At 66.1% G+C, this 225,340-nt stretch carries 206 protein-coding genes, 2 tRNA genes, 1 other RNA gene and 1 pseudogene (2 of these 210 running past the window's edge); 109 read left to right on the top strand and 101 right to left on the bottom strand.

The annotated features are described in order from the left end of the window. The 3 genes from BMZ43_RS08245 to rarD form a co-directional block, all read left to right on the top strand. On the top strand, positions 1-337 hold the 3' portion of the coding sequence (locus tag BMZ43_RS08245) for a DUF3060 domain-containing protein (protein ID WP_093252316.1). The gene continues 254 nt to the left of window position 1, outside the view; the window shows 337 of its 591 coding nt (coding positions 255-591); its start codon lies off the left edge, out of view; it ends in the stop codon at positions 335-337. A 74-nt stretch (positions 338-411) separates the two neighbouring features. Continuing rightward, a complete protein-coding gene (locus BMZ43_RS08240; protein WP_093252313.1) occupies positions 412-1,263 on the top strand; it encodes an EamA family transporter in 852 nt (283 codons plus the stop codon). Further along, the gene (rarD, locus tag BMZ43_RS08235; RefSeq protein WP_093252309.1) at positions 1,260-2,168 is read left to right on the top strand and encodes an EamA family transporter RarD; all 909 of its coding nucleotides are present in this window, start codon (positions 1,260-1,262) and stop codon (positions 2,166-2,168) included. The genes BMZ43_RS08240 and rarD overlap by 4 nt, the downstream gene beginning before the upstream one ends. Here rarD and BMZ43_RS08230 read toward each other — a convergent pair. From BMZ43_RS08230 to puuE, 4 genes are read right to left on the bottom strand one after another with little or no spacing between them, the layout of a single operon-like run. Beyond that, positions 2,165-2,665 (bottom strand): ureidoglycolate lyase, encoded by a 501-nt coding sequence (locus tag BMZ43_RS08230; protein ID WP_093252305.1) that lies wholly within the window; start codon positions 2,663-2,665, stop codon positions 2,165-2,167. The genes rarD and BMZ43_RS08230 overlap by 4 nt on opposite strands. Continuing rightward, a complete protein-coding gene (alc, locus tag BMZ43_RS08225; protein ID WP_093252302.1) occupies positions 2,662-3,669 on the bottom strand; it encodes an allantoicase in 1,008 nt (335 codons plus the stop codon). The genes BMZ43_RS08230 and alc overlap by 4 nt, the downstream gene beginning before the upstream one ends. A gap of 22 nt (positions 3,670-3,691) precedes the next feature. Then, positions 3,692-4,204 (bottom strand): 2-oxo-4-hydroxy-4-carboxy-5-ureidoimidazoline decarboxylase, encoded by a 513-nt coding sequence (gene uraD / locus BMZ43_RS08220; protein WP_093252298.1) that lies wholly within the window; start codon positions 4,202-4,204, stop codon positions 3,692-3,694. Further along, positions 4,201-5,109: an allantoinase PuuE gene (gene puuE, locus BMZ43_RS08215; protein WP_093252294.1), complete on the bottom strand. Its 909-nt coding sequence runs from the start codon at positions 5,107-5,109 to the stop codon at positions 4,201-4,203. The genes uraD and puuE overlap by 4 nt, the downstream gene beginning before the upstream one ends. Positions 5,110-5,323: 214 nt before the next feature. On the opposite strand from puuE, the gene uraH reads away from it, so the two are divergent. Beyond that, positions 5,324-5,695, top strand: coding sequence for a hydroxyisourate hydrolase (uraH, locus tag BMZ43_RS08210; RefSeq protein WP_093252289.1), 372 nt, complete (start codon positions 5,324-5,326; stop codon positions 5,693-5,695). Between the two features lie 69 nt (positions 5,696-5,764). Here uraH and BMZ43_RS08205 read toward each other — a convergent pair whose 3' ends face one another. Then, the gene (locus BMZ43_RS08205; RefSeq protein WP_093252285.1) at positions 5,765-6,811 is read right to left on the bottom strand and encodes an SGNH/GDSL hydrolase family protein; all 1,047 of its coding nucleotides are present in this window, start codon (positions 6,809-6,811) and stop codon (positions 5,765-5,767) included. A 176-nt stretch (positions 6,812-6,987) separates the two neighbouring features. Then, the gene (locus tag BMZ43_RS08200; RefSeq protein WP_064309005.1) at positions 6,988-7,311 is read right to left on the bottom strand and encodes an ArsR/SmtB family transcription factor; all 324 of its coding nucleotides are present in this window, start codon (positions 7,309-7,311) and stop codon (positions 6,988-6,990) included. Between the two features lie 92 nt (positions 7,312-7,403). Between BMZ43_RS08200 and BMZ43_RS08195 the strand changes: the two genes are divergently transcribed. Further along, a complete protein-coding gene (locus BMZ43_RS08195; RefSeq protein WP_064309006.1) occupies positions 7,404-8,501 on the top strand; it encodes an NADH:flavin oxidoreductase/NADH oxidase in 1,098 nt (365 codons plus the stop codon). A 154-nt stretch (positions 8,502-8,655) separates the two neighbouring features. Here BMZ43_RS08195 and guaD read toward each other — a convergent pair whose 3' ends face one another. From guaD to xdhA, 4 genes are read right to left on the bottom strand one after another with little or no spacing between them, the layout of a single operon-like run. Continuing rightward, a complete protein-coding gene (guaD, locus tag BMZ43_RS08190) occupies positions 8,656-9,960 on the bottom strand; it encodes a guanine deaminase (protein WP_093252280.1) in 1,305 nt (434 codons plus the stop codon). 20 nt (positions 9,961-9,980) lie between these two features. After that, positions 9,981-10,805, bottom strand: coding sequence for a xanthine dehydrogenase accessory protein XdhC (gene xdhC, locus BMZ43_RS08185; RefSeq protein ID WP_093252276.1), 825 nt, complete (start codon positions 10,803-10,805; stop codon positions 9,981-9,983). Further along, positions 10,802-13,201, bottom strand: a complete 2,400-nt coding sequence (gene xdhB / locus BMZ43_RS08180) for a xanthine dehydrogenase molybdopterin binding subunit (RefSeq protein ID WP_093252272.1) — start codon at positions 13,199-13,201, stop codon at positions 10,802-10,804. Before xdhB ends, xdhC begins: the two co-directional genes overlap by 4 nt. Continuing rightward, the gene (gene xdhA / locus BMZ43_RS08175) at positions 13,194-14,633 is read right to left on the bottom strand and encodes a xanthine dehydrogenase small subunit (RefSeq protein WP_093252269.1); all 1,440 of its coding nucleotides are present in this window, start codon (positions 14,631-14,633) and stop codon (positions 13,194-13,196) included. The genes xdhB and xdhA overlap by 8 nt, the downstream gene beginning before the upstream one ends. Before the next feature lie 314 nt (positions 14,634-14,947). Here xdhA and BMZ43_RS08170 point away from each other — a divergent pair, with 314 nt between their 5' ends. The 3 genes from BMZ43_RS08170 to fabF all read left to right on the top strand — a co-directional run bounded on the left by BMZ43_RS08170 (position 14,948) and on the right by fabF (position 19,773). Then, positions 14,948-17,533 (top strand): bifunctional diguanylate cyclase/phosphodiesterase, encoded by a 2,586-nt coding sequence (locus tag BMZ43_RS08170; RefSeq protein WP_256562894.1) that lies wholly within the window; start codon positions 14,948-14,950, stop codon positions 17,531-17,533. Between the two features lie 126 nt (positions 17,534-17,659). Then, on the top strand, positions 17,660-18,226 hold the full coding sequence (locus BMZ43_RS08165) for a TetR/AcrR family transcriptional regulator (protein ID WP_093252816.1): 567 nt from the start codon (positions 17,660-17,662) through the stop codon (positions 18,224-18,226). Positions 18,227-18,486: 260 nt separating this feature from the next. Beyond that, on the top strand, positions 18,487-19,773 hold the full coding sequence (gene fabF / locus BMZ43_RS08160; protein WP_093252266.1) for a beta-ketoacyl-ACP synthase II: 1,287 nt from the start codon (positions 18,487-18,489) through the stop codon (positions 19,771-19,773). Between the two features lie 264 nt (positions 19,774-20,037). Here the strand turns inward: fabF and BMZ43_RS08155 are convergent, their stop codons facing one another. The 6 genes from BMZ43_RS08155 to cydP all read right to left on the bottom strand — a co-directional run bounded on the left by BMZ43_RS08155 (position 20,038) and on the right by cydP (position 25,579). Next, positions 20,038-21,999, bottom strand: coding sequence for a methyl-accepting chemotaxis protein (locus BMZ43_RS08155; RefSeq protein WP_064309021.1), 1,962 nt, complete (start codon positions 21,997-21,999; stop codon positions 20,038-20,040). A gap of 214 nt (positions 22,000-22,213) precedes the next feature. Next, positions 22,214-22,510: a cyd operon YbgE family protein gene (locus tag BMZ43_RS08150; protein WP_064309022.1), complete on the bottom strand. Its 297-nt coding sequence runs from the start codon at positions 22,508-22,510 to the stop codon at positions 22,214-22,216. After that, a complete protein-coding gene (cydX, locus tag BMZ43_RS08145; RefSeq protein WP_017641419.1) occupies positions 22,497-22,613 on the bottom strand; it encodes a cytochrome bd-I oxidase subunit CydX in 117 nt (38 codons plus the stop codon). Before cydX ends, BMZ43_RS08150 begins: the two co-directional genes overlap by 14 nt. 26 nt (positions 22,614-22,639) lie before the next feature. Next, on the bottom strand, positions 22,640-23,779 hold the full coding sequence (cydB, locus tag BMZ43_RS08140) for a cytochrome d ubiquinol oxidase subunit II (RefSeq protein ID WP_064309023.1): 1,140 nt from the start codon (positions 23,777-23,779) through the stop codon (positions 22,640-22,642). 10 nt (positions 23,780-23,789) lie between these two features. After that, the gene (locus BMZ43_RS08135; protein ID WP_093252260.1) at positions 23,790-25,403 is read right to left on the bottom strand and encodes a cytochrome ubiquinol oxidase subunit I; all 1,614 of its coding nucleotides are present in this window, start codon (positions 25,401-25,403) and stop codon (positions 23,790-23,792) included. Between the two features lie 32 nt (positions 25,404-25,435). Continuing rightward, positions 25,436-25,579 carry a cytochrome oxidase putative small subunit CydP gene (cydP, locus tag BMZ43_RS26475; protein WP_177344786.1) on the bottom strand — a complete coding sequence of 48 codons (144 nt, stop codon included), beginning with the start codon at positions 25,577-25,579 and terminating at the stop codon, positions 25,436-25,438. Positions 25,580-25,838: 259 nt separating this feature from the next. Here cydP and BMZ43_RS08130 point away from each other — a divergent pair, with 259 nt between their 5' ends. Beyond that, a complete protein-coding gene (locus BMZ43_RS08130; RefSeq protein WP_093252256.1) occupies positions 25,839-26,099 on the top strand; it encodes a hypothetical protein in 261 nt (86 codons plus the stop codon). A 28-nt stretch (positions 26,100-26,127) separates the two neighbouring features. Further along, positions 26,128-27,165, top strand: coding sequence for a membrane dipeptidase (locus BMZ43_RS08125; protein WP_371913854.1), 1,038 nt, complete (start codon positions 26,128-26,130; stop codon positions 27,163-27,165). A gap of 35 nt (positions 27,166-27,200) precedes the next feature. Here BMZ43_RS08125 and BMZ43_RS08120 read toward each other — a convergent pair whose 3' ends face one another. The 6 genes from BMZ43_RS08120 to BMZ43_RS08095 form a co-directional block, all read right to left on the bottom strand. Beyond that, positions 27,201-28,388 (bottom strand): BaiN/RdsA family NAD(P)/FAD-dependent oxidoreductase, encoded by a 1,188-nt coding sequence (locus tag BMZ43_RS08120; RefSeq protein ID WP_093252251.1) that lies wholly within the window; start codon positions 28,386-28,388, stop codon positions 27,201-27,203. A 196-nt stretch (positions 28,389-28,584) separates the two neighbouring features. Beyond that, complete coding sequence (locus tag BMZ43_RS08115) at positions 28,585-31,053, bottom strand: PAS domain-containing protein (RefSeq protein WP_093252247.1); 2,469 nt, start codon at positions 31,051-31,053, stop codon at positions 28,585-28,587. Between the two features lie 238 nt (positions 31,054-31,291). After that, complete coding sequence (locus tag BMZ43_RS08110) at positions 31,292-32,740, bottom strand: amidase (RefSeq protein WP_093252243.1); 1,449 nt, start codon at positions 32,738-32,740, stop codon at positions 31,292-31,294. A gap of 20 nt (positions 32,741-32,760) precedes the next feature. After that, positions 32,761-33,978, bottom strand: a complete 1,218-nt coding sequence (locus BMZ43_RS08105) for an MFS transporter (protein WP_093252237.1) — start codon at positions 33,976-33,978, stop codon at positions 32,761-32,763. A 10-nt stretch (positions 33,979-33,988) separates the two neighbouring features. Further along, positions 33,989-34,915 carry a SphA family protein gene (locus BMZ43_RS08100; RefSeq protein WP_093252235.1) on the bottom strand — a complete coding sequence of 309 codons (927 nt, stop codon included), beginning with the start codon at positions 34,913-34,915 and terminating at the stop codon, positions 33,989-33,991. A 65-nt stretch (positions 34,916-34,980) separates the two neighbouring features. Continuing rightward, positions 34,981-35,949, bottom strand: coding sequence for a helix-turn-helix domain-containing protein (locus tag BMZ43_RS08095; RefSeq protein ID WP_017641408.1), 969 nt, complete (start codon positions 35,947-35,949; stop codon positions 34,981-34,983). 183 nt (positions 35,950-36,132) lie between these two features. Here BMZ43_RS08095 and BMZ43_RS08090 point away from each other — a divergent pair, with 183 nt between their 5' ends. Together BMZ43_RS08090 and BMZ43_RS08085 are read left to right on the top strand one after the other, a co-directional pair. Beyond that, positions 36,133-37,125 carry a dienelactone hydrolase family protein gene (locus BMZ43_RS08090; RefSeq protein WP_256562893.1) on the top strand — a complete coding sequence of 331 codons (993 nt, stop codon included), beginning with the start codon at positions 36,133-36,135 and terminating at the stop codon, positions 37,123-37,125. A 210-nt stretch (positions 37,126-37,335) separates the two neighbouring features. Next, positions 37,336-38,568, top strand: coding sequence for a glutamate carboxypeptidase (locus BMZ43_RS08085; RefSeq protein ID WP_093252229.1), 1,233 nt, complete (start codon positions 37,336-37,338; stop codon positions 38,566-38,568). A 56-nt stretch (positions 38,569-38,624) separates the two neighbouring features. On the opposite strand, the gene BMZ43_RS08080 is transcribed toward BMZ43_RS08085, so the two are convergent. Continuing rightward, the gene (locus tag BMZ43_RS08080) at positions 38,625-39,596 is read right to left on the bottom strand and encodes an endonuclease (RefSeq protein ID WP_026083883.1); all 972 of its coding nucleotides are present in this window, start codon (positions 39,594-39,596) and stop codon (positions 38,625-38,627) included. Between the two features lie 230 nt (positions 39,597-39,826). On the opposite strand from BMZ43_RS08080, the gene BMZ43_RS08075 reads away from it, so the two are divergent. Next, entirely contained in the window at positions 39,827-40,021 is a 195-nt protein-coding gene (locus BMZ43_RS08075) for a hypothetical protein (RefSeq protein WP_017641404.1), read from the top strand. Between the two features lie 137 nt (positions 40,022-40,158). On the opposite strand, the gene BMZ43_RS08070 is transcribed toward BMZ43_RS08075, so the two are convergent. The 5 genes from BMZ43_RS08070 to BMZ43_RS08050 all read right to left on the bottom strand — a co-directional run bounded on the left by BMZ43_RS08070 (position 40,159) and on the right by BMZ43_RS08050 (position 45,084). Continuing rightward, positions 40,159-40,413, bottom strand: coding sequence for a DUF2790 domain-containing protein (locus BMZ43_RS08070; protein WP_093252225.1), 255 nt, complete (start codon positions 40,411-40,413; stop codon positions 40,159-40,161). 169 nt (positions 40,414-40,582) lie between these two features. Next, a complete protein-coding gene (locus tag BMZ43_RS08065) occupies positions 40,583-41,755 on the bottom strand; it encodes an MFS transporter (protein WP_017641402.1) in 1,173 nt (390 codons plus the stop codon). A 77-nt stretch (positions 41,756-41,832) separates the two neighbouring features. Beyond that, positions 41,833-42,321, bottom strand: a complete 489-nt coding sequence (locus tag BMZ43_RS08060; protein WP_017641401.1) for a DUF3237 domain-containing protein — start codon at positions 42,319-42,321, stop codon at positions 41,833-41,835. Positions 42,322-42,359: 38 nt separating this feature from the next. Next, a complete protein-coding gene (locus tag BMZ43_RS08055) occupies positions 42,360-43,694 on the bottom strand; it encodes an alginate export family protein (RefSeq protein WP_093252222.1) in 1,335 nt (444 codons plus the stop codon). Positions 43,695-43,821: 127 nt separating this feature from the next. Continuing rightward, a complete protein-coding gene (locus BMZ43_RS08050) occupies positions 43,822-45,084 on the bottom strand; it encodes a serine hydrolase domain-containing protein (RefSeq protein WP_093252219.1) in 1,263 nt (420 codons plus the stop codon). Positions 45,085-45,227: 143 nt separating this feature from the next. On the opposite strand from BMZ43_RS08050, the gene BMZ43_RS08045 reads away from it, so the two are divergent. Continuing rightward, on the top strand, positions 45,228-45,848 hold the full coding sequence (locus BMZ43_RS08045) for a TetR/AcrR family transcriptional regulator (RefSeq protein ID WP_017641398.1): 621 nt from the start codon (positions 45,228-45,230) through the stop codon (positions 45,846-45,848). 54 nt (positions 45,849-45,902) lie between these two features. Here the strand turns inward: BMZ43_RS08045 and BMZ43_RS08040 are convergent, their stop codons facing one another. After that, positions 45,903-47,093 carry an amino acid aminotransferase gene (locus tag BMZ43_RS08040; RefSeq protein ID WP_093252217.1) on the bottom strand — a complete coding sequence of 397 codons (1,191 nt, stop codon included), beginning with the start codon at positions 47,091-47,093 and terminating at the stop codon, positions 45,903-45,905. Positions 47,094-47,425: 332 nt separating this feature from the next. Here BMZ43_RS08040 and BMZ43_RS08035 point away from each other — a divergent pair, with 332 nt between their 5' ends. From BMZ43_RS08035 to BMZ43_RS08025, 3 genes are all read left to right on the top strand, one after another. After that, positions 47,426-47,776: a CidA/LrgA family protein gene (locus BMZ43_RS08035; RefSeq protein WP_093252214.1), complete on the top strand. Its 351-nt coding sequence runs from the start codon at positions 47,426-47,428 to the stop codon at positions 47,774-47,776. After that, the gene (locus tag BMZ43_RS08030) at positions 47,769-48,455 is read left to right on the top strand and encodes an LrgB family protein (protein ID WP_093252211.1); all 687 of its coding nucleotides are present in this window, start codon (positions 47,769-47,771) and stop codon (positions 48,453-48,455) included. The genes BMZ43_RS08035 and BMZ43_RS08030 overlap by 8 nt, the downstream gene beginning before the upstream one ends. 217 nt (positions 48,456-48,672) lie before the next feature. After that, positions 48,673-48,888: a hypothetical protein gene (locus BMZ43_RS08025; protein WP_256204539.1), complete on the top strand. Its 216-nt coding sequence runs from the start codon at positions 48,673-48,675 to the stop codon at positions 48,886-48,888. Positions 48,889-49,051: 163 nt separating this feature from the next. On the opposite strand, the gene BMZ43_RS08020 is transcribed toward BMZ43_RS08025, so the two are convergent. Further along, a complete protein-coding gene (locus BMZ43_RS08020) occupies positions 49,052-49,273 on the bottom strand; it encodes a hypothetical protein (RefSeq protein WP_093252208.1) in 222 nt (73 codons plus the stop codon). A gap of 671 nt (positions 49,274-49,944) precedes the next feature. Beyond that, positions 49,945-50,373, bottom strand: a complete 429-nt coding sequence (locus BMZ43_RS08015; RefSeq protein WP_064309037.1) for a nuclear transport factor 2 family protein — start codon at positions 50,371-50,373, stop codon at positions 49,945-49,947. 108 nt (positions 50,374-50,481) lie between these two features. Between BMZ43_RS08015 and BMZ43_RS27240 the strand changes: the two genes are divergently transcribed. Then, positions 50,482-50,763 (top strand): diguanylate cyclase domain-containing protein, encoded by a 282-nt coding sequence (locus BMZ43_RS27240; protein ID WP_093252205.1) that lies wholly within the window; start codon positions 50,482-50,484, stop codon positions 50,761-50,763. Between the two features lie 181 nt (positions 50,764-50,944). On the opposite strand, the gene BMZ43_RS08005 is transcribed toward BMZ43_RS27240, so the two are convergent. From BMZ43_RS08005 to BMZ43_RS07995, 3 genes are all read right to left on the bottom strand, one after another. Next, positions 50,945-52,339, bottom strand: a complete 1,395-nt coding sequence (locus BMZ43_RS08005) for an OprD family outer membrane porin (RefSeq protein WP_093252202.1) — start codon at positions 52,337-52,339, stop codon at positions 50,945-50,947. Positions 52,340-52,411: 72 nt separating this feature from the next. After that, positions 52,412-52,975 carry a putative antibiotic biosynthesis monooxygenase gene (locus BMZ43_RS08000; RefSeq protein ID WP_093252194.1) on the bottom strand — a complete coding sequence of 188 codons (564 nt, stop codon included), beginning with the start codon at positions 52,973-52,975 and terminating at the stop codon, positions 52,412-52,414. Between the two features lie 66 nt (positions 52,976-53,041). Further along, positions 53,042-53,728: a hydrolase gene (locus BMZ43_RS07995; protein ID WP_093252188.1), complete on the bottom strand. Its 687-nt coding sequence runs from the start codon at positions 53,726-53,728 to the stop codon at positions 53,042-53,044. 269 nt (positions 53,729-53,997) lie between these two features. Between BMZ43_RS07995 and BMZ43_RS07990 the strand changes: the two genes are divergently transcribed. Then, positions 53,998-54,459 carry a Rid family hydrolase gene (locus BMZ43_RS07990; RefSeq protein WP_017641388.1) on the top strand — a complete coding sequence of 154 codons (462 nt, stop codon included), beginning with the start codon at positions 53,998-54,000 and terminating at the stop codon, positions 54,457-54,459. Here BMZ43_RS07990 and BMZ43_RS07985 read toward each other — a convergent pair. Then, positions 54,456-55,457 (bottom strand): LysR family transcriptional regulator, encoded by a 1,002-nt coding sequence (locus BMZ43_RS07985; RefSeq protein WP_143075237.1) that lies wholly within the window; start codon positions 55,455-55,457, stop codon positions 54,456-54,458. The genes BMZ43_RS07990 and BMZ43_RS07985 overlap by 4 nt on opposite strands. Before the next feature lie 577 nt (positions 55,458-56,034). Between BMZ43_RS07985 and BMZ43_RS07980 the strand changes: the two genes are divergently transcribed. From BMZ43_RS07980 to BMZ43_RS07960, 5 genes are all read left to right on the top strand, one after another. Beyond that, on the top strand, positions 56,035-57,033 hold the full coding sequence (locus tag BMZ43_RS07980; protein ID WP_256562892.1) for a response regulator: 999 nt from the start codon (positions 56,035-56,037) through the stop codon (positions 57,031-57,033). A gap of 58 nt (positions 57,034-57,091) precedes the next feature. After that, entirely contained in the window at positions 57,092-57,460 is a 369-nt protein-coding gene (locus BMZ43_RS07975; RefSeq protein ID WP_017641385.1) for a response regulator transcription factor, read from the top strand. Then, positions 57,460-62,931, top strand: coding sequence for a trifunctional serine/threonine-protein kinase/ATP-binding protein/sensor histidine kinase (locus BMZ43_RS07970; RefSeq protein WP_093252179.1), 5,472 nt, complete (start codon positions 57,460-57,462; stop codon positions 62,929-62,931). Before BMZ43_RS07975 ends, BMZ43_RS07970 begins: the two co-directional genes overlap by 1 nt. Before the next feature lie 84 nt (positions 62,932-63,015). Next, positions 63,016-63,594 carry a helix-turn-helix transcriptional regulator gene (locus BMZ43_RS07965; protein WP_093252175.1) on the top strand — a complete coding sequence of 193 codons (579 nt, stop codon included), beginning with the start codon at positions 63,016-63,018 and terminating at the stop codon, positions 63,592-63,594. 649 nt (positions 63,595-64,243) lie between these two features. Beyond that, positions 64,244-64,681: a hypothetical protein gene (locus BMZ43_RS07960; protein ID WP_093252171.1), complete on the top strand. Its 438-nt coding sequence runs from the start codon at positions 64,244-64,246 to the stop codon at positions 64,679-64,681. Positions 64,682-64,955: 274 nt separating this feature from the next. Here BMZ43_RS07960 and BMZ43_RS07955 read toward each other — a convergent pair whose 3' ends face one another. The 4 genes from BMZ43_RS07955 to BMZ43_RS07940 form a co-directional block, all read right to left on the bottom strand. Continuing rightward, positions 64,956-65,273 carry a hypothetical protein gene (locus BMZ43_RS07955; RefSeq protein WP_093252168.1) on the bottom strand — a complete coding sequence of 106 codons (318 nt, stop codon included), beginning with the start codon at positions 65,271-65,273 and terminating at the stop codon, positions 64,956-64,958. Between the two features lie 302 nt (positions 65,274-65,575). Beyond that, on the bottom strand, positions 65,576-66,067 hold the full coding sequence (locus BMZ43_RS07950; protein WP_093252165.1) for a DUF4126 domain-containing protein: 492 nt from the start codon (positions 66,065-66,067) through the stop codon (positions 65,576-65,578). A 111-nt stretch (positions 66,068-66,178) separates the two neighbouring features. Continuing rightward, complete coding sequence (locus BMZ43_RS07945) at positions 66,179-66,910, bottom strand: TrmH family RNA methyltransferase (RefSeq protein WP_093252162.1); 732 nt, start codon at positions 66,908-66,910, stop codon at positions 66,179-66,181. Continuing rightward, positions 66,910-68,559 carry an NAD(P)/FAD-dependent oxidoreductase gene (locus BMZ43_RS07940; RefSeq protein ID WP_093252159.1) on the bottom strand — a complete coding sequence of 550 codons (1,650 nt, stop codon included), beginning with the start codon at positions 68,557-68,559 and terminating at the stop codon, positions 66,910-66,912. The genes BMZ43_RS07945 and BMZ43_RS07940 overlap by 1 nt, the downstream gene beginning before the upstream one ends. Positions 68,560-68,804: 245 nt before the next feature. Between BMZ43_RS07940 and rlmE the strand changes: the two genes are divergently transcribed. Next, entirely contained in the window at positions 68,805-69,425 is a 621-nt protein-coding gene (gene rlmE, locus BMZ43_RS07935; RefSeq protein WP_017641377.1) for a 23S rRNA (uridine(2552)-2'-O)-methyltransferase RlmE, read from the top strand. Between the two features lie 361 nt (positions 69,426-69,786). Continuing rightward, a complete protein-coding gene (locus BMZ43_RS07930) occupies positions 69,787-70,158 on the top strand; it encodes a hypothetical protein (protein ID WP_093252156.1) in 372 nt (123 codons plus the stop codon). A 138-nt stretch (positions 70,159-70,296) separates the two neighbouring features. On the opposite strand, the gene BMZ43_RS07925 is transcribed toward BMZ43_RS07930, so the two are convergent. Continuing rightward, complete coding sequence (locus BMZ43_RS07925; protein ID WP_093252151.1) at positions 70,297-71,955, bottom strand: methyl-accepting chemotaxis protein; 1,659 nt, start codon at positions 71,953-71,955, stop codon at positions 70,297-70,299. A 689-nt stretch (positions 71,956-72,644) separates the two neighbouring features. Between BMZ43_RS07925 and hpaR the strand changes: the two genes are divergently transcribed. After that, the gene (hpaR, locus tag BMZ43_RS07920; protein WP_017641374.1) at positions 72,645-73,109 is read left to right on the top strand and encodes a homoprotocatechuate degradation operon regulator HpaR; all 465 of its coding nucleotides are present in this window, start codon (positions 72,645-72,647) and stop codon (positions 73,107-73,109) included. Here hpaR and hpaI read toward each other — a convergent pair. Genes hpaI through BMZ43_RS07880 form a run of 8 tightly spaced genes read right to left on the bottom strand, consistent with a single transcriptional unit; the run spans position 73,106 to position 80,389 of the window. Further along, the gene (gene hpaI, locus BMZ43_RS07915) at positions 73,106-73,903 is read right to left on the bottom strand and encodes a 4-hydroxy-2-oxoheptanedioate aldolase (RefSeq protein ID WP_017641373.1); all 798 of its coding nucleotides are present in this window, start codon (positions 73,901-73,903) and stop codon (positions 73,106-73,108) included. The two genes, hpaR and hpaI, sit on opposite strands and share 4 nt — an antisense overlap. A 9-nt stretch (positions 73,904-73,912) precedes the next feature. Beyond that, positions 73,913-74,716, bottom strand: a complete 804-nt coding sequence (gene hpaH, locus BMZ43_RS07910; RefSeq protein WP_017641372.1) for a 2-oxo-hept-4-ene-1,7-dioate hydratase — start codon at positions 74,714-74,716, stop codon at positions 73,913-73,915. A gap of 3 nt (positions 74,717-74,719) precedes the next feature. Further along, entirely contained in the window at positions 74,720-76,027 is a 1,308-nt protein-coding gene (locus BMZ43_RS07905) for an MFS transporter (protein ID WP_064309039.1), read from the bottom strand. 43 nt (positions 76,028-76,070) lie between these two features. Further along, positions 76,071-76,472, bottom strand: a complete 402-nt coding sequence (locus tag BMZ43_RS07900) for a 5-carboxymethyl-2-hydroxymuconate Delta-isomerase (protein ID WP_064309040.1) — start codon at positions 76,470-76,472, stop codon at positions 76,071-76,073. A gap of 22 nt (positions 76,473-76,494) precedes the next feature. Next, the gene (gene hpaD / locus BMZ43_RS07895) at positions 76,495-77,418 is read right to left on the bottom strand and encodes a 3,4-dihydroxyphenylacetate 2,3-dioxygenase (protein WP_093252146.1); all 924 of its coding nucleotides are present in this window, start codon (positions 77,416-77,418) and stop codon (positions 76,495-76,497) included. 60 nt (positions 77,419-77,478) lie between these two features. Continuing rightward, complete coding sequence (gene hpaE, locus BMZ43_RS07890; RefSeq protein ID WP_064308555.1) at positions 77,479-78,939, bottom strand: 5-carboxymethyl-2-hydroxymuconate semialdehyde dehydrogenase; 1,461 nt, start codon at positions 78,937-78,939, stop codon at positions 77,479-77,481. 2 nt (positions 78,940-78,941) lie between these two features. After that, a complete protein-coding gene (locus BMZ43_RS07885; RefSeq protein WP_064308554.1) occupies positions 78,942-79,730 on the bottom strand; it encodes a fumarylacetoacetate hydrolase family protein in 789 nt (262 codons plus the stop codon). Continuing rightward, positions 79,727-80,389, bottom strand: coding sequence for a fumarylacetoacetate hydrolase family protein (locus BMZ43_RS07880; protein ID WP_093252143.1), 663 nt, complete (start codon positions 80,387-80,389; stop codon positions 79,727-79,729). The genes BMZ43_RS07885 and BMZ43_RS07880 overlap by 4 nt, the downstream gene beginning before the upstream one ends. 125 nt (positions 80,390-80,514) lie before the next feature. Between BMZ43_RS07880 and hpaA the strand changes: the two genes are divergently transcribed. Next, positions 80,515-81,450 (top strand): 4-hydroxyphenylacetate catabolism regulatory protein HpaA, encoded by a 936-nt coding sequence (hpaA, locus tag BMZ43_RS07875; protein WP_093252140.1) that lies wholly within the window; start codon positions 80,515-80,517, stop codon positions 81,448-81,450. On the opposite strand, the gene hpaC is transcribed toward hpaA, so the two are convergent. Continuing rightward, a complete protein-coding gene (gene hpaC / locus BMZ43_RS07870) occupies positions 81,447-81,956 on the bottom strand; it encodes a 4-hydroxyphenylacetate 3-monooxygenase, reductase component (protein ID WP_093252137.1) in 510 nt (169 codons plus the stop codon). The genes hpaA and hpaC overlap by 4 nt on opposite strands. An 11-nt stretch (positions 81,957-81,967) precedes the next feature. After that, positions 81,968-83,530 carry a 4-hydroxyphenylacetate 3-monooxygenase, oxygenase component gene (hpaB, locus tag BMZ43_RS07865; RefSeq protein WP_093252133.1) on the bottom strand — a complete coding sequence of 521 codons (1,563 nt, stop codon included), beginning with the start codon at positions 83,528-83,530 and terminating at the stop codon, positions 81,968-81,970. A gap of 206 nt (positions 83,531-83,736) precedes the next feature. Between hpaB and feaR (BMZ43_RS07860) the strand changes: the two genes are divergently transcribed. Further along, the gene (feaR, locus tag BMZ43_RS07860; RefSeq protein ID WP_093252129.1) at positions 83,737-84,687 is read left to right on the top strand and encodes a transcriptional regulator FeaR; all 951 of its coding nucleotides are present in this window, start codon (positions 83,737-83,739) and stop codon (positions 84,685-84,687) included. Here feaR (BMZ43_RS07860) and BMZ43_RS07855 read toward each other — a convergent pair. From BMZ43_RS07855 to BMZ43_RS07825, 7 genes are all read right to left on the bottom strand, one after another. Beyond that, positions 84,684-86,180 carry an aldehyde dehydrogenase family protein gene (locus tag BMZ43_RS07855; RefSeq protein ID WP_093252126.1) on the bottom strand — a complete coding sequence of 499 codons (1,497 nt, stop codon included), beginning with the start codon at positions 86,178-86,180 and terminating at the stop codon, positions 84,684-84,686. The genes feaR (BMZ43_RS07860) and BMZ43_RS07855 overlap by 4 nt on opposite strands. A gap of 130 nt (positions 86,181-86,310) precedes the next feature. Further along, positions 86,311-87,078 (bottom strand): SDR family oxidoreductase, encoded by a 768-nt coding sequence (locus BMZ43_RS07850; protein ID WP_093252122.1) that lies wholly within the window; start codon positions 87,076-87,078, stop codon positions 86,311-86,313. Between the two features lies 1 nt (position 87,079). Beyond that, positions 87,080-87,871, bottom strand: a complete 792-nt coding sequence (locus tag BMZ43_RS07845) for an SDR family NAD(P)-dependent oxidoreductase (protein WP_093252118.1) — start codon at positions 87,869-87,871, stop codon at positions 87,080-87,082. Further along, positions 87,868-88,680 carry a molybdenum cofactor biosynthesis F family protein gene (locus tag BMZ43_RS07840; protein ID WP_093252110.1) on the bottom strand — a complete coding sequence of 271 codons (813 nt, stop codon included), beginning with the start codon at positions 88,678-88,680 and terminating at the stop codon, positions 87,868-87,870. Before BMZ43_RS07840 ends, BMZ43_RS07845 begins: the two co-directional genes overlap by 4 nt. A gap of 88 nt (positions 88,681-88,768) precedes the next feature. Continuing rightward, positions 88,769-89,422, bottom strand: coding sequence for a helix-turn-helix transcriptional regulator (locus BMZ43_RS07835; protein ID WP_093252105.1), 654 nt, complete (start codon positions 89,420-89,422; stop codon positions 88,769-88,771). Positions 89,423-89,424: 2 nt separating this feature from the next. Next, positions 89,425-89,790 (bottom strand): cupin domain-containing protein, encoded by a 366-nt coding sequence (locus BMZ43_RS07830; protein WP_093252091.1) that lies wholly within the window; start codon positions 89,788-89,790, stop codon positions 89,425-89,427. Between the two features lie 25 nt (positions 89,791-89,815). Next, positions 89,816-91,114, bottom strand: coding sequence for an NAD(P)/FAD-dependent oxidoreductase (locus BMZ43_RS07825; protein WP_093252086.1), 1,299 nt, complete (start codon positions 91,112-91,114; stop codon positions 89,816-89,818). A gap of 361 nt (positions 91,115-91,475) precedes the next feature. Between BMZ43_RS07825 and BMZ43_RS07820 the strand changes: the two genes are divergently transcribed. The 3 genes from BMZ43_RS07820 to feaR (BMZ43_RS07810) all read left to right on the top strand — a co-directional run bounded on the left by BMZ43_RS07820 (position 91,476) and on the right by feaR (BMZ43_RS07810) (position 94,609). Next, positions 91,476-92,975: an APC family permease gene (locus BMZ43_RS07820; RefSeq protein ID WP_093252072.1), complete on the top strand. Its 1,500-nt coding sequence runs from the start codon at positions 91,476-91,478 to the stop codon at positions 92,973-92,975. Between the two features lies 1 nt (position 92,976). Next, positions 92,977-93,552 carry a DUF3156 family protein gene (locus BMZ43_RS07815; protein ID WP_093252069.1) on the top strand — a complete coding sequence of 192 codons (576 nt, stop codon included), beginning with the start codon at positions 92,977-92,979 and terminating at the stop codon, positions 93,550-93,552. A gap of 115 nt (positions 93,553-93,667) precedes the next feature. Beyond that, positions 93,668-94,609, top strand: a complete 942-nt coding sequence (gene feaR, locus BMZ43_RS07810) for a transcriptional regulator FeaR (RefSeq protein ID WP_017641352.1) — start codon at positions 93,668-93,670, stop codon at positions 94,607-94,609. 24 nt (positions 94,610-94,633) lie between these two features. On the opposite strand, the gene BMZ43_RS07805 is transcribed toward feaR (BMZ43_RS07810), so the two are convergent. Next, positions 94,634-95,386: a DeoR/GlpR family DNA-binding transcription regulator gene (locus BMZ43_RS07805; RefSeq protein ID WP_064308543.1), complete on the bottom strand. Its 753-nt coding sequence runs from the start codon at positions 95,384-95,386 to the stop codon at positions 94,634-94,636. Positions 95,387-95,500: 114 nt separating this feature from the next. Between BMZ43_RS07805 and BMZ43_RS07800 the strand changes: the two genes are divergently transcribed. Further along, complete coding sequence (locus BMZ43_RS07800; protein ID WP_017641350.1) at positions 95,501-96,097, top strand: NUDIX domain-containing protein; 597 nt, start codon at positions 95,501-95,503, stop codon at positions 96,095-96,097. A gap of 80 nt (positions 96,098-96,177) precedes the next feature. Here the strand turns inward: BMZ43_RS07800 and BMZ43_RS07795 are convergent, their stop codons facing one another. Then, positions 96,178-96,738: a DUF1993 domain-containing protein gene (locus BMZ43_RS07795; protein ID WP_017641349.1), complete on the bottom strand. Its 561-nt coding sequence runs from the start codon at positions 96,736-96,738 to the stop codon at positions 96,178-96,180. Positions 96,739-96,779: 41 nt separating this feature from the next. Continuing rightward, positions 96,780-97,412 carry a pyridoxamine 5'-phosphate oxidase family protein gene (locus BMZ43_RS07790; RefSeq protein ID WP_093252066.1) on the bottom strand — a complete coding sequence of 211 codons (633 nt, stop codon included), beginning with the start codon at positions 97,410-97,412 and terminating at the stop codon, positions 96,780-96,782. 307 nt (positions 97,413-97,719) lie between these two features. Between BMZ43_RS07790 and BMZ43_RS07785 the strand changes: the two genes are divergently transcribed. Continuing rightward, complete coding sequence (locus BMZ43_RS07785) at positions 97,720-98,424, top strand: glutathione S-transferase family protein (protein WP_017641347.1); 705 nt, start codon at positions 97,720-97,722, stop codon at positions 98,422-98,424. A 107-nt stretch (positions 98,425-98,531) separates the two neighbouring features. On the opposite strand, the gene BMZ43_RS07780 is transcribed toward BMZ43_RS07785, so the two are convergent. Together BMZ43_RS07780 and BMZ43_RS07775 are read right to left on the bottom strand one after the other, a co-directional pair. After that, complete coding sequence (locus BMZ43_RS07780) at positions 98,532-99,677, bottom strand: mechanosensitive ion channel family protein (protein WP_064308539.1); 1,146 nt, start codon at positions 99,675-99,677, stop codon at positions 98,532-98,534. A 477-nt stretch (positions 99,678-100,154) separates the two neighbouring features. Then, on the bottom strand, positions 100,155-102,182 hold the full coding sequence (locus BMZ43_RS07775; RefSeq protein ID WP_093252062.1) for a peptidase U32 family protein: 2,028 nt from the start codon (positions 102,180-102,182) through the stop codon (positions 100,155-100,157). Positions 102,183-102,542: 360 nt separating this feature from the next. Here BMZ43_RS07775 and BMZ43_RS07770 point away from each other — a divergent pair, with 360 nt between their 5' ends. Then, positions 102,543-103,916 (top strand): MFS transporter, encoded by a 1,374-nt coding sequence (locus tag BMZ43_RS07770; RefSeq protein ID WP_093252058.1) that lies wholly within the window; start codon positions 102,543-102,545, stop codon positions 103,914-103,916. A gap of 75 nt (positions 103,917-103,991) precedes the next feature. Here the strand turns inward: BMZ43_RS07770 and BMZ43_RS07765 are convergent, their stop codons facing one another. Beyond that, the gene (locus tag BMZ43_RS07765; RefSeq protein WP_093252054.1) at positions 103,992-104,891 is read right to left on the bottom strand and encodes a LysR family transcriptional regulator; all 900 of its coding nucleotides are present in this window, start codon (positions 104,889-104,891) and stop codon (positions 103,992-103,994) included. A gap of 97 nt (positions 104,892-104,988) precedes the next feature. Between BMZ43_RS07765 and BMZ43_RS07760 the strand changes: the two genes are divergently transcribed. Together BMZ43_RS07760 and BMZ43_RS07755 are read left to right on the top strand one after the other, a co-directional pair. Continuing rightward, the gene (locus BMZ43_RS07760) at positions 104,989-105,609 is read left to right on the top strand and encodes an RraA family protein (RefSeq protein ID WP_093252049.1); all 621 of its coding nucleotides are present in this window, start codon (positions 104,989-104,991) and stop codon (positions 105,607-105,609) included. A gap of 15 nt (positions 105,610-105,624) precedes the next feature. Next, complete coding sequence (locus BMZ43_RS07755) at positions 105,625-106,494, top strand: NAD(P)-dependent oxidoreductase (RefSeq protein WP_093252045.1); 870 nt, start codon at positions 105,625-105,627, stop codon at positions 106,492-106,494. Between the two features lie 100 nt (positions 106,495-106,594). Here BMZ43_RS07755 and BMZ43_RS07750 read toward each other — a convergent pair whose 3' ends face one another. Further along, positions 106,595-107,461 carry a LysR family transcriptional regulator gene (locus BMZ43_RS07750; RefSeq protein ID WP_093252042.1) on the bottom strand — a complete coding sequence of 289 codons (867 nt, stop codon included), beginning with the start codon at positions 107,459-107,461 and terminating at the stop codon, positions 106,595-106,597. A gap of 103 nt (positions 107,462-107,564) precedes the next feature. Here BMZ43_RS07750 and BMZ43_RS07745 point away from each other — a divergent pair, with 103 nt between their 5' ends. Then, the gene (locus BMZ43_RS07745) at positions 107,565-109,091 is read left to right on the top strand and encodes an NADH-quinone oxidoreductase subunit L (protein WP_093252039.1); all 1,527 of its coding nucleotides are present in this window, start codon (positions 107,565-107,567) and stop codon (positions 109,089-109,091) included. After that, complete coding sequence (locus BMZ43_RS07740) at positions 109,088-111,535, top strand: YbcC family protein (RefSeq protein WP_093252035.1); 2,448 nt, start codon at positions 109,088-109,090, stop codon at positions 111,533-111,535. The genes BMZ43_RS07745 and BMZ43_RS07740 overlap by 4 nt, the downstream gene beginning before the upstream one ends. A gap of 86 nt (positions 111,536-111,621) precedes the next feature. Here the strand turns inward: BMZ43_RS07740 and BMZ43_RS07735 are convergent, their stop codons facing one another. From BMZ43_RS07735 to BMZ43_RS07725, 3 genes are all read right to left on the bottom strand, one after another. Next, the gene (locus tag BMZ43_RS07735; protein WP_093252032.1) at positions 111,622-112,038 is read right to left on the bottom strand and encodes an NUDIX hydrolase; all 417 of its coding nucleotides are present in this window, start codon (positions 112,036-112,038) and stop codon (positions 111,622-111,624) included. Between the two features lie 340 nt (positions 112,039-112,378). Then, positions 112,379-112,594: a hypothetical protein gene (locus BMZ43_RS07730; protein ID WP_064308530.1), complete on the bottom strand. Its 216-nt coding sequence runs from the start codon at positions 112,592-112,594 to the stop codon at positions 112,379-112,381. 110 nt (positions 112,595-112,704) lie between these two features. Further along, entirely contained in the window at positions 112,705-114,162 is a 1,458-nt protein-coding gene (locus BMZ43_RS07725; protein ID WP_093252027.1) for an efflux transporter outer membrane subunit, read from the bottom strand. Positions 114,163-114,411: 249 nt separating this feature from the next. Between BMZ43_RS07725 and BMZ43_RS07720 the strand changes: the two genes are divergently transcribed. The 3 genes from BMZ43_RS07720 to BMZ43_RS07710 all read left to right on the top strand — a co-directional run bounded on the left by BMZ43_RS07720 (position 114,412) and on the right by BMZ43_RS07710 (position 117,850). After that, positions 114,412-114,654, top strand: coding sequence for a hypothetical protein (locus BMZ43_RS07720; protein WP_093252022.1), 243 nt, complete (start codon positions 114,412-114,414; stop codon positions 114,652-114,654). Continuing rightward, positions 114,655-115,962 (top strand): ATP-binding protein, encoded by a 1,308-nt coding sequence (locus tag BMZ43_RS07715; RefSeq protein WP_017641336.1) that lies wholly within the window; start codon positions 114,655-114,657, stop codon positions 115,960-115,962. A gap of 85 nt (positions 115,963-116,047) precedes the next feature. Then, a complete protein-coding gene (locus tag BMZ43_RS07710) occupies positions 116,048-117,850 on the top strand; it encodes an ABC transporter ATP-binding protein (protein ID WP_093252017.1) in 1,803 nt (600 codons plus the stop codon). A 193-nt stretch (positions 117,851-118,043) separates the two neighbouring features. On the opposite strand, the gene BMZ43_RS07705 is transcribed toward BMZ43_RS07710, so the two are convergent. Both BMZ43_RS07705 and BMZ43_RS07700 read right to left on the bottom strand, forming a co-directional pair. Next, positions 118,044-118,256 (bottom strand): hypothetical protein, encoded by a 213-nt coding sequence (locus tag BMZ43_RS07705; protein ID WP_017641334.1) that lies wholly within the window; start codon positions 118,254-118,256, stop codon positions 118,044-118,046. A gap of 296 nt (positions 118,257-118,552) precedes the next feature. Continuing rightward, positions 118,553-119,440: a LysR family transcriptional regulator gene (locus BMZ43_RS07700; RefSeq protein ID WP_093251998.1), complete on the bottom strand. Its 888-nt coding sequence runs from the start codon at positions 119,438-119,440 to the stop codon at positions 118,553-118,555. Positions 119,441-119,643: 203 nt separating this feature from the next. On the opposite strand from BMZ43_RS07700, the gene BMZ43_RS07695 reads away from it, so the two are divergent. From BMZ43_RS07695 to BMZ43_RS07675, 5 genes are read left to right on the top strand one after another with little or no spacing between them, the layout of a single operon-like run. Beyond that, positions 119,644-121,026, top strand: a complete 1,383-nt coding sequence (locus tag BMZ43_RS07695; RefSeq protein WP_017641332.1) for a glutamine synthetase family protein — start codon at positions 119,644-119,646, stop codon at positions 121,024-121,026. A gap of 11 nt (positions 121,027-121,037) precedes the next feature. Next, a complete protein-coding gene (locus BMZ43_RS07690; RefSeq protein WP_093251994.1) occupies positions 121,038-122,531 on the top strand; it encodes an aldehyde dehydrogenase in 1,494 nt (497 codons plus the stop codon). A 55-nt stretch (positions 122,532-122,586) separates the two neighbouring features. Continuing rightward, a complete protein-coding gene (locus tag BMZ43_RS07685; RefSeq protein WP_093251988.1) occupies positions 122,587-123,864 on the top strand; it encodes an NAD(P)/FAD-dependent oxidoreductase in 1,278 nt (425 codons plus the stop codon). Between the two features lie 45 nt (positions 123,865-123,909). Continuing rightward, on the top strand, positions 123,910-124,656 hold the full coding sequence (locus BMZ43_RS07680; protein ID WP_093251984.1) for a gamma-glutamyl-gamma-aminobutyrate hydrolase family protein: 747 nt from the start codon (positions 123,910-123,912) through the stop codon (positions 124,654-124,656). Positions 124,657-124,714: 58 nt separating this feature from the next. After that, positions 124,715-126,256, top strand: coding sequence for an APC family permease (locus tag BMZ43_RS07675; RefSeq protein WP_093251981.1), 1,542 nt, complete (start codon positions 124,715-124,717; stop codon positions 126,254-126,256). Positions 126,257-126,286: 30 nt separating this feature from the next. On the opposite strand, the pseudogene BMZ43_RS07670 reads toward BMZ43_RS07675, so the two are convergent. Both BMZ43_RS07670 and BMZ43_RS07665 read right to left on the bottom strand, forming a co-directional pair. After that, a pseudogene (locus BMZ43_RS07670) lies at positions 126,287-126,679 on the bottom strand (MFS transporter); the annotation flags it as partial. Next, positions 126,672-128,378, bottom strand: coding sequence for an amidase (locus BMZ43_RS07665; RefSeq protein WP_093251976.1), 1,707 nt, complete (start codon positions 128,376-128,378; stop codon positions 126,672-126,674). The gene BMZ43_RS07665 and the pseudogene BMZ43_RS07670, both read right to left, overlap by 8 nt. A gap of 228 nt (positions 128,379-128,606) precedes the next feature. Here BMZ43_RS07665 and BMZ43_RS07660 point away from each other — a divergent pair, with 228 nt between their 5' ends. After that, positions 128,607-129,545 (top strand): cation diffusion facilitator family transporter, encoded by a 939-nt coding sequence (locus BMZ43_RS07660; RefSeq protein ID WP_093251969.1) that lies wholly within the window; start codon positions 128,607-128,609, stop codon positions 129,543-129,545. 10 nt (positions 129,546-129,555) lie between these two features. Here BMZ43_RS07660 and BMZ43_RS07655 read toward each other — a convergent pair whose 3' ends face one another. Together BMZ43_RS07655 and BMZ43_RS07650 are read right to left on the bottom strand one after the other, a co-directional pair. Continuing rightward, a complete protein-coding gene (locus BMZ43_RS07655) occupies positions 129,556-130,809 on the bottom strand; it encodes a DUF2254 domain-containing protein (RefSeq protein ID WP_093251960.1) in 1,254 nt (417 codons plus the stop codon). Between the two features lie 6 nt (positions 130,810-130,815). Then, a complete protein-coding gene (locus BMZ43_RS07650; RefSeq protein ID WP_017641321.1) occupies positions 130,816-131,448 on the bottom strand; it encodes a cyclodeaminase/cyclohydrolase family protein in 633 nt (210 codons plus the stop codon). A 185-nt stretch (positions 131,449-131,633) separates the two neighbouring features. Here BMZ43_RS07650 and BMZ43_RS07645 point away from each other — a divergent pair, with 185 nt between their 5' ends. The 5 genes from BMZ43_RS07645 to BMZ43_RS07625 all read left to right on the top strand — a co-directional run bounded on the left by BMZ43_RS07645 (position 131,634) and on the right by BMZ43_RS07625 (position 135,528). Further along, positions 131,634-133,001, top strand: coding sequence for a GntT/GntP/DsdX family permease (locus BMZ43_RS07645; RefSeq protein WP_093251956.1), 1,368 nt, complete (start codon positions 131,634-131,636; stop codon positions 132,999-133,001). A gap of 13 nt (positions 133,002-133,014) precedes the next feature. Beyond that, positions 133,015-133,566 (top strand): chromate transporter, encoded by a 552-nt coding sequence (locus tag BMZ43_RS07640; RefSeq protein ID WP_093251952.1) that lies wholly within the window; start codon positions 133,015-133,017, stop codon positions 133,564-133,566. Continuing rightward, positions 133,563-134,015, top strand: a complete 453-nt coding sequence (locus BMZ43_RS07635) for a chromate transporter (RefSeq protein ID WP_256562890.1) — start codon at positions 133,563-133,565, stop codon at positions 134,013-134,015. Before BMZ43_RS07640 ends, BMZ43_RS07635 begins: the two co-directional genes overlap by 4 nt. Before the next feature lie 122 nt (positions 134,016-134,137). Then, a complete protein-coding gene (locus BMZ43_RS07630; protein WP_093251948.1) occupies positions 134,138-134,620 on the top strand; it encodes a GNAT family N-acetyltransferase in 483 nt (160 codons plus the stop codon). Next, entirely contained in the window at positions 134,617-135,528 is a 912-nt protein-coding gene (locus BMZ43_RS07625) for a bestrophin family protein (RefSeq protein ID WP_093251941.1), read from the top strand. Before BMZ43_RS07630 ends, BMZ43_RS07625 begins: the two co-directional genes overlap by 4 nt. A 154-nt stretch (positions 135,529-135,682) precedes the next feature. Here BMZ43_RS07625 and BMZ43_RS07620 read toward each other — a convergent pair whose 3' ends face one another. Continuing rightward, positions 135,683-135,871 (bottom strand): DUF1272 domain-containing protein, encoded by a 189-nt coding sequence (locus BMZ43_RS07620; RefSeq protein WP_256204540.1) that lies wholly within the window; start codon positions 135,869-135,871, stop codon positions 135,683-135,685. A gap of 25 nt (positions 135,872-135,896) precedes the next feature. Continuing rightward, on the bottom strand, positions 135,897-136,883 hold the full coding sequence (locus tag BMZ43_RS07615; protein WP_093251934.1) for a GlxA family transcriptional regulator: 987 nt from the start codon (positions 136,881-136,883) through the stop codon (positions 135,897-135,899). Between the two features lie 136 nt (positions 136,884-137,019). Between BMZ43_RS07615 and scpB the strand changes: the two genes are divergently transcribed. Next, on the top strand, positions 137,020-137,763 hold the full coding sequence (gene scpB / locus BMZ43_RS07610) for an SMC-Scp complex subunit ScpB (protein ID WP_017641314.1): 744 nt from the start codon (positions 137,020-137,022) through the stop codon (positions 137,761-137,763). A 241-nt stretch (positions 137,764-138,004) separates the two neighbouring features. Here scpB and gap read toward each other — a convergent pair whose 3' ends face one another. Further along, positions 138,005-139,009 carry a type I glyceraldehyde-3-phosphate dehydrogenase gene (gene gap / locus BMZ43_RS07605; RefSeq protein WP_017641313.1) on the bottom strand — a complete coding sequence of 335 codons (1,005 nt, stop codon included), beginning with the start codon at positions 139,007-139,009 and terminating at the stop codon, positions 138,005-138,007. Positions 139,010-139,145: 136 nt separating this feature from the next. Between gap and edd the strand changes: the two genes are divergently transcribed. The 12 genes from edd (at position 139,146) to BMZ43_RS07545 (ending at position 152,627) form a co-directional block, all read left to right on the top strand. Beyond that, positions 139,146-140,975: a phosphogluconate dehydratase gene (gene edd, locus BMZ43_RS07600; RefSeq protein ID WP_017641312.1), complete on the top strand. Its 1,830-nt coding sequence runs from the start codon at positions 139,146-139,148 to the stop codon at positions 140,973-140,975. Then, entirely contained in the window at positions 140,972-141,949 is a 978-nt protein-coding gene (locus BMZ43_RS07595; RefSeq protein ID WP_007158679.1) for a glucokinase, read from the top strand. Before edd ends, BMZ43_RS07595 begins: the two co-directional genes overlap by 4 nt. A gap of 104 nt (positions 141,950-142,053) precedes the next feature. Further along, positions 142,054-142,794 (top strand): response regulator, encoded by a 741-nt coding sequence (locus BMZ43_RS07590; protein ID WP_093251928.1) that lies wholly within the window; start codon positions 142,054-142,056, stop codon positions 142,792-142,794. Continuing rightward, entirely contained in the window at positions 142,784-144,232 is a 1,449-nt protein-coding gene (locus BMZ43_RS07585) for an ATP-binding protein (RefSeq protein WP_093251923.1), read from the top strand. Before BMZ43_RS07590 ends, BMZ43_RS07585 begins: the two co-directional genes overlap by 11 nt. 123 nt (positions 144,233-144,355) lie before the next feature. Continuing rightward, a complete protein-coding gene (locus BMZ43_RS07580; protein ID WP_093251919.1) occupies positions 144,356-145,618 on the top strand; it encodes an ABC transporter substrate-binding protein in 1,263 nt (420 codons plus the stop codon). Between the two features lie 141 nt (positions 145,619-145,759). Continuing rightward, entirely contained in the window at positions 145,760-146,677 is a 918-nt protein-coding gene (locus BMZ43_RS07575) for a carbohydrate ABC transporter permease (RefSeq protein ID WP_017641308.1), read from the top strand. Continuing rightward, positions 146,670-147,500 carry a carbohydrate ABC transporter permease gene (locus tag BMZ43_RS07570; protein WP_017641307.1) on the top strand — a complete coding sequence of 277 codons (831 nt, stop codon included), beginning with the start codon at positions 146,670-146,672 and terminating at the stop codon, positions 147,498-147,500. The genes BMZ43_RS07575 and BMZ43_RS07570 overlap by 8 nt, the downstream gene beginning before the upstream one ends. Positions 147,501-147,511: 11 nt before the next feature. Then, positions 147,512-148,612 carry an ABC transporter ATP-binding protein gene (locus tag BMZ43_RS07565; protein ID WP_064309573.1) on the top strand — a complete coding sequence of 367 codons (1,101 nt, stop codon included), beginning with the start codon at positions 147,512-147,514 and terminating at the stop codon, positions 148,610-148,612. Positions 148,613-148,740: 128 nt separating this feature from the next. Continuing rightward, a complete protein-coding gene (locus tag BMZ43_RS07560) occupies positions 148,741-149,646 on the top strand; it encodes a carbohydrate kinase family protein (RefSeq protein WP_017641305.1) in 906 nt (301 codons plus the stop codon). Between the two features lie 40 nt (positions 149,647-149,686). After that, positions 149,687-150,898, top strand: coding sequence for an AGE family epimerase/isomerase (locus tag BMZ43_RS07555; protein ID WP_093251914.1), 1,212 nt, complete (start codon positions 149,687-149,689; stop codon positions 150,896-150,898). Positions 150,899-150,960: 62 nt separating this feature from the next. Further along, positions 150,961-152,361, top strand: coding sequence for a carbohydrate porin (locus BMZ43_RS07550; protein WP_093251910.1), 1,401 nt, complete (start codon positions 150,961-150,963; stop codon positions 152,359-152,361). 92 nt (positions 152,362-152,453) lie between these two features. Beyond that, positions 152,454-152,627: a DUF1289 domain-containing protein gene (locus tag BMZ43_RS07545; protein WP_082696425.1), complete on the top strand. Its 174-nt coding sequence runs from the start codon at positions 152,454-152,456 to the stop codon at positions 152,625-152,627. Positions 152,628-152,864: 237 nt separating this feature from the next. On the opposite strand, the gene BMZ43_RS07540 is transcribed toward BMZ43_RS07545, so the two are convergent. After that, complete coding sequence (locus tag BMZ43_RS07540; RefSeq protein WP_093251904.1) at positions 152,865-153,740, bottom strand: LysR family transcriptional regulator; 876 nt, start codon at positions 153,738-153,740, stop codon at positions 152,865-152,867. Between the two features lie 141 nt (positions 153,741-153,881). On the opposite strand from BMZ43_RS07540, the gene leuC reads away from it, so the two are divergent. From leuC to BMZ43_RS07450, 18 genes are all read left to right on the top strand, one after another. Continuing rightward, positions 153,882-155,306 carry a 3-isopropylmalate dehydratase large subunit gene (leuC, locus tag BMZ43_RS07535; protein WP_064309568.1) on the top strand — a complete coding sequence of 475 codons (1,425 nt, stop codon included), beginning with the start codon at positions 153,882-153,884 and terminating at the stop codon, positions 155,304-155,306. A gap of 11 nt (positions 155,307-155,317) precedes the next feature. After that, complete coding sequence (gene leuD, locus BMZ43_RS07530) at positions 155,318-155,962, top strand: 3-isopropylmalate dehydratase small subunit (protein ID WP_064309567.1); 645 nt, start codon at positions 155,318-155,320, stop codon at positions 155,960-155,962. Positions 155,963-156,007: 45 nt separating this feature from the next. Then, positions 156,008-156,772 (top strand): class I SAM-dependent methyltransferase, encoded by a 765-nt coding sequence (locus tag BMZ43_RS07525; protein WP_017641298.1) that lies wholly within the window; start codon positions 156,008-156,010, stop codon positions 156,770-156,772. Between the two features lie 19 nt (positions 156,773-156,791). Then, positions 156,792-157,874 carry a 3-isopropylmalate dehydrogenase gene (gene leuB / locus BMZ43_RS07520; RefSeq protein ID WP_093251898.1) on the top strand — a complete coding sequence of 361 codons (1,083 nt, stop codon included), beginning with the start codon at positions 156,792-156,794 and terminating at the stop codon, positions 157,872-157,874. A 57-nt stretch (positions 157,875-157,931) separates the two neighbouring features. Then, a complete protein-coding gene (asd, locus tag BMZ43_RS07515) occupies positions 157,932-159,044 on the top strand; it encodes an aspartate-semialdehyde dehydrogenase (RefSeq protein ID WP_007158663.1) in 1,113 nt (370 codons plus the stop codon). 78 nt (positions 159,045-159,122) lie between these two features. Then, positions 159,123-160,118, top strand: coding sequence for an aspartate-semialdehyde dehydrogenase (locus tag BMZ43_RS07510; RefSeq protein WP_037064022.1), 996 nt, complete (start codon positions 159,123-159,125; stop codon positions 160,116-160,118). 123 nt (positions 160,119-160,241) lie between these two features. Beyond that, positions 160,242-162,929 (top strand): motility hub landmark protein FimV, encoded by a 2,688-nt coding sequence (locus BMZ43_RS07505; protein ID WP_177344783.1) that lies wholly within the window; start codon positions 160,242-160,244, stop codon positions 162,927-162,929. Between the two features lie 71 nt (positions 162,930-163,000). Further along, positions 163,001-163,852 (top strand): tRNA pseudouridine(38-40) synthase TruA, encoded by an 852-nt coding sequence (gene truA, locus BMZ43_RS07500; protein WP_017641294.1) that lies wholly within the window; start codon positions 163,001-163,003, stop codon positions 163,850-163,852. 54 nt (positions 163,853-163,906) lie between these two features. Next, entirely contained in the window at positions 163,907-164,536 is a 630-nt protein-coding gene (locus BMZ43_RS07495) for a phosphoribosylanthranilate isomerase (protein WP_064309563.1), read from the top strand. Between the two features lie 211 nt (positions 164,537-164,747). Beyond that, positions 164,748-165,617, top strand: a complete 870-nt coding sequence (accD, locus tag BMZ43_RS07490) for an acetyl-CoA carboxylase, carboxyltransferase subunit beta (RefSeq protein ID WP_017641292.1) — start codon at positions 164,748-164,750, stop codon at positions 165,615-165,617. Continuing rightward, positions 165,617-166,909, top strand: a complete 1,293-nt coding sequence (gene folC, locus BMZ43_RS07485; RefSeq protein ID WP_093251888.1) for a bifunctional tetrahydrofolate synthase/dihydrofolate synthase — start codon at positions 165,617-165,619, stop codon at positions 166,907-166,909. The genes accD and folC overlap by 1 nt, the downstream gene beginning before the upstream one ends. A 3-nt stretch (positions 166,910-166,912) precedes the next feature. Beyond that, entirely contained in the window at positions 166,913-167,572 is a 660-nt protein-coding gene (locus BMZ43_RS07480; protein ID WP_017641290.1) for an SPOR domain-containing protein, read from the top strand. A gap of 54 nt (positions 167,573-167,626) precedes the next feature. Beyond that, positions 167,627-168,172: a CvpA family protein gene (locus BMZ43_RS07475; RefSeq protein WP_017641289.1), complete on the top strand. Its 546-nt coding sequence runs from the start codon at positions 167,627-167,629 to the stop codon at positions 168,170-168,172. An 82-nt stretch (positions 168,173-168,254) separates the two neighbouring features. After that, entirely contained in the window at positions 168,255-169,763 is a 1,509-nt protein-coding gene (gene purF, locus BMZ43_RS07470; RefSeq protein WP_017641288.1) for an amidophosphoribosyltransferase, read from the top strand. A 10-nt stretch (positions 169,764-169,773) separates the two neighbouring features. Then, positions 169,774-170,985, top strand: coding sequence for an O-succinylhomoserine sulfhydrylase (locus tag BMZ43_RS07465; RefSeq protein WP_093251883.1), 1,212 nt, complete (start codon positions 169,774-169,776; stop codon positions 170,983-170,985). Then, the gene (locus tag BMZ43_RS07460) at positions 170,982-171,749 is read left to right on the top strand and encodes an SDR family oxidoreductase (RefSeq protein ID WP_017641286.1); all 768 of its coding nucleotides are present in this window, start codon (positions 170,982-170,984) and stop codon (positions 171,747-171,749) included. The genes BMZ43_RS07465 and BMZ43_RS07460 overlap by 4 nt, the downstream gene beginning before the upstream one ends. A gap of 80 nt (positions 171,750-171,829) precedes the next feature. Next, positions 171,830-171,905 (top strand) — tRNA-Val (locus tag BMZ43_RS07455). 38 nt (positions 171,906-171,943) lie between these two features. After that, positions 171,944-172,020, top strand: a tRNA-Asp gene (locus tag BMZ43_RS07450). A 481-nt stretch (positions 172,021-172,501) separates the two neighbouring features. Here BMZ43_RS07450 and kdgR read toward each other — a convergent pair. After that, positions 172,502-173,284, bottom strand: a complete 783-nt coding sequence (gene kdgR, locus BMZ43_RS07445; protein ID WP_026083874.1) for a DNA-binding transcriptional regulator KdgR — start codon at positions 173,282-173,284, stop codon at positions 172,502-172,504. 300 nt (positions 173,285-173,584) lie between these two features. Between kdgR and BMZ43_RS07440 the strand changes: the two genes are divergently transcribed. From BMZ43_RS07440 to BMZ43_RS07405, 8 genes are all read left to right on the top strand, one after another. Further along, positions 173,585-174,568 carry a sugar kinase gene (locus tag BMZ43_RS07440; protein WP_017641283.1) on the top strand — a complete coding sequence of 328 codons (984 nt, stop codon included), beginning with the start codon at positions 173,585-173,587 and terminating at the stop codon, positions 174,566-174,568. A 4-nt stretch (positions 174,569-174,572) separates the two neighbouring features. After that, on the top strand, positions 174,573-175,784 hold the full coding sequence (gene manD / locus BMZ43_RS07435) for a D-mannonate dehydratase ManD (RefSeq protein ID WP_093251876.1): 1,212 nt from the start codon (positions 174,573-174,575) through the stop codon (positions 175,782-175,784). A gap of 14 nt (positions 175,785-175,798) precedes the next feature. Further along, positions 175,799-176,827: a Zn-dependent oxidoreductase gene (locus tag BMZ43_RS07430; RefSeq protein ID WP_093251871.1), complete on the top strand. Its 1,029-nt coding sequence runs from the start codon at positions 175,799-175,801 to the stop codon at positions 176,825-176,827. Positions 176,828-176,896: 69 nt separating this feature from the next. Then, a complete protein-coding gene (locus BMZ43_RS07425; protein WP_026083873.1) occupies positions 176,897-178,174 on the top strand; it encodes an MFS transporter in 1,278 nt (425 codons plus the stop codon). Then, positions 178,171-179,604 (top strand): mannitol dehydrogenase family protein, encoded by a 1,434-nt coding sequence (locus BMZ43_RS07420; protein WP_017641279.1) that lies wholly within the window; start codon positions 178,171-178,173, stop codon positions 179,602-179,604. Before BMZ43_RS07425 ends, BMZ43_RS07420 begins: the two co-directional genes overlap by 4 nt. A 1-nt stretch (position 179,605) precedes the next feature. Next, positions 179,606-180,790 carry a mannonate dehydratase gene (gene uxuA, locus BMZ43_RS07415; RefSeq protein ID WP_093251867.1) on the top strand — a complete coding sequence of 395 codons (1,185 nt, stop codon included), beginning with the start codon at positions 179,606-179,608 and terminating at the stop codon, positions 180,788-180,790. Further along, on the top strand, positions 180,790-181,800 hold the full coding sequence (locus BMZ43_RS07410; protein ID WP_093251862.1) for a zinc-binding alcohol dehydrogenase family protein: 1,011 nt from the start codon (positions 180,790-180,792) through the stop codon (positions 181,798-181,800). The genes uxuA and BMZ43_RS07410 overlap by 1 nt, the downstream gene beginning before the upstream one ends. A gap of 13 nt (positions 181,801-181,813) precedes the next feature. Then, positions 181,814-183,370, top strand: coding sequence for a UxaA family hydrolase (locus BMZ43_RS07405; protein WP_093251857.1), 1,557 nt, complete (start codon positions 181,814-181,816; stop codon positions 183,368-183,370). A 332-nt stretch (positions 183,371-183,702) separates the two neighbouring features. Here the strand turns inward: BMZ43_RS07405 and BMZ43_RS07400 are convergent, their stop codons facing one another. Both BMZ43_RS07400 and BMZ43_RS07395 read right to left on the bottom strand, forming a co-directional pair. After that, entirely contained in the window at positions 183,703-184,248 is a 546-nt protein-coding gene (locus tag BMZ43_RS07400) for a ProQ/FinO family protein (RefSeq protein ID WP_059315147.1), read from the bottom strand. Positions 184,249-184,596: 348 nt separating this feature from the next. Continuing rightward, on the bottom strand, positions 184,597-185,145 hold the full coding sequence (locus tag BMZ43_RS07395) for a cysteine hydrolase family protein (protein WP_093251852.1): 549 nt from the start codon (positions 185,143-185,145) through the stop codon (positions 184,597-184,599). 107 nt (positions 185,146-185,252) lie between these two features. Here BMZ43_RS07395 and BMZ43_RS07390 point away from each other — a divergent pair, with 107 nt between their 5' ends. Both BMZ43_RS07390 and BMZ43_RS07385 read left to right on the top strand, forming a co-directional pair. After that, on the top strand, positions 185,253-186,242 hold the full coding sequence (locus tag BMZ43_RS07390; protein ID WP_093251847.1) for a GlxA family transcriptional regulator: 990 nt from the start codon (positions 185,253-185,255) through the stop codon (positions 186,240-186,242). A 246-nt stretch (positions 186,243-186,488) separates the two neighbouring features. After that, positions 186,489-188,519, top strand: coding sequence for an ATP-binding protein (locus BMZ43_RS07385; protein ID WP_093251843.1), 2,031 nt, complete (start codon positions 186,489-186,491; stop codon positions 188,517-188,519). A gap of 143 nt (positions 188,520-188,662) precedes the next feature. On the opposite strand, the gene BMZ43_RS07380 is transcribed toward BMZ43_RS07385, so the two are convergent. Next, on the bottom strand, positions 188,663-189,223 hold the full coding sequence (locus BMZ43_RS07380; RefSeq protein ID WP_173147743.1) for a hypothetical protein: 561 nt from the start codon (positions 189,221-189,223) through the stop codon (positions 188,663-188,665). 329 nt (positions 189,224-189,552) lie between these two features. Between BMZ43_RS07380 and BMZ43_RS07375 the strand changes: the two genes are divergently transcribed. Continuing rightward, positions 189,553-190,068: an Lcl C-terminal domain-containing protein gene (locus BMZ43_RS07375; protein ID WP_256562907.1), complete on the top strand. Its 516-nt coding sequence runs from the start codon at positions 189,553-189,555 to the stop codon at positions 190,066-190,068. A 52-nt stretch (positions 190,069-190,120) separates the two neighbouring features. On the opposite strand, the gene BMZ43_RS07370 is transcribed toward BMZ43_RS07375, so the two are convergent. Continuing rightward, positions 190,121-190,831, bottom strand: coding sequence for an SOS response-associated peptidase family protein (locus BMZ43_RS07370; protein ID WP_093251832.1), 711 nt, complete (start codon positions 190,829-190,831; stop codon positions 190,121-190,123). Between the two features lie 415 nt (positions 190,832-191,246). Here BMZ43_RS07370 and BMZ43_RS07365 point away from each other — a divergent pair, with 415 nt between their 5' ends. Continuing rightward, positions 191,247-193,655 (top strand): membrane-bound PQQ-dependent dehydrogenase, glucose/quinate/shikimate family, encoded by a 2,409-nt coding sequence (locus BMZ43_RS07365; protein ID WP_093251828.1) that lies wholly within the window; start codon positions 191,247-191,249, stop codon positions 193,653-193,655. Here BMZ43_RS07365 and BMZ43_RS07360 read toward each other — a convergent pair. The 4 genes from BMZ43_RS07360 to BMZ43_RS07345 form a co-directional block, all read right to left on the bottom strand. After that, complete coding sequence (locus BMZ43_RS07360; protein WP_093251818.1) at positions 193,621-194,067, bottom strand: DUF6691 family protein; 447 nt, start codon at positions 194,065-194,067, stop codon at positions 193,621-193,623. The genes BMZ43_RS07365 and BMZ43_RS07360 overlap by 35 nt on opposite strands. After that, positions 194,064-194,474 carry a YeeE/YedE family protein gene (locus BMZ43_RS07355; protein WP_093251814.1) on the bottom strand — a complete coding sequence of 137 codons (411 nt, stop codon included), beginning with the start codon at positions 194,472-194,474 and terminating at the stop codon, positions 194,064-194,066. The genes BMZ43_RS07360 and BMZ43_RS07355 overlap by 4 nt, the downstream gene beginning before the upstream one ends. Further along, entirely contained in the window at positions 194,471-194,821 is a 351-nt protein-coding gene (gene bigR, locus BMZ43_RS07350; protein ID WP_093251810.1) for a sulfite-sensing transcriptional repressor BigR, read from the bottom strand. The genes BMZ43_RS07355 and bigR overlap by 4 nt, the downstream gene beginning before the upstream one ends. 101 nt (positions 194,822-194,922) lie before the next feature. Continuing rightward, on the bottom strand, positions 194,923-195,786 hold the full coding sequence (locus BMZ43_RS07345; protein WP_093251806.1) for an SDR family oxidoreductase: 864 nt from the start codon (positions 195,784-195,786) through the stop codon (positions 194,923-194,925). Between the two features lie 106 nt (positions 195,787-195,892). Between BMZ43_RS07345 and BMZ43_RS07340 the strand changes: the two genes are divergently transcribed. Together BMZ43_RS07340 and BMZ43_RS07335 are read left to right on the top strand one after the other, a co-directional pair. Further along, positions 195,893-196,771, top strand: coding sequence for a LysR family transcriptional regulator (locus BMZ43_RS07340; RefSeq protein ID WP_093251801.1), 879 nt, complete (start codon positions 195,893-195,895; stop codon positions 196,769-196,771). Between the two features lie 109 nt (positions 196,772-196,880). Next, positions 196,881-199,082: an OsmC domain/YcaO domain-containing protein gene (locus BMZ43_RS07335; protein WP_093251798.1), complete on the top strand. Its 2,202-nt coding sequence runs from the start codon at positions 196,881-196,883 to the stop codon at positions 199,080-199,082. A 40-nt stretch (positions 199,083-199,122) separates the two neighbouring features. Here BMZ43_RS07335 and BMZ43_RS07330 read toward each other — a convergent pair whose 3' ends face one another. The 12 genes from BMZ43_RS07330 to BMZ43_RS07275 all read right to left on the bottom strand — a co-directional run bounded on the left by BMZ43_RS07330 (position 199,123) and on the right by BMZ43_RS07275 (position 210,660). After that, the gene (locus BMZ43_RS07330; protein ID WP_093251795.1) at positions 199,123-200,739 is read right to left on the bottom strand and encodes a gamma-glutamyltransferase family protein; all 1,617 of its coding nucleotides are present in this window, start codon (positions 200,737-200,739) and stop codon (positions 199,123-199,125) included. A 16-nt stretch (positions 200,740-200,755) separates the two neighbouring features. Then, the gene (locus BMZ43_RS07325) at positions 200,756-201,844 is read right to left on the bottom strand and encodes a polyamine ABC transporter substrate-binding protein (RefSeq protein ID WP_093251792.1); all 1,089 of its coding nucleotides are present in this window, start codon (positions 201,842-201,844) and stop codon (positions 200,756-200,758) included. A 13-nt stretch (positions 201,845-201,857) separates the two neighbouring features. Then, on the bottom strand, positions 201,858-202,634 hold the full coding sequence (locus tag BMZ43_RS07320) for an amino acid ABC transporter ATP-binding protein (RefSeq protein WP_093251787.1): 777 nt from the start codon (positions 202,632-202,634) through the stop codon (positions 201,858-201,860). Positions 202,635-202,636: 2 nt separating this feature from the next. Further along, complete coding sequence (locus BMZ43_RS07315; protein ID WP_093251782.1) at positions 202,637-203,404, bottom strand: amino acid ABC transporter permease; 768 nt, start codon at positions 203,402-203,404, stop codon at positions 202,637-202,639. Positions 203,405-203,416: 12 nt separating this feature from the next. After that, positions 203,417-204,223: an ABC transporter substrate-binding protein gene (locus tag BMZ43_RS07310; RefSeq protein ID WP_093251777.1), complete on the bottom strand. Its 807-nt coding sequence runs from the start codon at positions 204,221-204,223 to the stop codon at positions 203,417-203,419. 40 nt (positions 204,224-204,263) lie between these two features. Continuing rightward, positions 204,264-204,950, bottom strand: a complete 687-nt coding sequence (locus BMZ43_RS07305; RefSeq protein WP_093251773.1) for a GntR family transcriptional regulator — start codon at positions 204,948-204,950, stop codon at positions 204,264-204,266. A 184-nt stretch (positions 204,951-205,134) separates the two neighbouring features. Further along, the gene (locus BMZ43_RS07300) at positions 205,135-205,962 is read right to left on the bottom strand and encodes a phosphodiesterase (protein ID WP_093251766.1); all 828 of its coding nucleotides are present in this window, start codon (positions 205,960-205,962) and stop codon (positions 205,135-205,137) included. An 8-nt stretch (positions 205,963-205,970) separates the two neighbouring features. After that, the gene (locus BMZ43_RS07295; RefSeq protein ID WP_093251763.1) at positions 205,971-207,002 is read right to left on the bottom strand and encodes an ABC transporter ATP-binding protein; all 1,032 of its coding nucleotides are present in this window, start codon (positions 207,000-207,002) and stop codon (positions 205,971-205,973) included. Beyond that, positions 206,999-207,793: an ABC transporter permease gene (locus BMZ43_RS07290; protein ID WP_093251760.1), complete on the bottom strand. Its 795-nt coding sequence runs from the start codon at positions 207,791-207,793 to the stop codon at positions 206,999-207,001. The genes BMZ43_RS07295 and BMZ43_RS07290 overlap by 4 nt, the downstream gene beginning before the upstream one ends. Next, positions 207,790-208,647: an ABC transporter permease gene (locus BMZ43_RS07285; RefSeq protein ID WP_093251752.1), complete on the bottom strand. Its 858-nt coding sequence runs from the start codon at positions 208,645-208,647 to the stop codon at positions 207,790-207,792. The genes BMZ43_RS07290 and BMZ43_RS07285 overlap by 4 nt, the downstream gene beginning before the upstream one ends. A 1-nt stretch (position 208,648) precedes the next feature. Continuing rightward, positions 208,649-209,662, bottom strand: coding sequence for an ABC transporter substrate-binding protein (locus tag BMZ43_RS07280; protein WP_093251747.1), 1,014 nt, complete (start codon positions 209,660-209,662; stop codon positions 208,649-208,651). Then, positions 209,659-210,660: a LacI family DNA-binding transcriptional regulator gene (locus BMZ43_RS07275; protein ID WP_093251743.1), complete on the bottom strand. Its 1,002-nt coding sequence runs from the start codon at positions 210,658-210,660 to the stop codon at positions 209,659-209,661. The genes BMZ43_RS07280 and BMZ43_RS07275 overlap by 4 nt, the downstream gene beginning before the upstream one ends. A 277-nt stretch (positions 210,661-210,937) precedes the next feature. Here BMZ43_RS07275 and BMZ43_RS07270 point away from each other — a divergent pair, with 277 nt between their 5' ends. The 7 genes from BMZ43_RS07270 to BMZ43_RS07240 all read left to right on the top strand — a co-directional run bounded on the left by BMZ43_RS07270 (position 210,938) and on the right by BMZ43_RS07240 (position 219,057). Beyond that, entirely contained in the window at positions 210,938-212,692 is a 1,755-nt protein-coding gene (locus BMZ43_RS07270) for an ABC transporter permease (protein WP_093251739.1), read from the top strand. A 13-nt stretch (positions 212,693-212,705) separates the two neighbouring features. Further along, complete coding sequence (locus tag BMZ43_RS07265) at positions 212,706-214,013, top strand: ABC transporter ATP-binding protein (protein WP_093251733.1); 1,308 nt, start codon at positions 212,706-212,708, stop codon at positions 214,011-214,013. 61 nt (positions 214,014-214,074) lie between these two features. After that, positions 214,075-214,150, top strand: a non-coding RNA gene (locus BMZ43_RS07260) — sX9 sRNA. 40 nt (positions 214,151-214,190) lie between these two features. After that, positions 214,191-215,249 (top strand): sensor histidine kinase, encoded by a 1,059-nt coding sequence (locus BMZ43_RS07255; protein ID WP_093251728.1) that lies wholly within the window; start codon positions 214,191-214,193, stop codon positions 215,247-215,249. Beyond that, positions 215,246-215,887: a response regulator transcription factor gene (locus BMZ43_RS07250; RefSeq protein ID WP_093251724.1), complete on the top strand. Its 642-nt coding sequence runs from the start codon at positions 215,246-215,248 to the stop codon at positions 215,885-215,887. Before BMZ43_RS07255 ends, BMZ43_RS07250 begins: the two co-directional genes overlap by 4 nt. Positions 215,888-216,027: 140 nt before the next feature. Further along, positions 216,028-217,656, top strand: coding sequence for a methyl-accepting chemotaxis protein (locus BMZ43_RS07245; protein ID WP_093251716.1), 1,629 nt, complete (start codon positions 216,028-216,030; stop codon positions 217,654-217,656). A 186-nt stretch (positions 217,657-217,842) separates the two neighbouring features. Further along, positions 217,843-219,057, top strand: a complete 1,215-nt coding sequence (locus tag BMZ43_RS07240; RefSeq protein ID WP_027602108.1) for a cyclic di-GMP phosphodiesterase — start codon at positions 217,843-217,845, stop codon at positions 219,055-219,057. Positions 219,058-219,090: 33 nt separating this feature from the next. On the opposite strand, the gene BMZ43_RS07235 is transcribed toward BMZ43_RS07240, so the two are convergent. Further along, positions 219,091-219,714, bottom strand: a complete 624-nt coding sequence (locus BMZ43_RS07235) for a VOC family protein (RefSeq protein ID WP_093251712.1) — start codon at positions 219,712-219,714, stop codon at positions 219,091-219,093. 116 nt (positions 219,715-219,830) lie between these two features. Beyond that, positions 219,831-220,298 carry a winged helix-turn-helix transcriptional regulator gene (locus BMZ43_RS07230; protein WP_093251707.1) on the bottom strand — a complete coding sequence of 156 codons (468 nt, stop codon included), beginning with the start codon at positions 220,296-220,298 and terminating at the stop codon, positions 219,831-219,833. 91 nt (positions 220,299-220,389) lie between these two features. On the opposite strand from BMZ43_RS07230, the gene BMZ43_RS07225 reads away from it, so the two are divergent. Next, positions 220,390-221,352 (top strand): aromatic alcohol reductase, encoded by a 963-nt coding sequence (locus tag BMZ43_RS07225; RefSeq protein WP_093251702.1) that lies wholly within the window; start codon positions 220,390-220,392, stop codon positions 221,350-221,352. A gap of 356 nt (positions 221,353-221,708) precedes the next feature. Next, positions 221,709-223,034 carry a M20/M25/M40 family metallo-hydrolase gene (locus BMZ43_RS07220; protein ID WP_093251698.1) on the top strand — a complete coding sequence of 442 codons (1,326 nt, stop codon included), beginning with the start codon at positions 221,709-221,711 and terminating at the stop codon, positions 223,032-223,034. A gap of 55 nt (positions 223,035-223,089) precedes the next feature. On the opposite strand, the gene BMZ43_RS07215 is transcribed toward BMZ43_RS07220, so the two are convergent. Next, positions 223,090-224,214 (bottom strand): MFS transporter, encoded by a 1,125-nt coding sequence (locus BMZ43_RS07215; protein WP_093251694.1) that lies wholly within the window; start codon positions 224,212-224,214, stop codon positions 223,090-223,092. Positions 224,215-224,476: 262 nt separating this feature from the next. On the opposite strand from BMZ43_RS07215, the gene BMZ43_RS07210 reads away from it, so the two are divergent. Further along, a complete protein-coding gene (locus BMZ43_RS07210; RefSeq protein ID WP_093251689.1) occupies positions 224,477-224,905 on the top strand; it encodes a DUF2231 domain-containing protein in 429 nt (142 codons plus the stop codon). Next, positions 224,902-225,340, top strand: the start of a protein-coding gene (locus tag BMZ43_RS07205; protein WP_027602115.1) for a PQQ-dependent sugar dehydrogenase. 857 nt of this gene lie beyond the right edge of the window; 439 of the gene's 1,296 nt are visible here — the first part of the coding sequence; the start codon lies at positions 224,902-224,904; its stop codon lies beyond the right edge, outside the window. The genes BMZ43_RS07210 and BMZ43_RS07205 overlap by 4 nt, the downstream gene beginning before the upstream one ends.

Here is a 225,340-nt window from a genome sequence, read left to right as displayed (position 1 = left end):
GACCATCCATGGCCTGGGCAGCGTCACCACGGTCAGAGGCGCGGTGGCCAGTCTGAGCATCGGCGGTGGCTATCAGCAGGTGCAGGCCAAGGTGCGTGGCAGCGACGGCATCGCCAAGGTCGATGCCTATGGCTACGGCGCCAAGGCGCGGCTGACCCTGCTCAGCCAGGCCGACATCGCCGTGGGCGGTTCCAATCAGCAGGTCTACTGGTCCCGCGCGGCCGGCGTGGCCGAGCCCAAGACCCTGGTCTCGGGCGCCGATAACGTGCTGCAGGCCAATCAGTCGGTGGCGGCGCTTACCGGTGCCGAACCCTCGGGCCTGAACGCCACTCGCTAGACTGCGATAATCCGGGGGTTTCCCTCCGGCAACGGGCGCGTTAAGGTCGCGCACCTTTTTCGTGCGTCGCCGCCATGCCCTACCTTCTGCTCGTCACCCTTATCTGGGCGTTTTCCTTCAGCCTGATCGGCGAGTACCTCGCCGGTCGGGTCGACAGCGATTTCGCCGTGCTGGTCCGCGTGGCCATCGCCTTCGTGCTGTTCCTGCCCTTCACCCGCTGGCGCGGAGTGCCGGGGCGCTTCGCCCTGGGGCTGATGGCGGCAGGCGCCCTGCAATTCGGCATCACCTATCTGTGCCTGTATCGCAGCTTCGCCGTGCTGACGGTGCCGGAGGTGCTGCTGTTCACCGTGCTCACGCCGATCTATGTGACCCTGCTCGACGATGCCTGGCAGCGCCGCTTCCGCCTCTGGTCGCTGCTGGCCGCCGTGGTGGCGGTCGGGGGCGCGGCGCTGATCCGCTTCCAGCCGCTGACCGGTGACTACCTGCTGGGCTTTCTCTTGCTGCAGGTGGCCAACCTGACCTTCGCCGCCGGCCAGGTGCTGTGCAAGCACCTGGGGCACGCCTATGCCGGGCAGGGTGCGCTGCATCGCTACTTCGGGCTGTTCTTTCTCGGCGCCCTGCTGGTGGCGGCGCTGTCCTTTCTGTTGTTCGGCAATCCGGCGCGGCTGCCCAGCACGGGCCTGCAGTGGGGCGTGCTGATCTGGATGGGCGTGTTCGCCACGGCGCTCGGCCTCTATTGGTGGACGCTGGGCTCGTTGCGGGTCAACGGTGGCACCCTGGCGATCATGAACGAGGCCCATGTGCCGGCGGGTCTGCTGGTCAGCCTGCTGATCTGGCAGCACCCGGCCGATCTGCCTAGGCTGTTGCTGGGCGGCGGCATCATCCTGCTGTCGCTGTTCATCAACCGTCAGGGGCGTCAGTCATGAACGTGCTGTCCGGCAAGGGTCTGGGCCTTTCGGTGCTGTCTTCGGTGCTGTTCGCACTGATGCCGGTGTACTTCGCCTGGCTGGCGCCGCTGGACGGCCTGCAGGTGGTGGCCCTGCGGGTGGTCTGGTCGCTGCCGATGGTGCTCCTGCTGGTGGTGGTCCTGCGCGAGGGCAAGGCCCTGTTGGCCACGCTCAAGCGCCTGGTGCGCGAGCCCCGGCTGTGCCTTGCCATCCCGGCGGCGGCGCTGTTGATGGGCATCCAGTGGTGGGTGTTCGTCTGGGCGACCATGAACGGCGAAGCCATGGCCATGTCGCTGGGCTATTTCCTGCTGCCCCTGGCCATCGTGCTGACCGGGCGGGTGGTCTACGGCGAGCGCCTGAGACCGCTGCAGCGCCTGGCGGTGGGCTGTGCGCTGCTGGGGGTGATCAACGAGGTCTGGGTGACCGGCGCGCTGTCCTGGGTCAGCCTGCTGCCGGTAGTGGGCTATCCGCCGTATTTCGTCCTGCGCCGCTGGATGGCGGTGGATGCGCTGTCCGGCTTCGTCCTGGAGATGTGCTGCCTGCTGCCCTTCGCGCTGCTTGCCTTGCACTGGTTTTCGCCCAGCCTGATCCTGCAGCAGACACCCTGGCTGTGGGCACTGCTGCCGGGGTTGGGTCTGCTCAGTGCCATCGCCTTCGCCGCCATGCTGGCCTCCAGTCGCATGCTGCCGCTGAGTCTGTTCGGTATCCTCAGCTATGTGGAGCCGGCGCTGCTGGTCTTCGTCGCCCTCTATGTGCTGGGCGAACAGCTGCCGGAGGGCGCCATCTGGACCTATGGTCCCATCTGGCTGGCGGTGGCCTGGGTCTGCCTGGACAGTGCGCGCCTGCTGCGCAAGCAACTCAGGCGCGCACCCGCCAATCCTTAGAGTGCCAGAGTGGGGCGCTCGGCCGCGGCGAAAAAGAACTCGTCGCAGTTGGGCAGGGTGCCGGCGCGATCGACGATAAGGAATTCGTCCTCGTCGCGTAGGGCCAGCACCGGATGGTGCCAGACCCCGGCGTGGTAGTTGATGCCCTGGCGGCCATCGGTGCGAAAGACGCGGATGGCGCCGGCATCCGGGGCTGCCGCCGGCGGCGCCACCACCACCAGAAAGGGTTCGCCGCGTAGCGGGACGAAGGCCTGGCTGCCGTGGGGATGGCGTTCGAGCATGGCGATGGTCAGCGGATAGTCCAGGCGCCGGGCGCGAAAGATGCTGATGATCGCCGCACCGTCCGCTGGTCCTGTCTCGACCCGCGCCAGGGCGTGGTATCTCTGGGTCGAGCCATTGTTGATGGGAAACCAGTCCCGGCCTGCCGTCTCGATGACCTCGCCGAAGGGCGCGAAGCCCTCGGCGGTCAAGGGCTCGATGCGCAGTTGCCGGTTCATGCCTGGCCCCGCGCCACCTTGCCGAACAGCCGCAGTCGGCTGACGCCGCCATCCGGGAAGATGTTCAACCGCACGTGGGTGATGGGGCCAAGGTCACGGATCTGCTCACGGAAGCTGTGCTCCTGGTGCATCTGCAACTTTTGCGGCGGCAGCAGCTCCTTCCAGAACAGGCTCTGGGTTTCGATCTGGCCGTCGGTACCGCCGCGCACATAGGCGCCCTGGATCTGGCAGCTGTCCGGGTAGTTGCCCTTGAAGTGCAGGGTATCCACCAGGATCTCTTCGACGATGCCGGCATGGCCCAGGGCGATGATCACCCAGTCGTTGCCGGGGGTGCGGCGGCGGGCGGTTTCCCAGCCATCGGCCATGCTGTCGGCGCGGCCCGGATTCAGGATGTTGCTCATGCGGCCATAGTGTTCGTCGTTGCAGGCCAGGGCGCGACCGCCATTGAGGGCGGCGGCCAGGTCCAGCACCTCGTCTTCGGCCTGGGCCGACCAGTCGCGATGGGGAATGCCGTAGACCCGCAGGCGGGCGACGCCACCGTCTGGATAGATGTTCAGCCGCAGGTGGGTCCAAGGGCGGTCGTCACCGATGACGTGATAGTGATGGCTGTTGCCCTGCAGTTCCACGGCCGGCAGCACCTCGGTCCAGGCGGCGTCGGCGGCCGGGTCGCCCTCGGCACAGAAGCAGGCTTCCAGGGAGGCGGAGGGCGGATAGTTGCCGGTGAACCAGCGGGTATCGATGTCGACGCCCTTGATCGAACCGGGCACGCCCAACCGGATCACCGCGTGGTCGTAGCCTTCGAAACGCTTGCGCCGTGATTCCCAGCCATCCATCCACTTGCCGTTGTCGTCGTAGACGCCTTCCTTCCACTCCGGCTCATGGGGCTGGAGCATGCGATCGGCGGCGGCGAACCAGTCGTCGGTGACGCTGATGACGCGGGTGCCAAGACGGGCGTCGGCGAGGTTGAGGTACTTCTCGAAGGGCGCGGCGTAGGTGCGTTTCATGGGGTGCTCTTGTCGGGGAAGGTCAGAGGGTCTGCAGGCGGAAGAGGGCGATACGGTCGATCTCGGCCAGGGCGCGCTGGAATTCCTGCTCCGGGCTGTTGGGCAGGCGTTCTTCGAAGGCCGCCAGGATCAGATGCCGGTTGCTGCCCTTCACCGCCATGATGAAGGGGAAGCCGAATTTGGCGCGGTAGGCCGCGTTGTGGCGGGTGAAGCGCTCGAGCTCGTCCGGGGTGCATTGATCGAGGCCGGCGCCGGCCTGTTCGCCACTGCTGGCGGCGGTCAGTTCGCCGGCCAGGGCGGCGCGGCCGGCGAGATCCGGGTGCGCCTGGATCAGCGCCCGCTGTTCGGCCCGGCTGGCCCGGGCGACCTGGGCCGCCAGGCGCTGGTGCAGGGCCTCGACGCTGTCCGGCAGCGGCGAGCCCTCGTCGAAGGCGCGCTCGGCGACCCAGGCGGAGTGCTCGTAGATGCCGCCAAAGGTCGCGACGAAGGCGGGGCGCGCCAGCTGGCTGGGGGTGACGGTGTGGAAGGTGCTCATGCCGGCGGATGCTCACTGTGCCAGTGACGGGCGATGTCGACCCGGCGGGCGAACCAGACACGTTCGTGGCTCTGGGCGTATTCGAGGAAGCGCTTGAGGCCCACGAGGCGACCGGGGCGGCCGATCAGCCGGCAGTGCAGGCCGATGGAGAGCATCTTGGGCGCGGTGGCGCCTTCTTCGTAAAGGGTGTCGAAGGCGTCCTTGAGGTACTGGAAGAATTGCTCGGCGGTATGGAAGCCCTGCACCTGGGTGAATCTCATGTCATTGGTGTCCAGGGTGTAGGGGATCACCAGGTGCGGCTTGCCGGTGGGCGTAGCGGGTTCCCAGTAGGGCAGGTCGTCGTCGTAGGTGTCGCTGTCGTAGAGGAAGCCGCCTTCCTCCATTACCAGGCGCCGGGTGTTGGGACCGGTCCGGCCGGTGTACCAGCCCAGCGGACGCTCGCCGGTCAGTTCAGTGAGGATCTCGATGGCGCGCTGCAGATGGGCACGTTCCTCGGCTTCGTCCAGGTACTGGTAGTCGATCCAGCGATAGCCGTGGCTGCAGATCTCGTGGCCGGCCTGGACCATGGCGCGGATGACCTCGGGGTGGCGCTCGGCGGCCATGGCCACGGCAAAGACGGTCAGCGGCACCTGGTGTTTGGCGAACAGCTCCAGGATGCGCCAGACGCCGGCGCGGCTGCCGTATTCGTAGAGGGACTCCATCGACATGTTGCGCACCCCTTGCAGGGGCTGCGCGGCGACCATCTCGGACAGGAAGGCCTCGGACTCCTTGTCGCCGTGCAGGATGTTGCGTTCGCCGCCCTCTTCGTAGTTCAGCACGAAGGACAGGGCGATGCGGGCATCACCCGGCCAGCGGGGGTGGGGCGGCTGAGCGCCATAGCCGATCAGATCGCGGGGATAGGTCATGGAAGGGGCATCCTGGCAGTCGAGATGTTTTGTATACAATGTTTGGAGACCTTTGCCGAGTCCCAGCAAGAATCCTGCCTAACTGGTCTGACCGGTCTGAAGACTTTCCCACGCTGGAGGGCAGCGGTCCCGCGGACCGGGCCGGGGCTGGGCTGTATACAATCGGCAGGTGAAAAGCTGCTAGGCTGGCGCACCCCTCTGCAGGAGCTTTCCCATGTCCACTCCATCCACTGGCGGTTACCTGACGACCCACGTGCTGGACACCACCGGTGGCCGCCCAGGTGCGGATATCGCTGTCCGGCTGTACCGGCTGGAGGGGGCGGCGCGGCAGGCGCTGGGTGAGATGCGGACCAATGCCGATGGTCGCAGCGACACGCCGCTGTTGCAGGGCGAGCACTTCACGGCGGGGGTCTACGAACTGGAGTTCGACGTGGGCGATTACTACCGGCGGCGCGACGTGGCGCTGGAGGAACCGGCCTTTCTCGATACCGTGGTCTTGCGCTTCGGCCTCGCCGACGAGGGAGCGCATTACCATGTGCCGCTGTTGGTCTCGCCCTACAGCTATTCGACCTATCGCGGCAGCTAGGTTAGATTGCGCCGCCGCGGTGCGCTTCTGCCCGGGCCGGCACCAGGGTAGGGCGCGGGTCCAGCGGCGCTAGTGGATGGTCGGTTCGGTGTTCGATCGCGCGGTGGCGAGCAGCGGTCGATCCGGCACGGCACTGCCGGGCCAGGTCTGGGCGATGCGTTCCAGCACCACCTGGGCCAGCATGCTGTGGGTACGGCTGGCGAAATGACCGCGGGCACCGAAGATATAGGCCTGATCGGCGCCCGGTTCGACGTAGCTGTCCGGATCGCAGAACTCGCGACCGGGCAGGCAGGCATCACCTTCGGCATGGGTGAAGCCGTAGTTGCCGTAGTGGGCGAAGACCTCTTCCATCACCCGATAGGCATCCACCAGCAGCAGACGATCACTGGCTGGCAAGTTGGCCTGCAGGGTGTCGTTGTAGAGGCGCACCAGCTCGTGGTTACGCTCGGCCAGGGCGGGTGTCCAGGGTTCGAGATAGGGCGCCTTGCCATAGTCGGTGTTGTTGAGCACCACCAGGCGCTGGGCACCCAGACTCAGCAAATGGCGCAGCAGCTTGACCTCGTTCAGGGCCGTATGGCGGATCCGCGCCTCGACCTGCTCGCGGATCGCCGGGGGCAGGGGGTCGTCGGCCATCAACGCGGCCTTGAGCGGCTTGTCATAGAAGGGGCCGATGATGTCGTTGCCGCCGATCTGCACCAGGACCAGATCCTGCTGGCGGAAGCGGCCATGCTGCATCTCGAAGTTGCGGATCTGCTGGGAAAAGGCCAGCGGCGCTTCGTTGTGATCGAAGCCCGGCTCGGTGAAGCTCCCGGTCACGGCGCCGCCCTCGGCGTAGCAGAGACCATCGGGATCGCTCGGTCCCTCCTGGCCATAGCCTTCCACCTGCCGATTGGGGCCCAGCTCGATACCGTAGGCGTCGGCGATTTCCTGAGGATAGGTACGCCCTGGGTTGGTGGCATAGATATGGCCGAAGGTGCCGCAGTCCATCAGGCTGTCGCCAAAGGCGATCACCCGCTGGATACCACGCGCCTCGGCGATGGGCTCAGGGCTGGGTACGAGGGCGAGCAGCGCGGCGACACCTGCGAGTGCGGTCGCCAATCCCCAGTGCTTGCCCATCCTCTACCTCCCGGCAGCGTCCAGCGCCTGTGCTGCCCATAGCTATTCTTTTGCAACCTTCATACCGGGAAGAGCGAAGAACGCCGCTCAGAGTTCCCGGCGCCCAGACCAGCGAGACGGCAGGCGACGACCAGCACGACGCCGGGCAGCGTCTGCTGGTGCTGCCCGCCACTGAGCTAGTCGGGCTTTGTCACGGGATCGGAGGATTGCGCCAGGATGGCTGCCATCAGGCCGGGGAAACGCTGATCCAGGTCTTCGCGGCGCAACTGATTCATGTGCGTGGTGCCGGCGTTGCGGGTATGCACCAGTCCGGCATCGCGCAGGACGCGGAAGTGATGCGACATGCTGGACTTGGGGCGGCCACCATCGAGTTCGCCACAGGTGGCCTCGGTGACCCGTGCCAGATAACGGACGATATCCAGACGCACCGGATCGCTGAGCGCATGGAATAGACGCTCGAGGGAGAATTCGTCAGGACTGGGATGTTTGAAAGGGCGCATGAGCCAATCATACACCGGGGGTTGGCGATTATGTTATGTTCGATTAATATCGAAATAACGAACCAATATCTGTCCTATGGGAGACCGCTCAGATGTCCGCATTGTTCCAACCCTTCACCCTCAAGGACGTGACGCTGCGTAACCGCATCGCCATCCCGCCCATGTGCCAGTACAGCGCCGTCGATGGCGTCATCAATGACTGGCATCAGGTGCACTATGCCGGCCTGGCGCGTGGCGGTGCTGGCCTGGTCGTCGTCGAGGCCACTGCGGTCTCGCCGGAAGGCCGCATCACCCCCGGCTGCGCCGGTATCTGGTCGGACGCCCAGGCTCAGGCCTTCGTGCCGGTGGTCCAGGCGATCAAGGCCGCCGGTTCGGTGCCGGGTATCCAGATCGCCCATGCCGGCCGCAAGGCCAGCGCCAATCGTCCCTGGGAAGGCGACGACCACATCGCCGCCGACGACGCCCGTGGCTGGGACACCATCGCCCCGTCCGCGGTGGCCTTTGGTGCCAACCTGCCCAAGGTGCCCAAGGCCATGACCCTGGACGACATCGCCCGTGTCCGTCAGGACTTCGTCGATGCCGCCAAGCGTGCCTACGAAGCCGGCTTCGAGTGGCTGGAGCTGCACTTCGCCCACGGCTACCTGGCGCAGAGCTTCTTCTCGGTGCACTCCAACCAGCGTGACGATCAGTACGGTGGCGACCTCGCCGGCCGCAGTCGCTTCCTGCTGGAAACCCTGGCCGAGGTACGTAAGGTCTGGCCGGAGCACCTGCCGCTGACCGCCCGTTTCGGCGTGATCGAATACGACGGCCGCGATGAAGAAACCCTGGCCGAATCCATCGAGCTGGCCCAGGGCTTCAAGCGCGAAGGGCTCGACCTGCTGAGCGTCAGCATCGGTTTCTCTACCCCGACCGCCAACATTCCCTGGGGCTCGGGTCTGCTGGCGCCTATCACCGAGCAGGTACGCAAGGCCACCGGCCTCAAGGTCGCCTCGGCCTGGAACATCGATACCCCGGTGCTGGCCAACCAGGTAGTGGCCGACGGGCAGCTGGACCTGGTCATGGTGGGCCGCGCCCACCTGGCCGATCCGCACTGGCCCTACTATGCGGCCAAGGCCCTGGGCGTCGACCAGCCGTCCTGGGTGCTGCCGGCGCCCTACGCCCACTGGCTGGAGCGCTATCGCACCAGTTGAGTCGGCTCAGGCTGAACGCGAAAGCCGCTCCTCGGGGCGGCTTTTTTGTGCGTATGGGATGGGGGTGGGTTTTGTTGGGCTTCGCTGCGCTCAGCCCAACCTACGGTGATGGGTAGGTTGGGTGAGGTGGCTCCATCGCCGAAGCCCAACGGGCTCAGGCGTCCCGACTATGTACTCGCCGACCCGCGGCATGGGTTTCGCGCACCACGCGGTCGTCGCCCAGGGTGGTGAGGACGAAGAGGGTTTCCTCCAGGCTCTTGGACTGCTGCAGGCGGTAGTCCAGCAGTGGGGTGGCCTTGAGATCGAGCACCACGAAGTCGGCATCGTGGCCGGGGGCCAGGCTGCCGATGCGGTCGTCCAGGCGCAGGGCGCGGGCGCCGCCGAGGGTGGCCAGGTACAGCGACTTGAAGGGGTGCAGGCGATGGCCGCGCAGCTGTTGCACCTTGTAGGCCTCGCCGAGGGTCTGCAGCAGCGAGAAGCTGGTGCCGGCGCCGACGTCGGTACCCAGGCCGACATTGACCTTGAAGGCTTCCATCCGCTCGAGATCGAACAGGCCGCTGCCGAGGAAGAAGTTGGAGGTAGGGCAGTGGGCCACGGCCGAACCGGTCTCGTGCAGGCGCTGGCATTCGGCATCGCAGAGGTGGATGCCATGGGCGAACACCGAGCGCGGGCCGAGCAGCTGGAAGTGGTCATAAACGTCCAGGTAGTTGCTGCGCTCCGGAAACAGCGCCTTCACCCAGTCGATCTCCTTGAGGTTCTCGGAGAGATGGGTATGCAGGTAGACGTCCGGGTGCTCGGCCAGCAGGCGTCCGGCTGCTTCGAGTTGTTCCGGGGTGCTGGTCGGCGCGAAGCGCGGGGTGACCGCGTAATGTAGGCGACCCTTGCCGTGCCAGCGCTGGATCAGGGCCTTGCTGTCGGTATAGGCGGACGCGGCCGTGTCCTGCAGATAGCCCGGCGCATTGCGGTCCATCAGCACCTTGCCGGCGATCATGCGTAGATCGAGTCGTTCGGCGACCTCGAAGAAGGCATCCACCGACTGCGGATGGACGCTGCCGAACACTAGGGCGGTGGTGGTGCCGTTGCGCAGCATTTCACCGACGAAAATCTCCGCCACCTCGGCGGCCTTGGCCGGATCGGCGAAGGCACCCTCGGTGGGAAAGGTGTAGGTGTCCAGCCAATCCAGCAGCTGCTCGGCGTAGCTGGCGATCATGCCGGTCTGCGGATAGTGAATATGGGTGTCGATGAAGCCGGGGGTGATCAGGGCGTGGGGGTGCTCGATCACCGGGGTGCCGGTGGGTAGGGTGGGCAGCAGTTCGGCGGCCGGCCCCATGGCCTGGATGCGGCCGTCCTCGACCAGCAGCAGGCCGTCGGCATGGTATTCGTAGGAGGCGTCCAGCCCCACCTCGGCCGGGTCGGCAAGGCTGTGGAGCAGGGCGGCGCGATGGGCGATGGCGGTCATAGGGTTCTCTGATTGCAAAGCTAACTTGGGCTGGCGGTGACCAGGCGCAGCGGCAGATCCGTCTGCTGGGCCTGGCGACCGTAGTGGGCGATGACCTCGCCGGCCACCGCGATGGCGATCTCCAGCGGCAGCTTGCCCTGGACCTCGGGCAGGCCCAGGGGGCAGCGCACCGTGGCCAGGCGGTCGGCGCCGTGGCCACGCGCTGCGAGACGGTGGCGGAACTTGGCCCACTTGGTCCGGGAGCCGATCAGGCCGAAGTAGCCATGGTCGCCGCGAGCGAGGATGGCGTCGGTCAACTCCAGGTCCAGGGGGTGATTATGGGTCATGACGATATAGTAGGCACCCGCCGGCATGCGGGCGATCTCGTCGACTGGCTCTTCGGTGACGATCTTTGCGACGCCAGCGGGCAGCGGATCGGGAAATTCCTGGGGCCGCGAATCGACCCAGCGCACCGCGCAGGGCAAACCGGCCAGCAGCGGCACCAGGGCGCGGGCGACATGGCCGGCGCCGAAGACGATCACCGGGACGTCCTGTGCCAGCTGGGGTTCGAACAGCAGGGTGGTGACGCCCCCGCAGCACTGGCCGAGGCTGGCGGCCAGGGAGAAACGCTCCAGGCGCGGCTGGCGCGTACCGGCGGCGAGCATTTCCCGGGCGATCTCCACCGCGCGGTATTCCAGGTGGCCGCCGCCGATGGTCAGGTGCTGTTCCTCGCGTCCCACCAGCATCTTGGTGCCGGCCTCGCGAGGGGTGGAGCCCTGTTCGTCGGCCACGGTGATCAGCACGCAGGGTTCGCCGCGTGCCTCGAAGTCGGCCAGCAGGGCCAGCCAGCCACGTTTGGGGGTCATGCGGGCTCCTCCGTGGCGGGGACCGGGGCGGCTTGCAGCTCGGCGGCCAGGCGGCGCATGCGCTCCACGCCCCAGAGCACCCGTTCCGGGGTGGCCGGCGCGTCCAGCGCGGGATGGAAGCGGTAATGCGCCACGCTGGCCACGGCGTCCTGCAGGGCGCACCACACCGAGATGCCGAGCATGAAGGGCGGCTCGCCCACGGCCTTGGAGTGGAACACCGTGGCCTCGGGATTCTGTCGATTCTCCACCAGGCGCACGCGCAGATCCGGTGGCACGTCGCTCACCGCCGGAATCTTGTAGGTGGAGGGTCCGGCGGTGAGCAGCTTGCCGGCGTCGTTCCACACCAGTTCTTCCATGGTCAGCCAGCCCAGGCCCTGGACGAAGCCGCCTTCCACCTGGCCGATGTCGATGGCCGGATTCAGGGAGGCACCGACGTCGTGGAGGATGTCGGTGCGCAGCAGGCGGTATTCGCCGGTGAGGGTGTCGATCAGCACCTCGGAGCAGGCGGCGCCGAAGGCGTAGTAGTAGAAGGGCCGACCGCGGGCCTGGTCGCGGTCGTAGTGGATCTTGGGCGTGCGGTAGTAGCCGGTGCTGGACAGCGATACCTGGCCGACATAGGCCAGCTGGATCAGCTCCTCGAAGCTCAGCAGGCGATCGCGCACCCTGACAAGGCCATTGCGGAAATCGACCTCTTCGGGCCCGACGTGGAAGTGTCGACTGGCGAAATCGATCAGCCGGTCCTTGATGGTCTGAGCGGCGTTCTGTGCGGCCTTGCCGTTGAGGTCGGTGCCGCTGGAAGCGGCGGTGGGCGAGGTGTTGGGCACCTTGTCGGTGTTGGTGGCGGTGATCTGGATGCGGGCTATGTCGACCTGGAAGACCTCGGCTACCACCTGGGCGACCTTGGTGTTGAGGCCCTGGCCCATCTCGGTGCCACCGTGGTTCAGGTGGATGCTGCCGTCGGTGTAGACATTGACCAGGGCGCCGCCTTGGTTGAGAAAGGAAGAGGTGAAGGAGATGCCGAATTTCACCGGGGTCAGGGCTAGGCCCTTCTTCAGTACCGGACTGTTCCGGTTGAAGTCGCGGATGGCCTCGCGGCGGGTCTGGTAGTCGCTGCTGGCGGCGAGGTCCGCGGTCAGCTCCTCAAGCAGGTTGTCTTCCACCACCTGGTGGTAGTGGGTGAGGTTGCGCGTCTCCTTGCCGTAGTAGTTGCGCCGCCGGACCTCCAGCGGATCGAGACCGCGATGGCGGGCGATGGCGTCCATCACGTTCTCGATGGCCAACATGCCCTGGGGGCCGCCGAAGCCGCGGTAGGCGGTGTTGGACGCCAGATGGGTCTTGCATCTGTAGCCGGTGATCTGGGCGTTGCCGAGGTAGTAGGCGTTGTCGGCATGGAACATGGCGCGGTCGATGATGGCGTTGGACAGGTCCGGCGAATAGCCGCAGTTGCCCGCCAGTTCGAAGCGGATGCCCAGCAGGCGGCCGTCGTCGTCGAAGCCGACGTCGTACTCGACGTGGAAGGGATGGCGCTTGCCGGTCATGTGCATGTCTTCGAAGCGCGGCAGGCGCATCTTCACCGGGCGCCCGGTGAGATGGGCGAACACCGCGCAGAGCGCCGCCGGCATGCCGGCCTGGCTCTCCTTGCCGCCGAAGCCACCGCCCATGCGCCTCATGTCGACGGTGACCCTGTTCATCGAGACGCCCAGCACCTCGGCCACCTGTTTCTGCACCTCGGTGGGATTCTGGGTGGAGGAATAGACCAGCATGCCGCCGTCCTCGGTGGGCATCACCGAGGCCACCTGGGTTTCCAGGTAGAAGTGCTCCTGGCCGCCGATGGCCAGCTCGCCCTGCAGGCGATGGGGCGCGGCGGCCAGGGCGGCGGCGGCGTCACCGATCAGGTGGCTATGGCTGGGGGAGATGAAGTGTTCGCGCTTGAGCGCTTCCTTGACGTCGAGGATGGCCTCCAGCGGCTCGTATTCGACGATGGCAGCCTGGGCGGCGCGGCGGGCGGCGTCCAGGCTGGTGGCGGCCACCGCTAGTACGGGCTGGCCCAGATACTGGACCTCGCCATCGGCCAGCAGCGGATCCCCCGGCAACACGGCGCCAATGTCGAGCTGGCCGGGTACGTCGGCGGCGGTGATGGCCAGGGCCACACCGGGGATCTGGTAGCAGGGTGAGAGATCGATGTGCGTGATACGCGCATGGGCGTGCTCGCTCATCCGCGCATAGACGTGCAGCTGATTGGGAAATTCCAGGCGGTCGTCGATGTAGAGGGCTTCGCCGCTGACATGCTTGTCGGCGCTCTCGTGCTTGAGCGGCTTGCCGACGCCGGTGGCCAGGCCGGCAGCGAAGGCGGCGGCCATTTCCTCCGGGGTGCGGGCGGGCAGGGTGCTAGACATGGGCGGTGACCCTCGTGACGAGCGCGGGCTGGGTGGTCTCCAGATGACATTTGCGCAGCAGATTCTGCGCTGTCAGTAGGCGGTATTCGCGACTGGCGCGGAAATCCGACAGCGGGGCGAAATCCTCCGCCAGGGCCTGGACGGCGCGCTCGATGGACACCGCGTTCCAGGGCTGGCCGAGCAGCGCCTGTTCGCAGCGGGCGGCGCGTTTGGGCGTGGCCGCCATGCCGCCATAGGCGATGCGCACGCTGGCGACGCGGTCCTGCTCCAGTTCCAGGGCGAAGGCGGCGCAGACCGCGGAGATGTCGTCGTCCAGGCGCTTGGACACCTTGAAGGCGCGGAAGACCAGGCCCGCGTGTGACCGTGGCACCCGTACCGCCTGGATGAATTCGCCCGGCTCCAGGGCGGTCTGGCGATAGTCGAGGAAGAAATCGTCCAGGGCCAGTTCGCGCAGGCGTTCGCCCTGGCGCAGCAGCACGTTGGCCCCGAGCGCCAGGAGCAGGGGTGGGCTGTCACCGATGGGCGAGGCATTGCCGATATTGCCGCCGAGGGTGCCCTGGTTGCGGATCTGCAAGGAGGCGAAACGCTGCAGCAGCGCACCGAAATCCGGATAGTCGGCGGCCAGGGCGGCGGCGCAGTCGGCCAGCGGGGTGGCGGCGCCGATCTCGATACATTCCTCGCTGACGGTCACGCCATGCAGCTCGGGCAGGTTGCCCAGGTAGATGAGGGTCTCCAGGCGGCGATGCTGCTGAGTGACTTCCAGGGCCAGGTCGGTACCGCCGGCCAGCAGGCGCGCCGCGGGCTGCACCTGGTAGAGGCTGGCCAGTTCGCTCAGGGTGGTGGGGCTGTGGCAGCGCCGGTTGGCGCCTTCCAGGCGTGTGTGCGGCGCCGGCGCTAGGGCCTTGAGGCGCTCCAGGGTCTGCTGCTCCCGGGCATCGAACTGGTCCGGCTGGCGCTGGGTGCAGGCCTGTTCGGCGGCGGCCAGGATTGGCCGGTAGCCGGTACAACGGCAGAGGTTGCCGGCCAGTGCCTCGTGGGTGGCAGCGTTATCGGGCGCGGCGACGTTCTTTTGCAAGGCGAACAGCGACATGACGAAGCCCGGCGTGCAGTAGCCACACTGGGAGCCATGGCAGTCGACCATGGCCTGCTGCACGCTGTGCAGGCGGCCCTGATGCTTGAGGTCCTCCACACTGATCAGTTGCCGGCCATCCAGCGCCGCAACGAAGGTCAGGCAACTGTTGACCGTGCGATAGCGCAGCCGCTCGCCGTCGGGCTCGGCCAGCACCACGGTGCAGGCGCCACAGTCGCCCGAGGCGCAGCCTTCCTTGGTGCCGGTCTTGCCGCAATGCTCGCGCAGGTACTGCAGCACGGTAAGGTTGGGATCGAGCTGCTCTTCGACGCGCAGCTCCTGGTCCAGCAGAAACCTGATCACGGCCGCTCTCCACCTGCTCTCGAATGCCTTGATGGTGGGTAAAGCTGACCGATAGGTCAACATTTGCCCGGGCAAGTGGCCGACCTCTGTCGTTTTTGGGCAAGAGGCCTGGGCAAGGCTGCGCCGTCTTGGCGCGCCCAGCGCTCCTTTGCCCGCGGATGGTGCAAAACCAGCCGCTCTAACCCGTGTTTCTGCGGAATATTCATTCGGACGCTTCAAGGCGCTCGGGCCGATGCCGATATATAGGCAGACGATTACGGCCTGGTCGCCTGTCGTCAGCACCCTCGTACAACCCGTTGCAACAGGTCGCTACCGTGCCTACCCAACTCAACCGTGTCGCCCGTCAGGCTTCCCTTGGTTTCTTCGCCTTGGTCACCCTCATCTTTACCCTGGCCGGGTGGATGCTGTTCGACCTGTGCGCGCGCATCGACGAGCAGCAACGCCACCACAGCGAGGCGGACGCCCAGCGCGCGTTGGAAACGCGGCTGGACAGGCTTGGCCGGGTCTTGACTGACTATTCTTTCTGGATGGAAGCCTATGCACGGACCAGCAAGAAGGTCGACGTGAATTGGGCCTATGAGGAAGACAACGTCGGGCCCTCCCTTTACAGCGACTATGGCGTGAATGGCGCCTTCATCCTGGCGCCCAACGGCGTCACGCGCTACGCCGTGGTCGGCGGCGGACGCAGCAAGATGCAGCTGGATACCTGGCTGGGTGACGACCAGGCGACCCTGCTGGCCCAGGCCAGGGAGCGCTCGCTCAAGGATGGCCATGCCCAGGGCTATTTCCTGATCGAGGGCAAGCCGGCCAGCGTAATGGTCGCGGTCATCCGCCCGGATGCCACCTACCAGGACTTCAAGCGGCTGTCCTACATGGTGTTCGTCGATATCCTCACGCCGGACAAGCTCGCCCAGCTCGGCCAGACCTTCGAATTGCCCGGGCTGACCGCGGAGCCAGGGGAACTGCCCGTCGTGGCGGAGCGGCCGACCCTGGTGGTGAAGTCCGATCCGGGTATCGCGGTGACCTTTCACTGGCTGGTGCATGGCATGGGGCAGCGCCTGCTGGCGCAGTTCCTGCCGTTGCTGGCGACGATGTGTGGTCTGGCCTTGCTGCTGGTCTGGTACCTGCGTCGGCGGATCGCGCTGGCGGCGCGGCAGACGGATGTGGCCGAAGATGCCCTGAGGCATAGCGAGCAGCGCTTCCGCACCGTGTCCGAGGCGTCGTCCGACTGGATTTGGGAGAGCGACGCCGAGCAGCGGCTGGTCTATCTTTCGGAGCGTTTCGTGGCCGTCACCGGCTTCAGCCGGGAAGCCTGGCTGAGTCGCCCGTTGCACGAGCTGCTCGGCTATCCGCCGAGCCAGGTCGAGGAGGTAGCCAGAACACCGCTGGCGGCCGGACGCAGTCGCCGTCCGCTGCCTTGCGAGATGCGCGACGCCCAGGCCAAGCTCAGGTACTGCCAGCTCTCGGCTCAGCCCATCATCAGCGGTGGCCTGCTGGCCGGCTTTCGCGGCACCGTGTGCGATGTGACCGAGGAGATCGAGGCCAAGGCGCGCATCGAACACATCAGCCAGCACGATGCCCTCACCGGACTGGCCAACCGTCACCAGTTGCACCGCTACCTGGCGCAGCGCTTCGCCGAGGGCGTCAGTGCCAGTCAGCCGCTGCACCTGTTGGCCCTGGACCTGGACCGCTTCAAGCCGGTCAACGATTCCCTCGGCCATGGCGCCGGCGATCAGGTGCTCTGTCAGGTCGCCCGAGAGCTGCGCGCCAGCGTGCGCGAGGGCGATCTAGTGGCTCGTATCGGCGGCGATGAATTCGTCATCGCGGTGAAGGGCTGCCTGAGCGCCGAGCAGGTGAGCCTGCTCTGCAACCGGATGTTGGAGGGCATCGGCCGGACCATGCGGATCGACGAGCACGACATCAACATCGGTGCGAGCGTCGGCATCGCCCAGGCACCCCAGGATGGCCATAGCGCCGAGGATCTACTGCGCTATGCCGACATCGCCCTGTACGAAGCCAAGGCGGCGGGGCGTAACACCCTGAGATTCTATGAGCCCACCATGAACCAGCGCATCCTCGCGCGGCGTCAGCTGGAGACCGAGTTGCGCCTGGGATTGCAGCGGCTGGAGTTCGAGCTGGATTTCCAGCCGCGTTTCGACGCCAGCAGCCAGCGCCTGCTGGGCGCCGAGGCCCTGGTGCGCTGGAATCATCCCATCCGTGGCCGCCTGGCGCCTGCCGAGTTCATCGGGGTGGCGGAGGAGACCGGGCTGATCCTGGGCCTGAGCGACTGGGTGTTGCAGGAGGCTTGCAGCCAGGCGATGGACTGGTCGCCGGAGTTGATCGTGTCCATCAACCTGTCACCGCTGGAGTTCCAGCGCGACGATCTGGTCGCCCGGATCCACAAGGTGCTCGAGCGCACCGGCATCGACCCGGCACGGGTCGAGCTGGAGCTGACCGAGAACGTCTTGCTGGATGACGCGGCGGGTGCCCTGGAGTTGATGAAGAAACTCAAGGCGCTGGGCGTGCGGCTGTCGATGGACGACTTCGGCACCGGCTATTCCTCGCTGAGCTATCTGCGCACCTATCCCTTCGACTGCCTGAAGATCGACCGCAGCTTCGTCTCCAACATCGAGGTGAGCGAGAGCAACGCGGCCATCGTCGAGGCCATCGTCAGCATGGGACGGGCACTGTCGCTGACGGTAGTGGCCGAGGGGATCGAGACCGCCGGCCAGCTGGCGCGCATCGCCGATCTCAAGTGCGACCAGGCCCAGGGCTTCCATCTGCAGCGGCCGTTGTCCCAGGCGCGTTTCGCGGCCTTGCGGCAGGAGCAATACGCGGGCGCGGACAGCCTGGCGGAGCGTGCCGCCGTGACCGCATTGGGCGGGCGAAGCCGGATATAGCCGCCACGAGCAGCAATCGGGGCCCACCTCGCTGCTGAAAGCCTGACCCGCAATAGTGCCTGCCGATTCCACCGGTGGGGCTGGCGGCGTAGCATGACGACTGACATACCAGGCATCGAGAACCCCATGCGTTACGACGAAGAGCACAAGGCGAAGACGCGGCAGCGGATCATCGAAGAGGCTGCCAGGCGCTTTCGCCGCGACGGGGTGAATGCGACCAGCGTGCAGACCCTGATGAAGGCGCTGAAGTTGACACATGGGGGGTTTTACGGGCACTTCGCGTCCAAGGACGAGCTGATCGATGAAGCGCTGCGCCACTGCCTGCTGGAGATCGGGGCCGTAACGCCCGCGAGCTTGACGGGGGATTGGTCGCTGCCCGAATTCATCCAGCGCTATCTTTCGACGGTGCACCGGGACGAGCCCGCCAGAGGCTGCATCTTTCCGACCGTCTCCGCCGAACTTGGCCAGCGCGGGGAGGCGCACCCCGCAACCGACCAGGCGCTCCTCGCAAGGTTGGGGCAGCTTGGCGAGCACTTGCCGGATCCCCAGGACGCTGTCCTGGTGTTGAGCGCGCTCGTTGGCGCCCTAGTGCTGTCGCGCGGGGTGGTGGATCCCGAGCTGTCCGATCGTGTCCTCGATGGTGCTCGTACGGCGCTGCTCGAACTGCTCGAAGCGAAGTCGTCGGGCGCCTAGCTGACCGGATCCTGATCTCCGCACTCAAGGGTCGAAGCACTTGATCCCGCGCCAGCCAGATGCCTTCGCGGTATCCAACGAAGGCGCCTGACCATCAGTTTCAGGCTTCATGGGTAACCCTGCAGGCCAGCTGGCAGGCTTTACATGATGGCTATCATATGATTTATATGTCGGCCGTCATCTTATGGGGCAGCAGTGCTGCATCTACGGGATACCTGTCCAGACGATTGGACCTTCAGCCCCGTCTATCGAGGAGCCTTATGAACAAGCAGAATCCAGTCCGTATCGTCGTTACCGGGGTTGGGCTAGTCGGTCCGCTGGGATGTGGAGCCGAGGTGACCTGGTCGCGCCTGCTCGCCGGTCGGTCAGGTCTCCGGGCGCTACCTGAGAGCGTAGCCGGAGACACTGGTTGCGGCATCGCCGGGCAGGTGCCCGACCTGGCGCAGGACCCGGCGGCCGGCTATGACCCCGAGCTCCATATCAACGCCAAGGATCGCAAGAAGATGGATCGCTTCATCGAGTTTGCCTTGGTCGCGGCGCGGGAGGCCCTCGAACAGGCAGACTGGCATCCTGGTGACGATGTCGCCCAGCAACGAACCGCCACGCTCATCGCTTCGGGCGTCGGCGGCTTCGACGCCATCGCCAGTGCCGTACGCACCACGGATAACCGCGGAGCGCGGCGGCTCTCGCCGTTCACCGCGCCGTCATTTCTCGCCAACATGGCCGCCGGTCATGTATCCATCGAGCATGGCTTCAAGGGGCCACTCGGCGCACCGGTCACAGCCTGCGCCGCCAGCGTCCAGGCCATCGGCGACGCCGCCCGCCTTATCCGTGCAGGGGAGGCGGACATCGCGATCTGTGGAGGAACCGAAGCCGCTCTCCATACGGTGACCCTGGGCAGTTTCGCCGCGGCCCGCGCCCTGGCGACCGGCTACAACGATCGTCCACAAGAGGCGTCCCGGCCTTTCGACCGGGATAGGGCAGGCTTCGTCATGGCGGAAGGCGCTGGGCTCCTGGTCATTGAGTCACTGGATCACGCGCTGGCCCGGGGCGCCACACCCCTGGCCGAGCTGGTGGGCTACGGCACCAGCGCCGATGCCTATCACCTCACCGCCGGTCCGGAAGACGGCAGCGGTGCCCGCCGCGCCATGGAGCAGGCCCTGCGCCAGGCCGGGATCAACGCCGCCGAGGTGCAACACATCAATGCTCACGCCACTTCCACCCCGGTGGGCGACAAGGGGGAGCTGGCGGCTATTCGGGCAGTCTTTGGTAATCACTCGCCAGTCGCCATTACCTCGACCAAGTCCAGTACCGGGCACCTGCTGGGCGCCGCCGGTGGTATCGAGGCGATCTTCACCGTGCTCGCCCTGCGTGACCAGATCGTGCCGCCGACGCTGAATCTGCACCACCCGGATCAGGCCGCCGAAGGCCTGAATCTCGTGGCCTTGCGGGCGCGCCGACTGCCGCTCGAATACGCACTGTCCAATGGCTTCGGCTTTGGTGGCGTGAACGCCAGCGCCCTGTTCAGGCGTTGGCCCGGAGCGTGAGTAGGTACGGCCAGTGGGGTGCCGCCGCATGCCAATGAGTTCTTGAGGCTAGCGTGCGCGAGTGGAAGGGTGCGTCCCTGTGCCTTTCTGAAGAGGCTTGAGCACTACGGGAGAGCCTCCCACTCTTCCGCTTTTTTCGCCTTGGCGTTGGCTATGATCGACTGAAGTGCACCCTTAGCGGTGATGAGGAATGCCTTGGGCGAAAGGGGCCCGAGCGAACGGCCAGTGTCTTGCGAAGGCACCGACCGTTGCGAATTCATGGCCTCAGGCCACCCGGAAGCGGCCGACCAGGGCTTGTTGCTGTTCGGCGAGGCGGGCCAGTTCGCGACTGGTGACGGCGGTCTGTTCGGCGCCGGCGCTGACCTGAATCACTAGGTCGTTGATGTCGTTGACGTTGCGGCTGATCTCTTCGGCGACCTGGCTCTGCTGTTCGGCGGCCGAGGCCACCTGGATGTTGCGGTCGTTGATCAGGGTCACGCCCTCGGCGATCTCGCCGAGCAGCTCGCCGGCGCGGACCACGTTGCTGGCGCCGGTCTGCACCTGGCTCAGGGTCTCCTGCATGGCCTGGGTGGCACGGTCGGAGCCGCTTTGCAGGTGGCTGATCATCTGCTGGATGCTGCCGGTGGATTGCTGGGTCTTCTGGGCCAGGGAGCGCACCTCGTCGGCCACCACGGCGAAGCCACGCCCGGCTTCACCGGCGCGCGCGGCTTCGATGGCGGCGTTCAGAGCCAGCAGGTTGGTCTGCTCGGCGATGCCGCGGATCACGTCCAGCACCGAGGAAATGGCATCGCTCTCCTGCTTGAGTTCGGCGATGATCTCCGAGGTCCGCTCGGCCTGCACCGACAGCCCTTGCACCAGGCCGATGGTGGCCTGCAATTCGCGGCGACCCTGGCTGGTGTTGCCCTCGACCTGCCGCGAGCCTTCGGCGGCTTCGGTGGTGCTACGGGCGACGTCCTTGACCGTGGCGCTCATCTCGGCGATGGCGGTAGCCACCTGGTCGGTCCCCAGACGCTGCTGGGCGACGTTCTGGCTGGTCTGGATGGCGACCGCCGACGCCTCTTCGGCGGCGGTGGCGACCTGCACGGTGGCGGCGCCGATCTCCTGGATGACCTGGCCGAGCTCCTGGCTCATCAGATTGAGGTTGCCGGTGATGGTGCCGAACTCGTCCTTGCCCTGGTAGGCGCAGCGGGCGGTGAGGTCACGGGTGGCCAGGCGGGTAAGGGTGCCGTTGACCTGCTCGACCGCCTGCTTGATGTTGCGAATGATCACCCAGGCCAGCGCCGAGACGGCCACCAGCACCAGCAGCACCAGGCCGAGGGTGGTCCAGAGATCGCGACTGGCGCCCGCACGGGCCAGTTCGGCCTGGGCGCCGACGCTGGCACCCAGGTCCGCCTCCACCTGGCCCATCAGGTCGATACGTTGGGTGGCCAGGTTGAACCAGTCCTCCGGCTTGACGCCCAGGGCATCGCCCAACGGCACGGTGAAGGCCAGCTGTTGCAGGCGGGTGACTTCCATGGCGCTGGGCTGCTTGAAGGTGTCGTCGAGCTGACGGATGAATTCAGGCGTGGCCTTGCGCTGGAAGGCGTCGGCGTAGGCGGAGAATTCGCCCAGGTTGCGGGCGAAGCGCGACAGCAGGCCAGCGTCGAAGCGATTCTGGTTGAAGGCCAAGCCCAGCAGTACGCGCTCGCGGCCGGCGCGTTCCTTCATCTCGACGAAGAGATTGAGTGCGCCCAGGGCGCGCAGGATTTCAGGATCATCAACACCCGCTTCGAGGGCATGGGTGTAGCCGATCAGCGCCTTGATCAGGTCGTTGTAGGCCGCGCCGGACTGGGTGCTGTTGAGCGCCAGGCCATCGACCTTGCTGCGCAGGTCACGCAGGGTGTCCAGGGCGCGCATGGCGGTCTGGATGGCGGCGTCGTTACCGGTGGCCAACGCACGTAGGTTGTTCTGTGCCTTATCGCTATCTTCGCGGAAGGTCTTGAGCTTGTCCTGCATCGACTTGCCACCACTGCCGAGGAACACGCCGCTGGCACCGCGCTCGCGCTGCAGGCTGGTGACCAAGGCACTGACGCGCTCGGCCGTGGCACTTGCGGTCACGGTGTGCTCCATGTTCTTGAGCGTTTCGTAGCGATCGGCGGTGTAGAGACCCGAGATCACCAGGAAGCCGGCTAGGGGCAGGAGCAGGATCAGCAGGAGTTTGGTACTGAGGGGGGCGTTCCTGAGCATGGGTGAATTCTCTGATGCGGTCAGCTGGCGCGCCGGCGGCAAGGCAATGAGCCGGCGAAGGCGGGGTCGATTCCGGTTATGTCGGCAGCTAGAGATGAAGCTTTATAGTCAGGTTATTAAAGGCTTGAATGACGGGCGGGGAGGAGCGTGTTCCGGCAGGTCGCGGGTAGCCAGAAAAGCGCCCGGGAAGTCCGGGTGCTTTTGTCAGGCTCCGTCAGCCGAGCTGCGCTCTGATGAGCAGGGCGTAACCCAGCCCCAGCAATGGCCAGCCCACCAGCGGCCCGAACACCAGGCGCCACAGCCAGAGCCGCGGCACGAAACCGACGCCATGGACCAGGCCGGCGGAGACACCCAGCATCACCCCCATCAGCAGCGGATGGCTGTAATGCCCGCTGGCATCGAGCATCAAGCCCGGGTGGATCAACAGCAGCAGCGCCAGGGGCGCCGCCAGCAGCAGGGACAGCGTTCGCCCCAGCGGGTGGACGCGGGGCAGGGCCTCAGCACTCGGCATCGTCATGGATATCGAGCTCCCGGGTGCTTTCCAGCCAGAGGGCGTTGATGATGCCGAAGCTCGCGGCGAGCAGGACACCGAGGATCCAGGTGAAGTACCACATGAAGGAGTCTCCTTGAGAGGGGCTGATCAGTAGAGGCCGTGGGGGTTGGCGTCGATGAAGCGGTCGTCGACCTTGCCCCACATGCGCACGTAGCTCCACAGGGTGTAGGCCAGGATGAGCGGCACGAAAATGGCCGCGGCGACGAACATGATGCCCAGCGTCTTGTGGCTGGAGACGGCGTCCCAGATGGTCAAGCTCGAGGCCGGGTCCAGGCTCGACGGCAGCACGAAGGGAAACAGCGCGCAGCCGGCGGTGGCGAGGGTGCCGACGATGGCCAGGGACGTGCCGGTGAAGGCCAGGCCGGCCTGCCGCCAGCTGCTGCCGAGCAGCGCCAGGACGCTGCCGAGCGCGGCCAGCACCGGGGCGAGCAGGGTCAGCGGCTGGGTATGGTAGTTGGCCAGCCAGCCCGGATTGCCGGCGGTCACCACCTTGTGCAGCGGATTCAGGGCGCTGCCTGGATCGCCCTGGCTGACCAGCATGTAGCCGTCGAAGCCGTAGGCCAGCCAGACACCGGCCAGACCGAAGGTGACGAGGTGGAGCAGGGCGCACAGGCCGGTGGCCCGGCGGGCGCGCTCGCCCAGGGCGTTGTGGGTGCGCAGCATCAGCCAGCTGCCGCCATGGGCGCAGAGCATGGCCAGGCTGACCGCGCCGCTGAGCAGGGCGAAGGGGTTGAGCAGGGCGAAAAAGCTGCCGCTGTAGGTGGATCTCAGGGTGTCGTCGAGTTGGAAGGGCACGCCCTGGAAGAGATTGCCGAAGGCCACGCCAAACACCAGGGCCGGTACCAGGCTGCCGGTGAACAGGCCCCAGTCCCAGGCGTTGCGCCAGCGGGTGTTGTCCAGCTTGCTGCGGTAGTCGAAGCCCACCGGACGCAGGAACAGGGCGAAGAGCACCAGCAGCAGGGCCCAATAGAGCCCGGAGAAGGCGGTGGCATAGACCATCGGCCAGGCGGCGAAGAGGGCGCCACCGGCGGTGATGAACCAGACCTGGTTGCCGTCCCAGTGCGGCGCGATGCTGTTGATGGCGGCGCGGCGTTCCTTGTCGGTCTTGCCGATCAGGGGCATCAGGATCATGGCGCCCATGTCGAAGCCGTCGGTGAGGGCGAAGCCGATCAGCAGGACGCCGATCAGCACCCACCAGGTGAGCTTGAGCACTTCGTAGTCGAACATGGCAGTCTCCTCAGGCGTTGGCCGGTGCGACGGGCTTGGCGGTGGCGGCCTGGCGCAGGGCGTCGCCGACCTGGGCAACCCGTTCGTGGAAGTAGCGGCCGGTGTGCAGGCTGCTCGGGCCGAGGCGGGCGAAGCGGATCATCAGGTACATCTCCACGATCAGGAGCAGGGTGTAGAAGGTCACCAGGGCGCCGATGGAGCCCCACAGATCGGCCGGAGCCAGGGTCGAGGCCGACAGGTGGGTGGGCAGGACCTCGCTGATGGTCCAGGGCTGGCGACCATGCTCGGCCACCCACCAGCCGGTCTGGGTGGCGATCCAGGGCAGCGGCAGGCTGAACAGGGCCCACTTCAGCAGCCAGGGCTTCTTGAGCTCGTTGCGCCGGGTCGAGGCCCAGAAGGCGCAGATGAACAGCGCCAGCATCAGCACGCCACTGGCGACCATGATGCGGAAGGTCCAGAACAGGCTGGCGACGCCAGGGATGGTGTCCCGCGCGGCCTGGCGGACCTGCTCGGGGGTGGCCGTGGCGGGATCGTTGACGTATTTCTTCAACAGCAGGCCATACCCCAGGTCCTGCTTGTGGGCGTCGAAGGCGGCGCGGGTGGCGGCGGAGTCGTCGCCGGCGCGCAGTCGCTCCAGCAGGGCGTAAGCCTGGGCGCCGTTGCGGACGCGGGCCTCGTATTGGCTGACCAGATCCTTGATGCCGGTGACCTGTTCGGTGGTGGAGCGGGTGGCGATCAGGCCCATCAGATAAGGGATCTTCACCGCGTATTCGGTGCGCATCTCCTGTTGATTGGGGATGCCGAACAGGGTGAAGGAGGCCGGGGCTTCCTCGGTGTTCCACTCGGCTTCGATGGCGGCCAACTTGACCTTCTGGACCTCGCCCACGCGATAGCCGGATTCGTCACCCAGCACGATCACCGAGATGACCGCGGCAGTACCGAAGGCGGCGGCCACGGCGAAGGAGCGCCGGGCGAAGCCGATGTCGCGACCCTTGAGCAGGTAGTAGCTGGAGATCGCCAGCACGAAGATGGCGCCGGTGACGTAGCCCGAGGCCACGGTGTGGACGAACTTCACCTGGGCCACGGGGTTGAGCAGCAGGGCACCGAAGTCGGCCAGCTCCATGCGCATGGTCACGTAGTTGAACTCGGCGCCGACCGGGTTCTGCATCCAGCCGTTGGCCACCAGGATCCACAGGGCGGAGAGGTTCGAGCCCAACGCCACCAGCCAGGTCACCAGCAGGTGCTGGCCCTTGGACAGGCGATCCCAGCCAAAGAAGAACAGCCCGATCAGGGTGGATTCTAGGAAGAAGGCCATCAGGCCCTCGATAGCCAGGGGCGCACCGAAGATGTCGCCGACATAGTGGGAGTAGTAGGCCCAGTTGGTGCCGAACTGGAACTCCATGGTCAGGCCGGTGGTGACGCCCAGGGCGAAGTTGATGCCGAACAGCTTGCCCCAGAACTTGGTCATGTCCCTGTAGACCTGTTTGCCGGTCATCACATAGACCGACTCCATGATTCCCAGGATCACCACCAGCCCCAGGGTCAGGGGCACGAAGATGAAGTGATACAGCGCGGTCATGCCGAATTGCAGGCGTGACAGATCCACGACGGATTCCGAGATCATCCCGGCAATCTCCTCAGAAGGGGGAAAGGGTGCTAGTCCAGCAGGTGGGCGCTGACCGCCTGGGTGGCGTCGGGCGGGACCGTGGGGGCGCTGAACCAGAGGCTCTTGATCACCATCAGCAGCGCCAGCTTGATCAGCAGGATGACCAAGAGTTCTTTGATCAGGCGTCCGTTCATGGCGACCTCGCGAGCCGTGGCGCCCCTCCAGGGCGGAGTGGCGGCTGCATGCAGGATGCGCCTGCTGGCCCTGGGCAAAACTGATCCAGATCAATTGGCCAGTGGCCATCGCCTGGGGCAGGTTGTCGCAGCCGTTCAGGTCGGGTTCAGAGGCGTTAAGACAGCGTTAAGACGCCAGGGCGCAAGGTAGCACCGTGACTGACGCCGGACCGCTTCCGCGGTGACGCCAGCCCCCATGTTCAAGACCGGAGAATCCACCATGAACGTCTTCAACAAGATGGCCGCACTCGCCCTGCTCAGCACCGCCAGCTATACCGCCATGGCCGCCGAGATCAATGAAAGACGCGCCCAGGCGGCGCTGCAACCCAAGGCGGCGCACGCCGAGGTCGTGGCGGTTCAGCAGCAGGCATCGGCACGCTGGGACCAGGTGCTCGATCCCCAGGCCTATGGCCAGGCCGCGGTGCGCTATCAGGCGCGGGCCGTGGATCTGGCGCTGCTGCGAGGCGTGAACGTCGGCTAGCGCCGAGGCCGGCCCCAGTCTGCATGCTATGTTGAACCCCTCGAGACGTGTGGAGGGGACGAAGATGCAGACTGTCGCGGCCATGGCAACAGGCCTCAAGCCGATACGCTGGGAGGCACATGCCTGCCTGCCCCTGGTGCCGGGACAGGATATGTCTGGCTTGAGTCGCTATCGCGACGCCGGCTTCCATCATGTGTCGATCAATGTCGGCATGGACATGACGCCTTTCACCACGGTGCTGCAAACCCTCGCCGGCTTCCGTGCCTGGCTGGCCCGGCATGACGCGCACTTCCGTCTCGTCGGCGAGGTGGCCGACCTCCACCGGGCGCACGAACAGGGCAAACTGGCCGTTTCCTTCGATCTCGAAGGCTCGACCATGCTGCTCGACGACCCGGCGATGGTCGGGCTCTATGCCGCCCTCGGGGTACGCCAGATGCTGCTCGCCTACAACCGCGACAACGCCTGCGCCGGGGGTTGCCATGGTGAGGGCGGCGGTCTGACGACGCTGGGTCGCGCGGTGGTGGCGGCCGGCAATGCCGCGGGCATCACCCTCGACTGTTCCCATGCCAGCGAGCGTGCCAGCCTGGAGATCATGGCGGTCTCGACCCGGCCGGTGGTCTTCTCCCACACCAACATCAAGGCGCTCCATGATCATCCCCGGACGATCAGCGATCGGCAGATCCGCGCCTGCGCGGAACAGGATGGCGTGATCGGCCTGACCGGGCTAGGCATCTTTCTGGGTGATCCCGAGGCGTCGGTGGCCAGCTATATCCACCAGATCGACTACCTGGCGGAACGAGTCGGAACCCGGCATATCGGCATTGGACTGGATACCGAGTTGTGCCCTGCCGACCATGACCTTCCTGCGGGCGTCGACGCGGAAGACTGGTGGCCGACGCGTCATTATGGACAGCCTCACGGTCATACCCAGTTGCAACCCGAGGCGCTCCCTGAACTGGTACGCCAACTGGCGGGTCGGGGCTACGCTGCCGCTGACATCGACGCCATTCTGGGCGGGAATTTCTTGCGCATCGCGAGCCAGACCTGGCCGTCTGCGGTTACCTGAGTCCCGGTGCAGGACGCTGTCCCAGGTCTCTTGGCCTAGACGTACTGCGCCGCCGCGTAGCCCGAAGCCCAGGCCCACTGGAAGTTGAAACCGCCCAGATGGCCGGTGACGTCCAGCACCTCGCCGATGAAGTACAGTCCAGGTGACTTGAGCGACTCCAGGGTCTTGGACGAGACCTCGCGGGTGTCGACGCCGCCCAGGGTGACCTCGGCGGTGCGATAGCCTTCGGTGCCCGCCGGGATCAGCTGCCAGTCGTGCAGCCGCGCCGCGATGGCCTTGAGTTCGTCGGGGGTGTACTGCTTCAAGGGCTTGGACTGGAACCAGCTGTCGGCGAGCAGGGTGGCCATCTTTTTGGTGAACAGCTCGCCGAGCAGCGTCTTGAGTTCGCTGTTGGGGCGCGCCTGGCGCTGCTCGGCGAGCCATTGCACCAGGTCGAGGTGGGGCAGCAGGTCGATGCTGAGGGTGTCGCCCGGTTGCCAGTAGGAGGAGATCTGCAGGATCGCCGGACCGCTCAGGCCACGGTGAGTGAACAGCAGATTCTCGACGAAACTCTGGCCATTGCAGCTGATCCGGCAGTCTTCCACCGCCGTGCCGGACAGGGCGCTGCAGAATTCCTTCTGCTGGGGATCGGTGATGGTAAAGGGCACCAGGCCGGCGCGGGTCGGCAGCAGCTGGTGGCCGAACTGGCGGGCGACCTGATAGCCGAAGCCGGTGGCGCCCAGGGTCGGGATCGACAGGCCGCCGGTGGCGATCACCAGGGATTCGCCGAGCACCGGGCCCAGGCTGGTCTGCAACTGATAGCCGCCTGGGTCGAGGCGGGTGATCTCCTGCACCGAGGTATCGAGGCGGATGTCGACGCCGCCCTGTTCGCACTCGTCCAGCAGCAGGGCGAGGATGTCGCTGGCCTTGTTGTCGCAGAACAGCTGGCCGAGCTTCTTCTCGTGGTAGGGCACGCCATGCTTGGCCACCAGGGCGATGAAATCCCACTGGGTGAAACGCGCCAGAGCCGATTTGCAGAAATGTGCATTCTGCGAGAGGAAGTTGGCGGGCTCGCAATAGAGGTTGGTGAAGTTGCAGCGGCCGCCCCCGGACATGAGGATCTTCTTGCCCGCCTTGTTGGCGTGATCGAGTACCAGCACCTGGCGCCCGCGCGCCGCGGCGCTCAGGGCGCACATCAAACCGGCCGCGCCGGCCCCGATGATGATGACCTGGGTATCGAACACTCTTGACTCCTTGCCTGCAGATAGGGGGCCACCGGCCCGCGGCGGCGCATGTTACCTGATCGCCCGCGCTGCAGGGGTGGCCGCTGTCGGCCCGCTCTGGTGCTCCGTCGCGCCCGCTCCCGCGCGGTCGCCGCGCGCGGCGCAGGGCGGTCGTCACCTGAGCGTGGGCCAGTGCCTCAGCGTTGCCGGGAGCGCGCTAGGTCGCCAGATGCGTCTCGGGCTCGGCCAGGATTCCCTGCAGCCGGCGCGACAAGGCTTCCGCCGAGTAGGGCTTGTGGAGCAATTCGAAGCCCTGGGCGCCATGGGTCGCCAGCACCTGGCTGTAGCCGGAGGTCAGCAGGATCGGCAGGTCGCGATAGAGGCGTCTGATCTCGATGGCCAGTTCGAGTCCGCTCATGCCGGGCATGACGACATCCGAGAAGACCACGTCGAACTGGCCTGGCTGGTCGGCGAGCAAGGCGAGGGCGCTCTCGGCAGTTACGGCCAGCACGGCGTGGTAGCCGAGATCGCTCAGCAGATCGACGGCGAAGGTACCGACCTCGAGATTGTCTTCGACCACCAGGACGGTGATCCCGCCGCCGTCGGCCGTTGCCGTGGCGTCATTGAGGGATGACGGCTGCCCGATCGTTGGGGCGACCGGCAGATAGAGGTGGAAGGTCGTCCCGCGGCCGATCTCGCTCGTGACCCGTACCTCGCCACCGGATTGCTTGATGAAGCCGAACACCTGGCTCAGGCCGAGACCGGTGCCCTGGCCCACTCGCTTGGTGGTGAAGAAGGGCTCGAAGATCTGCTCCAGGTGCTCCCGGGCGATGCCGCTGCCGTTGTCCGTCAGGGCGATGGCCACCGCCGGCAGGGCGAGTTCGGGCTGTGCCGCGCTGGCCGGAATGCAGGCGACGGTGCTGACGCTGACGGTCAGGCGGCCGGCACCGCTCATGGCGTCGCGGGCGTTCACCGCGATGTTCACCAGGGCGGTATCGAACTGGCTGGGGTCGGCATAGACCAGGCAGGGGTCGTCGCTCAGGTCGAGTTCGATGCCGACGTGCGAGCCGAGCAGGGTTTCCAGCATGTCGCTCATGGCCAGCACATTCTCCCGGGCGGAAAACACCTCGGGTGCCAGCGTCTGGCGGCGGGCGAAGGCCAGCAGCTGGCCGGTCAATCTGGCGGCGCGATCCACGGTGGTGGAGATCGCCTCCAGGTAGCGCTCGCGGCGGGCTTCGCTGAGGTTCGGGCGCTTGAGCAGGTCGCAGGAGGTACGGGCGACCGTGAGCAGGTTGTTGAAGTCATGGGCGACGCCGCCGGTGAGCTGGCCGATGGCTTCCATCTTCTGCGCCTGGCGCAGGGCATCCTCGGCAGCCGCGAGATCCAGCGTCTGCTGGCGTTGCTGGGTCACGTCGCGCACGGTGGCATAGATCAGTTCGCCACTGCGCGTGGCATTCCAGGAAAACCAGCGGTAGGAACCGTCGCGATGGCGGTAGCGGTTTTCGAAGCCGACCAGCGCAATGCCCTGCTTGACGTCGCGGAACGCCTGGCGCGTGGCAACGAGGTCGTCGGTATGGACAAAGGCCAGGAATGGCTGGGCCCTGAGTTCTTCGAGCGACCAGCCCAGGGTCAGCTGCCAGGCCGGATTGAGGTTGACGAAGAAGCCCTCGAGGTCCGCCACGCACAGTGGATCGGTCGAACAGTTCCAGATCTGATCGCGCTCGGCGGTGCGCTCCGAAATGCGCTGCTCCAGTTCGCTGTTGAGCGCGGCGATGGCTTCGGCTCGGGCCTGTTGCGCCTGCTGGGCGAGGATGCGGCTGCTGATGTCGCGGGAGATGCAGACGATCTTCACCTCGCCGGTGCCGGCCACCGCGAAAGGCGAGCAGGACACCTCCCACCAGCGTGGCTCGCCACGGGCGGTGGGGCAGAAGCCCTCGACCCGGGTGGTCTGGCCGTCGACGGCACGCTTGACGGCGTGGCGGATCTTCTCGACTTCCTCGTCCGGCCAGAGCGCCGCGTACTCGCGGCCCATCACCTGATCGACGGACCGCAGCTGGTTCAGCTCCAGGCCCTGGGCGTTCATGAATTCGATATGACCCCCGGCGGAGAGGACCTTGACGCAGTCCAGGCTGGCCTGGAGCAGGCTGCGGGAAAAGCCCTCGCTGTGCAGGACGTTGCGGGCGGCGAGGAAGCGGCGCTGGGCGCCGATCTCCAGCGCGATCATGCCGGCGAAGAGTTCGAAGGCGGTCAGTATCTCGGGGCTGCTCGGTGTGGCCGGTCGCGGATCGATGGCGCAGAGGGTGCCGAAGAAGCTGCCATCGTCCAGCACGATGGGGACCGAAATATAGCTGCGCAGGCCGTAGCGCCGGGGCGTGTGATGGTGACGGTAGCAGTCGTCCTGCGCGACGTCGTCGATCACCACCGGCTGGCGATGGTCGCGGATCTCGTCGCAGATGGTCGATTTGAGTTCCAGCTCGCCCCCGGGCTGAAGGCCGAAACCGATGAGATCGAGGGTGCTGCAGGCGATCCAGTGGTCGTCGGTCACCCGGGCGACGGCGGCGAAGCCCATGCCGGTCATCCGGCAGACCACGTCCAGGATCTTGGGTACCGCGGCGATCTCGGCGATGAGATCAAGGTCCTGGGCCAGGGCGTACGAGGGGACGGGAGTCGAGGTGAGAATGCTCATCGGGTCGCTCGTACGGTTGCCTGCCCGGGCAGCAGGGAAGATGGCGAGCGACAGGCTGAAGCCTCCAGCACCGATGCCAGAGGGATTCGTCACAGGCCGTGCGCGGCCAGTATAGCGAGCATCCAAGCGAAGCGGGTGACGGGATGCCCGCTAAGTTGCGAGGGGCATCTCCGCCTCTGGCCCGCGGCCGCCGCCGGCGTTGCCGTGCGGCCCGGGGTGGCGGGTCGCGCGCCGACGGTCAGCGGATTCCCGCCAGCGGCGGCCGCCGGTCCGCCCAGGGCTGGGCGCGTTCCAGCTGGGCGGCCAGCGCCAGCAGGGTCCCTTCCTCGCCGAAACGCGCGGCGAAGTGACTGCCCAGCGGCAGGTCATTGCCGGTCCACCAGAGCGGCACCGACATGGCCGGCTGGCCGCTGGCATTGAACAGGGCGGTGAAGGGCGAATAGCTGTGGAAGGCCGCGATGGCCTCGGCCAGCGGACGCTCCCCGTTGCCACCGTCCAGTTCGCCCAGGCGCGGCGGCTCGCGGGTCAGGGTAGGGGTGAGGATCACATCATAGTCGGTGAGAAAGCGCGCCAGAGTCCGGCCCAGGGCATGCAGGCCTTCCACCGCGGCGGCGTAGCGATGGGCGGGGATGTCGCCCCGCTCGCGCAGGATCACCCGGGTCCGCGCATCCAGCTCCTCTTCGCTGACCGCGGCACCGCGCATCGCGCCGAGCACCTGCAGGTAGTGACGGGTGCTGGGACCGATGATGTCGAACACCTGGTCGAGAAAGCGTGGCAGGTCCACCGGCAGGGTCGCCGGCTCGACGTGATGGCCAAGGCTTTCGCACAGCCGGGCGGTGTGGCGCACCGCGGCCAGGGCCTCGGGGCCGCTCGGCCAGGGCGCCAGGTGCTCGACCAGGGCGATGCGCAGCGGTTTCGGATCGCGCTCCAGCAGGCTGGCGAAGGGGACGGCGTGGGCCGGAGCCGCATAGGGCGCGCCCAGATCGGCACCGGCGGTGGCATCCAGCAGCAGGGCGTTGTCGCGCACCGACAGACTCATGGCATGGGGCGTGCCCATGCCGGCCCAGCCTTCACCGACCATGGGCCCGGAAGGCATCCGGCCACGACTGGGCTTGAGACCGAAGATCCCGCAGCAGGACGCCGGCACTCGCAGCGAGCCGCCACCGTCGTTGCCATGGGCGAAGGGCACCACTCGCGCGGCGACCAGGGCGGCCGCGCCGCCGCTGGAGCCGCCGGCGCTGTGGGCGGGATTCCAGGGATTGGCGGTGGCGCCGAAGCGGCGGGACTCGGTGCTGTAGGAGGTACCGAATTCCGGCGAGGTGGTGGTACCGACGAACAGGCTACCGGCCCGACGCAGGCGGGTCACCAGTTCGCAATCGAAATCCGGCCGCGCCTCGCCCAGGGCCAGGGAGCCATTGGTCATGCGGGCCCCGGCCAGCGGGGTGAAGAGGTCCTTGACCAGGGTCGGGACGCCAGCGAAGGGCGCATCGACGTCGAGCGGTGCCTTGGCCGCCGCGCGGGCCTGGTCATACAGCCGTTCGCTTACGGCATTGAGGCTGGGCTCCACGGTGTCCAGGCGTTCGATGACCGCTTCGAGCAGCTCGCTCGCCGTGATCTCGCGCTGCCGCAGCAGCGTCGCCAGGCCGTGGCCGTCTTGGGTGTCCAGCAGGGGTTGCAGGCTATGCATGGAAGATCCTCGAGCAGAAGTCAAGAAGAGCGCGACGGGGTCGGCAGGGCGGTCTTGCGTCGCAGCAGGCCGACGGCGGCCCAGGCGAGGGCGGCGACCAGGGCGGCGCTGGCCAGGGCGCGGATGGCCAGGTGCAGATCGCCGGCGAAGGGCAGGACCGCGGCCACCACCAGGGGGCTGGCGAACTGGCCGAAATAGAGGCAGCCGGTATAGCCGCCCATGCCGCGACCCCGGGCCCGGGCGCTCAGGGCGCCCATCACCGGTGCCATGGTGTTGGGCACCAGCATGCCGACGCCGAGGCCATGGATGGTCACCGCCACCAGCACGGCTTCGTAACTGCGGGCGTTCACCAGCAGCCAGAGACCGATGCCCATGCAGGCCAACAGCACGGCATTGCAGCCGGCCAGGCCCCACCAGCGGCGCAGCAGCGGCCACAGCAGCGGCCCGCCCAGGGTCGCCAGCAGGCCAAGGCCCGCCGAGGCGCCGATCAGGGTGCTGGAGGTCACGCCCAGTTGCACCAGCAGCAGCGGACTCTGGATGGGCACCACCACGCTGAGCACCATGCCGGCGAAGACCAGCAGATAGTTGACGGTCAGCGGCAGCGGCGCGCTGTGCTGGGGGCCTTCATCGACGTGGCTCTGGGCGCTGGTGCGGCTGGGCTCCCACAGCAGCCGCAACATGAAGGGCACCAGCAGCAGCGGCAGCAGATAGAGATAGAAGGGCGTGCGCCAGGAATGCTCGCCGAGCGCGCCACCGACCACGAAGAACAGCGAGCCCACCAGGCTGATGGTGATGACCTGGCCATTGACATAGGCCAGGCGCTTGCTGCCCTGCCAGTAGTCGGCGATCAGGGTCACGCAGCAGGTCATCACCGCCGCCTCGGCCAGGCCGAAGACCAGGCGGGTGAGGGTGATGGCCGGCAGCGACTGCAACAGTGCCGGCAGCATGCCGAGCACGGCGTAGCACAGCGTCGCCAGGACCAGCAGGCGCTTGCGACCCAGGCGGTCGGCCAGCCAGCCGGCCAGAGGCGCGAAGAGGGCGATGGCCAGGGCGGGGCCGGTCATCGCCAGGGGGATCAGCAGATCGGCACGAGGTTCGACCGGGCCGAATTCGGCACCCAGCTTGGGAATGATCGGGGCGACCATCACCGAACCCATGATGGTCAGGCTGCTGCCGAGCAGGAGCACGGCGCCCTGGCGCCGACCGGCCAAGGGGCTGGAGGAGGCTTTGAGTGTCATGGGCGGATCCTCAGAAGCTGTGGGAGAGCCGCACGGCGAGAGTGTAGCCCTCGGCGCGGTTGCGGGCGTCGATGTCCTTGTAGAAATGCACCCAGACCGGCGGCAGACCCGGCTGGAAGAAGCTCAGCGCCGGGCCCAGCGCCAGTATCCGGGCACGATTGCCACGGCTGAGGCCGGGCGCATCGTCGTCGGTGAGCTGGCGGTAGTAGTAGCCGCCCAGGCCTAGGGTCCAGGGGCCGACGTGCTGGCCCACGGCGAATTCGTGGCGGTATTCGGTGCCGCTGCGGTAGTCGGTGGCGTGGTTGCGGCTGTTGAAATCGGCCTGGAAGCTGGACGACACCTCGAAGCCCGAATCGGTGATGTAGCTCAGGTTGAGCATCGGCGAGATGGTCCAGTGGTTGGTGCCCGGATTGACCAACCGATTCTTGTCATAGTCACCGGTGGGCGCCTGCACCTGGAACCAGAAGTTCACCCCCAGGTTGCGCGAGGGCTCCCACTGCAGGATCAGTGGAATCACCTGGAAATCGGCCTGGCGGAAGAGGTCGGCGCTGTCGGAAAACACCGGGACGCCATTGGCCTTGATGGTGAGGTCCGCGTCCATCTTGAAGAAGGGCGCCACCCCGCCGAAGCCGTAGCGGGCGCCGAGCACCCGGGTATCTGTCATCTTCAGGTAGGCCAGGCCCAGGGACAGCACATCGATGGAAAAGTCGTTGCCGTTGTCGCGGCCATGACTGTCGCGAATGGACGTCGCCCGGTAGTAGTTGGCACGCAGGCCAAGGGTGCCATGGGGCGTGGGCGGCGGGGTAAAGCCGGCGCCGAAGTTGTAGACACCGAAGGCGGTGGTGGGGGAGCCGTTCTCGGTGGCAAGGCTTGCTGCGGTCATCCCCAGGGCGGCGAGGCCGACGGCGAGGACGTGAAACGGACGGGTAACGTTCATGGAGTTCCCTCTTCTTATTGGCCAGTTCAGCCTGAGGGAAAGCCGTTACCCGCCGTTAGCCAGATTCAGCACTTTTGCCCGGCGGCCTTGAGGGTGGTGGAAGGCAGTTGCCCGAACAGCGTCTGGTAGTCGCGGGCGAAGCGGCTGAGATGGCAGAAGCCCCACTGGGCGGCGACGTCCTGCACCGACTCGCCTGCGCCCCGGCGCAGGGCACGATGCGCCGCATTGAGGCGCAGGGTACGTAGATAGGCCAGCGGATTGATGCCCAGGGTCTCCTGGAAGCAGTACTGCAGCTTGCGGCGACTGGCGCCGACTCTATTGCACAGTTCGAGGATGCTGGGCGGCTGATCCGGATGGGCCAGGGCGTACTCTCGTGCCCGCCGGATCACCCGCAGTCGAGCGCTCGGTGCCAGTTCGTGGGGCTCGCCGGTGTCGAGCAGATCGAGCAGGTGCATCAGCACGGTGTCGCGCAGCATGGCGCGCGCGCGCGGCTGCGCCAGCCAGGTCAGGATCTGCGCCTCGGGGGTGAAGAGCTCTTGGGCCAGCCGTGCCAACTCCAGATAGGCACCCCCTGCCGGTAGCCGATAGCAGCCGGGCAGGTCGCGCACGCCCAGGGTGCTGTGCTGGCAGGCCAGCAGTCGCGCCATCTCGGCTTCCTGCAGGTTGATGCAGAGCAATTCGAGATTGGCCGGGGTACGCAACTCCGGCAGGTTGTCCCCGCGTGCCACCAGCAACTGGGCCTCGTGGAGGGTATGACCGGCGCAGTGCAGGGCGCCAGCGTTGCGGATGGGCAGGCTGAAGGTCAGGGTTTCCCCCTGGGCCTCGCCGCTCTTGAGCATGGCCTGGTTGGATCTGTCCCGCAGCAGGCTGATGTCGTCCAGCCAGAGGTCGCTGAGTTCGCCCTGGAAGCGGCCCGCGGACAGCTGATCGTATTGCATGCGCCAGCCCTCGACGCAGAGCGCGTGCTCGTCGATGTCACCGGTATACCGATGCCGGACGCGCGGCGGTAACGCGAGGGAGCCGTCTTGGTGCATTTAGGAAACCTTTTGGGTAGCAAAGGGCCGTTGGCGCGGGAGCTACAAGTTTCGTACCTCAAGGCGGGAGTGCGCGGCAAAGGTGCCAAATTTGGCTAGTGCAGCAGGTTCTGCTCACCGCCTCCGCAGCAGGGCGCCGTTGATTGGCTACCCTGGGAGGACCCCACAAGAAGGATGCAGCCGATGCGCCATCTGTCCTCTGGATCTTTGCGCCCCGCGCTCGGGACCATTGCCTGCCTTACCTGTGCCACCATCTGTGCCGCCACCTCGCCGGCAACCGATATCCCCGCTCGGCAAGAGGTGCTGACCTTCACCTCGCTGACCCTTAGCGATCAGCAATTCCTGACGGGGGACAAAGGCGGTACCGAGGTCCTGCTCGGTGGCGTGCTGTCGCTGCCTCCAGGCGCTGGCAAGGTCCCGGTGGTGATCCTCCAGCATGGTTCGGGAGGCCTGGGCGCCAACATCAGCTATTGGCAGCGGCAGTTCAATCAGGTCGGCATCGCCACCTTCGCCGTAGATGGCTTCTCGGGCCGGGGCATCACCAGTACCGCCACCGACCAGGCCCAGCTGGGGCGGCTCAATTTCGTCCTGGATGACTATCGCGCCGGCGCCCTGCTCGCGCGGCACGCGCGAATCGATCCAGGCAAGATCATCCTCATGGGCTTTTCCCGCGGCGGGCAGGCCTCGCTCTATGCGGCCATGGCGCGCTTCGACAAGCTCTGGAAAAGCCAGGATTTCCAGTTCGCCGGCTACCTGTCGTTCTATCCCGACTGCTCGATCACCTTTCGTGAGCAGGACAGGGTCGTCGCCAAGCCGCTGCGCGTGTACCACGGACTGGCCGACAACTACGATCCCTATTCCCGTTGCGAGGGCTATTTCGCGACGCTCAAGCAGCAGGGCGCCGACCTCCGGGTTCATACCTATCCCCACGCCGAGCATGGCTTCGACAATCCCTATGTCTGGAGTCCGGTGGTGGTCGCGAAGGACAGCCAGACCGTGCGTGACTGCCGGATCGCCGAGAACGCCAAGGGCGAGTTGATCAATCAGCAGACTGGCAAGGTCTTTTCCTATAAGGACAGCTGCGTCGTGCTGGGCCCCAAGGTCGGGCCTGATGCGGCGGCGACCCAGCAGGCCACCCGGGATGTCCTGGAGGCGCTCAAGGCCCTCGTGAACTAGGGCTGACCCCTGACCAGCCCTGGTCTCGCCAGAGGGTGCCCATGCAGGTGCGGCGGAGCAGCACGCCGTCAATGGCTAGCGGCTGCTGGGAGCGATGTTCCTGGGATGATTGCAGGCCTGCGCCAAACAGCTGGCAGCCTGATTTCCCCTATGTCCTTGCTGCGACTACAGTTGTCTGACTAATCCAATAAGGCCAACAAGGAAAGTCCGATGTCCGCTCCGTTCTTGCGTACCACCCTCGCTGCCGTTCTCACCTGCTGCATCGCCTTGCCCGCCAGTGCCGCGCTCGACGCGCGCATCCAGACCGCCGCGGAGCAGGCCAAGGCGCCGACGCTCACGTTGCTGGAGCGGTTGGTGAACATCGACTCGGGGTCCGGCTACGCGCCCGGCCTGACCGAGGTGGGCAAGCTCGTCAGCGCGGAATTGCAGAAACTCGGCGCCACGGTGCAAGAGGTGCCCAACACCGCGCCGGACAAGAGCCAGCACCTGGTGGCGACGCTCAAGGGCAGCGGCAAGGCCAAGATCCTCTTGCTGGCGCACATGGATACGGTGTTCAAGGAAGGCACGGCCAAGGCCCGGCCGTATCGTACCGATGAAAAACGCGCCTATGGCCCGGGCGTGTCCGACGACAAGGGTGGCATCGTGGTCGCCCTGGCGGCGCTGCAGATTCTCAAGACCCTCGACTTCAAGGATTACGGGCAGATCACCCTGTTGCTGGATGCTAGCGAAGAGACCGGCTCCCAGGCCGCTACCGAGCTGATCGCCAGCACCGCCAAACAGCACGACGTGGTGCTGAATCTGGAGCCGGGGCGGCCGGCCGATGGCCTGGTAGTGTGGCGCAAGGGCAGCGCCACCGCCGTGGTGGAGGTCAAGGGCAAGTCGTCTCATGCCGGCGTTTCCCCGGAACTGGGGCGTAACGCCGCCACCGAGGTGGCGCACCAGGTACTGCAACTGGGCAACCTGGGCGATGCGGAGAAGAAGACTTCGGTCAATTTCACGGTGATCGAAGCGGGTGACCGCATCAATGTGATTCCCGATCACGCCGTCGCCAAGGCCGACGTTCGCGCCGCGCTGCCCGAAGAATTCGACCGGGTGGAAAAGGACCTGGCGCGGATCGCCGCCAACAAGCGGATTGCCGACACCGAGGTGACCACGCGGCTGGAGCGTGGCCTGCCGCCGATGCCGCAGACCGCAGCGAGCGATCGGCTGCTGGCCACGGCCCAGGGCATCTATGGCGAGCTGGGCCGCACCCTGACCGTCGAGGGCAGTGGCGGCGCCGCGGATGCCAGCATCGCAGCGGGTGCCGGCGTACTGACCCTGGACGGCTTCGGCATCGTCGGCGGCAAGCTGCATACCCCCGAGGAATACGTGGAACTGGACAGCGTGACACCGCGCATCTATCTGCTCACGCGGATGCTGGTGGAGCTGTCCAAGGGGCAGTAACTGCCGAAGCGGCTCAGGACCCCTGGGTGCTGCAGGTCAGCGCCTGGGGCTGGCGATCAGGGCGCGCAGTTGCCCGCCTTGGTGAAGCCTGCCGCCTTCGCCTCGGCTTCGGAGGCGAACTTGACCTGGTTCTTCGGCGACACCTGGGCGTAGCTCGGGCAGCCTTGCGGCAGGTGATAGACGTGACTGTTGCGGTTGCCGATGATCGCGCCCTGGCTGGCCGCGGCGGGGCTATCGGTCTTGGCCGGTGCTGAGGGCGTTGACGGCGCTGGCTTGGCCGCCGGCAGAGGACTGACGATGCCGTCACCAACCGGCTGGTAGCCCAGCGTCCAGTGTCGCTCGCCGGACACGAAGGGGTTGCCATGGCCCATCACCGCGGCGATGCGACTATCCCGTTCGCGCTCCCAAGCGGTGACCGGTTGCTGCTTGTCCCAGGCCATGAGCAGTTGCTGTTGCTGGCGCGACATGTTCAGGCCGTAGCGATCGAACATATAGAAGGTGACCCGGGCGACCAGACCCTTGACCTCGTCGCGCGGTTCGGCGGCGCGTTCCTGGAAGTCGATCTTCGTCGTGCACCGGCCGTATTGCGGTTGCACGCCCTGGGCCATGCCGTAGTTGAAATTGGCCCGGTCCCCATTCACCTCGCCCACGGCGGGGTAGAGGTTGAAGAGGTCGGCCTCCATGGCGCGGAACACCGGGTCATCCGCCACGCAGTGTTCGCGACCGCCGTTCTGCCAGCATTGGCGCTGATGACCGAAGGTCCAGGCCGGCACGATGTGCTCCCACTCGGTGCGTTCGCCGCGGGTTTCCTGCTTGCGCGCCTGGAAACCGCAGGAGGCGGCATCGACCCGTCCGCCGGATTTGCCGACCCACTCCCACTTGCAGCCGCAATAGAGGTCGCCCTGGGCGCTGGTGTTCTGATCGAAATAGACTTTTTGTCTGGCGATTACCTTGGCCTCGACAAAGGTATCGGGCGCCGCGGCGAGCGCGGAGGAGGCCACCAGTGTGGCCAGGAGAAGCGAAAGCAAAAGGCGCATGTATCTTCACAGCTCGATTAGGGCGCCGAATTGTATAGCTTTTGCCTCGCTGATAGCGGGTGCAGGGTACGGAAGTCTCGGGGAGACGCTCTAGCGCGGGGGGCGGTACAGCACCGGGTCGAAACTCAGCTTTCAGTAACAATGAGATTCGCTAAGATTTGTGAACCAAATCTCAAAACCTTGTCTGATGACGCAGTCTGCACTTCTGTCCGGAGTTTTCTATGAATGGCCCCAACCCCTGCTGTGATCTGGGCGGCATGAGCACCTCGGTGCTGGAAGATGAGCTGGCCGAGCGCAAGACGCGTCTGGCCGAGGCCCAGGCCGATGCGCAGCGCCAGTTCCTGTCCTATGCGGACGACCACGCCTGCATCGCCGTACTGGAGCGGGCCCTGGCCAAGGCCTATCGGTTTTTCTAACGGTCCGCATGCCGACCCGTGGCGTGCGCTACTGGCCCGGTAGCCTTGGATTCTGGTGGCGGAAGGGGCCGTTACAGGCGCCCCCTTGGCCAGCACAGCGGCGACCGCCGCGCTTCGGTACTGGGTCGAAAGACGCCTCAATTCTGGTTGTAGCAGCCATTGCCATACACCAGATAGTCCAGCTCATGTTCCCGGCTGGCGTGATCCAGATAGTCGAGGTGGGCCGGCACGATTCCGCACTGGGCGCTCAGGTCGGTCTGGCTGACGACCTTGTCGACGTCGAGGTGGACGAAGAAACCGGGCTTGTCATGGATCGGAGCGGGATGGTCGGGAGCAGCCAGGGCGGAGCCGGTGGCGAGCAGACCGAAAAGACCGAGCAGGAGCGCTTTCATGGAGAGTCCTCTTGAAGGGGTGGGTAGCGAGTCGCTGACCGGGCCACTCTAGGAGGACAGGGGGGACGCCAGGCTGACCGGGTGATGACAAATCGGTCATGGAGGTTGTCGCCTGGCTGCGCGGAAGGCCGTGATGTTCGCGCGGCACCCCCTAGCCTGCGGCCAACGCTCAGACCGAGCAGTCCAGTGCCTTGCCCTGCACGCCGCGCCGCCCGCAGGCCAGCATGACGATCACCAGCAGGCAGCCGATCAGGATGGCGCCTGCGGACAGCACGAAGAGGCTGCGCCGGTCGTTGCCTTGGATGATCAGGCTCAGCAGGGTCGGGGCCGCGGCGGCGGAGGCGACCTGTACCACGCCGACCAGCTTGGTCAGGCGACCGCTCGGGTCGTGGGTTACGACCGAGGACATGTAATAGGACAGCGCCAGGTTCCAGCCGAAGTTCATCAGGAAGACCGCGAGCAGCAGATCCACGGCGGTGTGGATGCGCGTGGCCAGCATGTAGATGGCGCCGAGCACGGCCAGGGAGCCGGTGAGGATCATCGGTACGCGGCCCAGGTGCCGTCCGGCCACGCTGGGCAGGGCCGCACCGGGCAGGCCGCCGAGCAGCCCGATGCTGATCGCCCAACCGATGTCCACCGGCGCCACGCCAGCGTCGCTGGCGATGCCGTCGACGAAGCCCCACAGCGAGTAGATCGACAGTTGCAGGAACAGCATGCCGAGCAGCGAGCAGACGCCGATCACGGTCAGGCCCGCCCGCAGCGGCGTGTGGGCGAGCCGTTGTTCTTCCGGACTCTGCCTGGCCGGCAGGCAGCCGCTCAGCAGGCAGACCAGGGCGAACCAGGCTGCCAGGTAATAGATCGCTCCGGCGAAGCCCTGCCACGCGGCGATCATCGGCATGAGCACCGCGCTGCTGGCGAACAGGGCGGTCTGCACGAACAGCAGGATGCCGAAGGACCTGTCCTGCCCCGGCATGCTGCCCAGCCAGTAGATGGCATAGGAGTAGAGCACGCCCGAGCAGAGGCCTGAGAGACCGCGCAAGGCCAACAGCGGATCGAGGGTGGTGACGCTGGCCGTCGCGGCGTTGGCGAACAGCAACAGCAAGGCCGTGCCCAGGGCGATGGTGCGCGGACCGAGGAAGCGGATCATCGGCAGATACAGCAGTGTCCCGACGATGGAGCCGCACATTTCCACCGACATGGTCCAGCTCTGCTGCGCCAGGGTCAGGCCCAGGCGTTCGGTCAGCAGACCGATGAAGATCGGCTGCACGCCGATGACGAGGATCGAAGCGGCGGCGATGGCGATGCACGCGGCGCGCACCAGGGTTTGGTTGGCGATGGTCATGGTCTATTACCTGCCGGCTCGGCCACGGACGGGCCTGCCGCTTCAGTGAAAAGCCTGGCTGCTATAAGGGTTGCCGGTCAGCTGAGGCGATAGCAGTGGATGGTGACCCTATCGACGGCGGGATAGCTCACCTTGCCGATCATCACGCTGCGGGTCAGCCAGTCGAGCCTGCCGCTGGCCACCTGGAAGCGCGGCGTGCAACTGCAGTGGTAGTCCTCTTCGGCGATGGGCCAGAGGCCCTGGGCAACCTGCGTGCGGCCTCGCTCGCTAAGGGTGATCAGACCAAGGTTGTGGATGTTGATCCACTCGCCCTGATCGCTGCGCAGGCTGTAGCGAGCGTCCAGCTCACCCACGCCGTCGCTGCGCTGCAGATAGAAATCCGCGCCACCGGCCAACACGTCGCCACGCACGTTCAAGCCTTCGAAATGCCCGCCGGTGATTCGATAGTTGCTGCGCTGGCCATCCGTACAAGCGCCTAGGTCATCGGCCGGGTCGATGAGGACGTGGAGGCTCAGTACCCACTCCAGCGTTGGTACGGCGATCTCGGTTGGTGTCTTGGTGGTCATCACGCTCTCCTGTGCCCCACGGGGGCTGTGGTGGCTGGTCAGTAGCGATAGGTGAAGTAGAGCTCGAGGGCGCTGAAGCGCTCGTTGTCGCCGAACGCCTGCCGGGCGGCGGACTTGGCCTGCACCCAGTTGTACGAGAGCGAGCTGTAGAACTGCCGGTTGGGCGTCCAGTCGAGGTACACCGCGGTCTCGTCGGCGAAACGCCGGTCATTGACCGCGGCGCCGCGGAAGTTGGCCTGGTCGAGCCAGAACTGGTAGTGGATGACGCCCAGGGTGAGGGTGTCGCTGAGGCGGTTCTTGAGCGAGAACTGCTGGACGCGCTCGTTGCTGTTGAACAGCAGGTAGTTCCCCACCACGTCGCCCACCAGCCAGGTGCTCCAGTCGATGAAGCCCTTGCTCAGCGGATCCCAGGCTTGCTGGCGGTTGTCGGTAGGGTTGTCGTCACCGGAGAAGACGGCGTAGCGGTACCCGAGGGTGGGGGTGAAGGGCAGGTCCTGGAACTGGTAGTCGGCCTGGGCATGCCAGGCCTTGGCGTCATAGGTGAGGGCGCCGTCACCGCCGCGCTGCACCGCGTATTCGCCATTCAGGGTCAGGTTCGGCAGGCCTGGCAGGTGGCCACGCAGGGCCCGCAGGTTGTAGACCCGCATGCCGTCGCGGCGCGCCGCGTTGCTGTCTCTGCTGGCCAGGGTATCGACGGTCAGGGCCATGGCACCGAGGGTCACCTGGCCGTCGAGGTCGTAATCCAGGTTGGCGCCGCTCAGGCGGAAATCGCCATAGTGATCGTCGGTGCGCAGGGTGAAGGCCTGTGCCTGGACCGGGCCATGCCCCCACGCCAGGATCGCCGAGTCGCGGAAGGCGGTGCGTGGACCGAGCCAGTAGGCGCCATCGCCGAACAGGTCGAGGTTGCCGTCCATGACGATGAAGCCGGTACCGACCATGAAGTTCTGGCGGCCGGCGGTGAATTTCCAGTCGCCCGCCTGCACTCCGGCATAGAGCTCTTCGGGGGCGAAGCGGCCGTCTGAGCCGCGGGTGAAGCCACCGGCATCACCGTCGCCAAGGGTGGTGGCGCCGACCACCGAGCCACCGGCGAGCAGGTGGACCCTGTCGCTGAGGGAGTAGTCGAGAGTGACGCCGGGTTTGACGTAGAACTCCTGCCAGGCGCTGCGGCGGCCGTCGTTCTTGCCACTGCGTGCATCCACGCGACCGGCGCCGAAATTGACGCCCCGGGTGGAGAGGGAGCCGGCGCCCACCGTCAGGTTGACGTCGCCTTTAAGGTTCTCGTATTCGAAGGGATAGCCCGCCAGAGCCGGCTGGCTGGCCAGCGGCAGGCCGAGCGCCAGCAGCACGCCGGGAAGGCGCTTGGTTGTGCACATATGAAGCTCCTGACTATTTTTCTTGTATTACAGGGCAGTGAAGGGTGGCCAGGATGGCCACCGGATACCTGTCGTAACAGGTGAGCGCGCGGGCAAGCCGGCGCTCGTCGATCTTGTTAGGGATGGATCAGTCGTGCAGCTGGGCAGCGATGGCGCGCAGCAGGCGTACGGTATCGATGTCCAGTTCGGTGACCGCCTCGGGCAGCGACGACTGCTTGACGATCACCACCTCGGAGGCGAAATCGACGAACAGGTACTGGCCGTGGATGCCACTGGCCATGATGGCCGGACTGTGGTCGTTGAAGACGTACCACTGGCTGCGGTAGGAGGCGCCCGGGGTCCATTCGGAGAAGTCCTTGTGCACGCCATAGATCCCCGGGTCCCCGCCGGCGGCGATGGCCTCGATCACCGCCGGGTCGATGACCTGCTGGCCATCGACCTGACCGCCGTTGGCCAGCATCAGGCCGAAGCGGCCCATGTCGCGCAGGGTGGCGTTGAAGCCGGCACCGGCGACGCTGCGACCCCAGGGGTCGGCCATGAAGTAGCCGTCGCGTTCGCAGCCGAGTTGCTGCCAGATCCGCTGCAGCTGCTCGGCGCAGCCCAGGCCGCTGGCACGCTCCATCACCCAGGCCAGCACCTCGGTGGTGGCGGTCACGTAATGGAAGAGGCCGCCGTGCTCGCATCTTTTGCGCAGCGACGGCAGGTATTGGTACAGGGATTCGTACTGGGCGTATTCGGGCAGGGCCGGCTTGAAGCCACAGGCGTAGCCGTACTGGGAACTCTCCGAGGCGGGATCGTCGTACAGCTCGGTGTAGTGAACGCCGACGGCCATGTCGAGCAACTGGCGGACGGTGGCGTCGCCGAAGGCGCTGCCGGCCAGTTCCGGCACATAGTGCTGGGTCAGTGCCTGGGCATCGAGCACGCCGTCATGGATGAGTTGCTCACCGAGCACCCCGATCAGCGACTTGGTGACCGAGAACATGATGTGGCGGTCCGTGGCGACCTGGCCGTTGAAGTAGCGCTCGTACACCACGCGGCCTTGGTGCAGCACCAGAAAGCCGTCGGTCTTGCTGGCGCGCAGATGGTCGAGGGCGCTGACGCGGCGGCCGCAGCTGCTCTGGAATCTCAGCGCTTCGAGGGCCACGGGTGCCTGGGCCAGCACCGCGTCCGGTCGCGATCCGGCGGCTACCTCGATGGTGGGGCGCAGGCGTGTCAGGTTGCGAAAGCCCCAGCGGTTGAACGGCGGCGACATCCAGTTGGCCCAGGTCACGCGCTGGTCCGGCTCGGCAGGAAAACCCTGCATCAGTACGGGCTCTTGTTCTTGTTGGTCGTACATCTCGCTGACTTCCCGATTCCGGGAAACCAGGGAGCGGTCGAGGATCTGGTTCATCAGACTCATCCTGGCAATTGCCCTGCGTAGAGCAGGTACGGGAAAATAATTAACCCTGTTAATTTTTTTAGTCAATAAAATATTTTTCGCGGTCAAGGCAAGCCCGCTATCCTTTCGGCCACAACCAGCAAGCAGGAGCGACGGTGAGCGGCCTACGCGAACGTCAGAAGGAATTACGCCGCACGGCCATCTCGGCCGCGGCGGTCATGCTGTTCCAGCGCCAGGGCTTTCGCGAGACCACGGTCGAGCAGATCGCCCGCGAGGCCGGGGTCTCCGCGCCCACGGTGTTCAAGTATTTCGGCAGCAAGCACGAGATCATCCTGGAGATGATCAAGGAGTCCGATCGCCGCGCCCTGATCGACGTGCGCCGGCACATCCGCGACTTCGCGGATCCCGTCGAGGCGCTCTGCCATCTGGAGCACCTCCTCGTCAGCTACGCACTGGAGGTGCTGCCCGCCGCGCTCTGGCGCGAACTGCTGCCGCTGGTGCTGGTGGGGGGCGACAGCGGTCTGCCCCAGGCCTACCGGCAGATGAACCGCGGCCTGCAGGGCGAGATCGCCAGTGTGCTGCGCGAGCTGCAGGCCGCCGGCAAGCTGCGCGCCGATCTGGACGTAGAGCTGGCGGCCTTTCTGCTCAACGATTACTCGCACCTGCAACTGCTGCGCCTTACGGCCAGTGACGAGATGGATCGGGAGGGACATGCCGCCAACGTGCGCAACACCACGCGCCTGATCTTCGAGGGCATGCGTGCGGTGCCGGGCTGAGGCGCTAGCAGCTTCAGTCAGGCCTGGACGAATTCGCGGGGGCGGCCCTATCTTTCAGCGGGTCACCTCTGCGATCGCCGCAGACACGTAGGCGAGCCTTTCCTCCGTCAGCCCCGCCAGGCACAGGCGGCCATTGTCGACCAGATAGATCCCATGATCCTGACGGAGCCGCAGCACCTGCGCCCGGGTGAGATGCGTATAGGAAAACAGGCCCCGGTGGCGACGCATGCGCTCGCCGAGTGGCAGGCCCGCCTCGACCAGCGCCTGTGCCAGCGACTCGCGCATGGCGGCGATGCGGGTGCGCATGGCGTCCACCTCGGTCCGCCAGAGATCGGCCAGTTCGCTGCCCAGGACCAGATCCACCAGCAGAGCGCCATGCCGCGGCGGACTCGAGTAATGCCGTCTCACCGTGGCTTGCAACTGGCCCAGGGCCTTGGTCGCCAGTGGCGCAGAAGAGCAGACGACCGACAGGGTGCCCACCCGCTCGCCGTACAGCGAAAAGTTTTTCGAGAAGGAATAGCTCACCAGGAAGCTCAGACCTGCGCGCTCCATTTCCCTGATGGCGAAGACGTCCGCTTCCAGTCCTTCGCCGAAACCCTGGTAGGCACAGTCGACGAAGGCGATGAGTTCGCGTTCGGCCAGTACCTGGATGACCGCCAGCCACTGGGCGTTGGTCAGATCCAGGCCGGTGGGATTGTGACAGCAGGGATGGAGCAGGACGATGCTGTGCCGGGGGAGGGTGCTGAGGGTGCCGAGCATGGCCTCGAAGGCGAGCTCGGCTGAGGCCGGCCGGCAATAGGGGTAGGTGCCGACGGTGAAGCCGGCCCCGGCGAAGAGGGCGAGGTGATTGTCCCAGGTCGGGTCGCTCACCCAGACCCCTGAATCCGGAAACCATTGACGCAGGAAGTCGGCACCGGTCCGCAGGGCGCCCGATCCGCCCAGGGTCTGGATGGTCGCGATCCGCCCCTCCGCCAGCGCCTGGCTCTGGTCACCGAACTGCAGGCGCTGAGCGTTCAGGCGATAAGCGTCGTGACCCGCCATGGGAAGATACATCGAAGGTGCCGGCGCTGCTTTCCTCAGCTGCTGTTCGGCCGCCGCCACCGCCTGCAGCACCGGTAACCTGCCCTGCGCATCCAGATAGACCCCGACACCCAGATTTACCTTTTCGGGTCGGGTGTCGTCCTGATAGGTCTTGATCAGCGACAGTATCGGGTCGCCCGGGTACTCGGCTAGGTGTTCGAACATGGTTGTACGGATATCCGATTGGCAGGGCAGGGTAAGGCGACCTGGATCGAGGCGCTATTCACGGCATTGAGCCGAACGCACCGGGTACCTTTCGCCGATCTCAGCATGGATTTGCACAGGCATTTTCAGCTGTGCCTATAGTGAAAAGGCTAGCATGGGCCCGCTCACGCCAGCCGTAGCAGGTGAGCCGCAGAAAGGCCATATCAGGGCGATTTCCATGCTTTCCGGCGGGGCGCAGGTCCGCAGCTCGATGCGAGTCTTCCGTGTTGGACGTTGCCGCGCACGCCGTTATTGAAGGCTATTCAACAAGAAAGCTATCACTCAGGGTGGTTATGAATATCTCGGGTTTTTTGACGCTTGTAGGTTGCTATCTGCTGGGCTCTGGGATGACGAACGTCATAGGGGGCATTCCGGCCAGTGTCCTGGGGATCATCGTTCTGTTCACCCTGTTGATGCTCTTGCGCAGGGTGCCGGAAGGCGTGGAGACCATGGCGGGCACTCTGCTCAGGTACCTGCCTTTGATGCTCGTGGTGCCCGCGGTGGGAATCGTCGATTTCAGCGGTATCGAGGCCTCGGTCTGGTTGCGCCTGGTGCTGGTCATCGCCCTGTCTCTGCTGGTCACCGTTCCCCTGTGCGGCTGGCTGCTGCAGTACCTGATCGGTAGAAGCAAAGATCATGTCTGATCAAGCCCTGGCGCCCCTGCTGGCCTTGTCCCTGACGCTCGCGGCCTATCAGTTGGCGCTCGTGCTGCAACAGCGGCTGCGCTTGATCATCCTGCAACCCGTGCTGATCACCACGGCGATCGTCGCCACCGTGCTCTGGGTCGGGGGGATTCCCTACGAGACGTATCGCGGCGCCAGCGGGATGCTCTCGATGCTGCTCGGGCCCACCACCGTAGGCCTGGCCGTTCCGCTCTACAAGAACTTCCCGCGGGTGGTGGCACTCTGCAAGCCGCTGCTGATAACCCTCACGGTAGGGGGCGTCGTGGGCGTTTCCCTGACCCTGGCGTTGGGCTGGCTGTTTGGCTTGTCGGAGACCCTGCTGATGAGCCTGGTGCCGAAGTCGGTCACCATGCCGATCGCCTTGCCGCTGGCGGATCATTTCGGTGGCATCGCGCCCTTGACCGCCGTGATCGTGATGCTGACCGGCGTCATCAGCACCACGCTGGCGCTGCCGCTGCTCAAGGTCTTCAAGGTGGAAGATCCCGCGGCTCGCGGCTTGTCCCTGGGCATGAACGGCCATGCCATCGGCACGGCCCATGCCTTGCGCGAGGGCCAGGAAACGGCAGCCTTCTCGGCGCTGGGCATGATTCTGTTGGGCATCGTCACCGCGCTGGTGCTGCCTCTGGTGCTGGGCTTCTAGGTTGCAGGTAGGGCAGGCTCGCCGGGGCCTGCCTGGCGCGGAGAGCCGAGCAGAGGGCCTAAGCCAACCGCCTTGGACGCGCCATCAACTGCCGCTCAGTCATCATTCTTGACACTTCGTGCAATAACCATTGCCAGCCCAGACTCCGTCCGGAAGATGATGGCGATAGGCCAGTCGGTGTTCGGCAGCCGTGCTTACAGGGACAGACGTGATGGGCATGGAAGACAACGAATCTCAGACCCCGCTCCAGCGGCTGGGTCAGCTGAATCTGACCAGGCTCATGGAGCAGGCTCGCATCGATCGAGACTTCATGAGTCGAGTGGTGACCGTACTGGAAGAGTGCGGTGTCGATGATCGTACCGACGAAGAAAACAGCCTGCTCGAATGGGCGCGTGCCTACCAACGGCGGCCGGGTAAAGACGCTGGCGGATAGGCGGCTTCAAACAGCGCCTGTCATTCCACTCGCGCCCGTGCATCTTGGTCTGGCAATGCAGCTCGGGAAGTCTGTCACGGCGTTTCGCCGGCTCCTCGCCCGGAACCCGGTGAGCGGTCGAGTCGACAGGGGCGGTGAGTCAGGATTGGCGGGTACCGTCGCATTAGCTGCCGTTGGTGACCGAGTCCAGTTCCAAGGGCGCCAGCAAGGCGGTTTCCGCCACCAGGTCGGCAACTCTCTGATTGAGATCATGTACTGCCTGCAGCACGGCTCGGACGTCCGGGTCATCGCAGTCGACCTGGCTGAGCTGGCTGGCGTTTTCCTGGAGTTGGCGATGAAGGCCAAGTAGCGCTTCGCGGGCTTGGCCTTGGGGATCGGGGTGCATGATCAGGTCTCGAACATCGATCAGGTAAATGGCACCAGGCCACTATGATTCGCCCGTTCGAATATCGCAATAATCATTTGGGCGATGTCGCTGGATTTCGACGAGTGGCTGGCGCGCCACGATCTTCACAGCCTGGTGGCCCCTGGCTTGACGTGCCGAAGGATAGGACTGACGACTCACACGCCTGGTGAAAGCGTCCAATCGTGACGTCGGGCCGCAGTGACAGCGCGGTGCTGTTCTCCAGCCGATCTGATGTCAGGCGCCGCGCTGGCCGATGAAGGAAGCCAGCTTTCTTCAATATGGCTGTCTTGCTCTCCGAGGATGCGCTACGACGCAAGTGGCAAGCGGTCAGGTACCGGTAAACTCTGAGCCGCGGTCAGCTCAGGAACAGTCAGATTGATTTCGAAGGCCAACTGCCGATGCGGACACGCAAGCGGGCCAAGATCGACTGACCTGCTGACGGAGATTCGCCAGCCCAGCTTAGGGACGTCGATGGCCCGGTGCAGCGTGACAGGACTGTCTAAGGGATCAACACCGATGCCGGCGGCTTGCAGAAGACCCAAGGCCAGCGAGGTGGCAGTTCACAATGTGGCAGCGGTAGAGGGGCCGAGAGAGCGTCGATCTTCTACGACCTTCCATGGCGATCGACGCAGCCTCTATCGAAGGAGTTATCAGAAGCGAAATGCCTGACGACCGATCAATAGCCACTGGCCATTCTGCTTCTGCCAGATCTGAAAATTCTCGATTTCAGTTGGCACGACTTTTCCGCTGTTTACAGCCTGGGCCGAGAAGTGATTGCGAACCAGCGCGACATCCCCCGACAGGGTGATCTTCTGGTTGAGCATCTTCAGTTCGTTGAACGCACTCTTCCCCGTCTCGATGTCGGCGATGAATGCCTGCTTGTCCTGAATGTTGCCGCTTGAATGCCCATACGTCAGGTTGTCAGCGGTCAGTGCCTTGAGTTGCGCTATGTCCTTGTGCCACATGGCTTGGGTCAGCTTGTCCACGGCGGCAGCTACGTCACTTTCATCATGGGGAGCGGCGGCGACATAACCGGTGAACAGGCAGAGGAAGCCTACCAAGAGCGTCAGCTTTTTCATGTCGAGATTCCTTTGTTGTAGTTATTGGAACGAAGCGAGGCGTCGCCGATGATTTTGTTTGTCCGTCATCGTACAACTAGATTAATTCTGCCTGCCTGACAGGCGTGAATGCAACCGCTCGTAACTCGCCATCCCGGGGTGCGCGGTGATGCGATAGGGCGCATGGGTGAAGATGAGTTCGCTGTCGCTTCGACGTGCAGCGATAGCACCCACGCAGCGGCCATTATCCAACGTCTGCTCGATAGCCCGAAGGCGCCTTTCGACAACCACGGCGCGGATGTGCGGGTCGCCGCGTCGATTGGCATAAGCCGCTCGGGGCCAGGGGCGGCAACAGCCAGGGTGGTGTTCGAGCGTGCCGATCGAGCGACGTATCAAGCCGAGGGAGCGTAACGGATCGTACGAGGTTCACGGGCGAGCGACAGGTTCCATCGACTGACCGGCAACGCCTGCGTTTGCGCTTCGGTCGAGTGACGTCCTGCGGTCCATGGCATGAGCCGAGCCGTCAGCACGAACCTGCACGCCGAACGGTGGGACGGTTTCATCGCCAAGCCGCGACTCATGGCGCGTGCCCTCAAATGAAGCCACGCAGCGGGTACTCGACGATGAGATACAGCCGATCGAGGTCTCGCCCGCCCTGGGCGTCGTTGCCTCGGTGACTCACGTGGGAAAGCGTCACCCGTAGATCCTTGGCCGCGCCCTGCTGGACCCGGTAACGCAGGTCGAGATCTCGCTCCCAGTGGCGTCCGCCCGCCTCCAGTGAACGGGCATAGGCGCTGTCAGGACTGGTATGGGTACTGTCGATGCCCCGACCGCTGACGTACCGCGCCATCACACTCAAGCCGGGATGACCGAATACCGCGAGATCCAGATCGTACCGCGCCTGCCAGGACCGCTCGCCGGCGCCGTTGAAATCGGCGTATTTGACCGAGTTCGCCAGGTAGATAGAGTCGCCACCCACGAAGTCGAAAGGGGTCCGTCCTTCGACCCGTTGGTAAGCCAGGGTGAACGTCTGAGCACCGATGCGATGGCTGCCTAGTAGGCTATAAGCGAGCGTATCGATCGCGCCAGCGGTGGCAGATCCCTGGTCCCGCGTACGGTAGGCGTTGGCCTCCAGCGTCCAGCTGGCATCGCTCACCCTGAGGTTGAGATAGTCCTGCCGCCAACGGTCATCCAGTTGTGCGGCGTAAAGGGCAGCGCTGAACGTTCGGGTGACGGCGAAGCGCGCGCCGACGAGGCTGATGGCACTGCCGCGGGTAGAGACTCCTGCTCCTTCCAGATCGTCATGAGAAGAGCGACCAGCCTGATTCTTGAAGCCTGTGAAGTGTCCAAGTTGCAGCTGCATGTCGGGTCGTGGCGTACCCTCGAGCATCCATCCGGTGGCGTATTCCGGTTGCAGGCGCTTGTCAGCCGTATCGAAAACGGGCGTCTCGACCATCATTTCGCCATAGCGAAGTTGATAGGTCCCCATTCGGACTTTCAAGGCTCCACCAGCGGACGCATAATTCCCACTACGCCCCTTGCCATCGACCGGCAGCAGTCCAGTACCCGTGTGTCCGCGGCCGCCATCGAGCTTCAGTCCAAGGAAACCGTGTACATCGAAACCCACGCCAAGCACCCCGTCGGTGTAGCCGGAGCGCAGCTCGCCGATGACGCCCTGCGCCCATTCCTGCTGATAGCTCTGCTGGACGGGACCGACCTCGTCGCGCAGGTCGCTGTGCAGGAAGTAGTTGCGCAGCAAGACATCCCAGCTTGCGGGAGCGGGTGTTTCGGCCGCGGCGGCGGACTGGCCAGTGGCCGTTGCCAGCAACAGACCCAGCAGCCAGCCTCGCAGGACCGAACCCTGCCAGCGCTTTCCCAGGTAACGATGCCCGAGCACTTGCCTACCGGTCGCCACTGCGGTGGAGGGGGCTGACGGCAGGTCTGCCGTGTGCAGATGGCGGTCGAGCAAGGTTGCGGCGGCGCTCATGGGTATTCCTTATGAAAGAACGGAAGGGCTATCGCGGACGAAGGGGAGGAGGGCGGCGGAAGGACTGGCGCGCTATGGGGTGTCAGTGCTGAGCCAGGGATTCAGCGCGCGGGTGGCCAGCGGCATGAAGAGGTACACCACCAGCACCACGATGCTCAGAGTGATCAGCAGGTTGCTCATCAGGTAGCCGGCGAGCCAGGGGGCGACGCCGAATACGGGCCGCCAGAGGGCAGGTACCAGCAGACTCAGGGGCAGAATGACCAGGAAGCTGACGACCACCTGTTTCCAGCGTGCAGGTGCCTGGTCGGCCTCCCGGGGCGCGAACCAGAAGTCCTTGCCGAGCTGGATTTCGGTGTTGTCGCCATCCTGCAGCCACGGGCGTGCCTGACTGACGAGCCACTGACGGGCAGAGGATTCGAGCCATAGCTGCAGGTGCTGCATCTCGTCGAAGCGCAACACCGAGGTGAAATCAAGGACATCTCCATGGCGTTCGCGGCCTACGTCCACCCCCAGGTGGCCCGGGAATTGACTGGCGGCCTCGATGGTCTGGTGCAGCCAGGTTTCGTAGCGCTGTTCGTGCTGTGGGTGGACCTGGTGGCGCACGACCAGGGTCGCGGTAGTGGAAGAGGGATTCATGAGTAGGACTCCTGCCTGGGCAATGGAAGTGCCAGCACCGCCCGAGACGGTGGGGCTGGCAGTGGCTCAGACGGCCGCGGCGACCGGCGCCAGGGTGGGGCCGTGAGCGACACGCTCGGGGGCCTTGTGCACCATGGTGTAGGCATAGTCGACACCCATGCCGTAGGCACCGGAATGCTCCCTGACCAGCGCCATGACGGCGTCATAGGTGTCGCGGTTCTTCCAGTCGCGCTGCCATTCCAGCAGGACCTGCTGCCAGGTTACCGGGATCACGCCGGCCTGGATCATGCGCTGCATGGCGTAGTCGTGAGCGGCCTGGGTGGTGCCGCCCGAGGCGTCGGCGACCATGTAGATCTCGTAGCCCGCGTCATGCATGGCGGAGAGGGCGAAGGTGGTGTTGCACACCTCCGTCCAGAGGCCGGAGACGATGATCTTGTTGCGGCCATTACGCTTGAGCGCATCGCGCACCTTCTGGTCGTCCCAGGAGTTCATCGAGGTGCGCTCGAGCAGCGGCGCCTCGGGGAACACGGCGAGCAATTCGGGATAGGTGTGGCCGGAGAAGCTTTCGGTTTCGACCGTCGTGAAGATGGTGGGCACGTTGAAGATCTTGGCGGCCTTGGCCAGGCCGACGGTGTTGTTCTTCAGCGTCTGGCGATCGATGCTCTGGACGCCGAAGGCCATTTGCGGCTGCTGGTCGATGAAGATCAGCTGGCTGTTCAGGGGAGTTAGGACTTCGGTTTTGGAGTTGTTCATGGCTTCACCTATCGATTGAGTGTGGTTTGGGCTGTGCTCCGTGCGGCGATCTCGGCGGCTCGCCCTCAAGGGGGCGACGGCCTCGTTCGCAGCGGTTGTGACCGGAACTGGTATCCAAGGTAAGGGATCGATCGAGGCTGTGCTTGTGCACTTTTGCACCTTTGAAAGCGCAAATTTGCGCCATAAAAATCGTCAGTGCGCTGCTAGGGTTTGGCCTTCCAATCACCCGGATTCCGCATCGCGAATCCACTTTCCGCGAGGAACAGGCAATGGCAGCAGCACACTTGAAGGACAAGGACACGGCGTACTGGGGCGTACCGTGGGAGCAGGCCTACGGCTATCCGCAGGCCCGTAGGGTGGGTGACGAAATCTTCGTCTCAGGGCAGTTCAATCATGACGCAGACGGCAATCTGGTAGCGCCCGCACCGCTGGACAGCGAGGGTCGCCCCAGCGATTTTTCCACCATGGGCGAGCAGATGCGCACCGCCTACGACAACATCGCCAGACTGCTCGCGCTCTATGGCGCAAGCCTGGAAGACGTGGTCGAGGAGACTCTCTATGTGCTGGACATGGACGCCGCCTTTGCCGTCGTCGGTAAGGTGCGCAAGGCGGCCTACGGTTGTGAGGCGCCGCGCTGCGCCAGCAACATCATTGGTGTTTCGAGGTTGGCCCAGCGCCCGCAGCTGATCGAGATCGCCTGCCGGGCGGTGATTGGCAGTCGCGCGTGCTAGGTAGAGGCTTCGCTGTCTTCGAGCGCAGTGGCAAACGGGCGCTGACCTTCCACCAGCGCCTTCTGCTCGGCTACCGCCGCCGCACAGAACGCCATGAAGGCCTTTACCCGCCAGGACTTGCGGATGTCCTGATGAGTCAGCAGCCAGAGTTCGTCGTTGAGCTCTGGCACCACCGGCCCCACGCGCACCAGACCGGGCGTGCTGTCGCCCAGCATGCAGGGCAGAAAGCCGAAACCCAGCCCTGCCACGATGGCCGCACTGGCGGCGGCGACCGAATCAGTCCGGTAGGAGACGTCCTCAGGGGCAACTCGGCATTCCAGGTAGGCAGCCGCCTTGAGGTTGGCCAGGGCGGAGGCGTAGGACACCCAGGCCTGGCCGGCCGCATAGGGATCCTCCTGCCGCACCCTGTTGCGACTGCCATAGGCGGCCCAGGCAATGGTGGCCAGCCTGCGACCGACCAGGCTGTCGGCGGGCTTCCTGGTGGCCCGGATCGCGATGTCGGACTCGTCCCGTGCCAGACTCAAGGTCTGATTCCCCACCAGCACCTCGATGGTCATGCCATCGTTCGCCGCCTTGAAGTCGGCGATGATCGGGGTCAGGAAGTACAGCAGCAGCGAGTCGCTGGTGGTGATCCGCAGTTTGCCCAGTGGACCCTGTGCAGCGCGGGAGACACGTCGTGCGACGCTGACGATATCCAGTTCGACCCGCTCGCCCAAGGCACGCAGTTCCTCGCCTTCGACCGTCAGCTGATAGCCGGAGCGACGGTGGTCGAACAACGCCACGCCCAGGGTTTTCTCCACCTGCGCCACTCGCCGGGAAACGGTTGAGACGTTGATGCCCAGCTTCTTGGCGGTAGCCGCACGGTTGCCGGACTCGCTGAGCGCCTTGATGATGCGCAGGTCGTCCCAGGACAGCTGGTTGACCGCGGCCCCCGCGTCCCAGCGCGCTATCCTCGGGTCGGGTTGGCTTGGAGAAGCCGGTTTTGCTGAAGCGTCCACACCGGAGGTTTCCGTCTGCTGTTGACGGGCATCATACGAAAAAGGGTGCTGCGGAACCAAGGTGACAACCAAGGGGGTAGATCTTCCAACAGAGGATCAGTCCATACGCGTGGGGCCATCCAGCATTCGGCATCTACGCGGGTTGCCGCGCGCTTCTGCAGCTTCGAACGTCCCGATTAGCGCTCGTCATGGTCCGATCAGCCGGGCTTCTTCTCCAAAGGACCAGGACGTTAATTAACGTAAATGTGCTGGATTAACGTTAATTAACGCTCAGGCGACATCTCCCCCGTTTAATCTTCTCGCCAGCGTGTCCGTCCATTTGCTGCGCCTGCACCTGTGCCCCAGCTGGACGATTGTTGCGACGGTGTCGTACGCGGCAGCCGATTCGACGGCGCGCACCAATGGCGCGTACCGATGGACGGAACATTCAGGCTTGCCGGTCCGCGCGTTGGCGGATAGCGCCGTAGCCCTGAACCACGGGACCGACGCGTTAATGCCAATTTCAATAGTAATACTATCGATAGATAACTGACGTCATACTTTGATCGTCAGCCACTACCGAGCCGGCTAGGAGCTTATGATTCGTCTAGGAGATGTGTGGGTATCGATCGAGCGCCGTGAGGCGTTTCGCCACGACCAGCCGGTTCGGCTTGGCAGCCGCGCCTTTGACCTGCTCGAGTGTTTGCTGGCAGCGCCTCAGCGGTTGCTTACCAAGGACGAACTCATCGAAGCGGTATGGCCGGATACGGTGGTCGAGGAAAACAATCTCCATGTCCAGATGTCTTCGTTACGCAAGCAGCTGGCGCTGGATCGCGATCTGCTCGAAACCGTGGCCGGCCGTGGTTATCGACTGAATCTGCCCGTCGCACAGCTCGCCTCCGCCAAGGACCATCCGCCAGCGGTCGCCAAGGCGGATGACCGATCGCCCGACTGGAGAGCCCTGGCTACCGTGCATATCGTCGACGATGAATCGACGGTACGTAACGGCCTGGTTCGCCAGCTTAGATCGGCGGGGTTCAGCGCGCTCGCCTACGCCTCCGCCGAGGCCTACCTGTCGACCTGCTCCTTCGAGGATCCCGGCTGTCTGCTGCTGGACGTGCGCCTGAGTCAGAGCAGCGGTCTGGATCTGCAGGCGGAGCTTGCCCAGCGTGGTATCAAGGTGCCGATCGTCTTCATGACGGGCTTCGGCACCATCGACCTGTCGGTACGGGCCATGAAGGCGGGAGCGGTCGGCTTCATCACCAAGCCCTTCGACGAGTCAGCGCTGTTCGACAGCCTGCAGGAAGCCCTGGAAACGGCGCATCGACTGCATGTGCAGGCGCGACGCGAAGATGCGATCCGCGCGCGCTTCGCCACCCTGTCGCCGCGCGAACAGGAGGTTTTCGGTCTGCTGGTCGAGGGCCGACGCAACAAGGACATCGCGCTGGCGCTGGGACTCCAGGAGGTCACCGTCAAGCTGCATAAAAGGCACATCATGACAAAACTGAGCACACGCACCCTAGTGGAGCTGGTCCTGCTGGGTAGAATGGCGGGAAGGCTGCCTGATAGCGCGACGCTCGACATCCAATCCGCCTGAACAGGCACTGGATTCGGCGTACCGTTCGGCACTTCGTATCCTCCGCTCAAGGCTGCCCATGGACGCCGTCTGTGTCGTTGATGATGAACTATCCGTCCGCAAGGCGGTGGTGAATCTGCTCAAGTCGGAAGGCTATCAGGCGGTGTCCTTCCCGTCGGGAGAAAGCCTGCTGAATTCCGAATGGAAGGCGCGGGCCTCCTGCCTGCTCATGGATCTGAACATGCCAGGTCTGTCAGGCCGGGAGACCTATGGGCAGCTGTGCATCGCGGGCTACCGCATTCCCATCGTCTACATGTCGGCCGAGGCCGAGGGGGTGGATGTCGAAGCGGTGCGCCTGGATACCAGCGTCCAGTTCCTCGCCAAGCCCTTTACCGCGGAAGCGCTGCTCGCCACGCTGGCTCGGGCCACGGCGCCCTGGGAGTCCTGATGGCAGGAGGACTCGATCGGCCCTGGTGTGATCGCCTGGATTTCAGCGATGAATGGCCGAGCAAGGCGACCTGGATCGCGATCGACGAGGTGGACGGCCTGCACCGCTGGCGTACCTATGACGAGCGTACCCAACGACCCTGGTTGTTGATCACTTCGGCCTCCGCCCAGGTCAACGATCCACGACTGGATCGCGAATATGCGCTGACGCCGCGCCTGGCCGCGGCCTGGGCGGTACTGCCACGCGCCTTGCTCAATACCGCCAATGGACCGGTGCTGGTCCTGGACGATGCGGACGGCGTACCGCTGTCCGCCCTGAGGGCCGTCGATCTACCCATCGATCGCTTCTTCCGGCTGGCCATCGCCGCGACTGCCGCGCTGAACGACGTACACCAGGCGGGTATCCTGCATCGGGACCTCCAACCCGGGAATCTCCTCTGCGGTGCCGGGGATTCGGTGCGTATCACCGGTTTCGCCTATGCCGCCGAGACCGAACGCGTGCCAGGCGCGGGAAGCGACATCGGCTCGTCGAACCTGGCGTATCTGGCACCCGAACTCGCCAACGGCGGACAGGCGGCGGCCACGGTCCGCAGCGATCTCTACGCCCTGGGTATCACGCTGTTCGAACTTGCCACAGGTGACCGACCCTTCGAAGCGGTCGATGCGCCCAGCTGGCTGCACACTCACCTGGCGGTCGAACCACCCTCGGTGACGTCGCGGCGAAGTGACCTGCCCAGCTGTCTGGATCCGCTCATCGCTCGCCTGCTATCCAAGCAGCCGGGTTTACGCTACGCCTCGGCACTGGAGCTCGAGGCCGAACTCCGGCGCTGCCATGCCGATTGGCAGGAGGCTAGTTGCCCGAGTTGGGACGCCTCTGACGTATCGATACAGGTGGCGGAGGCGTCCCCACGCGTCTTGATCGGCAGGACGCAGGACCTTGGGCTACTGCAGGATGCCCTGGATGACCTGCTGGCGGAGCAGGGGGGGCTCGTGCTCGTGAGTGGCGAAGCCGGGCTGGGTAAGACGGCGCTGGTGACCGAATTCTTCGCGAATGCGCCCGGACGACAGCTGTATGCGATGGGCAAGGGCAGGGCGCTGGGACATGCCAGCCCCTATGGTTTGCTCGCCAATGCGCTCTCCTCGCTATGCAAGTCGCTGTGCGACGATTCACGCCAGAGCGGCGAATACTGGGCGTCGCGACTTAAGGTGGCGATCGGTGAATTCGGCAGCGCCGTCACGCGGCTGGTGCCGGAACTGGAGCAACTCGTAGGACCTGCGCGCCTCAGCGTGACGCCCAACATGAGCGAGGCACGCCGTCACCTGCATGGCACCCTGCAGCAGCTGCTGCAGGCCGTAGCCACGCCCGATCATCCCCTGGTGCTGTTTCTGGATGATGTGCACCGGGCCGATGCCGAGTCCCTGACATTCCTGCGCGAACTCGAGCCCGGGCAATTTCGGCACCTGTTGCTGGTGGTCGCCTATCGAGCCAGTGCCTTGCGTCCCGAGGCGGCCGCGGCGGCCTTCCTGGCGCATTGCCGTTCACTGAGGTGCCGGGTCAAGGAGGTGCCGCTGGCACCGCTGGATGACCAGGCGCTGACCGCGCTCCTGGTGCTGGAGACCTTCCTCACCGACGCCGAACGGGCGTTCCTGAAGGCGAAGATCGGGCAGGACGGCAGCGTGAATCCGCTGTACTTCCGCCAGGCCGTGGCCGCGTTTCGCGAAAATGCCATGGGCGCCGACATCCCTTCCGGTGGCATGTCCTCGCTGGTGGACCTGCGCGTCGAAAAGCTGCCGATGCGTACGCGCGAGCTGATGGAAAAGCTCGCGCTGCTGGGCAATGAAACCGCCGTGGCGGAGTTGGCGCTGATTGCGGAGCTGGATCCGGCATCTGTCATTCGCTGGCTCAAGCCGGCGTTCGTGGCGGGCCTGATCGTCGAGCACCGCGCCGGATTGTCGTTCGTCCACGATTCCATCTGGGAAGCACTGGCAGCACGGCTGGCACCCGGTGCCCGGCAGGCGATGCATCAGGACTTCGCCCTGCGCCTTACCGCCGCGGTGGCCTCCGGCGACCAGCCCAGCCTGGTCCACCGTGCGGCGTCCCATGTGCTCGAGGTGCCTGCCGATGCCTTTCCCGCGGAACAGACGGCGGCCCTGGTAGCCCTGCTGGTGGACGGCGCGCAACAAGCGCGTGGCCTGGTGGCACCAGCGGTCGCCTTGGATTATCTGCACTATGCCGAGCGACTGAATCCCGCGCTCGCCGTCGGCGATGAGGAGCCGGCCTCCCAGGTCAGGGTCCTCTACGGACAATGCCTCATCCTAAATGCGTCCTACGAGGTGGCCAAGGACTACATCGACACGCAGCTGCAGGCAACTCGCCGCGCCGACCATCGCGCCGAATTGTACCGGCTGCGCTGCGAGATATTTTCGCTGCAGGGGGACTACCGGGGGGCGCTCCAAACCCTGGCGCAGGGCCTCGCCCACCTGGCGCCTGACATCGACCTGCTACTGTCGGATCATGCTGCCGAAGCCTTGGGCCGGAGCGTCGCCGAATCGCTCGGTACCGACCCGGCAGCTGCCTTCGGTCAGCTGGCGCCCTTGACGGACGAGCGCATCAGGGCGAGCGTCGACCTGCTGCGCGCAGCCATCGTCCCAGGTGCCTTCGTCGAACCCAACCTGATGTGGGTGGCCGCCAGCCAGATCCTCCGGCTGACGCTCGCGCATGGACTCAGTGTCGCCGGCGTCGAGGGGCTTGCCTGGTTTGGCGTGGCGACAGCCCATCATCTGGGACGGCACGGCGATGCCTTCCGCTACGCCGAAGTCGCCTCCGAACTCAGTGCCGAGCCGCGCTTCACCAAGGCGCGCGGCGCGGCCCTGATCGCACTCGAGCGGGTGAGCGTCTGGACCAGACCATTGCCCTATTCGGTGGAGTGTGCCGAGTCCGCCTACCGGTTTCTGGTGTCAAAAGGCAGTCCTAGCTTCGCCTGCTATGCGAACAACCACATCATTTCCGACCTGATCGTGCTGGGTGCGCCGATCGAACGCATGCTCCGGCAGATCGATACCGGTCTGCAGTACGCGCGGCACCTCGAATTCATCGACGCCCAGAGCATCCTTTTCATCCAGGCGCTCTACATTCGCCGGCTGGCCGGTGACATCGGCAAGTCCATCCCCATTCCCGATCATGCGGAGCTTGCGCAGCGTGTCGCCCGCTCGCAGATGGGTGAGCTGCACTTCCTGTGGGAGCTGTTCGAGGGGCTGTATCTGTTTTTGGACGGCAGTCTCACTCGAGCGGCGGGGCATCTGGATCGGGCCTGGGCGCTGGCTTGGGCAGCCCCTGTGCATGTCCATCTGGTAGATCTGGCGCTGTTCACGGTGCTCACCCGCGCCGCTCTACAGACCCAAACCGGCACCACCGAGGATTTCAGTCGTCCGCTCCAGTGCCTGAGATCCGCAGCGGAGCGGAACCCGCGCTATTTCGGCGACCGCCTGGCGCTCGCCGAAGCCGAGATCCAGCGCATCGAAGGTAATCATCTGCAGGCCCTGCTGCACTACGAGGACGCGATCGACAAGGCCACCGCCTGCGGGGCGATCCACATTCAGGGGCTGGGCCACGAGCTGGAAAGTCGCTGCCTGGCCCTGGTCAGCATGCATTACGGGGCTCGGGTACACCTGCGACTGGGACGTGACGCCTGGTGCCGGTGGGGCGCCAAGCGCCTGGCCGAACGCCTTGAATTGACCCATCCCGACTTGCGGGAAGCGCCCGCCTTGGCGCCCAGCCTCGCGCTTCCGGGCAAGCATGAACTCGACGTTCTCGCCATCACCAGGGCCTGCCAGGCGCTCTCGCGGGAGATCGAGCCGGAAGCCCTGATCAAGACGCTGTTGGCCAACGCGACTACCCACGCTGGCGCGACCTTCACCGCGCTGTTGCTAGGCGCCGAGGATGACCTGGAGGTCGAGGCCATCGGCGTCGCCCAGGCCAGTGGCGTGGAGGTAAGGCTTCGAGGCGAGCTGCCCCGTGACCTGCCGATACCTCGTTGCCTGGTCCGGCATGTGCTCGAACATCGCGAGCCGCTCGCCATCAATGGCACCGAAGCTTTGCGCCTTTTCACCCAGGATCCGCACCTGTTGGAGCTCGAACGCGGCTCGGTGGGCTGCATTCCCCTGCTCAAGCAGAACGGGGTCATCGGCGTGCTCTATCTGGAGAACGCCCTCATTCCAGGTATCTTCGAGCCGGCGCGCGTGGACGTCCTGGAGCTGATCGCTGCCCAGGCTGCCATTTCGCTGAGCAACGCCCAGCTCTACAGTGACCTCAGCGCCGAGAACGAGCGGCGGCGAGCCAGCGAAAGCACCTTGCGGCGGACGCAGGCCCTGCTGGCGCTGGGCCAGGCGGTGAGTCGCTATGCAACCTTCTCCTGGAAGCCCCAGGCATCCGCCTCGCTGTGGTCGCGCCAGCTGCTCGATCAGCTTGGCTTGCCTGCCCCGGGTGATGCCGGCTACCTGCACGACGCGGCGCTGCTGGTCCATCCGGACGATCGAGAAACGTTCGGCGAGCAGTTGCGCCAGGGTGTCCACAGCCACGATGCCTTTCGTCTCAAGTTCCGGACGGTGGCACTCGACGGCAATCACCATTTCCTGGAACTGGCCGGGGAGCCAGACGACACGGGCAATGGCTTCATCGGCGTACTGCTGGATATCACCGAACGCAGCCAGACCGACATCGCGCTACGTGCCGCCCGCGGTGAACTGGAGCGGACTTCCCAGGCGAGCGTGCTGGGCGAACTGGCAGCATCCATCGCCCACGAGATCAATCAGCCGCTGGCTTCCATCCTGTCCAATGCCGGTGCGAGCGTGCGTTGGCTGGATCGGGCAGTCCCCGCAGTGGAAGACGCCCTGGAGGGGATTCGCGATATTCTGTCCGAGGGTCAGCGAGCGGCGGACATCGTCAATGCCATGCGCTCCCTGGCGCGCCAGGCGCCTCCGCAGCGCCAGCCGATCGCGGTAGATGGCGTCATCAATCGGGTGCTGTCTGTCACCCGGGCCGATATTCAGGACCAGAACGTGGGGCTGGTCATCGACATTGCCCCTCATGCCTATGCTCTGGGCGATGCTACTCAGATCCAGCAGGTGGTGCGCAACCTGATCATCAATGCGGTCGAGGCCATGCAGGATCTGCCGCCTTTGCGGCGACGGCTGTACATTTCGGCCCGTCCGGTGCGTGAAGACATTCTGGTGATCGTGCAGGATAGCGGGCCTGGCGTTGCGCCCGGCTGCGAAGATCGCGTGTTTCAGGCGTTCTACACCGACAAGCCCACCGGGATGGGAATGGGCCTGGCCATCTGCTGGTCAATCATCAGTGCCCACGGTGGCTCGCTGCGCTGTACCCGCGGTCGGCGCGGGGAAAGTCTGTTTTTCTTCACGCTGCCGCGCATGGGGGAGGGGATCGCCCAACTTCCTGCAGCCGCGCTTAAATGACCTTTAAGAACGTTTCACATCGGCTAAAGGGCAGCGCCGCGCGATGTCCGGCACGCTCTCTCCATCAGTTTCAGGAGAGATCTCATGCCCAGCTCTTACTTGCCTCACGCCCGTGCCCTGGACGCCGAGACCTACCAACTGGTCGACTTGCTCAAGGACGCCCTGGAGAATGCCTGCGCAGTGGAGACGCGGCGCCTGCTGGAAGCCGGTCGAGAGCTGTGCAGCCACCTCTTGCAGCACTATGCGCGGCCTGAAGGTGAGCCACAGGCACGTATCGCGCTGGCACCCTGGCAGGAACGAAAGGCGAAGGAACTACTGGGCAAGGACCAGAGCGACAGCAGCCGGCTGATGGTCGCGGAAGTCGCGAAAAGCTGCTCGCTCTCGCGTAGTCACTTCTCCCGCGCCTTTAAGAAAGCCACGGGCGTATCCCCTCAGGAGTGGGCCCTGGCCTGTCGAATCGACAAGGCCAAGGGTCTGCTGGTGGAGACAGATCTTTCCGTTGCCTACGTGGCTCTGGAATGCGGCTTTTCCGATCAGTCCCACTTCTGTCGGACCTTCGCAAGGCTTGCCGGTCATACCCCGCGCCGTTGGCGATCCATGCGGCAGGACGTGATGCACGACGCAAGTGATATCCCTGCGGATACTATCCGTACGGCTAGTTGATGTTATTGGTGCAAGTGGAAAGCATGCAGGGACGGCACCGGGCAGCGGCCACGCCGGGCGCGCACTCCGGGCGACAGACGACCCGGCCGTTCTGCCATGCGACGTCATGACTACAGCGCTTTCCGACAGGTTCCAGGCACTACGGCACCCTGCTGCCGAAAGGTCTCGCCGACGCTGCGCAGTTCGCTTCAGCCTATCTGCAGGGCGATTTGTTCGAGTCGCGGAGACGAGTCACGAGGTAGTTCGATGGCCAATGGCGTTCGACGCCGCGTTGCGAACGGCGTGGGCGAACAGCCGACCGCTCCAGCAGAGCGGTCAAAGCGGTGGTTGGCTGGGACGGACGCGCTTCGCATCCAGGCTCAGGTCGAGCCGATGGAGAGCGGGTAATGACCCCGATCCCGCCCCTGTTGCGTCTGATCCGCGGTACCTGCATGCAACATGGCGTCGCAACGCGGGATCGCTAGCCCTGCACATTGTCCGGGGCGCGGTAGTCCGGTGCTTTCCAGGCGTGTTCTCGAGGTGGCGCGCACCTCTCGGTGCTAAGGGGACAGGGAGTCTTCTCCGTGCGTAGCAGGTCCGAAAGAAGAACATTCGACCCATTGTCTCTATACCCGTCCCAGCTTCCTCTTTCACAACCAGGAGCTTGTCCATGGAATCGGTAGGCAAAGACTACATCGCTGGCGTCCAGATGCTTGCATCGTTCGGAAAGGACCTCAGGCGGGCCAAGGCGCATACGGCCAGGTATTTCGACATCATGGCCGATCTTGCGGGCGGTGAAGACGTCGCTGAAGTCTGGACGCACATTCAGGCGACTGAAGATCGTTTCAAGGCCGTTGTGCTTGGCCGATTCTTCGAAATCATTACTCACCCGCTTTCCCACGATGACGAGGGAAAGATTGCCTGCATAGTCTTGATCCGAAACGCGGTCACCAACGAACCTATCGAGCTTTATCGTTTCATGATCACGAGGGCCGGGGAGGCACAAACCGAGAAGGGAGAAGAGTTGATCAGTCATCGATCAGAAGCCGGCCCCGAGATGCTTTTGGTGCAGATCAGCCTCGCTGTGCTGCATTCGCGTCCCAGTTGAATTACCAAAACATGATAATCACCGCAGCTAGTCGCTAGTCGCTCACCGGCGGCATCTCGACGAAGAGCACGATCCTGACTAGCCAGACGAGCTGCCGCCAGACAGTACGAAGCTCTGAAGATGGACAGATGCTCGCTCTCGAAAGTCTAGGGACCCTACCGGACTGATGTACGCAGCGGTAAGGGCGCCAACAACGTCACGTCAGCGGCGGCCATGGAGGCTGCTGAGGAACATTGGAGATCTGTCTTGGGAGAACATGTATCTGCCTTATCCATCACGGCTGATGGGTAAGCGTTCTTTCAACGTCGGTAAGCGTCTGGTTCATGGCATCGGCATCCGGCCGGCTGATCGTTCCGTCGCGAGCCTGTAGATGCCCCGCACGTGTCTGCACCTGGCCTACGGCCATTTGCAAACGTGCTGCCTGTTGCTTGGACACCTGGTGACCCTTGACGGCAAGGTTTATCCGCTCACTCAACGAGGCTGCCCGGTGCTGGAGGTAGTCGCTATCCGTTTCCAGCGCCTGCTGGCCGAAGGCGGGGCTGCTAAGCAGAATCGCGGGTGCTAGGAGTAGTGGTAGCAACAGATGGCGCATGGCGATTTTCTCGTGGTGAAAGAGGTGTCTTACCATGCCGTGCCGGCACCCTCATAGGTGGCAGTCGACAGCCTTGCTCACCCCTTGGACGACAGGCAAAAAAAGCCCTGCTCTCTGGCAGGGCTGAAGTCAATGAGGGTTGGAGCACTCATGCTAACTCTGATCGCGATGTCTAATAGGAGTTCCGGCGGGGTTCTGGACGATTCATGCCCGGCGATGTTCGCACTCGCTCATGTTGAGGTAGATAGGGCGTGCGCGGCCTGCCGGGCAGCGTGAAGGGCGAGCGGCGTGCGACTTCTGTCCTAGCGATCCTGCAGGGCTCGACGCAACCCGGCGTTGCCCAGCGACACGGCCAAGCAGTCCTCGGCCAGGCCAAGACCCGCATTGACCCAGGCATTGGTGCCGTAGCGCTTGCGTAGATCGATCGCCACCTTGGCGGCAAGACAGGCGGCGCTGGAGCCGATCAATGCGGGCAGCAGTATCGGTTGTCGCCGCGCACCTGCGAGCGCTGCCGCACTGATGCCGCCGGATAGGGCACGGACCAGCAGCGATGGCGCAATGGTGCGATCCGGGGCGAAGGGCATCTTGTCGCCCAACAGCTCACCGGCGGCCAGGGGCATCACGTAGCGCCGTACCTGGCGCGACGCTAGGGTACGTGCAGGTTCGCCCGCGGCCTCTATGTCCGCACGCTCGGCCAGCGCCTGGCTGACCATGGTCGGCGCCAGCATGCTGCGCATGCCTGTCACCACGCCAATAGCCAAGGCGCCCCACAAGAGGTTGCTGGTTGTCGTCATCGTCGATTCTCCCGGTGGTCGTTCCCATACGGACCGGGTGTGCGCGGGACTGTTCAGCTCAATGGAGCCGCAAATCGCGCGCGCTTTCGTAATCCAAAGTGAACGGTGCCGCTACCGACTCAACTCATAGGCGCACATGTTCACCGTCGCCGCCAGATTCAGCGACTCGATAGCGCCCGCGCCAGCGATGGTGAAGGGCTGGGCATTCAGGGCCGCGAGGTGCTCGCGGGGAACGCCGCGGGCCTCGTTGCCGAACAGGTAGCAATCGAAGGCCTTGAACTGGGCTGACTGCACCGGCGTGCCTTGCATATCGAGGCAGGCGAGGCGCGGGAAGCGCTCCTGCAGGCCGTCGAGTGCGACATCCAGCTCCAGCGGCGTGTGGAAGATGGCGCCCATGCTGGCGCGGACCACCTTGGGATTGTAGGGGTCGACGCTGCCAGCGCTGAGCAGGCAGCGAAAGCCGCCGAACCAGGCCAGGGTGCGCAGGATGGTGCCCAGATTGCCCGGGTCCTGGATCTCGTGCAGATAGACCGCGCGCTCGCCCTCGACGGCTGCCGGTGCGGCCGTCAGGGCGGCGGGCATCGGCGCCACCGCCAGGATCCCTTGCGGGGTCTTGGTGTCGGCCAGCTGCGCCATCTGCCGATCGCTGATCAGGTGCGTCCGGAACGGACTCTGCCAGTGCTCATAGGCAGTCGTCACATAGAGCTCGGCGCGCTGCAGCGGGGGATTTTGCAGCGCGGCCTTTTGCAGCTCCAGCACCAGGTGCTCGCCCTCCACCAGGAAGTGGCCGAATTCGGCGCGGTACTTCTTCTGGTGGAGCTTCTTGATGTCGTCGAGCTTCATCAACCCGCAGCCCGAACCAGCAGGGCGTCCTGGGCGTCGCCTTCCGCGAGCATCGCCTTGGCCAGGGCCTCGGCAACCTTGATGCCGTCCACGCCGGCGGAGAGGATCCCACCGGCATAGCCGGCGCCTTCCCCGGCCGGATACAGGCCGCGCAGATTCAGGCTCTGCAGGCTGTCGTTGTCGCGGGTGATGCGCACTGGCGACGAGGTGCGGGTCTCGATGCCAGTCAGGATGGCGTCATGGCGATCGAAGCCGCGGATCTGCTTGCCGAAGGCGGGCAGGGCTTCGCGAATGGCCTCGATGGCATAGGCGGGCAGCGACGGCGCCAGATCGCCCAGGCGTACGCCGGGCTTGTAGGAGGGCTCGACTTCACCGAATTCGGTGGAGGGCACGCCGCGAATGAAGTCGCCGACCAGTTGGCCGGGCGCGCAATAGTCGCTGCCGCCCAGTTCGTAGGCGCGCGATTCCAGGCGCTCCTGCAACTCGACGCCGGCCAGCGGATCGCCGGGGAAGTCCTGCTCGGGATTGATGCCCACCACGATGCCGGAGTTGGCATTGCGCTCGTTGCGCGAGTACTGGCTCATGCCGTTGGTGACCACGCGGCCCGGCTCGGAGGTGGCGGCCACCACGGTGCCGCCCGGGCACATGCAGAAGCTGTAGACGGCGCGGCCGTTCTTGGCGTGATGGACCAGCTTGTAGTCGGCAGCGCCCAGTTCCGGGTGGCCGGCGTACTTGCCCAGGCGGGCCTGGTCGATCATGCCCTGGGGGTGTTCGATGCGGAAGCCGACGGCGAAGGGCTTGGCTTCGATGTACACGCCCTGGCGGTGCAGCATGCGGAAGGTGTCGCGGGAGCTGTGGCCCAGGGCGAGGACCACGTGGCGGCTGTGCAGGGTCTCGCCATTGGCCAGCACCACGCCTTCGAGCTGACCGTCGTTGATCACCAGATCGGTCACCTTGGTTTCGAAGCGGACTTCGCCGCCAAGGGCGATGATTTCCTCGCGCATGGCTGCCACGACGCCGGTCAGGCGGAAGGTGCCGATATGCGGTTTGCTGACGTAGAGGATCTCCTCCGGCGCGCCGGCGCGAACGAATTCGTGCATCACCTTGCGGGCGTAGAACTTCGGATCCTTGATCTGGCTGTAGAGCTTGCCATCGGAAAACAGGCCGGCGCCGCCTTCACCGAATTGCACGTTGGATTCGGGCGTCAACACCTTCTTACGCCACAGCGCCCAGGTGTCCTTGGTACGGCTGCGCACCTCCTTGCCGCGCTCCAGCACGATGGGCTTGAAGCCCATCTGGGCCAGCAGCAGGGCGGCGAACAAGCCGCATGGGCCGAAACCCACCACCAGCGGGCGCTCGGTCAGGTTCGCCGGCGCCTGGCCGACCGGGTAGTAGCCGGTGTCCGGTGCGGGCCGTACGTGCAGGTCATTGGCGAAGTGCGCCAGCACCGTCGCCTCGTCGCGCACTTCCAGGTCGATGATATAGATGAACAGGATGACGCTGTTCTTCTTGCGCGCATCGTAGCTGCGCTTGAACACGGTGAAATCGAGGAGGTCGGCGTCGCGCAGGTTCAGGCGGCCGAGGATGGCCTGGCGCAGTTCGGCGGGGGTGTGATCAAGCGGCAGCGACAGTTCGTTGATGCGAATCATGACAATAATCCTGGCCGGTGACTCCGGCAAAGGAAGGGACGAGGAGGGGTGGGGCGGCGATTGTACCCGGCGGCCCCGGCGCTGTCAGGCTGGGACGATGGGCGCGCCTCTGGGCGGTCTGGCGGTCACCCGGGCGATCCCTGATTCGTCCCGGGGCGTTATCGGCTTATAATCGCCGCCACTTCGCGGCCGGCCAGACCTGGCGTGCGTCCGCTTCTCACCCGCTTTCCCGTGGTAGCTCCAACATGAAAAGATCCAAAAGCAGCCGTCGCTGGCTGGATGAACACGTCAACGATCCCTTCGTCAAACGCGCTCAGAAAGACGGCCTGCGCTCGCGCTCCAGCTACAAGCTGATCGAGCTCAACGAAAAGGACAAGCTGATCCGCCCGGGCATGCTGGTCATGGACCTGGGCTCGGCTCCGGGTGGCTGGTCGCAGGTGGCCGGGGGCATCGTCGGCGAAAAGGGCCGCGTGGTGGCCACCGACATCCTGCCGATGGGAGCCCTCGACAACGTCGACTTCGTCCAGGGCGACTTCACCGACGATGCCGTCTTCCAGAAGATCCTCGGCGTGCTCGATGGCCGCCAGCCCGATCTGATCGTCTCCGACATCGCGCCCAACATCAGCGGCGTCGCGGCGGCCGACCAAGCGGCGGCGATGTACCTGGTGGAGCTGACCCTCGACATGGTGCGCCAGGTGCTCAAGCCGGGCGGCAACTATGTGGTCAAGGTGTTCCAGGGCGAAGGCTCCGATGTCTTCCTGAAGGACGTACGCACCTCCTTCGAGAAGGTGTCGATCCGCAAGCCCGAAGCCTCGCGTCCCCGCTCGCGTGAGGTCTATCTGGTGGGCAAGGGTTTCAAGGGCTAGGTCCGCTCCGGCATCAGGCGCGGGCCTGTCGATGGCCCGCTGAGATGACTGTCCGCCACGCGGTGGCGTCCACGGCGAAAGCCTGGCTGATCATTAATTCCTACCGCGACTTGTCGAGGTCTGCACAGGATCCTGAGACAGGTACGGCGCATCGTCGTGTCCTTCGTCAAGACGTTCCTTAGCCCTGTGGGCCGGGAAACTGCGTGGCCAGGATCTGATTCGCCTATCTATCCATGTCTGGCAACTGTGAGGCGATGTTTCCGTCGGGAGTTAATTCCTGAACGACTGCTAGGGTTCTCTATGATCCGCGCCCATACCGGTGTTGCCGCGATCTTTTGCCGAAAAGCAGGGAGCTGGATAGATGGATGGGTATGTGTTCGAGACGGCCAGAAGATTGCTCACGGATATCTACGGCGCCTTGTACGAAATGGAAAACGGGCAGGGCTTTCGCTGTGTAAAGGCCGAGCGCGGCCAGCTCTTCCTGTACCGGCCCGCTGCAGGTCTGGCGGAGGGCAATCTGGGCGAGATTGCCTTCGACGTCGAATCCCATGCCAGAAGGGCAGGTCGAGGGATCGTTGAAACCAGACACTTCTTCAAGCAGCTGAAAGCCGACAGCGGCCATGCCACCGAATGTGACAGCCGCTATGACTGGCCACGGGTCGGTTTCTCCGAAAAGGCGGAGGTCAGACTGATAGCGCTGCGACTGCAGGAGTTTCTCGGCCTACGCAGCTGAGGTTTTGCAGGCGTACCCGTTGTTTCGCCGATCCCTGCAGTGCAGGGATGATAGGGCAGGCTTGACAGCTCCCGTGGAGCGTCCTCCAGCTGAAGATGCTCACCCGGGGTGAACACCTTCGCCAGGGTCGGCTCGCTATCAGGCAGGCTCCTCGAAAAGCGCATAGCCAGTGGGTACGCGACCTTGGGTAGTGTGCCGGGAGCTGTCGACCAGCGCTGCGGCTCGCTTGGCCAGGCCCGGTTTCGACCCCTTGGTAGCGGGGTGCGCCAAGCGTTGCGTGGACGAGGCGCCGTTCAGGACGAAGAACTCCATCAGTTGCTGCAACTGCTCGGCCTGGCTGCTCATCTCTTCGGCGGTGGCGGCCAGTTCCTCGGAGGCCGAGGCGTTCTGCTGGGTCACCTGGCTCAGTTGCAGCATGGCGCTGTTGATCTGGTCGACGCCAGCGCTCTGTTCTTCCGAAGCGGCGGTGATCTCCTGCACCAGGTCGGAGGTCTTGCTGATGGAGGGCACCATGTCGTCCAGCAGCGAGCCGGCGCGTTCGGCCAGGGCCACGCTGCCCTGGGCGACATTGCTGATCTCCTGGGCCGCCACCTGGCTGCGTTCCGCCAGCTTGCGCACCTCGGAGGCCACCACCGCGAAGCCCTTGCCATGCTCACCGGCGCGCGCCGCTTCGATGGCCGCGTTGAGTGCCAGCAGATTGGTCTGGTAGGCGATGTCGTCGATGATGCCGATCTTGGCGGCGATGGTCTTCATGGCCACCAGGGTGTCTCTCACGGCCTGACCGCCTTCGTTCGCCTCGCGGTTGGCCTTGCCGGCCATGCCGTCGGTGACCTTGGCGTTCTCGGTGTTCTGGGCGATGGAGGCCGACATCTGCTCGACGCTGGCGCTGGTTTCCTCGACCGAGGCGGCCTGCTCGGTGCTGGCCTGGCTGATGCTCTGGGCGGTGGCGGAGATCTCTTCCGAGGCGCTGGCCAGGCCATCGGAGGCACTGCGGACGTCACTGATGATCTGCCCCAAGCGCTGGTTCATGCCGCCCATGGCGCGGAGCAGGGCCGCGGTCTCGTCACGGCCCTCGGCCTCGATGCGCTGGGTGAGGTCGCCGGCGGCCAGGCGATCGGCGATCGCGACCGCGGCGCGCAGGGGGCGGGTGATACTGCGGCTCATCAGGAAACCGAGCAGGATGCCAAAGGCCACACCCACCGCGATGAGGCCGATCAGCATGACTCGACTGCGGGCATAGATCTGGTCGGTGAGATCGTTGGCGTCGCTGGCGTTCTGCTCCTTGCGCTTGGACAGCTCGGTCATCAACACGCCGACCTGATCGCCATAACGGCGGACGCTGGCCAGTTGGTTGTCCAGCTCCGGGTCGGCGTCACGCAGCGCCCTGGTGCCCGCGATCGTCATCGCCTGGTCCAGCTGCGAGGTGTAGCTGCCGAGCAATTCGTCGATCTGCCGGAAGTTGGTCGCCGAGGCCTCGCTGCTGAACAGCGGTCGGGCCTTGGCGAGGTTGTCTCTGACGTTGGCGAGGCCCAGCTTGACCTCCGCCTGGGCGCGACGGCGGTCTTCATCACTGGTCGCCAGCAGGTAGTTGCTGCGTGCGCGACCGATGAAAACGAGATTCAGGTTGGCCTCCTTGATGTACGAAAGCCCGAGCAATTCGTTTTGATAAAGCTGGGTCGCTAGATCGTTGATCTGGCTGCTGTTGCTCAGACCCGCCAAACCCACCAGCAGGCTGATGGACGCCACGGCGATGAAGGACACGATGAGGCGAGTGCCAATGCGAAAATTCTTGAACATCTGAAAGCTCCTGCGAAGAAGCTAGCGTGCGACGCTAGCGAGGACCAATGACGGGTTAATGACGTCAATGATCAGTCTTTCGGATGGACAGATATTAAATTTATAGTGGCCTAGTGCCGTGGTGACGATTAACTGGAACTTAGCGGAATAAGGCTAAGTTGCTCCAGTAAAGGTTTTTGCGATGCGTATTTGAATGCCTGGTTACGTGATAAACCCCCGCTAGCGATTCTTCGAATGACTGGTGAAGTGCCTGTTACGGCAGGATCTAGGCGTTCTGCGGTAACTAGGGTGATGGCGAGTCGATCAGCATTCATTCTTCGTCATTCCATTCGTACGGAGCGAATGCGGTATTTGAGAAAGTATCGCTACTTATTCTTGATCAGAAGTATTGCCGCTCGCGGACCGGATCCTCGTCTTGATGGTAAGGGAGTAAGCGCGGTATCGGAGGCCTGTATCATCCATCCGCGAAGACCTCAGGGTCCCGCAGGGACTTGGTGAAAAGGCCATGTCCGCTTGTTCGACGCTTGGCAACCGAGTCGATTGCGCGGCCAGAGCGATTCCAGGAGCGACCCTTTTCAAGGCCAATTGCAACGATGAGAGTCGACTGTGCTCAAGGCCTGGCAAAACCCCTTGGGTCCGGGGCTCGCGCAGCGTGTACGATTGAGCCTCTTTCGCCGCCGAGCCCATCGATGTTGACCCCCCGCGTTTCCCTGACTCTGACCCTGCTGCAAGCACGCGAAGCCGCCATGGCCTTTTTCCGGCCATTGCTCAATCAGCATGGCCTTACCGAGCAGCAGTGGCGGGTCATCCGCTTGCTCAAACAGCGTGGCGATACGGAAATGCACGAACTGGCCAATCAGGCCTGCATCCTCAAGCCGAGCATGTCCGGGGTGCTGGTGCGGATGGAGCAGACGGGTTATGTGGAGCGCTATCGCAACGCCCGGGATGCCCGACGGGTACACGTCAAGCTGACCGCCCAGGGCGAGGCCTGCTTTGCCGCCATGGCCGGCGGCATGGAGGCGAACTATCAGCGCATCCTCGAACAATTCGGCGAAGAAAAGCTCGGGACGCTGATCGGTCTGCTCGAAGAACTCAAGCGGATCGAGCCGGAAGGCGGGGTGACGCCGCCCGCCGAATCCGCGCAGGACCTCTAGTAGACGCCACCGCCTGCCACGGGCTGCACGTCCTTGAAGGCTGCCAGCAGGGTCTGCAGCCCCTTGACCAGCACGCTGGTGTCAACGCCCACGGCGACGAAGGTCGCGCCCAGTTCCAGGTAGCGCCGAGCGAGGCCTTGGTCGGCGCTGAGAATGCCGGCGGCCTTGCCGCTGGCGACGATCTGGCCGATGGCCGTCTCGATGGCGGCCTGCACCTCGGGATGCCCTGGATTGCCTCTATGGCCCAGGGCCGCGCTGAGGTCGGCGGGGCCGATGAAGACGCCGTCGACGCCCTCGACCGCCAGGATCTCCGGCAGGGCGGCAAGGCCCGCGCGGTTCTCCACCTGTACCAGCAGGCAGAGTTGCTCCTCGGCGCGATTCAGGTAGTCGGGCACGGTGTTCCAGCGCGAGGCCCGGGCGAGGGCGCTGCCGACGCCGCGAATGCCCTCGGGCGGGTAGCGCATGGCCCGTACCAGCTCCCGCGCCTGGGTGGCGGATTCCACCATGGGTACCAGCAGGGTCTGGGCGCCGATGTCGAGCAACTGCTTGATCAGCACCGCATCGCCTATCGGTGGGCGCACGATGGGCTGGCTGCGATAGGGCGCTACCGCCTGCAACTGGCCGAGCAGACCGCGCAGATCGTTGGGCGCGTGCTCGCCGTCGAGCAGTAGCCAGTCGTAGCCGAGGGTCGCGGCCAGTTCGGCGGCATAGGCGTCGGCCAGGCCGACCCAGAGGCCGATCAGCGGCTCGCCGCCCTTGAGGCGTTGCTTGAAGGTGTTCAGTGGCAGGTCCATGGGCGCTCCTCAGACGAAGCGGCAGGCGATGCTGCCGAGCTGGTCGTAGTCGACGTGGAAGGTATCGCCGGGCCGCGCCGCCACCGGACGGGTGAAGGAGCCACCAAGGATGATCTGGCCCGCTTCCAGGGTCACGTCGTGGGCGGCCAGCTTGTTGGCCAGCCAGGCCACGCCCTTGGCCGGATGGTTGAGTACCGCGGCGGAGACGCCGGACTCCTCGATGACGCCGTTGCGATAGAGGATGGCCGGTACCCGGCGCAGGTCCAGGTCGTGGGGGCGCACGGCCTTGCCGCCCAGGACCACCCCCGCGTTGGCGGCGTTGTCGGAGATGGTGTCGAACACCTTGCGCGTGGCCTGGGTCTGGGGATCGACCTGCTGGATGCGCGCGTCGATGATTTCCAGCGCGGGGATCACGTAGTCGGTGGCGGCCAGCACGTCGAACAGGGTGCAGTTGGGGCCACGTAGCGGCTTGCCGAGGATGAAGGCCAGCTCCACCTCCACCCGCGGCACGATGAAGCGCTGGAAGGGGATGTCGGTGCCCTCGTCGAAGAACATGTCGTCCAGCAGCGCACCGTAGTCGGGTTCGCTGATGTTGGACGAGACTTGCATGGCGCGCGAGGTCAGACCGATCTTGTGGCCCACCAGCTTGCGGCCATCGGCGAGCTTCTGCTCGACCCAGGCACGCTGGATGGCGTAGGCGTCGTCGAGGGTGATCTCGGGTCGCTCCAGGGAGAGCTGGCCGATCTGTTCGCGGGAGCGCTCGGCCTGGTCGAGGCGACGCGCGGCGGCGTGGAGGAAGGCGGTGTCGAGCATGGCTTAGTGTCCTTGAGGATTGACGAGATGGGCGGGGGTGCGCAGCACCAGCAGGGCGCCGAGCGCGATGAGCACGGCGAGCACCTGCAGCGCCAGGGCGCTGCTCTGGGTGGTGTCGCGCATCCAGCCGATGAAGAAGGGCGCGCCGAAGGAGGCGATGCTGCCCAGGGAGCTGATCAGGCCGATGCCGGCGGCCAAGGTCCGTTGGCCGAGAAAGGCCGGGGGCAGTTGCCAGAATTGCGGCAGGGCGGCGCTGGCGCCCATGCCGGCGAGCACCAGGCCGAGCATCACCGGCCAGGGCGCCTGGGGCAGCAGGCTGGCCAGGGCCAGGCCCAGCGCGGCCATGAGCAACGGCACGGCCAGGTGCCAGCGGCGCTCGCGGTGGCGGTCGGAGGAGCGGCCGGCGGCGAGCATGAACAGGCATCCCGCCAGGTACGGCAGGGCGCTGAGCAGGCCGACCTGACCGTCGCTGCCGATGCCGGCGCCGTGGATCAGCGCCGGCATCCAGAAGGCCAGGGTGTTGACCGCCAGCATCACCGCGCAATAGCTGGCCACCAGCAACCAGAGATGACCGCTGCGCAGCAGGCCGGCGGTGGAGGTCACCGGTTTGCCGGCTTCTTCCTGGGCGAAGTCCTCGTGCAGCCGGGCCTTCTGGCGCTCGTCCAGCCAACCGACGCTCTGGTAGCCATCGGGCAGGGCGCGCAGTACCAGCAGGCCGAGCAGGACCACCGGCAGGCCTTCGAGCAGGAACATCCACTGCCAGCCGCGCAGCAGCGGCCCTTGGCGAAAGGCGTCGAGCAGGGCGCCGGACAGGGGGCCACCGAGTACCCCGGCAAGGGGCACCGCCAGGGCGAACAGCGCGGTGACGCTGCCGCGTCGCCGGGCCGGGAACCAGCGCGCCAGATAGACCAGGATGCCGGGAAAGAAGCCGGCTTCGGCGGCGCCGAGCAGAAATCTCAGGGTGTAGAAGGCCACTGGCGTCTGCACCAGGAACATGCCGGCCGAGAGCAGGCCCCAGACCACCATCAGCAGGGCGATCCAGCGCCGTGGCCCGACCCGCTCCAGTGCCAGGTTGCTGGGCACGCCGCACAGCGCGTAGGCGATGAAGAACAGTCCGGCGCCGAAGCCGTAGACGGTATCGCTGAAGTGTAGATCGGCGCTCATCTGCGCCTTGGCGAAGCCGATGTTGATGCGATCCAGGTGGGCGAAGAGATAGCAGACCAACAGCAGCGGCATCAGCCGCCAGGCGATACGGCGATAGGGCGTCGTCGCCTGGGCGGCGGAGGCGGGAATATCCAGCGCCTGGGGCATGGGAAACCTCGCGTTATTGTTGTTGTAGGACGTGCTCGGTGGGTTAGCGAAACAGCGGGTGCAGGCTGCTGCGCTTGCCGTCGTAGACCTGGCCGGGGCTTTCATCGATCTGCAGGGTGATGCCGACCGGTCGCCGTTCCAGCAGGGCGCTCAGGTGCTGCTCCAGGGTGGCGAGCAGGGCGTCGCCGACCTGACGGTGCAGCGCTGATGCGCGCCCAGCGCCCATGCGTAGATTGGCGTAAAGGAAGCCGTAATCGCCCTGGCCATCGGCGATGGCCGCGTGGGCCGCCGGATAGGCCAGCACCCGCACGCCGCCGGTGGGAAAGATGGCCTTGCCGGCCGAATCGCGCTGGGCGAGCAAGGTGTCGGCCAGCGCCCGGCAGAGCGTGGGCAGCTCGGCGTCGCCGTCGAGGTCGGGGCTGTAGAGCAGGGTCAGATGGGGCATGGCGAAAGGCTCCGCGCCGCCGTCACAGGCGGCTGCTGTTGGGGACGTTGGCGGGGGCGCTGGCCTGGGGGCGGGGAATGGCGGCGCCGGTCTGCGCGGTGACCGGGAAGAGGGCGTTGATCTGCCCGGTCCCGGAGGCGGCGAAGTAGGGCGTCAGCACCTCGACCTGGCCGTCGTAGTCGCTCCAGCCGAGGGCGCCGAGCAACATGGCGGTGTCGTGCATGAAGCCTTCGCCATGGCCCTTGGCGGCGTATTCCGGAAGCATGCCGCAGAATTCCGCCCAGTCGCCGTCCTGCCACATGCGCACCACGCGCTCGTCCAGGGTTTCCAGGAAGGGGCTCCAGATCCTGGTGGCGAATTCCGGTGCCTGGCCGTTCTGGGCGAAGCGGTGGGACAGCGAGCCGCTGGCGAGAAAGGCGACGGTTCCGTCGTAGTGGTCTTCCACCGCGCGCCGCAGTGCCCAGCCCAGGCGGGCGCTGTCGTGCAGGTAATGGGAGGTGCACAGCGACGAGACCGAGATCACCTTGAAGTGCTGGTCGGCGTTCATGTAGCGCATCGGCACCAGGGTGCCGTACTCCGGTGCCAGGGTGGTGGCGTCGTGGGCCATGGTCTCCACGCCCAGAGCGTTGGCGCTCCCCGCCAGCAGCTTGCCCAGCGCCGGATTGCCGGGAAACTCGTAGTCCATGTTGGCGATGAAGTGCGGCAGCTCATTGCTGGTGTACAGCCCCTTGAAGTGCGGACCGCAATTGATGTGGTAGTTGGCATTGACCAGCCAGTGGGTATCGAACACCACCAGGGTGTCGACGCCCAGTTCGCGGCAGCGGCGGCTGATCTCCCGGTGGCCATCGATGGCGGCTTGGCGAAAGCCCTTGCGCGGGCCGTCCAGTTCGCTCAGGTACATGGAAGGGACGTGGGTGATCTTGGCCGCGAGTGCGAGGGTGCCCATGGTGTTCTCCTGACCGGGGCGGCGCGCGCCCCGGTGGTGGTTGGCCGGTGGGGATGGCGATCAAAGGCCCCAGCGGGGGATGTGATGGTTGCCCATGGAGATGCAGACGTTCTTCACCTCGGTGAAGACCTCGAAGCTGTATTCGCCGCCTTCACGGCCGGTGCCCGAGCCCTTGACGCCGCCGAAGGGCTGGCGGAGGTCGCGCACGTTCTGGCTGTTGATGAACACCATGCCGGCCTCGATGCCCTGGGCCAGGCGGTGGGCCTTGCCGATGTCCTGGGTCCAGACATAGGAAGCCAGGCCATAGTCGGTGTCGTTGGCCAGGCGCAGCGCCTCGGCTTCGTCCTTGAACGTGAGCAGGCAGACCACCGGACCGAAGATCTCCTCCTGGGCGATGCGCATGCGGTTGTCGACGTCGGCGAACACCGTGGGCTGGATGAACTGCCCCTTGGCCAGATGCGCGGGCAGATTGGCCGGACGCTCCAGGCCGCCGGCCAGCAGATTGGCGCCTTCTTCGAGGCCGATGCGGATGTAGCCGGTGACCTTGTCGTAGTGCGCCTGGGTGATCATGGAGCCGACCTGGGTCTTGGGATCCTGGGGATCGCCCACCAGCAGGCGCTTGGCGCGCGCGGCGAACTCGGCGACGAACTGGTCGTAGACGTCTTCCTGGATGAAGATGCGGCTGCCGGCGGTGCAGCGCTCGCCATTGAGCGAGAAGATGGTGAACAGCGCGGCGTCCAAGGCGCGGTCCAGGTCGGCATCGGCGAAGATCAGCACCGGGCTCTTGCCGCCCAGCTCCATGGAGTACTTCTTCAGCCCCGCCGTCTGCATGATCTTGCGGCCGGTGGCGGTGCCGCCGGTGAAGGAGATGGCGCGCACGTCCGGGTGACGCACCAGGGCGTCGCCAGCGGTGGCGCCGTAACCCTGGACCACGTTGAGCACGCCCGGCGGAATGCCGGCTTCCAGGGCCAGGCGGCCCAGTTCATTGGCGGTGAGCGGCGAGAGTTCGCTCATCTTGAGTACCGCGGTATTGCCCAACGCCAGGCAGGGCGCGGTCTTCCAGGTGGCGGTCATGAACGGTACGTTCCACGGCGAGACCAGGCCACAGACCCCCACCGGCTGGTGCAGGGTGTAGTTGAGCATCTGGTCGTCCACCGGATAGCTGTGGCCGTCCATGCGGGTGCAGACCTCGGCGAAGAACTCGAAGTTGTGCGAGGCGCGGGGGATCAGCACGTTCTTGGTCTGGTGGATCGGCAGACCGGTATCCAGGGTTTCCAGCTCGGCCAGGTTGGGCACGTTCTGGTCGATCAGTTGGCCCAGCTTGCGCATCAACCGAGCGCGTTCCTTGGCCGGGGTGGCGGCCCACTTGGGGAAGGCTGCCTTGGCCGCGGCCACCGCCTGGTCGATCTCGCGCGGGCCGCCGCTGGCGACCTCGCCCAGGGCTTCGCCAGTGGCCGGGTTGTAGTTGGTGAAGGACTCGGCGCTCTCGACTTCGCGGCCGTCGATCCAGTGCTTGATCATGTTCAGACTCCCTTGGTGTGCTTGGCCGAAGCCGGGTTGGCAAAGAAAGCGGCTTCGCTGACGATGCGGTTGACCAGGCGGCCCACGCCTTCCACTTCCACCACCACCTCATCCCCCGGCACCACGTCGGCCAGGCCCTCGGGCGTGCCGGTGGCGATCATGTCGCCCGGTTGCAGGGTCATGAAGCTGGAGAAGTATTCGATGAGGTAGGGGATGTCGAAGATCATGTCGGCGGTGGTGCCCTCCTGGGTGAGGGTGCCGTTGATCCAGGTGCGCAGCCGCAGATTGCCCGGGTCCGGCACGTCGGCGACGTCGACGATCCAGGGGCCGACCGGGGTGGTGGCGTCGCGGTTCTTTACGCGCAGGTTGGGCCGGTAGTAGTTCTCCAGGTAGTCGCGGATGGCGTAGTCGTTGCAGACGGTGTAGCCGACCAGGTAGTCCAGGGCGTCCCCGCGCTTGACGTGGCGCGCCGGCTTGCCGATCACCGCCACCAGTTCGCACTCGTAGTGCATGTAGTCGACACCATCCGGGCGCCAGGTCACCTGGTTATGGCCGGTGTAGGTGCCGGCCGACTTGATGAAGGCCAGCGGTTCGGTCGGCGGCGTGAAGGCCAGTTCGCGGGCGTGGTCGGCATAGTTGAGGCCGAGGGCGAACATGGTGCCGGTAGCCGGCGGCAGCCACTCCACGGCACCGGCGGACAGGCGTTCGCCATTGGGCAGGCGGATGTTCAGTTCGTCGTCCAGGGTGACCTGGAGGACGACGCCCTGGTGGCGGATGCGCGCGTGTTTCATGGACGCACCTCCGCGACCACGGTGTTGGCCAGCCGGCCGATGCCGTCGATGACCACCTCCACCCGATCCCCCGGGACCACGTCCACCCGGCCTTCCGGGGTACCGGTGATCAGGACGTCGCCGACGTCCAGGGTCATGAACTCGGTGATCTCCGCCAACAGTTGCGGCAGGCCGCGGACCCAGTTGGCGGTGGTGTTTTCCTGGCGCACCTCACCGTTCACCAGCAGGCGCAGGGTGAGGTCCTCGACCGCAGCCACGGCGTCGCGTGGCACCAGCTGGTCACTCAGGGCACAGAAGCCGTCGCGGCACTTGGCCTTTACCGCCGGGCGGTAGTAGCTGTCTTCGGGCAGGCTGAATTCGTTGACCACCAGGTAGCCGGCGATGTGGTCCAGAGCGTCGGCGGGCTGGACGCGGCTGGCGCGGCGACCGATCACCACCCCCAGCGCCGGACCGGGTTGCAGGCGTTCGCCGGCCGGCGCCACGACCGAGCCCTCCTGGCCATTGCGGGTATTGGGCGTCTTGATGAACAGCACCGGACGCTGCGGCGGCTTGAGGTAGGGCTTGTCACCGAATTCGGCGAGGCGACTGTCGAGCAGGCCCCGGTAGTTGAGCGCGACACCGAACAGGGTGCCGCTGGGGGTGGGTAGGGCTGGGGTCATGGTCTCTCCCGAACGGCTTTGCTGGCCGTATTTATTAATATGTTAATGATATAGTTAATATGTTAATGATCGTCAAGGGTCGGTGGCTCCGCTAAGCTTCCCGAACAACCACAAGAAGACCTGCCATGCCCCGCGCCACGCCGCAGCTGTTGCCCATTCCCAACATCCATATCGGCGAGGTCTACGATCAGCGCTACGCCGACGCCGAGGTGCATTACGACGCCCTGGGTAACCTCGCCGAGTTCTTTGGCCGCAACATGCGCGCCCATCGCCACGACCGTTTCTTCCAGGTGCACTACGTCGCCAGTGGGCGGGTGCGGGTCTTTCTCGATGACCAGCATTACGAGGAGGAGGGACCGCTGTTCTTCCTGACGCCGCCGCCGGTGCCCCATGCCTTCACCACGGAAGAAGGTAGCGACGGCCATGTGCTCACGGTGCGTCAGCAACTGGTCTGGACGCTGCTGGACGAGGCGCCCGAGCTGTCGCCGGGGACGCCGTTCCAGCCGCTGTGCGTGCCCCTGGGTGACCTGACCGGCCTCGATCGCGAGGAGGCCGACCGCCTGGCCGCGCTGTTCGAGCTCTTGCGGCTGGAGACCCAGGCGCTGCGCCCGGCCCAGCCGAGCAGCCTGAGAGCCCTGGCGCGGCTGTTGTTCATCAGCCTGTTGCGCCTGGCGCCCCGCTCGCGCGCTGCCCAATCCGTTCGTCATGAAGACCTCCTGGTCTTTCGTCGTTTCAACGAGCTCATCGAAGCCCACTACACCGAGCATTGGTCGCTGCCGCGCTATGCCGAGCGACTCGGGGTGACCGAGGCGCGCCTCAACGACAGCTGCCGCCGCATCGGCGGCTTGCCGTCCAAGCGGCTGATCCATGACCGGTTGATGCAGGAGGCCAAGCGCCTGCTGGTGTTCACCGGCGCCTCGGCCAACGAGATCTGCTACGGCCTCGGCTTCAAGGACCCGGCCTACTTCAGTCGCTTCTTCCTCCGCCAGGCCGGGGCCACTCCGGGCGACTATCGCCAGCGGCATCGCGCGGCGGTAGCGGACGGCCGGCGTTCTTGCTAGGCCGCCGACACCGGCTGCAACTGGTGGAAGTGGCGGCCGAAGTAGACGAGGCCGGTGCAATGTTCACGGGTGGCGATCTCGTCGAGTTCCACCAGGAACACCGAGTGGGTGCCCACCTCCTGGGTCTCGACGATGCGGCCCTGCAGGCTGGCCAGGGCATCCTCCAGCAGCGGCAGCCCCTGGGCGCTCTGGCCCCAGGCATGCCGGGCGAAGCGTTCGTCCATGTCCACCCCGGTCATGCCGGCGAAGTGGCGCGCCACCTCTTCGTGCTCGCCGGCCAGGACGTTGACACACAGCCGCGCATTGGTCTTGAACACGGCATTCATGGCACTGCTGCGGTTGACGCAGACCAGCAGGGTGGGTGGGCTGTCGGTGACCGAGCAGACCGCCGTGGCGGTGATGCCGCAGCGCCCTCCTGGACCATCTGTAGTGATGACGTTGACCGCAGCGGACAGCGCCGCCATGGCGTTGCGAAAGGCCTGTTGCACGGGGGTGAGCGCGTTCATGGGCGAGCTCCTCACTGACGGATGCGATCGAGCATGTTGATGTCGTCGGGATTGGTGAGATGCGGCACGGTCCAGCCGTCGAGGTCGTAGTCGGCCATGCAGCGCTCCACCAGGTCGGTCATCTGCTTCATCGCCCCGGTGCCCTGGGCGTGGCGCAGCGCCTGCATGCGGATCTCGTCCTGGCTGCCGGCGTAGTTGATCTCGTACAGCTCGTGACGCCCGCCGAATTCGGTGCCGATGGCATCCCACAGCAGCTTGAGGATCTTGATGCGTTCCTGGTGATCCATGCCGGCCGAGCCGCGGCAGTAGGTGGCGAGATACTTGTCCAGCATCGGGTCCTTGAGGTCCCGCGAGCCGCTGGGCAGATAGATCAGGCCGCTGGCTACCACCTGCTCGATGACCTTCTTGATCTCCGGATAGGCCTGGGGCGCGAGCACCCGATAAGCCTGCAGGGCTTGGGCGCTGGGCAGCCAGGCACCGCTCTTCCACTCGCTGGCGTTGCCGTGCATGGCGTCGGTCAGCGACCAGAACAGGTTGCGCCAGGCGACCACCTCGCCCATGGCGGCCTGGACGCCGCGGAATTCCAGGGAGCCGGTGCATTGCAGGGCCTTGAACAGGGCGCCGGTGATGAAGTCCAGCTTGACCGCCAGCCGAGTGCAGCCCTGCATGGGGAACAGCCGACCGAACCCCCCCTGGGGGAACCACTGGCGGCAGCGCTCGAAGTCGCGGTAGATCAGCACGTTCTCCCAGGGGATGAACACCCGGTCCATGATCAGGATGGCGTCGTTCTCGTCGAAGCGGCTGGACAGTGGATAGTCGAAGGGTGCGCCGGTCATGCCGGCCACCAGCTCGTAGGAGGGCCGGCAGATCAGCTTCATGCCGGAGGTGTTCATCGGGGCGATGAACATCAGCGCGAAGTCGGTGTTGTCGCCCAGCAACTGCGCCGAGCCCTGGCCGACGAAGTTGTAGTGGGTGAGGGCGGAGTTGGTGGCCACCACCTTGGCGCCGCTGACGATGATGCCGCCCTCGACTTCCTCGTCCACCGAGATGAACACGTCCTTGACCTGATCCACCGGCTTGTCGCGGTCGATGGGCGGATTGACGATGGCGTGGTTGAGATAGAGGCAGGATTCCTGGATGCGCTGGTACCAGGTACGGGCATTCTGCTCGAAGCGCCCGTAGAACTCCGGGTTGGCACCCAGGGCGCTGCCGAAGGCGGCCTTGTAGTCCGGGGTGCGGCCCATCCAGCCGTAGGTCAGTCGCGACCATTCGGCGATGGCGTCGCGCTGCTCGCGCAGGTCGCTGGGGGAACGGGCGAAGCGAAAGAACTTGTGGGTGTAGCCGCCGTTGCCGGTATCGGTCTCCCAGCACAGCTTCTCCTTGGTGGCCGGGTCGTGCAGGGCGTCGTAGAGTTTGGCCATGGAGGCCGCGGCGTTGCGAAAGGCCGGGTGGGTGGTCACGTCCTTGACGCGATCGCCGTAGATGTAGATCTCGCGGTCGTCCCTGAGGCTGGCGAGGTATTCGGCGCCGGTCAGGGGACGATTGGCTTCGGCGCGATAGTCTTCGGGTTTCATGGCGGGCAGGACTCCGTCTCTTTGTTGTTGTGGGTTCGCTCCAGGCGACTGACCCCAGCATCGCCGGCCGCCTGCCGCGACTGAATGGCTTTTCCGCACCACGCCTTGTACTTTTCATAGCGGATGGGCGGCCAGGATTGGCCCTTGGGATCAAATCGATAATATGTTAACTATCTAGACCGCATGACGCTCTTGGGAGACCCGGCATGGACACAGGCACGGCTTCTGGCGATACCTTCGATGGCTGGCTGCACAGCCTGCACGGCGCCTGTGGCGCGCGCTTCCAGGCCGAGCGCGGCCTCGGCGGCGCGCTGTTCATCGGCCAGGTAAGGCCAGGTTGCCTGGCCGGACTGGAGCAGGTGCAGATTCGCACCAACGCTACCCGCATCGCGCGGCGCCTCCCCGCAGGCGCCCAGGATGGCGACCGCCATTGCTTCCTGGTGCTGCAGGGGAGCGGTCGCTCCCTCGTCCATCAGTTCGACCGTACCCTGGCCCTGGAGCCGGGCGACCTGGCGCTGGTCGACTCGGCGGCGGACTTCGAGGTCGAGCCCCAGGGGCTGATGGAACACCTGTCGCTGCACCTGCCGCGCCGCGAGGTGCTGGCCCATCTGACGGGCGACCAACTGACCTTTGGCAAGGTGGCGCGACATACCCTGAGTGGCCGAACGCTACTGTCCTTCTACCGGGAACTGCTGGCGATCGAGCGTGCCGTGCCGGTACGCGCGGACGAGCAGAGCGCACTGCAGGAAGTGATCCTGGCACTGCTCGGGCCGGCGCTGACCGCTGAGTCGGCGGCTAAGGGGCTGGCCCTGCAGCCAGCGGCCCTGCAACGCCGTGGCGCCGAAGCCTTCATCCTGGAGCGGCTGCACGAAGCCAGCCTGTCGCCGGCCCAGGTCGCCGAGGGCATCGGCGTGTCCCTGCGGCAGCTGTACCGGCTGTTCGCGGAAGATGCCATGGGCATCAGCGAGTGGATTCGCCATCGCCGCCTGGCGCGCTGCGCTGCCGACTTGCGCGATGGCAGTCAGGATCATCTCCCCATCACCGAGATCGCCTTTCGCTGGGGCTTCAGCGATGCGGCGCACTTCAGTCGTGCCTTCAAGCAACAATTTGGTATGGCGCCGCGAGACTATCGCGGCGCCCGCGTGCTGGTCGCCTAGTAGGCGATGCAGACCGACTTGAGTTCGGTGAAGGCTTCCACCGCGCCGCGGCCGAATTCGCGCCCTATGCCGGACTGCTTGTAGCCACCGAAAGGCAGGTTGGGGTCCACCGGGACGTGGCTGTTGACCCAGACCATGCCGGCCTCGATGCGCGGGATCAGGTCCAGGGTGCGGCTGAGGTCGTTGCTCCAGATGCTCGCGGTCAGGCCATAGCGGCTGGCGTTGATCTGCCGCAGGGCCTCGTCCAGATCATCGTAGGCCAGCACCGACAGTACCGGGCCGAACACCTCTTCCTGGGCCACGCTCATCTCGGCGTTCACCTCCAGCACCGTCGGTTGCACGAAGAAGCCGGGCAGGTCTGGCGCGGCGCCTCCCACAGTAACCTTCGCCCCTTGCTGCCGGGCCTGCTGCAGATGATCCAGCACGCTGCGCTGCTGCTTGCGCGAGACCAGCGGATTGATCTGGGCATTAGGATCCAGGCCCGCGCCCAGGGTCATGCCGCCCACGGCGGCGCTCAGGGCTTCGAGGAAGGCCGCGTGCAATCGGCGCGGCACGAAGAAGCGCGACGCCGCGGCGCAGACCTGCCCCTGGTTGAGCAGTCCACCCATGAGGGCGCCGCCCACGGCCTTCTCCAGGTCGGCGTCGTCCAGCAGCAGCATGGGATTCTTGCCGCCCAGTTCGAGGGAGAAGCGGGTCATGTTCTGCAGGGCGGCCATGCCCACCTGCTTGCCCACGGCGGTGGAGCCGGTAAAGGACACCTTGTTGACACCGGGGTGGGCGACCAGCGCCGCCCCCGCCTCGGCGCCGCGACCGATGAGGACGTTGAACACCCCCGCCGGTATCCCGGCCTCGATGGCCAGGGCCGCGACCCGCAGCACGGTCAACGGGGTCTCGTCGGCGGGCTTGATGATGATGGAATTGCCCGCCGCCAGGGCCGGCATGACCTTCCACAGGGCGATCATCAGCGGGAAATTCCACGGCACGATGCCGGCCACCACGCCTACGGCCTCGCGGCGGGTGTAGGCGTTGTAGCGGGCGCCAGCCGGTACCGGGATGGAGACGTCCAGGGTCTGGCCTTCCAGCTTGGTCGCCCAGCCCGCCATGTACCTCATGTATTCGACACTGCCGCCGACCTCGATGGCGCGGGCGATATGGATGGACTTGCCCTGTTCCAGGGTCTCCAGCTGGGCCAGTTCCTCGCCGTGCTGCTCGACCAGGTCGGCGAACCTGAGCAGGGTGCGCTCGCGATCGGCCGGCCGCAGGCGACTCCAGCTGCCGCTGTCGAAGGCCGCCCGGGCCGCGGCTACGCAGCGGTCCACGGTGGCGCCATCGGCCAGATGGGTGCGGGAGATGGGTTGGGCGGTGGCCGGGTCGAGCACCTCGAATAGGTCGTTTGCGCCGGTGACGGTCTGGCCGTCGATGAAGCTGCCATGGACCTGATCGAGAAAGGCCGTGACGCGGTCGAGCGGAGCGAGGAGGGCAGTGGTAGGCATGGCAAGGTCCTTGTAGTTGTCATTGTGCCGGTCGAGCGGCGATGGGGCAGCTTAGGCAGGCCGGCTCGGCGTGGGCTTGCCTCTGACTGCCGCCTGCCTTGACGCGCTCTGCCAGCGACAGGTGTGTGGATCAGGGGGCCGGTCGTACCTCCGCCAGACCGGCGCCGCCATCCACCACCAGGGTCTGGCCGGTGATGTAGCGTGCGGCATCGGAGGCCAGGAAGAGCATGGCGGCAGCGATGTCCTGCGGCTCGCCCAGGCGCCCGAGCGGGACGCCGCTCGCGATATGGGCGGCATTGGCGTCGTCCCCCAGGTTGTCCAGCGCCGGCGTCCGGATCATCCCGGGTTCCACGCCGTTGACGCGGATCTGGTCCGCCGCCAGTTCCAGGGCCGCCGCGCGGATGAAGCCGTTCACCCCGGCCTTGGAGGCGGCGTAGTGGGCGAGACCGGGATAGGCGAAGCGCGGGCCGGTCACCGAGGAGGTGATCAGCAGGCTGCCACCGCCCTGGCGCCGCATCAGCGGCGTGGCGGCCTGGGCCAGCCAGAAGCAGGCGGCGAGATTGACCGCCAGGGTGCGCTCCAGCAGCGCCGGGGTGATGGCGGCGAAATCGGTGAGGGGGAAGAAGGCCGCGTTGTGCACCACAACGTCCAGCCGGTCGAGACCGGCCAGCAGCGCCGCGGCGCTGTCCGGTACGGCGAGATCGGTGGCGCCGGCTGCCTCCACGGCCAGGCCCTGGGCGGTCAAGTCGGCGGCCAGGGCCGCCGCCGTCTGCGCCTGCAGATCGGCGATCCGGACCTGCGCGCCGGCCCGGGCGAAGCCCTCGACCAGCGCCCGACCGATGCCCTGGGCGCCGCCGGTGACCAGCACCTGGCGCTCGCGGAAATCGAAAAGGCTCATGTCAGGCGTCTCCCAGGCGGGTGAAGGCGAGGGTCGGCAGGTCGACGCAGGAGGCGCCGCCATCGGCCACCAGGAGGGTGCCGGTGACCATGGCGGCTTCCGCGGAGGCGAGAAAGGCGCAGACGCTGGCGATCTCCTCGGGCGCGGCAGGGCGACGCAGGGGGACGTCGGCGCAGACCCGGGCATAGGCGGCGTCCAGATCCTCGCCGTGGGCCTGCATCAGCGGCTGCATCTCGGCATCGGCCATGGGCGTACGTACCCAGCCCGGACAGACGGCGTTGGCACGCACCCCCAGGGGGCCGTAGTCCCGCGCCAGGGAGCGGGTCAGGCCGAGCAGGGCGTGCTTGGCCGTGGTGTAGCCGCATACCTCGGGGCCGGCGACCAGGGCCGCGATGGACGCCACCAGCACCAGGTTGCCGCGCCGCTCGATGAGCGCTGGCAGACAGGCCCGGGCGCTGAAGAAGGCGCTGTCGAGGTTGCTGCGCAGCGCGACCGCCCAATTTTCCGGGGAGGTATCGATGGCGCTGCCCAGGCCATGGCCGCCGGCGTTGGCGATCAATACGTCGATTCCGCCAAGCTGCCGCTGGATGTCGGCGGTCAGCCCGAGCCAGGCGTCGGGATCGGCGGCGTCACCGCTCAAGGCCAGCCCGCCGATCTCGCCCGCCAGGCGCTCCAGGGGTTCGCGGCGCCGACCGATCAGCACCACCCGATCGCCCTGGCTGGCGAAGCGCCGGGCGCAGGCGGCGCCGATGCCGGTACCGGCACCGGTGATGACCACCACCCGGCCGCTCATGCCGGGTACTCGGTGCGGTTGAGCACCTGGCAATGGGACGCGACCGGGAAGTTGCTCCAGGCCTGGCAGTCGGCATCGCTATAGCCCCAGATCTTGCCATCACTACGGTGCTGGTCGAGGTCGATCAGCAGCACGCCGAGGGTGGGTACGATCTTCTCGCGCCAGACGAACAGATAGAGGTGCTCGGCGATGCGGTAGTAGTGGCAGCGATCGGTGTCGGTCAGGCCGCCTTCCACGCCCTGCAGGCATTGCCAGGTATAGAAGTTCTCGTTGAGATAAAGGTGTTCATAGACCTCGGTCGGGCTGTAGCGATAGAGATTGCGCAGCCCGACCAGCTCCCGGGTCGGCGCGTGCGGGCAGGCACCGTCCTGCCAGGGTCGATCCAGGCTGCCGTGCAGAATCTCCACCTCGACGCCGGTCAGCGACTGACCCGCCAGGGCCCGGGCATAGAGGCCTTCACGGGTGGCGGCGAGGGTAGGTAGCCGACCGAGCACAGCGGTGAAGGCCTGGTTGGGCAGGTCCAGCACCAGGGTCACCGACCAGTCCTGGTCGTTCTCGCGCTTGATGAAGTCCACCAGAAAGACCTCTGGCCTCAGGGTGGTGGCCCGATAGCTGGCCTCGCCGCCGCCGTTCTCCAGGTGCCATTCCAGGCGCTCCGCGGTGAAGCGATGTTCGATGCGCCAGCCGTTGGCGAAATGCAGGGTGAGGTGGCGGCCTTGCAGCGCGGCGTTGGCCGGCAACACGAAGCCCTCGGGAGCGAAGCCATCGGCCAGGGCGCCTACGGTGATCCAGTCGGACGTTGAACTCATGATGCGACTCCAGTGCAGGAAGGGAGTCGTCATGTTCAGCGGTGCCCGGCGCCTTGCCCATCAACCGGATGGTTGAGGCGGGCGCCGCTCAGAGAAAGAGCGCCGTGACCAGTTCGGTGCGATTGGCTACTCCCACCTTGCGGTAGAGATTGATGAGGTGGGTCTTCACCGTGGGCAGGCCGATCCCCAGCAACTGCGCCAGGCGCTTGTTGCCGTGGCCGGCGCGCAACAGCTGGGCGAGTTCGCGCTCGCGGGGGGTGAGGGCGGTCAGGCCCACGGAGGCAGAGTGGGTAGCGAGACGGGGCAGCGCCAGTGCGAGCATGGCCTGCAGACCCTGCAGCCGTTCGAGCTCCCCGGCACTGAAGGCGCCTTCGGCCTCCCGCCGCAGCAGGGATAGCCCCAGCACCGCCTGCCCGGCCTGGCGGGCGAAGATCTCCACCACATCGCAGATGCCGTGGCGGGCGAGAAAGCCGGCATAGCGTTCGCGGCTGCTCGCCGCCTGGGCCGCCTGGCCGAGGCGCAAGGGAACGAGATCGGTAGCGAGGTTCTGGCAGTGGCGCGGATGCAGCGGATCGCTGCCCTGATAGCGCTCCAGGTAGCTCTGGTGCATGGGCGTGGCGAGCCCCAGCAGCTGGAAATCCGCCGGGCGCGCCTGGTGGTCGATGCGATAGAGCGCCGCCAGGGAGGCGCCGCCCGCCCTGGCACAGGCCAGCAGACATTGCCGGGCCAGGGCGTCGCCCATGGTCAGGCCACGGCGTGGTAGTGCTTGACGAAGCTGTCGCTGAGGATCTCCCAGCGCACCGGGGTGCCCTTTTCCACGTACCAGGTATCGCCCACGCCGAAGCGGGTGGTCTCGCCGGTGGATTCGTCCGTCAGCAGCACCTCGCCGGTGACCACCGTGGCCTGTTCGTTGAAGGGATAGGTCATGCGAAAGGTGCTCTTGCTGACACCGAAATAGGCCGCGCTGACGGCGTCGGTGGGCGCACCGGCGGTCATCTTGCCGTAGGCCTTGCCGTCGCCGGCAAGAAGCTCCGAGCCGAGATCGGCCACGATGCCCCAGGGATCGAGCTGGTCGAGGGTGATGTGGCGGGTGATGGGATGCAGCGACATGGTGGACTCCTGTTGGGAAAAAGGGTTAGCGACGACCGTTCCAGTAGCCGGACACCTGGTGCCAGGTCTTGCCGCCGGTGAGGAGCAGTGGCCCGAAGACATCCTTGCCGGTGACCTCGATGCGCCGGATGGAGCTGATCAGGTCATAGCGCGCCGAGCCTTCGCTCATGCCCTCGGCCAGCACCTTGCAGATGATGTGGCTGGGGGTGACGCCGAAGCCCGAGTAACCCTGGACGAAGAAGGCGTTGGGCCGGCCGGGCAGGGTGCCGATCTGCGGAAACAGATTGGGACTCACCGCCATGGGGCCCCCCCAGGCCAGATCGATCTTCACCTCGGCGAGGTAGGGGAAGATCTTCAGCATGAGCTTGCGATTCCAGGCCTTGAGATCCTTGGGGATATGCTCGACCAGGGAGGTGGCCGAGCCGAACAGCAAGCGGTTCTCGTTGGTCACCCGGTAGTAGTCGATCACCGGACGGATGTCGCTGTAGGCCCCGCGAATCGGGCTGATGCGCTGGATGAGCTCATCCGCCAGGGGTTCGGTGACGATCTGGAAGGCGTAGGTGTTGATGGTGGTGCGGTGCAGCTCGGGTTCCAGCTTGTTGAGGAAGCTGTCGCAGGCCCAGAGCAGCTTGCTGGCCGTGACGGTGCCGCGGCCGGTGCGCACCTTGATGCGCTCGCCGTAGCTGACGTCCAGCACCGGGCTGAATTCGAAGATGCGCACCCCCAGGCTGGCGGCCGCCTTGGCTTCGCCCAGCAGCAGGTTCAGCGAATGCACATGGCCGCCGCCGCGATGCAGGAGGGCGCAGCTGTAGGCGTCCGAGCCGATGATCTCGCGCACCTCGCGGCCGGCCAGGAAGCGGATCTCGTGCGGAGTGCCGGTGGACTTGAATTCCTTCTCCCAGGTGCGCAGGGTCTTTTCCTGCCTGGCGTTGAAGCCCATGTAACCGTAGCCATGACAGAAGTCGGCGTCGATGTCGTAGCGGGCGATGCGCGCCTTGATGATGTCGGCGCCAAGGTCGCTGATCTCGAAGATCTGCCGCAGGCCGTCTTCGCCCACATCCTTCTTGATCTTCTCCAGGTCGTGACCGATGCCGGCCATGATCTGGCCGCCGTTGCGACCGGTACCGCCAAAGCCGAGGTGGCGGGCTTCCAGCACCACGATGTTGGTGATGCCCTTTTCGGCCAGCTCCAGCGCGGTGTTGATCCCGGAGAAGCCCCCGCCGATGACGACGACGTCGGCTTCGATATCGTCCGCCAGCGAAGGAAAGCTCAGGTCGTATTTCTTGGTGGCCGTGTAGTAGGTCGGGGTTTCGAGAGTGATCATCTGCGCGTGCCGTACTGCCAGACTGGAAGGGGAGATGCCGGGGCATCCGCTCATGGCGCTATTAAGGCAACAACCCCTGGCGAAGCTATTGTCTTTGCCTGCCAGCGCTTTTGATCCTGGCTGCCGGCGCCGCTCCCGCGCGAATCCCGGCGGCGATCGTCCACGGCGCCTGCCCGGTCCGCCGCCCTTGGCAGCGAGAGGCAACTGCGCTGGCACGCCTGGGCAAGGCCGCCGCCCGAGGCCTTCTTTAAGCTGGGATTCGCGGCGTCCCCGACGAAGACGCCCCCGACAATTCATAGCACCCGTCCGGGTAACCGGACCTTGCCCTGCCTAGAGCAATAACAACCAGAGGGCTTCTGACATGACCTTGCAGCAACGTTTGTCCCAGCACCTGCACCAGGGGGTGGTCGGTTTTCCGACCGCGCTCGCCAGCGCCGTCGGCCTGATCATGGCCAGCCCGGTGATCCTTACGGCCACCACCGGCTTCGGCCTGGGCGGCGGGCTGTTCGCTCTGGCCATGGGTATCGCCCTGGTCATGATGCTGGCGCAATCCACCAGCTTCGCCGAAGCCGCCTGCCTGTTGCCCACCAACGGCTCGGTCTACGACTACCTGGCCTGCGGCCTGGGTCGCTTCTTCGCCATCACCGGCACGCTGTCCGCCTACCTGATCGTGCATGTCTTCGCGGGCACGGCGGAAACCATCCTCAGCGGCACCATGGCGCTGGTCAATTTCGAATCCCTGAATGTCCTGACCGAACCGGGTGGCCAGGCCTGGCTGGTCGGGGTCGGCCTGGTGCTGGGCTTCGCCGTGCTCAACGTGCTGGGCGTGACGGTGTTCGGCAAGGCCGAGGTCATCCTGACCTTCGGCATGTGGACCACCTTGATGATCTTTGGCATCGCCGGTCTGCTCAAGGCGCCCGCGGTGGCCCTGGACGGCCCCTTCGGCGCCTCCCTGGTGGGCGATGACCTCACCACGCTGCTGTCGCTGATCGGCATGGCGATGTTCATGTTCGTCGGTTGCGAATTCGTCACGCCCCTGGCGCCCGAGGTACGCAATGCCGCGCGGACCCTGCCACGCGCCATGCTGCTCGGGCTGCTGGGCGTGGCCGGCTGCATGTTCATCTATGGCGCCGCCATGCGCCGACAGGTGGAGAATGTCCTGATCGATCCGGCGGCCAATGTCCACCTGCTGGATACGCCCATGGCCATTCCCCACTTCGCCGAGCAGGTGATGGGGCCTTTCGGCCGGATCTGGCTGGGCATCGGCCTGCTGTTCGCCGGGGCGGCCACCATCAATACCCTGATGGCGGGCGTGCCGCGCATCCTCTATGGCATGGCGGTGGATGGCGCCTTGCCACGCGTCTTCACCTACCTGCATCCGCGCTTCAAGACACCGGTGGTGTGCATCGCCGTGGTCGCCGCCATTCCCTGCCTCCACGCCTGGTGGCTGGGCGGCAACGCGGACCGGATCGTGCCGCTGATCCTCGCCGCGGTCTGCGCCTGGAGTACCGCCTACCTGCTGGTCAATCTGTCGGTAGTGCTGCTGCGCCTGCGCCGGCCCGACCTGCCGCGCGCCTATCGCTCACCGCTGTTCCCGCTGCCGCAGATCATCGCCAGTGCCGGCCTGCTGCTGGGCATGTATTTCATCACCCCACCCGGCATGAACGCGGCGGACATCTATCGTCCCTTCGGCGCCATGCTCGGCCTGACGGCCGCCTTCGCGCTGTTCTGGACGTTGGTGGTCCAGCGCGTCCACCCGTTCCGCCCGGTGCCGGTGGAAGAGGCGCTGGAAAAGGAGTTCAACCGCAAGGTCGGCCTGCAGTTGCCCGCCATCGAGCCCGTGCTGCGCGGCGCGGTCTGAGATGTGGTCGCTCTGGAAGCAGCCGGCGGGCTATCGCCCCGGCGCGACGCTGGCGCGCCTGGTGCGAGATCTGCCGGGTCTGCAGGTGACGGCACTGGCCGTCGACCACCTGCAGGTCGGTCAGGAGGGCCAGGGCTGGACCTTCGAAATCCGGGAGCGGCCCCAGGCGCTGTTTCTCATGCACCTGGTGACCTGTCGCTTCCAGTGGCAGCGGCCAACCTGTGCCGGCACGCCGGTGCGTATCCGGCTGCGGCACAGCGGCTGGTGGCGGCGCACGGGGCTGGCCTTCCGGATCCTCGCAGGGCGCGATCCTGCGCTGGAGCGTTGGTGCGCCGACCTGGTGCGGGATCCGGCGCTGATCGAGGCGCTGCAGGTGCTGGATTTCCGGGAGCTGGAGCTGGAACGCCGGCAAGGGCAGTGGCGCCTCGTGCTGGAGCCCTATGCGGCCAGCGAGGTGGTCAGCCGCTTTCCGGCCTATCGCCGCTACCTGCGGCTACCGCCGGACCAGGCCCAGGCCGCCTTGCAGGTTCTCGCGCGCCTGCAGGCCTGGATCGCCCCCGAGGTGGCGCCGCACTGAGTGCCGAAAACGGCTAGTGCGCCGGTGTGCTTATTGCGTGCCGAACAGTCAGGTTACCGCGGATAACGCCGGGACCTCAGGCAACCCGAGCGCACCCTGAACAGAGGAGATCGACATGACCCAACAGGCCCTGATGCAGGATTTCGCCAACTGGACCCAGGCCCTGCGGTCGGTATGCGGCCGCTTCCAATCCTGGCTGGCGCCCGAGCACTCGCTGTTCATCGGCGAGATCCTGCACCATGACATCGGTGGCTTCGCATACACCACCATCAGCACCAATGCCGGGCGTATCGCCTGCGAGCGTCCGCCGGGTGATCAGGTGGATGACCGCACCTGCTTTCTCATCGTTCAGGAGGCGGGGCACTCGGTGCTGCGCCACCAGGGCGAAGCGGTGGAGTTGCGCCCTGGCGACATGGCGCTGATGTGCCCTGAATTCGATTGCGACATCCTGCCCTGCGGACTGATCCGCCATACCTCCTTCCACCTGGATCGTCAGGCGCTCGGACGGCGGCTGGCCGGCGGTGATCCGCGCTTCGGCAAATTACCGACCGCGGGTCTGACCACCCTGCTGCTGCGCTCCCTGGTCAGCCAGGTCACCCATCTCGATGCGCAAGCCGCTACCCCGGAAGAGGGCGCGGCGTTGAGCGAAGCCCTGCACGCGCTGCTGATTCCAGCGCTCGATCAGCGGCATGATCTGCCACTGGAGAGCGGCGAACACCAGGCGCTGACCGGCCTCAAGCGCAACGCCCTGGCCCTGATCGACGCCTCGCTGGGGCAGCCGCTGCTGTCACCCAACTGGCTGGCCCAGGAGCTGGGCGTCTCGGTGCGCAATCTCTATAGGGCCTTCGAGGACGGCGACAGCATCTGCCAGTCCATCATGCGCGCCCGCCTGGAGCGCAGCGCCGCCGACCTCAGCAGCCCCATGCTCCAGCGCGCCTCCATCACCGAAATCGCCTACCGCTGGGGCTTCACCGATTCGGCCCATTTCAGCCGTGCCTTTCGCAAGCGATTCGCCTGCACGCCGAAGGATTATCGGCGGCAGACGTTAGCGGGATGACTACGCGCGACCGAAAGGCGGCAGCTAGGCATGGATCACGGATACTGCGGCGCTCAGCGCCCCGAGCGCCTCGTCGTCAGGCGCCGCATCCGTCACCAGGGTGCTGACATCGGCCAGCGGGATGATGCCGTAGGGCGAGGCCGCGCCGAGTTTTTCCCGCGTTGCCAGCACAAAGGTCTCCGCCGCTTGACGGCTGATGATGCGCTTGATCGCGGCTTCCTCGGCATTGCCGGTGGTGGCGCCCGTCTCGGGATGCAGCCCGGTCACGCCCATGAAGTAGCTGTCGACTCGTACCCGAGCGATGGCCTCCGCACAGGCTGTGCCAAGGGTCACGATGGAATGCTTGAACAGGCGGCCACCGATGAGTTCGACCTCGATCAGCGGATGCTCGACCAGCTCTACCGCGATGTTCGGGCTATGGGTGACCACGGTGATCTCAAGCTCCTTGGGCAGGTGGCGGACGAGTTGGACATTGGTCGTGCCGCCATCGATAAAGATGATCTGTCCCGGTTGGATCAGGCGGATGCCCGCCTGGCCGAGCGTTACCTTACTGGCCATGGACGCCTCTTCGCGCCTGGCGTAGTCCGCGACGGCAGCCGAAGCCGGCAAGGCGCCGCCATGCACGCGTTGCAGCACGCCTTCCGCTGCCAGCTCCCGCAGATCACGGCGAATGGTGTCTTCCGAGACCCCCAATTGCTGGCTGAAGGTCTTGGCCACCAGCCGGCCTTCCCGGCGCAGCACCTGCTGGATAAGCGCCTTGCGTTCACGGGTCAGCATCGGGGACTCCTGCACGAAAATTCTTGATGTTGCACGAAACTGCACGAAACTGCACGAATTCTAGCGCGAAGCCCTAGAGTGGTAAATACCGCTCGCCAACCCAGAGGATCGCCTATGAGCATCGCCCCGCGTATTCGTGTCGAAGAGGTCAAGGTGTTGTCTGACGACTGGTTCATCCTGAAGAAGACCACCTTCGCCTTCCTGCGCAGTGACGGCACCTGGCAGCGGCAATCGCGAGAGACCTACGATCGCGGCAATGGCGCGACTATCCTGCTCTACGATCCCCGGCGGCGCACCGTGGTGCTGACGCGCCAGCTGCGCTATCCGGCTTTCGTCAATGGGCACGACGACCTGCTGATCGAGGCGCCCGCCGGCCTGCTCGACGCCGCCGAACCCGAGGTGCGAATCCGCGCCGAGGTCGAGGAGGAGACGGGCTTTCAGGTACGGGAAGTGCGGCAGGTGTTCGATGCCTTCATGAGTCCCGGTTCGGTGACCGAGCGGCTGCATTTCTTCGTCGGCGAGTACGCCCCGGGCGATCGCAAGTCGGCCGGGGGTGGCAATGCCGCGGAAGGCGAGGACATCGCCGTGCTCGAGGTCGACCTGGACGAGGCGCTGGCGATGATCGATGCCGGGACCATTCGCGACGGCAAGACCATCATGCTCCTGCAGTACGCGGCCCTGAAACTCATACCACACCTGGCGGTCAGCTGATCTCCAAGGCTGACGACCAGGGCTCCAGCGGCCTGTCTCGGATCCCGGAGACGCGGCTTCCGGCGCTGGCCGCCTGGCGGCTAGGACGACGCGCCGGGCCTCAGGAGGGGCAGTACATGGGCGACGTAGTCGGCCTTGCCCAGCTCGACGCCTTGCGCGCGGAGGATGGCGTAGGCGGTCATCACGTGAAAGTAGAACTGCGGCAGCGCCCAGTCGCGGACGTACTGTTCGGCGGTGAAATCGAAGACCAGCCCCTGGGGCAGTTCGTGGGCGATGGGTTCTCCCTCCGCGACGGCAGACCCTTGGGCCGAGAGGGCCTGTACCCGCTCCAGGGTTTCGCGGATGCAGGTCTGTGCCTGGGCCAGCGTGCCCGGCTGTTCGGCCGCGTTGCGCCCTTCGTCGAGCAGAACCTTCAACTCGGGTGGAAAGCTCTGGCCGTACAGGCGCAGCAGGCCTTCCTGGGCCTGGACGCAGGCGAAGCGGACCTGGGTGGCGAGGGGAAACATGTCAGGCGCCAGGCGGGCGACCAGTAGCGCCTCGGTCGCACCGTCCGACCGCTGGGCTTCGGCCTTGGTAAGCCAGGCCGAGAGAGCGCCCAGCAGGTTGGTGTAGGTGGGGACGAGGATATCGGCGAAGGTCATGGCGGGTCCTTGATGGGGGCTGGAGGCAGTGCCGGGCAGCCCTAGTAGAGCGTGCTGGCGATGCGCTGCGGCAGGGCCTGGTCGTAGGCGTCGCCGTCCACCTGGGTCGGGCAGAGCTGCTTGAGGATGGTGCCGGGAGAAGGCAGCGCGCTGCGCGCCAGGTGCCTGGCAGGATCCCACAGGCCGGCCCGGATCACCGCGCGGCTGCACTGGAAGTAGACGCTGGTGACCCTGATTTCCAGCACCGTTCGCGGGCGCTGGCCCTTGACCTCGAAGCGGGCCAGCAAGGTCGGATCGACCGCTATGCGGGCGGTGCCGTTGACGCGCAGGGTTTCGCCGATACCAGGGATCAGGAACAGCAGCGCTACCCGGGGATCCTGGAGGATATTACGCAGCGTATCCAGGCGGTTGTTGCCCCGGCGGTCCGGCAGGTAGAGCGTCCTGGCGTCCTCGACCTGCACGAAGCCCGGCGCATCGCCGCGGGGAGAGGCATCGAGCCCTTGAGATCCTGACGAGGCCAGGACCACGAAGGATGCCGCCTCGATGAAGGGCTGGTACGCGGGGTGGATATGATCGATTTCCTTGAGGATCGAGGGTGCCGCGACCTCACCGTAGAGGCTTTCCAGCGACTCCAGGGTGGTGAGGTAGTCCTGTTGCTGATTGTCCTGCTCCATGCGTGACTCCTGGCTTGTGGTGCTCTGCGCGCCTTGGCTAACGCGTGGCTCTTCTGGTGCCAAGCCTTCGCGACAGGCAAAGGGTTGGCTGAACTGTAGCCGATACGGTGGAGGAGAGCCCAGTCTGTGGGCAGGTTCCCGCGGGCGTCGCCTGGCTAGGGACCTTCGCCATAGCGACCCAAAGAAAGCGCAAGCGGTCGGGTACTTATAGCGGTTTGCCGCTGTCCCAGAAGACCTGATCGGCGCCTGTACCTGCCCCGACAGTCGCCCGCGAACCTCCCATTGGTTGACCAAGAGGAATCTCCTGATGACCCTTCCGCTACGCCTGTACGAACTGACCGGTGCCGACGACAGTTGCCGCTTCAGCCCCTATTGCTGGCGCATACGGCTGGCGCTGGCCCACAAGGGTCTACCAGTCGAGACCGTTGCCTGGCGCTTCCACGAGAAGGAGGCCATCGCCTTTTCCGGGCAAGGCAAGGTGCCGGTACTGGTCGACGGCGAACGCTGTGTGACCGACAGCTGGGCCATCGCCGAGTATCTGGATCACCAGTACCCTGATCGGCCCTCGCTGCTGGGCGATGCCTCGCTCAAGGCGCTGACGCGCTTCGTCAATCAATGGGTTGCCGACAGTGTCCATCCGGCGCTAGCGCGCTTGATCCTGCCCGACGTCCATGCGGTGCTGGATGAAGCCGACAAAGACTATTTCAAGCGGACCCGGGAGGCGGCGTTCGGCGTGTCGCTGGATGCCCTGGCCGCCCAGCGCGAGCGCTCGCTGCAAGCATTTCACGAGGTCCTGAAGCCCCTGCGCAGTACCCTGGCCGTGCAGGATTACCTGGCCGGTGCAGCCCCGGCCTACGCCGATCACATCGTCTTCGGCGCCTTCCAATGGGCTCGGGTCGTCAGCGCGCAATCGCTATTGGCCGAGGACGATCCGCTCACCGCCTGGTGCGAACGCATGCTCGACGCCTACAACGGCCTGGCCCGCCAGGCGCCAACGGCAGCCGAGCGGTAATTCACTGCGACGCTAAGCCATTGGTCCGTCCTTGCACGCCATTGGGACGTCTGCGGAGACAAACGCCCAGTGGCCAGCATCGGCAGCTCTCGTTTCCTGGCAGGGTCCTACTGCATCACCGGTTGGCGCTGGGTGACCGACTGAGCATCTTCTTGTCGATCCTGTTCGGTGAGGAAATCCGCAGGCAGGGTTTCGACATAGAGACTGCGGCTGGAAAGGGCGAAACGCACGCCGATCCTGGCGAAGGCTTCCATCATCTCGATATTGATCGCCTGCTGGATGTCCATGTACACGTTGTAGCTGGCATCCAGCACGATATAGACGACTTCGAATTCCAGCGAACTGTCACCGAAGGTCAGCAAGTGGGCGCGGTCGAAGCGCGTCTTGTCCTGCCGTTGAATGATTTCCTTCAGGGCAGCGGTGACCTGTTTGATCTGGCTTGGCTGGCTGGCATAGGTCAGGCCGAACTTGAAGACGATGCGACGCTCCTGCAGCTTCTTGTAATTCTGGATGGTGCTGCCGATCATCTCGGCGTTCGCCATGACGATCTGCTCGCCGCCCAGGCTTCTGATCCGCGTCGTCTTCAGGCCCACATGTTCGACGGTGCCTGCCAGCGAGCCCACGACGATGAAGTCACCCACCTCGAAGGGTTTGTCCACCGCGATGGACAGGGACGCGAACACATCGCCCAGAATGTTCTGCACGGCCAGGGCGATGGCGATGCCGCCCACGCCAAGGCTGGCGACGAAGGCGGTGATGTTCACCCCCAGATTGGACAGCATGGCCAGGCTGACCACGGCCCAGAGCAGCACCTTGGCGCCCCAGAGCGACAAGGTGGCCAGGGCGCTGCCCTGATAGACGTCGGCCTGGCTGTGCTTGACGAAGTAATGATGCACCGCCAAGGCCACCGCCCGGTTGGCCCACAGCCCGACCTGCAAGGCCGCTACCACGAACCAGAGGCTGCTGACCCGCGTCAGCCAGCGCTCGGGCAGATCCAGTATCCCCACGCCGATCAGAATGGCGGCCAGCAGCAGCAAGGTATTGCTCGTGCTGGAGAGCACCTGGATGGCGATCTGGCTGACATGAGCGCCCGGCTTTTCCGCGCGGGTCCGCAGATTTCTCAGGACGAAACCGATGACGGTGCGGGCGAGGGTGAAGCTGAGCAGGATGAGGCACAGCATGGCGAGCCAGTTGGCCAGCGAGATGCCGAGCAGACTGGTCGATAGCAGGGTGTTGAAAAATCCGAGATCCATAAAGCAGGGGGTCTTCTAGCCGGTTCAGAAATCGCCACGACTCGGCCGCGCAGGCGCGGTCGCGACTCGTTTTATCCCAGCGCGCTCTTGGTCAACTGGAACACAGGACACCGTCCGCCAGCTCGGCCATTCAGCCAGGAGCCCACGGATGGCATCAGCCAGGTTTGAGTTCTTTGAGCTGGTGCCGTGCACTTTTTTTCACGGGCGGGCGCGATTCGACTCGTGGTGACAGCACTGCTGGCGACGGCGAGCGCCTCTGGCCCAGTCGTTACCGCAGGCGGTGCCGAGTCGATAAAAAGTCGCTTCACCCACCGTTTGCCAGCCCTGGCTGGAGGCGATGAGCAACGAGGAGATTCGCGCTCGATTGAGCAGAGAATGGCGATTTCGCGGGCGGGCCGACAGCGCGTCGACCGGCCGGGCTCCCGAGGTGATGACCTGGCGGGCGAGACCAGATCGACCCTGGGAGCCCACTCGGGCTCAGTGACTGTAGCCGGTCGGCTTGTGGCGGATGGTCTTGAGCAGGTCTTCCGGGCTGATGCTGGCGAGCGCCTTGGCCGCGGCCTGGCTGCCCGGCAGCGGCAGGTCGAGGATATGGCCCTTCATCTTGCCCACCACGTGCATCTCGCAGGGCTTGCAGTCGAACTTCAGGGTCAGCACCTCATCACCGTGGACCAGCTGCATGGGCGCGACCTTGGTGCGCACGCCGGTGACGCCCTTGGCCTGCTTCGGGCAGAGGTTGAAGGAGAAGCGCAGGCAGTGCTTGGTGATCATCACCGGCACCTCGCCAGGCTCTTCATGGGCCTCGTAGGCCGCGTCGATCAGTTGCACGCCATGGCGGTGGTAGAAGTCGCGGGCCTTCTGGTTGTAGACGTTGTAGAGAAACGACAGGTGCGACTCGGGGTACACCGGCGGCGGGCTGGTCTCGGCCTTACGGCGACCGCGCGGGTGAGCGGCGACGCGTGCGGCGGTCAGCTGTTCGATGGCCTCGCGGCGCAGTGCCTTGAGTTGCGAATTGGGGATGAAGAAGGCCTGGGGCGCATCCAGCGTCACGTCCAGGGCGTGGTACTCGGTGGTGCCCAACTGGGTCAGCAGATCGCGCAGGCCGTCCAGCGCCTGTTCCGGCTTGTTGGCCACGCCGAAGGGACCGTCCAGAGTGACACGGGCGCTGACGCCTTCCTCGCTGGTGGCGGTCAGCTGGAGCCGTTGCTCGCGCAGCTCGACCTGCCAGCGCACGCCGATACGACGCTCGGCGCTGGTCTTGAGCAGGGCCTGCTGCCAGTTGTGGTCCAGGTTGCGCGACAGCGGATGATTCGGCCGTAGGCGGAACAGCCCTTCGGGCATCTCGTTGGGTTCGACGCGATAGCGGTAGCGCTTCGCCCCGTCTTCCTCGCCATCTTCATAGAACGTGCCCTTGAGCTCGGCGACGTTGGCGCGGAAGCCCACCACCTCGCGCTTGATTAGCACATTGAGGCCGTCGCCGTTGGACAGCGGCTCCTCGGTCACGGCGATGAAGTCGCGCTTGCTGACCTTTTCCACCTGACCCACCGGCAGACCGGTAAAGGTCGGCGAGTCGAAGGCGCCGATGTCCACCTTGCGGTCGGTGACGAAGTAGTCGGTGCTGCCGCGGTGAAAGGTCTTGTCCGGATCGGGCACGAAGAAGTGCGCGGTACGGCCGCTGGAGGCACGGGCCAGGTCGGTGCGATCTTCGAGGATCTCGTCGAGCAATTGGCGGTAGTAGGCGGTGATGTTCTTCACGTAGCCCATGTCCTTGTAGCGCCCCTCGATCTTGAAGGAACGCACGCCGGCCTCGACCAGGGCACGCAGGTTGGCGCTCTGGTTGTTGTCCTTCATCGACAGCAGGTGCTTCTCGAAGGCCACCACCCGACCCTGGTCATCCTTCAAGGTGTAGGGCAGGCGGCAGGCCTGGGAGCAGTCGCCCCGGTTGGCGCTGCGGCCGGTCTGGGCGTGGGAGATGTTGCACTGGCCGGAGAAGGCCACGCACAGGGCGCCATGGATGAAGAATTCGATGGCCGCGTCGGTCTCGGCGGCGATGGCCGAGATCTCCTGCAGATTCAGCTCACGCGCCAATACCAGCTGCGAGAAGCCGGCCTGATCGAGAAACCTGGCCCGCGCCAGGGTGCGGATGTCGGTCTGGGTGCTGGCATGCAACTCGATCGGCGGGATGTCCAGTTCCAGCACGCCCAGGTCCTGCACGATCAGCGCATCCACGCCGGCGTCGTACAGCTGATGAATCAGCTTGCGCGCCGGCTCCAGCTCGTCGTCATGCAGGATGGTATTGATGGTGGTGAACACCCGCGCGTGGTAGCGCCGGGCGAATGTCACCAGCTCGGCGATCTCGCTGACCTCGTTACAAGCATTATGCCGCGCCCCAAAGCTCGGCCCACCGATATAGACGGCATCGGCCCCATGCAGGATGGCCTCCCGCGCGATCCCGACATCGCGGGCAGGGCTGAGCAATTCCAGATGGTGCTTGGGCAGGGACATGGCAATTCTTCTCGATCAGGCGTGGCACGGCAAGGCGCGCATTGTAGCGGGCGAGGGGGAGGAGGGCACGCCTGGGGTGCTGGGTGGTTGAGGCATGCGGATCGTCTGGGGGCAGGGGACACACGCCTGATGGCCCAATAGACATCAGTCCGCGTTTCCAGCCTGTACGGCCTTGATCAGAGGGCCGCTGCCGCGACCTGAGCGGCGACCGTAAAGGGCTCAACCATCGATATCTAACTGTATATGAGTTATTGGCATTCCAAAGGGGAATGAATGCCTGTGCCTATTTATCGCTTTTTCAATTAATGGGTCGTCGTAAAACTTCCGTCACCTTTAATAAACATAAAAAACGGAGGACTCATGACCGAATCCCTGGCTTCAAAGCCGGCACCGGCATTGGCGGAACGGGCAGTGCTACAGACGCGGTCCAGGACCCGCTATCGCTGGGTGGTGCTGGCGGTCATCGTGGTCGTGTACATGCTCGCTGCAGCCGATCGGGCCAATATCGGCATCGCCTTGCCCTATATCCAGAAGGAGTTCGGCGCGACGAATGCCGAGGTGGGTCTGCTGGTCAGTGCCTTCTTCCTGTTCTACTCGCTCGGTCAGATACCGGCAGGTTTTCTACTGAGCAAGGTCAGCGTGCGCGTGGTCGCCCCCGCAGCGATTGGCCTGACGTCGCTGGTGACGCTGTTGATCGGCACCTCCCACAGCATCGGCATGCTCAAGGTCTATCGCTCGGCGCTGGGCGTGGCAGAAGCTGCCTTGCCGCTGTCGATGCTGAGCACCATCAACCGCTGGTTTCCGCCGCGGGAAAAGGGCACGGCTACCGGGGCGTTCCTGTCCGCCGCGAAGATGGGTGCGGTGATAGCACCGCCACTGGGGGCGGCGCTGATTCTGCTCGATGGCTGGCGCACCATGTTCATCGCCTTCGCCCTGCCAGGCGTGCTGCTCGCCTTGCTGTGGTGGTGGCTCGTCCCCAATGACCCGCGGGCCTGCAAGCAGGTCAGTGACGCCGAAGCCGAGCACATCGAAGACCAGACGACTGCGCACAGCGAGTCGGTCCGTAAGCACCGGGATTTCGGCAGGCTCGACCGCGCGCTGCGCTATGAGCGCACCCCCGTTCTGGATACGTCCCGCTCCGTGTTCAGATCCTGGAACATATGGGGCTGTGGTCTGGGCTACCTGCTCATGACCGGTGTGGTGAACGTGCTCCTGGCCTGGCTCCCCAAGTACCTGGGTGAGGTGAAGCACTTCGAACTGATGCAGGTCGGCTTCGTGGCGTCCTTGCCCTTCGTTGGCGGGGTGCTTGGCAATATCGTCGGCGGTTGGCTGTCGGATCGAGTTCTGGACCGCCGTCGCAAACCGACCATGATGATCAGCGCGGTAGCGACCTGCGTGATGATGGTCGCGCTGGTTTACGCGCCCAACGGGCTGCTCGCGGTCAGTCTGTTGCTGTTCGGTACCGGCTTTCTGCTCAATATCGGCTACTCGTCGTTCTCGGTCTACTCGATGGGACTGACGACCAGAACGACCTATCCGGTGGCTGCATCCGTGGTCAACAGCGCGGGCCAGGCAGGGGGTGCCATGGCGCCGCTGATCACCGGCTTCCTGCTGGACAGCTACAGCTGGACGGCGGTGTTCATCTTCCTCGGCGTCTGCTCCTTGGCTGCGCTGGCCTTCGTGCTGACCATTTCCGAACCGGCTACCGCGCCGATCGGCGAGTCGGGTGCCTAGCGGGTCGAGTAACCCCGCAAGGTCTTGACCGTTGCCCCGCAAAAGTTACGCGCGGGGCGATGCAGCTGTCCCTGACTAACGCTGCAACTGTTTCGTGAAGTCGCAGAGTTGCGTCGCCAGCGCGGCGATCTCGGTGACGAAGGTCGAGGGCCGATCGTTGCGGTACATCGCCATGTAGGGAACCGGTGGCAGCTCGGGATCGGTCTCGACGATGACGAGCTTGCCTTCGTCCACCAGCGGGCGGAAACATTCGCGCGGCAGATAGGTGACGCCCAGGCCCGCCGAGGCCAGGCCGAGCATGGCGGTAAGGCTGTCGGAGGAGAGGATCCTGGGTAGCTCTATTCCGCGTGCATGCAGCCAGCGGTTCACGAACAAGCCGGATCCTGACTTCTTGCCCTGCATCAGCATGGGATACTTGGCCAGCTCGGCCAGGCTCACCACGCCTGAATTCCCTACCAGTCCCGGCGCGGCCATCCAGGCATTCTCCACGGTCGCCAGAGGCACGCTGGTGACCTCGGGGGCGGTGAAGGTGTCCGGGATCACGATGAGGTCGACCAAGTCGTCCATCAGGCGCTCATGCAGGTTGCGACTCATGTCGACTTCCGGCTCCACGGTCAGCCCGGGAAAGTCCTCGACCAGTCGCGTGACCAGGCGCGGTAGCCACGTCCAGGCGGTGAGTTCGGTAACGCCCAGTCGCAGGCGGCGCGTGGTGACGTGCTTGCCGTCCTTGAGCGAGGTGATGCGCTCGCTCAGATCGAGCATTTCTCGCGCGATGACCAGCAGCTCCTCGCCCTCGGCGGTGAAGCGGGCACCCCGCTGCGAGCGATCGAACAATTGCAGGCCGGTGGAAGACTCCAGCTCCTGCACCCGTTTCGAGATGGCTGATTGGGTGGTGTTGAGATGCTCGGCGGCTTTTTCGAAGGTACCCAGACGTTCGATCCAATGCAGCGCCAGCAACTGGCGTAGCGTGACCATTAGCATTCCTCCAGGGCATGAGTGACCATACCTTAATATCGCTTTTTCTATTTGGCCACCGGCCTATCCTCGACGTTATCCAACAAGAGGAGCCTTCATGAACGTCAATGCTTCCAGTCCGACCTTGCTGGTCGAAGCCTTCGCCCGCACCTCCACCTCGATCATCAGCGACTGTCTCGACCGACTTCCAGGCGCTCGGCTGCGGCCCTTCCATCGGATCGAAGGCACCATGGCGGGCCTTGCCCTCACCGTCAAAGTACCCGCCGGCGACAATCGGGCGATCCACCAGGCGCTGGAGTTCCTCGTCCCTGGCCAGGTGCTGGTGGTCGATGGCGGCGGCGACCTGAGTCGCGCCCTGATGGGCGATATCATGGCGGCTATCGCGGAAAAGCGCGGTGCCGCGGGGGTCGTCGTCGATGGGGCGATCCGCGACCTGGCGACCATCAGCAAGGGCAGCTTTCCCATCTTCGCGCGTGGGGGCTATCACCGGGGTCCCTACAAGAACGGCCCGGGCGAGATCAACGTGCCGGTGAGCATTGGCGACATGATCGTGTCACCAGGAGACCTCGTCGTGGGTGACCATGACGGCATTGTCGCCTTTCCCATCGCCCAGGCGGCGGAGCTGCTCGACCGTTGTCTGGCGACCGAGCGCAAGGAAGCGGAGATGCTCGCGCAGATTGCCGCTGGAACCTACCGGGGCGCCTACGCGGCCCATTGATTACGGAAGAAGCAAATGAAGCTAGCGATTATCGGCGCAGGCGAAGTGGGTCTTACCTATGCACACCCCTGGGTGGCAGCGGGCCACGAGATCCTCCTGTGTGACCTCAAGCCCTCACCCAGAGCCCAGGCCTTCGCGAAAGAACATGACCTGGCACTCGTCACCTCGATAGAAGACGCGGTGACCGCTTGTGACGTCGTCGTCTCCTGCGTTTTCGGCACCGTCTCGCTCCCGGTCGCCGAGCAGGCGCTTGCCCTTATGCAGGCGGGTGCGCTGTTCATCGACATGACCACCGCGGATCCGGAGCAGATCAGGCGAGCCGCGGCCATCGCGGACGAGCGCTCGATCCCCTATGTGGACGTGGCCATCCTGGGGGCCATCGCGTTGACGCACGCGAAAACCAATCTGCTGGGCGCCGGCATTGGCCTGGAGCGCGCGGTCGTCCTCTTTGCGGAAGCCGGCGCACCGCTCAAGCCCGTCGAGGGAGGTGCCGCGGGCGATGCCGCCGCCCTGAAAATCCTGCGCAGCGTGTTCACCAAGGGACTGGAAGCCCTGACCATCGAGTGCTTCATGGCGGCCGAGAAGCAGGGCGTCACGGAAAAGCTCCACGATGCCCTTAGCGATATCGACCAGGCCTCGCTCAGGGACTTTCTCGGCGCCCTGATCAGGACGCATGTGGTCCATGCTCCGCGCCGTCTCAAGGAAGTGGAAGAGGCCGAACGCCAACTGCGGGCTGCCGAGCTACCGGTCGCGGTGCTGCCCGGGGTGAGGGAGGTGTTTGCGCGGACATCCGCTCAGCTCGCACGCGAGCCTATCGACACGGCATCGCCGACCCTGGACCAGGCGTTCGATTGGCTGTTCAAGGCCAATGGCGTGGTGAGGTAGCGGGTACTTGATTAAGCACCGAGCGGCTATTGCCGCTCGGTGCTTTCATTACCTGAGGTCAAGGCGTCTCTGGCCCCGAGGTCGCATCCAGCATCGCCGGCTACCCCAGCAACTCCTCCAAGATACTCAACCTGAACTGCCGCTGCAGGGTCACCGCATAGAACCGCTCGGCGATCTCCGGCACCTCGGCATAGAGCTGCAGTGCACCGCTGCGCAGTTCGTCCTGCACCACCACGGCGGGCAGCAGGGCCATGTCGCCGGAGTCGCGGGCCAGCAGACGCAGCAGGGCCATGTCGTCGACCTCGGCGCAGATGCGCGGCGTCAGTCCCTGGCCGCTGCAATAGACCTCGAACTGGCTGCGCACGTCGCTGCTGCGCCCGGGCACGATCAGGCGGGCCTGTTGCAGGTCGCGGTGGAGATCGAAGGGGCGGCGGTCCTGGCGTGGTGGACCGATCAGGCACACCGGCTGGCGATGGAGCAGGCGGCATTGCCAGGTGCGCTGGCTGTCGGCGCTCACCGCCTGGTTGGTCAGCACCACGTCCAGCTTGTGCAGGGCCAGGCGCTCCAGCAGTTCGTCCACACCGCCGGATTCGAGGGTCAGAACCAGGTCTTCCCGGCCAAGGAAGGGGCGCAGCAGGTTTTCCTGGAAGTTGCGCGACAGGGTCGCGACGGAGCCGATGCGCAGCCTCTGGTTCGCCTCCTGGGCGTTCTGCAGGGTGTTCTGCAATTCGCTGCCCAGCGCGAAGATGGTTTCGGCATAGTCCAGCACCAGCTGTCCGGCTTCGGTTAGCCGCAGGCTGCGGCCGGAGCGGATGAACAGGGGATGGCCGAGCTGGTCTTCCAGCACGCGGATCTGGGTGGAGAGGGCGGACTGGGAGACATGCAGCGCCTCGGCAGCGCGGGTGAGATTGCCTTCCTTGGCGACGGCCCAGAAGTAGTGCAGGTGATGGAAATTGAGTCGGCGCATGCTTCGTTCTTCAAAAGTGAACGTTAGGTTCTGATCAATCTATTTTAAATAATTCGTACACATCCTGAAACTGGTGCCCTCTGGTGTTCAAGGAGTGTGCACGATGTCTAGCCCGCTGTTTCCCCTGGCTCCACTGTTGCCCTGGGTCTATGCCCTGGCGCTGCTGCCGGCGGCCTTTCTCGCTTCACCTGGCCAATTCTGGCGGCCTGCTCGTGTCGCCGGCTATCTGGGCGTCTTGCTGGTTCTTGCCGCCTGGCTACAGGCGGTCTTCGAAACCCAGCACCCCGACCGCCTCGGCCTGGCGATGGCCGGACTCATCAGCCTGCTGGCGCTGGTGATCATCGAGTACTCCCAGCGCTATCTGGAAGGAGAGCCAGGTCAGCGGCGCTATGTGCTCGCCCTGCTGGCCACCCTGGCGGCGGTGGCCACGGTGGTCACCAGCGGCAACCTCTTGCTGCTGGCGGGTGCCTGGATCCTGTCCAGCCTGTGCCTGCACCAGCTGTTGACCTTCTACCGCGAGCGCCCCCAGGCCGTGGTGGCGGCCCACAAGAAATTCATCGCCAGCCGCCTGGCCGATGTCAGCCTGCTGCTGGCGATCCTGCTATTGGTACAGGCGGGCGGGAGCAGCCAGCTCTCACTGATCCTCGCCGCCGTGAAGGTCCAGGTGCAGGCGGGTGGTCCGCTCGGCTGGGAATTGCAGGGCGCGGCGCTGCTGCTGGCGCTGACGGTGATCCTAAAGTCGGCACAATTGCCGGTGCATGGCTGGCTGATCCAGGTGATGGAGGCCCCCACGCCGGTTTCGGCCCTGCTGCATGCCGGGGTGGTCAATCTCGGCGGCTTCGTGCTGCTGCGCTTCGCCCCGCTGTTTTCCGCCGCCGTACCGGCGCAGAGCCTGCTGGTGCTGGTGGGCGGCCTGACCGCGGTCCTCGCGGCCCTGGTGATGATGACCCGCATCAGCATCAAGGTCCGCCTGGCCTGGTCGACCTGCGCGCAGATGGGCCTGATGCTGCTGGAATGCGGGCTGGGGCTGTACGAACTGGCGCTGGTGCACCTGCTGGCCCATTCGCTGTACAAGGCCCATGCCTTCCTGGCCGCCGGCGAGACGGTGGCCCATGCCCGGCAACAGGCGCTGCAACCCCAGGCACCTGCGCTCGACCTAGCCGGCCTGCTGCGCGCGCTGCTGGTGGCCGCCCTGATGCTGATCCTGCTGCAAGGGCTCTGGGCCTGGCTGCTGCCCGGCCATGAGCTGCCTCTGGTGGCCCTGACGCTGCTGGCGATCGGCTTGGCGCCCTGGTGCCTGCGCCGCGGCCAGTGGGCGCACGGACTGCTGATGTTCGGCCTGCTGCTGGGCGCCTATCTGCTGTGGCATCAGGCGGCCGGCTGGATCCTCGACCAGCACCTCGCCGAGGCGCCGCTGCCGCTGGCCCTGCTGGCGATGGGCCTGCTGGTCGGTCTCTACCTGCTGCAGGGCCTGCTGCTGGCTCGGCCGCGCGGCGCTCTGGCGCAACGCCTCTACCCGCTGGCCTTTGCCGGCTTCTACCTGGACGAGCACTTCACCCGCCTGACCTTCCGCCTCTGGCCGGCGCATGCGCCCCAGCCCCTGAGCGCCACCCTTGGAGACCACTCATGACTGCCTTCGAAGCGCTTCCCAGCCTCAAGCACCAAGCTCTGCACGAGGCCGCCCGGCAGGCCTGTGCGCGCATCGCGCCGACCTGGCCGCTGGATCGCATGATCGCCGTCAGTCCCCTGTGGGAGCGGCGCGATCAGGCCTGGCAGACAGTCGCCGCGCAACTCTGGCAACGCGCCGGCAGCCGCCTGACTCTGGACACCGCCGACTATCGCCAGGCCTGGCAGGACGGCCGCATCGCCGAGCGCCATCTGCAGCAGGCGCTGGCCGAGCAGGGGGCGTCCTGCACGCCGGTACGGCTGCTGGAGGTACTAAACGCCCCTACGGAGGTCGGCCAGGGGCTGCCGCTGCTGGAAGACCTGGCGGAGCCAGGCGTGCCGCTTCCGGGCTGGCCGGCGCTGATCACCCAGCAGATCGGCCAGAGCTGCGCGGCCTGGTTCGATCACGAACAGGCCGATTGGCGGCCGGCGGACAGCGCCGGGCTGTACCAGGCCTGGCGCGCCAGTCTGTTGGCCGACCGGGGTCTGAGCGTGCTCAGCGCCTGTCGCGACCTGCACCCGCGCATTGCCGAGTTGCCAATGCAACCCGAGGCGGCCCTGGAGGCGGCGGTCGAGCAGCTGGGTCTACCGGCGGAAGACTGGGCCCTCTGGTTCGACTGCCTGCTGTTGCGCAACCTGGGCTGGGCCTCCTGGTGCGCCTATCGGCGCTGGCAGGCCCGGTTGCAGGGCGAGGACGACCAGACGCTGCTGGAGCTGCTGGCCATCCGCGCGGCCTGGGAGTGGCTGGTGGATGATCGCCGGCGCGATGCCGGGAGCCGCTGGCACAGCTGGCGGGCGGCCTGGCAGGAGCGCTCGCAGCAGGCGCCCTCGGCCAATTGGCGGGCGCTGCAGCTGTGGCAGCGCGCCGACGAACTGGCCTGGCAGGAGCAACTGCAGCGGGCGCTGTGCCAGAGCACTCCCGCCGCCGCGCCCACGGCACCCCTGGCCAAGCTGTTCTTCTGCATCGACGTGCGTTCCGAGCCGCTCAGACGCGCCCTGGAGCAAACGTGCCCGGAGCTGGAGACCGGCGGTTTCGCCGGCTTCTTCGGCCTGCCCATCGCCTATACCCCGCTGGGTACCCAGGCCACGCGCCCGCAATTGCCGGGCCTGCTCGCGCCGCAGCTGCAGGTGAGCGACGGCAGTGGTGATGCCGAGCGGGATCGGCAACTGGCAGAGCTGCGTCAGGAGCGCCTGGCCCGTCAGGGCCGCTGGCGGCTGTTCGAGCGGTTGCCGGCCTCGACCTTCACCCTGGTCGAGAGCGTGGGGCTGGGCTATGCCGGGGCGCTGTTGGGGCGGACCTATGGCCTGACCGGTGGCGCACCGTCGCCAGAACTCAGTGCCTGGCGCCGCCACGAGCGGCAGCAGCTACAACCACGGCTGCCGACCCTGTCGCGGCTCCAGCAGGTCGACCTGGCCGAGCGCATCCTCAAGGCCATGGGGCTCAGTGGGCGACTGCCGGGTCTGCTGGTACTGGTCGGCCATGGCAGCCAGAGCGCCAACAATCCTCAGGCGGCAGGCCTGGACTGCGGCGCCTGCTGTGGTCAGAGCGGCGAGATCAATGCGCGACTGCTGGCCGGCCTGCTCAACGATCCCGAGGTCCGCATCGGGCTACGGGTGCGTGGCCTCGACCTGCCGCCGCACTGCCAGGTACTGGCCGGGCTGCACAACACCACGACGGACGAGGTGCAGGTCTTTGGTCATGCGGCGCTTCCTGCGGCGCTCCAGCCCAGCTGGCAACGCCTCCGAGCAGCCCTGGACGGGGCTAGCGCCGAAGTGCGTCGGCAACGGGCCAGCACCCTGGGCCTGGCGCCGCTGCAGGAGCAGCCGGCCAAGTTGCTCGGACGGCTGCGGCGGCGCGCCCGCGACTGGGCGCAGACCCGGCCGGAATGGGGACTGGCCGGCAACGCCGCCTTCATCGCCGCGCCGCGGGCACGCACCCGCGCGGTGGATCTGCAGGGCCGCGCCTTCCTGCACGACTACGACTGGCGCCAGGACGCAGGGGGCAAGGTACTGGAGCTGATCATGACCGCACCCATGGTGGTGGCCCACTGGATCAACCTGCAGTACTTCACCTCGACCACCGACAACCTGCGCTTTGGCAGCGGCAACAAGCTGCTGCACAACGTGGTGGGCGGTCATATCGGCGTGTTCGAGGGCAATGGCGGCGACCTGCGGATCGGTCTGGCGCGCCAGTCGCTGCACGACGGCCAGCAGTGGATGCATCGTCCGCTACGGTTGCACGTGGTGATTGAGGCGCCGCGCGCCATGATCGATCAGGTGATCGCCAACCATGCCGTGGTGCGCGATCTGGTGCGCAATGGCTGGCTGCACCTGTTGCGCCTGGATGGGCAGCCGGCCTGCCTCGAGCTGCGTACGGCGGGAGGGTGGCGGCCGTTACCGGAAGTCTGACGCCTATCGCTGCCAGAGCGGCCTGATGCCTCAGGCCACTCTGGCAGGGCGGTTGCGGCGCGGTCGGGCCTGACCGAGGTCGATTGCTAGTGGCTTACCAGCTGCCGCTGCAGCAAGGGCCAGATCACCTCGCCGGTCAGGGGCGCCAGCGGCAGAGCGCCGGGCTCGTCTACCGCTACCCATAGCGCCTCTTCGATTTCGGCGGCCGGCAGCGGCTGATCTTGCGCGCCCATGGCTACCTGATACAGCGCGCAATCGACCCTGAAGCCGGGTTCATTGGCGGCCGGCGCCTGGTAGTTGCCAAGAAAGGTCGCGGCGTCCGGCGTGATGACCAGGCCAAGCTCTTCTTCCAGTTCGCGGATCAGGGCCTCCAGGGGTTGCTCCCCCGGATCCACCTTGCCGCCCGGTTGCATGAAGGCGGTGGTGCCCCGCTTGCGCACCAGCAGCACCTGCTGGCGGTCGTTCAGGAGGATGGCGGCGGCGATGTGCAGGGTAGGGGTCAAGGTGAGCGTTCCGGTCAAGGTGGGCGGGTCACCGTGCCGGGAGACGGGCGGAAAGGCAACCGGCGGCGATCCTGGCTCAGCCTGCCCTCGAGGGCCTGTGGTGGCTGTCAGAGGTCGAGGGCATCGAACAGGATCTTGAACGGCTCGCCTGTGGGCAACAGGCTCATGGGCAGGTATCACGTCGGGCTCGTCGAGGTCGACCAGGCCGAGCATGGCGGAGAGGCAGGCTAGCAGCAGAATCATCGAGACGCCGAAAACGCGCATTAGCCAAGGCTCGTGAAATGTCCTGGGAGCGGAGACGTGTTCCCGTGGATCGACGAAGGGAAAGGTCGCGTCGGCCTCACAGATCGGTATGCAGGGAATAGCCATTGAAGCCGGCGGCGAACAACATGGCGCCCCAGAGAAAGAAGTCGGTTTGCAGGAACTCGCGCTTTATCGAAATCAGCTTGATGCCGTTGTTCAAGGCGACGGTGGGGTCTATGAGCCACCCCACGAGTACGGCCACCCCGCCCAGTATCATGGCGATGAAGCCAATGCTTTTTACGACGTGCCTCACTGGCGTCTCCTTTTGTGCGAACGCGCATCCGATAGATGGGCGCCTGGAATTCAAGATATCGAGCTGCAGAAGGGCCCGTGTAAAACCTCATGAAGGCCGGTAAACAAGTGTTAACGCGAGGCCATGGGCGACGGGGTCGCAGCGGGTGAAGCGGCTAGATCCGCTTCGCCGCTCCGCTCCCACGCGCCGCCCAGTGCCCGGAACAGGTCGACGTGGGCGATCATCAGCTGCAGCCGGGTTTCGATCAGCGCGTTATCGGCCTGGTAGAGGCTGCGCTGGCTGTCGAGCAGATTCAGGTAGTTGTCCAGCCCTTGCTGATAGCGCTCGCTCGCCAGTTCGACACTGCGCGCGGTGATGTCATGCAGGCGCTGCTGGGCCGCGAGCTGCCGTCTCAAGGGCGCCTCGGCGACGAGTTGATCGGCCACCTCGCGAAAGGCGACCTGGATGCTCTTCTCGTAGCGAGCGATATCCTGATCGCGCCGCACCTCCGCCAGGTCCAGGTTGGCGCGGTTGCGACCGCCGTCGAACAGCGGTACCTGCAATTGGGGGACGAAGCTCCATACCTGATTGCCGAGGTTGAACAGGCCGTTCAGATCGGAACTCAGGTAGCCGGCGCTGGCCGTCAGGGTGATGCGCGGGAAGAAGGCAGCCCGAGCGGCGCCGATATTGGCGTTGGCCGCCCGCAGGCGGTATTCGGCCGCGCGAATGTCCGGACGGCGTTGCAGCAGGTCAGAGGGCAAGCCCGCCGGGACGGGCAGGTCGAGACCCTGGCGCGCGAGCGGCAAGGGCGCGGGCAGGTCGCCGCGCGGCTCTCCGCCGAGCAGCAGGCGCAGTCTGTTGTCCGCCTGTGCCCGACTCCGTTCCAGGACGGCGAGATCGGCTTCGGTGGTCTCTAGCGCCGTTTGAGCCTGGGCCAGGTCCAGCGCCGAACTCACCCCGGCGGCATGGCGCTGTTCGATCAGGGCGAGGCCTCGCTGGCGACTTTCCAGAGTACTGCGACTCACGAGCAGTCGTTCATCCAGGGCGCGCTGATTCAGATAGGCCGTCGCCACCTCGGCGATCAGTGACAGCTCCACCGCGCTGCGCGTCTCGCGTTGGGCCAGGTACTCGTCCAGAGCGGCATCACGCAGGTTTCTCAGCCTGCCGAACAGGTCCAGTTCATAGGCGTTGGTACCCAACCCGACGCTGTATCGGTTAGCTGTCTGGCTGCCGCTTCGCTCCTGGTCGGTGCGCGAGGCGCTATCCAGGCTCTGAGTCCGTTCCCGCGTCCGGCTGGCGGTGGCGCCCAGTTCGAACATGAGGTCGGCACGACTGATGCGATAGCGAGCGCGCGCTTCCTGGATATCCAGTGCGACCAGCCGCAGATCCCGGTTTCCCTCCAGGGCCTGATCGATCAGGGCGCGCAGGTGCGGGTCGGCGAACAGACCCTGGCGGTCCGGTGACAGGTCCGAGGACGCCGTCGGCACGGGATAGCGCTCCGGGACCGGCGGCTGCGGTCGTTCATGGCGGGGTGCCAGGGAGCAACCCGCGAGCAGGACACTCAGCGCCAGGACGGTCACTCCTGTCATGACGAGCCTGCCTGCCGCGAGCTGTTTGCCCAGGGACAGGGATAGGCAGCGGGGCCGAGCCAAGGTGCGTAATGGCATCAGGATCCGCTTTTTTCTGGGTTGGCAGGAAGGAAAGAGTGGGTAGTGGAACATCGGGCGTCCTCGTGGAGAACGCCATGGTAGAGGGCGCGCCCGGGCGGCCTTGTAAAGGTCTGTAGGTCTCTTGTGAAAGAGTGTTAAGGGCGGTCCTTGAGGGCTCGGCGCTCCGTTATGCTCGCCGCCTGCTTGCCCTGGGACCTACCTGTGAAACCCTTTTTTCGCGTCGAAACCGTCGCCGTCTCGGCCGCGCCGATGGCCACCGATCAGCGTCGCCAAAGCACGCTCGTGATCCTGCCTGGTCAGCGCCAGGAAGGCGCCGCCTACCGTTCGCGCTGGCCGTCGTTCAAGCTGGCAGAACGGGCCGGATGCGTCTCGCAGCAGGGACGACCGCGCCGCGGCGTCGGGTCCGCCTAGATGTTCAAGATCCTGATAAGGCTCTATTGCGTGCTGCTGGTGACCTATGGCGCAGCCAGCTATCTGGTCCCGGAAGCCCTGCAGCAGATGTTCAGTGATCGCTATAGTCGCGTCAGTCTGGAGCAGATGCATGGCCCACTGAAACTGGTGGAGCGGACCTTCGTGGAGACGCCGATCTCTCGTTGGCCGGCGCTGCTGGCTGAGCTGAACGCCGACATCGCGCCCGTCACCTTGCAGCTGGGGCTGCAGACCGATCCTCGGTTGACGAGCGCCGAGCGCCACCGTTTGGCCAAGGGCGAACGGCGCGTCCGCCTGACCGACGATGGCGATCCCAGCGTCGCCCTGATCCCCCTGCCGGGCGGGCACGTCCTCTGGGTCGGCTTCGCCGAGGTTCCGACCGACATAGCCCTGACGTATTGGGCCATGAACGCCCTGATCGGGGCGGCGCTGCTCATCTGTCTGTATGTCTGGCTGCGGCCGCACTGGCGCGATCTGGAGCGGCTCAGGCGCACGGCGGCGCGCCTGGGCAAAGGGCATTTGCAGGAGCGTACCGCGATCTCGCCGCGCTCGGACATCGGCCAGCTGGCGCGGGCCTTCGATGACATGGCCCAGGACCTCGAAACCCTGATCGTCCAGCAGCGCGACCTGCTCAATGCGGTCTCCCATGAGCTGCGCACGCCCCTGTCCCGTCTGGAATTCGGCCTGGCCCTGTTGCAGGCCGACCCGCTGCCCGCTGAAACACAGCGACAGCTGGAGCAGCAGATTCGCCACGTCCGCGAACTGGATGCGCTGGTGAACGAGCTGCTTTCCTACGCGCGGTTGCAGTCCAGTCAGCAGCCACCCGAGCGTCAAGCACTCACGCTCGGTGCCTTCCTGGACAGTGTCCTGGCGGATTTCAGCGAGGAACAGGAAAGGCGTGGCGTCACCTTGAGCCTGGACATGGCCGCTGCGCCCGAGCAAGCCCTCTTGGCACCAAGACTCACGGCCCGCGCGTTGCAGAACCTGATTGGCAATGCCCTGCGCTATTGCCAGCGTGGGGTCTGGCTGACCGTTGGCCGCGACGCCGACAGCCTGCTGATCACCGTCGAGGACGATGGCGAGGGTATTCCACCGGGCGAACGGGAGCGGGTGTTCGAGCCCTTCTATCGCCTGGATCGCAGTCGGGATCGTGCTACCGGCGGCTTCGGCCTGGGGCTGTCGATCAGCCGTCGCGCCATAGAAAAGCAGGGCGGGCAGTTGGCGCTGACGCAAAGCGAAAGAGGCGGCGCGCGCTTTGACATCCGGCTGACCGACGCCCTCGCGTCCTGACCCCCAGACAGCCCAAGGTTTCCTTGGCACCCGATGACGCGGACTCGAGTCCGCTCCTTCCTCTGACCGACCTGAAACCACGCAAATGTCCAGTTCCTCTTCTTCCCCACGATCGCCGGCTGAAACCGAGACCCTCGACGACTATGGCGACCTGGCCAGGCGGCATGTCACCTTCGCGCGAGTTCTCGAGCTACTGGCTCCACATCGGGCCGCACTGGTACTGGTGGTCTTGCTGATCGCGGTCGCCGGGATCAGCGGCGTGATCAGTCCCTTCCTGATCCGCAGCATCGTCGACGATGCCTTGCCGGCGAAGGACCTGACGCTGCTGGTCTATCTGGCCGCCGGTCTGGTCGGGGTGGCGCTGTTCAATGCCATCGCCAACCTGACCCAGACCTATGTCGCGATTCGGGTGGGCCAGAGCGTCATGCACGACCTGCGAACCCGCCTGTACAGCCACCTGCAGAACCTCTCGCTGGCGTTTTTCGCCGGTACCCGCGCGGGCGAAGTGCAGGCGCGCCTGTCCAGCGACATCGCCGGTCTGCAGACCCTGTTGACCCACTCCGCCACGGATCTGGCGAAGCACCTGAGCGTCGTGGCGGCGACCCTGGTGGCGATGCTGCTGTTGGACTGGCGCCTAGCGTGTGTCTCCTTCGCCGTCATTCCCTTGCTGGTCTGGATCAATGGCCGCGTCGCCCAGCTGCGGGAGCGGGTAACCTACCGGCAACAGGAGCAGGTGGCGGACCTTTCCGCCAACATCGCCGAGTCCCTGTCGGCCGGCGGCATCATCCTGTCGCGTACCCTGGGCCGCGTGCACTATCTCGTGCAGCGCTTTCAGCGTGACTCCGCGCAGCTGGCGCGCCTGGAAACCCAGGCCAGCACGGCGGGACAATGGGAATTCGCGCTCGTCTTCCTGGCGCTGGATCTCCTGCCGGCGCTGACCTTCCTGGGCGGCGGTCTGTTCATCGGCCTGGGCCTGCAGGTGTCCATTGGCACCCTGGTGGCCTTTATCGCCTTGCAGGAGCAATTGCTCTGGCCGCTGCTGGAGATCTTTGAAACGCGGATCGAATTCGCCAAGGGACGGGCCTTGCTGGCGCGGGTGTTCAGCTACCTGGATACGCCGGCGACGGTCGTCGAGGCGAGCTCACCGACGACTCTTGCGCGGCAGGATTTCCAGCGAGGCATCCGTTTCGAGAACGTCAGCTTCGCCTATGGCGATCGCGCCGTACTCAAGGATCTGACGTTCGAGATACCGGCCGGAAAGCACACGGCGCTGGTCGGCCCCACCGGCTCTGGCAAGACCACCATCTCCTATCTCCTCGCGCGCCTGTACGACGCCGATCAGGGGCGTATCCGCTACGACGGCATCGATATCCGCGAACTGAGCTTTGCGACGCTGGCCAGCCTGGTTGGCATCGTGACCCAGGATACCTTCCTGCTCAACGCCAGCATCGAGGCCAACCTGCGCTTCGCCAAGCCCGACGCGAGCGAGGCGGAACTCTGGTGGGCGCTGGAAAGGGCGCAGCTGGATGCTACGGTGCGCGGGCTTCCCGAGGGGCTGGGGGCCGGGGTCGGTGACCGGGGCTATCAACTGTCCGGCGGCGAGCGCCAACGTCTGTCCCTCGCCCGCATGCTGCTGCGCGATCCGCCGATTATCCTCCTGGATGAAGCGACCAGCGCCCTGGACAGCAGCACCCAGGCGGCGATGGCCGCGGCCCTGGCTTCGTTGCAAGGGCCGCGGACCTTGATCTCCATCGCCCACCGCCTCAGCACCGTCAGGCAGGCGGATCGGATTCTGGTCATCCAGGCTGGGCAACTGGTGGAGCAGGGCACTCACGAAGAACTGGTCAGGCAGGATGGCCTGTATGCGGCCATGGCCCTGAATGCCTGAATGCCCTGGGCGGAGGAGCTGCCTGCAATCTATCGCCCGACAGGCTTCCCGCAGGTGCATCCCGACCTGCGGTCCTCACTTCTCGCTGGACGCAAATCCCTCCAGCCAGCGCGCTTCCGAGCAGAGCAGGTGGTGGCGAATGCGGGATCGCGCCGGACACTTCACTGCCCCGGAACGCTGCGGCCGCTGGCCGCTAATGCGCCTCGGTCGCCAGTCTCACGGCGACTTCCTCAACCAGTTGGATGGTCTCTGCCGTCAGGGCTTCGAACTGGAAGAGAATCTCCTGCAGTTGCGAGCTGCCCATATCGACATTGCGCAGTTGATCGATTCTCAAGGTGAGAAGCCGGTGAATGTTTAACAGACAATCGCGATCGGGGTTATCGGGTATGGCGAAGCGGCTGCTCATCGTTGTCTCCGTGGAAGTTGACCACCATGACTCTCGATATCGCCTAACCGGCTTGTTTTTTAAGGCAATTCGTCGCCGACGGCCTACCTGGAAACCGCACTTTTCGTACTTGACTCCGCGTGTCTGCAGAGCACTTGAAAGCGTTAGGTCGCGTTGATGACCTTAACTTCAAAAAGCTCGTCAAGAAGGCGTGAAAAATTCGTTAAAATTTCTGTTCAAAGGGTGTTCGGGTGGAACGCAGTACTGGGAAAGTTACCGGTAAGTTACCATTAAAGCCGACGAACGAGCGCTTCGTTTCAGTCCTGGCAAACATCCGCTATCCGGGTTTTCAACAGATTCGCCAGCTCATCGAAGAGGATCTGCACCGAGCGCAGCGACAGATTGTCCGGGCGGGTCAGCAGCCAGATATCGGTGTCGCAGCCTGGCAGCGCCGGACCCAGGCGTTCGACGCCGTCCAGGCTGCTGATCATGAAGTCGGGGAGGGCGGCCACGCCAAGACCGGCACCTACCAGGCTGCCGACTGAGGACATGCTGCTGCAGCGATAGCGCGGGGTGAGGCTGGGATAGGCCTGCCGCAACCAGGTGACCGAGACGTGATCGGCCAGGGAGTCGTCCGGGGCGATCCAGGGCAATTCAGTGGCCAACGGGCCATAGCCGCTGCGATAGCGCTCATGGCCGCAAACGAAGTAGGAGCTGCGACCGAGCCGCCGGCCGATCAGGTGTTCGGGCGGCGCGTTCGACAGGCGCAGGGCGATATCCGCGTCCCGCCGACTCAGGCTGGCGAAGGTGTTGGAGGTAGCCACTTCCAGGGCGACCGCCGGATAGCGCGGCATGAGTTCGGCCAGGCCCGGCAAGAGCAGGCTGCGCAGCACGGCGTCGGTGCAGGTCAGGCGGACGGTGCCACTGATGACGTTCTCGCCCTGCGTGAGGGCGATCCGCGCCGCTTCGAGGGCCTGTTCGGCGCGCTCGGCCTGTTCGGCGAGGGCCTTGGCGCTCTGGGTGGGGGTGTAGCCACGCCGGGTCTTGTCGAACAGCGCGACCTGCAGATTGGCTTCGAGCTTGCGGATGGCGCGAAACACCGTGGAGACATCCACCTGCAGCTGCTCGGCCGCTCGGGCCAGGGTCCGGCCACGCACCAGGGCGAGGATCAGCTTGAGATCGGCATGGCCTATTTGATATTGCATCCGTGCATTCTTCCTTTGCCAATTCGCCGATATGGGTTGCGCTCATGCCAATTTATACTGGCCCAGCCCCGCGAGGGCAATCAGGTGGAAGGGCGGACCTTGGCAGACGGGGTCGGCGCCTGCAGCGACCACCGCCCACAGCCACGCTGCCAGACCCGCACGAGCAAGCACAACGAAGCGGGCCAGCGTCAAGGATGCCTCCCATGAATTCGATATCCCCCCGCGTCGTCCAGCTCACCGAAGCCAACGGCTTTCTCAAGGAGCACCCCGAGATCCAGTACGTCGATCTGTTGATCACCGACATGAACGGCGTCATCCGGGGCAAGCGTGTCGAGCGGGCCAGTCTGTCCAAGGTCTATGAGCGCGGCATCAATCTGCCGGCCTCGCTGTTCGCCCTGGATATCAACGGCTCCACGGTGGAAAGCACCGGCCTGGGCCTGCACATCGGCGATGCCGACCGCACCTGCTTTCCCATCCCCGGTACCCTGAGCTACGAGCCCTGGCAGAAGCGCCCGACCGCGCAGTTGCTGATGACCATGCACGAGCAGGACGGCTCGCCGTTCTTCGCCGATCCGCGCGAGGTGCTGCGCCGGGTGGTGAAGAAATTCGATGACCTGGGGCTGACCATCTGCGCCGCCTTCGAGCTGGAGTTCTACCTGATCGACCAGGAGAACGTGAACGGCCGGCCGCAGCCGCCGCGCTCGCCGATCTCCGGCAAACGACCGGTCTCGACCCAGGTCTATCTGATCGACGACCTGGACGAATACGTGGATTGCCTGCAGGACATGCTCGAAGGCGCCAAGGAGCAGGGACTGCCGGCGGACGCCATCGTCAAGGAATCCGCGCCGGCACAATTCGAGGTCAACCTGCATCACGTCGAGGACGCCATCAAGGCCTGCGACTACGCGGTGCTGCTCAAGCGGCTGATCAAGAACATCGCCTACGACCATGAGATGGATTCCACCTTCATGGCCAAGCCCTATCCCGGCCAGGCCGGCAATGGCCTGCACGTGCACATCTCGCTGCTGGACAAGCAGACCGGACAGAACATCTTCGCTACCGAGGATCCCGAGCACCATGCGCCGCTGCGCCATGCCATCGCCGGCATCCTGGAAACCCTGCCGGCGTCCATGGCCTTCCTCTGTCCGAACGTCAATTCCTATCGCCGCTTCGGCGCCCAGTTCTATGTGCCCAACGCCCCGAGCTGGGGCCTGGATAACCGTACCGTGGCGGTGCGCGTACCCACCGGCAGCAGCGAGGCGATCCGCATCGAACACCGGGTCGCCGGGGCCGACGCCAATCCCTATCTGATGATGGCCTCGATCCTGGCCGGCATTCATCACGGCATGACCCAGCAACTCGAACCCTGCGCGCCGGTCAGTGGCAACTCCTACGAGCAGCTCGAACAGAGCCTGCCGAACAACCTGCGCGACGCCCTGCGCCGCCTGGACGACAGCGCGGTGATGAACCAGTACATCAGCCCCGAGTACATCGACATCTTCGTCGCCTGCAAGGAAGCCGAGCTGGAGGAGTTCGAGACCACCATCTCCGATCTCGAATACAACTGGTATCTGCATACCGTCTAGGAGGCGCAATCATGACCGTGCTGACACGACAGGACTGGGAGCGGCGCGCCCAGGCATTGACCGTCGAATCCCGCGCCTTCATCGACGGCCGCTACCAGGCCGCCCTGGGCGGCGCCGTCTTCGACGACCTGAGCCCGGTGGATGGTCGTCACCTGGCCCGGGTGGCCAGTTGCATGGCCGAGGATGCCGAGGTGGCCGTGCAGGCTGCGCGGGCCAGCTTCGCGCGGGGCGATTGGGCGCATCAGGCGCCGGCGCAGCGCAAGCGCGTGCTGATCGCCTTCGCCGAGCTGCTGCTGGCCCATGCCGAGGAGCTGGCCCTGCTGGAAACCCTGGACATGGGCAAGCCCATCGGCGATGCCCTGGGTATCGACGTCCCGGCGGCGGCCAATGCCATCCGCTGGAGCGCCGAGGCCATCGACAAGGTCTACGACGAGGTGGCGCCCACGCCGCGCGACCAGCTCGGCCTGGTGACCCGCGAAGCGGTGGGGGTGGTCGCGGCCATTGTGCCCTGGAATTTCCCCTTGATGATGGCCTGCTGGAAGCTGGGCCCGGCGTTGGCGACCGGCAACTCGGTGATCCTCAAGCCTTCCGAGAAGTCGCCGCTGACCGCCATCCGCATCGCGGGGCTGGCGCTGGAAGCCGGCATCCCGGCAGGGGTGTTCAACGTGCTGCCCGGCTATGGCCATACCGTCGGCCAGGCGCTGGCGCTGCATGCGGATGTCGACACCCTGGTCTTTACTGGCTCCACCCGCATCGCCAAGCAGCTCTTGGTCTATGCCGGCGAATCGAACATGAAGCGGGTTTGGCTGGAGGCGGGCGGCAAGAGTCCCAACATCGTCTTCGCCGATGCCCCGGATCTGGTGGCCGCTGCCGAAGCGGCCGCGGCGGCCATCGCCTTCAACCAGGGCGAAGTCTGCGTGGCCGGCTCGCGGCTGCTGGTCGAGCGGTCGATCAAGGAGCGTTTCCTGGCCTTGGTGGCGGAGGCGCTGCAGGCCTGGGCGCCCGGCCATGCGCTGGACCCCAGCACCCGCGTCGGCGCCCTGGTGGACGAAGGCCATCTGCGCACCGTGCTGGGGTTCATCGAAGCGGGCCGTGCCGAGGGTGCCCGGCTGGTGAGCGGCGGCGCGCGCGCCCTGACCGAGACCGGTGGCAGCTACGTGACCCCGACGATCTTCGAAGGGGTGGACAATGCCATGCGCATCGCCCGGGAAGAGATCTTCGGCCCGGTGCTGGCGGTGATCGACTTCGATGACGAAGAAGAGGCCGTGCGCATCGCCAACGATACCCCCTATGGCCTGGCCGCGGCCGTCTGGACGCGGGATATCTCCCGTGCCCATCGCGTGGCGCGGGCCTTGCGTGCGGGCAGCGTCTGGGTCAACCAGTATGATGGCGGCGACATGACGGCGCCCTTCGGCGGCTTCAAGCAATCCGGCAACGGACGCGACAAGTCGCTGCACGCCTTCGACAAATACACCGAACTCAAGGCGACCTGGATCAAGCTCTGAACAGGCGCGGCGCTTCCGGCGCAGCCGCCGGAATCGCAAGCAGAGGAATCTCACCATGCAACAACACGTCGGCAGCTACTACGCGGCTTCGCGTAACCTCCACACCGAATACCCGGCGCTGCACGGCAGTGTCGAGACCGATGTCTGCGTCATCGGCGCCGGTTACACCGGGCTTTCCACTGCGCTGTTCCTGCTCGAGCACGGCTTCAGCGTGACGGTGCTGGAGGCGGCGCGGGTCGGCTTCGGCGCCTCGGGGCGCAATGGCGGTCAGATCGTCAACAGCTACAGCCGCGACATCGATGCCATCGAGCGCCAGTTGCCGCCCAAGCAGGCGCAACTGCTGGGCGAGATGGCTTTCGAAGGCGGGCGCATCATTCGCGAGCGCATCGCCCGCTACGACATCCAGTGCGATCTCAAGGACGGCGGCGTCTTCGCCGCCCTGACCGGCAAGCAGCTCGGCCACCTGGAAGCCCAGAAGAAGCTCTGGGAGCGCTATGGCCATACCCAGCTGCACCTGCTCGACAAGGCCGGCATCGGCGAGGTGGTCGGCACCGATCGCTATCTGGGCGGCCTGCTGGACATGAGCGGCGGCCATATCCATCCGCTCAACCTGGCCCTGGGCGAGGCGGCGGCGGTGGCCTCCCTGGGCGGCAAGCTCTATGAGCAGAGCGCGGCCACCCGTATCGACCGCGGTGCCAACCCCGTGGTGCATACCGCCAATGGCCAGGTGAAGGCGCGCTTCGTGGTGGTGGCCGGCAACGCCTACCTGGGCGGGCTGGTGCCGGAACTGGCTGCCAAGTCCATGCCCTGCGGCACCCAGGTGCTCACCACCGAGCCGCTGTCCGAGGACATGGCGCGCAGCCTGCTGCCCCAGGACTATTGCGTGGAAGACTGCAACTACCTGCTCGACTACTTCCGCCTCAGCGCCGATCGCCGGCTGATCTACGGCGGTGGCGTGGTCTATGGCGCCCGGGATCCGGCGGACATCGAGGCCATCATCCGGCCGAAGATGCTGCAGACCTTCCCGCAGCTCAAGGACGTGAAGATCGACTTCACCTGGACCGGCAACTTCCTGCTGACGCTGTCGCGACTGCCCCAGGTGGGACGTCTCGGCGACAACATCTACTACTCCCAGGGCTGCAGTGGCCACGGCGTCACCTATACCCACCTCGCCGGCAAGGTGCTGGCCGAGGCCCTGCGCGGCCAGGCCGAGCGCTTCGATGCCTTCGCCGGCCTGCCGCACTATCCCTTCCCGGGCGGGCAACTCCTGCGCGTGCCCTTCACCGCGCTGGGCGCGACCTACTACCAGCTGCGCGATCGCCTCGGTATCTGACCCTGTCCGCCCGCCTGATCCAGGCGGGCACTCTGGAGAATAGCCATGTCCCCTATGCCCCTGATCGGCGTGACGGCGTGCCGGCAGACGCTCGGCAAATACGACTCCCATACCGTCGGCGACAAGTACGTCGAGGCGGCGGGTCATGCCGGCCTGCCGGTGGTGCTGCCGGCGCGCCGCGTGCCGAGCGATCCGCAGGCGCTGCTGGCGCACCTGGACGGCCTGCTGTTCACCGGCTCGCCGTCCAATGTCGAGCCCCATCACTACCAGGGACCGGCGAGTCTCGCCGGCACCCAGCACGATGCCGCCCGCGACGCCTACACCCTGCCGCTGCTGCGCCTGGCCATCGATCGCGGCATTCCGGTGTTCTGCATCTGCCGCGGCTTTCAGGAGCTCAACGTGGCCCTCGGTGGTAGCCTGCACCAGCGGGTGCAGGAGTTGCCCGGGCATGCCGATCACCGCGAGCCCCAGAGCGAATTGCTGGCCGAGCAGTACGCGCCCACCCATCCGGTCCAGGTGCCACCGGGTGGGGTGTTCGAGCGCCTCGGCCTGCCGGCCAGCTTCCAGGTGAATTCCCTGCACAGCCAGGGTATCGACCGCCTGGCGCAGGGGCTGCGCATCGAAGCCCTGGCGCCGGATGGTCTGGTGGAAGGGGTGTCCCTGGCCGACGCCCCCGGCTTCGTTGTCGGGGTGCAGTGGCATCCCGAGTGGAATTTCCGCGAGAGCCCCGAATCCCTGGCGCTGTTGGACGCCTTTCGCGACGCCTGCCAGCGCCATGCCGCATCGCGTTAGGCACCTTGCCGCGCACGCTGGACTCTGAACAACAATACCAACAGCAGGGCAGAGACCTATGACTGAACAGAGCAAGGGCGCACCTGCAGGCGCTCCGGCCAACGCCGGGCCGGAAGCCCTGACCGATCCGTCCGCCAAGGGCCTGGCCGCCGGCTCCCTGGGGCTACTCGCCTGCGTGGTGCTGGGCATTTCCACCATCGCCCCGGTCTACACCCTGACCGGCGCCCTGGGGCCGACCGTGCGCGAGGTGGGCGTCTACCTGCCCGCGGTCTTCATCGTCGGCTTCCTGCCGATGCTGCTGGTGGCCCTGGGGTATCGCGAGCTGAATGCCGTGGATCCGGACAGCGGCACCTCCTTCACCTGGTCGACTCGCGCCTTCGGCCCCATGATCGGCTGGATCGGTGGCTGGGGCCTGGTGACGGCCACCACCATCGTGCTGTCCAACCTCGCCGGGGTGGCGGTGGACTTCTTCTATCTCTTTCTCGCCCAGCTCAGCGGTCGAGCGGAGTTGGCGGCGCTGTCGCAGCACCTGCTGGTGAACATCGTCACCTGCTGCGTGTTCATCGCCATCGCGGTCTGGATCAGCTGCCGCGGCATCGGCATGACCATGAGCGTCCAGTACGGGCTGGTCGCCCTGCAACTGCTGGTGCTGGTCGGCTTCTCGCTGGCGGCCTTCTACGCCGCGCCAGCGGCGGCGCCGGTGGTCTTCCACCCCGAGTGGTTCAACCCCTTCAACGTCGAATCCTTTTCCGCCTTCGCCGCCGGGCTGTCGCTGTCGATCTTCATCTTCTGGGGTTGGGATGTCTGCCTGACGGTGAGCGAGGAGTCGGTGGGCAGCCAGAAGGTTCCGGGGCGCGCGGCGACGGTCACGGTGCTGCTGATCCTGCTGCTGTACCTCTTCACCGCCGCGGCCACCCTGCAATTCGCCGGCATTGGCGACGCCGGCCTGGGGCTGGGCAATCCCGAGATCCAGGAAAACGTCTTCGCCCACCTGGCGGGACCGGTAATGGGGCCGCTGGCGATCCTGATGTCCATCGCGGTGCTGGCCAGTACCGCCGCCTCTCTGCAATCCACCTTCATCTCCCCGGCGCGCACCCTGCTGGCGATGGGGTACTACGGTGCGGTGTCGCGCCGCTTCGCCCATATCTGCCCGCGCTCGCGCACGCCGCGCTATGCCACCATCGCCGCCGGTATCGCCACGGGCGGTTTCTATGTGGTCATGCGCACCCTCAGCGACAACGTCCTGGCGGACACCATCACCGCCCTGGGCATGATGATCTGCTTCTACTACTCGCTGACCGCCTATGCCTGCGTATGGTATTTCCGCCGCAGCCTGTTCGACAGCCTGCGCCATGCGCTGCTGCGGGGCCTCTGCCCGCTGCTCGGCGCCATCATCCTCTCGGTGATCTTCTGGCAGACCGCCATCGCCAGCCTGTCGCCGGACTTCGGCAGCGGCTCGCACCTGGGCGGTATCGGCCTGGTGTTCATCATCGCCGTGGTGATCCTGGCCCTGGGTCTGGTGCTGATGCTGTTCGCCCGCTGGCGTGCGCCGGCCTTCTTCCAGGGCGAGACGCTGGAGGCGGTCCCGCACCGGGGCTGAAGGGCGCGGGCCGGGTGCCCGCGCGGACGGTCAGTGGCCCAGGACGGGTAAGACGCTCGCCCGGGTGCCCGCCGGAAAGCCGCGGTGCCGGGCAGCCGTCGCGATGGCCAGGGCGCCCAGCGACAAGGCCACCACGGCCCAGCTCAGGGCCTGGGGGCCGACGCCTTCCAGCAACAGGCCGCCCAGGATGCCACCCCCGGCGATGGCGCTGTTCCAGGTCACCACGTTCATCGCCAGCGCCGCATCGGCGCCGCTGCCCGCGGTATCCGCCAGGGCGGTTTGCAGCAGCGTCGCCGCGCCGCCGAACGTCAGCCCCCAGGCGAAGATGCCCAGGTACTGCGCCATCGCCGAATCACGGTTGAGCCCCAGCAGCAGCGCGACCGCGGCGAAGCCGGCAAGACTCACCAGTCTACCCTCAACCCACCAGCGGCGGCGTCCGCGGCGGTACCTGGCGTTTGGAGCCGGTCGCCTCGTAGGCGGCGGCGAGCCTGAGCAGATTCGAGTCGTCATAGGCCCGCCCGGCGAAGGTCAGGCCCACCGGCATGCCGATGTCGGCCATCACGCCCATCGGTACGGTGACGGTCGGCACGCCCAGGTGGCGGATGGCGAGGTTGCCGTTGGCGACCCAGACGCCGTTGCTCCAGGCGATGTCGGCCGAGGCGGGATTGATCTCGGCATCCGCCGGCGCCACGTCGGCCACGGTGGGAAAGAGCACCGCGTCCAGGCTCTGGGCCTGCAGCCAGTCTTCCAGGTCGATCTTGCGCGTGTGTTCCAGGCCGCGCAGGCCGTCGGGGAGGGTGGTGATCTCGTCCAGGGTCTTGAGCCCCCGCTCGGCCATGCGCACGTATTCGGCCATGCCGGCGGCCAGGTCGCCTTCACGGTTGGGCAGGGTGCCGGGTTCGTGGGGAAAGATCAGCTCGCCTTCGACGTCCACCAGCCGGTTCAGGTTGGGATCGTTGTTGTCGCGCAGGAAGGTGTCGAAGCCCCAGGCGGACAGGTCCCAGAGTTCGTCGTGGAGAAAGGCCTGGGAGACGATGCCGCGGTTGAACACCGTGGGCGCGCCGGGGCGGTCGCCTTCGCAATTGGACACCAGCGGAAAGTCCACCGCCACCACGGTGGCGCCGGCCGCTTCCAGGGCGGCGCGGGCCTGTTCCCAGAGGGCGATGACCGAGGGCCGGGTATGGATGCGCTGGCCGGTGGGGCCCCCGATGCCGGGATTGTCGCTGGTGCCGGCCTCCGGGTCCTGATTGATGAACATGCGCGGCACGCCGAGGCGTTTGCCGGCCAGGGCGCTCGCGTCGACGGCCAGGTCGCTATAGCGGGCCGGGCGGACCTCCGAGGCCTTGGGCAGTGGCACCCAGGGCTGCAGGCGCCAGAGGTCGCCGGAGGTGTCGGGATCGTCCGCCACCACCACGTCGAGCACTTCCAGCAGATCGGCCATGGTGCGGGCATAGGGCACCACCACGTCCATGGTCGGCGTCAGCGGCCAGTTGCCACGCACCGAGATGACCCCGCGCGAGGGGGTGTAGGCGCAGAGCCCGTTGTTGGACGCCGGGCCGCGCCCGCTGGACCAGGTTTCCTCGGCCAGGCCGAAGGCGGCGAAGCTGGCCGCGGTGGCGGTGCCGGCGCCGTTGGAGGACCCGGAGGCGAAGGGCGCGGTGAGATAGCCAGCGTTGTAGGGGCTTTCCGCGCGGCCATAGACACCACGCTGCATGCCACCGTTGGCCATGGGCGGCATGTTGGTCTTGCCCAGGCAGATGGCACCGGCGGCGCGCAGCCGTTCGATGGTGAAGGCATCGCGCTGGGCGACCAGGTCCTTGAACGCCGGACTGCCGGAGGCGGCGGTCAGCCCCTTGACCAGATAGCTGTCCTTGGCGGTGTAGGGGATGCCATCCAGCGGCCCCAGGGTCTCGCCCTGGGCGCGACGGCGATCGGACTCGGCCGCTTCGGCCAGGGCCTCGGGATTGTGCACCACCACGGCATTGAGCGCGGTGGCGCTGGCCGGCGGGTCGTAGGCATCGATACGGGCCAGGTAGGCCTCGACCAGCTGCACCGCAGTGGTCTGGCCGGTTTCGAGTGCGCGACGCAACTCGGCGATGGAACGTTCGGTAACTTCGATCATGGTGGGTCGCCGTTGAGGATTCTGGGATACGGAAGAGGCTGCTGTCAGAGGCCTTGAAGGAAAGAAGCACCAGTGCAGTGTACACCCGAAGCCTGCCGGCTTTTGATTGCGTCCGTGCATGGAAGCCTTGCCGAACTGCCCATGCAGGCTAGCCTGCCGACCTCTATGATTGGCCTGAATTGAACCTGTTTGCCGCCCTTGGCGGCGATCCCGTGGCTGGAGTGAATCATGCTGAAACGCCTAGGCAACGAGCGCACGGTGCTGCGCTTCTCCATCGTCGTCACGGTGGTCCTGGCGGTCGTGGGCATCGCCTTCGGGGTGCTGTCGGGTTCCTATGCCATCGTCTTCGACGGCTTCTATTCGCTGACCGACGCCTTCATGAGTGGCGTGGCGCTGCTGGTGGCCATGCTGATCCATAGACACGGCCAGGAGGCGGAGGGCGACCGGCGACTGGCCGAGCGCTTCAACATGGGGTTCTGGCACCTGGAACCCATGGTGCTCGCCCTCAACGGCAGCGTGCTGTGCATCGTGGCCTGTTACGCGCTGGTCAACTCGATCATCAGTCTGATGAGCGGCGGCAAGGCGCTGGCGTTCGGCATGGCGCTGCTCTATGCACTGGTCGCTGCGGTATGCTGCTTTGGCTTCGCCGCCCTCGTGCATCGCTTGAACCGGGACATCCAGTCGGACTTTCTCAAGCTCGACATCAAGAGCTGGATCATGTCGGGCAGCATCTCGGCCGCCCTGGTACTGGCCTTCCTGGTTGGTGCCCTGGCCGAAGGCACGGCCTACGCCTGGATCACGCCGTACATCGATCCCCTGGTGCTGGCGATCATCTGCGTACTCATCATTCCCATACCGCTGAAGCTGGTCTGGCAGGCCTTCACGGAAATCCTCATGGTGACCCCGCCGCAACTCAAGCAGCAGGTCGATGAGGTCGCCCAGGGCATGGTCTCGCGCTTCGGCTTTCTCGACTATCGTGCCTATGTGGCCAAGGTCGGCCGGGCCCGGCAGATCGAGCTGTACTTCATCGTGCCGCTGGGCTGGCCGGCCAAGACCCTGGACGAATGGGACGCCATCCGCGACGAGATCGGCGAGGCCATTGGCGGCGAGGGCCCGGACCGCTGGCTGACCATCGCCTTCACCACCGACCCGGCCTGGTCGCGCTAGCCTTGCCGGGCTAGCGGGAGGCGCAGAGGCGTTCGACGTCCGCAGCCAGTTGCTGGAGGATGACGCGGTCTTCGGCCTGGCCCAGGGTGGCTTCGGCCCGGGCCAGCGCCAGGCGGGAATGCCGCAGGCACTCGCGCCTGATCCGCGCATCGCCCTGGACCGCCAGGCGCGCCAGGGATTTCTGCAGCCGCATGCCCACCTCCACCAGGGGCGCCGCGTCGCGGCCCACCGGCAGAAAGAAGTCGTCGAAGAGATCGTCCAGCGACAGCTCCGGCACCTCGATCCGCGGATAGCGAGGCTCGACGGGCTCGCGCCTTTCGGTGAGTTCGGTGAGCAGCCGTTGGGCGCGACCGAGGATGGCGATGGCGGTGCCCGAATCGCTGCGCGAAGGCACCAGCGCCCCGGTGGCGATCTCGCCCAGCACCGTCAGGCCGAAGCGCGGATCCTGGTCGTGCACCCGGCGCGCATCCAGGGTGAAGGCGGCACGCAGGCGCGCGTCCTTTTCCGGCGGTAGGCCTTCCACCCAGAGCAGCGGCTGCGCCGGATCGAGAAAGGCGCCGGGCATGGCGGCCAGGCGCAGGCGACCGCGGTCGCCGCAGAGGTCCGCCAGCAGCGGCATGTCTACCCGTTGCAGATAACCGGTGCGGTCCGCCAGGACCGGGCGGCCGTTGGCGGGTTCATCGACCGGCGCCGCCACCCCACCCAGGTAAGGATGGGTCAACCAGCGCTGCAGGCTATGCCGGGCGGCGTCTTCGATGCTGTCGCTGGTGGCATCCAGCTGCCCCAGCCGGGAGAGGTGGTCGATCCAACGCAGCAGGGTGAAGACGATCAGCAGGATCACCACCAGGGTGACGGCGAAGAGCACCACGCGGCCGTTGTCGCCGTAGAGGCCGGTGCTCAGGGCGATGATGCCGACCAGGCTGAACAGGAAGGAGCCGAGAAAGGTGGCCAGGGCGTTCTGGGTGGTGCTGTCTTCCAACAGCAACGGATAGGCCCGGGGCGTCACGCTGCTGGCGGCGGCGTTGTAGGCCGTCACCATGGTGCTGAGGGAAAAGGTGGTCACCGCCAGCATGCTGCTGGCGATGATGGTGAGGATCTTGTCGACGGCATCGGCGCCGACCTTGGCCGGCAGACTGGCCGGGATGTGGTCACGCAGGAGCAGGGCGAGGAGGGCGGTCGCCACCCCGGCGACCGAGAACAGGGTGGCGCGGAACCACAGGCGTCGCTGGAGTCCGCGCAGGACCCAGCCCAGGCGGGCCAGCACCGGCCGTCAGCCCATGGCCGGCGGAACGGGGGTGGCGCTCAGCTGGGCGAGTCGCTGATCGGCCTGCTGCTGGAGCTTGTCGCGCATCTGCCGCGCGGCTTCCCGGGCGTCGCCGGATTTCAGGCCATTGCGGTCGGCATCCACGGTGGTCAGCACCGCACCGAGGGCACCATGCACCAGGCGACCGCCGGCCAGAGTGTCGCTGCGCAGCGGTTCTACGGTGAGCGGCGTGGCGATCACGGCGAGATCCAGGGCTTCCAGGCACAGCTGAGCGGTAGCGATGGGAATCTGCACGGCGTTGGCCGCGGCCAGGTTGAGCGCCTGCTGGCGACGTTCGCCCTCGGCGCCGGCGCCACTGGCCTGACGATCGGCTTCCAGGTAGTTGGCGAAGGCCTGCACATCGGCATCGGCACAGGTGCTCAGGGCTTCCTGCAGGCGCTCGCCCAGGGTGATCAGCTCGGCGTGGCGGGTCACCGGCTGGCGCTGCTGGCTGAGCTTCAAGCCCTTGAGGACCAGTGCGACGCCCAGGCAGGCCGCCACGGTAGCCGCCGCGCCACTGCCCGGGGTGGGCAGGGTGGAACCGGTACCGTCGCGGAACTGGGCGAGGGTCTGCTGCCAGAGAGTAGAGGTTTCGTTCATGCCAACCGCCTGCGAGCAAAGGGTAAGGGATTCGGTCATGACCGAACGCAGTTTGGATCGTGCGAAACGGCTGAGGTTCGCAAGCTAAGTGCAATAAGCGAAAGGGGTTATTTCGATTTACGTCGTACCTCGGACCTTGTTTCGGTTAAGGTGATCCTGAAACAATAAGTTACAAGGAGTCACCTGTGGATCCTGCTGCGCTCGCCTGGGTCGCCCACGACACCCGGCTGATCTCTTGCTGCCTGGCCGCCATCCTGGCCATCGTCCTGCTGATTGGCGTCACCCGGCTGCCACCCTTCCTGGCCATTCTCATCGGCACCTTCATCGCCGGCCTGGGGGCCGGGCTGCCCGCCGAAGCCGTGGCCAAGGCCTTCAGCAAGGGCGCGGGTGGCATCCTCGGCGAGGCCGGCATCATCATCGCTCTGGGCTCCATGCTCGGTGCGCTGATGGCGGAGTCCGGTGCCGCCGATCGCATCGCCAGCACCCTGCTGGGCCTGGGCAAGGGTCGCAGCCTGCCCTGGGTCATGGCCCTGGTGGCCATGGTGATCGGCCTGCCGCTGTTCTTCGAGGTCGGCCTGGTACTGATGGTGCCCATCATCTTCGTCATGGCGCAGCGCTCCGGGCAGCCGTTGCTGCGCATCGCCATTCCGGCCCTGGCCGGGATGACCACCCTGCACGCGTTGCTGCCGCCGCACCCCGGTCCGCTGATCGCGGTCGGTGCATTGCACGCGGACCTTGGCCTGACCATGCTCCTGGGCCTGGTGATCGCCATCCCTGCGGTGATCCTGGCCGGTCCCCTGTACGGCGGCTGGCTGTCGCGGCGCATGACGATCCAGCCGCCGGCGGAGCTGGGCGAGTTGTTCAGCGCCCGGGATCAGGGCGCGCGCCAGCCGGGTTTCGGTCTGTCGTTGCTGGTGATCCTGTTGCCGGTGCTGCTGATGCTGGGCAGCACTTTCGCCAAGGTCGCCCTCGACCCGCACAGCGGTCTGGCGGAGGGGCTGAAGTTCCTTGGCGAACCCCTGATCGCCCTGGGGCTCGCCGTGCTGGCGGCCATCGTGCTGCTCGGCTGGGGCAGTGGCATGCCGCGCGAGCGCGTCGGTGGCGTGCTGCGCAAGAGCCTGGCGCCCATCGCCGCGCTGCTGCTCACCATCGGCGCCGGCGGTGGCCTCAAGCAGACCCTGCTCGACGCCGGGATCAGCCACACCGTGGCCAAGGTCGCCGAGGGCGCCCATCTGCCCTACATCCTGCTGGCCTGGCTGATCGCCGTGGCGCTGCGCCAGGCGACCGGTTCGGCGACGGTCGCGACCACCACCACGGCCGGTATCCTGGCGCCGGTTGTGGCCGGGCTGGCCGGGCCCCAGGCCTCGCTGATCGCCCTGGCCATCGGCGCCGGCTCGGTGTTCTTCTGCCACGTCAATGACGCCGGCTTCTGGATGGTGCGCGAGTATTTCGGCCTGGAGCTCAAGCAGACACTGTGGGTCTGGTCGGTGCTGCAGACCCTGGTTTCCGTCACCGGTCTTGCCGGTACGCTATTGTTGTCACTCTGGATCTGACGAACCCCTGCCCATGGACAACGACTCCACCCTGCACCGGCCGCGGCGCCGCGATCTCTTCCTCGGTTTCTTCGGCCTGGGCATCACGGCCTTCGGTGGGGTGCTGCCGCTGGCGCGGCGCTACCTGGTGGAGAAGCGGCGCTGGCTGTCGGCGGAGGAATTCACCGAATTGCTCGGCCTCTGCCAGTTCTTGCCGGGCGGCAACATCATCAACCTCTCGGTGGCGGTGGGCATGAGATTCGCCGGCTGGAGCGGCGCCCTGGCCGCTGCCGCCGGGTTGCTGGTGGGGCCGACCCTGGTGGTGGTCGGCCTGGGCGTGCTCTACGACCGCTACCATGACGACCCCCTGGTGGGTCGCGCCTTCGCCGGTCTCGCGGCCGCGGCCGCCGGCCTGCTGGTAGCCATGGCGGTCAAGCTCATTCAGCCCTTGCGCGGTCGCTGGCTGGCTTTGGGCATCGCCTGCCTGGCCTTTCTCGCCTTGGCGCTGTTCAAGCTGCCGCTGCTCTGGACCATGCTGGTGCTCACCCCGATCAGCGTCCTGCTCAGCTATCGGCAGGGCCTATGAGCGCGACCCTGTTGGCCCTGACACTGATCTTTACCCAGCTCTCGCTGCTGGCCTTTGGCGGTGGCAACTCGGTGCTGCCGGAGATGCAGCGCCAGGTGGTGACGGTGCACGGCTGGATGAGCGCCGCCGACTTCGCCGCCCTGTTCGCCCTGGCCCAGGCGGCGCCCGGTCCCAACCTGATGATCGTGCCGCTGATCGGCTGGCACGTGGCCGGCTGGCCGGGTCTGCTGGTGACCTCCCTGGCCAAGTTCGTACCGTCCTCGCTGTTGACCCTCGGCGTGCTGCACCTCTGGCAACGCTTCGCCGACCGCCCCTGGCGCCGTCATCTGCAGGCCGGACTGGTGCCGGTCACCGTCGGCCTGGTAGCCGCCAGTGCCTGGCTGGTGGGCGTGAGCGTGGCCACCACGCCGCTGTGGGTGCTGATCCTGGCGGCGGGTGCTCTGGGGTAGCTATTTACCCGCTGGCATCCGCTGTGGCTGCTGGCCGGCGGGACATTGGTCGGGATAGTGTTTGGTAGCTAAGCCAAAAAAGCTGGGCAAGATCGTCCAGCCATCGACCCGAGGACCTCACCTTGCAGCTAAGCCATCGGCCGGTCCAGGACAGTGACCTGCCCGCCCTATGCGAATTTTCCAAAAACCCCACGGAGCTGATGTTCTGGTTTCCCCGTGCCCAATTCCCGCTCACCCCAGTTCGATTGCAGGCCGCCATCGCGGAGCGTCGCGACAATCGCGTCGTGGTGGCGGATGGGCGAGTGGTGGGATTTTCCAACTTCTGCAGGTGGGCGGATGAGGTGTATGCGATTGGCAATGCCGTCGTTGATCCCGCCTACCGGGGGCAGGGGGTCGGACGTTACCTGCTGAAGATGATGATAGGGCGCGCGTTCGAGACACACGGCGCTCGTGAAGTGGTCCTTTCCTGTTTCAACGCAAACGTGGTGGGGCTACTGCTCTACCAAGCCTTGGGCTTCACCCCCTATGCCATCGAAGAGCGACGTTCGGTGGCCGGTGAGCGGGTGGCGCTGATTCATCTCAGACTGCCTCGGCCTTACCGGTGATCACCCGCCCCCAGAATCCCTCGCTGCGCGAACTGCTGTTCACGATACGCGGGTCCATCGTCCAGGCGATCTGGCGCAAGCTGCTCTATGTGATGCTGCTGAGCCTGGCGGTAACCCTCAGCCATGGCGTCATCCTGCGCTTCGACTTCGGCCTGACCACCACCCCGCTGACCCTCTGGGGCCTGACCCTGGCGATCTTTCTCGGCTTTCGCAACACCACCGCCTACCAGCGCTTCTGGGAGGCGCGTGGTCTGTGGGGCGAACTGCTGATCGCCGGACGCAACCTGGCGCGCCAGGTCGAGACCCTGTTGCCTAGCCTGAACGCAGCTGAGCGCCGCCAGCTGCTGACCCCGCTGTTGGCCTTTGGTTATGCGCTGCGTGATCACCTGCGCCGGGAAGCGCCGTCTGCTGATCTGCAGCGCGTGCTGGCGGGGGAGGAAACCCTGCTCGCGGCCCCTCACCGACCCAGTGCGCTGATCCGCCGGCTGGGCACGACGCTGGTTGCCCGGGCACGACAGGAAGGGCTCGGTGACCCGTTGATCGCCAACGTCGATAACCAGTTGGACCGGCTGACCACGGTGCTCAGCGGCTGCGAGCGCATCCGCCAGACCCCCATTCCCTATCCCTACATCCTGATGCTGCACCGGGTGGTGCACGTCTATTGCTTCCTGCTACCGTTCTGCCTGGTGGACAGCCTGGGCTGGTTCACGCCGCTGGCGGTGCTGGTGCTCGCCTACACCTTCTTTGGCCTGGATGCCCTGGGCGACCAGATCGCCGATCCCTTCGGCACCCAGCCCAACCATCTGCCGCTGGACGCCCTCAGTCGTGGGCTGGAAATCGCCGTGCTGGATCTGCTGGGCGAACCCACCCCGGAGCCGATCCGCGCGGAGGCGGGGTTGTTGCGGTGATGGCGTGATGATTCGCGTTGATGCGATCGCGGCCATGGGCCGCTCCTACAGCAGAGGTGTATTTGTAGGAGCGGCCCATGGCCGCGATCAGAAGTCTGCCTCAGAGCGGTCACATCGGCGGATCGCCATGGCCGTGCCGTGCCGTGCCTTGCTGTCAGGTGTCTTGAGCTTCTTTCGCTACCCGCCGTGGACGCCTGACCAGCTCCCCGCGACAATTCGGACACTGCTCCTGCAGCGGCCCCGCCGCGCATTCCGTGCAAAAGGTGCATTCATAGGAGCAGATCACCGCCTCCTTGCTCTCCATCGGCAACGCCTTGGCGCAGTGCTCACACGAAGTCCGCATGTCCAGCATGGCTGTCGCTCCCTGATCAGGCGCCGAAGCGCGCTGCGTAGTCCTGGGGGCTGACTGCCAGGTGCTTGTGAAAGGTGCGTCGCAGATTTTCCGGATGGCCGAAGCCGCACAGGCGCGAAACGGTGCCGATGGAGGCCTGGCCATCCTGCAGCAGTACTCGCGCCGTCTCCAGCCGGACCTGCTCGACATAGCGACCCGGACCCATGCCCACCTCGCGACTGAACAGCCGCGACAGCGTACGGGGCGCCATATGGGCGCGTTCGGCCAGACGTTCCAGCCCGAGGTCCTCGCCGAGGTGGCCGGGAATCCAGTCGAGCAGGGCGGCCAGGCGGGGCGTCCGTCCCGGATCGGGCGCCAGGCAGGCGCTGAATTGCGCCTGGCCACCGGGACGGCGAAGGAACATCACCAACCGCCGCGCCACCGCCAGGGCCAGGGGGCGCCCGAGATCGGCCTCCACCAGCGCCAGGGCCAGGTCGATACCGGCGGTGACGCCGGCCGAGGTGAAGACATGGGGATCGCCATCGCGCCCCAGTGGATCATAGGTATGCAGGCGGTCGCCCTGGACCTCGATGTCCGGAAAGGCCGCCAGTTCGTCGACATAGGCCCAGTGGGTGGTGGCCCGGCGGCCGTCGAGCAGGCCGGCGCTGGCCAGCATCAAGGCGCCGGAACACACCGAGCCAAGACGCCGCACCCGGGGCTCCAGATCGCGCAGCCAGGCCTGCAGGCCGGCATCCTGGCGTAGCGTCTCGATGCCTATGCCGCCAGGGATCAGCAGGGTGTCCACCTCATCCACGTCCAGGTCGTACCAACCCTGTTCGGCCTGGATGCCGATGCCGGCTGACGTCCTGACCAAGCCTTCGGCGGCGCCCAGCAGGCGCAGCTGATAGTAGGCGGGCAGGCCCTGACGTTCCCGTTCCAGGTTGGCCGAGGCGAATACCTGCAGCGGGCCGGTGACGTCCAGGCTCATGACGTCGGGGTAGAGCAGGGCGGCGATCAGCGGCATGGGTGGCTCTCCGTAGCGATCCGGGAAGCATGCCTGGGCGTTCTATTGGCGACAAGGTCAAAGATCCCACGGATCTGGCCATCGGTTGGTAGGTTGCATTTGGCGGGACCCGCGCCCGGCCTTATCATCGCCGCCCATGAACTACACCGATCCCAAGCAACTGGCACCCTTGCTGGAAGCCATACTGCTCGCTGCCGGCCGCCCCCTGACCCTGGAGCGTCTGGCCGAACTCTTCGAAGAATACGAGCGCCCCGAGCCCGCCCACCTGCGTGCCGGTCTCGCCGTGCTCGGCGGCTCCTGTCGCAAGCGCGGCTTCGAGCTCAAGGAGGTGGCGTCCGGCTATCGCCTGCAGGTGCGCGAAAAGTACGCGCCTTGGGTCGGGCGACTCTGGGAAGAGCGCCCGCCGCGCTATTCCCGCGCCATGCTGGAGACCCTGGCGCTGATCGCCTATCGCCAGCCGATCACCCGTGGCGAGATCGAGGAGGTGCGCGGCGTGGCGGTCAACAGCCAGATCGTCAAGACGCTGTTGGAACGCGACTGGATCCGCGTGGTGGGCTATCGCGACGTCCCCGGCCGCCCGGCCATGTTCGCCACCACCAAGACCTTTCTCGACTATTTCGACCTGCGCAGCCTCGATCAGCTGCCGCCCCTGGCCGAGGTCCGCCAGCTGGAACCCGAACCGGCGTCGGTGCTGGAAGACCCCGAGTTGAGCCTGGCGGCGCTGGGGGTAGGGGAGCCGGAGCAAGAAGAGGACACCCTGGTGGTTCCCGAGCGCACCAGCTTTCGCACCCTGCTCACCGAGCTGGACGCCATGGAGACCGGCCTCAAGACCGATTTCGACGACCTGCGCCAGGCGGCGGACGAAGAAGACGAGGGTTGAGTCAGCCCTGTTGGGCTTCGCTGCGCTCAGCCCAACCTACATAAGCCTCCCCAGTGGCTGATCCGTATCGCGGCCATGCCGGTGCGCCGTAGCGACCGCTCCAGGCTCCGATTTAACTGTAGGAGCGGCCCATGGCCGCGATATTCGAATAGGTTGGCGCTTCGCATAGCGAAGCCCAGCACTCTCGCCAAAACGAAAAAAGCGCCCGAAGGCGCTTTCTTCCAACCCAGACCTACAGACCTCAGGCCGGCGCGTTGACCAGCGCCTTGCAGGTATCGAGCATACGGTTGGAGAAGCCCCACTCGTTGTCGTACCAGGCCATGATCTTCACCAGCTTGCCGCTCACCTTGGTGTGGTTGGCGTCGAAGATCGACGACAGGCGGTTGTGGTTGAAGTCGATGGAGACCAGCGGCTTGTCGTTGTAGCCCAGCACCGGCGAAGCTTCGGCCGCCGCCTTCATGAAGGCGTTGATGGTCTTGGCGTCGGTTTCCTTGGCGGTCAGGATGGTCAAATCGACCAGCGACACGTTGATGGTCGGCACCCGCACCGCCATGCCGCTAAACTTGCCTTGCAGCTCCGGCAATACCAGGCCCACGGCCTCGGCGGCACCGGTCTTGGTCGGAATCATCGACTGGGTGGCCGAACGCGCCCGGAAGGGGTCGGAGTGGTAGACGTCCGACAGGTTCTGGTCGTTGGTGTAGGCATGGATGGTGGTCATCAAACCATTCTCGATGCCCAGCTCGCGCTGCAGTACTTGGGCGACGGGCGCCAGGCAGTTGGTGGTGCAGGAGGCGTTGGAGATGATCTGGTGCGACTGACGCAGGATGTTGTCGTTGACGCCATAGACGATGGTGGCGTCCACGTCCTTGCCCGGTGCCGAGATGATCACCTTGGAGGCGCCGGCTTCCAGATGGGCAGCGGCCTTGTCGCGGCTGGTGAAGAGGCCGGTGCACTCGAACACCACGTCGACCTTCAGGTCCTTCCACGGCAGCTCGGCCGGGTTGCGGATGGCCGTCACGGCGATGCGATCGCCATTGACCACCAGCTTGTCGCCCTCGACGGACACCTCGGCAGGGAAGCGGTCATGAACGCTGTCATACTGTAGGAGATGCGCATTGATGGCGGCGTCGCCCAGGTCGTTGATCGCGACGACCTCCAGGTCCTGGCGATAGCCCTCGGTATACAGCGCCCGCAGCACGTTGCGGCCGATGCGTCCAAAACCATTGATGGCAATACGAATACTCATTGAGAGAAACCTCGCGATAGCTGGGTTTTGTTGTAAAAAACATTACACATGACGCGTGCTAAGCGGAATAATAGCGCCAATTTGGCTGTGAATGTTTTAAATAACAACAAATTTAGCCCGGTGGAGAATCGAAACCATGCATCCTCGCGTCCTCGAAGTCACACAGCGGTTGGTGGAACGCAGTCGTCCGACCCGTGAGCGTTACCTCGCCATGATCCGGGCCGCCGCCAGCGACGGTCCGCAGCGCGGCAAGCTGCAATGCGCCAATTTCGCCCATGGCGTCGCCGGGTGTGGATCCTCGACGGATAAGCAGCGCCTCCGTTTGATGGACCAGGCCAACGTCGCCATCGTTTCCAGCTACAACGACATGTTGTCGGCTCATCAGCCCTACGAGCACTACCCGGAGCTGATCAAACAGGCCCTGCGCGAGATCGGCTCCGTCGGTCAGTTCGCCGGTGGCGTGCCGGCCATGTGCGACGGCGTGACCCAGGGCGAGGCCGGCATGGAGCTCAGCCTGGCGAGCCGTGAGGTCATCGCCATGTCCACCGCCGTGGCCCTGTCGCACAACATGTTCGACGCCGCGCTGCTGCTGGGCATCTGCGACAAGATCATTCCTGGCCTGATGATCGGCGCGCTGCGCTTCGGCCATCTGCCGATGATCTTCGTCCCGGGCGGCCCCATGCCATCGGGCATCTCCAACAAGGAGAAGGCGCGCGTGCGCCAGGCCTTCGCCGAGGGCAAGGCGACCCGCGAGGAGTTGCTGGAGTCGGAGATGAAGTCCTACCACAGCCCTGGCACCTGCACCTTCTATGGCACCGCCAACACCAATCAGGTGGTGATGGAAGTGATGGGCCTGCACCTGCCGGGGTCTTCCTTCGTCAATCCCTACACCCCGCTGCGTGACGAACTCACCCGCGAGGCGGCGCGCCAGGTAACCCGCATCACCCATCAGGGCGGCAACTTCATGCCGCTGGGCGAGATCGTCGACGAGAAGTCCATCGTCAACTCCGTGGTCGCCCTGAGCGCCACCGGTGGCTCGACCAACCATACCCTGCACATCCCGGCCATCGCCCAGGCCGCCGGCATCCAGCTGACCTGGGACGACATGGCCGAGATCTCCGCGGTGACCCCGACCCTGGCGCAGGTCTATCCCAACGGCAAGGCCGACGTGAACCACTTCCACGCCGCCGGTGGCGTCAACTTCATGGTGCACACCCTGCTCGAAGCCGGGCTGCTGCACGAAGACGTCAACACCATCATGGGCCACGGTCTGTCGCGCTACCTGCAGGAACCCTTCCTGGTGGACGGCAAGCTGGAGTGGCGCACCGGGCGCGCCGAGAGCCTGGACGAAGACATCCTGCGGCCGGCCAGCCGCCCGTTCAACGAAGAGGGCGGCCTGCGCGTCATGCAGGGCAACCTCGGCCGCGGCGTGATGAAGGTGTCGGCCGTGGCGCCCAAACATCAGTTGGTCGAGGCCCCGGCGCGGGTCTTCCATGACCAGAGCGAACTGGCGGCCGCCTTCAAGGCCGGCGAACTGGAGCGCGACTTCGTCGCGGTGGTACGCTTCCAGGGACCCAAGGCCCTGGGTATGCCCGAGTTGCACAAGCTCACCCCCTACCTCGGCGTGCTGCAGGATCGCGGCTTCAAGGTGGCTCTGGTCACCGACGGCCGCATGTCCGGCGCTTCGGGCAAGGTTCCGGCGGCGATCCATGTCTGCCCGGAAGCCATCGACGGCGGTCCGCTGGCCAAGGTCTGTGACGGCGATCTCATCCGTGTCGATGGGCGTACCGGAGAGCTGAGGATTCTGGTCCCGGCGGACGAATGGATGGCCCGCCAGACGGTCGAAGCGCCCCAGGGCACCGGGGTAGGCTGTGGTCGTGAGTTGTTCGCCTTCATGCGCGGCGCCATGAGCACGGCTGAATCGGGTGCCAGTGCATTTACTTCCAGCCTGGAGGCGCTGAAATGAGTTTGGCTTTGGTTGGCGACATCGGGGGCACCAATGCCCGCTTCGCCCTGTGGCGTGACGGTCGCCTGGAGGCCATCGAGGTCTTCGCCTGTGCGGATTACGCCTGTCCGGAAGACGCGGTACGCAAGTACCTGGCGCAGACCGGCGTGGCGCTGGATGACATCACCGCCGTGTGCCTCGCCTGTGCGGGCCCGGTGGGCGAGGGTGACTTCCGCTTCACCAACAATCACTGGGTGATCAAGCGCGAGCAGTTCTGCCGCGAGCTGGGTCTGACTCATCTGCTGCTGATCAACGACTTCACGTCCATGGCCTGGGCCATCGCTCGCCTGGATCCGGCGGACTCGGTCCAGGTGCGCGACGGCATCGCCTTGCCGACCCGCCCGCGCCTGGTGATCGGTCCCGGCACCGGCCTGGGTCTCGCCAGCCTGGTGCCCAGCGGCAAGGATCGCTGGATCGTGCTGCCGAGCGAGGGTGGTCACGTCGACCTGCCGATCAACACCCAGCGCGAATTCGATATCTGGAAGATCCTCAAGCGTCAGTTCGGCAATCACGTCTCCGCGGAGCGCGTGGTGTCCGGCAGCGGCCTGGTCAACCTCTATCACGCGAGTTGCGAGCTGGACGGCCGGACCGCCGCCCTGCACAGCGCGGCGGACATCTGCGAGCTGGCGCTCAAGGGCGATCCCTATGCCGATGCCGTGCTGGAGCAGTTCTTCATCTGGCTGGCGCGGGTCGCCGGCAACGCGGCCCTGACCCTGGGCGCCCTGGGTGGCGTCTATATCGCCGGCGGCATCCTGCCGCGCTTCGTCGAGCGCTTCCAGAGCGGGGCCTTCGCCCATGCCTTCGCCGACAAGGGCAAGACCAGCAGCGCCTACCTCAAGGACATCCCGGCCTGGCTGGTGACCGCCGAGTATCCGGGGCTGTTCGGTGCAGGCGTCGCCCTGGATCAGACCATCGCAGAAGCGCGGCAGGCCTGATCTACCCCGGGGTCGGGCGACTACTCAAGGTCGCCCGACCCCGGTATGCTGCCGGCACTACCGGTAGCTGGCCTCCGGCCAAGACAACAAGAGCGAACATCGCCATGTCCACCCTGGGCAAATCCCTCCTGGTCGTCGACGACGACGGGGAAATCCGTGAGCTTCTCGACGCCTATCTCACCCGTGCCGGCTATCAGGTGCGCGCCGTTGGCGATGGCCGCGAGCTGCGCCGGGCGCTGGGTGACTTCGTCCCCGACCTGCTGATCCTCGACGTCATGCTCCCCGGCGAAGACGGCTTCGCCCTCTGCCGCTGGATGCGCGAGCAGTCGAGCTGCCGCCAGGTGCCCATCATCATGCTCACCGCCAGTTCCGACGAGGCGGATCGGGTCATTGGCCTGGAACTGGGCGCCGACGACTACCTGGGCAAGCCCTTCAGCCCCCGCGAACTGCTGGCGCGCATCAAGGCGCTGTTGCGCCGGGCCGGCTTTGGCGAAACGCGTCCGGTGGCTACCGGTCTGCTGACCTTCGACGACTGGCGCCTGGATCCGGTCAGTCATCGGCTGTTCCACCGCGACGGCGAGGAGGTCATCCTGTCGGGCGCCGATTTCACCCTGCTCAAGCTGTTTCTCGATCATCCTCAGCAAATCCTCGACCGCGACACCATCGCCAATGCCACCCGGGGCCGCGAGGTGCTGCCGCTGGAGCGCATCGTCGACATGGCGGTGAGTCGCCTGCGCCAGCGCCTGCGCGACACCGGCAAATCGCCGCGGTTGATCCGCACTGTGCGGGGATCCGGCTACCTGCTCGCCGCCGAGGTCAGCGGACTGGTCGCCGATGTGGTGTAGCGGTCCGCTCGCGCGGCTGGTGCCGCGTTCCCTGCTGGCGCGGATGCTGCTCCTGACCCTGCTGGCGGTGCTCCTGGCCCAGGGCGCCTCGGCGCTGTTCTGGTCGGCCGCATTGCGCAGCGATCGCAACCAGGGCCTGCAGACCGCGGCCCGCAGCCTGGGCTATTCCATCGCCGCCAGCGTGCGTTATTTCAGCCTGCTGCCACCGGCCTATCGGCCTCTGGTGCTGGAACAGCTGCGCAACATGGGCGGCACACGCTTCTTCGTCTCGCTCAACGAAAAGCCGCTGACCATGCAGGCACTGCCCGCGACCCCGGGGCGTCGCGCCGTGCTGCAGGAGGTCGAAGCGGTGCTGCGCGAACGCCTGGGCGCCACCATGCCCATGTACGTGGAATTCATCGGCCCGCAACAGCTGCGGCTGTTCAACGGTGCCTTGGCGCTCGACGAGCTGCCGCGCTCCTGGGCGCACTATGCCCTGAGTCTGGAACCGCTGGAGCCGCCGGTGCTGGTGACCCAGATCCGCATCGGCGAAGGGGAGTGGGTGTATCTGGCGACCCTGATGCCGGCGCCTTATTACAGCCTGGACGAATCCTGGCTGCCCCTGCAGCAATTGCTGTTCATGGTGTTCAGCAGCGCCTTCTTGCTGCTGTTCATCGGCCTGCTGATCCGCTGGCAGAGTCGCCCGCTCAAACGCCTGTCGCGCGCCGCACGGGAGCTGTCGCTGGAGGTCCATACGCCGTCGGTGCGGGAAGAGGGCGCCCAGGAGATCCGCGAGGTCACCCGCGCCTTCAATGCCATGCGTGAACGCATCGCCCGCTACCTGGACGAGCGCGCCCAGCTGTTCAGCGCCATCTCCCACGACCTGCGTACCCCCATCACCCGGCTGCGCCTGCGCGCCGAGTTGGTGGACGACGAGGTGATGCAAGCCAAGCTGGTGCGTGATCTGGATGAGCTGGATCTGTTGGTGAAGGGCGCCCTGCAGTGCGTCAAGGACACCGACATTCACGAGAACCTGGAACCGGTCGACCTGCAGGCGCTGCTGGTGCAACTGGTGGAGCCCTTCACCCAGGAGCAGCCCCCGCGGGTATGCCTCACCGGAGAAGCCCAGGGCAACCTGCTGGGCAAGCCCCTGGCGCTCAAGCGCTGCATCGGCAATCTGCTGGACAACGCCCTCAAGTATGGCCATCGCGCTCATTTGCAGGTGGAGGACGACGGTCATGCCTTCGTCCTGCATGTCGACGACGAAGGGCCAGGGGTGCCCGAGCAGGAGCTGGAGCAGGTGTTCCAACCCCATGTCCGCCTGGCCACCGACCGCCAGGGTTACGGCCTGGGCCTGGGCATCGCCCGCAACCTGGCCCACGCCCATGGCGGCGAGGTGGAGCTGCGCAACCGCCGCGAGGGCGGTCTGCGGGTGACCCTGACCCTACCGCGCAGCTAGGCAGGACCCTACCGCTATGTCACCAGCTCGTGACAAAACGCCTTCCCTTCGTTACCCACGGCCGCAGTCGTCTGACTAGACTCGGCCCAGCTCCAATAAAAAAACAACAAGGAACGACCCCTCATGAAGGCATTGAATCGTCTCGCTCTCGCCGTTTCCCTTTCCTGCGCCGCGCTGGCTGCCCCCCTGACCGCCCATGCCGGTGAGGTCGAGGTGCTGCACTGGTGGACCTCCGGTGGCGAGGCTCGCGCCGTCGATGTGCTCAAGCAACTGATGCAGAAGCAGGGCGATACTTGGAAGGACTTCGCCGTGGCCGGTGGCGCCGGTGAAGCCGCCATGACCGTGCTCAAGACCCGCGCCGTCTCCGGCAACCCGCCGTCCGCTGCCCAGCTGAAAGGCCCCGACATCCAGGAGTGGGCCAGCATGGGCTTCCTGGCCAACATCAGCGACATCGCCAAGCAGGGTAACTGGGACACCATCCTGCCCAAGCGCGTGGCTCAGACCATGCAGCACGACGGCGAGTACGTCGCCGTGCCGGCCGGCATCCACCGCATCAACTGGCTGTGGATCAACCCCGCCGTCTTCAAGAAGGCCGGCGCTAAGGTCCCCACCACCCTGGACGAATTCTTCGAAGCCGCCGACAAGCTGAAGGCCGCTGGCGTCGTGCCCCTGGCCCACGGTGGTCAGAACTGGCAGGACGGTACCATCTTCGAATCCCTGGTCATGGCCATCATGGGCCCGGAAGGCTACGACAAGGTCTTCGTGCAGACCGATGCCGACACCATGCGCAGCGACAAGATGGTCGAGGTCTTCAAGACCTTTAAGCGCATCAAGGGCTACGTCGATCCCAACGCCGCCGGTCGCGACTGGAACCTGGCCACCGCCATGGTCATCGAGGGCAAGGCCGGCATGCAGATCATGGGCGACTGGGCCAAGGCGGAATTCACCGCCGCCGGCAAGAAGCCGGGCGTCGACTACGAATGCGTGGTCATGCCAGGCACCCAGGGCGACTTCATCTACAACATCGACTCCCTGGCCATGTTCAAGATCAAGAACAAGGACAACCAGAAGGCCCAGGACGATCTGGTGCGCACCGTCATCGACAAGCCCTTCCAGGAGGTCTTCAACCTCAACAAGGGCTCCATCCCGGTGCGCAACGACATCGACCTGGCCAAGTTCGACAGCTGCGCCCAGCAGTCCGCCAAGGACTTCCAGGCGGCCAATGCCGAGGGCAAGGCCGAGCCGAGCATGGCGCACAGCATGGCCAACACCAGCTATGTGCAGGGTGCGATCTTCGACGTGGTGACCAACTTCTTCAACGACGCCAACGCCGATCCGAAGAAGGCCACCGAGCAACTGGTCGCCGCCATCCAGGCCGCGAAGTAAGCGCAAACAGCCATCGGTAAGGATTGTTTATCGCGGCCGTAGGCCGCTCCTACAGGCCAATCGTCGGCTGTAGGAGCGGCCCATGGCCGCGATCATCCAACTGCCTGACGCCCAGATAATACCACCCCTGAGAACGCCTCCATGGCTCTTACCGAAACTCTTCCCGCGACGGCGGTCAGCCGACGCCCGGACCGGCTGCAGCGCCTGCTGCCCAAGCTGGTGCTGGCGCCCACGGCCATCGCCATGGTCGTCTGCCTCTATGGCTACATGCTGTGGACGGCGGTGATCTCCTTTACCAACTCGCGTTTCCTGCCCAGCTACAATTTCGCCGGCTTCGCCCAGTACGCGCGGCTGCTGGAGAACGACCGCTGGCTGGTGGCCTGCAAGAACCTGGCGATCTTCGGCGGTCTGTTCATCCTGCTGAGCCTGGCCATTGGTGTCTTCTTCGCCATCCTGCTGGACCAGCGCATCCGCCGCGAAGGCTTCATCCGCACCATCTACCTCTATCCCATGGCGCTGTCGATGATCGTCACCGGCACCGCCTGGAAATGGCTGCTCAACCCCGGCATGGGGCTGGACAAGCTGCTGCGCGACTGGGGCTGGGAAGGCTTTCGCTTCGACTGGCTGGTGGATCCCGACCGAGTCATCTACTGCCTGCTGATCGCCGCCCTCTGGCAGGCCTCGGGCTTCGTCATGGCCATGTTCCTGGCCGGTCTGCGGGGCGTGGATTCCTCCATCCTGCGCGCCGCCCAAGTCGACGGGGCAGGGCTGCCCACCATCTACCTGCGCATCGTCCTGCCGAGCCTGCGGCCGGTGTTCTTCAGTGCGGTGATGATCCTCGCCCACATCGCCATCAAGAGCTTCGACCTGGTGATGGCCATGACCGCGGGTGGTCCCGGCTACGCCTCGGACCTGCCGGCGGTGTTCATGTACCAGCACACCTTCACCCGCGGCCAGATGGGCCTGGGTTCGGCCAGTGCGGTGTTGATGCTCGGCGCGGTGCTGGCGGTGCTGGTGCCCTATCTCTACTCGGAATTGCGGAGCAAGCGAAATGGCTAAGGCTCTGAACGTCAATCGCGTGGCCATCCACGCCACCCTGATCATCGCCTGCGCGGTCTATCTGGTGCCGCTGCTGGTGATGCTGCTGACCAGCTTCAAGACCCCGGACGATGTCCGCACCGGCAACCTGCTCAGCCTGCCCCTGGACTGGACGGTGATCGGCTGGCTCAAGGCCTGGGACGTGGTGCACAGCTACTTCTGGAACTCCTTCATGATCACCGTGCCCGCGGTGATCATCTCCACCTTCATCGGCGCGCTCAACGGCTACGCCCTGTCGAAGTGGCAGTTCCGCGGCTCGAACCTGCTATTCAGCCTGCTGCTGTTCGGCTGCTTCATTCCCTTCCAGGTGATCCTGCTGCCGATGTCCTTCACCCTCGGCCAGCTGGGCCTGGCCAACACCACCGCCGGCCTGGTGCTGGTGCACGTGATCTACGGCCTGGCCTTCACCACGCTGTTCTTCCGCAACTACTACGTGGGCATCCCCGATGCCCTGATCAAGGCGGCGCGGCTGGACGGAGCGGGCTTCTTCACCATCTTCTTCAAGATCCTGCTGCCGCTGTCCACGCCCATCGTGATGGTCAGCCTGATCTGGCAGTTCACCCAGGTGTGGAACGACTTCCTGTTCGGCGTGGTGTTCGCCAGCGGCTCGTCGCAGCCCATCACCGTGGCCCTGAACAACCTGGTCAACACCAGCACCGGCGCGAAGGAATACAACGTCGACATGGCCGCCGCCATGATCGCCGCGCTGCCGACGCTGCTGGTCTACATCTTCGCTGGCAAGTATTTCGTCCGGGGCCTGACCTCGGGCGTGGTCAAAGGATAAGGAAGGCCACCATGGCAGCTCTCGAACTCAAAAGCGTACGCAAGACCTACGGCAACGCCGCCCAGGAAGCCCTCAAGGGCATCGACATCCGCATCGACGCGGGTCAGTTCCTCATCCTGGTGGGCCCCTCCGGCTGTGGCAAATCCACCCTGATGAACGCCATTGCCGGCCTGGAAGACATCAGCAGCGGCGCCATCTGCCTGGACGGCGAGGACGTCACCCAGGTCGAGCCCAAGGACCGGGATATCGCCATGGTGTTCCAGTCCTACGCCCTGTATCCGACCATGACCGTGCGCGAGAACATCGCCTTCGGCCTGAAGATCCGCAAGACGCCCAAGGAGCAGATCGACGCCGAGGTGGCGCGCGTGGCCAAGCTGCTGCAGATCGAGCACCTGCTGGAGCGCAAGCCGGCGCAGCTCTCCGGTGGCCAGCAGCAGCGGGTGGCCATGGGCCGTGCCCTGGCGCGCCGGCCCAAGCTCTATCTGTTCGACGAGCCGCTGTCCAACCTCGACGCCAAGCTGCGGGTGGAGATGCGCACCGAGATCAAGCTGATGCACCAGCGCCTGCAGACCACTACGGTCTACGTCACCCATGACCAGATCGAAGCCATGACCCTGGGAGATCGGGTCGCGGTGATGAAGGATGGCGAGGTGCAGCAGTTCGGTACCCCTGAAGAGATCTACAACGATCCGGCCAACCTCTTCGTCGCCAGTTTCATCGGCTCGCCGCCGATGAACTTCGTGCCGGTGCGTCTCGAAGCCCGTGAGGGCAGGGTGGTCGCGCGGGTCACCGGCGACACCGGCGACAGCCAGGTGGACTTGCCGGAACTGGATCCGGCGCTGGCTGGCCGAGAGGCTATTCTTGGGGTGCGTCCGGAGCAGATCCAGTCGGCGCATCCGGCCGACAGTGCTGTGCCGGGGATCCTGACGCGGATCCAGGTGGTCGAGCCGACCGGCCCGGACACCCTGCTGTACGCCGAATGGAACGGCACCAAGGTCTGCTGCCGGGTCGCGCCGGGCGAGGCGCCGCGGGCCGGCGACCAGGTGCTGTGGCGGATCGATTCGCGACGGGCGGTGCTGTTCGATCCTGCGAGCGGTCGCCGACTTTCTTGAACAGAGTTCATGGCTGAAACGTTACAGCAGTGGTAAGGTCCGCCCGCCGCCGCGCCTGAGGTCGGGTTGCGGCCTTACCAAAGGCTCGGGATCGACTCCCGGCTGCCGTGACAGACAGGAGAACAAGAATGGCACTACCCCGCGTTGTGGTCTTTGGCGAAGCCCTCACCGACATCGTCCAGGGTAATCCTGGCGAATGGCGGGGTTATCCAGGCGGCGCCCCCTGGAACGTGGCGCGTGGCCTGGCCCGGCTGGGCGTGACAAGCGCCTTCGGTGGTGCCATCAGTCAGGATGGCCTGGGTGACGAGATCGCCTGGCAATCGGAAACCGCCGGTCTCGATACCCGCTTCCTCCAGCGTGTCGCCGCCGACCCGTTGGTGGCAATCGTGCCGTCGAGCCGCCCGCCGCGCTATTTCTTCGCCGGCGAAGCCGATCTGCAGTTCGATCCGGCGCTGCTGCCCGAAGGCTGGCTGGAGGCCGCCGAAGTCTGCCATTTCAGCTGCATCAGCCTGGCCCGCTATCCGCTGGCCGATACCCTGCTGAACCTGGCCCGCCAGGCCAAGGCCGCCGGCAAGCGTCTGAGCTACGATCCCAACTGGCGCAACCTGATGGACGATCGCTATCGCCAGCAGACCTTCCCCGAACTGGTGCGCCTGGCCGACGACATCAAGCTGTCCGACGAAGACATCCGCCAGATCTATCCGGGCCTGGACGAGCGCGCCGCGCTGGACGAATTGCGCGCCCTCAATCCACAGGCCCGCATTCTCTTCACCCGTGGCGAGCACGGCCTGGTGCTCTATACCCCGGACGGCGAATGGCAGCAGCCCGCCATCGCCGTGGACGTCGTCGATACCGTGGGCGCCGGCGATGCCTCCATGGCCGGCTGGCTGGCCTCGGGCCTGCTGGGCCTGACCGACCTGCAGCAGCGCCTGAGATTCGCCGCGGCCAGTGCCTCGGTGTCCTGCCGCCATGCCGGCGCCTATGCGCCGACCCGTGCCGATGTCGAAGCCCTGCTGCAGGTGAGCCCTCACTAGACCGCTTTCCCACAACAACAATAGCCGCCAAGGAAACCCGATGGACTTCCCCGATTTTCGTCGTCGCGACACCCTGCTGGAACACGTCCGCCACACCCTGGCGTTCTACCATCCCCGCTGTGTCGATCCCCAAGGCGGCTTCTATCACTTCTTCAAGGATGACGGCACGGTCTACGACCGCCAGACCCGCCATCTGGTCTCCAGCACCCGCTTCGTCTTCGATTTCGCCATGGCCTATCGACACTTCGGCGACCCGGCCTATCTGGACGCGACCCGTCACGGCCTGAGGTACCTGCGCGAGCGGCATCGCCAGGCCAATGGGGGCTATGCCTGGCTGCTCGACGGCGACACCGTGGTGGATGGCACCAATCACTGCTATGGCCTGGCCTTCGTGGTGCTGGCCTACGCCCACGGCCTGCAGGCGGGCATCCAGGAAGCGCGCAACTGGCTGAGCGAAGCCTGGGAATCCCTGGAAACCCACTTCTGGCGTGAAGCCGATGGCCTCTATGTCGACGAGATCAGTGCCGACTGGCAGACCGTGGCGCCGTATCGCGGCCAGAACGCCAACATGCACGCCTGCGAAGCCCTGCTGGCCGCCTTCGAAGCCAGCGGCGAGGTGCGCTACCTGGACCGCGCCGAGACCCTGGCGCGCAACATGACCCAGCGCCAGGCCGCGCTGACCCTGGGCCAGGGCGGGGTGGCCGACAAGGTCCCCGGTGGCCTGGTCTGGGAGCACTACCACAGCGACTGGTCCATCGACTGGGACTACAACCGCGACGATCCGGCCAACCTGTTCCGGCCCTGGGGTTTCCAGCCGGGGCACCAAATCGAATGGGCCAAGCTGCTGCTGATCCTCGAACGCCATCGCCCCCAGCCCTGGTTGCTGCCGCGGGCCCAGGCGCTGTTCGATATCTCCTGGCGCCTGAGCTGGGATGGCGAGCACGGCGGCCTCTACTACGGCTTCGCCCCGGATGGTTCGCCCTGCGATCCGGACAAGTATTTCTGGGTGCAGGCCGAGGCCCTGGCCGCCGCGGCGCTGCTGGCGGAGCGCAGTGGCGAGGCCCGCTATTGGGAACACTATGAGGCGCTCTGGCGCTACAGCTGGACGCATTTCATCGATCACGAGCACGGCGCGTGGTGGCGCCTGCTCGACCGTCGGAACCACAAGTACTCCGACGACAAGAGTCCGGCCGGCAAGGTCGACTACCACACCATGGGTGCCTGTTACGAAGTCCTCAACGTCCTGCCGTAAGCATTAGAGACGCGGGTTTCGGGCCCTGGGTGTCATCACTTCAATAAAAAGGGATCTCAGTAATGAATAGTCAGAATCACAAGAATCGTTCGGGGCTCGCACTGCCCCTGGTGTCGCTGCTCGCCCTGGCGGTCTCCGCCGGTGCCCAGGCGGCCCCCCAGGCCAATCCGGGTGGCAACTTCAGCGGCGTCAACAACACCGAGGCCGCCTTCGAGCCCCTGGGCAACACCATGACCGGTGACTGGGGTGGCGTGCGCAAGGACCTGCGCGACAAGGGCTGGGACATCAAGCTCGAATACGTGGGCGAAGGCGCGACCAACCTGCGTGGCGGCTACGACGACGATCGCACCGGGCGCTGGAGCTCGCAGTACATGTTCGGCCTGTGGGGCGACATGAACAAGATCGCCGGCTGGGAAAACTCGGTGTTCAAGCTGGCCATCACCTCCCGTGACGGCCGCAACCTCACCGACGATCGCATCACCGATCCGCGCGTGGGCGGCTACTCCTCGGTACAGGAAGTCTATGGCCGTGGCCAGACCTGGCGTCTGACCCAGCTGTGGCTGTCCAAGGGCTTCTTCGACGGTCGCCTGGACATCAAGGCCGGTCGCTTCGGTGAAGGCGAGGACTTCAACTCCTTCGAGTGCGACTTCCAGAACCTGGCGTTCTGCGGCTCCCAGGTCGGCAACTGGGAAGGCGTCTGGTACAACTGGCCGGTCAGCCAGTGGGCCCTGCGCGTCAAGTACAACCTGACCCCCGAGCTGTTCGTCCAGGTCGGTGCCTACGAGCAGAATCCGTCGCTGCTGGAAACCGGCAACGGCTTCAAGCTCAACGGCAGCGGCACCAAGGGTGCGGTCCTGCCGGTGGAAATGGTCTGGTCGCCCAAGGTCAACGGCCTGCCGGGCGAATACCGCGTCGGCTATTACTACAGCACCGCCGATGCCAACGACGTCTACGAGGACGTCAACGGCAACTCCGCGGCCCTCACCGGTCTGGACTACAAAGAGCACTCCAGCAAGCACGGCTACTGGGTCGTGGCCCGTCAGCAGATCACCGCTCACAATGATGACCCGAGCCGTGGCCTGTCGGTGTTCGCCAACTTCACCGCCCATGCCAAGGACGTCAACAAGGTCAGCAGCTACGTCCAGGCCGGCCTGGTCTACAAGGGCCCCTTCGATGGCCGTCCCAAGGATGACATCGGCTTCGGTGTCGCGCGCATCACCACCAACGGTGACTTCCGCGACAACCAGCGCGCCCTCAACCAGGCCGCCGGTGCCACCGACTACAACGATCCGGCCTTCACGCCGCTGCAGCACAACGAGTACGACGCCGAGATCTACTACGGCGTGCACGTGACCAACTGGCTCACCGTGCGCCCCAACCTCCAGTACATCAAGAACCCGGGTGGCGTGCGTGAGGTCGACAATGCCGTGGTGGGTGGCCTGAAGGTTCAAGCGGTTTTCTAAATCGCCCCCATAGCCTGCCATCCTGCCCGATGGCGCTGGACAGGGCCCTGCAGTGGTTATACTGCAGGGCCTTTTTCATTTCCGAGGTTGCCGTGGGTAAGGTCGAAAGTCCCTGCATCAGCCAGTGCAAGATCAAAGACGACGTCTGCCAGGGATGTGGCCGCAAACGCTCAGAGATCAAGGGATGGAAAGAGCTGAAGGACAAGGAGCGCAAGGAAGTCATCGACAAATCGAAGAAGCGCCTGAAGAAGCTCAAGAAGGGCTGAGCGCTCTTCGCTCGGAGTCGTATTGTAGGTCGGGCTGAGCGCAGCGAAATCCAACGTTGGCCAGGTCACGCCGCATTGTTGGGCTTCGACGATAAAGCCGTCTCAGCCCAACCTACGGCGCTGATCGCGGCCATAGGCCGCTCCTACAGGTTAGCTTCGTACTTGTAGGAGCGGCCCATGGCCGCGATTGCCAATGCCGGAAACGCATGCCTAATCAATAGGTATACGCTGAACGCGTTACTTCCCCTCCACCTCATCCAGCAATCCCATGAACGCCTGCGCCGCATTCGAATGGGTGCGCTCGGTATGCAGGATGTACCCCAGGCGCCGCTCCAACTGAATTCCCGGCAGCGGCAGCCGGCGTACCTGATCGTCCAGCAGGGTCCGCGGCAGGACGCTCCAGGCCAGGCCAATGGAGACCAGCATCTTGATGGTTTCCAGGTAGTTGGTGCTCATGGCGATGTTGGGTGTCAGTCCCTGGGCATCGAACAGACCATGGACGATCAGGCGGGTAAAGGTATTGCCGCCGGGAAACACCGCCGGGTGCCGCGCCACATCGGCCAGGCTGACCTCCTTCTGGTTTGCCAGCGCATGCTCGGGCGCCGCCACGAAATCCAGGGGATCGTTCCACACCGGCACCGCCTTGATCGGCGCCGCGGTCTGGGGTGCCAGGGTGATGATGGCCAGCTCCACCCGCCCATGCAGGATCTCGTCGTAGGCCGCTTCCGAATCGAGAAAGCGGATGTCGAGGGCGACCTCGGGATACTCCCGAGTGAACCGTCTAAGGATCGGCGGCAGCCGGTGCAGGCCGATGTGGTGACTGGTCGCCAGCGTCAGCCGGCCGCCGATGGCACCATTGAGATTGGTCAGGGCGCGCCGGGTATCATCGATCACGCCGAGAATCTGATAGGCGCGGGGGAGCAGGGCACGTCCGGCCTCGGTCAGGCTGACCTCGCGCCCGATGCGATCGAACAGTCGCAGCCCCAGCTGCAGCTCCAGCGCCGCGATGCGCTTGCTCACCGCCGGCTGGGTCAGGTGCAGGCGCTCGCCGGCGTCGGAAAAGCCGCCGGTTTCGGCCACCGCGACAAAGGCATTCAGATTGGCGAGGTCCAAAACGTCGAATTCCTGTTGGTTATGCGCTTCATGAAAAAGATGAATTTGTTTCATGCGAGCCTAGCGCGGTATCTTTGACCCCACAAGCACCAAGGGCATGCAAAGGCCCGTGCCGTTCCACGCCTGATGAGGAATCCACCCATGGCTGGCAAGACGCTCTACGACAAACTCTGGGATATGCATCTGGTCAAGCAGCGCGACGACGGTTCCGCGCTGCTCTACATCGACCGCCACATCATCCACGAAGTGACCTCGCCCCAGGCCTTCGAAGGCCTGCGTCTGGCCGGCCGCAAACCCTGGCGCCTCGACGCCAACCTCGCGACCCTCGACCACAACGTGCCTACCACCCCGGACCGCAAGGAAGGCCTCGACTCCATCAAGGACGAAACCTCGCGCATCCAGGTCCGCACCCTGGACGAGAACTGCGACGACTTCGGCATCACCCAGTTCAAGATGAACGACGTCCGCCAGGGCATCGTCCACGTCATCGGCCCGGAGCAGGGCGCCGTGCTGCCGGGCATGACCGTGGTCTGCGGTGACTCCCATACTTCCACCAACGGCGCCTTCGCCGCCCTGGCCCATGGCATCGGCACCTCCGAGGTCGAGCACGTGCTCGCCACCCAGTGCCTGGTGGCTAAGAAGATGAAAAACATGTTGGTGAAGGTGGAAGGCGACTTGCCCTTCGGCGTGACCGCCAAGGACATCGTTCTCGCCATCATCGGCAAGATCGGCACCGCCGGCGGTAACGGCCATGCCATCGAATTCGCCGGCAGCGCCATTCGCGCCCTGTCCATGGAAGGGCGCATGACCATCTGCAACATGTCCATCGAGGCCGGTGCCCGGGTGGGCATGGTGGCGGTGGACCAGACCACCATCGACTACGTCGAGGGTCGTCCCTTCGCGCCCACCGGCGCCGTCTGGGAGGCCGCCGTGGCCGAGTGGCGTGGCCTGGTATCCGATGCCGATGCCCACTTCGATACCGTGGTCGAGCTCGACGCCACCCAGATCAAGCCGCAGGTCAGCTGGGGCACCTCGCCCGAGATGGTCCTGGCCGTCGACCAGCAGGTACCGGATCCGACCCGCGAAGCCGACCCGGTCAAGCGCGGTTCCATCGAACGCGCCCTGAAATACATGGGCCTCAAGGCCAACCAGCCGATCACCGACATCGTGCTCGATCGCGTCTTCATCGGCTCCTGCACCAACTCTCGCATCGAAGACCTGCGCGCCGCCGCCGCCGTGGCCAAGGGCCGCAAGGTCGCGGCGACCCTCAAGCAGGCACTGGTGGTGCCGGGCTCCGGTCTGGTCAAGGCGCAGGCCGAGCGCGAAGGCCTGGACAAGGTGTTCATCGAAGCCGGCTTCGAGTGGCGCGAGCCGGGCTGCTCCATGTGCCTGGCGATGAACGCCGACCGCCTGGAGAGTGGCGAGCACTGCGCGTCCACCTCCAACCGCAACTTCGAAGGCCGGCAAGGCGCCGGTGGCCGTACCCACCTGGTGAGCCCCGCCATGGCCGCCGCCGCTGCCATCGCCGGTCGTTTCGTCGACGTCCGCGACTTCGCCACCGCCTGAGGAGCTTGACCATGCAAGCCTTTACCCAGCACACCGGTTTGGTCGCACCCCTGGATCGCGCCAACGTCGATACCGACCAGATCATTCCCAAGCAATTCTTGAAGTCGATCAAGCGCACCGGCTTCGGCCCGAACCTGTTCGACGAGTGGCGCTATCTGGACGTCGGCCAACCTGGCCAGGACAACAGCAAGCGCCCGCTCAACCCCGAGTTCGTACTCAACCAGCCGCGCTATGCCGGTGCCAGCATCCTGCTGGCCCGGGAAAACTTCGGTTGCGGTTCCAGCCGCGAACACGCGCCCTGGGCGCTGGATGGCTACGGCTTCCGTTCGGTGATCGCGCCCAGCTTCGCCGACATCTTCTTCAACAACAGCTTCAAGAACGGCCTCTTGCCGATCATCCTCAGCGATGCCGACGTCGACGAGCTGTTCCGCCAGGTCGAAGCCAGCGAGGGCTACCAGTTGGTGGTCGATCTCGAGAGCCAGACCGTGCGCCGTCCCGATGGCGTGGCGCTGTCCTTCGAGATCGATGCCTTTCGCAAGCACTGCCTGCTCAACGGCCTGGACGACATCGGCCTGACCCTGCAGGATGCCGACGCCATCGGGAGTTTCGAAGCCCGCTATCGCCAGAGCAGTCCCTGGATGTTCCCCAGCGCCTGAACCCAGTCGCCGGCCCTCAAGGTCGGCGCTCTTTCCGGAGGCTCCATGAGCGGTGACCACGAGCAACACGTACAGCAGCAATTCGGCGCCACCGCCGAGGCCTACCTGACCAGCACCGTCCATGCCCAGGGCGCCGAACTCGCCGAATTGCGTGACGCCGTGGCCCAGCGCGAAGGCGCCAAGGTGCTGGATCTCGGGTGCGGTGGCGGTCACGTCAGCTACAACGTGGCGCCTGTGGCCGGCCAGGTGGTCGCCCTGGATCTGGCCGAGGAAATGCTCTCGGTGGTCAAGCGCACCGCCGCCGAGCAGGGCCTGGACAATATCAGCGTCCAGCCCGGCATGGCCGAGCATCTGCCCTTCGGCGACGCCAGCTTCGACTTCGTCTTCAGCCGCTATTCGGCGCACCACTGGCGCGACATCGGCGCGGCCCTGCGCGAAGTGCGCCGGGTGCTGCGACACGGTGGCGAAATGGCCATCATCGACGTGGTCTCGCCGGCCAACCCGCGCCTGGACACCTACCTGCAGACGGTGGAGATCCTGCGCGACATCAGCCATGTGCGTAACTACTCCCTGGCCGAGTGGCACCGCCTGCTGGACATGGCGCGCCTCGGCGTGACCCGCTGCCGCCGCCAGCGCCTGCGCCTGGACTTCGCCAGCTGGACCGGGCGCATGCGTACGCCCGAGCCGCAGTGCCAGGCCATCCGCAGCCTGCAGAACAAGATCGGTCAGGAAGTCCGCCAGTATTTCGAAATCGACCGCGACGGCTCCTTCAGCGTCGACGTCATGGTTCTCTGGGCCCAGCCCATCTGATTTGGAACAGGAAAAGACAATGAGCAAGCAGATCCTCATCCTGCCGGGCGACGGCATCGGTCCGGAAATCATGGCCGAGGCGGTCAAGGTGCTGGAAGCGGTCAACCGCGACCATGACCTCGGCTTCGAGCTGGTCCACGACGACCTGGGTGGCGCCGCCATCGATCGCTACGGCGTGCCTCTGGCCGACGAGACCCTGGCGCGTGCCCGCGCCGCCGATGCCGTGCTGCTGGGCGCCGTGGGTGGTCCCAAGTGGGACAAGCTCGAGCGCGACATCCGTCCCGAGCGCGGTCTGCTGAAGATCCGTTCCGCCCTGGGCCTGTTCGGCAACCTGCGTCCGGCCATCCTCTATCCGCAACTGGCCGAGGCCTCGACCCTCAAGCCGGAAGTGGTCTCCGGCCTGGACATCCTCATCGTCCGCGAGCTGACCGGCGGCATCTATTTCGGCTCGCCGCGCGAGACCCGGGTGTTGGAGAACGGCGAGCGCCAGGCCTTCGATACCCTGCCGTACAGCGAAGGCGAGATCCGCCGCATCGCCCGCGTCGGCTTCGACATGGCCCGTCTGCGCGGGAAGAAACTGTGCTCGGTGGACAAGGCCAACGTCCTCGAATCCAGCCGCCTGTGGCGCGAAGTGGTGGAGGAGGTGGCCAAGGACTATCCCGACGTCGAACTCAGCCACATGTACGTCGACAACGCCGCCATGCAGCTGGTCCGGGCACCCAAGCAGTTCGACGTCATCGTCACCGACAACATGTTCGGCGACATCCTCTCCGACGAAGCCTCGATGCTGACCGGCTCCATCGGCATGCTGCCCTCGGCGTCCCTGGATGCCCACAACAAGGGCATGTACGAACCCTGCCACGGCTCGGCGCCCGACATCGCCGGCCAGGGCGTCGCCAACCCGCTGGCCACCATCCTCTCGGTGGCCATGATGCTCAGATACACCTTCGGCGCCGCCGCGGCGGCCGAGGCCATCGAGGCGGCGGTGGGTCAGGTGCTGGATCAGGGCCTGCGGACCGGCGACATCTGGTCGGAAGGCAAGCAGCGGGTGGGTACCCGCGAGATGGGCGAAGCAGTAGTAGCGGCGCTCGTTAGGCGTTAATCTGATCGGCCGCCAGGGGAGGCGGCCGTCCTCCAAGACAACAAAGGTGCAGTAGCGATGAAACGTGTAGGTCTGATCGGTTGGCGTGGCATGGTGGGCTCCGTGCTCATGCAGCGCATGCTCGAAGAGCGGGATTTCGACTTGATCGAGCCCGTGTTCTTCACCACTTCCAACGTCGGCGGCGAAGGCCCGGCCATTGGCAAGGGCGTGGCGCCGCTCAAGGATGCCTACAGCATCGACGAGCTCAAGACCCTCGACGTCATCCTCACCTGCCAGGGCGGCGACTACACCTCCGAGGTGTTCCCCAAGCTGCGCCAGGCCGGTTGGAAAGGCTACTGGATCGACGCGGCTTCCAGCCTGCGCATGCAGGATGACGCCGTCATCGTGCTGGACCCGGTCAACCGTCGCGTCATCGACCAGGCCCTGGCCGATGGCCGCAAGGACTTCATCGGCGGTAACTGCACCGTCAGCCTGATGCTGATGGCCCTGGGCGGGCTGTTCGAAGCCGGTCTGGTGGACTGGATGAGCGCCATGACCTACCAGGCGGCCTCCGGCGCCGGTGCCCAGAACATGCGCGAACTGATTCGCCAGATGGGCGCGACCCACGCCGCCGTCGCCGACAGCCTGGCCGATCCGGCCAGCGCCATCCTCGACATCGACCGCCAGGTTGCCGAGACCCTGCGCAGCGAAGCCTTCCCCACCGAGCAATTCGGCGTTCCCCTGGCCGGCAGCCTGATCCCCTGGATCGACAAGGAACTGCCCAACGGCCAGAGCCGCGAGGAATGGAAGGCCCAGGCCGAGACCAACAAGATCCTCGGCCGCTTCAAGAATCCCATCCCGGTGGACGGCATCTGCGTGCGCATCGGCGCCATGCGCTGCCACAGCCAGGCGTTGACCATCAAGCTCAACAAGGACGTGCCGCTGTCCGACATCCACGGCCTGATCAGCCAGCACAATCCCTGGGTCAAGCTGGTGCCGAACAACCGCGACGTCAGCATGCGCGATCTGACGCCGGCTGCCGTGACCGGCACCCTGAGCGTACCGGTCGGCCGGCTGCGCAAGCTGAACATGGGTTCCCAGTACCTAGGCGCCTTCACCGTTGGCGACCAGCTGCTGTGGGGCGCCGCGGAGCCGCTGCGGCGCATGCTGCGAATCCTGCTCGAACAGTGAGCCGACGGTTAAACGTTTGCTTAGGGAGGAGGGCCGCCAGTAAAGTGCGGCCCTCTTTCGTTGCGGACCGTTCCCATCATGACTGCCAGAGATATCGCCCTCATCGGCGCCACCAGTGCCCATGGCGAAGCCATTCGTGAACTCCTCGACGAGCGCGACGTGCCCCTCGGCCGGCTGCACCTGCTCGCCAGTGGTGAGTCGGCAGGTCAGAATCTGCCGTTCCGAGGCAGCAACCTGCGCGTCACCAGCGTTGACGGCTTCGATTTCGCCCAGGTCGGCATCGTCATCCTCGCCGTACCGGCCACCGTGGTGGAAGGTCTCAAGCCGCAACTCACCGCCGCCGGTTGCGCCGTGCTGGATCTCAGTGGCGCCTCGGCCGCGCGCTCCGTCCTGCCCCGGATCAACGGCGAGCGTCTGGACAATCTCTCTGCCGCCGCCTGGCTCGGGGTGCCCCTGGCAGCCACCCAGGCGGCCGCCAGCGTGGCAGCGGTGCTCGCTCGCCTCAATACCCTAGGTGACGCTTCCTTGACCGCCTGCCTGGCGGCGTCCGGCGCTGGCCGTGGCGGCGTCGAGGAATTGGCGCGTCAGGCCACCGAATTGCTCAATGGCCGGCCGGTCGAGGCACGGCTGTTCGAGGGCCAGCTGGCCTTCAATCTGCTCGGTCGCACCGGTGCGCCGGCCGCGGATGGCTATACTGCCCAGGAACATCGCCTGCTGGACGAATGTGAGCAGGTGCTGGGCGAGACCTTGCCGGTACTGGATGTCACCGCACTGCAGGCGCCGGTGTTCTTCGGCGACAGCCTGGCGCTGAGCCTGAGGGCCCGGGCGCCCTGGCAACTGGAGCAGGTGCTGGAAGCCCTGGGGGACGAGCCGGGCCTGGCGCTCGACGAAGAGCTCGATTGTCCGTCCGCGGTAGGCGATGCCCTGGGGCGGGAAGAGGTGTTAGTAGGGCGCGTCCGACTGCATCCACGGGATGCTCGACGACTGGAATGTTGGCTGGTGGCGGACAACGTCAGATTATCGGCGCTCACAGCCGTTCAGCTGGCCGAATTGTTGCTTAAACAGTCGGCCTAAAAGATACTTCGTGAAATGCTTCGCCCTTTTGGCTTGAGCAAAGGGGTGGTGGACATGGCACGCAGCGATGGACACAGGCGCCCGCACGGTGGCGCGATCGACAGCTTCTAAAAAGGGACGGTCATGGTTCGAGTTCAGAAACTGGTGCGGGCAATTGCAGCGGCGAGCGCCTTGATGTCTGGCGCGGCCCAGGCCCTCAGCCTGGGGGAGATCCACCTCAATTCCGCCCTCAATCAGCCCTTCGATGCCACCATCGATCTGTCGGACCTGCGCGACCTTGGCGCCGCCGAATTGCGCCCCAATCTGGCCTCCGCCGAGGATTTCGGCAAGGCTGGGGTGGACCGCGCCTTCTTCCTCAACGATCTCAAGTTCACGCCGGAGGTGCGCAATGGGCGCACCGTCATCCGCGTGACCTCGGCGCGCCCGGTGCGCGAGCCCTATCTCAACTTCCTGCTCGAAGTGAACTGGCCGAGTGGCCGGATCCTGCGCGAGTACACGGTGCTGCTGGATCCGCCGCTCTATACCCCGCAGGCCGCGGCAGCGCCGTTCGCACCCCAGGTCCCGGCCGCACCGCGGGCGCGCACCACCTCGCCAAGTGCGCCGCGTCCGGCCGCGTCCCCTGCCGCGCCGGCGCCGAGCGCGACCCAGGCGCCTGGCACCTACACCACCGAGCGGCGCGATACCCTCTGGGAAGTGGCGGCGCGCAATCGCCCGGCGTCCAGCGTCACCGTCGATCAGACCATGCTGGCGATCCAGGACCTGAATCCCGACGCCTTCATCGATCGCAACATCAACCTGATGAAAAGCGGCCAGGTGCTGCGCCTGCCCGATCAGGCCCAGGCCGGCGCGCGGCCCCAGCGCGAGGCGGTGGCCGAGATCGCCCGCCAGACCCGCGCCTGGAAGCAGGGTGGCGACAGCGCCTCCGCGGGGACGCCACGCCGCCAAGTAGATGCATCGGCCCAGCCGAGTGGCAACGAGACGTCGACACCCGCCGCGCCCAAGGACAACCTCAAGCTGCTTTCCGGTCAGCCCTCCGGTCGCGCCGGCGAATCCGCCGGTGGCAAGGGCGGTGACCAGGCCCTGGCCGATCGCTTGGCGGTGACCCAGGAGAGTCTGGACACCACCCGCCGCGAGAACGAAGAACTCAAGAGCCGCCTCGGCGATCTGCAGTCGCAGCTCGACAAGCTGCAGAAGATCATGCAGCTCAAGGACGCCCAACTGGCGCGGATGCAGGCCAACATGGCCAATCCCCAGGCCGCGGGCCAGCCGGCCCAGCCGCCGGCATCGCCTGAAGCCGCGGCTCCGGTCACGCCCGCGCCGGCCGAGAACACCGCCACGCCGGCGCCTCAGGAGCCGGCGGCGACGACCCCGGCCACTCCAGCCGAGGGCACCCCCGCACCGACCAGCACGCCGCCCGCCAGCGAGGCAGGTACCGGCGCGGCACCGCCCGCTGCCAGCGAGCCCAAGGTCATTCCGGTCACGCCAAGCACCCCGGCGACCGAACCGACCGAGGCGACCAACAGCTTCCTCGACGAGATCCTCAGCAACCCGCTGTGGCTCGGCATCATCGGCGGCAGCGCCTTGCTGGCGCTGCTGGTCCTGCTGATGATCAACTCGCGTCGCAATGCGGTGAAGGAAGCCGAGCGTGAGCGTGACGCCGAAGCCGCGCGCAACGATACGGTGTTCGAGGCGGATCCCGAACTTGGCGACCACCACGCACTCGCCGGCCTGGAACTGGGGCAGGGTACCCAGGACAGCGCGCAGGACGCCGACGCCCAGGACGACGCCCTGGGTCAGGCCGACATCTACATGGCCTATGGTCGCTTCAGTCAGGCGGCCGAGGTGCTCAAGAAGGCCAGCGACCAGGAGCCCCATCGCGCCGATCTGCGCCTCAAGCTCATGGAAGTCTATGCCGAGATGGGCGACAAGGATGGCTTCCAGCGCGAGGAGCGCGAACTCAAGGAGATCGGTGGCGCCCAGCCGGCGGTCGAGCACCTGAAGTCGCGCTATCCGGCAATGGCCACCGTGGCGGTGGCCTCGGCTGCAGTCGGGGCGGCTGCCCTGGCCGCCGCCCACGAACTGAGCGAGGAGCAGACCCGCAATCAGGGTTTCTCGGCTACCGAGGACAGCCAGGACTTCGATCTGTCCCTGGATGACTTCGGCAGCGAGGACGCCCAGTCGAATCAGCCGGCTGGTCCGGTCGAGGAGCCGCTGTTTGGCGAAGCCTTCGCCGATGCTCAGGCCAAGGCCGCCGACTCCCGCGACGATTTCGACTTCGATCTCAATTTCGATGCCGAACCCACGGCTACCTCGGCTACCTCGGCGACCACTCCGGCCGCCAAGGACGACGACTTCGCCCTGGACTTCAGCGAATTCGAGCGGCAGGGCGATCCGGCACAGGACGAGCCGCTCGCGGGTACCAACGCGGGTTCGGCCTTCGACGAGCCGCTGGATGCGCCCGCTACGCAGACCGCCGACGCCGAGCTGCCAGCAAGTTTCGACCTGTCCGATTTCGACGACGAGCAGCCGGCGCCCAAACGCGAAAGCGACGAAGAGTTCGCCGCCCGCCTGCAGGAGGCCTCGCGCCAGTTCGATGCCGAGACCACCAGCGGCACGGCTGGTAGCGACGGTCTGGACGACTTCGACTTCCTTTCCGGTGAAGACGAGACCGCCACCAAGCTGGACCTGGCGCGCGCCTACATCGACATGGGTGACCCCGAGGGTGCCCGCGACATCCTTGACGAGGTGCTGGCCGAGGGCAATGCCGGGCAGCAGCAGGAAGCGCGAGAGATCATCGCCCAGCTCAGCTGACAGTGGCCGGGCTTGGCAGAGGAGGGGAGGCGCTATAAGCTGCCTCCCCTTTTTTTCGCCTGGCCGTCGCCTTGGATTTTCTAGACCCCACCATCATCGTTCCGCCCCAGCGCATTGCGCTCGGCGTGGAGTACAAGGGTGCGCGCTATCGCGGTTGGCAGCGCCAGCAGCCGGGCGTGCGCTCCGTCCAGGAGACCCTGGAAGACGCTCTGTCCGAGGTCGCCGCGGCGCCCATCGCGCTGCACTGCGCTGGGCGTACCGACTGTGGGGTACACGCCACCGGCCAGGTGGTGCATTTCGAATCCCCCGTCGCGCGGCCGCTCAAGGCCTGGGTGATGGGCACCAACGCCAATCTGCCGTCCGACATCAGCGTCACCTGGGTCAAGCCGGTCAGCAACGAGTTCCACGCCCGTTTCAGCGCCATGGCACGGCGTTATCGCTACGTGATCTACAACGACCCGATCCGGCCCGCCCACCTCGCCGAGGAGGTCACCTGGAATCATCGTCCGCTGCGCATTGAGCCCATGCGCGAGGCGGCCCAGGTGCTGCTCGGCACCCACGACTTCACCTCCTTTCGGGCCAAGGCCTGCCAGGCCAAGTCGGCGATCAAGACCATCCACCACCTGCGTCTCTGGCAGAGCGGGCGGCTGATCGTCCTCGACATCCGCGCCAATGCCTTCCTGCACCACATGGTGCGCAACATCGCCGGGGTGCTGATGGCGGTGGGCTGTGGCGAGCGGCCGGTGGAGTGGGTGAGCGAGGTCCTGGCGGCGCGGGAGCGACGGCTGGGTGGCGTTACCGCCCATCCCTATGGCCTCTACCTGGTGGACGCCGAATATCCCGAAAGCACGCCCGTGCCCAAGCGGCCGCTGGGGCCGCTGTTCCTGGGGCATATCCCCGAGCTGGATGACCCCCAAGGCTGACGCTGCGCGGGTGGTCTGCTAACATCCATCGATTTGGAACGAGGTCATTCCGGTTTGGCTAACGTTCGAGTGAAGATCTGCGGGATCACCCGGGTCGAGGATGCGCTGGCCGCCGCGGCTGCCGGCGCCGATGCCATCGGCCTGGTGTTCTATGCGCGCAGCCCGCGCGCGGTGAGCGCTGCCCAGGCGCGTCAGATCGTGGCGGCGCTGCCGCCCTTCGTGACCACCGTCGGGCTCTTCGTCGATGCCTCGCCCTGCGAGATCGAGGAGACGCTGGATGCCGTGCCCCTGGATCTCCTGCAATTCCACGGCGACGAGACGCCGGCGCAATGCGCCCGTTACCGCCGTCCCTATATCAAGGCTCTGCGCATGCGCGAGGACATCGACCTCGTCGCCATCGCCGGTGACTACGCCGGCGCCCGCGGCTTGCTGCTCGATACCTATGTCGCCGGCGTGCCTGGGGGGACCGGTCTGGCCTTCGACTGGACGCGGGTGCCGCGGGACCTTTCGCTGCCGCTGATCGTGGCGGGCGGGCTGGACGCGGGCAACGTCGCCACGGCCATCGCCGCGTCCCGGCCCTATGGCGTGGACGTGAGCGGCGGCGTAGAGCAGGCCAAGGGCATCAAGGATGCCGCCGAGATCGCGCGTTTCGTGGCGGCCGTGCGAGGTGCCGCGGTCGCCTGATGTGACCCTCGTCAGGTGGTCGCCGTCCACACCTGCGACATATTCAAGCGGATCCGCCCCTGGTGGGTCTGCCGTCCGGCTCCCAGGGGGCCGGCATGCGACAACAGGGTAGCGGCCCGGGATACAGCGGGCGCTGCCGAACCTATTACAGATGCTCAAGGAAGGCGTGGCCCAGGCCGCGCTGGGAGCCCATGCAAGTGGAGAGAGATGCATGAGCAATTGGCTGGTCGACAAACTGATTCCTTCCATCATGCGGTCCGAGGTGAAGCGCAGTTCGGTGCCGGAAGGTCTTTGGCACAAGTGTCCGGCCTGCGAAGCGGTCCTCTACCGTCCGGAGCTGGAAAAGAACCTGGACGTGTGCCTGAAGTGCGGTCACCACATGCGTATCAACGCGCGTCGCCGCCTGGACATCTTCCTCGACGCCGAAGGTCGTGAAGAGCTGGGCACCGAGCTGGAGCCGGTGGACCGGCTGAAATTCCGGGACAGCAAGAAGTACAAGGATCGCTTCACTGCAGCACAGAAGGAAACCGGCGAGAAAGACGCCCTGATCTCCATGCGTGGCACCCTCAAGGGCATGCCGGTGGCGGTCTGCGCCTTCGAATTCTCCTTCATGGGCGGCTCCATGGGCGCCGTGGTCGGCGAGCGCTTCGTGCGCGCGGCCAACGTGGCCCTGGAACAGCGCTGCCCGCTGATCTGCTTCTCCGCCTCCGGTGGTGCGCGGATGCAGGAAGCCCTGATCTCCCTGATGCAGATGGCCAAGACCTCCGCGGTGCTGGCGCGCTTGCGCGAAGAGGGCATCCCCTTCATCTCGGTGCTGACCGATCCGGTTTACGGTGGCGTCTCCGCCAGTCTGGCGATGCTGGGTGACGTCATCGTCGCCGAGCCCAAGGCGCTGATCGGCTTTGCCGGCCCGCGCGTGATCGAGCAGACCGTGCGTGAAAAGCTGCCGGAAGGCTTCCAGCGCAGCGAATTCCTGCTGGAGCATGGCGCCGTCGACCTCATCGTGTCGCGCAAGGAATTGCGTGATCGCCTGGCGCGTCTGCTGGCGACCTTCCAGCACCAGCCGGTTCCGGCGGCCTGATGGCTGCGCGCAGCCTCGCGCAGTGGCTGGCCTATCTCGAGCAGCTGCATCCGTCGGCGATCGACATGGGCCTGGACCGGGTGCGCGAGGTCGCGCAGCGGCTGGGCCTGACCCGGCCGGCCCCGCGGGTGGTGACCGTGACCGGCACCAACGGCAAGGGCTCCACCTGTGCCTTTCTCGCCAGCCTGCTGCGCGCCAGCGGGCAGCGGGTGGGCGTCTATGCCTCGCCGCATCTGGTGCGCTACAACGAGCGCGTCGACGTGGACGGCACCCTCGCCAGCGATAGCGAGCTCTGCACCGCCTTCGCCGCGGTGGAAGCCGCGCGGGGCGAGATCAGCCTGACCTATTTCGAAGTGGGTACCCTGGCCGCCTTCTGGCTGTTCGAGCGTGCCCGGCTGGACGTCGCCGTTCTCGAAGTCGGTCTGGGCGGGCGCCTGGATGCGGTCAACCTGATCGACGCCGATCTGGCGTTGGTTACCAGCATCGGCCTGGATCACGCCGAATGGCTGGGCGATACCCGCGACAGCGTCGCCGTGGAAAAGGCCGGGATCTTCCGCGCTGGCAAGCCGGCCCTCTGTGGCGATCTGCAGCCGCCCGCGGCGCTGGCCGCAGCCGCCGAACGTCTCGGTGCCCCCTTGCTGCTGCGCGGGGAAGCCTTCGATCTGCAGATCGAGAGCGCCAGCTGGTTCTGGCGCGGGCGCGATGCCCAGGGCAATGACCTGGCGCTGCCGGGCCTGCCGCTGCTGGATCTGCCCATGGAAAATGCCGCTCTGGCCCTGCAGGCCTACGCCTTGCTCGACCAGCCTTGGCTGCCGGAGCGGATCGCGGTGGCGCTCCAGGCCACGCGCATGACCGGTCGGCTCGATCGTCGCCAGGTCGAGCGGGCAGGGGAAACCCTCAATGTCCTGCTGGACGTGGCCCACAATCCCCACGCCGCCGAGTACCTAGCCCGGCGCCTGGCGATGAAGCCGGTCGCCGGCGTGCGGCGTGCGGTGTTCGGCGTCCTGGCCGACAAGGACCTGGATGGCATCCTGGCGCCCCTGGCAGCGCTGTTCGCCGACTGGGCGGTAGCGAGTCTGCCGACCCCGCGCAGTCGCGACGGCGCCGAGGTTGCCGCCATCCTGAGGGCGCAGGGTGCCCAGGCCGAGGCCCATGCTTCGCTGCTGGCGGCCTTCGAAGCCCAGCTGGCGGCCAGTTCGGCAGCCGACGAGGTGGTGGTGTTCGGCTCCTTCTACAGCGTCGCCGAGGTCCTCGCGCAGCTCTCTTCCCTATCCGAATCCGCGGAGGCATAACCCATGCTCAAGCAAAGAGTCATAGGCGCGCTGGTACTGCTGGCGCTGATCATCATCTTCGTACCCATGCTCTTCAATCGCCAGGACGACGCCCGCAAGGTAGCGGTCGAGGCGCCGCCCCAGCCGGCCGCGCCCACCGTGCCCAGTACCGAGGTTCAGCCGGTGCAGACGCCCGAGGCGCCGCCGGTGGTGGTGGTGCCGGACGAGCCGGCCAAGCCGCTCGGCAAGCCGCAGACGCCCATCGCCGGTACCTCCGGTCAGGCGCCGGCGCAGAATGCCCCGGTGACGGCGCCGCCGCCCCAGCCTGCCGCGCCGGTCGCCAAGGCGCCTGCCACCCCTGCGCCCGTGGCCAGTGCTCCCGTGGCACCGACGGCTACCCCGGCGCCGGCGGCCAAGCCGGACTCGCGCCTGGGCGCGGCCAACCTGCCCAACAGCTGGTCGGTGCAGCTCGCCAGTCTGTCGTCCCGGCCCAGCGCCGATGCCCTGCAGGCCAAGCTGCGCAGTCAGGGCTACAACGCCTATGTGCGGACCGCCGATGGCATGAATCGCGTCTTCGTCGGACCGGTGATAGAGCGCAGCGAGGCGGATCGCCTGCGCGATCAGCTCAACAAGCAGAATGGCGTCAAGGGTTTCGTCGTACGCTTTCAGCCGGAGCGCGGTTAACCCGGTCACAAGGCTCTGCTAGAATGCAGGGCCTTTTTGTAAGTGGACCTTGCCGTGGGCTTCACCTGGGTGGACTGGGCGATCGTCGCCGTCGTCATCGTTTCCTGCCTGATCAGTCTCAGGCGCGGCTTCGTCAAGGAAGCGTTGTCATTGGCCACCTGGATCGTGGCCGGTGGCGTGGCCTGGGTCTTCGGCGGGGCGCTGTCCAACTACCTGGTCGACTATATTCAGGTGCCTTCCGGGCGGGTGATCGCCGCCTGTGTCATTCTCTTCGTGCTGACGCTGCTGGTCGGTGCCCTGGTGAGCTTCTTGCTTGGCGAATTGATCCGCGTCACCGGATTGTCGGGCACCGATCGCTTTCTTGGCATGGCCTTTGGCGCCGCCCGCGGTGCGCTGTTGATCACCGTGGCCGTGGGCCTGTTGAGCCTGGGGCCGGTCCAGCAGGATGGCTGGTGGCAACAGTCGGTGCTGGTTCCACATTTTCTTTTAGTGGCCGATTGGTCGAAGAATCTGCTGCTGGGCTTTGCCGGCCAATGGCTGGGCGCGACGCCCATGCCCAGTCTGCAACTGCTGCCGCAGCTGGGGCCCAAGGCTCCTTGAACGCTTTTCCAGGCCTCGCACTGCCGGGGTCATCCTGCGATGGTTCGCCGTCGCATCACTTGAAACAGTGGGGTCGCGTCACATGTGTGGCATCGTAGGTATCGTGGGCAAGACTAACGTCAACCAGTCGTTGTACGACGCGCTCACCGTCCTTCAACATCGCGGTCAGGATGCCGCCGGTATCGTCACCAGCCTGGACGGTAAACTCTTCCTGCGCAAAGACAACGGCCTGGTCCGCGATGTCTTCCAGCAGCGGCACATGCAGCACCTGGTCGGCCACATGGGCATCGGCCATGTGCGCTATCCCACCGCCGGCAGCTCCAGCTCCGCCGAGGCGCAGCCGTTCTACGTGAATTCGCCCTATGGCATCACCCTCGCGCACAACGGCAACCTGACCAACGTCGAGCAACTGTCCCGCGAGATCTACGAATCCGATCTGCGCCACGTCAACACCACCTCCGATTCCGAGGTGCTGCTCAACGTCTTCGCCCACGAGCTGGCGGTACGCAACAAGCTGCAGCCCACCGAGGACGACGTCTTCGCCGCGGTTTCCGAGGTTCATGAGCGTTGCCGTGGCGGTTACGCCGTGGTGGCCATGATCACCGGCTATGGCATCGTCGGCTTCCGCGATCCCAACGCCATCCGCCCCATCGTCTTCGGTCAGCGCCACACCGAATACGGCGTGGAGTACATGATCGCCTCCGAGAGCGTCGCCCTCGATGTACTCGGCTTCACCCTGATCCGCGACCTGGAGCCGGGCGAAGCGGTTTACATCACCGAGGACGGGCGTCTCTACACCCGCCAGTGCGCGCAGAATCCGCACTACGCACCCTGCATCTTCGAACACGTCTACCTGGCGCGCCCGGATTCCATCATCGACGGCATCTCGGTCTACAAGGCCCGCCTGCGCATGGGCGAGAAGCTTGCCGAGAAGATCCAGCGCGAGCGGCCCGAGCACGACATCGACGTGGTCATCCCGATTCCGGACACCAGCCGCACCGCGGCGCTGGAGCTGGCCAACCACCTGGGCGTCAAGTTCCGTGAGGGCTTCGTCAAGAACCGCTACATCGGTCGGACCTTCATCATGCCCGGCCAGGCCGCGCGCAAGAAGTCGGTGCGCCAGAAGCTCAACGCCATCGAGCTGGAATTCCGCGGCAAGAACGTGATGCTGGTGGATGACTCCATCGTCCGCGGCACGACCTGCAAGCAGATCATCCAGATGGCCCGCGAAGCCGGCGCCAAGAAGGTCTACTTCTGCTCGGCGGCTCCGGCGGTGCGCTTCCCCAACGTCTACGGCATCGACATGCCCAGCGTGCACGAACTGATCGCCCACGGCCGCACCACCGAGGAGGTCGGCGAGCTGATCGGCGCCGACTGGCTGATCTACCAGGATCTGCAGGACCTGCAGGAAGCCGTGCGTACCCGCAAGGCGCCCAAGGTCGAGCAGTTCGACTGCGCGGTGTTCGATGGCGAGTACATCACCGGCGACGTCGATGCCGCCTATCTGAATCGGATCGAGCAGGCACGCAACGACGCGGCTAAGGGCAAGCACAAGGCGGTCAGCGCCATCATCGATCTCTACAACGACTAAGGAGCTGCACATGAGCCAAGACTGGGATGCCGGACGCCTGGACAGTGATCTCGAGGGCGCGGCCTTCGAGACCTTGGCGGTACGGGCAGGGCAGCAGCGCTCGCCGGAAGGCGAGCATGGCGAAGCCCTGTTCCTGACCAGCAGCTATGTGTTCCGGACCGCCGCGGATGCCGCGGCGCGTTTCGCCGGCGAGGTGCCGGGCAACGTCTACTCGCGCTACACCAATCCCACGGTGCGTACCTTCGAGGCCCGCATCGCAGCCCTCGAAGGGGCCGAGCAGGCGGTGGCCACCGCCTCGGGCATGTCGGCCATCCTGGCCATGGTGATGAGCCTGTGCAGCGCCGGCGACCATGTGCTGGTCTCGCGCAGCGTGTTCGGCTCCACCATCAGCCTGTTCGAAAAGTACTTCAAGCGCTTCGGTATCGAGGTGGACTATCCGCCGCTGGCCGATCTCGATGCCTGGCAGGCGGCCTGCAAGCCCAATACCCGGCTGTTCTTCGTCGAGTCCCCGTCCAATCCCCTCGCCGAGCTGGTGGACATCGCCGCCCTGGCCGAGATCGCCCATGCCCAGAGCGCGCTGCTGGCGGTCGACAACTGCTTCTGCACCCCGGCGCTGCAAAAGCCGCTGGCGCTGGGTGCCGACATCGTCATCCATTCGGCGACCAAGTACATCGATGGCCAGGGCCGCGGCATGGGCGGCGTGGTCGCTGGCCGTGCCGAACAGATGAAGGAAGTGGTGGGCTTCCTGCGTACCGCAGGGCCAACCCTGAGCCCCTTCAACGCCTGGCTGTTCCTCAAGGGCCTGGAGACGCTGAAGATCCGCATGCAGGCGCACAGCCAGACCGCACTGGAGCTGGCGCGCTGGCTGGAAGGCCAGCCCGGCGTCGAGCGGGTCCACTATGCCGGCCTGCAAAGCCATCCGCAGCATGAGCTGGCCTGCCGTCAGCAGTCGGCCTTTGGCGCTGTGCTGAGCTTCGAGGTGGCCGGTGGGCGCGACGCTGCCTGGCGTTTCATCGATGCCACCCGGATGATCTCCATCACCACCAACCTGGGCGATACTAAGACCACCATCGCCCACCCGGCGACCACCTCGCATGGGCGGCTGTCGCCCGCCGAGCGCGCCAATGCCGGGATCAGCGACAGCCTGATCCGCATCGCCGTGGGTCTCGAAGACCTGGGTGACCTGCGGCAGGATCTGGCCCGCGGACTGGCGGCCCTATGAGTCTGACGTTCGCACCGGTGGAATTGCGCGTCGCCCTGGTCACGGGTGCGGCGCGGGGGATCGGGCTGGGCATCGCCGCCTGGCTGGTGGCCGAAGGCTGGCGGGTAGTGGTGGCCGACATCGAGCAGGAGCGCGGCGCCAAGGTGGCTGCTGCCCTTGGCGAACGCGCCTTGTTCGTCGCCCTGGACGTGGCTGACGAGAGTCAGGTGGAGTCCGCCGTCGCCCAGGTGATCGGCCAGTTCGGGCGGCTGGACGCCCTGGTCAACAATGCCGGTCTCGCCACCGCCCAGGGCCAGCCGCTGGAAAGCCTGGCGCTGGCCGAGTGGCGCAAGGTGCTAGGGGTGAATCTGGACGGCCCCATGCTGATGGCCAAGCATTGCGCGCCCTATCTGCGCGAGCAGCAGGGCGCCATCGTCAACATCGCCTCGACTCGAGCCCGGCAGTCCGAGCCCCACAGCGAGGCCTATGCCGCCAGCAAGGGCGGATTGCTGGCCCTGACCCATGCCCTGGCCATCAGCCTGGGCCCGGAAGTGCGGGTGAATGCCCTCTGCCCGGGTTGGATCGATGCGCGCGATGCCCATGTCCGCGAAGCCGAGCCGCTGTCCGCCACCGACCATGAGCAGCATCCGGTCGGGCGGGTAGGGACGGTGGAAGATGTCGCGGCCTGCGTGGCCTGGTTGCTGAGCGGCAACGCTGGTTTCATCAGCGGTGAGGCTATCACCTTGGACGGCGGCATGACCCGCAAGATGATCTATCGGGAATAGCGCCTCGTAGAAAATAAAATTGGAAAATTCCTTGACGGATCAAGGGGCTACGAGGAGAATGCGCGTCACCCGAAGGGGATGGCTGATTAGCTCAGCTGGGAGAGCACCTGCATCACACGCAGGGGGTCGGCGGTTCGATCCCGTCATCAGCCACCAAACTCTTCGGGAAGTGTTCCGCAAGGTACACGCACTGCGCGGCGGTAGTTCAGTCGGTTAGAATACCGGCCTGTCACGCCGGGGGTCGCGGGTTCGAGTCCCGTCCGCCGCGCCATATGAGTTGTTTTGGGTCCTCTGAACTGCCCGAACGACGCAAGAGAAGCTGCCCTAGGGCAGCTTTTTTTGTGCCTGGAAAAAAGCCGTGCCTACCGTTTGCCGGCAGGCGTCGCGGCAAGTGCGTTTGGCCATGAGCGTCGGATGTCATAGCCCCTCATTAAGAACGGTTCCCCGCCGACTGAAAAGGCCGCATGGCCCGGCAACTCTCTCGCAACCTCTGCCGCCTCACCGGGCTACCAGCCGAGGGCTGTCTGGCCAGGTGCTGGAAACCGTCGATGGTCCGCGGCCGGAGAGGAACGACGGCGTTGGCGGCGCTTCGGCGGCTGCTGCAGGGCAGGCCGGTGGCCTCGTGCCGATCGTGAATTCGGCCACCCCCGACCTGAGACCGGCGCGCCACCTCGTTGCTGGCGCTGGACCCCTGGCTGGCGCCTGTAGCGGGATCGATGTCCTCGGCCATCAGGACCTGTTCTCCGACGGCGCTAGCGCGCCGGGGCACCCAACTGGGCCGAGATGCGCGCCGTGGTGGCGAGCATCTGCTCGACGTACTCGGCCTTGAGGTCTTCACGAAAGCGGAAGCAGGGAAAGGAGACGCTCAGGCCGGCGATGACCTGGCCGAAGCGATCGCGGATCGGCGCCGCCAGGCACCTCATGTTGTCTTCGAATTCCTCATGGTCCTCGGCGAAACCCAACGCGCGGACGCGTGCCAGTTCCGTCAGGTAGGCAGCCAGGCTGTCGAGGGTGTTGGGCGTGCGACGGACAAAGGTCTCCTGGGCGAGGATCTGTCGTACCTCGGCCTCCGGCCGCCAGGCCATCAGCACCTTGCCGATCCCGGTGCAATACAGCGGCGCCCGCCGCCCGATACGCGAATACATGCGCAGGGTGTAGCGCGAGTCGAGCTTGTGCACATAGACGATGGCGCCCTCGTCGAAGATGCCGAGGTGGACGGTCTCGCCGGTGAGGTCGTTGAGCAGGCGCATGCCCGATTCGGCTTCGCGGACCAGTTCCAGCTGCGGCAGGGCGCGGGCGCCCAGTTCGAACAGCTTGACGCTCAGGCGGTAGCGGTCCTCGGCATCCTGGACCACATAGCCCAGGGCCTTGAGCGTCTGCAGGAAGCGGTGGACGGTGCTTTTCGACAGGTCCAGCTGCTGCGCCAGCTCCGAGACGCCGCAGTCGTCCTCGCGTTCGCCGAGGGCTTCCAGTACGGCCAGGGTACGTCCGACCGCACTGACCATGTCGTTGCCGAGAGAAGTCGATTTTTCCATGAGACCGCCGGTCGCCTATTTGGTGGAACAGTGTTCCATTCTGATTGACGGATGCGGGAATTGCCAGCAACACTGGGTCCAGCAAAACGGAACACTGTCCCGAAAGTAGCTCGACGACGGTGACCGTCCCCTTCGGTGGCTCAGGTCGCCGGATCGAACAAGAACAATAGCCAGGTCCACAGTCATGATGCCCGTACGCCAGCCGCTGGTTGTCTCTTTGTCTTTTCGCGCTCTGATCAGGCGCGGATCTTCGCCTGTCGCCAGGGTGCAAAGTTCGTCTACGGCCTGGAGCAAGGACGCATGAGCGCGGCCTTCCTAGCGACTCCCATCACCCGCATCGGCCTCATCGGTGAATGCATGGTCGAGTTGCGCAGCCAAATGGATGGCCAGCTGGGCCAGGCCTTTGGCGGCGATACCCTGAATGCTGCTGTCTATCTGCGGCGGCTATTGGGGGGCGACGGGGTGCAGGTGGATTACCTCACCGCGGTGGGCGACGACAGCCTGAGCCAGGCCATGCGCGCCTGCTGGCGTGAGGAGGGCGTAGGGGACGAGCGGGTACGGGTGCTGCCCGGACGTCTGCCGGGCCTCTATCTGATCCAGACCGACGCCGACGGCGAGCGGCGCTTTCTCTACTGGCGCGGCGAGGCGGCGGCGCGTGAGTGTTTCGACGGTGCCGAGGCCCAACCGCTGCTGGCGTCTCTGGCCGAGTATCAGGTGCTCTACCTCAGCGGTATCAGCCTGGCGGTGCTGACCGATACCGGCCGCGAGCGGCTGCTGGAGGCTCTGCGCCAGGCTCGTGCCGCCGGCACCCGCATCGTCTTCGACAACAACTACCGGCCGCGGTTGTGGCCGAGTGTCCAGGCCGCGCGCACGGCCTATCACCGGCTGTTGCAACTGACCGATCTGGCGCTGGTGACCTGGGAAGACGATGCCGCCCTGTTCGGTTTCGCCGACGAGGCGGCGCTGTTCGCCCAGTACGCCGAGTGGGGCGTGGCCGAGGTAGCGCTCAAGCGCGGCGCACGCAGCTGCCTGCTGCAGAACCGCCAAGGACGCCAGGAAGTGGCCGGCGAAGCGGTGGCCCGGGTGGTCGATACCACGGCCGCCGGGGACTCCTTCAGCGCCGCCTACCTGGCCTGCCGCCTTCAGGAGGGAGCGCCCGCAGTGGCCGCCTCCTGGGGCCATCGCCTGGCGGCCACGGTCATCCAGCATCCCGGCGCGCTCATCTCGCGCGCGGCCATGCCGGCCATGCCGCCCCTGTTTCTTTCTCTCACTGCCCAGGCCTGAAGCCATGAAGATCACTGAAGCCCGCGTCATCGTCACCTGTCCCGGTCGCAATCTGGTCACGCTCAAGATCGTCACCGACGAAGGCCTCCATGGCCTGGGTGACGCCACCCTCAATGGCCGCGAGCTGGCGGTCGTCGCCTACCTGGAGGAGCACGTGCTGCCGGCGCTGATCGGTCGTGACGCCCACCGCATCGAAGACATCTGGCAGTACCTCTATCGCGGTGCCTACTGGCGGCGCGGACCGGTGACCATGACCGCCATCGCCGCGGTGGACGTGGCGCTCTGGGATCTCAAGGCCAAGGCCGCTGGTATGCCGCTGTACCAGCTGCTCGGCGGCAAGAGCCGCGAGCGGGTGATGGTCTATGGCCATGCCACCGGCAAGGACATCGAGAGCTGCCTGGACGAAGTGGCCCGCCATGTCGAGCAGGGCTATCGCGCGGTGCGGGTGCAGTGCGGGGTGCCGGGCATACCCACCACCTATGGCGTGGCCAAGCGCGAGGGCGAGCGCTACGAACCGGCCGACAGCGACCTGCCGGCCGAGCACGTCTGGGACACCGCCAAGTACCTCAATCACGTGCCCAAGCTGTTCGCCGCGGTGCGCGAGCGCTTCGGCGACGACCTGCACCTGCTGCACGACGTGCACCACCGGCTGACGCCCATCGAAGCGGGGCGGCTGGGCAAGAGGGTCGAGGAATACAACCTGTTCTGGCTGGAGGACTGCACCCCGGCGGAAAACCAGGAAGCCTTCCGGCTGATCCGCCAGCACACCACCACGCCGCTGGCGGTGGGCGAGGTGTTCAACTCCATCCACGACTGCCGTGAGCTGATCCAGGAGCAGCTGATCGACTACATCCGCGCCACCCTGGTGCATGCCGGCGGCATCACCCACATGAGGCGCATCGCCGATCTGGCGGCGCTCTACCAGGTGCGCACCGGCTTCCACGGCGCCACCGACCTGTCACCGGTGTGCATGGGCGCGGCGCTGCACTTCGACACCTGGGTACCCAACTTCGGCATCCAGGAGCACATGCCCCACGAGGCGCGCATCGAGGAGGTCTTCCCCCATGCCTATCGTTTCGCGGACGGCCATTTCACTCCGGGCGAGGTGCCCGGCCATGGCGTGGACATCGATGAAGACCTCGCCGCCCGTTATCCGTACAAACGCGCCAGCCTGCCGGTGAACCGGCTGGTGGACGGCACCCTGTGGCATTGGTGAGCGAGGAATCCAGGATGAAAGCCTTTCAGGTCAGAGCACCCCACGAATTCAGCATCGAAGAGGTCGCGGTGCCCGTGTTGGCACCGAGCGAGGTCCGCGTCGGGGTGGCCTATGCCGGCATCTGCGGCTCGGACATGCACATCATCCATGGGCAGAACGCCTTCGTGCGCTTTCCCCGCGTCACCGGCCATGAATTCGCCGGGGTGGTGCGCGAGGTAGGCGAGGGCGTGAGCGGCCTGGCGGTGGGCGATCCGGTCTGCGTCGATCCGGTGATCGCCTGCGGCAGCTGCTATCCCTGCCGCATCGGCCGGCCCAATGTCTGCAGTCGCCTGCAGGTGCTGGGGGTGCATCGCGATGGCGGCTTCAGCGAAGAGGTCTGCGTGCCCGCGGCCAATGCCCATCGCCTGCCGCCCGGTTTGCCGCTGGCCCAGGCCGCGCTGGTCGAGCCCTACAGCATCGCCCTCAATGTGCTGGAGCGGATGCAGGTCTTTCCCGGCGATTCATTGCTGATCTATGGCGCCGGGGTGATCGGCCTGACCCTGGTGCAGATGGCCAGGGCGCTGGGCATCGCCGACATCACCGTGACCGATGTGCTGGACGATCGCCTGGCCACCGCCCGTGCCCTGGGCGCGACCCGCACTCTCAATGGCCGCGATACCGATGTCGAGGCGGCGCTGCGCGAGGCCACCGGCGGCGAGGGCGTGCCCCTGATCGTCGACGCCGCCTGCCATCCGGCCTTGCTTCCGGAGATCGTCCGCCTGGCCTCGCCGGCCGGGCGCATCGGCCTGCTGGGCTTCAGCGCCACGCCCAGCGAGCTGGTGCAGCTGGAGATCATCAAGAAGGAACTGACCCTGGTGGGCTCGCGGCTCAACAACGGGCGCTTCCCGCGGGTCATCGAGCTGCTGGCGGCGGGCAAGCTGGATGCCGCGGCGCTGATCAGCCATCAGGTGGCCAGCCAGGAGATGCCGAGCGCCATCGAGCTGATCGAAAGGCACCCCGAGCAGACGCGCAAGGTGCTGGTGCAGTGGGGCGGCAACGTCTGAAAAATCCGACTCCCCCTGGGGAGTTCTCTTATGCCTTACCGAATAAAGACAATGAGCGGGAGGTAACAAATGGCTGGACAAGGTCGTGGGCTGGTACTCGTCATGCTGTTCCTGGCGGGAGTCGTCAACTATCTGGATCGCTCGGCGCTGTCGGTGGCGGCGCCATTGATCCAGAAGGACTTCGCGCTGAGCGCCGGCGAGATGGGGCTGCTGTTCAGCGCCTTCTTCGTCGGCTATGCGGCGTTCAACTTCATTGGCGGCTGGGCCGCCGATCGCTATGGCGCCAAGACCACGCTGCTGCTGGCCATGGTGCTCTGGTCGGCGTTCAGTGGCCTGACGGTGCTGGCCTCGGGCTTCGCCGCGCTGATCGTGATCCGGGTGCTGTTCGGCATGGCCGAGGGGCCCTTGAGCGTCTCCACCAGCAAGATGGTCAACAACTGGTACGCGCCCCATAACCGGGGTCGCACCCTGGGCCTGTCGATGTCGGGCACCCCTTTGGGCGGGGCCATCTCCGGCCCCATCGTCGGGGTGATCGCCGTGGCCTACGGCTGGAAGGTGTCCTTTATCGTCATCATGCTGATCGGCTTCGTCTGGGCCGTGGTCTGGTACCTCTGGATCAAGGACAAGCCGACCGGCCAGTTGGCCGCCGACATCGCCGCCGAGGAGCGCGCCGTGGCCGTGGTGGATACCGAGGTGCGGCCGCTCAAGTACTATCTGCGCCAGCCCACGGTGCTGTTCACCGCCCTGGCGTTCTTTGCCTACAACTACACCCTGTTCTTCTTCCTGACCTGGTTTCCCAGCTACCTGATCCAGGCCTACGGCCTCAACGTGAAGGACATGAGCATTGCCACGGTGATCCCCTGGGTGCTGGGCTTCATCGGCCTGGCGGTGGGCGGCTATCTGTCCGACTGGGTGTTCCGCAAGACCGGCCGGCTGATGTTCTCGCGCAAGGTGGTGCTGGTGACCTGTCTGCTGGCCTGTGCCCTGTGTATCGCCGTGGCTGGCCTGGTCAGCACCCTCTATGCGGCCGTGGCGCTGGTGGCGCTCTCGGTGTTCTTCCTCTATCTGACCGGCGCCATCTACTGGGCGATCATCCAGGACACGGTGCCGGCGGCGCGGGTCGGCGGGGTGAGCGGCTTCATGCACTTCCTGGCCAACACCTCGGGCATCATCGGCCCGGCGGTGACCGGCTACCTGGTGCAGTTCACCGGGGCCTTCACCAGCGCCTTCCTGCTGGCCGGCGCCCTGACCGTGATCGGCTCGCTGTGCGTGGCGCGCTTCGTCAAGCCGCTGGCCGAGCGGCCGGCGAGCGCACCGACCGAGCTGGCCGCGGGAGGCACCCGATGAGCGACTTCGAACGGATCCCCTCGCGCTATCCGGCGCCGGCCATCGGTATCGTCCACCTGGGACTGGGCGCCTTCCACCGTGCTCACCAGGCGGTCTACCTGGAACGCAACCTGGCTCGCCATGGTGGTGGTGCCTGGGGCCTGAGCAGCGCCAACCTGAGGTCGGGGCGGGCGCTGGTGGAGACCCTGCGCGCTCAGCAGGGTCGCTATCACGTGGCCGAGTACCGCAACCGGCGCGAAGGGGTGCTGCGCGAGATCGGCGCCCTGCGCGAGGTGCTCTATGCCGGTGACGGCGGTGCCGAGCGCGAGGCCCTGCTGGCGCGGCTGGCCGATCCCGGGGTGCGCATCGTCACCCTGACGGTGACGGAAAAGGGTTACTGCCTGAGTCCCGCCAGCGGTGCCCTGCGGCGCGACGATCCCGGCATCGTCCACGACCTCGCCGAACCGCGGGCGCCGCGCACCCCACCGGGGCTGCTGGTGGAAGGCCTGCGCCGCCGGCGTGCCGCGGGTATCGCACCCTTCACCGTGCTCTGCTGCGACAACATGCCCGACAACGGCCAGCGGACCCGCCAGGCGGTGGTGTCCCTCGCCGAGGCCCAGGACGCGGGCCTGGCGGCCTGGATCGCCACCGAGGTGGCCTTTCCCTGCAGCATGGTGGATCGCATCGTGCCGGCCATGGACGAGGCCGCCTTCGCGCGCTTGCGCGACCTTGGCTGCGATGACCCGGCCGCGGTGGTGGGCGAGGCCTTCAGCCAGTGGGTGATCGAGGATCGCTTTCCTCAGGGACGCCCGGACTGGGAACACGAAGGGGTGCAGATGGTGGCGGACGTCCGCCCCTTCGAGACCATGAAGTTGCGCCTGCTCAATGGCAGCCATTCGCTGCTGGCCTATGTGGGCAGCCTGGCCGGCCACGGCACCGTGGCCGAGGCCATGGCCGACCGTCAGCTGGCCGCTCTGGTGCACCGCTACATGAGTCGCGAGGCGGCGCCAACCCTGGACATGCCCGATGGTGTCGATCTCGACGCCTATGCCGAAGCCCTGGTCGCACGCTTTCGCAACGATGCCCTGCAGCACCGGCTGCGCCAGATCGCCATGGATGGCTCGCAAAAGCTGCCCCAGCGCTGGCTGCTGGGAGCCCAGCGGCTGCTGGAGCAGGGCGGTGATTTCTCCTGTACCGCCCTCGGCGTGGCGGCCTGGATTCACTTTGGTGACGCCGAGGGCGAGGCCCTGGACGATCCCCTGCGCGCCACCCTGGCCGCCTTGCCTAAGGGCGTGGCGCGGGTCGATGCCGTCCTGGCGCTAGCCGAGGTCTTTCCGCCAGCGTTGGCCGAGCAGGCCGCCTTCCGCGAAGCGGTGCAGCAGGCCCATCGGCGCATCGCCGAGGCGGGCATAGGCGCGGCCATCGCCGACTTGACCGATCAAGGAGTCTGACATGGAACATACCTGGCGCTGGTTCGGCCCGCGCGATCCCATCTCCCTCGCCGATATCCGCCAGACCGGTGCCACCGGCATCGTCACGGCGCTGCACGAGATTCCCAATGGCGAGGTCTGGCCGGTAGCGGCCATCGCCGAGCGCAAGGCGCTGATCGAGGCGGCGGGTTTGAGCTGGTCGGTGGTGGAAAGCATCCCGGTGCACGAGGACATCAAGCGTGGCCTGCCGGGGCGCGAGCGCTACCTGGACAACTACCGGCAGAGCCTACGCAACCTCGCCCAGTGCGGCATCGACGTGGTCTGCTACAACTTCATGCCGGTGCTGGACTGGACCCGCACCCAGCTGGCCCATCGACTACCCGACGGCGGCTGGGCGCTGAGATTCGATCAGGATGCCTTCGCCGCCTTCGACCTTTGCATCCTGCAGCGGGATGGGGCCGAAGCGGACTACTCCGCCGCGGAGATCGAACGCGCGCGCTGCTATCACGAGGATCTCGACGCGGCCGGTCGCGAAGAGCTGGTACGCACCCTGATCGCCGGGCTGCCCGGTGCCGAGGAAGGCTATTCGGTCGCCGACCTCCGACAGTTGCTGGCCACCTATGCCGGGATCGACGCCGCGCGCCTGCGTGAGCACCTGGCGGTCTTCCTGCAGGCCGTGGTGCCGGTGGCGGAGGAGGTGGGGATCCGCCTGGGGGTGCATCCGGACGATCCACCCCGGCCGCTGCTGGGATTGCCGCGCGTGGTCTCCACCGCTGCCGACGCCCAGTGGCTACTGGAGGCGGTGCCCAGCCCCGCCAACGGCCTGACCTTCTGCACCGGCTCCTATGGCGTGCGCGCCGACAACGACCTGGTAGCCATGGCCCGCCAGTTCGCCTCGCGCATTCACTTCGTCCACCTGCGGGCGACCCGCCGGGAGGAAGATCCACGCAGCTTCCACGAAGCCCATCATCTGGATGGCGACGTGGACATGGTCGGGGTGATCCGCGAGTTGGTGCGCGAGGAGCGTCGCCGCGAACGCGAAGGCGGTGCGCGCCTGCCGATGCGACCGGATCACGGTCACCAACTGCTGGATGATCAGGACCGACGGACCAATCCGGGTTACTCGCTGATCGGCCGGCTCAAGGGCCTGGCCGAATTGCGTGGTGTGGAACAGGCCGTGCGGCGCCTGGAAGAGGAGAGACACTGATGTTGACCATCGTCTGTCAGGAGCCCGGTCTGCTGCGCGCCGAGCAGCGGGAGAAGCCCTTGCGTCGCCCGGGCGAAACCCTGGTGCGCATCGAGCGGGTCGGGGTGTGCGGCACGGACCTGCACATCTTTTCCGGCAATCAGCCCTACCTGAATTATCCGCGGGTCATGGGCCACGAGATCTCCGCCACGGTGACCGAGACCGAAGCCGACTCGGGCCTCGCCGAGGGCGACTTGGTCTATGTGATGCCCTATCTGTCCTGTGGCGACTGCGTGGCCTGCCGCCAGGGCAAGACCAACTGCTGCACCCGCATCCAGGTCCTGGGCGTGCATTGTGATGGCGCCATGACCGGCTACCTGGGCCTGCCCCACGGCGCGCTGTTCCGTGCGGATGGCCTGGATGCCGACCAGGCGGCCATGGTGGAGTTTCTCGCCATTGGCGCCCATGCGGTGCGGCGCGGTGAGGTAGCCGGTCAGCAGCAGGTGCTGGTGGTGGGCGCCGGTCCCATCGGCATGGCGGTGGCGCTGTTCGCCCGCCTGCGCGGGGCGCGGGTGACGGTGCTGGACGGCCGTACCGATCGCCTGGCCTTCTGCGCCGAGCATCTGGGGGTGCAGGCCACGGTCGCGCTTGGCGAGGATGACGAGGCGCGCCTGCGCGACCTCACCGGCGGTGATTTTTTCGATGTGGTGTTCGACGCCACCGGTAATCCCCGCGCCATGGAGCGCGGCTTCGCCTTCATCGCCCATGGCGGCAAGTACGTGCTGGTGTCCATCGTCCAGGGCAACCTGAGCTTTGCTGATCCAGAATTTCACAAGCGCGAGGCGACCCTGCTCGGTAGCCGCAACGCCACCGCCGAGGATTTCCGCCACGTGCACGATTGTCTCCGGCGCGGGCTGGTGCCCACCCAGGCACTGAATACCCACCGACTGCGCCTGGAGGACGTGCCCGAGGCTTTCCCACCCTTGCTCGATCCTGCCGAGGGCGTGGTCAAGGCCCTCATCGAATGCTGAAGCGGAGACGGACATGGAACTGATCACCCGTAGCGGCGCCGCGGCGGCCACCCGCGCCACCCTGCGCCTGCATCCCCAGGACGATGTGCTCATCGCCCGCCAGCCACTGGTGCCGGGCCTGGAACTGCCGGAGGAGGGGGTGCAGGTTCGCGAACCTGTGCCTGCCGGTCACAAGGTTGCCGTGCGCCCTATAGCAATGGGCGAGCCGGTACGACGCTATGGTCAGATCATCGGCTTCGCCCGGGAGGCCATCACCGCGGGCAGCCACGTCCACGTGCACAACCTCGCCATGGGCGACTTCACCCGGGAGCATGCCTTCGGCATCGAGGCCCGTGGCGCGCCGGTGCCGATCGAGCGCAGCTTCCGGGGCATCGTCCGTGCCGATGGTCGGGTGGCGACCCGCAACTACATCGGCATCCTCACCTCGGTGAATTGCTCGGCGACGGTGGCGCGGGCAGTGGCCGACCACTTCCGGCGAGACGTCCACCCCGAGGCGCTGCAGCCCTATCCCCATGTCGACGGCGTAGTAGCCCTGACCCATGGCGTCGGTTGCGGCATCGATACCCAGGGCGAGGGCATGGCGGTGCTGCGCCGGACCCTGGGCGGCTACGCGGCCCATGCCAATTTCGCCGCCGTCTTGTTCATCGGCCTGGGCTGCGAGGCCAACCAGATCCCCACGCTGCTGGCTGACCAGGGTCTCGCCGAGCATGCGGGGCTGCGCAGCCTCAACATCCAGGACAGCGGCGGTACCACCGCCACCGTTGCTCGCGGCATTGAAGCCGTAAAAGCCCTGTTGCCTGCGGCCAACGAGGTGGAGCGCGAACCGGTCAGCGCCCGGCATCTGATCCTTGGTCTGCAATGCGGCGGATCGGACGGCTATTCAGGCATCAGTGCCAACCCGGCGCTGGGCCGCGCGGTGGATCTGCTGGTGGCCGCCGGCGGCACCGCGATCCTTTCGGAAACCCCGGAGATCTACGGCGCCGAACACCTGCTCACCCGGCGCGCCGCCAGCCCGGCGGTAGGCGAGCGACTGGTGGAGCGCATCCGCTGGTGGGAGGACTATTGCGCCCGTGCGGGCGCTAGCCTGGACAACAATCCGTCGGCGGGCAACAAGGCGGGTGGTCTCACCACCATCCTGGAGAAATCCCTTGGCGCCGTGATCAAGGCCGGCTCCACCGATCTCATGGCGGTCTATGGCTACGCCGAACCGGTGCGCACCCCCGGCCTGGTGTTCATGGACACCCCCGGCTACGACCCCGTCTCGGCCACCGGCCAGGTGGCGGGCGGCGCCAACCTCATCGCCTTCACCACCGGACGCGGTTCCGCCTATGGCTGTGCACCGACGCCATCGCTCAAGATCGCCACCAATACCCGGCTCTGGGAGAGTCAGCGTGATGACATGGACGTGGATTGCGGCGGCCTGGTCGATGGCAGCACCACCCTGGAAGAGCGCGGCGCCTTCATCTTCGAGCGATTGCTGGCCCTGGCCTCGGGAGAGCGTAGCCGTAGCGAGCTGCATGGCTATGGACAGAACGAGTTCGTGCCCTGGCAGCTGGGTGCGGTGACCTGAAGGGTGAACCCGCTCGCCTGATAGACAGCGGGCACCCGCATCCCCTTGGAGAAGGGCGCCGCCTATTGGTGGAGGCTGCCAAGCGGAAGCAGGGGCTCGACGTCTTGGAATGACGCGATGAAGCCTATCAGGCTCGGCTATCCCGGCTGCGGGGCAGGTGCCAGACTTCGGCCCCGCAGCGAACGCTGCAAGGATGAAAGGGGTGTGGCGACGGAGATAGCGACCACCAGATGGCCGCGCCAGTCGCGATCGTTACCGGAGAAGTAGCCTTGCTGCTGTAACAGCAACCCGTCGTCGAGTGGCGCGCCGCCCAGGGCAGCGCGCCATCGGCGTCAGGCCGATTCGCCGTCCGCGGGAGCGGCGACGGGTTCGGTGGCTTCGGGCTCGGCGGGCGAGGCCGTTTCAGCCTTGGCCTTGGCCTGCTCGCGGCGGGCCTGGGCGCGCTGGCGGCGCGCCTGCTGCTTGGCATAGACCGCCTGGGAAGCGGTCACGCTGCCGGCCGGCTGGCCATTCAGGTCCAGACGAGGCGCGTCCTCGGTCATGGCCGCCCAGTAGCGAGTGCCGCGACACCAGGTGGCGATGGCCTGCTTGAGCTGGTCACCGGTGATGCCCAGCCGCTCCAGGTGCTGCTCGGCGTCTTTCAGGATACCTTCCTTGAGCGGCACCTTGGGCGCAGGGTTGACCGGGAAGGCCAGCGGGAAATGCTTTTGCAGGCGGCGGATGCCCTCGACCACCGGATCCTGCTCGCGGGGCTTTTGCTCGCGGGGCTTGGCTTTCGGTGAAGGTCTCCGCGCCGGCCGCTCTTTGCTCTCGGTCGTTACCTGCGCTTTCTCGGCCCGCAGGCGGTCGCGTAGTTCAGCTAGTTGCTCAAAGCCCATCGTTCAGCTCACCGCTCCAAATAGAATTCACGTGCAAGGGTAACCCATGCCGGGCTTGGACCGCGCCCTTTGCAAATCGGCACGGCCAAACCGGTTAGCTCGTCATTCTAAAGGCTGGCCTGCCGATAAGGCATCCTTGAAAGTGTCCTTCCCGGCGGATGGTGGTCCTGACGGACGTTTTCTAGCCACCACCGGTCAGGCGCGATACCTACTGCGTCTTTGGAAAACAGTCCGAACATCGGCTGGAGAATACCTGCTGCGCGGGGCCGACCCTGTCGAGCCGGTACCTGAGGCTGCGGCGCGACGGCTGAAATTCCTCGCCGGCCTGGGCAACCTTTCGCCAGCGCGTTAGCCGGCGAGATAGGCGTCGGTGGATTCCAGGCTCGCATAGGCAAAGGCCAGCGCCGCCATCAGGGCGGCATGCACCTGGGCAGCCGGCACCCGGACGCCTTTAAATTCCAGATCGAGGGTGGCGCAGGCATCGTGGATTACCGTCACGGCGTAGCCCATGTCGGCCGCGGCCCGGACGCCCGCATCGATGCACATATGGCTCATGGCGCCCACCACGACGAGCGAGCCGATACCCCGCTCGTCCAGCAGCTGCTTCAGGTTGGTTTCCCGAAAGGCATTGGGATAATGCTTGACCACCACCGGCTCGCCAGCCTGGGGCGTGACGGCCGCCTGGATCGCGACGCCCTCGCTGCCAGGCACGAAAATCGGTGCCTCGCTGCTGAGCGACTGATGCTGCACATGGATCACCGGGACGCCCTGGTCGCGGGCGTTGGCGATGATCCGGGCGGCGTTGGCGACCGCGGCCTCGATGCCGTCGAGGGGCAATTTGCCGGTGGGGAGGTATTCGTTCTGCAGATCGATGACGACGACGGCGTGCTTGCTCATGTCCAGCTCCTCGGAAGATGCTTCAGGTCTTGGGTCCGGTCATGATTGGCCAGCCGCGCCGGCAGGCGAAGGGGCGTGACCGACAACATCAGGGGTGCCAGCGACACATGCACGATCAACCACCGGTCGAACTCGGTCTGCTGCTCTATCCCGGCGCGCAACTGGCGACGGTCCACGGCCTCACGGATCTGTTCGAGATCGCCGGGCGCCTGACCGGGACCGCGGAGGATGCGGAGCGCCCTCGATTGCGCGTCAGCCACTGGCGGCTGGAGGAGGGCGCAGCGGCGCCCAGGCGGGTCTACGACTCGCTGCCCACAGCGAGCGGCTCACCCAGCGTGCTGATCCTGCCACCCAGCCTGGCTGAGCCGATCACACCGGAGGCTGCTGCGCCCTATCGCGAGTGGCTACGTCGCCAGCACCAGAGCGGCGTGCGTCTGGCCTCGATCTGCGCCGGCGCCTTTCTGCTGGCTGAAACCGGCTTGCTGGACGGCCGCACCGCCACCACCCACTGGCTCTATGTCGAGCGCTTCAATGCGCGTTTCCCTGCCGTCCGCCTGGACGCCGACCAGCTCCTCATCGATGGCGAGGATCTCGTCACCGCGGGCGGCCTCATGGCCTGGACCGACCTCGGCCTGCGCCTGGTCGATCGGTACCTGGGCGCCAAGCGGATGCTCGATACCGCGCGCATCCTGGTCATCGACCCGCCGGGTCGGCAGCAGCGCTACTACAGCGCCTTTTCGCCGCGCCTGAGCCATGGCGACAGCGCCGTCCTCGCCGTTCAGGAGTGGCTGCAGGAAACCGGCGCCCAGGACATCGCCCTGGCTACCCTGGCCCAGCGCGCCGGACTCGAACAGCGCACCTTTTTGCGCCGCTTTCGCCAGGCGACTGGCATGACCACCACGGCCTACTGTCAGCAATTGCGCGTCGGCCGCGCCCGGGAGCTGTTGCAGGCCAGCCGTCTGCCCCTCGAACGCGTCGCCTGGGAGGTGGGCTACAGCGATCCGGGCGCCTTCCGCAAGGTCTTCACCCGTGTCGTGGGACTGAGCCCGGGGGATTACCGGCGGCGGTTCGGGGGTGTGGTGAGGGCAGGGCGGTGAGGCCCGCTCTCGCTGCAACGCATGCTCATCCGCGAGTCTAGCCAGCACCAGACCGCCGTCTGCTGCTCTCACCCGAACCCATCAGGCCTGCTGGATCGGCATGCTTCATGGCTCCACCAAAGGCGTCTCGTCTTCTTGGTTGAACCGAGCGCTGGCGATCGGCCTCCACTGAAGGAGACAAGACAGGGGTGTCTGGACTAGACCAGGCATCGACTCGCTTCGCGACGACCGACTCCGCAGGTGCCAATGCGTCAGGATCCAAACTTCCAGTTGCTGTTCGAAGGACTTCCCCATCTGGTGCTGGTGCTCTCTCCAGGTCCTGACTTCATCATGGTGGCAGCCAACGAAGGACGCCTGCGCGGCACCAATACCCGCCGCGAAGACTGCATGGGGCGGTCGATATTCGAGGTGTTCGGCCGCAATCCCGACGGCAGGTCGGAATTCGGCGCCGGCGTGTTGCGCGCTTCGCTGGAGCGGGTGATGCAGAGCCGTGAGCCCGATCGCATGGCGGTGACCCAGTACGACATTCCGCGGCGGTCCAGCGAAGGCGGCGGCTTCGAGGTGCGTTACTGGAGTCCGTTGAACGTTCCGGTGCTGGACGACCAGGGTGAGGTGATCTACATCATCCACCAGACCGAAGACGTCACCGAACAGGTGCTGGCCCAGCAACATTCCCGCCCGAGTCTCAAGCTCGCCGACGAACGCTTTCGGGCGGCGCTGCTTGCCTCCGAAGCCGGTATCTTCGACTGGTACCTCGACGAATGTCGCTTCTATTGCGATAGCGCCCTCCAACAGCTTTTCGGCCTGCCCGATGTCCTGACGACGAATCCCGTCGAGCGCTTCCTGGACTTCGTGCATGGGGGCGACAGGGACGTGCTACGCGGATGCCTGGCCGATTGCCTGCAGGGGAAGGATTTCGCTGTCGAGTTTCGGCTCCACCGCGGGGCAGGAGAGCAGTGGCTGCTGAGCAAGGGCAAGGTCTTTCGCGACGCCGCTGGCCAGCCGTCCTATGTGACCGGCACCTGCGTCGACATCACCGCCCGCAAGCGAGCCGAGAAGGCGCTGTTCGAACTCAACGAGACGCTGGAAGCGCGCGTCTCCGCCGAGGTGGCCGAGCGCTCCCGGGTGGAAGACACCCTGCACCAGGCGCAGAAGATGGAGGCGGTCGGTCAGCTCACCGGTGGTATCGCCCATGACTTCAACAACTTGCTCACGGGCGTCATTGGCAGCCTAGAGCTGATGCAACGGCGCCGACGCGGTGGCGATGCGAGTGAGGACGAGCGCTACATCAACGCGGCGGTCACCTCGGCCCAGCGGGCGGCGGCGCTTACCCAGCGGCTACTGGCGTTTTCCCGCCGGCAGACCCTCGATCTCAAACCGCTCGAGGTCAATCCACTGGTGGCCTCGCTGGAAGACCTCCTGCATCGCACGACCCGGGAAAACATCGCCATCCGGACGCAGCTGGCCGCCGGCCTGTCGCTGGTGCGGATGGATGCCAACCAGTTGGAAAGCGCCATCATCAACCTGGCCATCAACGCCCGCGATGCCATGCCCGATGGCGGCACCATTACCATCGCCACCTCAGCCGTGCACGTCACCGCAGAGCAGGGCGCGGCCATGGAGTTCAAGGAGGGCGACTACGTGATGCTCTCCGTCGCCGATACCGGTCTGGGCATGACTCCCGAGGTCCTGGCCAAGGTCTTCGAGCCCTTCTACACCACCAAGCCGATCGGGCAGGGCACGGGCCTGGGGTTGTCCATGGTGTATGGCTACATGCGCCAGGCCAATGGCGCCGTCCGTATCCTCTCGCAACCGGGGAAAGGAACAAGGGTGCAACTCTACATGCCGTGCCTGGGTGGGGAGGTGGGCATCCTCGCGGTCGAGGAGCAGAAGGCTGCGCCTCTGGGAGGCGGCGAGGTGGTCCTGGTCGTCGAAGATGAGGCCGTGGTTCGCTCCCTGATCCTGGAGGTGCTGGGTGAACTGGGCTACCGGACCCTGGAAGCAGCGGATGCCCAGGAGGCCATACCCTTCCTGGAGAATCCTCAACGCATCGATCTGATGATTTCCGATGTGGGTCTGCCTGGCATGAATGGCCGCCAACTGGCGGACCTGGCCCAGGCCAATCGTCCGGAGCTCAAGGTGCTGTTGGCGAGCGGTTATGCGGAAGGCTCGAACGTGAGTGGTTATCTCGCCGCCAACATGGAGATCATCACCAAGCCCTTCGCCATCGATACCCTGGCCAACAAGATCAACGAGATGCTGAATCCGGAGGGTTGAGGGCGGGTCTTCGTTGAAGCAGGGCTGCCGGGCTTGCGTCTGGCAGCGCCCCTGAGGCGTAAAGACCGTTCTGGTGCTCTGGCGACGAACCGCAAAGGGGAACGTTACCCGTCCTTGGTCAAAGGCGCTTACCGAAGACGGCGTTACCCCGCCTTTTCATAGACGGCAACGCTCCAGTAGCCACTACCGCTATTGCCTGTTGCGGCCCAGCCGCCACGCTGCAGCTGCCTGGCGATCAGGCGGTTCATGAAGCCGTGTCCCAGCAGCAATACGCTTCCCGGGGTGCGCCCGGCCAGAGCGACGAGCTGATCCGCCGCCTGGTGCGCCCGCCCCTTTGCCTGGGCATAGGACTCCGACTCCTTCGCCAGCCCGCAGAGCCAGAGCAGACGAAAGACGAACGCCCAGGTGAAGGGCGACAGGCGCAGAATCGGAACGCTCACCACGGGCAGCGCTGCCTCGCAGAAGACCGAATCCCTGATGGTTGGTGCTATGCCCAGCGCGGCGAGAGAGGTCAGGGCACGTGGGGCAGTGCTGGTGGCTGTCAGGCCGATATCCCTGACTGCGGCTATTGCCTCCGAAGTGGGGGTATCCGTGCCTATTTCGGACCGATCATAGTCCGCGATCCAGCGCGCCATAGCAGAGGAGGCCATGGCGGGACAGCTCTTCAGCGCCGGCTTGCCATGGCGCATCAGTATGATTTTCATCGAGCTTGGCCATTTAACGAAGATGATACGGTTGGAGTCATGGATAAGCCGCTGGAATCATGCTTCGGCCGGCGTTATCCATTCTTCTGGCGATAAGTTTCTATAAGTTTGCCGGCGTGGTTCTAGGTTATTACAAAGAACGGCTGCAAGCTTATGATCTTCAGGAAAAAGGCGTGGCAGTTTGGATAAGTCACTTGGAATCAAGGCCTTATAAAGTATTGATAGTGCGTTCGTAGTATTTTTGTTGTTTGTTTTTCATGATATACACGCGCTCGTTTATTTGGTCTTAATTGCTGTTTGGCGTTTCTGGAGTAGTTATTTTGCAAGGGATGTTGATGAGGCTGGGAGTGGGGTTGTCGTGTTTTGGGGGGCTCCTGTTGAGTTCGGCAGTAGCGGCCACCTGCGTCGAGCATCCGCCACTACAACTGCAGATCGCGAGCGACAGCGCCCTGGACAGCCAGGCCCAACTGGTCTGGAAGCGTTGTCTGCTGGGAACGACCTGGAACGCACGGACCAAGGGTTGCGAGGGTGTGGCAAAGGGGTACTCGCAGAAGGAGGCCCAGCGCGCCGCTCAGGCTGTTCTCGGCGAGTGGCGCCTGCCCACGGAGCCTGAGCTGGAGACCCTGTTGGTGGAAAGCTGCGCGGGCCTGAAGCTTGATCGACGCGTCTTTCCCAATGTCGCAGCGGCGGATTTCGGCGAAGGCGCGAAGATCTGGACGAGTTCGGAGGCCTTGCCGGGAATGTTCTACTTCCTCAATTTCAGCGTTGGCGGTCTGGATATGCACTCCGCTGGCTTCGGTCTTGGTGTCTTGCTGGTCAAGGATGCCAAGGGCAAGAGGCAATAAGGGCAGACCATGGGCGCGGCGGGCTGGATTACAAGGCTCACGCTGATCGCGCCTACACCAGTGGCTCGGCGATCCGCTCTAGCAGTTCAGGCCCATCGTTCTTCACGCTGCCCACGGCTTTGCCGACCGGATACCAGTGGAAGGCCTCCACCGGCGTTCCTTCGATCTCACCAATCTCGGCGGCGCGTTCCATGGACAGCTCGGGATCCAGCCATTCGCGGGCAATGGTCGGGGGCAGGACCAGGGGGCGGCGGTCATGGATATCGACCATGCCGGCGTCGGAAGCTGCGGTGACGATGACGAAGCCATCATCCTCCTGGGGTGCCTGGTCTGCCGGCCGGAAGTGGCCGATGGCGGCGAAGAACAGCGGCTCGCCGGATTTCAGCTGGATGAAATAGGGCTGCTTGCGCTTCGGGTCCTCAGGATCCTTTTTCCATTCGTACCAGCCATCCGCGATCACCAGGGCGCGGCCCCTTTGCCAGAGGCCGCGAAACATCCGGCTGGTGGCCGCCGTTTCGACGCGGGCATTGATCACGGGCGGACGCTTGGCCTGGCGCGCCCAGGCAGGCTGGTAGCCCCAGAGCACCGGGTCCAGGTGCAAGCCATCCTCCTGCTGATTGAGCAGCAGCACCCGGGTGCCGGGTGCCACGTTGTAGCGGCCCAGGGCGCGAGGTTCCAGGCCGGTGCGGACGTCAGCCGCATTGGCGCCCAGGGCGTCCAGATAGTCGAGAGCGTAACGGTACTGGGCAAAGCGGCCACACATGGGCGCCTCCTGGGGCAAGGGATCAAGGCGAGTGGCGCTTTTGGCGCTGGCCTGGACGGTCCGCAAGCGGAAGTCCACTGCCCGCTGTTCGCCGAGGCAACCTGTCAGAGGCTTGGACAGTGACGTTTGGCTGAAGTACCCGCAGCGTCCGCGCCGGCCTCATCATGAAAACGAGACCGGTGGTGGCTGATCGGGAGGAGGGCCTCTGCACAGGTCGTAGCCAGGCAATGCCCGTAGTGAGGAAGGGTCACGGCGGTCCAGCTCGGGCGATCTTCAGGCGAGTGAGCCGGCAAGTAGGCAGAGCAAGGCTAGTTCCACCCCTCGCCATCTTTGAAATTTCTTGCAAAACATTTGAACACCAGCCGGTCGTGCCTAGTCTGCCAGTGGAGAACAACAAACCTGGCGGATAAGACGCATGAAGTCCTGGCTCCTGACGAAACCCCGGTTATCCGGCTTGCTCATCCTGCTCCTCGGCATACTGCTGGCCGCTGGCGGGGCCTGGCTGCTGCTGTTGGGCGGCAGCGCCTATTACCTGGTTGCCGGCATAGGCCTCTGCCTGACCGGCAGCTTGCTGATGAAGGGGCGCCGGCTGGCGCTGTGGGTGTACGGCCTCGTCTGGCTGGGCAGCGTACTGTGGGCGTTCTGGGAGGTTGGCCCCGACGTCTGGAAGCTCGAACCCCGACTCATGCTACCGACCCTGCTGGGGCTCTATCTGCTGTTGCCCTTCATCCGTCGGCGCCTGGACGGCAACCGCAGGGTTTCAGGGGCAGGCTATGTGATCGTTCCCCTGGCCGCCGCGGTCCTGGTCGGCGGGCTGTTCTTCGCCCATCCCTATCCGCCAGACCAGCCTCTGGCAGCCGTCGCGCCAGGTAGCCAGGTGACTACCAATGCCTCGGGTGTCGCCGAGGGTGACTGGAATTTCTATGGGCGCACCGCCGAAGGCGAGCGCTGGTCGCCGCTGGCGCAGATCACGCCTGACAATGTCAGCCAGTTGCAGGAGGCCTGGACCTACCGCACGGGCGATCTGCCCAGGGGCGACGAAAACAAGCACGGCTACGAATTCAACTTCGAGGCCACGCCGATCAAGGTCGGCGATACGCTCTACTTCTGCACGCCGCATCGAGAGGTCATCGCCCTGGATCCGGACACCGGCGAGCAGCGCTGGCGCTTCGATCCGCGCGCCGATACCTCGAACAACGCCTACCTGGCCTGCCGCGGCGTGGCCTATTACAAAGCGCCGGAAGGAACGGCGACGGCCTGTCCGGAACGCATCATCTCCTCGGTAGGGGATGCCCGGATCATGGCGCTCAATGCCCGTACCGGCGCGCTCTGCCAGGACTTCGGCAAGGGCGGCTATGTCTCGCTGCGGCAATACCTGGGCGAGGTGCCCAAAGGTTTTCACTTCGTGACCTCGCCGCCGCTGGTGATCCATGATCGCGTGGTGCTCGGTGGCTGGATCTATGACGGCCAGAAGACCAACGAGCCTTCTGGCGCGGTGCGAGCCTTCAACCCCATCAATGGCGAAATCGTCTGGGCCTGGGACGTTGGCCATCCGGACGATCCGGTGGTCCATCCGACGCCGGACCAGACCTTTACCCGGGGCACGCCCAATGCCTGGGGCGTCTACACCGCCGATGTGGCGCGCGGGATCCTCTACCTGCCCACCGGCAATGCGGTGCCCGACTACTACGGCGCCGAGCGACGACCCTTCGACGAGAAATACTCCAGCTCCCTGGTGGCGCTGGACGTGGACACCGGTGCGCCGCGCTGGAGTTTCCAGACCTTGCACCATGACCTCTGGGACATGGACGTGCCGATAGGACCGTCGCTGGTCGATCTGCCAGGCGACAACGGCCAGCCGATTCCGGCGCTGGTGCAGACCACCAAACGCGGCGAGCTCTTCATGCTCAACCGCGTGACCGGCGAACCCATCGCCCAGGTCGAGGAGAAGCCGGCGCCCCAGGGCGGGCTACCGGAGGAGCATGTCGCGCCGACCCAGCCCTATTCGACCGGCATGCCCACCTTCGCGCCGCCGGAGATCAGGGAGTCCGACACCTGGGGGGTGTCGCCCCTGGACCAGTTGCTGTGCCGGATCGAATTCCGCCAGATGAACTACAAGGGCGCCTTCACGCCCTTCGAGCTGGACAAGACCACCCTGGTGTATCCGGCGTTCGACGGCGTGATCGACTGGCACGGCGCCTCCATCGACCCGGAGCGCAAGCGCCTCTATGCCAACCTCAGCTACATCCCCTTCAAGGCCGAGGTCTATGCCCGGGCAGATGCCGAGCGCGAAGGGCTGGTGGAGCCCTGGGACGGCAAGGGCACACCGCCGCGGCCGAAGAAGTTCGCCATCAACCCGCAATACGGCACGCCCTATGTGGTCAAGGTCGATCCCTGGCTCGGCCTGCTCGGTGCGCCCTGCAAGGCGCCGCCCTGGGGGCAGCTGGCAGCCGTGGACCTGAAATCCCGCACCCTGGCCTGGCAGCATGACGTAGGTACCACCCGCGACATGGGTCCTCTGGGCCTGCACATGGCGCCGCCGTTTCCCACCGGCATGTTCAATATTGGCGGCCAGGTCAATACCCGCTCGGGGCTGATCTTCATGGGCGCCACGGCGGACAACTACCTGCGGGCCTTTTCCGCGGCCAGCGGCAAGGAGCTATGGAAGACGCGCCTCCCCGCGGGGGGCCAGGCGACGCCCATGACCTATACCGGGCGTGATGGCCGCCAGTATGTGGTCATCGCCGCAGGTGGTCATGGTGGTCTGGGCACCAAGGCGGGGGACTACGTCAAGGCCTACGCCTTGCCTGGGAATGCCCACTAGCGCGGCGGTCATGCAGCACCATCCCCAGGACCATGGCCACGACGAAACCCTGGACCTTGGCGATACCCAACCCCAGGCCTGCCAGCGCGGGCCCGGGGCATAGCCCGGCCAGCCCCCAGCCAAGGCCGAAGAGCAGGGCACCCAGCAGCAGGCGGCGGTCGACGGGTGTGGTGGGCGGCAGGTGAAAGGCGCTGTCGAGCAAGGGCCGCGCCAGCCGGCGCTGGAGCTGGACCGCGGGCAGCGCCACCAGCAGGGCGCCGCCCAGCACGAACAGCAGGCTAGGGTCCCAGTGTCCGCTGGCGAGATCGAGAAAACCCAGTACGCGAGCGGGATCGAGCATCCCCGAGAGGGCGAGGCCGCTGCCGAAGAGCAGGCCGGCCAGCAGCGCTACGACCAGTCGCCCCGATTTCATCGCAGCAGCCCCAGCAGGGTGGCCGTGGCCAGGCCACAGGCCAGGAAGACGGCGGCGGCGGCCAGCGAGCGGCGCGAACCTCGGGCCACGCCGAGGATGCCATGGCCCGAGGTGCAGCCCGAGCCCAGCCGCGTCCCGAAACCGACCAGCAGCCCCGCCAGTAGCAGTTGAGGCCAGGTCGCGTCCACGGTCAGGGAGGGAGGCGCGTGCAGGCCGCTCACCAGCAGCGGTCCTAGCACCAGGCCCAGCACGAAGACCAGGCCGGTGCCGGCCTGCTGTCCGCCGAGCAGCCGGCCGAAGATCCCGCTGATGCCGGCGATCCGCCCATTGACCAGCAACAGCAGGCTGGCGGCCAGGCCCAGCAGCAGACCGCCACCCAGGGCGGGCATATAGGAGACGAGGATCATGGTGTCTGGCTCTCGGGCTGACAGAAGATCTGGTAGAGCGCCTGCAGCAGCTGGGCGGCCTTGTCTTCGGTGAGCCGGTAGAAGATCTGCTTGGCCTCGCGGCGGGTGGTGACCAGGCCAGCCTCGCGCAGCACGCCGAGTTGTTGGGAGAGGGTGGGCTGGTGGATGTCCAGGCGGGCTTCCAGTTCGCCGACCGCGTATTCACCTTCGGCGAGGGCGCAGGCCAGCAGCAGGCGAACCGGATGCGCCAGGGTCTTGAGCAGGGCGGCCACCTCCCGGGCGCGGGTCTGCATGTCCTGGGGGGAGAGGACCGCGCCTGGGGTGGGTCTGGTAGGTGGAATGGTCATGAGCAAGCCCGAGTTATTCAATATACAGTTTTATATAATGTATATTGTCTAGCTGGCAAGTCGGGGTCGTCGGGCGGCCCAGGCTCAGGGGTGGCGCACGGTCAGTCGATCAGCGACCGGGCGAAGTCGCGATAGCTGTGCAGCGGGCGCCCGAGCATTTGCACCAGCCGCTCACGGTCCCCAGGTTGCGGAAGCATGCCGTCGCTGACATAGCGCTCGGCCATGAGCCTCATCTCGTAGGCCATCCAGGCCGGCATGAAGGTCGCCATGTTCTGCTCGAAGCCGCGCGGATCGTCACCGGCGTAGTGGATGGGGCGGCCCAGCAGTGCGCTCCAGATCGCCGCGGCGCCTGCGCCGGTGAGGCTGTCCGGGCCGACCAGGTTGATCGTTTCGCTGGGTAGCTTGTCGATCGCCTGATCGCGGCGAATGAGTTCGAGGGCTGCGACCTCGGCGATATCCCGGGCGTCGACCATGGCCACGCCCTTGCTGCCGATGGGCATGGGATAGATCCCATGCTGCAGGATGATGTCCTTGATCATGACCTCGTTGTCGATGAAGTAGGTGGGCCGCAGGACGGTGGCACTGAAACCCATGGCTTCCAGCATCCGCTCGCCGCCGAACTTCACGGCGAAGTGCGGCACGTTGACCGCGGTGTCAGCGCCAAAGACCGAGAGATAGACGATCCGCTCGACCCCGCTTTCCCGGGCGATGTTGAGGGTGATGAGCGCCTGGGTGAATTCGTCGCCGGTCACGGCGTTGAGCAGGAAGAGGGTGGAAACGCCAGCGAAGGCGCTGCGCAGTGAATCGAGATCCAGCAGGTCGCCCCGGATGACTTCCACCGCGGCGGGGAAAATGGCGTTGGCCGGATTGCGTGTCAGCACCCGGACCTTGGCCTGGCGCTGTACCAGTTGGTGGACGAGGTGGCGGCCTACGCGGCCGGTGGCGCCAGTGACGAGGATGGTCATGTCGGTAACTCCAGGTGGGTGAGGGGTAGAGCCACCTTAAGTCGTCCCACCTTAGGCCAATAGCCGCTAGGATAGGGACATACCGTTCCATTATTGAGACAGCTTGATGGACTTCAGCCTGCTGGCCGATTTTCAGCTCATCGCCACTCATGGCGGCATTGGCAAGGCCAGTCGTGCCAGTGGCCGACCCAAGGCCAGCCTGTCGCGGCGGCTGGCCGAATTGGAAGAGGCGCTGGGGATACGCCTGATCGAGCGCGGCGGGCGCAGCCTCGTCCTAACGCCTGCCGGTGCTGAATTGGCGGCCCGTACCCTGGGGCCGCTGCGCGAGATTCAGGAGGCGGTGGCCGCGGTGCAGGAGGGCGTGGCCGTACCCCGCGGGCGGCTGCGCATCGCGGCGCCGCTGCTGTTCTCCCAGGTGGCGCTGGGCCGGCTGAGTGCGGATTTCCGGCGGCAGTACCCCGAGATCCTCATCGAGGTGGTGGCCGAGGATCGCCTGGCCGATCTGGTGGAGGAACACTTCGACCTGGCCATTCGTATCAACCCCGCGCCCGACAGCACCCTGGTGGGTCGCTGCTTCGCCCGGGACCGCCGGGTGCTGGTCGCTGCGCCGGGCCTCGAAGGCCCTCTCGCGTCTGGCGCCGAACCTGCACCTCTGCCTGCGGTGGTCATGCCCGGCCAGCGCGAGGGCGAGGTCTGGACACTGACGGAGGATGGGGAGCGCTTCCTGCCCCAGCCGGTCTTGCAGCTGACTTCGCTGCTGACCATCCGCGAGGCGGTACTGGCCGGGGCGGGTGCGGCGCTATTACCGCTTTCGCTGGTGCAACGTCAGCTGGACGAAGGCGCGCTCAGGCGCTGGGGCACCCTCGCCGGTGAGACCGAACTCTGGGTGCTGCACACCTCGCGACGACTGCAGAGCCCCAAGGTGAAGGCCTTCGTCGACTTCCTCTGCGCACGGTATCCAGACGGCACCTTTCTGCTGGACTAGCGACTGACGAGGCCTGCCCCGTGGTCCACGGAACGACGGCCTGCATATCGCCCGCGCCCCTTTGTCCGGATAATGGCGGCCAATCTGTCTCCAAACCGGAATGCTGTGCATGGAAATCAAGGTCAATTTTCTCGACAACCTGAGGCTCGAGGCCAAGTTCGACGACTTCTCGGTGATCGCCGATCAGCCCATCCGCTACAAGGGTGACGGCTCCGCCCCGGGGCCCTTCGACTATTTCCTGGCGTCCTCGGCGCTCTGCGCGGCCTATTTCGTCAAGCTCTACTGCCAGACCCGCGACATCCCCACCGACAACATCCGCCTGGCGCAGAGCAACATCGTCGACCCGGAGAATCGCTACAAGCAGACCTTCAAGATTCAGGTCGAGCTGCCCGCGGATCTCTCCGACAAGGATCGCCAGGGCATCCTCAGATCCATCGACCGCTGCACGGTGAAGAAGGCGGTGCAGGCCGGTCCCGACTTCATCATCGAGGCGGTGGAGAGTCTGGACGCCGACGCCCAGGCCCTGCTGTTGCCCAGCGATACCGGCAGCGAGACCTACATTCCCGGCAAGGACCGACCGCTGGAAGAGACCATCGCCAAGCTCTCCGGCATCCTGGCCAACCTGGGCATGAAGGTGGAGATCGCCTCCTGGCGCAACATCGTGCCCAACGTCTGGTCGCTGCACCTGCGCGATGTGCAGTCGGCGCTGTGCTTCACCAACGGCAAGGGCGCGACCAAGGAAGCGGCCCTGGCCTCGGCCCTGGGTGAGTTCATCGAGCGCCTCAACTGCAACTTCTTCTACAACGACCAGTACTGGGGCGAGGACATCGGCAACGCGGCCTTCGTCCACCACCCCGACGAGCGCTGGTTCCAGCCGGGTCCCAAGGATGCGCTGCCCCGGGAAATCCTCGACCGCCATTGCCGCAAGATCTACGACCCGGAAGGCGAACTGCGCGCCTCGCACCTGCACGACACCAATTCCGGCAACGTGGCACGCGGCATCTGCGCGCTGCCCTTCGTACGTCAGTCCGATGGCGAGGTGGTGTATTTCCCCTCGAACCTGATCGAGAACCTCTACCTCAGCAACGGCATGAGCGCGGGCAACACCCTGGCCGAAGCCCAGGTGCAGTGCCTGTCGGAAATCTTCGAGCGGGCGGTGAAGCGCGAGATCCTGGAAGGCGAACTGGCGTTGCCCGACGTGCCCGAGGCGGTGCTGGCGCGCTATCCCGCCATCGTCGAGGGCATCCGCGGCCTGGAGGCCCAGGGCTTTCCGGTGCTGGTCAAGGATGCCTCCCTGGGCGGCGAATTCCCGGTGATGTGCGTGACCCTGATGAATCCGCGCACCGGTGGGGTGTTCGCTTCCTTTGGCGCCCATCCGCGCCTGGAGATCGCCCTGGAGCGCAGCCTCACCGAGCTGTTGCAGGGCCGCAGCTTCGAGGGCCTCAACGACCTGCCACAGCCAACTTTCGAAAGCCAGGCGCTGATGGAGCCGAACAACTTCGTCGAGCACTTCATCGACTCCAGCGGCCTGGTCTCCTGGCGCTTCTTCAGCGCCAGGGCCGACCATGACTTCGTCGACTGGGATTTCTCCCATGAGGGCGAAGATTCCACCGCCCAGGAGGCCGCCACCCTGTTCGGCATCCTCGCCGAACGGGATCTGGAAGCCTACATGGCGGTGTACGAGGAACTGGGCGCGCCGGCCTGCCGCATCCTGGTGCCGGGCTATTCGGAGATCTATCCGGTCGAGGACCTGATCTGGGACAACACCAACAAGGCGCTGGCGGTGCGCGAGGACATCCTCACCCTGCACCAGCTGGACGATGCGGCCCTGGAGTCCCTGCTCGAACGCCTGGACGATACCCAAGTGGACGACTACACCCGCATCGCCACCCTGATCGGCGTGGAGTTCGACGAGAACACCGTCTGGGGCCAGCTGACCCTGCTGGAGCTCAAGCTGCTCATCCATCTGGCGCTGCAGCAGTTCGAAGAGGCCAAGGAAGAGGTGGAGACCTTCCTGCAGTTCAACGACAACACCCTGGAGCGCGGCCTGTTCTACCAGGCGCTCAATGCGGTGCTGGAAGTCGAGCTGGACGACGAACTGGAACTGGCCGACTTCGAAGTCAATTTCCGCCGGATGTTCGGCAACGAACGCCTGGACGCTGCCCTGGGCTCGGTCTCGGGCGAGGTACGCTTCCCTGGCCTGACGCCCACCAGCCTCAAGCTGGAAGGCCTCGACAAGCACCTGCGGCTGATCGACAGCTATCGCAAGCTGCACGCGGCGCGGGCCAGGGCGGCCGGCATCGCGCTCTGACGGATAGCCCGCCCGGACCCGGGCGGGGCCTTCCCGGCGGTCAGCAGACCGCGATATGGGAATCCGCGCGCGGCTCGGTGCCGCCGCAGAGCACGCCGGTTTCCGGATCGCGGACGATGATCTGGCCGCGGCCGAAATCGGTGGAGTCGTGGGCGATCTCGATCTGGTGACCGCGCCGCGCCAGGCCGCTGGCCAGGGCCCGCGAAGCGGCCTGTTCGATGCCGACCTTCATGTCCCCCAGCCACTGCCAGCGCGGCGCGTCCAACGCCGCCTGGGGATTCAGGCCGAAGTCCACCAGGTTCATCACCATCTGCACATGCCCCTGGGGCTGCATATAGCCACCCATGACGCCGAAGGGGCCGATGGGCACGTCACCCTTGCTCAGGAAGCCCGGGATGATGGTGTGGAAGGTCTGCTTGCCCGGCGCCAGCGCGTTGGAGTGCCCGGCATCCAGGCTGAATTCCGAGCCGCGATTCTGCAAGCCGATGCCGCTGTCAGGCAGGACCACGCCAGAGCCGAAGCCGTGGTAGGCGCTCTGGATGAAGGACACCATGTTGCCCTCGCCATCGGCGGTGGCGATGTAGACGGTGCCGCTGGCCTGGGGATCGCCATGCAGCGGCGGCTGGGCCTGGTCGGTGATCTCGGCGCGGCGGCGGTCGGCGTAGGCGTCGTCCAGCAGGACGCTGGCGGCGACCCTCATGTGCTCGGGATCGGTGATGTAGTGCAGGCCGTCGGCGTAGGCCTTCTTCATGGCCTCCAGCTGGCGGTGCCAGGTGAGCTGGCTGTCGCGCTGGTCGAAGTCGTAACCCTTGAGGATGTTCAGGGTCATGAGGGCGATCAGGCCCTGGCCGCTCGGCGGAATCTCCCATACCTGATAGCCACGGTAGTCGACCTTGATCGGCTCCACCCAGCGCGGCTGGTAGCCGGCCAGGTCCGCCGTGGTCAGGTGACCGCCGCTGGCCGCGGCATGGTCCGCCAGGCGCTTGGCGATGGCGCCCCGGTAGAAGCTCTCGCAGCGGGTCTGTGCCAGTTCCTCCAGGGTGCGGGCCTGGGCGGGGTTGCGAAACAGCTGGCCGGCGAACGGCGCCTGGCCGTCGATGAGGAAAGTGTCGAACCAGGCTGCAAGCTCGGGCGCCTGGTCCCGGCTGGCCTGGTACTCGGCCTGGGCGATACGCCACTGGTGGGCGACCACCGGCGACACCGGGAAGCCGTCCCGGGCCAGGGCGATGGCGGGTTCGAACAGGGTGGCGAAGGGCAGCTTGCCGAAGCGGCGCGACAGCTCGGCCCAGGCCGCGGGGCAGCCCGGCACCGTGACCGGCAGCCAACCGTGCACCGGCATGCGCTCGTGGCCGGCGGCCTTGACCGTGGCGATGTCGAGGCTGGCCGGGGCATGGCCGCTGGCGTCCAGGCCGTGCAGCTGGTCCTTGACCCAGACCAGGGCGAAGGCGTCGCCGCCAATGGCGTTGCCGGTAGGTTCCACCACGGTCAGGGCCGCGGCGGTGGCGATGGCCGCATCGATGGCGTTGCCACCCTGGCGCAGCATGGTGATGCCGGCTTCGGCGGCCAGCGGCTGGGAGGTGGCGACCATGCCATTGCGCGCGAAGACGCTCTGGCGTTGCGAGGCGTAGGGGTAGTCGTGGGCAGAGAAATTCAGCATGGCAGGCTCTTCGGGGTCATTGTCCGGTCTTGATGCGGGTCCACTCGCGGGTCATCAGCCGCTGGATCTGCGGCGGTAGGTCGGCGGAGACGTAGAGGCGCTCGGCGATGGCCTCGCTGGGGTAGATGCCCGGGTTGTCGCGCACCTTGGCATCGAGCAGGGCGGTGGCGTCGCGGTTGGGATTGGCATAGCCGACATAGTCGCTGACCGGGGCGATCACCTCGGGGCGCAGCAGGTAGTCGATCAGTGCCACGGCGCCCTTGGGGTTCTTGGCGTCCTTGGGGATGGCGAGCATGTCGAACCAGAGATTGGCACCTTCCCTGGGGATCACGTAGCGCACGTCGCTGGTCTTGCCGGCTTCCCTGGCGCGGCTCTGGGCCTGCATGACGTCGCCCGAATAGCCCATGGCCACGCAGACGTCGCCGTTGGCCAGGTCGGTGATGTACTTGCTGGAGCTGAAATAGGTCACCGACGGCTTGAGCTGCTGCAGCAGCGCGGAGGCCTTGCGGTAGTCCTCGGGCTTCTGGCTGTTGGGGTCCAGGCCCAGGTAGTGCAGGGTCTGGGCGAAGACCTTTTGCGGCGCATCGAGCAGGGCCACGCCGCAGCCCTTGAGCTTGGCCAGGTTCTCCGGCTTGAACAGCAGGTCCCAGGAATCCACCGGGGCGCCATCGCCCAGGGCGGCGCGGACCTTGGCCGCGTTGTAGCCGATGCCTACGGTGCCCCAGAGATAGGGCACGGCGTAGCGATTGCCGGGATCGGCCGCTTCCAGGCGCTGCATGAGCCGTGGATCCAAATGCTGCCAGTTAGGCAGCCGGCTGCGATCCAGCGGCTGGTAGGCGCCCGCCTTGATCTGCTTGGTGAGGAACTGGTTGGACGGCACCACCAGGTCATAGCCGGAGTGGCCGGACAGCAGCTTGGCTTCGAGCATCTCGTTGGTGTCGAAGACGTCGTAGCGCACCTGGACGCCGCTGGCCTCGGTGAACTGCTTGAGGGTGTCCGGACCTATGTAGTCCGACCAGTTGTAGAAGCGCACCTCGGACTCGGCGGCCTGAGCCAGGGGCGTCAGGCAGAGGGCGAGGGCGGCCAGCAGGGGACGAACAGTCATGAAAGTCTCCGGTCTAGAGCACGCGGCTGAGGAATTCGCGGGTGCGTGGATGGGTGGGGTTGCCGAACACCTGGGCCGGCGGGCCTTCTTCGATCAGCTCGCCCTGGTGCAACACCACCACGCGGTCGGCCACCTCGCGGGCGAAACCCATCTCGTGGGTCACTACCACCATGGTCATGCCGTCTTCGGCCAGCTCCTTCATTACCTGCAGCACTTCGCCAACGGTTTCCGGGTCGAGGGCGCTGGTGGGTTCGTCGAACAGCATGGCCTGGGGTTTCATCGCCAGGGCGCGGGCGATGGCGACACGCTGCTGCTGGCCGCCGGAGAGTTGCGCCGGATAGTGATCGGCCTTGTCGGACAGGCGCACTCGGGCGAGCAGGGCGCGTGCCTGCTCCACGGCGACAGCCCGCGCCACGCTCAGCACCTGGATGGGCGCCTCGATGATGTTTTCCAGCACCGTCATGTGCGGGAAGAGGTTGAACCTCTGAAATACCATGCCGATGTCGCGGCGGCGGCGGGCGATGTTGCGCTCCGAATCCCGCACCCGACGGCCGTCGGGACGTTCGCGAAAGCCCATCAGCTCGCCGTTGACGCGGATGGTGCCGCCCTGGATGTCTTCGAGGAGGTTGAGGCAGCGGATGAAGGTGGTCTTGCCCGAGCCGGAGGCGCCGATCAGCACCACCACCTCGCCTCGGCGCACCTCCAGGGTCACGCCCTTGAGGATGTCCAGCTCGCCGAAGGCCTTGTGTACCTCCAGCGCCTGGATCACAACGTCTTGCGTGGTCGTCATGGCTAGCGTCCCCGTAGCTTGAAGCCCAGCAGGCTGAACAGCCGGCCGGTGGCGGTGGGTCGTTGACCGTCGGCCTTGCCGAAGCGCCGCTCCAGCCAGGACTGGAAGAGCCCCCACAGTGTCGTGAGGACCAGGAAGTAGATGGCGACCACCAGGTACAGCTCGAAGACGCGGAAGGTCGCCGAGGTGATCATCTGGGTGCTGAGCAGCAGCTCCTGCACCCCGATGACGCTGACCAGGGTGGTGTTCTTGAGCATCACGTTGAACTCGTTGCCGAGCGGCGGAATGATCACCCGCAGCGCCTGGGGCAGCACGATGCGGCGCATCAGCTTGGCTGGCGTCATGCCCAGGGAGCGGGCCGCCTCGTACTGCCCGCGATCCACCGCGCCGATGCCGGCGCGGATGATCTCGGCCATGTAGGCGCCCTCGTTGAGACCCAGGGCGATGATGGCGGCCTGGATGTTGCCCGGGATCACCAGGAAACCCAGGTCGAGGTCTTCGAAGCGAAAGATGCCGCCGGCAGCCAGGGCCGTGTAGAGGAAGACGATCTGCACTAGGAGTGGCGTGCCGCGCATCAGCCACACATAGCCGCGCACCGGGTATTGCAGCGCCCGGTACCGCGACAGCCGTGCCAGTGCCGCCAGCAGGCCGAGCGCGCAGCCCAGCAGCATGGCGCCGATGGCGATGACGCAGGTCAGCCAGAGGCCGTAGAGGTAGACGTCGCTCGGGTGCAACAGGTACTGCCAGAACACATCCCAGCTGAAGTTCATCGTGGCCATCCTTTAATCGAGCTTGTCGCCTTCCAGGTGCCACTTCGCCATGAGGGTGGCGTAGCTGCCGTCGGCCCTCATGTCGGCGAGGATCTGGGTGATGGCGGCGCTGAGCTGGCTGTCGTCCTTGCGCACGCCGACGCCGGTGAGGATGCGGGCAAAGGCCGGCACGCCGGTCTCGAACTGGCCGGGCGCCACGCCCTGGTAGTAGGCGGCGGTTTCCACGGTGGTGCCGTAGGCGTCGGTCTGGCCCAGGCGCAGGGCCTGGAAGGCGTCGGTGTCGCTGTTGTAGGCCACCAGTTTCATGGGGGTCTTGCCGGCCTTCTTCAGCTCTTCGTTGTGGGCGTCGAGCAGGGTGCGGATGGTGGAGCCATTGAGCACCGCCACCTTCTTGCCGGCGAGGTCGTCCAGTGTGTGGATGCCGGCCTTGTTACCGCTGGGCACCACCACTGCCTGGCTGGAATACATGTAGTTGACGATGTCGATCACCTGGCGGCGCTCGGGCTTGTCGAACAGCTGGTCGATGAGCACATCACACTGACCGGCGAGCAGTGCGGGGATCAGCCCCGAGAAGGGCACCACGCGCCAGTCGACCTTCTTGTCGCCAAGGCGCTTGGCGATCTCGGCACCAAGGTCGACGGTCAGGCCCTTGGGCTTCTGGGCTTCGTCGAAGAAGCCGATCGGCGGGGTATCGAGGGCGCCGCAATAGGTGATCTTGGACGCCTTGGCCAGGCGGTCGGGGATCTGGGGTGCGGCCTGGGTGAAGCCGGCGACGAGGGTCAGGGCGAGCAGACTGCAGGAAAGCCGGTGGCGGGTCATGGTCTTCTCCGGAAGGACGAGGGTTGGCAGGGCGGATGGCTCAACGCGGGGGCTCAGGTCGGGTCTGGTCGCCCGATCGTTCGATAAAGGTCAGCAGGTCGGGCACCGTGCCCTCGATGTGCTCGCGCAACACCCGCTCGGCTTCGGCGGCATCGCCGGCGCGCAGGGCGGCAAGGATGGGCGCGTGTTCGTCACGCGCCGACTGGGGGCGGTCGGCGTGCAGCCAGAGCTGCATGTGCGGCTCGATCAGGGCGTAGAGGCCGTTGATCTGGCGCAGCAGCCGCGGGCGGCCGGCCAGGCTGCACAGGTATTCGTGGAAGGCGCGGTGCTGGGCGACCCAGGCGCCGGGTTCCTGCTCGTCGTCCAGGTCTTCCAACAGGCGTTCCAGGCGGGTCATCTCGCGCGGCCCGACATGGGGCGTGGCCAGGCGGATCGCCAGCCCTTCCAGGGCGCCACGCATCTCGAACACCTCGCGCATGTCGTCCAGGTCCAGCCCGCTGACCACCGCGCCGCGGTGCGGCCGGAGGATCACCAGGCCCTCGGCGGCCAGGCGCTGGAAGGCGCTGCGCACCGGCATGCGACTCATGCCCAGGGTGGTGGCGATGTCCTCGGCGATCAGGCGCTCGCCGTTGCGATAGCGCCCGGCGCAGATGGCCTGCAGCAGGTGGCGATAGGCCTCTTCTTCGGCGCTCAGGGCGGCGGAGCGGGACAGGGCGGAGAGCGGCATGGCTGGCTTCCTGGATTTTTGTATCCAATCTGCCAGAGCAAGGGCCATGCCAGGGAGGGCAAGGCGCACCAGTGCTGGGTTGAGAGCCTGAGCGCCTGGTGGCCGCCGTTACCTTTTGCACCGCTCTGGGTCGCCGCTGGGGCCCTTTGCTACCCGAGAACCCGAAACGGGGCGGCCGCCGGTGTCAGTCCAGCAACTGGCCATCGGCGGCGAAGAAGGGGTAGGGCCCGGGGTAGTTGCCCAGCGGCAGATGGTGGGTCACCAGGGCCTCGTCCGCCCAGCGATGCAGCAGCAGTCCCGGCGGCTCCAGGCGGAAGCGCGACGGCGCCGCTTCGCGCAGGTCCAGGTCGACCTGGTGCGAAACGCCTGGGCAGACGCAGGCCAGGGTGCCGCCGAAGCGGCGCTGGATCAGCCGGTGCAGATGCCCGCAAAGCAGCCGCTCCACCTGGGGATGACGGCGGATGACGGCTTCCAGCTCGGCGCCGCCGTCCAGGCCGATGCGATCCATATGACCGATGCCGACCGGGAAGGGCGGGTGATGCAGGAGCACTAGGGTCGGCTGCGCGGGCGCCTGGCTGAGCTGGTCGTCGAGCCAGGCCAGCTGAGAGGCATCGAGACGACCGCCGTGCTCGCCGGGAATATGGGTATCCAGGCCGATCATCCGCAGCGGGCCGCAGTCCTGCTGCCAGTCCAGGGTGCCCTGGGCCGGCAGATAGGGGTGATCGGCGAAGGCGGCGCGCAGGGCGGCGCGGTCGTCGTGATTGCCGGGGATGACGAAGAAGGGCATGGTCAGCTCGGCCAGCACCTCGCGCAGGGTGGCGTATTCTTCGGGGGTGCCGAAGTCCACCAGGTCGCCGGTGATGACCAGGGCATCCGGGCGCGGTTGCAGGGCGTTGAGGCGGTCCACCGCCAGGCGCAGGGCGCCGAGGGTATCGACTACCCCGTAGGACAGCCGGCCGCCGGCCTTGATGTGCAGGTCGCTGAGCTGGGCCAGCAGGAAGGGCGCGTGCATGGGGTCTCCTAGGAAGCCAGGGTGAAGAGCGCGTCGGGACGCACGCTCAGGTGCAGCAGGTCGCCCGGTTGCGCCTGCAGGGGCTGGGCGGTGTCCACCAGCAGCGGCTGGCCGGTGCCCACCTCCACCAGCAGCCGCGAATGGGCGCCCTGGAAGAATTGCCCGACCAGGATGCCGGTGAGGTGCGCGGGCGTCGGGGTCGGTTCCAGGTGTTCCGGGCGACAGAACAGGGTGCTGGCCTGGCCGTTCCAGGGCAGGCGACCGCCGGCGACTGCCACCTCGGCGCCGCTCTGGCTGCGCACCTCGAAGCGATTGAGCTGGCCGACGAAACCGGCGACGAAGCGACTGGCCGGGCGCTGGTAGATCTGCGTCGGGGTGCCGATCTGGGCGATGCGGCCTTCGCCCATCACCACGATGCGATCGCCCAGGGCCAGGGCTTCCTGCTGGTCGTGGGTGACATAGACCGCGGTGGTGCCGAGTTCGCGCAACAGGGCGCCGATGTCGGCGCGCAACTGCTCGCGCAGCTGGGCGTCCAGCGCCGCCAGGGGTTCGTCGAACAAGAGCACCCGCGGCCGTGGCGCCAGGGCACGGGCCAGGGCGACGCGCTGGCGCTGGCCGCCGGACAGCTGCTGGATGCGCCGGTCGGCCAGGGCCTCCAGCTGCATCATGGCCAGCAATTCGGCGACCCGGGCATCGCGCTCGGCGCGCGGCAGGCCGCGGATCTTCAGGCCGTAGGCGATGTTGCCGGCCACGTCCAGGTTGGGAAACAGGGCGTAGTTCTGGAACACCATGCCGACGTCGCGCCGCTCGATGGGCAGGGCGGTGACGTCACGGTCGTCGAACAGCACCTGGCCGCCGGCATCGGGCTGCTCCAGGCCGGCGATCAGGCGCAGGGTGGTGGTCTTGCCGCAGCCGGACGGACCGAGGAACACCAGGGTCTCGCCCGGGTGGATGTCGAGGTCCAGGGGCTGCAGCACCTGGCGGCCCCCGGCAAAGGTCTTGGCGCAGTGGCGCAGGCGGACGGCGGTACCTTGGGTCATCGCAGGGCTCCACGGGAGAGGCGGGTGCTGAGGGCCTGGAGGGCGACCAGCAGCGGCACGATCAGCAAGAGGAAGATCAGGGTGTAGGCGGAGCCCACCTCCAGCCGCGCCGAGGCGTAGCTGTCGGCCAGGCCCACCGGCAGGGTCTTGGTCAGCGGCGTGTGCAGCATCCAGGTGAGGTTGAATTCCCCCAGCGAGAGGGTGATCACCATGAGGCTGCCGGCGAGGATGCCGGCGCGGGCATTGGGCACCACCACGCCGAAGAAGCGCCGCCAGGGACCGGCGCCGAGGCTGGCCGCGGCTTCTTCCAGCAGCGGCAGGTGGCTGCGCCTGAGCACCGCCATCACCGGACGGATCAGGAAGGGCAGGGTGAACAGCAGGTGGCCGACCAGGATGATCGCCGGGCTGCGGCGAAAGCCGCCGAGATGGCCGTAGGTCAGCAGTAGCGCCAGGGCCGAGGCGAAACCGGGCATGGCCACCGGCAACACCAGCAATTCCTCGAAGGCGCGGGCGAAGCGGTTGTCCAGCCGTACCAGGGCATAGGCCGCGGGGACACCGAGCACGACCGCGAGGGCCGCCGTGCCCAGCGCCAGTTGCAGCGACAACCAGACGGTGGGGGCATAGGCTTGCCAAACCTGGATCACCCAGTCGAGGGTGAGGCCGCTGGCGAGGCCCTGGAAGTAGTTGCGAGTGAGGCCGGCCAGCACCGAGAGCAGCACCGGCACCAGCAGGAAGGCCGCCACCAGCAGGGTGAACAGCAGTTGCAGCCAGAAACGCAGGGGGCGATTCATCGCAGGTCTCCCTGGACACCGCCGAGGCGCCGGGCCAGCAGCAGGACCAGCCAGGTGACGAGGCCGAGCACCATGGAGAGCGCCGCGGCGACGCCGAAGTTGGCGAAGTTGGTGAAGGTGTCGTAGATGGCGATGGGCGTTACCGCCAGGCGCGTGCCGAGGGTGAAGGCGGTGCCGAAGGCGCCCATGGCGGTGGCGAAGCACAGCGCGCCGCTGGACAGCAGCGCCGGGGTCAGGCCGGGGATCAGTACATCGCGCACCACGGCGAAGAGCCCGGCGCCCAGGGAGCGGGCGGCTTCTTCCAGACTGGTATCGAGGGTCTCGCAGGCCGCCATCACCGTGAGGATCACCCGCGGAATGGAGAAATAGAGATAGCCGAGAAACAGTCCGAACAGTGAATAGGCGAACACCCAGGGCTCACCGAACAGGCCGCGGCCAAGGCTGGCGAACAGACCCTGGCGACCGCCCAGCAGGATGATCAGGAAGCCCACCACCACGCCGGGAAAGGCCAGCGGAAAGGTCAGCAGGGCCACCAGCAGGCTGCGTCCAGGGAAGGCATGGCGCGCCAGGAAGCAGCCGGCGATGCCGGCCACCAGCAGCGTGGCCAGGGTGGTGACGGCGGCCAGGGCTACCGTCTGGGCCAGTCCGGACAGATAGCCGGCGCTGGTCAGCACCTGCCAGTAGCCGGAGCTGCCGGCGGCGTCCGGGCGGGCGCCGAGGACCAGCAGGTGGGTCAATGGCAGCAACCAGAAGGCCAGCAGGAAGGCGCTCGCCGGTGCCAGGGCGACGAGCACCGGCCAGGGCAGCCGGCGCGGCACCCGGCGGCGCCCGAGGGAAACGGCGAGGCCCTGCATCTCAGCGCACCTCGGCCTGGTAACGCTTGGCGAAGGCTTCCTGGACCGCCGCCATGTGGCCGTAGTCGACGGTGCCGGCGCGGGCATAGTCGGCGGCGGGCAGGAAGCGCGCCTTGACCTCGGCCGGCAGCGGCACGTCCCGCACCGGGCGCAGATAGGCCTGGGCCCAGAGCGCCTGGCCCTTGTCCGACAGCACATAGTCCAGCACCTTCTCGCCATTGGCGCGGTGCGGCGCGCCCTTCACCAGGCTCATGGTGTAGGGCACCGTCAGGCTGCCTTCCTGGGGAATGACGAAGGCCACCGGCGCCTGGTCCTTGTAGCGGGCGCGATAGGCGTTGAAGTCGTAGTCCACCAGGATCGGGATCTCACCGGACAGCAGGCGCGCATAGGCGGTCTGCTTGGGCACGATGGGATCGTTGGCGGCCAGTTTCTTGAAGAAGCCCAGCGCCGGACCGAAGTCGTCGAGGTTGCCGCCAAGGGCCTGGTTGAGCGCTACCGCGGTGACGTAGCCGACAAAGGCGCTGGAGGGGTCCAGGTAGCCCACCAGGCCGCGGTACTCTGGCTTGAGCAGGTCGGCCCAGCGCTGCGGCACCGGCTTGCCGCCCAGGGCCTGGGTGTTGACCATGAAGCCGAGGGTGCCGGAATGGATGGCGGTCCATTCACCCTTGGGGTCCTTGAGGCCGGTCGGGACCTGGTCCCAGTGCTTGGGCTGGTAGGGCTGCAGCACCCCGGCCTTGTCGGCCTGGATGCCGAAGGTCACCCCGTAGTAGACGACGTCGGCCACCGGGGCTTCGCGTTCGGCCACCAGCTGGGACAGCGACTGGCCGGAATTCTTGTTGTCCTGGGGGACTTCGATGCCGGTGTCGGCGGCGATGGCCTTGAGCTGGGCGCCCCAGTCGGCCCATTCCAGCGGGCAGTTGTAGCAGATGGCGGTTTCGGCGGCCTGGGCGCTGGCCAGGCCACAGGCCAGGGCGACGCCGGCCAGGAGACGACGCAAGGGGAAGGGTGATTTCATCGGTAGGGCTCCTTGAAGGGGCCGGCACTGGTGCCGGGACGGACGAGGCAGGGCAGACACTGTTGGTGGGTGGCACTGCCGGCGATCAGCGCCAGCAATTCGGTGACGAGCACGGCGCCCAGGCTCTGCAAGGGCTGCATGACGCTGCACAGGCTGGGTTCGAGGCGGGCGCCCATGGCGATGCCATCGAAGCCCACTACCGAGAGTTGATCAGGCACGGGCACCCCGTGGCGCTGCAGTTCGGCGATGACGCTGATGGCCAGCAAATCGTTGGTGCAGAGCAAGGCGGTCGGGGCGTGACGCTCCAGCAGCGGCGCCAGCTCCGCCCAGTCGGCGTCGGTGTGGCTGGCCAGCTCCAGGCGCGGCGGCGTCGGCAGGCCGGCGGCGGCCATCGCCTGGCAATAGCCGGCGAAGCGGCGCTCGCTGCGATCCGACTGCAGCGCCGGTCCCGAGACCAGGGCGATGCGGCGGTGCCCCAGGCCGAGCAGGTGCTCGGTGGCCATGGCCATGCCCTGGCGGTTGTCCACCGCCACCGCCGCATAGGGGCGCTGGGGTTCGTGATAGGCCAGGATGAAGGGCGTCTGCTCCTGGCTCAGCTCGGCCAGCACCTCGCTACGGTCGGCATCGGCCACCGTCAGTACCAGGCCGGCGACGCGCTGGCGCAGTAGCTCCTCCACCACCGCCGCTTCGCGCTCGGGCTGGTAGTCGGTGGTGGCGATCACCAGGGAATAGCCCTGACTGCGCGCGGTGCGTTCCATGGCGTGCAACTGTTCGGCGAACACCGGGTTGAGCAGGCTGGGCACCACCACGCCGATCAGCCGGGTGCTCTGCTGACGCAGCTGGCGACCCAGCAGATTGGGACGGAAATTGAGACTGCGCGCGGCGTCCAGCACCCGCTGCCGGGTGCTCTCGCGCACCTGCTCGGGGTTGGCGAAGGCGCGCGCCGCGGTGGCCCGGGAGACCCCGGCCTGTTGCGCTACCTGTTTCAGATCGGTCATGCCGGCCTCGTTTGAGATCGATCTCATTGGGGGCAGACAATGCCGGCGGCAGATGTCGGGACGATGACAGCGCGATGAAGCTTCTGCTCTGGAGACGGGCTCCGGCGCGCAGGGCAGCAGGCGAGGGCGGGGCCGGGGCGGGATATACCTTGGTATAGCCAAACGTCCTTCGTTTCAATGGCTTGGACGGGGTGGCGAGCCTAGATTAGCCCGGTGTCCGGACCCTGCGCGGCAGGGTCGGCCGCTCTCCCAAGGCCCCCATTCAAAGAGGTACGCCATGAAGACCCTTCCTGGCCTCTACACCCCTGCCGTGGCGCCGCGCCCGCTGCGGCAACGTCCCACCTCTCTGTGGGCCGATGCCCTCTGCCTGGCACTCGGGCTGATCGCCCTGGCGCTGGTCTGGCATGGCGTCGCCGAGATGCGCGCGCCCCTGGCCGTGCTCGATGCCGATCCCATGACCCTGGACCTGGCGCGGCTGCCCGAGTACGCCCTGCGCACCACCCTGCGCATGTTCATCGCCCTGGGCGCCTCGCTGCTGTTCACCTTCGTCTTCGCCACCCTGGCGGCCAAGAGTCGCAAGGCCGAGCTGCTGATCCTGCCGGCCATCGACATCCTGCAGTCGGTGCCCATCCTCGGCTTCCTGACCTTTACCGTCAGCTTCTTCCTGGGCCTGTTCCCGGGGCGGCAACTGGGCGCCGAGTGCGCGGCCATCTTCGCCATCTTCACCAGCCAGGCCTGGAACATGGCGTTCGGCTTCTATCAGTCGCTGCGCACCGTGCCCGAGGACCTGCAGCAGGTGAGTCGCCAGTTCGGGCTGTCGCCCTGGCGGCGGTTCTTTCGCCTCGAGCTGCCGTTCGCCATCCCCGGTCTGGTATGGAACACCATGATGTCCATGTCCGGTGGCTGGTTCTTCGTGGTGGCCTCGGAAGCCATCACCGTGGGCGACAACACCATCAACCTGCCGGGCATCGGCTCCTGGCTGGCCCTGGCCATCGCCCGGCAGGACATCGCCGCCATCGGCTGGGCGGTGCTGGCCATGGGGCTGGTGATCCTGGGCTACGACCAGCTGTTCTTCCGCCCGGTGGTGGCCTGGGCCGATCGCTTCCGCGTCGAGCAGACCGCCAGCCAGCAGGTGCCGCGCTCCTGGGTCTACGACCTGGTCCGCCGCGCGCGCCTGGGCCGCATGCTGGGTGGCTTCGGCAGCTTCTGCACCCAGCTCGCCACCCCGCGGATCCGCCGCGCCTGGCCGCACTGGCACCTGGCGCCGCAAAGCCGCGCCTGGCTGCAACGCGGGCTGGACGTGCTCTGGTACGGCGCGCTGCTGCTGGTGCTGCCCTATGGCGTCTATGCGCTGTATCGCTTCATCGCCGCCGACGTCTACTGGGTGGAAGCGGTCTCGGTGCTCGGCCTGGGTCTGCTGACCATGGCCCGGGTGCTGTTGCTGATCGCCGTCGCCAGCCTGATCTGGGTGCCCATCGGCGTCTGGATCGGCCTGCGCCCGGGCTGGTTCCAGCGCTTGCAGGCGGTGGCCCAGTTCCTCGCCGCCTTCCCGGCCAACGTGCTGTTCCCGGTGGCGGTGGTGGGCATCGTCAGCTTCCACCTCGATCCGGACCTCTGGCTGTCGCCGCTGATGGTGCTGGGCACCCAGTGGTACATCCTGTTCAACGTCATCGCCGGCGCCAGCGTGCTGCCCAACGACCTGCGCGAAGCGGCCCGGCTGTTCGGCCTCAGGCACTGGCAGTGGTGGCGGCAGCTGGCCCTGCCGGCGATCTTTCCCTACTACGTCACCGGCGCCCTGACCGCCGCGGGCGGCTCCTGGAACGCCAGCATCGTCGCCGAGGTGGTGAGCTGGGGCAATGAACGCCTGCAGGCCCATGGCCTGGGCGCCTACATCGCGCAGATGACCACCGCCGGCGACTTCCCCCGGGTCGCCCTGGGCATCGTGGTGATGTCGATCTTCGTCCTCGGTTTCAACCGGCTGCTCTGGCGGCCCCTGTATGCTTACGCCGAACGGCGCCTGCGGCTCGATTGAGAGGAGACCTGCCATGAACCTGCCTACCTTGAACCCGCGTCCCCTCATCGACGTGCAGAACGTCCGCCAGCTGTACGGCAACGCCGGTGGCCCGGCCCGGGTCGTGCTGGACGAAGTGTCCCTGACCTTGCACGAAAACGAGATCGTCGGCCTGCTGGGTCGCTCCGGATCGGGCAAGTCGACCCTGCTCAGATCCATCGCCGGGCTGCTCACCCCCAGCGGCGGCACCGTCGCTTTCCCGCCCAAGGACGACGGCCAGCGCGCCCGGGTCAGCATGGTGTTCCAGAGCTTCGCGCTGTTTCCCTGGCTGACCGTGCTGCAGAACGTCGAGATCGGCTTGGAAGCTCTGCACGTGCCGCTGGACGAGCGCCGTCGCCGCGCCCTGGCCGCCATCGACCTGATCGGCCTGGACGGCTTCGAGAGCGCCTATCCCAAGGAGCTCTCCGGCGGCATGCGCCAGCGCGTCGGCCTGGCCCGTGCCCTGGTAGTGCACCCGGACGTGCTGCTGATGGACGAACCCTTCTCGGCGCTGGACGTGCTCACCGCCGAGACCCTGCGCACCGACCTGCTCGACCTCTGGGTCGAGGGGCGCATGCCGATCCGCTCGATCCTCATGGTCACCCACAACATCGCCGAGGCGGTGCTGCTCTGCGATCGGGTGCTGATCTTCTCCAGCAATCCCGGCCGCGTCGCCAGCGAGATCCGTATCGACTTGCCGCAGCCGCGCAATCGCCACGATCCGGCTTTCCGCGAACTGGTGGAGGAAATCTATGTGCGCATGACCGGCGAGACCACGCCGGCGCCCCACGAAGGGGGCGTTCCCGGCAACGGCCTGGGCATGCGGCTGCCGACCGTGTCCACCAACGCCCTGGCCGGTCTGCTGGAAGCGGTCCAGGCCGCGCCCTACGACGGTCGCGCCGACCTGCCGGAACTGGCCGGCGGCCTGGGCTATGCACTGGACGAGCTCTTTCCCCTGGCCGAGGTGCTGCAGCTGCTGCGCCTGGCGGTCCTCGAAGGTGGCGATCTGCGCCTGCTGCCGGCCGGCCGCGCCTATGTCGAGGCGGGGGTGGACGTGCGCAAGCAGCTGTTCGCCCGCCAGTTGCTCAACTTCGTGCCCCTGGTGGCCCATATCCGCCGGGTGCTGGACGATCGCCAGGGCCACACGGCGCCGGCGCGGCGCTTCCGCGACGAGCTGGAGGACTTCATGGACGAAGCCGACGCCGCGCGCACCCTCGGCAGCGTCATCCAGTGGGGGCGCTATGGTGAACTCTTCGCCTATGATCAGGCGGCCGACATGTTCAGCCTGGAAAATCCGGGCTAAGAGCGACTAATAAAACTACTGCGAGTCCGCCAGACGGGCGCGTGCAGTGCTCGGAATCCTCATGTACCGCTCGTACACTGCGGTTCCTGCGCGCCGCGCGCACCCGCCTGACAACCGCTCGCTACGTTTTGTTAGCCGCTCTAGGACGTCCACGCGACTACGAACGAGAAACTGGCCATGGATCGACGACCCTTCGCCACCACCACCCACTGGCTACGGCTCGGGGGGCTCTGCGCCCTGGCGCTGGGCATTGCCTTACTGGACACCCTGACCGATCGGGAGATCGCCATTGGTGTCTTCCAGGTGGTCGTGGTGCTCCTGGCCGCGGGTTTCCTGTCCACCCGCGGGGTCACGGTCACGGCGCTGGGTTGCGCGGGGCTGGTGCTCTGCAGCTACCTGGCCACCCGTACCGGCGACCGCGAGGCCGGGCTGGTCAACTGCATCATCAGCCTCCTGGCCATCGTCGCGGTCGCGGCGCTGTCGCTGCGCCTGGAGGCGGCCAAGCGCGCCGCCGATGCGGCCCGCGCCCGGCTGGTCCAGGCCGGACGCCTGAGCCAGCTAGGTGAATTGGCCGCTTCCATCGCTCATGAGGTGAACCAGCCGCTCACCGCCATCGCCGCCAGTGGCAATGCCTGCCAGCGCTGGTTGAGCAATCAGCCGCCCCAGGTGGAGCGCGCCGTGCAGGCCGCGCAACGGGTCATCGACGACGCCCATCGCGCCAGCGCGGTGATCGCCCGGGTGCGCAGCCTGGTGCGCCAGGCACAGGTGGCCAAAGATTGGCTCAACCTCGCCGCTACCGTGGAGAAGGTGCTGGATTTCGTCCGCGCCGAACTGGCCGAGCGCCAGGTGGCCGTGGAGGTGCGCCTGCAGGAGGGCCTGCCGCCGCTGCTGGCCGACGAGAGCCAGTTGCAGCAGGTCATCCTCAATCTGCTGCTCAATGCCCTGGATGCCCTCGAAGGAGTCGCTCCCGAGCAGCGCCGGCTGGTCATCCAGGTGGGGCAGGACACCGCCGGCGCCATCCGCCTGGGCGTGGAGGACAGCGGTCGCGGCTTGACGCCCGGCGCGCGTGAGCAGATGTTCGAGGCCTTCTACACCACCAAGGCGCAGGGCATGGGCCTGGGACTGGCGCTCAGTCGCTCCATCGTCGAAGCCCATGGCGGGCGGATCTGGGCCACCTCGCTGCCGGAAGGCGGCACCGGGGTCTATTGCAGCCTGCCCAAGGATCCACAACCATGACCTCAGCGAGCATGACCGACCAGATCCAGCCCACCCTGGTCCACTTGGTGGACGACGACGCCTCGGTCCGCGCCGCCTTGGAAGACCTGCTGGCGTCCGTGGGGCTCAGCACCCGCAGCTATGTTTCGGCCGCCGACTTTCTCGACCGGGCCAGGCTGGACGAACCGGGCTGCCTGGTGCTGGACGTGCGCATGCCCGGCATGAACGGCCTGGACCTGCAGCAGGAATTGCAGCGGCGTGGCCTGGCCTTGCCGATCATCTTCATCACCGGCCATGGCGACATCCCCATGTCGGTTCGGGCGATGAAGCAGGGCGCCCTGGAATTCCTCACCAAGCCGTTTCGTGACCAGGACCTGCTCGATGCCATCGGCCAGGCACTGCGCAGGGCGCAGGAGGCCCATGCTCAGCGCCAGCGCTTGCAGGAGCTGCAGGCCCGCCTCGACACCCTCAACGAGGGCGAACGCGCGGTACTGGCGCGGGTGGTGACCGGACTGCTCAACAAGCAGATCGCCGCTCAACTGGGGGTCAGCGAGATCACCGTCAAGGTGCGTCGCGCGGCCCTCATGCGCAAGTTGCAGGCCGGCTCCCTGGCGGAGCTGGTCAAGATGGTCGAGCGACTGGAGGCGTCACGCGGCTAGGCCGTTGCGACGCGCCATACAGCCGCTGGACAACCTCCACAGCTTTCTTGTCGCGCCAATCGCTGACGCGCTAAAGAAAGAAATTAGTCAGTCGATACGGGCGTTAGAGGATCGCCTTCCGCCGATTCAAGGAGCCCGTCTTGAACCTTCGTCAGCTACGCATCGCCCCCCGCGCCATCCTGTGCTTTGGCACAGTCACCCTGTTCGTGATGCTGCTCGGCGCCTTCGCCCTGGTCCAGCTCAAGGCCCTGCGCGCCACCGAGCAGGCAATGGAGGCCGAATGGCTGGCGAGCGTCCAGACCACCGATGACATCCAGGTCGCGCTGCTGCACACCCGCCTCGAAAGCATCCGGCTGCTGGCCAGCGAGGACAGTGCCGCCATGGCCCTCGCCACCCGGCAGATCCAGGTGAATCGCGATCTGATGAACGCCCGGACGGCCTATTACCGTGACCACCTGATTTCCACCGCCGAGGAACGCAGCAACTTCGACCAGGCCGCGCTGCAGATGAAAGGCTATCTGGACGGACTGGATCGGGTCGTGACCCTGGCCGCCAGCGATCGCGCCGAGGCCCTCAAACTGGCCAATGGCGAGCAGCGCCAGCGCGCCGAAGGCTATCAGGAGCAATTGACCCGGCTGCGCGAGTTCAACAGCGAAGGCGCCCGTCAGGCAGGTGCAGCAGCCACCGGCATCTATGACCGCAGCGTCAGCATTGTCGTCGGCATCATGCTGCTGGCCGTGCTGGTGACCCTGCTGCTGGCCTGGCGCCTGACCCGCAGCCTGGCCCAGCCGATCGGGGCTTCCCTGGCCGTGGCCGACGCCATCGCCCAGGGCGAGCTGACCGGCAAGATAGATCCCAGCGGCAGGGACGAAGCCGCCGGCCTGATGCGCGCCCTGGCGCAGATGCAGGACAACCTCAAGGACACCCTGCATGGCATCTCCGGTTCGTCCAACCGCCTGAGCGACACCGCGCGCACCATGCACGCCGTCACCGACCAGGCCAGTCGGGCCCTGGCGAGCCAGAACGCCGAGATCGACCAGGCCGCCACCGCGGTCACCGAGATGAGCGCCGCGGTGGAAGAGGTGGCCCGCAATGCGTCCTCCACCTCCCAGGCTGCGCGGGAATCCAGTGCGGCGGCGGAAAACGGCAATGCCAAGGTCGGTCAAGCCCTCGACGCCATGCAGCGCCTCACCCAGCAGGTGCAGTCCACCTCGGTGCAGGTCGAAGGCCTGGCCGGCCAAGCCCAGGACATCAGCCAGGTGCTCAGCGTGATCGGCGCCATCGCCGAGCAGACCAACCTGCTGGCGCTGAACGCCGCCATCGAGGCCGCCCGCGCCGGCGAGCAGGGTCGCGGCTTCGCCGTGGTCGCCGACGAGGTCCGCGCCCTGGCGCACCGCACCCAGACCTCGACCCGCGAGATCGAGCAGATGATCCAGGCGATCCAGAAGGGCTCAGCCGAAGCCGTGGATTCCATGCAGCTCAGCACCACCCAGGCCCAGGCCACCTATGTGATCGCCCAGGAAGCCGGCACGGCCTTGAGCGACATCCTCCAGGCCGTGCGCCTGATCGACGAGCGCAATCTGCAGATCGCCACCGCCTCCGAAGAGCAGGCCCATGTCTCCCGCGAGGTGGACCGCAACCTCATCAGCATCCGCGATCTGTCGGTGCAGACCAGCGATGGCAACCGCGAAACCGTGGGCGCCAGCGAGCAGCTGTCGGAACTGGCCGGTGAACTGCAGACGCTGGTGCGCCGCTTCAAGCTGGCGTGAGGGGCAGGGCGCGCTGACAGCGGTCGCGCGCCCGCTCTTCTTACATTCGGTTACCTTTGGCCACCCTGTTTCGCCGGCTCATCGGCCCGAACCCGCCGGGCGCTTTCCCGAGTAGTGGCTTTTTGGTATCAAAGGTTATTGTAATACCTATTTAGTTTCGTCCCTCGACGCTCTCGCAGAGAAACCATGGCGCTGCCCCAATACAGTCTCAGAGTACCTGTCTCCCAATTGCAGCTGGGCATGTACGTCTGCGAACTGGATCGACCCTGGGCGGGCACGCCCTTCCTGTTCCAAGGCTTTCCCATCCAGAACGCGCACGACCTGCGCACCCTGCAGGAGACCTGCGAATTCGTCTGGGTGGATCGCCGCCAGAGCCATACGGTGACGCCGCTGTCCGCCAGCCTGTCGGCAGGCGCTCAGGCCAAGACCTATGCCATCGACTACCGGGATGAGGTCAAGACCACCGAACCGGTGTGGCGTGAAGCCCGGGCCGTGTCGATGCGCATGCTCGACGCCGTCAAGTTCGGCAAGGAACTCGACGTCGGCGAAGTGCGCCGCGCGGTCGGCGAGTGCGTCGAAAGCGTGCTCAAGCACCCCGCGGCCAGCCTCTGGCTGGCGCGCATCAAGCAGCGCGACCACTACACCGCGGAGCACTGCCTGCGCGTCTCGCTCTATGCCATCGCCCTGGGCAAGGCGCTGGGCCTGCTGCCTCTCGAACTGGAAGAACTCGGGGTGTGCGGCATGCTGCACGACGTCGGCAAGATCAAGGTGCCCGACGAGATCCTCAACAAGCCAGGCCGCCTGACCGACGAAGAATTTCGCATCATGCAGGCCCATACCACCTACGGCTATCAGTTGCTGATGGCCAACAGCGAGGTGCCGCCGGCCGCCGTCGACGTCGCCCATACCCACCACGAGCGCATGGATGGCAAGGGTTATCCCCGCCAGCTGCCGGCGCACCGCATCCCCTTCAAGGCCAGGATCATCGCCGTGGTGGACGCCTACGACGCCATCACCAGCGATCGCCCCTACAGCGAGGGCCGCTCCAGCCTGGAAGCCCTGCGCGTACTGTTCGAAGCCCGGGGCACGCAATTCGACGAAGTCGTCGTGCTGGCCTTCATCCAGCTGATCGGCGTCTATCCGCCGGGCGAGATCGTCGAGCTGAGCACCGGCGAGGTAGGCATCATCATCGGCTTCGACGCCGGCAGCAAATTGAAGCCCCGCGTGCTGATCGTGCTGGACGCCAGCAAGCAGCCGCGCCCGGAGCGGGTGCTCGACCTGGCGCGCAATCCGCTCGATGAGCAGGGCCGCCTGGTCAGCGTTCGCGAGGTGAAGCCCTCGGGTGCCTATGGCATCGACATCGACGCCTACCGCGCCAAGGGACTGGTGGTGCCGGGCTGAACGGATGAGGGGTCGCCGTTTGGGGGCCGACCGTCAGAGGGTCTTCAGACCCGTCGGCGTCTCCAGGTAGGCCAACAAGCCGGGTCTCTCCCCAGGCAGCACCGCGACGGGTCCGGCAAAGCCGATCGCCTCCAGCTGCTGCCCGAGCCCCGCGGCATCGGGATGCCTGAGCTCTAGGCGCTGCAGGCGACAGCCCTGATCGATCAGCCCAGCCGCCGGGTGCCGGGCGTCGCCCCAGTCGATCAGGCTGGGCAGGACCCCGCCCAGTGGCAGCTGCCCATCGGCATGGATCGAGATCTGCCAGGCCACCGCGCCGCGACTCATCGACTCGATGCGGCCGAAGGTCCGCGTGAGGTGCGCATCCGCCTGCGCCAAGCCCTGGGTCCCGGCCACCCAGTGGGCCAGGCGGGGCGCAGCATCCGGTGCCAGCTCATCCAGCCCGAACCAGCGCGGTCTGGTCGGCGGCGGCGCGTCCGGGTCCGGGGCTATGACTTCCAGATAGCCGTCCCCCAGCCCTAGCAGCAGGTTGTGGGTGCCCATGCGTGCATGCTGGCCGCCGGGCTGCAGCACCACGCCGAGGCGCTCCTCGACATACCGGGCGCCCGCGGCCAGGGTCGGTGCCACGATGACCAGGTGGTCCAGATGGGAGAGTCTCATGGGGTCGATTCCTGAGCGGGCAAGTTCGAGCAGGGGCGGAGCGGCCTGATCCGCTCAGGGCTCACAGGCCGGGCTCGGATCAGGGCGCCAGCCACTGTGGAGGGTAGCGGTTGCACTCAAGCCCGTGGGTCTTCGCCAGTAGGCTCGTTCGGCACCGGTCTGGGCGATTGCCACGCCGGCTTCTCCGGGCCTCGCTCATCGAAGGCGCGGCGCGCGGCCCGAAAATCTTCCACATTCTCGATAACCCAGGTCCAGATGGGCGTCATCCGGAGCAGCAGGCTCATGCCCAGCGGCGTCAACTCGTATTCGACCCGGGGCGGGACTTCGTCGAAGTCGTGCCGCAGCAGCAGGCCGTCACGTTCGAGGGCGCGCAGGGTCTTGGTCAGCATTCGCTGAGTGATGCCCGACAGTTGCCGCGCCAGTTCGGCGTGCCGCATGACGCCATAGACCCCCAGCGCATGCAGGACCCCCAGGGACCAGCGACTGCCCGCATGGGTCAGCACCTCGCGGCGTACACCGTCTTCGTCCCGCCTGAGTGTCTGGCAGATGGCTTCGGACTGTTGGAGGAGTTCCAGATCGGTCATCTCGTCCCCTGGTATCACGCGTGTGCCTTCTTCTGAGCGCCGCTGGCGTCTGCCAGCCTTAGTCATCTTATACCTGACATCAGGAGTCATGATGACTAACCCATTCCCTACCGCTACCCAATCCATTCTCGTGCTTGGCGCAGGCGAACTCGGCTTGCCGGTACTGCGCAATCTCGCCCGGCTTGCCAAGGAGAAACCCGGTTCGAAGGTGAGCGTGTTGCTGCGCCAGTCCACCCTCGACAGCCAGGAAGCTGGCAAGAAAAGGGAGATAGAAGAGCTGCGCGCGCTTGGCATCACCCTGGTGGCGGGCGACCTGGTCAAGGATTCCATCGCCGAACTGGCGGCGGTCTTCGCGCGATTCGATACCGTCATTGGCTGCGCCGGCATGGTCGCTGGCCGGGAAACCCCCATGAAGCTGGCGCGTGCGGCACTCGCCTCGGGTGTGAAACGCTACTTTCCCTGGCAATTCGGGGTGGACTACGACGTCATCGGTCGTGGCAGTCCCCAGGACCTGTTCGATGCGCAACTCGAGGTGCGCGAGTTGCTGCGCGCCCAGAGCCAGACCGAGTGGGTGATCATTTCCACCGGGATGTTTACCAGCTTCCTGTACGAACCCGCGTTCGAGGTCGTCGATCTCGTGACGGATACGGTCAGGGCGCTGGGCAGTCTGGATACCCAGGTGACCCTGACGACGCCCGAGAATATCGGCAGGCTGACGGCGGAGATCGTGTTTTTCGAGCCGCGCTTTCGTAACGAGATCGTCTATCTCGCCGGTGATACCCTGGCCTATGGCGAGTTGGCCGCGCTGCTGGAGCGGGTGCTGCAGCGGCCCTTCAGCACCCGGGTGTGGACGCTTCCCCAACTGCTGGATGAGCTGGAGAAAGAGCCTGACGAGCAGCTCAAGCACATCTGGAAGTACCGCGCCGTCTTCGCCCAGGGCCGCGGCGTCGCCTGGCCGATGGAGACCACCTTCAATGCCCGACACGGCTTTCCGGTGACCAGTGCTGAGCAGTGGGCGCGAGAGCACCTGGTCGAGGCCGGACGGGCCGAGTGAAGCATGCAGGACTTCGGGTCATTCCTTTCCTGCATCGCCAAGATTCCCTAAAGACGTAGGGCGGCTTCGGGTATTTCCGATAACGCCTTACCCGTCGCTTCTGCCCGTGCCGACCCTTCCGCATGCCGCCCTAGCCGAGCGCAGCGCCGCAATCCGCCCGCGACTGCGGCGACTGGCCGCCTAGGGACGGAGGTTTCTGGACTCCTGAGTCGCGAAGAGCACCCTGAGCGACGTCGCATATCCCTGAGCGCCGGACGCTTTGACCTTTCCTTCTTGTACACCTAGGGTCAGGCAGGGCGCATTCGTCTGACGATTGTGCTCGATCGGAATACCAATTCAGGCAATGGGAGTGCCAGATGTCTTTTGCTCGTTCGGCCTTGGCCAACCGCTTTTCCGCTCTAGTGCTCACCGCCGCGACCGCCACCCTGGCGGTGCCCCTGGCCGCTGCGCCGGGCGTCGAGGGTTCCCTGTCCGCCGTCCAGGGCGATGCCCGGGTCGCCAAGGCGCTGGAAGCGCTGCGCGCCGACGATGGTCGGACCTTCACGGAACAGAAGCACATCGCCCAGATTCCCGCGCCGCCGTTCAAGGAAAAGGTGCGCGCCGAGTATTACCTCAAGCGCTTCCAGGAGCTGGGTCTCAAGGACGCCAGCATCGCCCCGGAAGGCTATGTGATCGCCACCCGCAAGGGCAGTGGTCAGGGGCCGCAGCTGGTGGTGTCGGCGCACCTGGACACGGTCTTTCCCGAGGGCACCGACCTGACCCTCAAGGAAAAGGACGGCAGGACCTACGGCCCCGGCATCGGCGATGACGCCCGTGGCCTGGCGGCGCTGCTGTCGGTGATCGACGCCCTCAACAAGAGCGGCATCGAGACGGTGGGCGACCTGGTCTTCGTCGGCACCGTGGGCGAGGAAGAGCTGGGCAACCTGCGCGGGGTGAAGGCGCTGTTCAAGGATCGCCAGGGCATCGACGGCTTCATCTCGGTGGATGGCATCGACGTGCGCCGCATCGTCAATCGCGGTACCGGCAGCCACAGATACGAGATGACCTTCAAGGGACCGGGTGGCCACAGCTTCGCCGAATTCGGCCGGCCCAGCGCCATCCACGCCATGGGTCGCGCCATCGCCAAGATCGCCGAGGTCCGTCCGCCCAAGGAACCCAAGACCACCTTCACCGTGGGCACGGTGCAGGGCGGCACCTCGGTCAATGCCATCGCCGGCGAGGCGCGCCTGACCCTGGACATGAGATCCAACGAAGAGGCCGCGCTGCTGGCCGAAGAGAAGGAGATCCTGGCCCTGGTGCAGGACGCGGTGAAGGAAGAGAACCAGCGCTGGGAGACCGACCAGATCTCGGTGGACATCAAGCTGATCGGCGATCGTCCGGCCGGGGGCACGGCGGAGGATTCGCCCATGGTGCAGACGGCGCAGCGCTCCATTGCAGCGGTCACCAAGGGCGCCAAGGTCACCCTCAGCGGTGGCAGCACCGATTCCAACACCGCCATGTCGCTGGGCATTCCGGCCATGACCATCAGCGGTGGCGGGGAGGGTGGCAGTGCCCACTCGCTGGCGGAATGGTACAAGCCGGTGGACGCCTACCAGGGTCCGCAGAACGTGCTGCTGACCAGCCTGACCCTGGTCGGCGTCAAGGGCGTCAGCGAGCCGGTGCTGCAGGCCAAGGGCAAGTAGCCCGCAGCCGGCCCTGGCACCGCCCCGCACGGGAGCGGTGCCAGGGCCGGCGGCCTCATTCGCTCGCCGGCTTCAGTCGCAGGCAGGCCAGGGAGCTGGCCAGGATCGCCAGGCCGGACAGCGGATACAGCAGGGTCGAGGGCACCAGCGGAATGAGCGCCCCGGCCAGCAGCGGACCGACGCTGGCGCCCACGTCGCGCCACATGGCGTTGGAGGCCAGCGCCGGCAGCCGGGCCTGACCGGGATGGCGGGTGGCGACCAGGGTCACCACCAGGGGGATCTGCAGGGCGCGCAGGATCAGCACCCCGCCGGCGCCGAGGATCAGCCAGTGAAAGCCGAAGGCGATCAGGAAAAGCGCGGTCAGCGTAGAGCAGACCACCAGCATGGGCGCCGCGCCATAGCGATCCGCCGCCCGCCCGCCGAGCGGGCTGAGCAGCATGTCGGACAGATAACGCAGCGCCATCAGCAGCCCGGCGACCAGCACGGCATTGCCTCCGAGTACCGCCTGGGAAAAGGCCGATAGACCAAAGATGAACAGGCCGTCCAGGGTCACCCCTTCGATGAAGGACCAGGTGACAATGCGATCCGGCCAGCGCAGGCGGCGTCCGGGCGCTGGCAACTCGTGCCCGGCGCGGGGCAGTCCCAGGGCCAGCAGCAGGCCGATCAGGCAAAGCCCGCTGCTCAGCAGCAGCACCGCGCGCGGTCCGTACTGCAGGGTCAGCCAGGCGCCCACCGAGAGCGCCAGCATGGGACCGATGGCGATCAGCGACCGGGACGTACCGGTGCGCCGGGCGGCGCCGGCCGGATCGGCGGTGGCCAGCACCTGGGTGGACAGATTGAAGGTGGCAAAGCTCAGGCCCCAGGCCAGGCGCAACCCCACCAGTGCCCAGAAACCCGAGAGATTGGCGTTGCCCAGGGCGCAGAGGGCGGCCACTGCGGAAGCCACGACAAGACTGCGGCGATCGCCGAAGCGGGCATAGAGCTGCACCACATAGCGGTAGCCGACGATGCGGATCACCCGGTTGGCGGCCAGCAGGATGCCGGCCTCGATCAGGGTGATGCCGAAGACCGGGGCGTACATGGGGAGGACGAGATAGAGCAGCACGTCGCTGGGCAGGCAGCAGGCGAGGACGATGGCCGCGCGCCGGGAGGCCTGGTCGACGGACCGGGAAGAGGTCATGCGCGAAAGATTCCTGTGGGAGGTGACGTCCAGCCCGGCGGTCGGCGACTGGACAGCGGATTGCAGTGACGGCTCGGCCCTACAGGCGCCAGGCAGAGGCCGTGGCTGCAACGAGACTGTCATTATCTCTTCTTTTGCAAGAGGTGTCCGCCAGGCGAAACGGCTGAACTAACCGCGGGCGCGCGCAATCCTTTTCAGTGCGTCTTGCGCCGCGCAGTGGCTGCCCGGCCCTGCCACGTCCCGTCATGAAAAGGAGTCGTCAGTGACCGTAGCTGCCCATCATTACCACCCTGTCCGGCCCGGCCCGCTGCACGCGCTGCTGCTGGCCGGCTCCGTCCCGCTGTTCATCGGCGGCCTGCTCAGCGATATCGCCTACTACCAGACCCAGCAGATCCAGTGGGCCAACTTCGCCGCCTGGCTGATCGCCGGGGCGCTGTTGCTGTCCGGGCTGGCCCTGCTGTTCGCCCTCGGCAATCTGTTCAGCGCGCGCTTCCGTGGTCGCCGGCCGGCGGCCTATTTCCTCCTGCTGCTGCTGGCCTGGGTGCTGGGGCTGGTCAATGCCTTCGAGCACGCCAAGGACGCCTGGGCGGTGATGCCCGCCGGGTTGATCCTCTCGGTGATCGTGTCGGTGCTGAGCCTGGTGGCTGCCTGGATCGGTCTCTCCAGCCTGCGTTCGGAGGTGGTCCGATGAGCACTCCACGAGTCTTGAGCGTCCTGGGTCTGGCCGTGCTGCTGGCCGCCTGCGGCAACGAGGGCGGCGCCGACACCCAGGCCCGCGGACCCGATCCCAAGCTGCCCGAGCCCCAGCGCGGCCTCCTGCCGAGCATGAAGATCGCCGAGCCTGCACCCTGGGGCGATCGCACCCCGCGTGTTCCCCAGGGCTACACCATCACCGCCATCGCCACCGACCTGCGCATTCCGCGACAGATGCTGGTGCTGCCCAATGGCGACATCCTGGTGGCCGAAGGCCGGGGCGGCAACGCGCCCAAGTTGAAGCCCAAGGACGTCATCGCCGGCTACATCAAGGCCCAGGGCAACACCCAGGTGAAGGGCGGCAATCGCCTGACCCTGCTGCGCGACGCCGATGGCGACGGCAAGTACGAACTCAAGACGGTGTTCGCCGAGA

Source organism: Pseudomonas sp. Snoq117.2, assembly GCF_900110545.1.
Taxonomy (GTDB): domain Bacteria; phylum Pseudomonadota; class Gammaproteobacteria; order Pseudomonadales; family Pseudomonadaceae; genus Chryseomonas; species Chryseomonas benzopyrenica.
Note: the sequence above shows the minus strand (reverse complement) of the source record. Positions and strands in the feature narration are given on the sequence as shown.

Bases quoted from the DNA above. Each gene is read 5' to 3' on its own strand.
- BMZ43_RS07565 (WP_064309573.1), top strand. From the start codon at position 147,512: ATGGCAGCTCTCGAACTCAAAAGCGTACGCAAGACCTACGGCAACGCC.
- BMZ43_RS07660 (WP_093251969.1), top strand. From the start codon at position 128,607: ATGCTGAAACGCCTAGGCAACGAGCGCACGGTGCTGCGCTTCTCCATC.
- BMZ43_RS07705 (WP_017641334.1), bottom strand. From the start codon at position 118,256: ATGAGCAGCCGCTTCGCCATACCCGATAACCCCGATCGCGATTGTCTG.
- BMZ43_RS08195 (WP_064309006.1), top strand. From the start codon at position 7,404: ATGTCCGCATTGTTCCAACCCTTCACCCTCAAGGACGTGACGCTGCGT.
- BMZ43_RS08105 (WP_093252237.1), bottom strand. From the start codon at position 33,978: ATGACACTCAAAGCCTCCTCCAGCCCCTTGGCCGGTCGGCGCCAGGGC.
- uraD (WP_093252298.1), bottom strand. From the start codon at position 4,204: ATGAGCACCTTCCACACCGTCACCCCCAGCCAGCTGGCGCGCCCCGCC.
- BMZ43_RS07690 (WP_093251994.1), top strand. From the start codon at position 121,038: ATGACCGTGCTGACACGACAGGACTGGGAGCGGCGCGCCCAGGCATTG.
- BMZ43_RS07820 (WP_093252072.1), top strand. From the start codon at position 91,476: ATGACCTTGCAGCAACGTTTGTCCCAGCACCTGCACCAGGGGGTGGTC.
- BMZ43_RS07680 (WP_093251984.1), top strand. From the start codon at position 123,910: ATGTCCCCTATGCCCCTGATCGGCGTGACGGCGTGCCGGCAGACGCTC.
- BMZ43_RS08205 (WP_093252285.1), bottom strand. From the start codon at position 6,811: ATGGGCAAGCACTGGGGATTGGCGACCGCACTCGCAGGTGTCGCCGCG.
- cydX (WP_017641419.1), bottom strand. From the start codon at position 22,613: ATGTGGTACTTCACCTGGATCCTCGGTGTCCTGCTCGCCGCGAGCTTC.
- BMZ43_RS07320 (WP_093251787.1), bottom strand. From the start codon at position 202,634: ATGACGACCACGCAAGACGTTGTGATCCAGGCGCTGGAGGTACACAAG.
- BMZ43_RS07720 (WP_093252022.1), top strand. From the start codon at position 114,412: ATGCTCGCCGCCTGCTTGCCCTGGGACCTACCTGTGAAACCCTTTTTT.
- BMZ43_RS07480 (WP_017641290.1), top strand. From the start codon at position 166,913: ATGCTCAAGCAAAGAGTCATAGGCGCGCTGGTACTGCTGGCGCTGATC.
- BMZ43_RS07575 (WP_017641308.1), top strand. From the start codon at position 145,760: ATGGCTCTTACCGAAACTCTTCCCGCGACGGCGGTCAGCCGACGCCCG.
- BMZ43_RS07695 (WP_017641332.1), top strand. From the start codon at position 119,644: ATGAATTCGATATCCCCCCGCGTCGTCCAGCTCACCGAAGCCAACGGC.
- hpaA (WP_093252140.1), top strand. From the start codon at position 80,515: ATGCCCCGCGCCACGCCGCAGCTGTTGCCCATTCCCAACATCCATATC.
- BMZ43_RS07710 (WP_093252017.1), top strand. From the start codon at position 116,048: ATGTCCAGTTCCTCTTCTTCCCCACGATCGCCGGCTGAAACCGAGACC.
- BMZ43_RS07305 (WP_093251773.1), bottom strand. From the start codon at position 204,950: ATGCCGCTCTCCGCCCTGTCCCGCTCCGCCGCCCTGAGCGCCGAAGAA.
- BMZ43_RS07215 (WP_093251694.1), bottom strand. From the start codon at position 224,214: ATGACCTCTTCCCGGTCCGTCGACCAGGCCTCCCGGCGCGCGGCCATC.
- xdhB (WP_093252272.1), bottom strand. From the start codon at position 13,201: ATGTCTAGCACCCTGCCCGCCCGCACCCCGGAGGAAATGGCCGCCGCC.
- BMZ43_RS07250 (WP_093251724.1), top strand. From the start codon at position 215,246: ATGACCTCAGCGAGCATGACCGACCAGATCCAGCCCACCCTGGTCCAC.
- BMZ43_RS07275 (WP_093251743.1), bottom strand. From the start codon at position 210,660: ATGACCGATCTGAAACAGGTAGCGCAACAGGCCGGGGTCTCCCGGGCC.
- BMZ43_RS07290 (WP_093251760.1), bottom strand. From the start codon at position 207,793: ATGAATCGCCCCCTGCGTTTCTGGCTGCAACTGCTGTTCACCCTGCTG.
- BMZ43_RS07590 (WP_093251928.1), top strand. From the start codon at position 142,054: ATGTCCACCCTGGGCAAATCCCTCCTGGTCGTCGACGACGACGGGGAA.
- BMZ43_RS07550 (WP_093251910.1), top strand. From the start codon at position 150,961: ATGAATAGTCAGAATCACAAGAATCGTTCGGGGCTCGCACTGCCCCTG.
- manD (WP_093251876.1), top strand. From the start codon at position 174,573: ATGAAGATCACTGAAGCCCGCGTCATCGTCACCTGTCCCGGTCGCAAT.
- BMZ43_RS08095 (WP_017641408.1), bottom strand. From the start codon at position 35,949: ATGCACCAAGACGGCTCCCTCGCGTTACCGCCGCGCGTCCGGCATCGG.
- hpaH (WP_017641372.1), bottom strand. From the start codon at position 74,716: ATGCTCGACACCGCCTTCCTCCACGCCGCCGCGCGTCGCCTCGACCAG.
- BMZ43_RS07775 (WP_093252062.1), bottom strand. From the start codon at position 102,182: ATGTCCCTGCCCAAGCACCATCTGGAATTGCTCAGCCCTGCCCGCGAT.
- BMZ43_RS08065 (WP_017641402.1), bottom strand. From the start codon at position 41,755: ATGACCATCGCCAACCAAACCCTGGTGCGCGCCGCGTGCATCGCCATC.
- BMZ43_RS07235 (WP_093251712.1), bottom strand. From the start codon at position 219,714: ATGAGACTCTCCCATCTGGACCACCTGGTCATCGTGGCACCGACCCTG.
- BMZ43_RS07840 (WP_093252110.1), bottom strand. From the start codon at position 88,680: ATGAGTTCAACGTCCGACTGGATCACCGTAGGCGCCCTGGCCGATGGC.
- BMZ43_RS07925 (WP_093252151.1), bottom strand. From the start codon at position 71,955: ATGTTCAAGAATTTTCGCATTGGCACTCGCCTCATCGTGTCCTTCATC.
- BMZ43_RS07940 (WP_093252159.1), bottom strand. From the start codon at position 68,559: ATGATTCGCATCAACGAACTGTCGCTGCCGCTTGATCACACCCCCGCC.
- BMZ43_RS07425 (WP_026083873.1), top strand. From the start codon at position 176,897: ATGGCTGGACAAGGTCGTGGGCTGGTACTCGTCATGCTGTTCCTGGCG.
- cydB (WP_064309023.1), bottom strand. From the start codon at position 23,779: ATGTTCGACTACGAAGTGCTCAAGCTCACCTGGTGGGTGCTGATCGGC.
- BMZ43_RS08055 (WP_093252222.1), bottom strand. From the start codon at position 43,694: ATGTGCACAACCAAGCGCCTTCCCGGCGTGCTGCTGGCGCTCGGCCTG.
- BMZ43_RS07325 (WP_093251792.1), bottom strand. From the start codon at position 201,844: ATGACTGTTCGTCCCCTGCTGGCCGCCCTCGCCCTCTGCCTGACGCCC.
- BMZ43_RS07955 (WP_093252168.1), bottom strand. From the start codon at position 65,273: ATGCGCCATCTGTTGCTACCACTACTCCTAGCACCCGCGATTCTGCTT.
- BMZ43_RS07525 (WP_017641298.1), top strand. From the start codon at position 156,008: ATGAGCGGTGACCACGAGCAACACGTACAGCAGCAATTCGGCGCCACC.
- bigR (WP_093251810.1), bottom strand. From the start codon at position 194,821: ATGACCATTCCACCTACCAGACCCACCCCAGGCGCGGTCCTCTCCCCC.
- BMZ43_RS07255 (WP_093251728.1), top strand. From the start codon at position 214,191: ATGGATCGACGACCCTTCGCCACCACCACCCACTGGCTACGGCTCGGG.
- BMZ43_RS07795 (WP_017641349.1), bottom strand. From the start codon at position 96,738: ATGACCTTCGCCGATATCCTCGTCCCCACCTACACCAACCTGCTGGGC.
- BMZ43_RS08240 (WP_093252313.1), top strand. From the start codon at position 412: ATGCCCTACCTTCTGCTCGTCACCCTTATCTGGGCGTTTTCCTTCAGC.
- BMZ43_RS07285 (WP_093251752.1), bottom strand. From the start codon at position 208,647: ATGCAGGGCCTCGCCGTTTCCCTCGGGCGCCGCCGGGTGCCGCGCCGG.
- BMZ43_RS07980 (WP_256562892.1), top strand. From the start codon at position 56,035: ATGATTCGTCTAGGAGATGTGTGGGTATCGATCGAGCGCCGTGAGGCG.
- BMZ43_RS07375 (WP_256562907.1), top strand. From the start codon at position 189,553: ATGTTGATGAGGCTGGGAGTGGGGTTGTCGTGTTTTGGGGGGCTCCTG.
- BMZ43_RS07880 (WP_093252143.1), bottom strand. From the start codon at position 80,389: ATGACCCCAGCCCTACCCACCCCCAGCGGCACCCTGTTCGGTGTCGCG.
- BMZ43_RS07295 (WP_093251763.1), bottom strand. From the start codon at position 207,002: ATGACCCAAGGTACCGCCGTCCGCCTGCGCCACTGCGCCAAGACCTTT.
- BMZ43_RS07975 (WP_017641385.1), top strand. From the start codon at position 57,092: ATGGACGCCGTCTGTGTCGTTGATGATGAACTATCCGTCCGCAAGGCG.
- BMZ43_RS07805 (WP_064308543.1), bottom strand. From the start codon at position 95,386: ATGCTGACCCGTGAACGCAAGGCGCTTATCCAGCAGGTGCTGCGCCGG.
- BMZ43_RS07560 (WP_017641305.1), top strand. From the start codon at position 148,741: ATGGCACTACCCCGCGTTGTGGTCTTTGGCGAAGCCCTCACCGACATC.
- BMZ43_RS07570 (WP_017641307.1), top strand. From the start codon at position 146,670: ATGGCTAAGGCTCTGAACGTCAATCGCGTGGCCATCCACGCCACCCTG.
- BMZ43_RS07825 (WP_093252086.1), bottom strand. From the start codon at position 91,114: ATGATCACTCTCGAAACCCCGACCTACTACACGGCCACCAAGAAATAC.
- BMZ43_RS07650 (WP_017641321.1), bottom strand. From the start codon at position 131,448: ATGAACGAAACCTCTACTCTCTGGCAGCAGACCCTCGCCCAGTTCCGC.
- BMZ43_RS08115 (WP_093252247.1), bottom strand. From the start codon at position 31,053: ATGAGCATTCTCACCTCGACTCCCGTCCCCTCGTACGCCCTGGCCCAG.
- hpaB (WP_093252133.1), bottom strand. From the start codon at position 83,530: ATGAAACCCGAAGACTATCGCGCCGAAGCCAATCGTCCCCTGACCGGC.
- BMZ43_RS08035 (WP_093252214.1), top strand. From the start codon at position 47,426: ATGAATATCTCGGGTTTTTTGACGCTTGTAGGTTGCTATCTGCTGGGC.
- BMZ43_RS07580 (WP_093251919.1), top strand. From the start codon at position 144,356: ATGAAGGCATTGAATCGTCTCGCTCTCGCCGTTTCCCTTTCCTGCGCC.
- BMZ43_RS07755 (WP_093252045.1), top strand. From the start codon at position 105,625: ATGAAGCTAGCGATTATCGGCGCAGGCGAAGTGGGTCTTACCTATGCA.
- rarD (WP_093252309.1), top strand. From the start codon at position 1,260: ATGAACGTGCTGTCCGGCAAGGGTCTGGGCCTTTCGGTGCTGTCTTCG.
- BMZ43_RS07220 (WP_093251698.1), top strand. From the start codon at position 221,709: ATGTCTTTTGCTCGTTCGGCCTTGGCCAACCGCTTTTCCGCTCTAGTG.
- feaR (WP_093252129.1), top strand. From the start codon at position 83,737: ATGGACACAGGCACGGCTTCTGGCGATACCTTCGATGGCTGGCTGCAC.
- BMZ43_RS08015 (WP_064309037.1), bottom strand. From the start codon at position 50,373: ATGAAAAAGCTGACGCTCTTGGTAGGCTTCCTCTGCCTGTTCACCGGT.
- BMZ43_RS07960 (WP_093252171.1), top strand. From the start codon at position 64,244: ATGGAATCGGTAGGCAAAGACTACATCGCTGGCGTCCAGATGCTTGCA.
- BMZ43_RS07945 (WP_093252162.1), bottom strand. From the start codon at position 66,910: ATGAAGCTCGACGACATCAAGAAGCTCCACCAGAAGAAGTACCGCGCC.
- BMZ43_RS08150 (WP_064309022.1), bottom strand. From the start codon at position 22,510: ATGCCGAGTGCTGAGGCCCTGCCCCGCGTCCACCCGCTGGGGCGAACG.
- BMZ43_RS07330 (WP_093251795.1), bottom strand. From the start codon at position 200,739: ATGCTGAATTTCTCTGCCCACGACTACCCCTACGCCTCGCAACGCCAG.
- gap (WP_017641313.1), bottom strand. From the start codon at position 139,009: ATGAGTATTCGTATTGCCATCAATGGTTTTGGACGCATCGGCCGCAAC.
- alc (WP_093252302.1), bottom strand. From the start codon at position 3,669: ATGAAACGCACCTACGCCGCGCCCTTCGAGAAGTACCTCAACCTCGCC.
- BMZ43_RS08200 (WP_064309005.1), bottom strand. From the start codon at position 7,311: ATGCGCCCTTTCAAACATCCCAGTCCTGACGAATTCTCCCTCGAGCGT.
- BMZ43_RS07390 (WP_093251847.1), top strand. From the start codon at position 185,253: ATGCACGATCAACCACCGGTCGAACTCGGTCTGCTGCTCTATCCCGGC.
- guaD (WP_093252280.1), bottom strand. From the start codon at position 9,960: ATGACCGCCATCGCCCATCGCGCCGCCCTGCTCCACAGCCTTGCCGAC.
- BMZ43_RS07665 (WP_093251976.1), bottom strand. From the start codon at position 128,378: ATGATCGAAGTTACCGAACGTTCCATCGCCGAGTTGCGTCGCGCACTC.
- BMZ43_RS07685 (WP_093251988.1), top strand. From the start codon at position 122,587: ATGCAACAACACGTCGGCAGCTACTACGCGGCTTCGCGTAACCTCCAC.
- BMZ43_RS08155 (WP_064309021.1), bottom strand. From the start codon at position 21,999: ATGCTCAGGAACGCCCCCCTCAGTACCAAACTCCTGCTGATCCTGCTC.
- BMZ43_RS07845 (WP_093252118.1), bottom strand. From the start codon at position 87,871: ATGAGCGGCCGGGTGGTGGTCATCACCGGTGCCGGTACCGGCATCGGC.
- BMZ43_RS08030 (WP_093252211.1), top strand. From the start codon at position 47,769: ATGTCTGATCAAGCCCTGGCGCCCCTGCTGGCCTTGTCCCTGACGCTC.
- xdhC (WP_093252276.1), bottom strand. From the start codon at position 10,805: ATGACCCCCAAACGTGGCTGGCTGGCCCTGCTGGCCGACTTCGAGGCA.
- edd (WP_017641312.1), top strand. From the start codon at position 139,146: ATGCATCCTCGCGTCCTCGAAGTCACACAGCGGTTGGTGGAACGCAGT.
- BMZ43_RS07595 (WP_007158679.1), top strand. From the start codon at position 140,972: ATGAGTTTGGCTTTGGTTGGCGACATCGGGGGCACCAATGCCCGCTTC.
- BMZ43_RS07640 (WP_093251952.1), top strand. From the start codon at position 133,015: ATGGACAACGACTCCACCCTGCACCGGCCGCGGCGCCGCGATCTCTTC.
- BMZ43_RS08005 (WP_093252202.1), bottom strand. From the start codon at position 52,339: ATGAGCGCCGCCGCAACCTTGCTCGACCGCCATCTGCACACGGCAGAC.
- BMZ43_RS07430 (WP_093251871.1), top strand. From the start codon at position 175,799: ATGAAAGCCTTTCAGGTCAGAGCACCCCACGAATTCAGCATCGAAGAG.
- BMZ43_RS08060 (WP_017641401.1), bottom strand. From the start codon at position 42,321: ATGACCACCAAGACACCAACCGAGATCGCCGTACCAACGCTGGAGTGG.
- BMZ43_RS07785 (WP_017641347.1), top strand. From the start codon at position 97,720: ATGACCCTTCCGCTACGCCTGTACGAACTGACCGGTGCCGACGACAGT.
- BMZ43_RS08050 (WP_093252219.1), bottom strand. From the start codon at position 45,084: ATGAACCAGATCCTCGACCGCTCCCTGGTTTCCCGGAATCGGGAAGTC.
- BMZ43_RS08000 (WP_093252194.1), bottom strand. From the start codon at position 52,975: ATGAATCCCTCTTCCACTACCGCGACCCTGGTCGTGCGCCACCAGGTC.
- fabF (WP_093252266.1), top strand. From the start codon at position 18,487: ATGAACAAGCAGAATCCAGTCCGTATCGTCGTTACCGGGGTTGGGCTA.
- asd (WP_007158663.1), top strand. From the start codon at position 157,932: ATGAAACGTGTAGGTCTGATCGGTTGGCGTGGCATGGTGGGCTCCGTG.
- scpB (WP_017641314.1), top strand. From the start codon at position 137,020: ATGAACTACACCGATCCCAAGCAACTGGCACCCTTGCTGGAAGCCATA.
- BMZ43_RS07725 (WP_093252027.1), bottom strand. From the start codon at position 114,162: ATGACAGGAGTGACCGTCCTGGCGCTGAGTGTCCTGCTCGCGGGTTGC.
- BMZ43_RS07270 (WP_093251739.1), top strand. From the start codon at position 210,938: ATGAAGACCCTTCCTGGCCTCTACACCCCTGCCGTGGCGCCGCGCCCG.
- BMZ43_RS08165 (WP_093252816.1), top strand. From the start codon at position 17,660: ATGCGTTACGACGAAGAGCACAAGGCGAAGACGCGGCAGCGGATCATC.
- BMZ43_RS07385 (WP_093251843.1), top strand. From the start codon at position 186,489: ATGCGTCAGGATCCAAACTTCCAGTTGCTGTTCGAAGGACTTCCCCAT.
- BMZ43_RS07855 (WP_093252126.1), bottom strand. From the start codon at position 86,180: ATGCCTACCACTGCCCTCCTCGCTCCGCTCGACCGCGTCACGGCCTTT.
- purF (WP_017641288.1), top strand. From the start codon at position 168,255: ATGTGTGGCATCGTAGGTATCGTGGGCAAGACTAACGTCAACCAGTCG.
- BMZ43_RS07585 (WP_093251923.1), top strand. From the start codon at position 142,784: ATGTGGTGTAGCGGTCCGCTCGCGCGGCTGGTGCCGCGTTCCCTGCTG.
- BMZ43_RS07365 (WP_093251828.1), top strand. From the start codon at position 191,247: ATGAAGTCCTGGCTCCTGACGAAACCCCGGTTATCCGGCTTGCTCATC.
- BMZ43_RS07800 (WP_017641350.1), top strand. From the start codon at position 95,501: ATGAGCATCGCCCCGCGTATTCGTGTCGAAGAGGTCAAGGTGTTGTCT.
- puuE (WP_093252294.1), bottom strand. From the start codon at position 5,109: ATGACCTATCCCCGCGATCTGATCGGCTATGGCGCTCAGCCGCCCCAC.
- BMZ43_RS07905 (WP_064309039.1), bottom strand. From the start codon at position 76,027: ATGCCCCAGGCGCTGGATATTCCCGCCTCCGCCGCCCAGGCGACGACG.
- accD (WP_017641292.1), top strand. From the start codon at position 164,748: ATGAGCAATTGGCTGGTCGACAAACTGATTCCTTCCATCATGCGGTCC.
- BMZ43_RS07990 (WP_017641388.1), top strand. From the start codon at position 53,998: ATGGCAGCAGCACACTTGAAGGACAAGGACACGGCGTACTGGGGCGTA.
- leuC (WP_064309568.1), top strand. From the start codon at position 153,882: ATGGCTGGCAAGACGCTCTACGACAAACTCTGGGATATGCATCTGGTC.
- leuD (WP_064309567.1), top strand. From the start codon at position 155,318: ATGCAAGCCTTTACCCAGCACACCGGTTTGGTCGCACCCCTGGATCGC.
- BMZ43_RS07360 (WP_093251818.1), bottom strand. From the start codon at position 194,067: ATGAAATCGGGGCGACTGGTCGTAGCGCTGCTGGCCGGCCTGCTCTTC.
- BMZ43_RS08075 (WP_017641404.1), top strand. From the start codon at position 39,827: ATGAATGGCCCCAACCCCTGCTGTGATCTGGGCGGCATGAGCACCTCG.
- BMZ43_RS07635 (WP_256562890.1), top strand. From the start codon at position 133,563: ATGAGCGCGACCCTGTTGGCCCTGACACTGATCTTTACCCAGCTCTCG.
- BMZ43_RS07440 (WP_017641283.1), top strand. From the start codon at position 173,585: ATGAGCGCGGCCTTCCTAGCGACTCCCATCACCCGCATCGGCCTCATC.
- BMZ43_RS08230 (WP_093252305.1), bottom strand. From the start codon at position 2,665: ATGAACCGGCAACTGCGCATCGAGCCCTTGACCGCCGAGGGCTTCGCG.
- BMZ43_RS08085 (WP_093252229.1), top strand. From the start codon at position 37,336: ATGTCCGCTCCGTTCTTGCGTACCACCCTCGCTGCCGTTCTCACCTGC.
- hpaE (WP_064308555.1), bottom strand. From the start codon at position 78,939: ATGATCAAGCACTGGATCGACGGCCGCGAAGTCGAGAGCGCCGAGTCC.
- BMZ43_RS07760 (WP_093252049.1), top strand. From the start codon at position 104,989: ATGAACGTCAATGCTTCCAGTCCGACCTTGCTGGTCGAAGCCTTCGCC.
- BMZ43_RS07700 (WP_093251998.1), bottom strand. From the start codon at position 119,440: ATGCAATATCAAATAGGCCATGCCGATCTCAAGCTGATCCTCGCCCTG.
- BMZ43_RS07465 (WP_093251883.1), top strand. From the start codon at position 169,774: ATGAGCCAAGACTGGGATGCCGGACGCCTGGACAGTGATCTCGAGGGC.
- BMZ43_RS08125 (WP_371913854.1), top strand. From the start codon at position 26,128: ATGTTGAACCCCTCGAGACGTGTGGAGGGGACGAAGATGCAGACTGTC.
- BMZ43_RS07230 (WP_093251707.1), bottom strand. From the start codon at position 220,298: ATGACCGATCTGGAACTCCTCCAACAGTCCGAAGCCATCTGCCAGACA.
- BMZ43_RS07780 (WP_064308539.1), bottom strand. From the start codon at position 99,677: ATGGATCTCGGATTTTTCAACACCCTGCTATCGACCAGTCTGCTCGGC.
- BMZ43_RS07615 (WP_093251934.1), bottom strand. From the start codon at position 136,883: ATGCCGCTGATCGCCGCCCTGCTCTACCCCGACGTCATGAGCCTGGAC.
- BMZ43_RS07420 (WP_017641279.1), top strand. From the start codon at position 178,171: ATGAGCGACTTCGAACGGATCCCCTCGCGCTATCCGGCGCCGGCCATC.
- BMZ43_RS07750 (WP_093252042.1), bottom strand. From the start codon at position 107,461: ATGCGCCGACTCAATTTCCATCACCTGCACTACTTCTGGGCCGTCGCC.
- BMZ43_RS07460 (WP_017641286.1), top strand. From the start codon at position 170,982: ATGAGTCTGACGTTCGCACCGGTGGAATTGCGCGTCGCCCTGGTCACG.
- BMZ43_RS07950 (WP_093252165.1), bottom strand. From the start codon at position 66,067: ATGACGACAACCAGCAACCTCTTGTGGGGCGCCTTGGCTATTGGCGTG.
- BMZ43_RS07505 (WP_177344783.1), top strand. From the start codon at position 160,242: ATGGTTCGAGTTCAGAAACTGGTGCGGGCAATTGCAGCGGCGAGCGCC.
- hpaR (WP_017641374.1), top strand. From the start codon at position 72,645: ATGTTGACCCCCCGCGTTTCCCTGACTCTGACCCTGCTGCAAGCACGC.
- hpaD (WP_093252146.1), bottom strand. From the start codon at position 77,418: ATGGGCACCCTCGCACTCGCGGCCAAGATCACCCACGTCCCTTCCATG.
- BMZ43_RS08090 (WP_256562893.1), top strand. From the start codon at position 36,133: ATGCGCCATCTGTCCTCTGGATCTTTGCGCCCCGCGCTCGGGACCATT.
- BMZ43_RS07770 (WP_093252058.1), top strand. From the start codon at position 102,543: ATGACCGAATCCCTGGCTTCAAAGCCGGCACCGGCATTGGCGGAACGG.
- BMZ43_RS07675 (WP_093251981.1), top strand. From the start codon at position 124,715: ATGACTGAACAGAGCAAGGGCGCACCTGCAGGCGCTCCGGCCAACGCC.
- BMZ43_RS07745 (WP_093252039.1), top strand. From the start codon at position 107,565: ATGTCTAGCCCGCTGTTTCCCCTGGCTCCACTGTTGCCCTGGGTCTAT.
- kdgR (WP_026083874.1), bottom strand. From the start codon at position 173,284: ATGGAAAAATCGACTTCTCTCGGCAACGACATGGTCAGTGCGGTCGGA.
- BMZ43_RS07395 (WP_093251852.1), bottom strand. From the start codon at position 185,145: ATGAGCAAGCACGCCGTCGTCGTCATCGATCTGCAGAACGAATACCTC.
- folC (WP_093251888.1), top strand. From the start codon at position 165,617: ATGGCTGCGCGCAGCCTCGCGCAGTGGCTGGCCTATCTCGAGCAGCTG.
- BMZ43_RS07965 (WP_093252175.1), top strand. From the start codon at position 63,016: ATGCCCAGCTCTTACTTGCCTCACGCCCGTGCCCTGGACGCCGAGACC.
- BMZ43_RS07300 (WP_093251766.1), bottom strand. From the start codon at position 205,962: ATGCACGCGCCCTTCCTGCTGGCCCAGCTCAGCGACCTGCACATCAAG.
- BMZ43_RS07715 (WP_017641336.1), top strand. From the start codon at position 114,655: ATGTTCAAGATCCTGATAAGGCTCTATTGCGTGCTGCTGGTGACCTAT.
- BMZ43_RS08100 (WP_093252235.1), bottom strand. From the start codon at position 34,915: ATGAACGTTACCCGTCCGTTTCACGTCCTCGCCGTCGGCCTCGCCGCC.
- BMZ43_RS07370 (WP_093251832.1), bottom strand. From the start codon at position 190,831: ATGTGTGGCCGCTTTGCCCAGTACCGTTACGCTCTCGACTATCTGGAC.
- BMZ43_RS07830 (WP_093252091.1), bottom strand. From the start codon at position 89,790: ATGTCGCTGCATCCCATCACCCGCCACATCACCCTCGACCAGCTCGAT.
- BMZ43_RS07265 (WP_093251733.1), top strand. From the start codon at position 212,706: ATGAACCTGCCTACCTTGAACCCGCGTCCCCTCATCGACGTGCAGAAC.
- BMZ43_RS07280 (WP_093251747.1), bottom strand. From the start codon at position 209,662: ATGAAATCACCCTTCCCCTTGCGTCGTCTCCTGGCCGGCGTCGCCCTG.
- BMZ43_RS07970 (WP_093252179.1), top strand. From the start codon at position 57,460: ATGGCAGGAGGACTCGATCGGCCCTGGTGTGATCGCCTGGATTTCAGC.
- BMZ43_RS07310 (WP_093251777.1), bottom strand. From the start codon at position 204,223: ATGACCCGCCACCGGCTTTCCTGCAGTCTGCTCGCCCTGACCCTCGTC.
- BMZ43_RS07765 (WP_093252054.1), bottom strand. From the start codon at position 104,891: ATGGTCACGCTACGCCAGTTGCTGGCGCTGCATTGGATCGAACGTCTG.
- leuB (WP_093251898.1), top strand. From the start codon at position 156,792: ATGAGCAAGCAGATCCTCATCCTGCCGGGCGACGGCATCGGTCCGGAA.
- BMZ43_RS07885 (WP_064308554.1), bottom strand. From the start codon at position 79,730: ATGAAACACGCGCGCATCCGCCACCAGGGCGTCGTCCTCCAGGTCACC.
- BMZ43_RS07790 (WP_093252066.1), bottom strand. From the start codon at position 97,412: ATGGAGCAGGACAATCAGCAACAGGACTACCTCACCACCCTGGAGTCG.
- BMZ43_RS08020 (WP_093252208.1), bottom strand. From the start codon at position 49,273: ATGCACCCCGATCCCCAAGGCCAAGCCCGCGAAGCGCTACTTGGCCTT.
- BMZ43_RS07405 (WP_093251857.1), top strand. From the start codon at position 181,814: ATGGAACTGATCACCCGTAGCGGCGCCGCGGCGGCCACCCGCGCCACC.
- cydP (WP_177344786.1), bottom strand. From the start codon at position 25,579: ATGAACGGACGCCTGATCAAAGAACTCTTGGTCATCCTGCTGATCAAG.
- BMZ43_RS07315 (WP_093251782.1), bottom strand. From the start codon at position 203,404: ATGAACTTCAGCTGGGATGTGTTCTGGCAGTACCTGTTGCACCCGAGC.
- BMZ43_RS08025 (WP_256204539.1), top strand. From the start codon at position 48,673: ATGGAAGACAACGAATCTCAGACCCCGCTCCAGCGGCTGGGTCAGCTG.
- BMZ43_RS08110 (WP_093252243.1), bottom strand. From the start codon at position 32,740: ATGCATAGCCTGCAACCCCTGCTGGACACCCAAGACGGCCACGGCCTG.
- BMZ43_RS08130 (WP_093252256.1), top strand. From the start codon at position 25,839: ATGAACGTCTTCAACAAGATGGCCGCACTCGCCCTGCTCAGCACCGCC.
- rlmE (WP_017641377.1), top strand. From the start codon at position 68,805: ATGAAAAGATCCAAAAGCAGCCGTCGCTGGCTGGATGAACACGTCAAC.
- BMZ43_RS07555 (WP_093251914.1), top strand. From the start codon at position 149,687: ATGGACTTCCCCGATTTTCGTCGTCGCGACACCCTGCTGGAACACGTC.
- BMZ43_RS07900 (WP_064309040.1), bottom strand. From the start codon at position 76,472: ATGCCCCATCTGACCCTGCTCTACAGCCCCGACCTCGACGGCGACGCC.
- BMZ43_RS07995 (WP_093252188.1), bottom strand. From the start codon at position 53,728: ATGAACAACTCCAAAACCGAAGTCCTAACTCCCCTGAACAGCCAGCTG.
- BMZ43_RS07225 (WP_093251702.1), top strand. From the start codon at position 220,390: ATGACTAACCCATTCCCTACCGCTACCCAATCCATTCTCGTGCTTGGC.
- BMZ43_RS07380 (WP_173147743.1), bottom strand. From the start codon at position 189,223: ATGAAAATCATACTGATGCGCCATGGCAAGCCGGCGCTGAAGAGCTGT.
- uraH (WP_093252289.1), top strand. From the start codon at position 5,324: ATGTCCACTCCATCCACTGGCGGTTACCTGACGACCCACGTGCTGGAC.
- BMZ43_RS07620 (WP_256204540.1), bottom strand. From the start codon at position 135,871: ATGCGGACTTCGTGTGAGCACTGCGCCAAGGCGTTGCCGATGGAGAGC.
- BMZ43_RS07340 (WP_093251801.1), top strand. From the start codon at position 195,893: ATGGACTTCAGCCTGCTGGCCGATTTTCAGCTCATCGCCACTCATGGC.
- BMZ43_RS07335 (WP_093251798.1), top strand. From the start codon at position 196,881: ATGGAAATCAAGGTCAATTTTCTCGACAACCTGAGGCTCGAGGCCAAG.
- BMZ43_RS07240 (WP_027602108.1), top strand. From the start codon at position 217,843: ATGGCGCTGCCCCAATACAGTCTCAGAGTACCTGTCTCCCAATTGCAG.
- BMZ43_RS07345 (WP_093251806.1), bottom strand. From the start codon at position 195,786: ATGACCATCCTCGTCACTGGCGCCACCGGCCGCGTAGGCCGCCACCTC.
- BMZ43_RS07835 (WP_093252105.1), bottom strand. From the start codon at position 89,422: ATGGGCGACGCCCTGGCCCGGCAATGTCTGCTGGCCTGTGCCAGGGCG.
- BMZ43_RS07930 (WP_093252156.1), top strand. From the start codon at position 69,787: ATGGATGGGTATGTGTTCGAGACGGCCAGAAGATTGCTCACGGATATC.
- BMZ43_RS07410 (WP_093251862.1), top strand. From the start codon at position 180,790: ATGTTGACCATCGTCTGTCAGGAGCCCGGTCTGCTGCGCGCCGAGCAG.
- BMZ43_RS07400 (WP_059315147.1), bottom strand. From the start codon at position 184,248: ATGGGCTTTGAGCAACTAGCTGAACTACGCGACCGCCTGCGGGCCGAG.
- BMZ43_RS07510 (WP_037064022.1), top strand. From the start codon at position 159,123: ATGACTGCCAGAGATATCGCCCTCATCGGCGCCACCAGTGCCCATGGC.
- hpaI (WP_017641373.1), bottom strand. From the start codon at position 73,903: ATGGACCTGCCACTGAACACCTTCAAGCAACGCCTCAAGGGCGGCGAG.
- BMZ43_RS08135 (WP_093252260.1), bottom strand. From the start codon at position 25,403: ATGATCTCGGAATCCGTCGTGGATCTGTCACGCCTGCAATTCGGCATG.
- BMZ43_RS08070 (WP_093252225.1), bottom strand. From the start codon at position 40,413: ATGAAAGCGCTCCTGCTCGGTCTTTTCGGTCTGCTCGCCACCGGCTCC.
- BMZ43_RS27240 (WP_093252205.1), top strand. From the start codon at position 50,482: ATGCAACCGCTCGTAACTCGCCATCCCGGGGTGCGCGGTGATGCGATA.
- BMZ43_RS07355 (WP_093251814.1), bottom strand. From the start codon at position 194,474: ATGATCCTCGTCTCCTATATGCCCGCCCTGGGTGGCGGTCTGCTGCTG.
- BMZ43_RS07850 (WP_093252122.1), bottom strand. From the start codon at position 87,078: ATGAGCCTTTTCGATTTCCGCGAGCGCCAGGTGCTGGTCACCGGCGGC.
- BMZ43_RS08040 (WP_093252217.1), bottom strand. From the start codon at position 47,093: ATGTTCGAACACCTAGCCGAGTACCCGGGCGACCCGATACTGTCGCTG.
- BMZ43_RS07815 (WP_093252069.1), top strand. From the start codon at position 92,977: ATGTGGTCGCTCTGGAAGCAGCCGGCGGGCTATCGCCCCGGCGCGACG.
- feaR (WP_017641352.1), top strand. From the start codon at position 93,668: ATGACCCAACAGGCCCTGATGCAGGATTTCGCCAACTGGACCCAGGCC.
- BMZ43_RS07740 (WP_093252035.1), top strand. From the start codon at position 109,088: ATGACTGCCTTCGAAGCGCTTCCCAGCCTCAAGCACCAAGCTCTGCAC.
- hpaC (WP_093252137.1), bottom strand. From the start codon at position 81,956: ATGAACGCGCTCACCCCCGTGCAACAGGCCTTTCGCAACGCCATGGCG.
- uxuA (WP_093251867.1), top strand. From the start codon at position 179,606: ATGGAACATACCTGGCGCTGGTTCGGCCCGCGCGATCCCATCTCCCTC.